Genomic DNA, 226602 nt, shown 5'->3' with positions numbered 1-226602 from the left:
TCGCCCGCTGCCAGCAGCTTTTCCAGCTCGCCGCGATTCTGCCGGCGCAGGACTTCCTGCAACTGCTCGTACTGGCGCACCTTCAGACCACGGCTCTTGGCCCAGGCCAGCCATTCGCCCTTGAGGCCGTCGTCGTTGTTCTGGCTGAGGGCGTCGAGCCACTGATCGAACCAGAGTTGCAGCATGCTCGGCGAGCCATCCTGCCAGGCACGCGCCTGGGCCAGCGCCGCCTGGGGACCGCGCAGGCTGGAGAGCAGGCGCAGGTAGGTGGCATAGCGCTCGGGGGTGGCCGGCACCTCGTCGTTGGCCAGGTGCGGCGTGACGGCCTTGCGCAGCCGCAGCGCCGCGTCCTGGTGACCGGCGGCGTCCAGGGCATCGGCGTAGGCGGCCTGCACCAGCCAGTCCTGGGGATGGGCGTCCAGGTAGCGGCGATACCAGCCAAGCGCCTCTTCCGCCTGGCCCAGCAGCACCAGACCGCTGCCGAAGGGCAGCCAGAGCACATCGCTGTCCCGGGCCCGGCCCTTCCAGTCGCGCAGCAGGGTGGCCAGTTCGGTCTGGCGATTCTGGTCGATGAGTAGCCACAGCAGCCGTTCGCGGAAGCGGTCGTCATCCGGAAAGCGCTGCAAGGCCTGGCGATAGCCCTCTTCGGCCTGGGCGATGCGCCCGCGCTGGAAGTCCAGCCCCGACCGCGCCAGCCAGACCGCGGGATTGTCGGCTGAAGCCGGCTCGCGCGCGGCACTGGCCAGCAGCCGCTCCAGCGCCGCCGTATCCTTGAGCTGTTCGGCCCACTGCAAGGCGTCAGTCAGGCGTTTCTGGTTCTTGCTCTTTTCCCAGCTCTTTTCCAGCAAGGCCAGGGCCTTACGCGGCGCCGTGCGCAGATAGATCGCCAGCAGTCGATCCTCGTCGTTGGCGGTCAGGCCCTTGTCGATCGTGGCCAAGCGTTCGAAGGCCAGCTGGGCTTCGCCGTCGCGCTCCAGTTCCCAGGCCAGCTCTGCCCGCAGCCGCCAGTAGTCGACGCCCTGCCGCTGCTTGGCCGGCATGCCCTCGAGCACCTTCCAGGCCTCTTCGGGCTTGAATAGCTCCCACAGGGTGCCGGCCCAGGTCAGATACTCCGCGTTGGTCAGCGGGAATCTCTTGCCGAACGCGGCCCAGCCTGCGGCTTCGGCGTCGCCCTGCTCGGTACGGGCCAGCAGCTGCTGCAGCCGCTCCCAGGCCAGGCGCTGCTTCGGCTGACGCTTCAGGTAGTCGCGCAGCCAGCGTTCCTCGGCGGCGGGATCGCCCAGGGATTCGTAGGCGAAGATCAGCGCGTCCAGTTCGGTCTTGTCCAGCTGCCGTTGCCGCGACGCCTCGGCCAGCAACTCGACCACGGCATCGAAGCGAAACGCCCGGGCGGCCAGCTTCCAGGCATGATCGCGCCGTTCCGGATCGTCCTGGCGCGCCAGCAGGCGCAACCAGAGGTCGAGGGCTTCGTCCATATGGCCGGTCCACTCGCCCAGCTGGGCCAGTTCCGCGAGCAGTTTTTCATCGTCCGGACGCAGCGCCAGCAGCTGATGACCCTCTTCCCAGGCACGTTCGGTGTCGCCCCGCCCCAGCGCCAGCCGATAGCCGGCCTCCAGGGCGGCCGGGTCGTCCGGTTGCCACTCGCGCCAGCGGTCGATCAGGCGCTGGGCCAGGTCCAGACGCCCGCTGCCCTGGGCGGCGGCCACCCCGGCCTGCAGCCAGGCCAGACCGCTGGCATCGGCTTGCAGCCGCGGCAGTTCCTGTTCCAGCAGGGCGGCGGCTTCGGCGCCCTGACCGGCGGCAAGCCAGGCATCGAAGGCCTGGTGCCGGTAGCCCTGCCGCTGTTCGGCCGAATCGGCGAGATCGGCCAGGCGCAGATAGAGACGCGCGGCCTCCTGCTGCCGGCCGCCGGCCAGGCTCCAGCGCGCCGCCTGTTCCAGCCATTGCTGGCGCCGGGGCGGATCGCGGCGGGCCAGTTCGACATAACGCTGTGCCGCCGTGGCCGGATCGCCCAGTTGCAGGGCGCGCTCGGCCACCCGTTGCAGCTGGGGCGTGCTCAGGGTCGCCACGTCCAGGGCGCTCAGCTGTTGGGCCAGGCGCTCGCGATCGGCATCGGCCAGGCCTTGCGGCTGGGCTTCCGCCTGCAGGATGTCCAGCTCCAGGGCATAGAAGGGCGTCGACGCCAGCGGTTTCGGCAGCAGCTGCAATTGCCGCCGCGCCTCGTCGATGCGCCCGAGGGCGATCAGCTGGTCGATCAGCTTCATGCGCAGCCCGGTGTCGTCCGGGGTCGCCTTGAGCAGCACCTGGGCATAGCTGATGGACACCTGGTCGGCGGGTTCCTCGCCGGGCAGGAAGACCTGCTTGCCATGAAAGGTCAGCACCAGCACCAGTGCGGTGAGGAGCGCGACCCCCAGCAGCGTCCAACCACTCAGGAGCCGGGTTTTCTTAGCCGCAGACGATCTCACCGTCACTCACTCGTGTTAGCGGAAGTTTGAACGTCTGGAGTCCGGCCGCAGCCGGCTGGCTCTTGTAGCGCTCGCGACCGACCCGCACCTCGCAGGCCGAGGATGCGCGCAGGGTCAGCTCTAGCGGAAATTGCCCGGCGAAGGCGAAGCGGATGCGCGTCGGCGACAGGTAGTCCCACTGCTGCAGCGGAATATTGGCCTCTTCGAGGGCGGGGGTGGGGTCGCGGCTGTCACGCAGGACCAGCCGCGCCTGAGCGCCGGCCAGGTGGACATAACGACCCTGCGGCAGGTCGCGGACCCCGGCGATGCCCCTGGAGCGCTGCAGATCCGGCCAACCCAGGCGCGGATCCAGGCGCAGGGTACGCAGACCGTCGAGGGCCTTGATCGACCAGCTGCCGCCGTCTTCCCGGGCGAGACTGGCGGTATAGAAGCCGCGCAGGCGACTCAGGTAGTCGCTCATCCACAGCGAAATGGGATGTTCGGCGGCCATGCCCTGGTAGATCTCTTCCATGACCTTGAGTGACGCCTGCTTGGTGCCCGAGTAGAAGTGGTAATAGAGATGCAGGCCGCGCAGACGCCGGGGGTGCTCGGTCCGTTCGAAGGTATAGAGCAGATCGCGAAAGCCGTAGTAGGGACCGCGCCAGAGATTGGTGTAGACGTTCTCGTTGATGATGGGCGCATAGAACTGCAGGCCGCCCGGGGTGGGGCGGATGAAGGGATAGAGTCCGCTCACCGAAGGCTGCGACCGGGTGATGTGCGAGTTGCCGCCGTTCACGTTGAGCAGGCCATTGTCGTAGGCGAGCTTGAGGGTGGCGGCATCCGGCTGGGCGTCCCCGGACCAGAACACCATCTTCACCGGCTTTTGCGGGGTGGTCAGGCGCTCGTTGATATAGCGGGTCGAACCCACGATCTCCCGGGTGAAATCCACCTTGTCGTAGCCGGGAATCTGCATCATGTAGCCGTACTGGGCTTCGAAGTTCTCGCTCTGTTCGGCCACCGCCGGTTGCCAGAAGAACGGATGGCTGAAGGTGTGGGTGGCCACCTCCACCTTGGGATCGGCGAACAGGCGACGGGCGATGGGCTCCAGCTGCGCGGTCAGCTCCGGATAGCGGCCCTTGGGGCCGACCTCGCCTTCGATGATCGACGCCGAGGTCAGAAAGGGATGCGGCTGGATGAACTGCTCCAGCACCACCTGGCCGGAAAAGGGCGCACCGGGAATCTCCGCCTTGGAAGCGAAGGCGTCGCCGTCGATGTGCACGGTGGCGATGCGGCGACCGTTTTCCGTGGTCGGATCGGGCACCGGCATGGGCGGCAGTTGCAGCGTCTTCGCCGTGAAGACGAAGGGATCGATGATCCAGCGACTGGCTTCGGGACCGTCTTCCATGACATAGGGACCGAAGGCGAAGCCGCCCCAGGAGGCCACGCCCATGGGCACGAAGGTACCGCCCGGACCGCTCAGGCTGACCACCGGGGTCGGCCCACCGGGCAGCGTCTGCACGGCGGGCAGGTCACGCGTCCGCAACTTGACCGGTGCTTCGAAGTTGCCGGCCAAGGCAGGGTCCAGCACCTTGAGGGTCAGGCCGTCGGGCAGCGGCTTGCGACTGACGCCCAGACCCAGCCGCTTGAGCAAGGCCTCGTTGTCCAGTGGCAGGCCACCGAGAATCAGCAGCGGCGTCTTTTCGTCCAGGCGCTGGCCGATCCAGTCGCTGAATTCCCGGGAATGAGGGGGCGGACCGCTGGTCATCCACACCACGAGCCCGGCGTAGAGAGCACTGGGCCAAGCCGTGGGCAGCGGCTTGGAGGCATCGAAATAGTCCAGGCGATAGCCCTGATACTCCAGGGCACTGCCCAGGAAACGGTGCACCGCCGACTGGCGCAGGGCGCCTTCGCGGCCGTCGTAGAGCAGCGCCAGCCGCCGTGGCTGCAGGGCCACCGAGCTGATGCCCAAGGTATTGAGATCGGGCGTGGTGATATAGGGCACATAGCCTTCGTCGCGCAGCCGCTTGGCCAGGCGCCGGGCTTCCTCACGCTGCTCCGGCGGCAGGTACTCGATGGCGATGACCGGGATACCGGCACTGCGCGCCGCTTCGATCCGTGGCTTCAGCCACTCGCGGTCCTGCTCGCTGACCGGGCGATAGGTCTTCTTGCCGGCATCCCAGCCAGCGTAGAGGGATTCCACCGCCATGGCGGCAGCCACCCCGGGCAATTCCGGTTGCACCTCGAAGCCACGGTTGAAGAACAGCTTGAGCGCCGGCTGGCGGCGGTGCAGCTCGGCCAGCAGGCTCTTCAGTGCCAGGCGCTGGGTTTCGCGCTGGTCTTCGGCCACCAGCTGGAAGCTGTCGAGGGTATCGAGGAACAGGCCGGTGTAGCCGGCCTTGGCCAGCTGGGCCGCGCGCTCGAACAGATGGGTACGCCAGACCGGCGAAGCCAGATTCATCACCTGGCTGCCCCAGGCCTTGTTGGCTACCGGACTGGCACCCGCGCTGAGGCCGGCCTTCTCCAGTGCCGCGGCGTCGCCAGCGAATTCGCCGATGGACAAGTAGGCGAAGGGCTGGGCCCCGCCTTCGTGCAGGGCGCGGACATCGGCGGCACTGGCATGGCCAGGTTCGAGCACCACCCAGTCGGACTGGGCGAGTTCGGCCACCGGCGGCTTTTCCGCGTACCAGAAAGCCACGCTGGCAGGTGCGGCCAGGGCCGTTCCCATGAGGGACAGATAGCCCAGCAGCCATACCGTCAGCCGGCGCCACCAACCGAAGCGGGACCCTGCTCTCATTGCCTTGCCTGACGCCACACCCAGTCCTTAAACGTGCCTGACTTCGGTATCAGGTTAGCTACATTACGCAAAAGCGTGACGAAAAACTGCCTATGCCAAGCCGAGCGGCAGCAATTAGGGGTTGATAGGTATCGAAATAATTAATTGTCTGCCGGAAAGCGCGTCTGGGCGGCGGGTTTCAGGCATTGGGTCGAGGGAGGTATAGCGCGGGAAGGCAGGCGGGGTGGAGCAGAACGTCAGGGGAATTGCCGTCATGCGCGGCGGTAACCGGCATGACGGCAAGCGAGCGCTGTTACTTGAAGCTGCTGTTCAGGTTGGCGCTGGTGGAGAGGATGTTGGTCGAGCCCAGCAGCTGGCTGACGAAGCGGTTCCAGCGGGTGATACCGGCCGGGCCGACGAAGACCACGTCCTGCGGCTGCAGATGGAAGTTCTGCGCCAGCACATAGGCGGTGGGGTTCTTGGCCGCCAGGTGGAAGACCTGGGCGGTGGCACCCGGGGCCTTCAGGTCTTCCGGACCACGGATGACGTAGACGGCATCGGCGTTAGCGGTTTCCTGCTGGATGCCGCCGGCCTGGCTCAAGGCTTCCATCAGGTTCAGGTTGGTGATCTTGTAGCTGACCGCTGCCGGAGCGCGGACTTCACCGACCACATAGACCTTGCGAGCATCGTTGTAGGGCAGGTGGATGCTGTCGCCATCCTTGAGGTAGATGCCGTACAGCTTGGAATCCTTACGGTTCAGGCTGTCGGTATCCAGGCGATATTCCTTGCCGTCGCGCACCAGGGTCACGCCGGTCAGATCGGCGCCGCCGCTGTTGGCCACGCCGGCTTGGCCCAAGGCTTCCACCAGGGTGATGGGCTTGGTGGTCAGCGGAATGGCATCGCCCTTGTTCACAGCGCCGGAAATGGTGACCTTCTGGCTGCCGAACTTCAGGACGCTGACATCCACCTGAGGATTGTCAATGAAGGTGGCCAGACGGCGGGAGATGTCGGTACGGATTTCTTCCAGGGTCTTGCCGGCGGCGCGCACGGTGCCGACGTAGGGGTAGAACAGGGTACCATCCGGACGCACCAGGCGACCGTTGGCTTCCAGCTGCTGCTGGGCGCCGGACGGAGCGGTCAGTTCGGGGTGATCCCAGACGGTGATGTAGAGCAGGTCGCTCGCACCGACACGGTAAGCCTGCGGCTTGTAGTCCAGCAGGGGCTTGAGGTCGGGAGCCTTGGACAGGGCCGCGGAATCCTGGCTCACCAGCAGCGAGCTGGTGATCGGGATCAGCTGGACCTTGGTGCCCTGGATGCTCGGATCGCTCTTGAGGTCGTCCTGATCTAGGTACTGACCCGGGGAATAGGCACAACCCTGCAGGACGATGCCAGACAGCAAGGCCAGAGCGGTAAATTTGGTTTTCATGTCATTCGTCCTTGATTGCTGATTGAGTGTGAGCAAGAGGAATAAATCGGAAGGTAAAAGCAACGAGCCGGTTATTCATGGTGTTCCTTCGCGAGACATAACGGTCCTCGACAGGGGACTGGATTCCATGCGGCCAGCCTATCCAGCGGCGAGAGAGCTCGGGTCTCAGTTTTTAGTTGTACGAGCACCTGAGTCTGCTGGTCTAGGACTGGCCTTTCGCCATCGAGTTCAGCCTGCCAGGGGCGGAAAAAGGTGACGCCGTTCGAAATCTGTCATATCTCCGCTAACGAGGTCCGATGACGTCGCAGTCGTGCCGGTTCAGGTGTTTTTCCAGCAGCGCGGTCTGCGGCTTCTCGGTGCCGTTCTTCGGTTCGATGGCCAGGGGATAGTCGCCCCAGCCCGGACCGGCCGCCCAATAGGCGCTGGGTACGCACTGCTCGCCCAGATAGCTCAGCAGATTGTCCATGGCTTCCAGCCATTGCGGGTGTGCAGGTATCCCATATTCGCCAATGAAGCCGCGCAAATTGTGCTTTTTCAGCCACTCGATGAAGGGGCGGGTTCTTTCCACGCCGATCATGGGGTGGACACCCTTCATGCCCGAGGCGTAGTTGCCACTGGAGTCTTCGTCGAAGTAGATGTGCGCTTCGTAGATCAGATTGTCCGCCGGATCCCTGATCAGCAGATCGCCATTCACCTGGGGCCAGCGCTGGGCACTGGACCAGCTGTCACCGGCGATGAAGATCGGCGTCTTCATGTCCACGGTACGGATGCTGTCCACGACCGTCTGCGCCGCCCGCGGCCAGAGGCCCTGGGTGTCATGGGGTTCGTTCATGACATCGTAGCCGTACAGCGCCGGATGTTGCTGGAAGGTCAGCGCCAGGCGCTTCCAGACATCGGCGTAGCTGGCATAGGGCACCTGGGGCGAGCCGATCAGATGGCCGCGATAGCGCGCGTAGTTGTGCAGGTCGAGGATCACGCGGATGCCGTACTTGTCAGCGAAATCCAGGGTGCGCTGCAGCAGGGCGACCTGGGCCTGGTCCAGTTCACCGCCCAGCTGGGGCTGCACCCGCTCCCAGAGAAAGGGGAAGCGGATGAAGCGGATGCCCTTGGCCGCGTAGCGGCGGAAGTAATCCTCGGTGGGATAGAAGTAGTTGGTGCCTTCCACGCCGGGCAGCACCTGGCCGGCGAAGCCGGCGGCCGACAGGTTGATGCCGATGAGATCCACCTTGGCTGTCGCCGGCTCTGGCTGAGCCTGGCCATAAAGCGCCGCGGACAGTAATACGGTGGCCAGCAGGCCACCACCGATACGACGTTTCACTCGTGACACGGACAGCACCTCTCGTGTGTTGCGTAAGTTCGTCTGAGCGGAGCGCCCTCAGGAGCTCTGCTGATAGACCGGCGTGGGTTGCAGCGGCGGCGTGCGCCGGGCGAAGTATTCTAGCGCCAAGTAGTCCACGGTCACCCGGACGGTCCAGGCGATGGCGGCGCCCATGATGGAGAAATGCTGGATGCAGACCACCAGCAGACCCAGGTAGGGCAGCAGCTCGGCGAGATGGATCATCGCGGTGGTGCGCGAATGGCCGCGGGCCTGGATCTTGGCGAAGGGAATCTGCGCCAGGGCGTTGAAGATGAAACCCACCGCCAGGATGCGCAGGATCTGCGCGGCATCGCCACCGTACTCCGGGCCCATCCACACGGTCATGATCCAGGGCGCCAGGATGAGGATCGGCAGCACCATCGCCAGGCTGATCAGCAACAGGCCCCAGAAGGCCTTGTTGGCTTGGCGCGCGGCGTCGTCGCCGCTCTTGCTCAGTAGCGGGAACACCACCCGGGCCACGGCATTGGGGATGATCAGCATCCGCGAGACCGCCTCGGCCGGAGCGGTATAGAAGGACACGCGGCTGGCGCCGACCATGTGCGACAGCACGAAGCGGTCGAAGTAGACCATCAGCGGACTGATGATGTTGCTCACCGTCATCCAGCTGCCGAATTTCAGCAGCTCCTTGAACACCTCGACCTTGAAGGTGCGGATGCCTTCCGGGAAGTCCTTGTGCAGCGGCCAGTAGGCCAGCGCCATGGACACCACCCGCGCCAGCACCAGACCGATCACCGTGGCGGAAAAGCTCGGTTCGATCAGCACCGCGATCAGCGGCGCGATCGCCAGCAGGCTGTTGGAGAAGGTCCGCAGGATGTTGAATTCACCGAAGCGCTCGTTGCCTTCCAGGTACGCGAACCAGACCGTCGCCAGCAGGAAGGGCGGCACGCACAGGCTCAGCCAGCGAAAGCCGGCCACGGCATTGTCGAAATGTTCGGGCGAGACATGCAGCAGACTCACCACCTTGCCTGCGCCGAACCACAATAGCAGGGTCGCCAGCAGACTCAGGCCGATGACCGCGCCTGTGGCCGTGCCCATGACCAGCCGGTTGAGTCCCTTGTCGCCATGGTGCATGGCGACGGCACGGATGACCGCGCGCGACAGGCCGGCGTCGAACAGGGTGGCATAGCCGACGATGGCGAAGGCCAGGGTGAACAGGCCGAACTGCTCGACCCCGAGCAGGCGCGACAGCACGCCCATGGTGGGCAGCGCGATGGCACTGGGAATGACGACACCCAGGATGTTCCAGGTGCTGTTTTTGATCATCGACATCGTGGGGGTGAAAACTCCTTGGGGCCGCCTGGCGGACGCCGGGCGGCACGAGGGATCAGACCGGGCGAGCCAGCTGGCTGCTCGGACGCGGGTAGGGGCTGCTGACGTAGGTCTCCTGGACTGGGGCGGAGCTGTAGTGGTGCAGCGCGCGCAGGGCCTGGATCACCATCAGGTAGCAGATGGTGGCCTGGAGGTACTCGAAGAAACCGGCCAGCGGCCAGATCACCAGCTGCGCGAGGGTGGCGGTCACCACGAAACCGGTATCGGGGTGCAGCATCTTCGCCCAGCGATAGTAGAGGAACAGCGACACCGGGATGATGATGAAGGCCAGGAAGCCGAAGCGGAACAGGGTGCCGAATACGCCGACGTCGGAGAGGAAGAAGTACTCGCCGAAGTAGGGGATGAAGCCGTTGTTCCACATCAGCGACAGCGAGCCGCTGGGCAACCAGTGATTCTGGCTGAGGTGGGAGAAGATGTAGCCGATGGTCTGCTCGCGCACGCCATCAGTGGGGCCGTCCTGGACCGACTGGGCATAGAAGTCCAGATTCAACCCCAGCACCTTCATCAGGTCCGGGAAGATGAAGAAGGGCGACAGCAGCAGCGTGGAGACGCAGATCCAGACGATGGACTTGCTCTTCAGGCAGAAGACGGTGAACACCAGCGCCAGCACGATCAGCTGCCGGGTCTGGGTACCGAATACCAGGGTCAGCAGGAAGACCATGGCCAGCACGATGTGGACGGTCTTGCTACGCGCCGAGCCATCGATCGGCGAAATGCCCTTGTTCCAGGTTTGGATGCAGTAGAAATAGGCCAGGCACAGCGCCGGCGCACCGATGGAGGAACGGTCCGGGCGGTCGAAGGAGGACTGCTTGTCACGCAGGTCAGGCAGCACGCCGAACTTGAACATCCAGGCCATGACGGCGGCCAGCAGCGCCGTGATCAGCAGGGCCTTCTCGAATTGCGAGGCGCTCATGTTGCGCCCCAGGAACATCAGGGTGGCGAAGCCGAAGCTGAACAGGATCCGCCGCTCCTCGATCAGTCCATAGACCAGTGGCTGACCGTAGAATAGAAAGGAAAAGATCGCTGGCAACCCAATGAAGACCACCGACGAATAGACAGCGTAGGTCATCAGGATCTTGAATTCGCGCTGCTGGGTACCAATGCTGGTCAGCAGGTAGAAAAAGGTGAAGGCCATGCAGATGGCCAGATACAGCTCGTTCAGATAGAGGATGCCGACCGGGTTGTGCGGGCTTTCGCCGAACACGTCAAGGTGCAGGATCAGCAACGGGATCAGGAGAACGAAGGAAACGGTGCTTTTACGGAGAATGCTCATAGACCTACCCATCCAGACAGGACCACCGGACTGGGCGTCCGGTGGTCATCTTCCTTGCGGCTGAGAATGCTGCGGAGGCAGCCCCTCAGGTGCGTCGACTGCTGCGTTCCTTGAGATAGATGGGCAGGATGCTTAGCGCATCGTGCACGTACCGCTTGGCCAGCCGCTTGGGCTCCGAGCACATCCGATGCAGCCATTCCAGCTTGGCCTTCTGCATCCAGCGCGGCGCCCGCTTGACGGTGCCGACGGCGAACAGGATGGAAGCGCCGATGCACAGGCCGACGCCGGTGCGCCTGCTGCTGTCGATCTGCCGCGCGAGCTTTTCCTGACGTGGAGCCCCGACGGCATAGAGGATGAACTCCGACGGATTCTGCATCACGAAGTCAACGCACTTCTGCGTCTCCAGCGGATCGTTGATGAAGCCCATCGGCGGGTTGTAGTGCGCCAGCTGGATATGCGGATACATCCGCCGCAGCTTGCCCACGTCGTTCTCGCTCGAACCGATCAGCACCACCGACAGGCGTTCATCGTTGGCCTTGCGCAGAATGCTCAGGGTCAGATCGCTGCCAGTGATGACCTCGGGTACGGCGACGCCCAGCGACTTGAGAATGGGCAGCAGGATCCGGCTGTCGCAGATGCGTTTACCGGCGCGCTGATAGGACTCGCGCATGTCGGGATTGCTCTGCAGCTGCACGACATGGTCGATGTTCGGCGTGACGATGTAGCTGTAGGGCCGATGGATGTCCTGACTGATCGAGCTCATCAGCTCGTCCTTGGTACCGGTGAAGAAATCGATACCGAAAGCTTGGGTGCGTAGGTTAGACATGCATCGTCGCTCCCTTGAAGGCGCCCTTTACGCCGGACCAGGCTAGTTTCGGATTCTTGAATTCCTTGAGCACGGTGATGCCGGACAGCAGCACGGCGGAGACCAGTGCGTAGGGGGTGCCGTGGAATTTGCGATTGAAACGGGTCGCTGCGCGATTACGGAAGTAGTGGTAGAAGGCGCTGCGGCCGCCAGAGCTCATGGAGCCATAGTGATAGAGCTGGCTCTCCCGCGAGACCTTGAGGGCGACGCCCTTGCGCTTGGCCTGGTGCTGCCAATCCACTTCTTCGGAATACATGAAGTAGGCTTCGTCCATGAAACCGATCTCGGTCAGCAGGCTGGCGCAGAAGGCCATGCTGCAGCCCATGATGTAGTCGGGTTCACGATCGAGCTTGGCGATGTCGCTGACGGCGATGTCCTTGCCCAGCAGCTTGGACTTGCCCAGCAGCGGATAGAGGATGCCGCCGCCATAGCATTCCAGGCGACCGGTCTGGGAGCTCAGGATCACCGAGCCGACGATGGTCTTGGGCGCGCGCTGCAGCTCGGCCAGCAGCGGAGCGAAGGCATCGTCCTTGACATAGGCGTCGTTGTTGACGACCCAGAAATGCTTGACCGCCAGGTTGTCCAGCGCCCAGCGCATGCCATAGTTGTTGCCACCGGCATAGCCGTCGTTGCGCGGACTGGCGAGCACGGTGACCTGGCTCAGGCCGTTGTCGGCCTGCCAGCGTTGCAGGACGTCGATGGAGCCGTCCTGGGAATCATTGTCCACCACCACCGCGTGATCGATGGACGGGCAGTGCTTGAGGATGCTCTCCACACAACTGATGGTTTCGTTGGGGGCCTTGTAGTTGAGCACCATGACTACGTTCATTGGCGTGTTCCTATTCTTCAGAATCATCAATCCGGTACAGCGTCGAGATCCAAGGCTGCCAAGCGTGGCCGGGTTCAGGAGCGAACCCTTCGAAATCGCTGTGTGAGGTAGTTTCTTGTTCGATGCGCCTGTACGAATACTGCCGCGATCCCTGAAGGGATTGGCTGGACGGCGATCAGGCCGTCCAGCCGGGGTAGTGCATCAGCTCTTGGCGTTCTGCTCGTAAGAGTAGTGATAGTTGCCATAGGAGCCGTAGTTACTGGCCTTGCGCTCCACGGCGTTGAAGATCACGCCCTTGAGCGGAATGCCGTTGAGGTCGAAGCGGCGCTTGGTCGCCTCAAGCTCCTTGACACTGTTCACGCCGAAACGTGCGACGATCAGGCTGGTACCGGCGTGGCTGCCGATGATGCCGGCCTCGGTCACCGCCAGGATCGGCGGGGTGTCGATGATCACGATGTCGTACAGCTCGCTGAATTTCTTCAGCACGGTGGTGAATCTCAGGCTCATCAGCAGTTCCGACGGATTCGGCGGGAACTGGCCGCAGGAGACGAAATCCAGGCTGCCGACTTCGGTCTTCTTGATGGCGTCGTTCAGGGCGATGCGGCCACTCAGCAGATCGGACAGACCGTCCTGCTGCTTGGTGTTCATCAGCTTGTGCAGATAGCCCTTGCGCATGTCACCGTCGATCAGCAGGACGCGTTGACCGGACTCGGCAATCACCGCGGCCAGGTTCGAGGACACGAAGGACTTGCCGACGCCCGGGCTGGGACCGGAGATCATCAGGATGTTGTTCTTGGCCTCGATCATGGCGAAGTGCAGGCTGGTACGCAGGCTGCGCAGCGCCTCGGTGCTCAGATCGGTCGGATGAGTGAGGGCGGTCAGCGAGGACTCGCCCGGCTTCTTGGTGCCCAGTACCTTGGTGGTATCCGCCTGGTTCTTGCTGTAGGGGATCGAGGCGTAGACCGGCAGACCGATCTGCTCGATGGCTTCCGGGGTCTCGACACCGCGACGCAGGGTGTGACGGGTGTAGACGATGGCCAGGCCGACGATGCCGCCCAGGATGATGGCGACGGCGATGATCAGCGGCTTGTTGGGGGCGGACGGATCGTCGACGTTGGCGTTGGCGTTGTCGATGATGCGGACGCTACCCACGGTACCGGCGCGAATGACTTCCAGCTCCTGGGCCTTGTTCAGCATGAGCGCATAGGTCTGGCCGGTCACTTCGATGTCGCGGTTCAGGCGCAGCAGTTCCTGCTGGGTTTCCGGCAGCACTTCGACGCGCTTCTGCAGCTTGGCGCGCTCGGCCTGGAGTTGGCCCAGCTGGCTCATCAGCGCCTGGTAGGCCGGGTGCTGGCGAGTGAACTTGCGATCCATCTCGGTGCGCTTGAGGTTCAGCTCGGAGATCTGGTTGTCCAGGGCAACGGTCTGTTCCAGGACGCCCTTGGTCTCGCTGTCGATATCGACCGACTTCTTGTTGGTCTGGTAGTAGTTCAGCGCGGACTGGGCCTTTTCCAGGTCGGATTTCACGACCGGGATCTGGGCACGCAGGAATTCCAGGCTCTGGGTGGACTCGGCGGCGTTGCGATCGATGTTCTGCTGAACATAGATGTCCGCGACTTCCTGGACGATGGCCTGGGCCTTCAGCGGATCCGGATCCTGCAGACCGACACCGATGATGCCCGACATCTTGCCGCGCTCACCGGCGACGATGCGGCCCTGGTATTCCTGGATGGTCTTGGAGAAGCGCTTCTTCATGATGGTGAATTCGGTGCCCGGGCGAGCCTGCAGCGTAGCCACCTTGATCTGGTAGCCGGCATTGCTCACCGGCTGACCGAGGCCACCGTGCAGCACCACTTCGTCATCGGCATTGAAGACGGTGAAGTTCTGGTTGTCTTCGACCTTCAGCTTCATCGGCTTGTCGAGGTTGCTGTCCGGCACTTCCAGCTGGTCGATGACCAGTTTCTCGCCGCCCCAGGCGAAGCTGTTCAGGCCGAGCAGGGGAGAGGCGACATCGGTGTCATTCTGCGGCTCGAAGCGACGCGCGACGAAGTTGCCGATCAGCGGGAAATAGCGCGGCTTGACCTCGATATCCAGCTTGAGGTTCTCGATCGCCTTGCCGATCACGGAGCGCGACTTGAGCAGCTCGATCTCGGTCACCGCCTCGGGCATGGGCGGCGGCATGCCGGTGGACTGATCGGTCAACCGGGTAACGCCCTTCTTTTCCAGTTCGATCTGGATCATGGCGTTGGACGAATACATGGGGGTGGCCAGTACGGCATAGCCGATACCGAGCGCAGCGAAAATACCGATTACCGACAGAAGTTGCCATTTGTAATCGATCAACATACCGAAGAGTGCGGAAAAGTTGATATCCGACTCATTCTTAACTTCGGGAGTAAAGCGAGGCATCGTGGTCATGAAATTCCTTCTTCCCTATTTGATGTATGGAAGCCAACTGTTTACACAGCGCGTCAAAAGTATGTGGACATTTTGAAACATCTCTTTAGAAAGGCGATAAGGGTCTGGTACTTCTTGATTGCTCAACCATTTCCCGATCAGAAAAACCTTACCCCTGACTTCAGGAGCAATACTTTCGACGGAGCGTGAGTGAAACTCTTCCATGGTCAAAATCAAATCCGCCTTGCGCAGCATCTCTGCATCCGCCTGGCGAGCTTTGTGGGTCGTGAACTCTATGCCGTTTTCCCCTAGTACCTCTTGAGCGGTCTTCTCGATGCCATGGCCGACCAGCGCCCTGATGCCGGCCGAACCGACCTGGACATCACGGCCTTCCAGCGCCTTGGCCAGTAGTGCTTCTGCGACCGGGCTGCGGCAGATGTTCCCTTCGCATACAACCAATATCGACTTGATCATTCTTCAAAACCTTCCTGTTGTCCGGACAACAGGTATCGACGGCAGATAGCCCAGCAAAGCCTGTTCAGGAGTTGCTCGCTGCCGATGTAATTAGAGTCGGGAGTCCAGGCTCCAGATCGTCGTGCTGAGTAGTGGGGCCAATGGCCCCGGCCAGACTCAGTATGCGTTCTTATTGATGAAGCCTTTGAACAGCGTGAGGAAGATGATCTTGACGTCCCACCAGAAGGACCAGTGGTGGATATAGTCCAGATCGAACTCGACGCGCTTCTGCATCTTGTCCAGGGTGTCGGTCTCGCCGCGCCAGCCATTGACCTGAGCCCAGCCGGTAATGCCGGGCTTCATCTTGTGGCGGAGCATGTAGCCCTGCACCAGCTTGCGGTATTGCTCGTTGTGAGCGACGGCATGGGGGCGGGGACCCACGATGGACATTTCGCCGCGGAGTACATTAATGAATTGAGGCAATTCATCGAGAGACGTACGTCGTAAAAATGCACCAAACGGGGTGATGCGGGAGTCATTCTTGGTCGCCTGGGTGACCTTGGCGCCATTTTCCATGACCTTCATGCTGCGGAATTTCCACACTTCGATCGGCTTGCCGTCCATGCCGTAGCGCTTCTGCTTGAAGAAGATCGGGCCGGGCGAGGTGATCTTGATGCCGATGGCGATGGCCAGCATGGGCAGGGAGATCATGGCCAGGATGATCGAAGACAGCACGATGTCCTCGATACGCTTGACGATGTGACTGGCGCCATCCATCGGGGTATCGAAGATGCTGATGCTGGGCAGGCCATCCAGGCTCTCGCTGCGGGCATGCAGCAGGTGGAACATGAAGATGTCCGGGATGATGTAGACCGAAGCGGTGGTATCGCTCAGCTCCTGGACCAGCCAGTTGATCTTGCTCTGATCGGCCATGCCCAGGGTGATGTAGACCTTGTCGACCTGGCCGGAGCGGACGTCCTGCATGAGGCGATCCAGGCCGCCATTCAGGGCCGGGCTGGGGACGCCCTCTTCGCCGGTGTCCTGGTTGTCGCTGTAGAAACCGGCGATGCGCAGGCCCATCCAGGGGGCGGTGCTGATGGTGTGCGCCAGACGCTGGGCAACCATGCCGTTGCCGGCGATGGCAACGTTGCGGGTGTTGATGCCGGCCTTGCGCAGGGAGTGCATGATCGAGCGCAGCAGCACGCGATAGCCGCACAGCGTACCCAGCGTCAGACCCAGCCAGCCCTGCATCACGCCAGGCGAGAGATAGGACTGGTCGAAGAAGAAGTAGTCCACCATGAACACGGTCGCGAAGGTCAGCACCCAGTAGGTGGCGATCTTGAGCAATTCATCGGTGATGCGCTCACCCCGCCAGGAACCATAGACGTGGTTCAGCTCGGTGAGGAAATGGAAGATCAGCAAGGACAGGAAGATGACGACCCAATGCTCGGGACGCATGCCGGTTTCCGACGCCCAGGTGCCTGCCACGTAGGCGCTCAGCGTAATCACGGCGAGGTCGAGCAGGCGGTGTGCGAGCGAGATTGCCGAGGAATTCGTATGCAAAATGCCGCGTTCTTTCAAATTCATGGTTCCATCCTTGTGCGTATACCGTGCACGAACTTTCAACTGGGCGAGGCAGCTACCAGCGTATGAAATGTTCACTATGGCGCTCTAGGACCGATGACTGACCACCGATCGCTAAATGCCATGATGGCTGTAGCGACGTTAGGACTCGGCACTGATTAAGAGGTTCACACGGTAGAAAGGCGGGAAGGCGCTGTCGAGTTGGCCCAGATCAGGGCAAATAGCACGCCAGTCGAGCTGCGGCGGAGGAGGGGAAGTGAAGAAGGGGGGAGTGCGTCACAGCGCGGGCGGGCGGCTGGCACACTTCTCTCGCATCAGGGTGCGATGAGTGGCTTGCCCGGGCAGCGGAAGGGAGGAAAACGTTCCGTCGGACTTGAGAGTGGGATGCAGGAATTGTGAGCTGTTTCACCAAACAATGAGACAGCCAGACCGGTCAGGTCAGGTGTAGGCCAGTCCCTGGCCTGAAACACGCCTCAATGGCGGTGGTGGGACTGAAAACTCAGGGGGGAGTTGACGGGAAGGCTGGAGATCTTGGAGTGCCAGGCTGAGTTTCTCGAGTTGTCGTGCGAGAACAGCAGGAAAGACCAGCTGACGAGGAGGGAGGCCACCGCAAGCCAGGGCAGCTGGGCTTGGGCGAAGACGAGGCAACCGGCAACGCCGGTCCAAACGGGCAGGTAGTAGCGCATTTTTGTTATTCCTGCTTTTTTTGCGAGATTGCAACCTAACTATTGTGCAGACTTTGTGAGAAGTCCATCACCAAAAGGTATTTTTTACACTCCTTCGCTCAGATTCCGACAAACGTGCAGGATAGAGCGGCTGTAGGCCTATGCCGAGCGGGGTTTCTCCGCCCTCAGCAGCAGATTTCGGGGTGTCAGGCTGGCCGGACAGAAGGTCCCCAGCGTCACACTGTAACCTTGCTCCTGTAGGAACAGCGCCTGGTCCAGCACCAACCAGAGCTCCAGCGGACGCCGGAACAGGCCGCGCAGCAGTTCGAGATTACGAACTTCCGCCAGCCGCTGGAAGCCCCGTTGTTCCCAGAGCGGCCAGTCGATCCCCGCGGGAAGCTTCAGCGCCTTGCGCCGCGCCAGCTCCGCACCGAACGCCGAGAAGGGTTGGCGCAGCCAGTGGCTGGGTAGCGGCGGCGTATTGAGATAGACGTCGCGCCCACTGAGTTCGCGTTGCAGGAGATCGAATCCCAGGCGTCGCGCCATGGACAGGTCCCTGTCCCGCCGCACCCGCTGCCCGCCGGTGACGGTTTCGCAGAGCGCCAGGCGCAGGGCTTCGCGGTCCAGGCGCAGCGCCGAGGCCTGCGCCGCAGTGGACAACGGGTCATACACCTCGGCAGAGATGCGGTCATAGCAGCAGGGCGCCAGGGCAAGTTGCTGACAGCCGCGCGCTGCCGTCACCCTGAGCAGCCGGGTGTGCAGGTCGCCGCAGGCGTGCAGGGCGACGGGCGTGTCACGGCTGCCGAGTTGGTCGCCTGCCAGCGGTTGGAGCACATCGGCCTGATAATGGTGCACAGGAGCTTGGCCCCGGTAGCTGAGCCTTTCGCCCTCCTCGACAAGGGCTGCGTCGACCTCCAGGCAGGCGGCTGGCGCCCCTTGATGGGTCAGGTGTCTGGCCAGGTGGCCCTTGCCCGCGCACCAGTCGACCCAGCGCTGCACCGGTTGCCTGAAGTCCAGCTTGCGACTGAAGGCTTCTATCTGCAGCCACTTGCGCCCCGGCACATCGACGTCTTGCCTGCCGGACAAGGTGCGGCCAGGAGCGTCTTGATATTCGTGGACCCCACTTAGCGCCAGCGAGGTCTCCGCCAGGGAGCGGAAGGGTTCAGGTGCAGGCAGCAGCTGGGGCGTATTATGGGCGGCCTCGGCTTCCTCCAGACTGCGGGCCCGCAGCCAGCGGGCCAGCTCCGGATGGCTCGACTCCCAGGGCAACTTCCGCTCGACGAAGGGTCTGGGTCGCCACAGGTGCTGATGCCGGGTCAGAAAGCGATCCAGGTCGGTAAAGCGTTCGAGGAAAGCGGCGGCGAGCATGATGGCATTATGCAGTGACGGGATTGGCAGGAAGGCAAGGCCTGGCCACTATTGTCACTTCGCCCGGGCATGCTTGGGTATCGAAATTTTCCGTGCCTGGCCTTGTGTCAGGCTGCGCTGCCGATGCATCTCCATTTGACGTTCGAAGCGTGGCTTTCGGCTGCCGCAGGGCGCGCGGCCGAACGACGACCGTGGGTCAGTTAGATGAATCGATTTATCTCAAAGCCGGACATCCGGTCGTGTGACCACTACTTGTCGCGCTAACATTGTCTGTTCGGTATACCCCAGAAGGAAAATTCCATGAAGCCAACCTCCCCGCACAAGCTGCGTCTAGCGTTTAGAGCCCTGCTGAAATCGGACAGCTGCTATCACACGGCGTCCGTCTTCGATCCCATGTCGGCGCGCATCGCCAACGATCTGGGTTTCGAAATGGGCATCCTCGGCGGGTCGGTGGCTTCCCTGCAGGTGCTGGCCGCACCGGACTTCGCCCTGATCACCCTGAGCGAGTTCGTCGAGCAGGCCACGCGCATCGGGCGGGTCGCCCGGCTGCCCATCATCGCCGACGCCGATCACGGCTACGGCAATGCGCTGAACGTAATGCGCACCATCACCGAACTCGAGCGTGCCGGGGTGGCTGCCCTGACCATCGAGGACACCGTGCTGCCGGCCGGGTATGGCCGCAAGTCCACCGACCTAGTGAGCGTCGAAGAGGGCATCGGCAAGATCAAGGGCGCACTGGAGGCCCGTATCGACGAGGCCCTGAGCATCTTCGCCCGGACCAATGCCACCGAATTGAGCACCGAGGAAGTCATCTCCCGCACCAAGGCCTACGAGGCAGCGGGTGCGGACGGTATCTGCATGGTCGGCATTCGCGATTTCGCTCATCTGGAAGAGATCACCCAGCACCTGAGCGTGCCGGTGATGCTGGTGACCTACGGCAATCCCCAATTGCGCGACAACGCCCGCCTGGCCAAGGCCGGGGTACGGGTGGTGGTGAACGGGCATGCGGCCTACTTCGCGGCGATCAAGGCGACCTATGACTGCCTGAGAGAGCAGCGCGACATCACCGCATCCGACCTGTCCGCTTCCCAACTCTCCACCAAGTACTCGACACTGCAGGAATATCGAGTCTGGGCGCGGGAATTCATGGACGTGAAGGAGTAACGATCAGGCGGTGCTCAGCGAGCTCGGCTGCAGGGCCTTGCTGGGAAAGGGCGTCACGATCTCCAGATCCAGATCGGCGGGCAGATGCAGCGCAGCGACCCGCGCTTCGACAAAGGCGCGCATTTCCTGACGGAAACGCTTGGTGGCGAAGCGCTCGGCATTCTGCCGGCACGCCTGCTGGCTGATCGGCGTTTCCAGGGCCTCGAACTGACGCACGGCGGCGCATAGCGAAGCTGCTGTCTGCTCCGGATAGAAGACGCCGGTGGGCTGTTGCGCATCGAGGCCGCGCACGGTTTCCAGGACGCCACCCCGGCCATAGGCGATGACAGGGGTACCGCAGGCCTGGGCTTCGATGGGGGTGATGCCGAAATCTTCCTCGGCGGCAAAGACAAAGGCCCGCGCTCTGCGCATGTGGTCGAGCAGGCAGTCGAAGTCCTGGTAACCCAGCAGGGTGACGTTGGGGCCGGCGACTTCCTTGGCCTTCTCGAATTCGGGCCCGGCGCCGATCACCACCAGCTTCTTGTCGGGCATCGAGCTGAAGGCCTCGACGATCATGGGCATGCGCTTGTAGGGCACCATGCGCGACGCCGTGAGATAGAAGTCGTCCTTGCCGCCGCTGGGCGTGAAGCGGCTGATGTCGACCGGCGGATAGATGACCTTGGCTTCGCGGCGATAGGCCTTGCTGATGCGTCGAGCGATGAAATGGGAATTGGCGACGAAGGCATCCACGCCGGCGGCGGTGCGCTGATCCCAGATGCGCACATAGTGGAGGATGACGCGCGCCAGCTTGCCCTTGAGGCCGCGGTCGAGACCGGCTTCCTTGAGGTACTGGTGCTGCAGGTCCCAGGCGTAGCGGATGGGCGAGTGGACATAGCTGATGTGCAGCTGGTCCGGACCGGTCAGGACACCCTTGGCCACCGCATGGCTGCTGGAGATGATCAGGTCGTAGCCGGACAGGTCGAGTTGCTCGATGGCGTGCGGCATCAGCGGCAGATAGGTCTGATAGCGCTTCTTGGCCTGGGGCAGGCGCTGGATGAAGGTGGTCGTCGCCTGCTTGCCCTGCAGTTGCGCCCGATCTTCGTCCGAGAGGAAGTCGATCACGCTGAACAGGTCTGCCTCCGGCCAGATATCGAGCAGTTCAGCGAGCACGCGTTCGGCGCCAGCAAAGGTTACCAACCAATCGTGAACGATGGCGATTTTCATGTCGTCTTCCTTAAGCGTGAAATGAAATCAAGTGCTGGTGCTGAATCATGGAGTGCGGGTCTTTCTGGTCACTGCATATCCCCAGGGCAGCCGGGTAATCTCGATGTCGTCCGAAGCGCTGTCGAGTTCGTGCAACTTGATGGTTGGGCTTTGTGCAAAGACGGCGTCTGTTGCAGGCGTTTCGAAAAACTCAGCCTTCTCGGGGCGCTCCACGGTCTCTGCCGCGGTGTCGTCCGAGCTGCTGTGCAGCCGGTGGCAATCAGCGACCTGAAGGACGCGCCCGGACACACTCGAGTCGTCGAGCGTCAGGGGTACAGAGGAACGGCTCTGGCCTGCCATGGCGTTGCTTGTCTCTTCCATGAGTTCTTGATCGCTGAGTTGTTGTTGTGGGGTCGTTTCAAGCGGCCCTGGCCGTGGCCTTCGTGGTGGTCGCCAGGGCGCTGTCCAGCAGGTCGGAGACCTTGCTTGCCGAGGTCTGCCAGTTGAAGCGCTGGATGTTGGCCAGACCCTTGGCGCGGAGCGCCTCCCTGAGCGGTGCGTCCTGGAGGATGGTGCGCATCGCCTGGGTGATGCTGGCCGTCTCGTAGGGATCGAAGTAGAGGACGCTGTCCTGCAGCACTTCCGGCATGGAGGCGGTGTTAGCCGAGATCACCGGACAGCCGCAGGCCTGGGCTTCCAGGGGCGGGATGCCGAAGCCCTCGTAGAGCGACGGAAAGACGAAGGCGGTGGCCTGGCGATACTGGCGCGCCAGTTCGGCATCGTCGATGCGGCCGAGCAGCCTGACCCGCGAATCCCTGGCGGCCAGGGTCGCCAGGTCGTTCTGGCCGAACACGGCGTGGCTGTCGCCGACGATGCGCAACTCGACCTTCAGATCCCGCGGCAGGGCGGCGAAGGCGTCCAGCATCCGCGAGAAGTTCTTGTGGTAGCTGGGTGAGGACACCGCCAGCAGATAGGGAGTGTCGGCGCGGTCGATCCGCGTCTCCAGGGTGAAGGCATCGGCGACGGCGTTGGGAACCACCGTGATCGAGTCGCTCGGATAACGATAGAAGCGCGAGATCTCGTCCCGGGAGAATTCACTCACGGTGATCAGGGCATTCGAGCGCTTGAGCAGCATGGGGATCAGGCAGCGGTACGAGGTGCGGAATTTCCACGAATAGCTCTCGGGAAAGCGCACGTAGTTGATGTCGTGATGGGTGGCGATCTGGTTGGTGTAGAGCAGCGGCGCCGTGCTGCACAGCGACAGCAGCAGGGGGCTGCCCTGGCTCTTCAGCCAGTTCGGCAGATCCCATTGCTCCCAGCGCTGCCCCTGGCGGGTGCCGATGACTTCGATGCCCAGCCGTTTGGCCACCTCGGGCCTGACGGCGCCGGGCGGTGCGACGAAGCGCAGGTCGGATCTCAGCTTCGCCAGCTCCAGCGAGATGCATTCCGCGAAGCGCTGAACGCCGCGAAGATCCTGGGTGATGAAGCGGGAATTGACGATGATCATGATTCTGCCCGTTGCCGTGACCTGGGTGGATCAGTTGGAAAGCTGTGTGTGAGGTACGAGAAGCGGCTTGGTGGAGCCGTGTCGCGCCTTGCCCAGGACGTCTTCGAAGAGCGCCTGGTACTGGTCGAGCATGGTGTCCATGCTCAGCAGATCGGCCACCGCGGTGCGGCTCAGCAGACTCAGCCGCTGGCGCAGCTCGGTATCGTCATGCAGGCACTGCAGGGCGCGGCCCAGGGAGTCGCGGTCGTCAGGGTTGCAGAGCAGCCCGTTGACGCCATCACGGACGATCTCCGGCAGACCGCCCATGCGGGCGGCGATGACCGGCTTCTGGAAGGCGCAGGCCTCGACGGCGACCATGCCGAAGGGCTCGGCCCACAGCGACGGCGCGACGAAGACGTCGATGTTCCGGTAGAAGGCTTCGGGCTGCTGATAGCCGACGAAGCTGACCTTTTGCGGATCGGCCATGGCCTTGAGCTGGGCTTCGTAGTCCAGCTGGCCCTTGCCGGCGATGGTCAGGGTCGCGTTGAGCGACAGCCGCTGGAACTGCTCGAGCAGCCAACCCACGCCCTTGTTTTCCGACAGGGTGCCCATGTAGCCGAAGCGGACGACGCCGTCCGGATTGGGGGTCGCGGTCTCGACATTGCTGCCGGCGATCAGGCTGGCGTTGTGGATGACCTGGCGCGGAACGCCGCTGAAGTAGCCCTTGTTCACGATGGTATCCAGCAGGTACCGGCTGACGCCGACGACGGCATCCACCTTGGCGGACTGCTCGGCGTGGGGTCGGCGCAGGGCTGCGCAGCTGCCACAGAGTTTCTGGCAGCTCTGGCCCTTCTTGAACAGGGTGTTCTTCGGGCACAGCAGGTACATGTCGTGCAGCACCTGCACGATGGGCACCCCGCTGGCGCGGATCTCGTCCCAGGCCGCGACCGACCAGCCGGACAGGTTGTGGCATACCACCAGGTCCGGCTTTTCCTGTTGCAGCACCTGGCGCAGGGGCGCCCGCATCGCGCTGTTGTACTGGTCGCGAAAGTGCCAGCCGAAGCGCGCCAGCGGACCGGGGCGCTGCTGGGTCAGGGGCCAGTAGAAATTCTTCAGCCCGGCGCGATAGACGCGAACGTCGTTCACCGTCTCCTGCCGCACACCCTGCCCGGGACCGGTCACCAGCACGGCCACGTCGTGACCGCGCTGCTGGAAGCCTTCCACGCTGCGTTGCAGGATGAGCTCCGCGCCACCGCCCACATGGGGCGGATAGAAGCTGTTGAGAAAGAGCAGTTTCATAGCGGGTAGCTGCGGTTTATCCCCAGGGCGCCGGTTTCGCCGTCCTGGACCGCCCGCTGGATCAACGCCAGGCGCTGACGGCTCTTGTCGTCGCGGGCGAACAGCTTGAGCAGGGTGTGGAAGACGTAGCGGTTGAGGCTGTACATCGGCCGGGAGCTGGCCCAGACGTTCTTGTCGAACCAGGCCTGGTTGCGCGCGGCGTAGTAGGCGCGGAAGTCCGAACCGGCCTGCAGGTAGTTCTGGTAGACGTTGCTGGTGCCTTCCTTGATGTTCCAGGAGTGCTCCAGTTCTTCGAGTTCCGCCTCGGTGACCATGAACAGCTTTCCGCCGGCCTGGGTGATGCGGTAGGTGTACTCGGTGTCGTCGGAGTAGAGCACCAGCTCGCGCAGGGGCAGGCCGATGCGCTCATAGAGGCTGCGGTGGGCAAGCATGCCGCCATAGGGGGCGAAGGGCAGCTCGACCAGGGCTTCCGGCTGGCCACCACGCGGACGGCCCCAGGGCAGGCGGCGCCAGATCTTGTAAGGGATGCGGGCCACGTGGAAGCCGAAATAGCTCGAGCGCGGCTGGGTGATCATCTTGGTCGGGATGCACTGGGCGATGTCGGCCTGCTGGGTCGGCCGGTAACCGAGCACGGCGACTTTGTCGTGGCCATGGACGGCGCCGAGTTCAGCGAGGCGACGATGCAGGACGTCGAGGGCATCGCCCAGCGGGGCATTGTCGTCGTCCATCATCCAGATATGGGTGGTGTCGGTGGCCAGGGCCGCTTCCAGGGCCACGGCGTAACCGTTGGCGGAACCGGTGTTCTCGCTCAGGGTGATTACCTTGACCTGACCGGGCCAGCGGGCTTCGAGGCTATCCAGCGACACCGTCGCCGCATTGCTCACCACGATGACCTGGTGAATGGTGCGCTCGGCCAGGGCGCGGGTGACGAGCTGCTCCAGGTAGCAGAGGCGATTGCCGTAGGTGACGGTAACGACCGTGGTTTTGCATTGCATGAAGAGACTCTCCAAAGGGCCTTGGGTACTGGGTCAGGCGCGCAGCCGTTGGCTGACGGGGGTCGCTGCCGACAATTGATCGAGGGCGACGCTGACCCGCTGTTCGCGCTGCAGGATGCGCAGCAGGATGATGGCCCGCTCGTTGCCATCGGCACTCAGGAACACGGCGTCCATTTCCAGCTCCTGGCTGTATTGCACCCGCACGGCCGCGCCGGGCTGGTGCGCGGGTGCAGGCTCCGCCAGGGCGGCGAGCCGCTGGCGGATATCGTCGATGATGGCTTCGCTCACCGCCGTCGGCTGGGTGCCGAAGCTGACGATGCGATTGACGCCACGCGTCGAGCGGATGGGGTACCAGTTGTCGTTCACGTCATTTAGCTGGATGAACAGGTACCCCGGGAACAGCGACTCGCTGCCGGCCGCGCGACTTCTGCCGGACGCCTTGCGCTCACGCTGGGGCCGGAAGCAGACATAGCCCTGTCTGCTCAGGTTTTCTTCGGCACGGGCCTCCTGATTGGGCTTAGTCTGCACCAGATACCAGTGACCGGTGGGATGGGCGAGCGTCATGGGCGAGTTCCTTCTCTAGGGGCGATCAGTCGCGACGGAGCGGCGTATCAGGTACGGGGGCCGTATTCGTAGTAGCCGTAGACGCCATCGTCTTCCATGGACGTCGAGGCCTTGCGCTGCACGCCGTTGAGGATGGCGCCCTTGATGGTGATGCCGTTCTGGGCGAAGCGGCGACGGGAGTTCTCCACCGCCTTGAGGGTGCTCTGACCGAAACGGGTGACCAGCAGCGTGGTGCCGGCGAGGCGACCCACCAGAGCGGCATCGGTCACCGCCAGGATCGGCGGGGTATCGATGATCACCAGGTCGTAGAGGCCACCCACTTCGTCCAGCAGACGGGAGAAGTTGGCGTGCATCAGCAGCTCCGAGGGATTCGGCGCGGCCTGACCACAGCTGATGATGTCCAGCTGGGCGATACCGCTCGGCACGATGGCTTCACGCAGCTTGCTGCGACCGGTCAGCAGCTCGGACAGGCCGGCTTGCGGCTGCAGGCCGAACACGCGGTGCAGATAGCCCTTGCGCATGTCGGCGTCGATCAGCAGCACGCGCTGACCCGACTGGGCGACCACCGCGGCGAGGTTGCTGGAGACGAAGGACTTGCCGACGCCCGGGGTCGGGCTGGAAATCATGATCACCCGGTTCTTGGCTTCCAGCATGGCGAAGTGCAGGCTGGATCTCAGGCTGCGCAGGGATTCCACCGCCAGGTTGGCCGGCTGCACCACGCTCAGCAGATTGGGTTCGCCGGTACGGGTCTTCTTTTTCAGGCGACGGTTCAGGCGCTCCTGGTCCTTGGTGAAGGGCAGGGTGGAATAGACCGGCAGGCCGATCTGCTCGACGGTATCGGGATTCTCGATGCCCTTCTGGAAGGCCTGGCGGACGAAGACCACCACCACCGAGGTCACCAGACCCAGCAGCAGCGACAGGATCAGCGCGATCTTGCGGTTGGTGGCCGGCTCATCCAGGTTGACGTCGGCGTTGTCGACCAGGCGCACGTTGCCGATGGTGCCGGCGCGGATGATGTCCTGCTCCTGGGCCTGGTTGAGCAGCAGCTGATAGGTCTGGTTGGTGACCTTCATGTCGCGGTTCAGGCGCAGCAGCTCCTGCTGGGTGCTCGGCAGGGCCTCCACCTTGCGCTGCAGGCTGCGTTTTTCCACTTCCAGCTGGGCGAGCTGGTTCAGCAGGGTCTTGTAGCTGGGGTGATCGCGGGTATAGAGGCGATCGTATTCGGCCTGCTTGAGCTTGAGCTGGGAGATGGAAGTGTCGAGGGTGACGATCTTGTCCAGGACCGCCTTGGTTTCCAGGCTGATGTCCACGGAGCGGCTGTTGGTCTGATAGTTGTTCAGGGCCGCTTCGGCGCTTTCCAGATCCTTGCGCACCGCCGGCAGCTGGCCGCGCAGGAAGTCCAGGCGCTGGGCGGCTTCCGCCGAGCTGCGCTCGACGTTCTGCAGCACGTACAGACGGCTGATCTCTGACAGCACGCTCTTGGCCAGGTCGGGATTCTCGTCCGCCAGGGACAGGTAGATGATTCCCGACTCCTTGCCCGCTTCGCTGGTCTTGATGCGATTCTGATAGAGCTGCGCGGTGGTGATGACGCGGTTGCGGGTCACCTTGAATTCGGTGCCGGGACGCGCGGTCAGGGTCTTGATCTGCATGCGGTAGCCGTTACCGCTGGCCAGCTGGCCAACCTGGCCGTCCAGCAGGGGCTGCTTGTCCTTGTCCAGCAGGCGATAGCGACCGTTGCTGCCGGCCACCACGGTCAGGGTTTCGCCATACATGTCGTCCGGGACGTCGAACTGGAAGACGTCGATCTGCTCGCCGCCCCAGGCGAAGCCGCGCAGCTGCGACCAGCTGTCCGCCAGCTGACCCGGCTTCTCGGCTTCGTAGTGACGCCACAGGTAGTGGCCGATCAGCGGGAAGAAACGCGGCTTGGCCTCGATGTCCAGGCGCAGATTCTCCACGGTCTTGGTCAGCACCGCGCGCGACTTCAGCAGCTCGATCTCGGCTACCGCCGGCGAGGCGGAGTTGGGTCGCACCACGGTCTCGGCGACCGCCGTGAGCGCATTCTTCTTGGGTTCGATCTGGATCATCGCCCCGGCGATGTATTGCGGAGTCGACAGCACGGCATAGGTGATGCCCACGGCCAGAAAGCCCGCGGTGATACCCGCGATCAGCTTCTTGTGATCAAGAAGCGTGAGGGCCATCGTCTTGAGGTCCAGATGTTGTTCTTCGTGTTGTTCGAACGAAGAGCGCTGCATGACGGTCATTGGGGTCCCTTCCTTTTAGCTGGATACAGCGCAGCCGGAAAACTGCTCTGTGTAAGTTCAGTAGGTGACGCGCTTGGGAGCGAAGCGTCGGCCGATGTTGAGGGTGATGTTGCTTACCGCGCGCAGGAGCGCCTTGACCTTCTGGGTCGGCGGAATCGAGGACAGCGAAAGACTCAGGACCTGGCGCAGGAAGAACACATGCAGGTCGCGCTCGCCCAGCCGGTAGTAGTAGTTGGCCAGGCAGTACTGGGTGTGGAGATCCATCTGCAGGCGCTTCTGGCTGGCGCGCATGGAAAAGATCCCGCCCTCGTGCACGCGGTAGGCGGCGGGGCGGATCTCGTCCATGAACTTGCCCTTGCCGTGGGCACCCAGCAGCGACCACCAGACGATGTCCATGAGCGCGGCGGTTTCCAGCTCCGGCGGCAGTTCGCGCAGGACGTTGCGGAAGCAGGCGGTCAGGGTCGACAGCGGCAGGGCCTTCTTCAGGTCGGTTTCGCTGCGATCGTAGTGATCCTGGCCATTGAACCGCTGCGGATTGACGATCCCCGTGCTGTTGAAGGCATAGGAGGCGTGGAAGGTCAGGGCGTAGTCCCGGTTGTTCTCCAGGAAGTCCACCTGCAGCTGCAGCTTGCGCGGATCGTTCCAGTAGTCGTCGCCTTCGCAGTAGGCGATGTAGTCGCCGCGGGCGTGCTGGAACACCGGCATGCCATAGGGCTTGCCCTGGCTGTACTGGTTTTCCTTTTGCAGGATCAGGCGGATCAGCCGGGGGTAGCGGCGCTCGTAGTCCTGGAGGATTTCCCGGGTGCCATCGGTCGAGGCGTCGTCGTTGACGATGATCTCGAAGGGGAAATCGGTCTGCTGACGCAGGAAGCCGTCGATGGCTTGGCCGATGTAATCACGATGGTTGAAGGTCAGGCAGACGATGCTGGCGACCGGCCGACTGCAATTCGTCGGCCAGTGCTTCATGATCTCTGCTTCGGTCCGAGCGTCCATGTCAGATACCTGCTTTGTAGAGTTGGGAAAACAGGCGCGAGCGGGTCTGTTTCGGAGAACAGAGCACGTAGCTCAGCGCCATCAGCACCAGGGTCAGGCCACCGCCCAGGGCGAGGGTGGCCAGGATGGAGAACCGCTCCTGCGGTTGAATCTCTTGGTACAGCAGCTTGCTCAGGCCCACGCCGATGGCGGTCACCACCACGGCCACCAGCAGATCCTGGTTCCAGTAGCGCTGCAGATTCGGCGCGAAGCGGCCGTGGACGATCATCGGCCAGATCACGAAGGGGATCAGGCGCATGAAGAACCAGGCCAGCGCCGCGCCATAGGCGCCGTAGTGCAGGACCACCAGGATCACGATGGGCACCGAGATGGCCGCCGATACCAGGCTGTACCAGACGTGCAGGCGCAACTTGCCGTAGGCGTACTGCAGGTAGAACTGGAACTGGCTGAGGGCGAGCAGCGCCGAGCCCAGGGCGTACCAGAACAGGATCGGCTCGCTCCAGTGGGCGGAGACCTTGTCGCCGGTCCAGGCAAAGACCAGCGCCTCGCCATGGAAGGCCACCATGGCCGCCAGCGGCAGCAGGATGGCGAAGGCGAAGCGCGCCGCGTTGCGATAGAGCCGTTCCAGTTCGAGCGGCTTGTCCTGGGACACCAGCACCGTCATGCGTGGCAACAGCGCCTGCACCAGCGGATTGGTCAGGGTCACGATGCCGGTGGAGATCAGCGCCACCAGGCTGAAGTAACCGTACTCGGCCAGGGGCAGCGCCTTGGACAGCACCAGCTTGTCGAGCTGGGTCAGGGCGATCCACAGGATCGAGGTAAAGGACATGCTCAGGGCGAAGGGCACGATGGGCTTGACCCGCTGCCAGTCGAAGCCGCTCCACCAGGTGGGGTTGGGCAGCAGGCGATAGGCCTTGAGCGCATAGACCAGCATCTCGAACACGGCGACGAAGGCCTGGAACACGAAGAAGTCCAGCGGCTCCTGGGAAATCCACATCACCAGGACCAGGCCGCCGAAGTAGCGCACCGTGGCGATCAGCACGTTGACCATGTTCAGCCAGCCGTGCAGCTCTACCCCCTGGACGCCGCTCTTGTACAGCGTCGACAGCAGGCGGAAGGCGATCATCAGCCCCATCAGGCCGATGCAGTGGGCCACGGTTTCCGTGGGCAGGCCCTGGACGTTGAGCCAGTGCCCCGCCATCCACTCCGCATTCAGCTCGATGGCGACGAAGGCCAGGGTCGCCAGGGGGATGAAGATGAATTCCAGCGAACGCAGCAGCTGGCCGCGGGTACGCCCCGCGCCGGTCTGACCGCGGCCGTGGGCGACGTCGCGGACCAGCGAGGCGGAAATGCCGACGTCGAGGAGTTGCAGCCAGGTCTGCAGCACGGCGAAGAAGCCGATCAGACCATAGGTTTCGGCACCCAGATGACCGAGATACATCGGCTGGATCAAGATGCCGATCAGCAGCGCATAGGCTTGGCCGGCATAGTTGATCAGGGTGTTGCGCAACACCGACACTTTCGCGGGACTGGTCATGGGAGATAGCGGGCCAGGGTCAGGTTAGAACAGGAGAGGAGTCGCCGGGAAAATCCCAGCTCGGCAGCAGCTGTGCCGGGGTGATGAGTGCCCGCAGGGATTCCATGCTGGTCTTTTTCTGCTGCGCCAGGAGCAGGGTGTCGATCAGCAGGTCCTGGGTCGCCTGCGGCAGGTCCGGATAGAGCGGCACGCAGAGGATGCGGTGACTAAGCTTGCGCGAGACCGGCTTGATCGCCTGGGGCTGCAGGTAATCCAGGGTTTCCAGCGACGGATAGAAGTAGCGGCGCGGATTGATGCCGACGGCGTTCAGCGCCTTCTTGGTATCCAGCAGACTCGGCTCGTCGCGCAGAGCCACCGGGAAGTAGCTGTAGTTCAGCTGGGTCCCGTAGGTGGGGCGCTGCAGGTCGAAGGCGCCCTGCAGGCGTCTTTCATAGTGCTGACCGATGACGGCGCGGCGGGCCAGGATGTCTTCCAGCTCGTCGAGGATGCACAGCCCCATGGCCGCGGAGACCTCGTTGAGCTTGGCGTTGATGCCGACGCCCTCGATGCGCTCGGCATCGACGATGCCGAAGTTGATCATGCGGCGGACGCGCTCGGCGAGTTCGTCGTCTTCGGTGATGATCGCGCCACCTTCGATGGTGTGGAACAGCTTGGTGGCGTGGAAGCTGACGGTGGTGATGTCGCCCCACTGCAGTACCGAGCGGCCTTCGAACAGGGTGCCGAAGGCATGGGCGCCGTCGTAGACGACCTTCAGGCCGTGGCGCTGGGCTACCTGCTGCAGGCCGCGGACGTCGCAGGGATTGCCGAACACGTGGGTGGCGACGATGGCCGAGGTGTCAGGCTCGATGGCGGCTTCGACGTTGGCCGGATCCAGGTTCCAGGTTTCCGGGTGGATGTCGGCGAACACCGGCCGGATCCCTTCCCAGTGCAAGGTGCTGGTGGTGGCGACAAAGCTGAACGGCGTGGTGATGGCACTGCCGGTCAGGCCCAGGGCGCGATAGGCGACCTGCAGGGCCAGGGTACCGTTGTTGACCAGGATGATGTTTCTGACGCCCAGATAGTCGCGCAGGCGCTCTTCGAGTTGCGCGTGCAGAGGGCCCTGGTTGGTGATCCAGTTGTTGGCGTAGATCTTGTCGATATACGCCTTGAAGCGTTCCTTATCGCCAAGGTAGGGCTTGGTCACATTGATCATGATCCGGTACCTGCTTATCGAGTCCTTGATACGTGTCGGTTCGGTCAAGCGTGCTCGGCGACCGGGCTGGCCGGTTGCCGGAAGGAGGCGCCGGGCTTGTCCAGGCGCTCCAGAACCGACTCCAGGGCCTCGCGACTGGCATCGTTGTGGAACTGCCAGACCCCGTAGATGCGTCCGGAAAAGGACGCTTCGCTTCCCAGGCGGGGATCCACCGCCAATCCCGAGCCCAGGCCGAACAGGTGCAGGCCCTTGAGGCGCTGGCCGTGCTGGTCCAGCGGACTGCCGGCGGCGTCGGAGTCCAGGCCGCCGCGCAGGGTGCGCAGGGTCAGCGGCCGGCCGTCCTGGCAGCGCAGCTCGGGCACTATGGGTTGGTAACCCATGCCCTGGACCAGCAGGGCGGCGCTGTCGAACAGCGTCTGGGCGCTGGCGAGCTGGTCGGCGCTGCCATCCAGCTGCAGCGTCCTGACCTTGACCGGGGTGCCGCCGATGCCCTGACCGGCAAGGACCTGGCGACCGATCTCGTGGGCGCGGTAGCGCAGTCCGCCGGAACGGTTGACCCGCTTGGAAATGGGGCAGATGTCCTGGATCGGGTCGAAGTCGTAGCCGGCGGCCAGGGCTTCGGCGGCGGTCTCGTAGAACAGCCGGATCGGCGAGCGATGGACCAGGGTCAGCTCGCGCAGACCATCGTGGTGCAGGGCGCTGGCCAGGTTGTCCAGGGCGGAAAAGGCACTGTGGGAGCCGCCGACCACGCAGATCGGACCGCCATCCTTGAGGCGCGCCCGATAGCGCTGGCGCAGGGCCTCGGGTTGCAGGCGCAGCAGATTGTCGGAGCTGTCGATCGAGGCGCTCTGGGGCAGCTGCAGGCCCATGGCCTGGATGCTTTCCTCGAAGCTGTGGCGGGTCTGCTGGCCACCCAGGTTGAGGACCAGGCTGGAGGTGCGCACGCGGCGGATGGCACCGGCCTGCTCCAGCCAGACGACATAGCTCGAGCCTTCGCAGGTCACTTCGGTGATGCGGATCTGGCGCCAGGTGGGGATGCCGTACTGGCGTTCGAGCCAGGGCAGGACCAGGCCGGCGGCCTGCTGGAAGAGCTGACCGACGATGGGCAGCGCCGGCGCTTCCTGGGCATTCAGCTTGAGGTGGCGAAAGGTCGGCGAGGCCTGCAGCGGGGCCAGGATGGGCGCCAGCAGGGGATCGCGCAGGCAGTCCAGAAAGACGTCGCTGACCGAGTTGGCGATGATCTGATAGTCACCCAGCTTGCCGGCGCCGAGTTCGGTCCCGGCATCGACGATGATGGTGCCGGCCTGGGCCAGTTGCTCCAGGGCGCCACGCTTGATGGCATTGAACAGGAATCCCAGGCCCGCCGGACCGGCGCCGCCAATTAGACATCCTAATGTCGATTCCGATAGATCATTCCTTGCCATCGGGGCATCCTCTCTGTGCGCAATCAGGGCGCAATTAACGTGGTAGAAACTGGCTTTCGCAGTGCCCGGCAGTCAGCAAGAAATTCAAGAGATCGTTTTAATCTTTATTGATTGAATGACCGTCTGATGAACGTCGGTCAGTACCGGTGCCAGCCATTGCCGGTAATTAATTCGAAAGTATCGGCGCCGGGTGTACAGCAACTTGCTCACGGCCATCTGCCGAAGACTTTTCGATCTTTACCCGCTGATTCCGGCCACACTGCGTGCCGCCCTAAGGGTGCTGAAGTTCGTTTGGCTGGGCAGCCACTCGCCCGCCTGTTGCAGGCAAGACTGAAGTGGCATGAGCGAAAAGAGTTAAGTCCAGTTCAGGTGACATCCATGTAGTCCTGCAGGTGCTCGCTGGCACGGTGATCGTCCCCCGCTGTCCAGTGCCTGGGCATGGCTACCGCACAGGTTTGCCGTTTCTTGGGTGGTAACCGGTCCGGTCGGGACATGGCTACCGCACGGGTTTGCACCTGGACGGGATGAACAGAGGGTTGTTTACCGATATCAAGACCCGACAACGCAGAAGACAGGAACTTGAGAAGCCATCGGCGAGACGCAGAGGAGGGGGAGGTAATGCTGTCTTCCCTGACCTGTACGGCAGCAGGTTCAGCGCGCAATCCCAGCGCTACTTCGAACCTGGGGCAATGATTGTCAAAAGGGTTTGGACTGTCAACGCGAGGTCCGAACGGCAAATCCGGCCAGCGAGACGGCTATTAATGCCGTTGATCCGGGTGAATCGGCGGCCAAATGAGGTGTGCTTGGCAAAAAAACGGCCGAGGCCGAAGCTTTTGGTGAAGGGAGTCGCAAAGCCTCTGCCAGGCAAGGCAACAAATGTGACGAATATTTTGGCGATTGGTTAACAGAACCCAGGGGTCTAGTAGACGGCTGGCGAACGGAAATAAATCAGCTTTTCGCTATTTAGTATTGCTAATGTTTTCCGCTGGCTTACCAGCCTGCCAGTACGGCGGGAAGCTCGCTCAAGCTGCGGACCTCCGCATCCGGTTGGCCAGGCCCCTGCCAGGGATGCTGCAGGGGATTGAACCAGACGGCGCGAATGCCGGCGCGCTGGGCGCCCTGGACGTCATCCACGGGGTTGTCGCCCACGTGCACGGTGGCTTCGGCGGGAATGCCGGTGAGGCGCAGCGCTTCGCGAAAGGGCGTGGGATCGGGTTTGCCGACGCCCAGCTGCTCGGCATTCAGGGCGAAGCGGAAATAGTCGGCCAGGCCGATGGTCTGGACGTCCGCATTGCCATTGGTCAGCACCCCCAGGGTGTAGCGATCGGCCAGTTGCTCCAGGGTGGGATGGACGTCGTCGAACAGGGTGACCTGCTGGCGGGCGGCCAGATAGACCGCGAAGCCCGCTTCGGCCAGCTGCGCGGCCTCGGGTTCGCCATAGCCGGCATCGAGCAGCGCCTGATGGATGACCCGGCGGCGCAGTTCGCTGACCCGGTGCCTGAGACCGGCGTCCTCTTGCAGCAGGCGATCGCGAATCGCCCAGAGGTGCTCGACCGGCACGCTGCCCAGCCGCGGCGCGGAGGCGGCGAACCAGTCACGCAGCAGGGCTTCGGCGGAGTGGATGACCGGGGCGATTTCCCAGAGGGTGTCGTCGAGGTCGAAGGTCACGAGGCGAATCGTCATCGGCTGGCCTTGCGCTTGGCGCGGGGGTGCGCCTTGTCATAGACCTCGGCGAGCTGGCCGAAGTCCAGGTGGGTGTAGATCTGGGTGGTGGCGATGTCGGCGTGGCCGAGCAGCTCCTGGACCGCGCGCAGATCGCCGGAGGCACTGAGCATGTGGCTGGCGAAGCTGTGCCTGAGCATGTGCGGATGCAGATGCTGGCCCAGCTCGCGCACGCCGGCCTCGCGCACCCGCAGCTGTACCGCGCGGGGCGTCAGGCGCAGACCGCGCTGGCCGATGAACAGGGCGTCGTCACGCGGTGCGGCCTGGAGCCGGACCTTGAGCCAGGTCTCCAGGGCGTCGCGGGCCTTGCTGCCGATGGGCAGCACCCGCTCCTTGTTGCCCTTGCCGCGCACCTGGACCAGGCCCTGGGCCAGGTCCACATCCGCCAGGTCCAGCCCCACCAGCTCGGACAGCCGCAGCCCGGAGCTGTAGAACAGCTCCAGCAGGGCCTGGTCGCGCAGGGCGAGGAAGTCGTCCTCCACGGCGCCGTCGAGCAGCTGCATGGAGCGGTCGACATCGAGCACCTTGGGCAGGGCCTTCTGCGCCTTGGGCGGCGAGAGGCCATGGGCCGGGTCCTGGCTGCAGTGGCCTTCGCGGATCAGGTAGAGATAGAAGCCGCGACAGGCCGACAGCAGCCGCGCCAGGCTGCGACTGGAGGCGCCGGCCCGGTGCAGCTGGGCGATCAGGGCGCGCAGGCGACGACTGTCCAGGCCGCCCCAGTCGCCCAGGCCTTCGGCTTCGGCGAAGCTCAGCAGCTTGCGCAGGTCGCGCCGGTAGCCGTCGAGGGTGTGGGGCGAAACCTGGCGTTCCAGGCGCAGATGATCGAGATAGGCATCGAGCTGGACCTGCATGCTCCGCTCCCGGGCTCAGCGCACCGTACGCAAGGGGACGGGAAAGCGCGGCAGGACCCGCGCCAGGACTTCCGCCACATGGCTGAGGAACAGGGTGCCCAGGCTGCTGCGATAGTGCTGGGGATCGGGGCTGCCGATCGCCAGGACGCCATGCAGGCCCTGGTGGGAGAGGGCGGCGACGGCGGCGGAGCCGACCTCTTCCTTGGCCGAGTCACCGAACAGGAAGGCCAGTTCGTGGGCGCGCAGGACGCCGCTGGTGGTCTTCTCGCCGCCCAGCAGGCCACCGATCACCTTTTGCGCCTCGGCGGGGGTGACGCTGCGGCCGACCGGCAGGGGATGCTCGTGGAACAGGATGAGGCCGACGTAGGGCACCTTGAATTCATGGCGCAGGCTGTCTTCGACGGTGCCTATCACCTCTTCGAGGCTGTTGGCGTCTAGCAGGCCGATGATCAGCCGGCGGGTCTTGTCGAACAGTCGGTCGTTGTCCCGCGCCACGTCCATCAGGTGGGTCAGGCGATGGCGCATCTCGCCGTTGCGATCGCGCAAGAGACCGAGTTGCCGCTCGACCAGGGAGATGGCGGTACCCCGCTGATGGGGCACGCGCATCTCCGCCAGCAGCTCTTCGCGATCGGCGAAGAAGTGCGGATGGTCCAGCAGCCAGTCGGCGACCTGGTCCGCGGTCAGTTCGGGGGTGTCGCTCATACTCTTACCTGGCCTTCGTAGACACGGGTGGCCGGACCGGTCATGAGCACCGATTGACCGACGCCGTCCCACTCGATGTTGAGCAGGCCACCCGGCAATTCGATGCTCACCGGCGATTTCAGCCAGCCCTGGCGGATACCGGCTACCGCGGCGGCGCAGGCACCGGTGCCGCAGGCGCGGGTTTCGCCGACACCACGTTCCCAGACCCGCAGGCGGGCGCGCTGGGCGTCGATGACCTGCAGGAAACCGATATTGGCCTTTTGCGGAAAGCGCGGATGGCATTCCAGCTTGGGCCCGAGCGTCAGCACCGGCGCCTGGTCGACGTCGGCGACCCGCAGCACGCCGTGGGGATTGCCCATGGACACCACCGCCAGTTCGACCGTCTCGCCCTCGACCTGGACGGCATGACTCAGGGTCTCCGTCTCGGCGATGAAGGGGATCTCGGCCGCCTGCAGGCGCGGTGCGCCCATGTCCACGCGGACCTGGCCGTCGCCCTTGAGCAGCAGCTCGATGATGCCGCCCTTGGTCTCGACGCGGATCTGCTTCTTGACCGTCAGGCGCTTGTCGAAGACGAAGCGGGCGAAGCAGCGGGCACCGTTGCCGCACTGTTCGACCTCGGAGCCATCGGCGTTGAAGATGCGATAGCGAAAGTCCACGTCCGGGGTGCTGGGGGTCTCGACGATCAGCAGCTGATCGAAGCCGATGCCGGTCTTGCGGTCACCCCACAGACGGACGTGCTTGGGCTGGATGTGCGCGTGCTGGCTGATCAGGTCGAGGACCATGAAGTCGTTGCCCAGACCGTGCATCTTGGTGAAGCGCAGTTGCATGGAACTCCCCTCAGGCCGGCAGCCGGCTCTCGCCCGCGAAGAGTTCTTCCAGCGTCTCGCGCCGACGGACCAGGTGCGCCTGGTCGCCATCCACCATCACCTCGGCGGCACGGCCACGGGTGTTGTAGTTGGAACTCATGGTGAAGCCATAGGCCCCGGCGGAGCGGATGGCCAGCAGATCGCCTTCGGCCAGGACCAGCTCGCGGTCCTTGGCGAGGAAGTCGCCGGTCTCGCAGATGGGGCCGACCAGGTCGTAGCGGCGGGCGTCGCCCTGGCGCGCGGTCACCGGCTCCGCCGCCATCCAGGCCTGGTACAGCGCCGGACGGATCAGGTCGTTCATCGCCGCATCGACGATGGCGAAGTCCTTGTGGGCGGTGTGCTTGAGGTATTCCACGCGGGTCAGCAGGACGCCGGCGTTGGCCACGATGAAGCGGCCGGGTTCGAACACCAGGGTCAGGTTGCGGCCGGCGATGCGCTCGCGGATGGCCTGGATATAGTCGCCGGCCAGCGGCGGCTGCTCGTCGCGATAGCGCACGCCCAGGCCGCCACCGAGGTCCAGATGGCGCAGGACGATACCGCGCTCGGCGAGGCGGTCGATCAGCGCCAGCAGGCGGTCGAGAGCGTCGAGGAAGGGCGGCAGGGTGGTGAGCTGGGAGCCGATGTGGCAGTCCACCCCGAGGATTTCCAGGTTGGGCAGTTCGGCGGCGCGGGCGTAGACCGCCTCGGCGTCGGCGATGTCGATGCCGAACTTGTTTTCCTTGAGGCCGGTGGAGATGTAGGGGTGGGTCCCGGCGTCGACGTCGGGATTGACCCGCAGCGAGATCGGCGCGACCACACCCAGCTCCGCGGCCACCTGTTGCAGCCGTTCCAGCTCATCGGTGGATTCGACATTGAAGCAGTGCACGCCCACTTCCAGGGCGCGGCGCATGTCGTCGCGGGTCTTGCCGACCCCGGAGAACACCACCCGGTGCGGATCGCCACCGGCGGCCAGGACGCGCTCCAGTTCGCCGCGGGAAACGATGTCGAAGCCGGCGCCGAGGCGGGCCAGGACATTGAGCACGCCGAGGTTGGAGTTGGCCTTGACGGCAAAGCAAACCAGGTGCGGCAGACCGGCCAGCGCATCGGTATAGGCGCGGTACTGGCCCTCGATGTGCGCTCGCGAGTAGACGTAGGCGGGGGTGCCAAATTCCTGCGCCACGGCGCTCAGGGCTACCCCTTCCGCATGCAGTTCACCTGCACGGACAGCGAAGACTTCCATGGTGGCTCCTTAGAACACGTCGTGGCGGTGTTCTTTGGCGGCTTTCTGGTCGTCGGGCAGGTACAGCGGGCCTTTCTGACCGCAGCCGGCCAGCAGGCAGGCGCAGGCGATGAAGAGAAGAGACAGGCGCTTCATGACGCTAAACCTTTATTCAGGCGAATATTGCCCGGAGTATAACGGGGTTGAACGACTCTTTGACACGCCCGGATGGCTGAAGCGCAACTGCCGGCCGCCGTCGCGACTGGACGTCATCTGGGCGGCCCGCTACCGTGCGGCGATTCTTTCCCTTCTTTCGAGGATCGTCATGAGCCGGCTCAGCGAAGCGCAATTCCATCACCTCGTCGACCAGACCCAGCGTCAGGTCGAGGACGCCTATGACGACAGCGGTCTGGACCTCGATCTGGAAAATGCCGGTGGCGTGCTGACGATCAAGTTCGACAACGGCAGCCAGATCATTCTCAGCCGCCAGCCCCCGCTGGTGCAGCTCTGGGTGGCGGCGCGCTCGGGTGGGTATCACTTCGACTGGGATGGCCAGAACTGGATCTGCGACACCTCGTCCGAAACCCTTGGCGCGCTGCTGGTACGGGTGACCCTGGAGCAGACCGGCGAGAGCGTGGCCCTGCCGGGGCTGTAACGACCTGCGGTCGGTGCGGCTTGACCGCTGCCGAGACCCCTGTGCTAGCGTGACCTGACGGCGCCTTTCGAGCGCCGTTTTCTTTTGCCGCCTCAGGCGGCTTCCCGCTGGGCGCCTGCCGCCCGTCATCCCCGGTGGTCCGGCCGCCTCGCGCGGCGGGGATCGCACCGCCTCGTCCTCCAGGAGTCCGCCATGCGCCACGCATCGCCCATTACCGTTTCCGCCGTCGACCTGCCCCGTCTCGAACGCCTGCTCGACGCCCTGCCCGAATTCGGCCCCGTGGCCGAGGCCTTGGACGAGGAACTGGCCCAGGCCCGGGTAGTGGCGCCCGAGGAGATCGGCGCGGTGGTCACCATGAATTCGCGCGTACGCTGCCGCGAGACCGATACCGGCAAGGAGTACCAGGTGGTACTGGTCTATCCGGAGGACGCCGGTGGCGAGGGGCGGGTCTCGGTGCTGGCGCCGGCCGGCAGCGCGCTGCTCGGGGCCACGCCCGGCGAGCACTTGAGCTGGCCGGTGCCCGGCGGCAAGGAGCAGCAGGTGGAGCTGCTGGCGTTGGAGCCGGCCGAGGCCTAGTCGTCCGCGACGTCGGGCAGGTCCGGCAGGGCCCGCAGCAGGCGCTCGTAGTGGGCGCCGTCGAAGGGCCTATCGGCGTCGAGCATGGCGGCGATCTCGCAGGACAGCGCCTGGGCCATCAGCAGCACCGCTTCCTCGCGGTCATAGCCGACCAGGGTCAGCTTGTTGAGTACCGCCTGCACATAGCTCGGCTCGCCGGCGGCGAGCTGATTCTCCACCGCTTCGATTAGATGGGAGGAGACAAAGGATTCTTCGTCATCGGCGTGGTCAATCATGTCTGGATACCTTTTGTTACAGTGCGACCCCTGATGCCGGCCTGGAGTCTTCTCGATGATCACCTGCTATCGCCTATCCGCCGACGAGCTGGTCGCCCAGCCTCTGTCGCCGGGAGACCCGCTGCCCGCGGATCTGCTCTGGGTCGATCTGCTCGACCCCAGCGAGGCAGAGGAACGTTATCTCGAACAGGCGTTGGCGATGGACATCCCCACCCGGGAAGAAATCGCCGAGATCGAGGAATCCTCGCGACTCTATCAGACCGACCAGGCCCTGCACCTGACCACCACGGTGGTCAGCGGCTTCAGTGAGCATCAGCCGCAGGCCTCGGTCGTCAATTTCGTACTGACCCCCGACTGGCTGGTGACGGTGCGCTACGCCGAGCTGGCCGCCTTCAAGGCCTTTCTCGGCAAGGCCCAGCAGCAGGCACGACAGCACTGTCGCAGCGACGTCATCTTCGCCTCGCTGCTGGACAGCCTGGTGGACCGCGTGGCCGACATCCTCGAATCGGTGCAGGCGCACCTCAATCGCCTGGCCAAGGCGGTGTTTCGCGAACCCCTGGATCCGCAACAGGAAAAGCAGCAGCCCAAGACCGACCTGCAATCCATCGTCAAGCAGCTCGGCCGCAGCAACCAGCTGCTGGCGCAGCTCAGCGAGAGCCTGCTGGGCATCAATCGCATCGTCTCCTACCTGCGCCGGGCCGGGGCGACCTGGATCTCCGGCACGGCCAAGACCTGGTTCAAGACGCTGGAACGCGACGTCCGCTCGCTGAGCGACTACCAGGCCAAGATGAACGGCGAGATCGGCTTCCTGCTCGACGCCACCCTGGGCCTGATCAGCGTGGAGCAGAACAACATCGTCAAGGTGTTCACCATCGCCTCGGTGCTGTTCCTGCCGCCGACCCTGGTGGGCACCATCTACGGCATGAACTTCAAGGTCATGCCGGAGCTGGACTGGCATTTCGGCTATCCGCTGGCGCTGGGCGCCATGGTGGTCTCGGCGCTGATTCCCTATGCCTGGTTCAAGTTTCGCCGCTGGTTGTAGTCGGCGGCATCCATCGCACCTCAAGGAGGCAAAGCTATGCGTATCGGATTCATCGGCCTGGGCGGCATGGGCCAGGGCATGGCCGCCAATCTGCTCAAGGCCGGTCATGAGGTGGTGGTCTGGAATCGCTCCCCGGAGCCGGTGCAGGGCCTGGTCGCCCAGGGTGCCCGCGCGGCGGCGTCGCCCGCGGAGGCCTTCGCGTTCGAGGTAGTCTTCAGCATCCTGGCCAATGACGCGGCCACCCGCGAAGTGATCCTCGACAGCGGCGCCCTGCAGCGGGCGCAGGCCGGGCTGGTCCACGTCAGCATGGCCACCCTGTCGGTGGCCCTGGTCGACGAACTGGCCGCGCGCCATGCCGAGGCCGGCGTGGGCTACGTGGCGGCGCCGGTGTTCGGGCGCACCGACGTGGCCGCCAGTGGCCAGCTCAACATCGTGGTGGCAGGGGATCCCGAGGCGATCGCGCGGGTCCAGCCACTGCTCGATGTGCTGGGACGCAAGACCTGGCCGGTGGGCGCGGAGCCGCGGCAGGCCAATGTGGTCAAGATCGCCGGCAACTTCATGATCGCCAGCGCCATCGAGACCATGGGCGAGAGCACCGCCCTGGCGCGCAGCTATGGCGTGGAGCCGGCGGCGCTGCTGGATATCCTCACCAGCACCCTGTTCGCCGCGCCGGTGTACCAGAATTACGGGCGCCTGCTGACCGAGCGAAAGTTCTCGCCGGCGGCCTTCAAGCTCAGCCTGGGACTCAAGGACGTCGGCCTGGCCCTGGCGGCCGGCCAGGAGAAGGCGGTGCCGCTACCCTTCGCCAGCGTCCTGAGGGACAACCTGCTGGAGGCCGTCGCCCAGGGCGAAGGCGATCTGGACTGGATCGCGCTGGGGCGGCGGTCGCACAAGAAGGCCGGCCTCGACTGAGCGCCGCCCTACTTGCAGGCGGTGCCCAGCGCCGCCAGCGACAGCGGGTAGAATTGCAGGTTGTAGCCCGAGGTCTTGGCCTGGCTGCAGCGCTTGGTGCTGTAGAGGCCGTAGTCGATGATCATCACCGGCTTCTTCTGGGTGCGAAAGTAGCTGTAGGCGTTGCACTCGGCGTAGTCGTAGCAGCTCTCGTTGAGGGCGAAGTCGAACTTGGTGTACAGGCTCGGCACCAGGTCCACGGCATTCTTCAGGCCCACCAGCAGACTGCGCTTGTGCGCCTCGTCGGCCAGCCAGTTGAGGAAATCCAGCTGCTGGGCCCGGGTCAGCTTGAGGCCGTTGGGGTTGCTGAAGCCATCGACGTTGTCCGGGTCCACCCCCTGGCAGCCCTTCTGCACGGCCAGGTCCAGCCGCTTGGCCAGCAGCACGCGGACGTCGGCGCGACGGATGTCCAGCCAACGCTCGCCCGGCCAGGCGTCCAGCGCCTTGCCCAGGGCGGCCTTGGGATAGAGGGCGGCATCGGGCCGCCAGTCTTCCCAGGTGCCGGCGCTGAAATAGCAGATCACCGTCTTCCCATTGCCCTTCAGGTTGGCGATAACTGCCTTGCTGGTGTCATAGAGATCAATGTCGTAGAGGGTGCGATTGGGCTTTTGCAGCACGCCGTTCAGCTGGACATGCCAGGTGAGCGTCTGTGGCAGCGGCAGCGGCGGCGGCAGCGGCAGGGCGGCCTGGCTGGAAGCCGCGGCGAACATTCCGCAAAGCAGGAGGGAACAGGCTGAAAGGCGCATGAGACTTGACTCGAACGGCTGGTCAAGCCTCCAGTATCGGCTGCCGGGTCTCCTTCCTGAGCACCAGTCGTCGTACCTATCAACGGCTGGTCGGCGCCCGTCCGACCGGCTTTCAGGCCTCCTGCGCGGAGACCCCTGGCCTAGAGCCCTTGCCGTCGGACCAGGCGCCTGCGGGGCGGTGGATGGAACCCTTGTGCCCTTTGGCGCGGCCGATGAGCGGCAGGGGCGAAGTCTTCGGCCGGCGGCGTTCTCGCCCGCCCGCGGAGGGGTAGGCGAGAAGCGCAGCGGCGGGCGTTAGCGCTGGGCCAGCAGCGCGCGGCCGCGCTGCACGGCGGCGCGGACCTGGGCCGGGGCGGTGCCGCCGATGTGGTCGCGGGCGTTGACCGAGCCTTCCAGGGTCAGGACGGCGAAGACGTCCTGCTCGATCTGGTCGCTGAAGCGCCGCAGTTCGTTCAGGCTCATCTCGGCCAGGTCCTTGCCGCTGTCCACGCCGTACTTCACCGCATGGCCGACGATCTCGTGGCAGTCACGGAAGGGCAGGCCCTTGCGCACCAGGTAGTCGGCGAGGTCGGTGGCGGTGGAGAAGCCGCGGCGGGCCGCCTCGCGCATGATCTCGCGCTTGGGCTTGATGGCCGGGACCATGTCGGCGAAGGCGCGCAGGGAGTCGCGCAGGGTGTCGGCGGCGTCGAACAGCGGTTCCTTGTCTTCCTGGTTGTCCTTGTTGTAGGCCAGAGGCTGGCCTTTCATCAGGGTCAGCAGGCCGGTGAGGGCGCCGAACACCCGGCCGGTCTTGCCGCGTACCAGCTCGGGCACGTCGGGGTTCTTCTTCTGCGGCATGATCGAGGAGCCGGTGCAGAAGCGATCGGGCAGGTCGATGAACTGGAACTGGGCGCTGGTCCAGAGCACCAGCTCTTCGGAGAAGCGTGACAGGTGCATCATCGCCAGGGAGGCCGCGGCGCAGAATTCGATGGCGAAGTCGCGATCCGAGACGCCATCCAGGGAGTTGCCGCCGATGGACTCGAAGCCCAAGAGCTCGCAGGTGACCTGGCGTTGGATGGGGTAGGTGGTGCCGGCCAGCGCCGCGCTGCCCAGGGGCATGCGATTGACGCGCTTGCGGCAGTCGACCAGGCGCTCGTGGTCGCGAGAGAGCATCTCGAACCAGGCCAGCAGGTGGTGGCCGAAGGTCACCGGTTGCGCGGTCTGCAGGTGAGTGAAGCCGGGCATGATGGTGTCGGCTTCGGTCTCGGCCAGTTGCAGCAGGCCCGCCTGCAGGCGGTCGAGCTCGACGAGGATGGCGTCGATCTCGTCGCGCAGCCAGAGGCGGATGTCGGTGGCCACCTGGTCATTGCGGCTGCGACCGGTGTGCAGCTTCTTGCCGACCACGCCCAGGCGCTCGGTCAGGCGCGCCTCGATGTTCATGTGCACGTCTTCCAGGTCAACGCGCCACTCGAAGGTACCGGCCTCGATCTCGCCGCGGATCTCGTCCAGCCCGGCGACGATGGCATCGCGCTCGGCTTCGCTGAGCACTCCGGCCTGGGTCAGCATGCGGGCATGGGCCTGGCTGCCGAGGATGTCGTGGCGGTAGAGACGCTTGTCGAAGTCCACCGAGGCGGTGAAGCGGGCGACGAAGGCGTCGACGGGTTCGCTGAAGCGTCCGCCCCAGGACTGGTTGGTTTTTTCGCTGCTCATGGATCGGCCTGCTGCTGGGCTTGTCGGTAAGGAAAGGAGGGGGCCGATGATAGCAGTCCTGAGCGGGTGCCGGCCCGATTCAACGGAGCCGACTTGCCGACGAGTGGTATCTGACCCACACTGCCTCCATGATACTCGAACGCCGCAAAACCCCCCGACCGGTCAAGGTCGACGACTTCTTCGTCCCGGCGCTCTGCGAACCGGAGGCCCTGCTCGTGCTGGTGGTGCTGGCCGAGCTGCTGGTGCTGGTCCTGGTGCTGGCAGAACCCTTCACCCTGCAGTTCAACTGGATCCGCCTGGCGCTGGTGTCGCTGTTCGTGCAGTGGATCGTGCTGCTGTCGGCGGCGCTGCTCTGTCGCTTGCGGCCTTGGCTGGCACGCCATAGACCGGTGGTGGCGGGTGGTTTCTGCTGCGCCATCGTGGTGGCCCTGACCCTGCTCTGCACCCTGGTGGCCGACTGGCTGCAGCTGGCCGGACCGCTGCAGCGGGTCGGCGAGGTGCGGCTGTACATGAGGCACGCGCTGATCGCCCTGATCATGTCCATGCTGCTGCTGCGCTACTTCTGGCTGCAGAGCCAGTGGCGCCGTCAGCAGCAGGCCGAATTGCAGGCGCGCATCGAGTCGCTGCAGGCGCGCATCCGCCCGCATTTCCTGTTCAACAGCCTGAACAGCATCGCCAGCCTGGTCGCCCTGGACGCCGACAAGGCCGAGCGCGCGGTGCTGGACCTGTCGGCGCTGTTCCGCGCCAGCCTGGCCCAGCCCGGCACCAAGGTGCGCTGGGTCGAGGAGCTGGAGCTCTCGCGGCGCTATCTGGAGATCGAGCGCCTGCGCCTGGGCGATCGCCTGCAATTGCAATGGGACGTGGACGGGGTGCCGGCGGATCTGCCGATTCCCCAGCTGACGCTGCAGCCGCTGTTGGAAAACGCCCTGATCTATGGTGTGGCGCCGCGCATCGAAGGGGGCCTGGTCACCATCTTCGCCACCTACCGGGAGGGGGTGTTCGAGCTGGTCATCAGCAACCCCTATGACCCCGAGGTGGAGCAGCAGCCACGCCCACCCAAGGGCACCCGTCAAGCTTTAAGCAATATCGAGGCGCGATTGACGGCACTTTTCGGACCAGCTGCGAGTCTCAAAATCGAACGCCGCGACCAGCGGCATACAACGTCTCTTCGCTATCCATGCGAGCGACTCATGCGGGAAGCCTGAGCTTATGAATGTCCTGATCGTCGATGACGAACCCTTGGCGCGCGAGCGTCTGGCCCGTCTGGTGGGGCAACTGGACGGTTACACCGCCCTGGAGCCAACAGCCACCAACGGTGAGGAAGCCCTCGCTTTGGTTGAAAACCTCAAGCCCGATATCGTCCTGCTCGACATCCGCATGCCGGGTCTGGACGGTCTGCAGGTGGCCGCGCGTCTCTGCGAGCGCGAATCGCCGCCTGCGGTGATCTTCGTGACCGCCCACGACGAATACGCGCTCGACGCCTTCCAGGTCAGCGCCGTGGGCTATCTGGTCAAGCCGGTGCGGCAGGAGGACCTGGCCGCTGCCCTGAGCAAGGCCCAGCGACCCAACCGGATGCAGCTGGCCGCCCTGACCAAGCCGCCGGCCAGTGGTGGCCCGGGTCCGCGCAGCCATATCAGCGCCCGGACCCGCAAGGGCATCGAGCTGATCCCCCTGGACGACGTGGTCTATTTCATCGCCGACCACAAGTACGTGACCCTGAGACACTCCGGTGGCGAGGTACTGCTGGATGAACCGCTCAAGGCGCTGGAAGACGAATTCGGTGAGCGCTTCGTGCGCATCCACCGCAATGCGCTGGTCTCCCGCGAGCGGATCGAGCGCCTGCAGCGCACGCCCCTGGGCCACTTCCAGCTGTTCCTCAAAGGCATGAACGGCGATGCCCTGACCGTCAGCCGCCGTCATGTGGCCGGTGTGCGCCGCCTGATGCACAGCATCTGACGTCGCTGGTGGGTTGGCGACCGGCGCGCAGCGGGGGAGGGCCGCCGGTCGACCTGCTATCATGGCCGGCAATCTGACGTGCCGGTAATGTCCATGCTCCGCGAAATCCGTATCGCCACGCGCCAGAGTGCCCTGGCACTCTGGCAAGCCGACTATGTGAAAGCCCGCCTCGAAGCGGCCCACCCGGGTTTGCGGGTGACTCTGCTGCCCATGACCAGTCGCGGCGACAAGCTGCTCGACGCGCCCCTGGCCAAGATCGGCGGCAAGGGTCTGTTCGTCAAGGAGCTGGAAAACGCCTTGCTCGACGGCAGCGCCGATATCGCCGTGCACTCCATGAAGGACGTGCCCATGGAATTCCCTGCAGGCCTTGGGCTGTACGCCATCTGCGAGCGGGAAGATCCACGCGATGCCTTCGTGTCCAATCGTTACCAGGGGCTTGCCGAATTGCCCCAGGGCAGTGTGGTGGGTACCTCCAGCCTGAGGCGTCAGGCCCAGTTGCTGGCCCTGCGCCCGGATCTCGAAATCCGCTTTCTGCGCGGCAATGTCAATACCCGCCTGGCCAAGCTCGATGCCGATGACTACGACGCCATCATCCTGGCCGCGGCCGGGCTGATCCGCCTGGGCTTCGCCGAGCGCATCCGCGAATACCTGACCGTCGAAGACAGCCTGCCGGCAGGCGGCCAGGGCGCCGTGGGCATCGAATGCCGGACCGACGATGCCGAGGTCCATACGCTGCTCGAACCCCTGCACCATTTCGACACCGAACGCCGCGTCGCCGCCGAGCGCGCCCTGAATCGCCGTCTTAATGGCGGCTGCCAGGTGCCCATCGCCTGTTATGCGGTGCAGGAAGGTGAACTGCTCTGGTTGCGCGGCCTGGTCGGCCAGCCCGATGGCGGGCTGCTGCTGCGTGCCGAGGCCCGCGGCCCGCTGAACGACCCGGCCGGGCTGGGCGTGACCGTGGCCGAAGACCTGCTGGCCCAGGGCGCCCAGGGCATTCTTGATGCCGTCTATGGGGCCTCCGGCGCATCATGAGCGCCTGGCGACTGCTGCTGACCCGGCCGGCGGAGGAGAATCCACCCCTGGCCGCCGCCCTGGACAGGGTGGGCATCGCCACGGCCAGCCTGCCGCTGCTGGAATTGCAGCCCCTGGCGGAAACCCCTGAACAGCGCTCGCTCTGGCTCGATCTCGATCGCTATGCCGCCGTGCTGGTGGTGAGCAAGCCGGCGGCCCGCCTGGGCCTCGCCGCCCTCGACCAGTACTGGCCGCAGCCGCCACTGCAGGCTTGGTTCGCCGTGGGCGCGGCCACTGCCGCCGTACTCGAAGACTATGGATTGCAGGTGCACCATCCCCAGCGTGAGGACAGCGAAGGCCTGCTGGCCCTGCCGGCCTTGCAGGAAGCCCTGCAGCGTCCGGAGCCCGAGGTGCTGCTGCTGCGCGGAGAGGGCGGCCGTGACCTGCTGGTCGACACCCTCACCGCCCGCGGCGCCCACGTCGAGGTGCTCGAACTCTATCGCCGCCAGTGCCCGGACTACCCCGCAGGGCAGGTCCTAGAGACCCTGGCAGCGGAACGCCTGAATGCCATCATGGTCAGCAGTGGGCAGGGTTTCACGCATCTGCAGGCCTGTGCGGGTGCGGATTGGCCCGCGGTGCGCCGTTATCCCCTGCTGGTACCCAGCGCCCGTGTGGCCGAACTGGCTCGTGCCAGCGGCTGCGAGCTCATCATCGAGTGCCAGGGCGCCAGCGCCGGCGCCTTGATCGCCGCGCTTGCCCATCACCATCCGGATTGACCCTACAAGGAATTCCCGTGAGCGAAACTCAAGCCCCCCGCGCCGACGACGTCTCTCCCGATCCTGTCGTGACTCCCGCCTCGCCGCCGCCGGCACCGCCACCGGCAAGCGTGCGCCGCAAGGGCTCGGGCAAGGCGTCCGGTCTGGCGCTGCTGGCCCTGCTGGTGGCCGCCGGTGGCCTGGGTGTCGGCGGCTGGAGCGTCTGGCAGCTGCAACAGGTGCGTCAGGCCGAGCAGAGCCAGGCCGCCCAGGCCGAAGATCTGCGCAGCCAGCTGCGTCAGCTGGAAATGCGCAACCAGGCGTTGAGTGCCGATCTGGGCCGCCTGCCCTCGGCCAACGAGCTGGAAGAGCGGCGCCGTCAGCTCGGTGAGCTGCAGGGCGACCAGCAGCACCTCGCCGAACAGTTCAAGGAGGTGGTCGGCCAGAGTCGCCAGGCCTGGCGCCTGACCGAAGCCGAACACCTGCTGCGCATGGCTACTCTGCGCATGACCGCGCTGCAGGACGTGCCCAGCGCCCAGAATCTGCTGCAGGGTGTCGATGACATCCTCAAGGCCCAGAACGACCCGGCCGCCTTCGCCGCCCGCCAGCAACTGGCCAATGCTCAGCAGACCTTGCGCCAGCTGCCCGACCTGGATCGCACCGGGCAATTCGTCCAGCTGGCTTCGCTGCGCAATCAGGTGCAGAGCCTGGAACCCCTGCCGCCGCGCTTCTCCACCACGGTGGCCGACCAGCCCGGCGTCGAGAAGGCCGCGGTCCCACCGAGCAATGCCCTGCAGCAGTGGTGGCAGGATTTCCGCCAGCGCATCTCCAGCTATTTCCGCATCGACTTTTCCGCTGACCAGCCAATCCGTCCGCTGCTGGCCGAGGAGTCCCTGGCCCAGGTACGTCTGGCCATGAGCCTGGCGCTGGAGCAGGCGCAGTGGGCCGTGCTCAATGGCAATCAGGAGGTCTATCGGCTCTCCATCGAGCAGGCCGAAGACGTCCTCGCCGCCCACTTCAACAACCAGAATCCCGACAGCCGTGCGGTCAAGCTGCGCCTGCAGGAGCTGGCCGAGCGGCCGGTCACCTTCGAGGCCCCTGACCTGACGCCGGCCCTGACCGCGCTGCAGGCCTACATCGCCCAGCGTCAGCAAATCCAGCCGAACAATGCCGCCGCCGGCGCGGCTCAGGAGAATCGCCCATGAAGCGCCTGTACCTGCTGTTCCTGTTCGCCCTGCTCGTCGGCCTGGGCGTTGCCGTGGTGCTGGCCAAGGAGCCGGGCTACGTGCTGCTGTCCTACAGCAACTTCCGCTACGAATCGAGTCTCTGGGCCTTCCTGGCCCTGCTGGTGGCGGTCTGGCTGGCGCTCTACATCCTCAAGCTGGTGCTGGGCGCCCTGGGCCTGACCGGCAAGGTGCTCAACCCCTGGTCGCGGCACAATCGTCAGCGCCGCCTGGAGCAGGCGCGCCACAAGGGGCAGCTGGAACTGGCCGAAGGCAACTGGAGCGGTGCCCTCAAGCACCTGAAAGGCGCTGCCGAGCACGCCGATCAGCCGCTGTTCGTCCTGCTGGGCGCCGCCCGCGCAGCCAATGAACTGGGCGACCTCGAGGAACGCGACCGCCTGCTGCGCCAGGCCCGCGAGCGCGAGCCCCAGGCCGACCTGGCCATCGGCCTGCAACAGGCCCGGCTGCAGATCGACCGGGGTCAGTACCTGGAAGCCCGCGACAGCCTGGCGCCGTTGCAGGCCAAGTATCCGAAGAATGGCGAGGTGCTGCTGCAACTGCAGCGCCTGCAGGTGACCCTGCGCGACTGGCCGGCGCTGATCGCCCTGCTGCCACAACTGCGCAAGCAGCAGGTGCTGCGACCCCAGGAGCAGGATGATCTGGAGCGCAAGGTCTGGATCGCGACCCTCGACGAGGTGCCCGCCCAGGGCGCGGAATCGGCGGTGGATGCCCAGTGGCAGCAGGTGCCCACGGCACTGAAGGGCGATGCTTCTGTGGTGCTGGCCTATGCCCGTCAGCTGCGCGCCATCGGCCGCGACGACCTGGCCGAAGAGGTGTTGCACATCACCCTCAATCGCCAGTGGGACGACCGCCTGGTCGAGCTTTATGGTCAGTTGCGTCCGCGTGACGCCAGCCGTCCGCTGCACCACGCCGAAGGCTGGCTCAAGGACCGCCCCCAGGATGCGGTGCTACTGCTGGCCCTGGGGCGGTTGTGCATGAACAACCAGCTGTGGGGCAAGGCGCGCGAATATCTGGAGCGCAGTCTGGCGCAGCGGCCGTCCGCGGTCACCGCCGGCGAACTGGCCCGGGTGGCCATCCAGCTGGGCGATGTGAATCGCAGCCAGCAGCTCCTGCAGAGCCAGTGGCGCGAGTCGGACGTCACTTCACTGCCGACGCCCAGAGTCTGACGGCGCGGCTCGTCTGCCCGGGTCCTTGAAAGGTGCCCGGGCTTTCACTACCGTAACGTCCCAATTCCCTGTTGGAGACGGCGCGTCCGTGACTAGTCCCCGCTTCATCTTCCTGTTCATGGCCGCCACCTGTGCGGTGCTCATGGGCGTCGGTCTCTATCTCGAACACGTGGTCGGCCTCGAGCCGTGCCCACTGTGCGTCATGCAACGGATCTTCTTCATCCTGGTCGGGGCGGTGGCGCTGATCGCCGGCATCCAGGCGCCCGCCAAGCGCGGACGGCGCATCTATGGCGTGGTCCTGCTGCTGCTGGCCGCCGCCGGCGCCGCCACCGCGGGTCGCCAGGTCTATCTGCAGACGGTCCCCGCCGAAGAACTGGCGGCCTGCCTGCCGAGCCTCGACTACATGATGCAGGCGCTGCCCTTCCAGGAGATCATCCGCCTGGTGCTGCACGGCACCGCCGATTGCGCCGAGGTCAACTGGACGCTGTTCGGTCTGAGCATCCCGGAATGGAGCCTGCTGGCCTTCGTACTGCTCATGGCCCTGAGCCTGGTCAAGATCTTCCGCCGTCGCTGAGCTTTCTCCGAGCAACGGCACTCGCCTGGCGAGGCGATGTCGGTATAGTTCCTGATAACAGCCGGGTGCCTGCGCCCGGACCGTCTCGCCCGTATAGAGAGCTGCCGTCATGCTAGAAACCTGCCGCAATGCCCAGGAACGCTGGGGTGGGGTCCACCAGCTGATCGACCGCTGGCTGATTGCCCGCCGCGAGCTGGTGACCGCTTACGAAACCCTGGACATGGAGCCCCTGCTGGGACCGGTACGCGAGGTCAGCGAACTGGAGCGGCTCTGCGACATGCTGGTCGACTACATGTCCACTGCGCATTTCGAGATCTACGAGCAATTGGTGGCCGAAGCCCGGGAATTCCAGGACGAACGCGCCATCGAGTTCGCCGACAGCGTCTATCCGCGCCTGCAGGCCTTGACCGACGCCGCTCTGAACTTCAATGACAGATTCGAGCGCGGGGCCTACCGGGACCCGGGTCTGCTGACCATCGAACTCAAGCTGCTGGGCGAAACCCTGCGCGAGCGCTTCGAACTCGAAGACTGCCTCATCGAGGTGCTGCACACCTCGCACCAGCAACCGCGGCTGGCCTCGGTCTAGCCCCGGTTCCCCCGCGCGGCCTCGGCCAGCAGGTCGAGGTCCGCTGCGGCTGCCTCGCGCGGTGCCAGCGCGTGCAGCCAGTCCCCCGGGCCCTGTGCCTCGCGACACGGCCAATGGCCCGCGAGACGCGCCAGACGCGCGAGCTGTTCACGTTCCGCGGCCAATTCCAATCCCTTGAGCTGCTCGCGCAGGACCGCCAGGCTCTCGTCCGCGCTGGACGCGGCCTTCCAGGCCTGGCGCAACTGGCGCAGGGGGCGTACCACCGTGTCCTGCCAGTGCTGCGAGGCGCGCTGCAGCCGGGCCAGGCCCTCGGCATCCGGGGCGCAGGTGCGGCGATCCAGCCAGAGCGCCGTCAGCACCAGACAGACGTCGGCGCCGGCCTCCTGCAGACGCAAACAGGCGCCTTCCACGCCGGGCCGGGCGTATACTGCCAACGCGAATTCCCACAGGTCCTCTTGCATGTCCGCCTCCCCGTTCGTGGGTGGTGGAGCTGCTACACTCCGCCGCCATGATCCGACTACAGAACCTTACTCTACAGCGTGGTCCCCAGCGTCTGCTCGAAAGCGCTGAACTGACCCTGCATCCCGGCCAGAAAGCCGGTCTGATCGGTGCCAATGGCGCCGGTAAATCCAGTCTTTTCGCCCTGCTGCGCGGGCAGCTCGGGGCCGATGCCGGCGATTGCCACATCCCGGCGGCCTGGCGCATCGCCCACATGCGCCAGGAGGTGGATACCCTGGAGCGGCTGGCGGTGGACTATGTGCTGGACGGCGACATCGACCTGCGCCGCATCCAGCGCGAACTGGCGGCGGCCGAAGCGGCCCAGGACGGCAACGCCCTTGGCCGGCTGCATGCCGACTTCGAGGCCGCCGACGGCTATACCGCCGATGCCCGCGCCCGCAAGCTGCTGGCCGGTCTGGGCTTTACCGCCGCGCAGATGGAGCGCCAGGTCGGCGACTTCTCCGGTGGATGGCGGATGCGCCTCAACCTGGCCCAGGCGCTGATGTGCCCCTCGGACCTGCTGCTGCTCGACGAACCTACCAACCACCTGGATCTGGACGCCATCCTCTGGCTGGAAGACTGGCTCAAGGGCTATCCCGGCACCCTGATCCTGATCTCCCACGACCGCGACTTCCTCGATGCCGTGGTCGATCATGTGGTGCACCTGGACCAGCAGAAACTCGTGCTCTATCGCGGCGGCTACTCCAGCTTCGAGCGTACCCGCGCCGAACGCCTGGCGCAGCAGCAGCAGGCCTACGACAAGCAGCAGGCCCAGCGCGCCCACATGGAGAAGTACATCGCCCGCTTCAAGGCCCAGGCCACCAAGGCCCGTCAGGCACAGAGTCGGATCAAGGCCCTGGAGCGCCTGGAAGAGCTGGCGCCGGCCCATGTCGATTCGCCCTTCGAATTCGTCTTCCGCGAGGCGGACAAGCTGTCCAGTCCGTTGCTCGACCTGGCCGAAGGCCGACTTGGCTACGGCGAGACCACCATCCTGCACCCGGTCAAGCTGCAGCTGACACCAGGCGCCCGCATCGGCCTGCTCGGTCCCAACGGCGCCGGCAAGTCGACCCTGATCAAGACTCTGGCCGCCGAACTCGAACCCCTCGGCGGCCGGCTGCAGCGCGGCGAGAACCTGGCCATCGGCTACTTCGCCCAGCACCAGCTCGATTCGCTGGACGCCAAGGCCAGTCCCCTGCTGCACCTGCAACGCATCGCCCCCGGCGAGCGAGAACAGAGCCTGCGCGACTTCCTCGGCGGCTTCGATTTTCGCGGTCCGCGCTGCGACGAGGCGGTGCTGAATTTCTCCGGTGGCGAAAAGGCGCGCCTGGCCCTGGCGCTGATCGCCTGGCAGAAGCCCAATTTGCTGCTGCTGGACGAACCCACCAACCACCTGGACCTGGACATGCGCCTGGCCCTGACCCTGGCCCTGCAGGAATTCGCCGGGGCGGTGCTGGTGGTCTCCCACGATCGTCATCTGCTCAAGAGCACCACCGACGAATTCCTGCTGGTGGCCGATGGCAAGGTGCAGGCCTTCGACGGCGATCTGGACGACTACAGCCGCTGGCTGGTGGACTTCCGCGCCCGCCAGGAGCCGGGCCTCGCCGCCGGTGAGGGCGCCGCGGTCGACAAGACCGATCGCAAGGCCCAGCGCCAGGCGGCCGCCGCCCTGCGCCAGCAGCTGGCGCCGCTGAAGAAGGCCGCCGACAAGCTGGAAGCCGAGCTGGGCAAGCTGCAGGAAAGGCTCGCCGCCCTGGAAGCCCGGCTGGGTGACAGCGGTCTCTATGACGCCGCGCGCAAGGAGGAGCTGCGCCAGGCGCTGGCCGACCAGGCCGCGGCCAAGACCCGCGAAGCCGAGCTGGAAGAGCAGTGGCTGGAGGCCCTGGAGCGGCTGGAAAGCCTGCAAGCCGAACTCGAGGGGGCCTGATGATCGAGTGGCTGCACACCTGGCTGCCGGGGTGGGGCGACTACCTGCTGGTGGCCGGCCAGGTCGCCCTGGTGCTGCTGATCGGCTATGTGCTGCAGCGCATCGTGGCCCGCGCCGTCACCGGCCTGGGCGAGCGCTATCCGCTGCCCCCGCAGATCGTCCTCGGACTGCGCGGCACCCTGCGCTGGCTGATCATGGGCAGTGCCATCCTCATGGCCCTGGAGCGCTTCGGGGTGTCCGCAGCGGTGCTCTGGACGGCCATTTCCGGTTTCGTCGCCGTGGCCGCGGTGGCCTTCTTCGCCATCTGGAGCGTGCTCTCCAACCTGTTCTGCGCGGTGCTGATCTTTACCGTCGGCCCCTTCCGCCTGGGCGATCGCATCGAGGTGCTGGACGCCTCGGACAAACCCGGCATCAAGGGCCGGGTGGTGGCGATCAACATGCTCTTCGTGACCCTGCAGGAGCTGGACGACAACCAGGAAGGCGCCCTGGTGCAGATTCCCAACACCCAGTTCTTCCAGAAGTCGGTCCGCCGCTGGCGCGATGCCGACGGCTCTTTCGATTTCCATCTCGACAGGTGAACCCATGAGTCTGCAGGTCTGGACCGGTTTCTTCATCGCTTGCTGGATGATTAGCCTCTCACCAGGAGCAGGCGCCGTTGCCTCCATGAGCGCGGGCGTCAACCACGGTTTCCGCCGCGGCTACTGGACGGCGGTAGGCCTGCAGTTGGGGCTGGCGCTGCAAATCGCCGTGGTCGCCGTGGGCGTCGGCGCCCTGCTGGCAACCTCGCAGCTGGCGTTCACCCTGATCAAGTGGTTTGGCGTGGCCTATCTCGCCTACCTGGCGCTCCGCCAGTGGCGCGCGACGCCCCTGGACCTGGGCGAACAGGTGGTCGGCGAGCTTCTGCCACCGCGAATTGCCGCCCTGGTCATGCGCGGCTTCCTGGTCAACGTGGGCAACCCCAAGGCGCTGATCTTCCTGCTCGCGGTCTTGCCGCAATTCGTCGATCCCCACGCGCCCCTGACCGCGCAGTACCTGATCATCGGGGCGACCATGGTCAGCGTCGACCTGATCGTGATGGCGGGCTACACCGGGCTGGCTGCCCGGGTGCTGACCTTGCTGCGTACCCCACGCCAGCAGCGCATCACCAACCGGGTATTCGCCAGCCTGTTCCTCGCGGCGGCCGCGTTGCTGTCCACGGTGCGCCGCGCCGCGGTCTGAAGCCGGGGCTACCAGACCACCGACTGCCCCTGCCAATCCCAGAAACTGCCGGTCTCGGCCGGCGTACGGGCAGCCAGCACCGCTAGCAGGCGCTCTGCCGCGTAGGCGGGCGTGAACAGCTTGTCCGCCGGCACCCGCGCCTGGAAGGGCCGGGACAACGCCGTGTCCGTGGTGCCGGGATGCAGGGACAACACGCAGCTCTGGGGATTGAGCCGACTGAGCTCGATGCTGGCGCAGCGCAGCCCCTGATTCAGCGCCGCCTTGGCCATCCGATAGCCATACCAGCCACCCAACTGGTTGTCGCCGATGGAGCCGACCCGCGCCGACAGCGCCGCGATCTGACAGGGATGCTGGCCCTTGAGCAGGGGCGTCAGCTGGCGGATCAGCAGCAGCGGCAGCACGGCATTGGCCAGATAGCTTTCCAGCAGCCCGGCCTGATCCACCTGCGCCAGACTCTTCTCGGCGCGCGCCCGTTCGCCCTGCAGCAGCCCCGAGGCGCACAGCAGCAGATCCAGGCGCGGCGCCTCGTCCGCCAGCCGGGCTGCCAGATCGACTGTGGTCAGCGGATCGACGTCGAGGCGGCGCAGGCGCGGGCCATGCTGCCGCTCCAGCGCGGCCAGGCCGTCATGCGTCTCGGCGTGGCGCGCGCAGGCCCAGACCCGCGCGACGTCGTTGCGCGCCAGCAACTGTTCGCACAGGGCCAGGCCGAGGCCGCCGGTGGCGCCATACACCAGGGCCTGGGCGGGCTCTGCCAGGCGTTGCCAGAAAGTCATGGGGGACTCCAGTCAGGTCGCTATCCCTGTCCGACCGCGCCGCTGCGCTGGGGTGCGCCGGCGCGGCGCGGTATCCTGGGCTTTTGCCGGAGAAATTCCCGTGATCCTGTGGATCGATGCCGATGCCTGTCCACGCGCCGCCAAGGAGCTGGTCTGCAAGTTCGCTCTCAAGCGCAAGCTGGAGGTGGTGCTGGTGGCGGGGCAGCCGCAGATCAAGCCGCCCTTCGCCTGTGTCCGCCTGGTGGTGGTCCCCAGTGGCCCCGACGCCGCCGACGACCACCTGGTCGAGCAGGCTCAGCCGGGTGACCTGGTGATCTGCAGCGACATTCCCCTGGCCGATCGGCTGGTGAAGAAGGGCGTGGCCGCGCTGGATCCGCGTGGTCAGGAATTCGACGAGCGCAACATGGGGCAGCGGCTGGCCATGCGCAATCTGATGACCGATCTGCGCGGCCAGGGACAGATGGGCGGGGGCCAGGCCGGCTACGGCGAGCGTGATCGCCAGGCCTTCGCCAACGCCCTGGACCGGCTGATCACCCGCCTCCAGCGCAGCGCCGCCGGCTAGGGCGGCCTGCTAGGCGGGCACGGCGGCGAGGGCGGGTTGCTGCAGCCAGGTACGCAGCTGCGGCAACGGCATGGGCCGGCCGAACAGATAGCCCTGCATGAAGTTGCAGCCGTTGGCCTGCAGGAACTGGCGTTGCTCGCTGGTTTCCACCCCCTCGGCGACCACATTGAGGCCCAGCTTGTGCGCCATGGCGATGATCGCCGCGGCGATGGCCATGTCGTTGCTCTGCTTGGGGATGGTGCGGACGAAGGCGCGATCGACCTTGAGCGAATCCACCGGCAGCCGACTCAGGTAGGCCAGCGACGAGTAGCCACTGCCGAAATCGTCGATGGAGACCCGCACGCCCAGGGTGCGGATCTCGCCGAGCACCTCGACCGCCACGTTAAGGCTGTGCATCAGGGCGTTCTCGGTCACCTCGAGAATCAGCGCCGAGGCCGGCAGATCTTCGGCCTGCAGCGCCCGGGCGATGGCTTGGGGCAGGAGACGATCGCTCAGATTGAGCGCCGAGCAATTCACCGAGACGCGCAGAGCAGCGTGACCTTCGCGGTGCAGCTGGGCGAGGTCCGCGCAGGCCTGGCGCATGACCCAGCCATCCAGGTCGGCGATCAACCCGGTTTCCTCGGCGACGCGGACGAAGCGCTCGGGACTCAGCGGACCCAGGACCGGATGCTGCCAGCGGACCAGGGCTTCCAGGGCCACCGGCGCACCGGCGGGGTCGACGATGGGTTGGTAGGCCACGTGCAGGCCGCCCTGGGCCAGGGCCTGGCGCAGGTCCATCTCCAGGCTCAGCAGGTCGTCGGCGTCGCGCTGGAGTTCGGTGGTGAATCTCTGGCTGCGATTGCGCCCGCTGCGCTTGCAATGGCCGACCGCGAGGCCGGCGCTGCGCAGCAGCTGGCCGGCGTTGGCGCCGTCCTGGGGATAGTGGGCGATGCCCAGGCTGAAGGTCATGGCAATGCGCTGCCCGGCCAGCTCGAAGGGCGGTCGCAACTGCTCCAGCAGGCGCATGGCCAGGGGCTGGCTGTCGCCGCGCTGGCCGAGCGGCAGCAGCAGACTGAATTCGTCGCCAGCATAGCGGGCCAGCGGCAGATCGTCATCGAGCACCGCGCGGATCCGCTGCGCCATCTGGATCAGCAGTTCATCGCCAAGGGCATGGCCGAGGCTGTCGTTGATGCGCTTGAAGTGATCGATGTCCAGCATCAGCAGGGCGAACTGCTCCCCGGTGCGCGCCTGGCCGATGGCTCGATCGACGGTCTGGATGAAGCTGGCGCCGTTGAGGAGGTGGGTGAGGGGGTCGTGCAGGGTGATCTGATCGAGGGTGGTCGAGACCCGCTCCAATCGCAGGCGCTGGGCATGGAAGCGCTCGCCGGCCCAGGCGGCGAGCAGGCCGACCATGATGATGAAGAGGGTGCCGAGGGCGATGCCCATGCCCAGCTCCAGGTGCTGATTCACCTCTGCCAGGCTGTCGGGTTCGAAGCCGATGGGCACGGCGAGGGTGAGGGCGGCCATGCCGGTAAAGTGCATGGAGACGATGGCGAAACCCAGAACCAGACTGCCCAGTAGGCGCAGCCAGAAGGTCCTGAGGCCGGTCCGGCCGCGCAGGCGGAAGGCCAGCAGCAAAGCGCCCAGGGAAGCGAGGCTGGCGACCACCACCGAGACCACCACCAGCAGGGGATCATAGAGCTGCACAGCCACCGACTGCATCGCCAGCATGCCGGTGTAGTGCATGGTCGCGATGCCCAGCCCGGCGGCCAGGGCGGCGAGTCCGTATTGCGGAGCGGTCAGGGACTCGCGCCCGATCAGGTGCATGACCGTGTAGGACACGGCGATGGCGATCAGCAGCGAGGCCAGAGTCTGCATGGGCGCGTAGTGCACATGGATGCCGATCTTGAACGACAGCATGGCGAGAAAGTGCATCGACCAGATGCCCCCGCCCAGGGCGACGGCGCCGATCAGCTTGGCCAGCTCGCTGCCGCGACAGGAGCGACTGTTGGTCACCCAATCGGCCATGGCCAGGGCGGTGTAGCCGGCCGCGCTGGCGATCAGGTACGACAGGACCACGAGCAGGCTTTCGTACTCGTTGGCCGCCAGGATCTGATGGCCGGGGGGAAGCAAGGTGGAGAAGTTCAGCATGCTCAATCGCCAGCTTGCAGACGAGGTTTCGGAAAAGGTTGATGCTCAGGGCATCGGCAGCGGCAGCCGCGCCTTTAATCCGTTCGATGGACGTACCGGATGAGGGGCTGTCTGGCCATCAGGCCTTGGGCGTACGGCTTCGGCGCCATAGCCAGAGCAGCAGGCCGATCACCACCAGAGCGCCCAGCACCATCAGTTCATACCGCTTGAGATTGCCCAGCACCCCTTCGAGGACGGCGCCGAAGTGATAGGCGGCGTACCCAAGCACCGTAGCCCAGACGATGGCACCGATGCCGTTGAGGATCAGATAGCGCGCCGGCGGATAGCCCGACAGGCCGATCGCCACCGGCATCACCGTGCGCAGGCCGTAGACGAAGCGAAAGCTCAGCACCCAGAGGTCCGGATGGCGCCGGATGTGCGCCAGGGCCTTTTCGCCGGCGGCTTCCCACTTGGGTTTGCGTGCCAGCAGCTTGCGCCCGTGGCGTCGGCCGAGGAAATACCAGAGCTGATCGCCGGCGTAGCTGCCGCAGAAGGCGACCAGGATGACGGTCTGGATGTTCATGTAGTCGCGGAAGGCCAGAAAGCCGGCCAGCACCAGAATGGTTTCGCCCTCGAAAAAGGTGCCGAGAAAAAGGGCGAAATAGCCGAAATCGTGGAGGAATTGTTGGAGCATTCGGCGCTACACGAGATGAATAAAGATGGCGCAGCCTACCCCGGTTGGCGTCTGGAAAGAAAGTGTGACGGACTTCCGTCCGCCGGGCGCCAGACGGTCAGGCAGGGATTTCGCTGCGACCCTGTGTCACGCAGGGTCCAGCCGGCGTCTGCCTTGGATAGGACCTATAGGCACTCCATATTGTCATCTGCTGTTACCAATCGGTCATGATTGTGGCCTATAACCCATCACACTGACCCGTGATCCGGGTCTGGGAGTCGATCGTGAGTTTTACCCCCATCAACCGTAGCTACCCTGCCACTCGCATGCGCCGTCAGCGCCGCGACGAGTTTTCCCGTCGTCTGATGCGCGAGCACGTGCTGACGGTGGATGACCTGATCCTGCCGGTATTCGTGCTCGATGGCGAAGGCCGCCGCGAGGCGATCCCCTCGATGCCCGGCGTCGAGCGGTTGTCCATCGACCTGCTGCTGGAAGAGGCCGCGGAGCTGGTGGCGCTGGGGATTCCCGCGGTCGCCCTGTTCCCGGTCACCCCCACCGAGCGCAAGTCGCTGGACGGTGCCGAGGCCTACAACCCCGACGGCATCGCCCAGCGCGCCACCCGTGCCCTGCGCGAGCACTTCCCGGAGTTGGGGGTGATCACCGACGTGGCCCTGGATCCCTTCACCACCCACGGTCAGGACGGCATCCTCGATGAGCGCGGCTACGTGCTCAACGACGTCTCGGTCGAGGTGCTGGTCAAACAGGCGCTGTCCCATGCCGCCGCCGGGGCCCAGGTGATCGCCCCCTCGGACATGATGGACGGCCGCATCGGCGCCATCCGCGCCGCCCTGGAAGACGCCGGTTATCACAACGTGCAGATCATGGCCTACTCGGCCAAGTACGCCAGCGCCTACTATGGGCCGTTCCGCGACGCCGTCGGCTCGGCCGCCAATCTGGGCAAGGGCAACAAGGCCACCTACCAGATGGATCCGGGCAACAGCGACGAGGCGCTGCACGAGATCGCCGGCGACCTGGCCGAGGGCGCCGACTCGGTGATGGTCAAGCCGGGGATGCCTTACCTGGACATCGTCCGCCGGGTCCGCGAGGAATTCCGCGTGCCGACCTTCGTGTACCAGGTGAGCGGCGAGTACGCCATGCACATGGCCGCGATCCAGAACGGCTGGCTGTCCGACGCCGTCATCCTCGAATCGCTCTTGGCCTTCAAGCGCGCCGGGGCCAACGGCATCCTCACCTATTTCGCCAAGCGCGCCGCCCAACAACTTCGCCAGGGGCCTTCGCGTTCCTAAGGAGCTTCAATGAGTAGCCAGGGTTTCGTCGAAACCGATCTGCAACAGCCCGTCACCGCCGAGTCACTGGAGACCGCGGAAGAGACGCTGGCGCTGGATGCCGAAGTACCGGCACCCGCCGCCGAGGCGCCGGCCGCGCCCAGCGTGCCTGCGGCCAACGTGGACGACAGCAGCCTCTACATCCATCGCGAGCTGTCGCAGCTGCAGTTCAACATCCGGGTGCTGGAACAGGCCCTCGACGAATCCTATCCGCTGCTCGAGCGGCTCAAGTACCTGCTGATCTTTTCCAGCAACCTGGACGAGTTCTTCGAGATCCGCGTGGCGGGCCTGAAGAAGCAGATCACCTTCGCTCGCGAGCAGGCCGGCGCCGACGGCCTGCTGCCGCACCAGGCGCTGGCGCGCATCAGCGACATCGTCCACGGCCAGGTGGAGCGGCAGTACGCCATCCTCAACGACGTGCTCCTGCCGGCCCTGGCCGAGCAGCAGATCCGCTTCATCCGCCGGCGTTACTGGGACGTCAAGATCAAGGCCTGGGTGCGCAAGTTCTTCCGTGACGAGATCGCGCCCATCATCACCCCCATCGGCCTGGATCCGACCCACCCCTTTCCGCTGCTGGTGAACAAGAGCCTCAACTTCATCGTCGAGCTGGAGGGCATGGACGCCTTCGGTCGCGACTCGGGTCTGGCCATCATCCCGGCGCCGCGCCTGCTGCCGCGGATCATCCGGGTGCCGGAGGAGGTTGCCGGGCCGGGAGACAACTACGTCTTCCTGTCCTCGATGATCCACGCCCATGCCGATGACCTGTTCCCCGGCATGAAGGTCAAGGGCTGCTTCCAGTTCCGCCTGACGCGTAACGCCGATCTCTCGGTGGACACCGAGGACGTTGAAGACCTGGCCCGCGCCCTGCGCGGTGAGCTGTTCTCCCGGCGCTACGGCGATGCGGTGCGGCTCGAGGTGGTGGACATCTGCCCGAAACACCTCACCGACTACCTGCTCAAGCAATTCGGCCTGGGCGACAGCGAGCTGTACAAGGTCAATGGTCCGGTCAACTTGACCCGGCTGTTCTCCATCACCGGGCTGGACAGTCACCCGGAGCTGCAGAACGCGCCCTTCACCCCGACCATTCCCAAGCTCCTGCAGAAGAAGGACAACCTCTTCAACGTGCTGGGCAAGCTCGATGTGCTGCTGCTGCACCCCTTCGAGTCCTTTACCCCGGTGATCGACCTGATGCGCCAGGCCGCCAAGGACCCCAACGTCCTGGCGATCAAGCAGACGCTCTACCGCAGCGGTGCCAACTCCGAGATCGTCGACGCCCTGGTGGACGCGGCCCGCAGTGGCAAGGAGGTGACCGCGGTCATCGAATTGCGCGCGCGCTTCGACGAGGAATCCAACCTGCAGCTGGCCAGCCGCCTGCAGCAGGCTGGCGCCGTGGTCATCTATGGCGTGGTGGGCTTCAAGACCCACGCCAAGATGATGCTGATCCTGCGCCGCGAGAACGGTGAGCTGCGCCGCTATGCCCACCTGGGCACCGGCAACTACCACGCCGGCAACGCCAAGCTGTACACCGACTACAGCCTTCTGACCGCCGACGTGGCCCTGACCGAGGACGTGCACAAGCTGTTCAACCAGCTGATCGGCATGGGCAAGACCCTGCGCATGAAGAAGCTGCTGCACGCGCCCTTCACCCTGAAGAAGAACCTGCTGGAGATGATCAACCGCGAAGCGGTGGCGGCAAGCGAAGGGCGGCCGGCGCAGATCATGGCCAAGGTCAACGGTCTCACCGATCCCAAGGTCATCCGCGCCCTCTACAAGGCCAGCCAGGCCGGGGTGAAGATCGACCTGGTGGTGCGCGGCATGTGCTGCCTGCGTCCGGGCGTACCGGGCGTGTCCCACAACATCCAGGTACGCTCCATCATCGGCCGCTTCCTGGAACACAGCCGCATCTACTACTTCCTCAACGGTGGCGACGAGAAACTCTATCTCTCCAGCGCCGACTGGATGGAACGCAACCTCGACATGCGCGTCGAGACCTGCTTCCCGGTGGAGGGCAAGAAGCTCATCAGCCGGGTCAAGAAGGAGCTGGAAGGCTACCTCACCGACAACACCCAGGCCTGGGTGCTGCAGGAAGACGGCAGTTACATCCGCCAATCGCCCACCGGCAACCAGAATGCCCGCAGCGTGCAGGCGACGCTGCTGGAGCGACTGGCCAGTCCGGTGGTGAATACCCGCTGATGGCGTTACGGGCCCATGCCGCCATGGGCCCTGGCCGGTTTCGGAGGTTGGGTTGAGCGGGAGCGAAGCCTGACGTTGCGGGGGTTCAAATTTGCACTTTAGGTGGATGCGGCCTAGCTATTTATCGAGTGCTTTGATGGTTCTTGTTTCGCCCACCTGGGCGACTCACCTTTTTCAGTCGCGGCTACGCGCCCCGGACTACGCGTCCCGAACAAAAGTAACCAAAACCGCTTGCCCCGGTCATCCGGCCCTACGCTTCGCTGCGGGTCCGCTCACGCCAGCGCCGTTCCGGGGTCGGCCTACACAGGCCGTCCATGGCCCGTTAGGCCTCTCGCCGCATCCATGCGGCTCGACCCACTCCACGACACTGGCGTTCACCCTGCTGAACGGGGCGATTCGCCAGCCTGAAAGTATTGGTTGAATAACTCTTAGCGTGGACAACGGAGAGGTCTTATTCGCTTATGGCTTAGTTACCCGCCTGTGGAAAACGCTTCGCAGTTTTCCACGCTACGAACCGCTATGGGTTCTCCCTGAAAACACGAAATTCAGGCTTGCGTCCGTCCCCATCAGTGAGGCCGAGTGTAGGTGTTGCGGAGGGGGTTGCGAGGCAGGACGCCGAGCAAGGCGCGAGGGGCAGGAGACCCCTTCGTGCCGTGCCCCTGGAGCGGCGCCGGAGCGAGGAGACCCTGAGAGAAGCGGAGGGCCGAAACGTGGGGACAGCGTTTTTGGTTACTTTTGTTCGGGACGCGTAGTCCGGGGCGCGTAGCCGCAACTGGCAAAAGTGACTTGCCCAGGTGGGCGAAACAAGAGTCATCAGCAAAACACGATAATCAGCTAGGGCACCCATAAACCTAAAGTGCACTGCTGAAGCCCCGCAACAGTTGGGCTTCGCTCCCGCTCAACCCAACCTACGAAAAATCCCCTCAGCGCACGCTCAACCGATACCCCACCCGCTCCAGCCACTGGGCTTCCAGCTCGAAGTCGGCCTGAGTCAGGGGGTTTTCCGCCAGCCAGCCATCGGGGAATTGCACATCGAGGCTACGCTCGCCAGCGCTGAGCTGGACGTCCGGGATGCTCTTGTGGCGGATGTGGTGGAAAAGGATGGCGAAGCGCAGCAGCAGGGTCAGACGCAGCAGCGGCTCGCCTTCCGGGCCGAGTTCCTGCAGGCGCTCCAGCGGAATGTTGCGGCGATGGCCGCGCACCAGCAGGGCCAGGGCCTGCTGATCGCGGCGGGAGAAGCCGGGCAGGTCCGAATGCTCGATCAGGTAGGCACCGTGCTTGTGGTACTGGTAGTGGGCGATGTCCAGGCCGACGCCGTGCAGGCGCGCCGCCCAGCGCAGCAGTTCGGCATGATTCTCGTCGGTCAGGGCCCAGGCCTCGGCGACCTGTGCCAGGGACTTCAGGGCGCGCTTTTCCACCCGCTCGGCATGGCGCTGATCGACGTGGTAGCGCTCGGCCAGGGCGTTGAGGGTGCGTTCGCGGACGTCTTCGTGGCTGTGCCGGCCGATCATGTCGTAGAGCACCCCTTCGCGCAGGGCGCCTTCGGAGAGGTGCATCTCCTGCAGCTCCAGGGCCTTGAACAGGGCTTCGAGGATGGCCAGGCCGCCTGGCAGGATGGCGCGTCGATCCGGCTTCACGCCGTCTATGTTGAGCAGGTTGATGTCACCCTGCTTGAGCAGCTTGCGCTTGAGCCATTCGATGCCGTCCGGGGTGATCTCGCCATTGCCGCGGCCGGCAGCCTGGATCGCCAGGGCCACCGCGCGGATGGTGCCGGAGGCGCCGAGGGCCTGGTGCCAGCCCATCTCGCGCAGGCCCTGGTCGATGTTCATCAATTCCAGGCGGGCGGCGGTATAGGCGCGGGCGTACTGGGCGGCGGTGATCTTGCCGTCGGCGAAGAATCTCTTGGTGAAGCTGACGCAGCCCATCTGCAGGCTCTCGCGCTGCAGGGTCTCGAAGCGCTGACCGATGATGAATTCGGTGCTGCCGCCGCCGATGTCGGTCACCAGGCGGCGTCCGGGCACATCGGGCATGGAGTGGGACACGCCCAGATAGATGAGACGGGCCTCTTCGCGACCGGAGATGACCTCGACCGCATGACCGAGCACGGCTTCGGCGCGCTGGATGAATTCAGCGCGGTTGCGCGCCTCGCGCAGTGCGTTGGTGCCCACTACCCGCACGGCGCCGCGCGGCATGCCGGCGATCAGCTGGGCGAAGCGGCGCAGGCAGTCCAGGCCCCGCTGGATGGCCTCTTCGCTGAGCAGGCGCGACTCGTCCAGACCGGCGGCCAGCTGGATCTTTTCGCCCAGCCGCTCAAGGATGCGGATTTCCCCATGGGAATGGCGCGCCCGGACGATGTGAAAGCTGTTCGAGCCCAGGTCGATGGCGGCGATCAGTTCGTGGGGTTCGGCTGGCGAAGGCTGCATCTGGAGGCTCTCGGCGATAAACCGCGCCATCGTGCCAGCTAGCCGGTGACGGCTTCAAGCGCACAGCGGTTACGGTTGCGCAAAGTGGCAGAAAAAATAGGGTTTTTCCGCCTTAGGAGGCCACCTGACCGATGAACTGGGCCAGTTCCGGCGTCTGTGGATGGGCGAACAGCTCCTGCGGATGACCGCTTTCGTGCACCTTGCCCTGGTGCATGAACACCAGCTTGTCGCCCACCTCGCGGGCGAATCTCATCTCGTGGGTGACCATGATCAGCGTCATGCCCTCGCGGGCCAGCTGCTTGACCACCGCCAGCACCTCGTTGACCAGTTCCGGGTCCAGCGCCGAAGTGATCTCGTCGCACAGCAGTACCTTGGGCGACATGGCCAGGGCGCGGGCGATCGCCACCCGCTGTTGCTGGCCGCCAGAGAGGCGATCCGGGTAGCTGTCGAACTTCTCCGCCAGGCCGACCCGTTCGAGCATCTGCCGCGCCAGGGCGCGGGCTTCGTCCTTGCTGGTCTTCTTGACCACCTGGGGCGCCAGCATCACGTTCTCACCCACGGTCAGGTGCGGAAAGAGGTTGAACTGCTGGAAGACCATTCCGACCTTCTGCCGCAGCGATCTGAGATTGACCCGGGCAGCATCCAGGTATTCGCGATCCACCTCGATGACGCCATCGTTGATGGACTCCAGGCCGTTCAGGGTGCGCAGCAGGGTGCTCTTGCCCGAGCCGCTCTTGCCGATGATGGCCACCACCTGGCCTTCCTCGACGGTCAGGTCGATGCCCTTGAGCACATGGTGGTTGCCATAGTGTTTGTGCAGGGCGGTCACTCTAAGCAGCGGCATGCAGTCTCCTTTCCAGCCAGCGTGCGGCCAGCGACAGCGGGTAGCAGAGGATGAAATAGCCCAGGGCGGCGAGCCCGTAGACGGTGAAGGGCTGGTAGGTGGCATTGGCGAGCATGCCGCCGATCTTGGTCAGTTCGGTGAAGCCGATGATGGAGGTCACCGCGGTGCCCTTGACCACCTGGACCGAGAAGCCCACGGTGGGCGCCACGGCGATGCGCAGGGCCTGGGGCAGGATCACGTGGCGCAGCTGCTCGAAGCGGGTCAGCGCCAGGCTTTCCGAGGCCTCCCATTGGCCATGGGGAATGGCCTCGACGCAGCCGCGCCAGATCTCGGCGAGATAGGCGCTGGTGAACAGGGTCAGGGCCACGCCGGCGGCCAGCCAGGCGGGAATCTCCAATCCCAGCAGCGAGATGCCGAAGAATACCAGGAACAGCTGCATCAGCAGCGGCGTGCCCTGGAACAGCTCGATGTGCAGCCTGGCCAGCAGCTGTGGCGCCTGCAGCGGCGACAGCCGCGCCCAGAGCACCAGCAATCCGGCCAGACCGCCGCCGGCAAAGGCCGCCAGCGAGAGGATGAGGGTCCAGTACAGCCCGGTGCCCAGGTTGCGGACGATGTCCCAGAGGGTGAAGTCCATCAGCGGCCTCCCTGGATGAAGCGCCGACCGATCCAGTGCAGCAGCTGGCGCACGCCGATGGCCATGACCAGATAGAGCAGGGTGGTCAGCAGATAGGTTTCGAAGGCGCGGAAGTTGCGCGACTGGATGAAGTTGGCGGCGAAGGTCAGCTCTTCGGTGGAAATCTGCGAGCAGACCGCCGAGCCCAGCATCACGATCACCACCTGGCTCGACAGCGCCGGCCAGACCTTGGCCAGGGCGGGCCTGAGGATCACGTGCCGAAAGGTCTCGGCGCGGGTCATGGCCAGGGCGGCGGCGGCCTCCAGCTGGCCCTTGGGCACGGCCTGGATGCCGGCGCGGATGATTTCCGTGGAATAGGCGCCCAGGTTGATCACCATGGCCAGCACCGCGGCCTGCCATTCGTTGATGTGCACGCCCAGCGAGGGCAGGCCGAAGAAGATGAAGAACAGCTGGATCAGGAAGGGCGTGTTGCGGATCAGCTCGACATAGACGCCGAACACCCGGTCGAAGGGCCTGAGCCGCCAGGCGCGGCAGACCGCGCCGAGGATGCCCAGGGCGATGCCCAGCACCGCGCCGATGGCGGTCAGCTCCAGGGTGAAGAGGGCGCCCTTGAGCAGCAGATCGCTCTGCTGCAGGACCGGCTGGAAGTCGAACTGATAGGCCATGCCTTACATGTCCTTGGGCAGCGGCTGGCCCAGCCACTTCTCGGCCTGGCGATCCAGGCTGCCGTCGGCGCGCGCGGTATCGATGATGCCGTCCAGCTTGGCCTTGAGTGCCGGTTCGTTCTTGGCCAGGCCGATGTAGTTGGGCGAATTCTTCAGGGTGATCTTCATTTCCGGCGCCCGCTCGGGCTTCTTCTCGGCGATGGAGGCCATCACCGAGCTGCCGCTGGCGATGAATTCGGTCTGGCCGGCGAGATAGGCCGCGATGGTGGCGTTGTTGTCCTCGAAGCGCTTGATCACCGCGTCTTTGGGCGCCACCTTGCTCAGCTCCATGTCCTCGATGCCGCCGCGGGTCACGGCGATGGTCTTGCCGGCCAGCTCCTCGGGCTTGCTCAGACTGCTGCCTTTGGCGCCGAACACGCCGAGAAAGAAGGGCGCATAGGGCTTGGTGAAGTCGATGACCTGCTCGCGCTCGGCATTCCTGCCCAGGCTGGAGATGACCATGTCGACCTTGCCGGTGGTCAGAAAGGGGATGCGGTTGGTGCTGGTGACCGGGGTCAGCGCCAGCTTGACGCCCAGCTTGTCGGCGACCAGTTGGGCGGTGTCGATGTCCAGGCCGCGCGGCTTGAGGTCGGGGCCCACGGTGCCGAAGGGCGGGAAGTCCTGAGGTACGGCGATGCGCACCGTGCCACGCTGCTGGATGTCGGCCAGCTGATCGGCCTGGACGGAGGTGTGCAGGGCGGTCAGGCCCAGGGCGAACAGGGAGAGGGCGGTCCAGCGCTTGAGCATGACGAGACTCCGAAAGCAGGATGGGATTGGCTCTCCCCAGTGCATTTCATGTGCCAGTCACCTGCCAGACGGGCGCAAGGGCCGTCTGGCCTGAGGATTGGTCTTACTGGTCTGAACAGTTGGCTGGCGTCTGGACGGCTGCGCCTGACCCGCGTGGGCCGCTTTGGTGCGCGCTTGCCGCCCAGTGCTCCGCCTTGGGGCCACGCTTGAACTGGTCGGTAAATCGGCTTAAAAGGCAAGCTTCCGGACTGACTGGCCTGACCACGCCATGCCCCTCGCTGCCACCCGTGCCGTACCCCAATATGCCGTCGACGCCATTCGCCGGCTGATCGAGACCGAAGGCTATGCCCCCGGCGCGGCCCTGCCCGCACAACGCGAGCTGGCCGAACGGCTGGGGGTGAGTCGCGCCTCCCTGCGCGAGGCGCTGTCCACCCTCAGTGCCCTGGGCCTGGTCAGCGTGCAGCCCGGGCGCGGCGTCTATGTGCAGGCGGCGACGGGCGCGCCGGATGGGCACTGGCCCTTCGCCGGCGAGGTTGCCGCCGCCCATGTCTTTCAGCTCAGATTCGCCCTGGAGGGCTTCGCGGCCGGCCTCGCCGCCGTCACCCTGGGCCCCGCCGACCTGGATCGCCTGGAGGCCAATCTCGCCGCCCTGCACCGGGCGCTACGGGCCAACGAGCTGGAAGAGGCGGCCGTGCTGGACTTCGATTTCCATCGCCAGCTGCTGCTGGCCGCGGACAATCCGGCCATGCTGGCGGTGATCACCACCAGCCCCGAGCGCTTCCACGAAAGCCAGAAGCTGCCCTTTGTGCGCCCCGAGCGGGCGCTGGAAACCTGGCAGGAGCATCGGCGTATCCTTCGGGCCCTGAGCCGCCGCTCGCCAGCAGCGGCGCAAAAGGCCATGCGCGAACATATCCGCAATGCGGCGCTGCGCAGCGGAACCCCCTTCCCGGTACCTGCGGTCTAACATCAATACCGGTCATAGCCACCATCAATGTTCGAATGCTTTCGAAGTGACGGCAGCAGGGCTATTATGGCCGTACTTCAAGTCGCACCCGAATTCGGAGAGAGTCAATGAGCGAATACATCACCAACGTCAGCGACGCCAGCTTCGAGCAGGAAGTGCTGAAGTCCGACAGCCCCGTGCTGGTCGACTACTGGGCCGAATGGTGCGGTCCCTGCAAGATGATTGCCCCGGTTCTGGACGAGATCGCCAAGGACTACCAAGGCAAGCTCAAGGTCTGCAAACTGAACATCGACGAAAACCAGGACACCCCGCCGAAGTACGGCGTGCGTGGCATCCCGACCCTGATGCTGTTCAAGAACGGCGCGGTCGAGGCCACCAAGGTCGGCGCCCTGTCCAAGTCGCAACTGGCCGCCTTTCTCGACGCCAACGTCTGAGGATTCCGGTCGAAAGCCCCGCCATGCGGGGCTTTTTTATGCCTGGACGGCTGGACGAGCACAGGTGCAGGTGCTAGATTCCAGCCCACGACCCCATCAGCGGGTCGTCTTCTCATCTGCTGTAGCCGTCAGTTCTCCTCTTCAGAACGCATCCCGCGAAGCTAATCTCGCATCCGGCCGCTCAGCTCGAATCCCTCCTTCGCCTCTTCTCACGTCAACATACGTCTATGAATCTGACCGAACTCAAGCAAAAGCCCATCACGGAACTGTTGGAAATGGCGGATGCCGCGGGCTTGGAAAACATGGCCCGGTCCCGCAAGCAGGACATCATCTTTGCGCTGCTCAAGAAGCACGCCAAGGGTGGCGACGAGATTTCCGGGGATGGCGTGCTGGAGATCCTGCAGGACGGCTTCGGCTTCCTGCGTAGCGCCGACTCCTCCTACCTGGCCGGTCCCGACGACATCTATGTCTCTCCCAGCCAGATCCGCCGCTTCAACCTGCGCACCGGCGACACCATCATCGGCAAGATTCGTCCGCCGAAAGAGGGCGAGCGTTACTTCGCGCTGCTCAAGGTCGACACTATCAACTTCGACCGTCCGGAAAACGCCAAGAACAAGGTGCTGTTCGAGAACCTCACGCCCCTGTTCCCCAACAAGCGCCTGACCATGGAAGCCGGCAACGGCTCCACCGAAGACCTCACCGGTCGGGTCATCGACCTCTGCGCCCCCATCGGCAAGGGTCAGCGCGGTCTGATCGTCGCGCCGCCCAAGGCTGGCAAGACCATCATGCTGCAGAACATCGCGGCCAATATCACCCGCAACAATCCCGAGTGCTACCTCATCGTGCTGCTCATCGACGAGCGTCCCGAGGAAGTGACCGAGATGCAGCGCACCGTGCGCGGCGAAGTGGTGGCCTCCACCTTCGACGAGCCGCCGACCCGCCATGTGCAGGTCGCCGACATGGTGATCGAGAAGGCCAAGCGCCTGGTCGAGCACAAGAAGGACGTGGTTATCCTGCTGGATTCCATCACTCGTCTGGCGCGCGCCTACAACACCGTGATCCCCAGCTCCGGCAAGGTGCTCACCGGTGGTGTCGATGCCCACGCCCTGGAGAAGCCCAAGCGCTTCTTCGGTGCCGCGCGTAACATCGAGGAAGGCGGCAGCCTGACCATCATCGCTACCGCGCTAGTGGAAACCGGCTCGAAGATGGACGAGGTGATCTACGAGGAATTCAAGGGCACCGGCAACATGGAGCTGCCCCTGGAGCGTCGCATCGCCGAGAAGCGGGTCTTCCCGGCCATCAACATCAACAAGTCCGGCACCCGCCGCGAAGAGCTGCTCACCGACGAGGAAGAGCTGTCGCGCATGTGGATCCTGCGCAAGATCCTGCATCCGATGGACGAGATCGCCGGTATCGAATTCCTCCTCGACAAGTTGCGTCAGACCAAGACCAACAACGAGTTCTTCGATTCGATGAAGCGCAGCAAGTAAGGCGCAGTCGCACGCAAAGGCCGGGAAATCCCGGCCTTTGGCGTTTCTGGGCCAGTGCTTTCTCGATGCGCGACTCAGGCGGTAGACTGCCAGACTTTCCCCAGCGCCAAGAGGCCGCATGCAATACCGAGATCTGCGTGACTTCATCCGCAGCCTGGAGCAGCGTGGTGAACTGAAGCGCGTGACCGCCCCGGTCTCGCCGATCCTCGAGATGACCGAAATCTGCGATCGGACCCTGCGCAAGCAGGGCCCGGCGCTGCTGTTCGAGAATCCCGTGGGCTTCTCCATGCCCGTGCTGGGCAACCTGTTCGGCACGCCCCAGCGCGTGGCCCTGGGCATGGGCGCCGAGGACGTCGGTGCCCTGCGCGAGATCGGCAAGCTGCTGGCCTTTCTCAAGGAGCCGGAGCCGCCCAAGGGCCTCAAGGACGCCTGGTCGAAGCTGCCGATCTACAAGAAGGTCATCAGCATGGCGCCCAAGGTCCTCAAGGACGCGCCCTGCCAGGAGGTGATCGAGGAGGGCGAGGCGGTCGATCTGGGCCGGTTGCCGATCCAGCACTGCTGGCCGGGCGACGTGGCGCCGCTGATCACCTGGGGCCTGACGGTCACCCGCGGTCCCAACAAGGAGCGCCAGAACCTCGGCATCTATCGCCAGCAGGTCATCGGCCGCAACAAGCTGATCATGCGCTGGCTGAGCCATCGCGGCGGCGCCCTGGACTTCCGCGAGTGGTGCCAGAAGCATCCCGGCCAACCCTATCCGGTGGCCGTGGCCCTGGGCGCCGATCCGGCCACCATCCTCGGCGCGGTCACCCCGGTGCCCGACACTCTGTCCGAATACGCCTTCGCCGGCCTCTTGCGCGGCAGTCGCAGCGAACTGGTCAAGTGCGTGGGCAACGACCTGCAGGTGCCCGCCAGCGCCGAGATCGTCCTGGAAGGCGTCATCCACCCCGGCGAGACCGCACCGGAAGGGCCCTATGGCGATCACACCGGCTACTACAACGAGGTCGATACCTTCCCGGTCTTTACCGTGGAGCGCATCACCCGGCGCCGCGATCCCATCTATCACAGCACCTACACCGGCCGGCCGCCGGACGAGCCGGCGATCCTCGGTGTGGCGCTCAACGAAGTCTTCGTGCCCATCCTGCAAAAGCAGTTTCCGGAGATCGTCGACTTCTATCTGCCGCCGGAAGGTTGTTCCTATCGCATGGCGGTGGTGACCATCAAGAAGCAGTACCCTGGCCACGCCAAGCGGGTGATGCTGGGCGTCTGGTCGTTTCTGCGGCAATTCATGTACACCAAGTTCGTGATCGTCACCGACGACGACATCAATGCCCGCGACTGGAACGATGTCATCTGGGCAGTCACCACGCGCATGGATCCCAAGCGCGATACCGTGATGATCGACAACACCCCCATCGACTACCTGGACTTCGCCTCGCCGATCTCCGGCCTGGGCTCGAAGATGGGCCTGGATGCCACCCACAAGTGGCCGGGCGAAACCACCCGGGAGTGGGGGCGGGCGATCGTCAAGGACGAAGCGGTGGTCAAACGGGTGGACGAGATGTGGTCCAGTCTCGGGATCGATTAACGGAGACGACGATGAAGGTCACCCTGCAGCCCTCGGGTGCGGTACTGGAAACCCAGCCCGGCGAAGCCATCCTGGCCGCTGCGCAGCGCCTCGGCTACAGCGGGCCGCACAGCTGCCGCAACGGCAACTGCCAGCTCTGCGCCGCGCTGCTGGTGGAGGGGCAGGTCACCCAGCACGGGCAGACCGTCGATCACGGCGAGGTCTATGTCTGTGTGGCGGTGCCCCAGAGCGATTGCCTGCTGCAGTGGGATGGCGTCCTGGCGCCCGGCGAGTTGCCAGTGCGCAAGCTGGCCTGCCAGGTGGTGGCTTTGGACGACGTGGGCGGCGATGTGCGCCGCGTACGCCTGCGCGCTCCGGCCGGGCGACCGCCGCGCTATCACGCCGGCCAGTACCTGCTGATCAGTCGTGACGACGGCAAGCAATCGGCCTTTTCCCTGGCCTCGGCGCCCCACCAGGGGCGTGGGCTGGAATTGCATGTGCTGGCCCGCGAAGCCAGCAGCCAGGCGCTGCTGGCACAACTCGAAGCCAGGGGCATGGCCCAGGTCGAGCTGCCCTACGGGGATGCCCATCTGGCCGAACTGCCCAATGGCCCCCTGGTGCTGATCGCCGCCGGAACCGGCATGGCACAGATGCACAGCCTGATCGAAGACGCCCGTACCCGTGGCTTCGCCCATCCGGTGCATCTCTACTGGGGCGTGCGCACGCCGGACGACTTCTATGCCATCGAGGCCTGGGAGCAATGGGCGGAGCTGCCCAATCTCGTCCTCAACCGGGTGGTGAGCGATGCCTGTGGCTGGGAAGGGCGCTGCGGTCTGCTGCACGAGGTGGTGCGCGCTGATTTCGCCGACCTGAATGGCCTGCACGTCTATGCCAGCGGCTCGCCGGCGATGGTCTATGCCACTCTGGACGCCCTGGTGGACGCCGGCATGGACCCGCACCAGATGCGTGCCGACGTCTTCGCCTACGCGCCGCGGGGTTGATGCGGCCGCTCTTGGGGGCCGCCGTAGGTTGGGTTGAGCGCAGCGAAGCCCAACAGGTCTTGCCTCTGGGCCCGATAAGGTTGGGCTCGACGATGGAGCCGTCTCAGCCCAACCTACGGAATCGCAGCCAGGCTCAACGCGCCGACTTGGCCACCATGCCGGTATGCCTCAGGGTCAGTGCCAGGAAGACGATGGCCAGGACGCACGAACCGACCAGCAGCATGAAGCCGCCGTCCCAGCCGAAGTGGTCCACGGTGTAGCCGACCAGGGCGTTGGCCGCCACCGAGCCGCCCAGGTAGCCGAACAGTCCGGTAAAGCCCGCGGCGGTGCCGGCGGCCTTCTTGGGGACCAGTTCCAGCGCCTGCAGGCCGATCAGCATCACCGGACCGTAGATCAAAAAGCCGATGCAGACCAGGGCCGCCAGGTCGACGCCGGGATTGCCTTCCGGGTTGAGCCAGTAGACCAGGGTGGCGACCAGCACGCCGAGCATGAACACCACGCCGGTGGCGCCACGGTTGCCGCGGAACAGCTTGTCCGAGAGCCAGCCGCAGAGCAGGGTGCCGGGGATGCCTGCCCACTCGTAGAAGAAGTAGGCCCAGGAGGTCTTGTCCACCGAGAAGTGCTTGGCTTCCTTGAGGTAGGTGGGTGCCCAGTCCGGCACGCCATAGCGCAGCAGATAGACGAAGACGTTGGCAAAGGCGATGTACCAGAGCAGGCGGTTCTTCAGCACGTACTCGACGAAGATCTCCTTGGTGGAGAATTCACGTTCGTGACCTTCGCTGTAGCCCTCGGGGAAATCCTGTTTCCAGTGCTCCACCGACGGCAGGCCGCAGGATTGCGGGGTGTCGCGCATGGCGATGAAGGCGAAGACCGCGACCGCCAGGGCCACCACCGCCGGCACATAGAAGGCCGCGTGCCAGTCGTTGAACCAGGCCAGGCCGAGCAGGAACAGCGGGCCGATCAGGCCACCGCCGACGTTGTGGGCGACGTTCCACACCGAGACCACGCCGCCACGCTCCTTCTGCGACCACCAGTGCACCATGGTGCGACCGCTGGGCGGCCAGCCCATGCCCTGGAACCAGCCGTTGAGGAACAGCAGGACGAACATGATGCTGACACTGGAGGTGGCCCAGGGCGCGAATCCGAACAGCAGCATCACCAGCGCCGACATCGCCAGGCCGAACGGCAGGAAGTAGCGTGGATTGGAGCGGTCCGAGACCAGCCCCATGAGGAATTTGGATAGACCGTAGGCGATGGCCACCGCGGACAGCGCCACCCCCAGTTCACCCCGGCTGTAGCCTTGCTCCACCAGGTAGGGCATGGCCAGCGAGAAGTTCTTGCGGAGCAGGTAGTAGCCTGCGTAGCCAATGAAGATGCCGGCAAAGATCTGCCAGCGCAGACGACGGTAGACAGGGTCGATACGATCGGCGGGCAGCGGCGCGCGATGGGCCGCAGGGGCGAAGATTCCAAGCATGGGAGCCTCGGTATTGTTATAGGTATTAATCGAAAGCGAACATTCCAGGTTCGTTTTCGAATATTACAATTATATTACAGCGGGTCCAGGCTTTTCCGCCCTGTGGCAGTGGCAGCCCGGCTTCCCTCTTGATCTGCGGGGGTTGCGCGCCTAGGGTGGCGCGTCTTTGCCGTTGTTTTCGCGAGTCCTCATGCCTGCCTGGAAAGTCTTGTCCTCCCGTGCTCTGAACCTGGCCACCGCCCTGTTCGAGCGCTATCCACGGCTGATCGCCCTGGCCGGCTTCATCTCGGGGATCTGCAGCTTTCTGCTGGTGGACCGGCAGAAGGGCTTCGCCCCGGTGATGGCCGTGGTCATGCTGGCGAGCTGGGTCTGGCTGATGCTGGAAAACGTGCTGCGGGGCTGGGTCAGCCGGCGCTTCGGCTGGGAGTTGCCGCCGCCGCTGCTGCGCTACGCTACCCAGCTGATCCACCAGGAAAGCCTGTTCTTCTGCCTGCCGTTCTTTGCCATCACCACGGCCTGGAACAGCGGCCAGGCGCTGTTCACCGGGCTGCTGGGCGCGGCCGCCCTGGTGTCTATCATCGATCCGCTCTACTACAAGGCCCTGGCGCCGCGGCGCTGGGTCTTCCTCAGCTACCACACCCTGACCCTGTTCGCGGTGCTACTCACCGCCCTGCCGATCATCCTGCACCTGACCACCACCCAGAGCTACGAACTGGCCCTGGGCGTCGCCGTGCTGCTGTCCTTTCCCAGTCTGGCGGTGGCCTTCCGGGTACGCCTCGGCTGGCGCTGGCTGGGCCTGCTGGGGCTGTGCCTGGCCATCGGCGCCTTCGGCTGGCTGGGGCGCGCCTGGGTGCCCCCGGCCACCCTGTGGCTGACCGACATGGGCATGAGCACCAACTTCGACAGCCTCAAGCGCCAGCCCGGCGATGCGGTGAAAAGCCTGAGCATCGCCCAACTGCGCGCCCAGGGGCTCTATGCCTTCACCGCCATCAATGCGCCGCGCGGTCTGAACGAACGTATCTACCACGTCTGGCGCCACGCCGGTCAGGAGGTGGATCGGATTCCGCTGGATATCAGCGGTGGGCGCGAGGCCGGCTATCGCGCCTGGACCCACAAACAGAACTTCCCCGGCGACGTGACCGGCCGTTGGCAGGTGCAAGTGGTGACGGACGTCGGCCAGGTGATCGGAACCCTCAGGTTCGAGGTGACCCCTTGAGTCCCGCTGGCTATGCTGCAGCCATTCACCTCTAGAGGATTCGCCGTGAAAGCCGTCGCTGCCGTTTTGTTGTCCTTCTGCCTGGCCTTCAACGTCTGGGCAAGCGAAGAGAAGAAGGAAGGGGAGGCGCCCAAGACCGAGTTCTACAACCTGACTCCTGCCCTGGTCGGCAACTATGGCAGCGGCCCTAAGCTCAAGTACTACAAGGCCGACATCGCCCTGATGATGACTGGCAAGGAAGCCAAGGATAGGGTGGAGTTCCACGAGCCGCTGATCCGCAATCAGCTGGTGATGCTCTTCGCCCAGCAGACCGACGAGACCCTGGCCGGCGTGGAAGCCCGCGAGAAGCTGCGCCAGGAAGCCCTCAAGCAGGTGCAGAGCGTTCTGACCCAGGAGGAGGGCAAGCCGCTGGTGGAAGACCTGCTGTTCAACAACCTGATCATTCAGCCCTGAAGCCGGCGATCAGTCGCGCGCCGCGGCGACGATCGCCGCCCATTCTGCCGCGCTGACCGGCATCACCGAGAGGCGGTTACCCTTGCGCAGCAGGGCGAAGTCGGCGAGTGCCGGCAACAGGCGCAGGCTCGGCAGGGTCAGGACCCGCGGAAAGGCCTCGACGAAGGCGACCTGGCGCGCCGTCCATGGATTGTCTGAGACACTGGCCTTGGGCGCATGGTAGGGGCTTTCGGGATCCAGGGCGGTGGGATCCGCGAAGGCCTCGCCGACGATGCGGCCGATGCCGGCGATGCCCGGTTCGGCGCAACTCGAATGGTGAAAGAAGAACAGCTCGTCGGGTGCCATGGCGCGCAGGAAGTTGCGCGCCTGGTAGTTGCGCACCCCATCCCAGCGCGCCTGGCCCAGGCGTTGCAGGTCGTCCAGTGAGAACTCAGCGGGTTCGGATTTCAACAGCCAGCAGGCCACGGTTCGTCTCCTGACGAATGGAGGCTCGGGAGCTTCCGGGAAAGGGTCTGGTCGATTGCAAGGGGCGACCGCTTGTCGCAGAATGCCGCGCATTCCGGATGTAGTCTGATCGTACGCGCTGAGCATAACAGGGCGACGTCCTGTCCTGCCCAAAGGTGCCAGCAAGGGGGTGGCCCAGCTCGATGAAACGCAAACCTGATCTGTTGTGGGTGCTGGTCCTGATCTTTACCCTGGGCGTCGTCACCACCGGGTATACCCAGAGCTTCTGGGAGCAGCACCAGAGCCAGCAGCAATACGCCCGCTACACCAGCGTCGTTCAGCCGGCGCGGGACGTACCGCCTGTACGCTGAGCGTACCAGCCGCCATCACTCACCACGGCCGCCATGGGCACGTCCCAGGCCGCCAGTGCCAGCCGCTCCACCTTCTGACATTCATGGGCACAGCCGATCAGCTGCGGGCTGTGCCATTGCCGCCGGCGCGCCAGATAGGCCAAGTTGCGGTCATAGAAGCCCTTGCCCATACCCAGGCGGCCGCCCTGGGGATCGAAGCCCACCAGTGGCATCAGGATCAGCTCCAGGGCCCAGGTCGGGCGGCCTAGGCGCCGATCCGGGCGCGGCTCGGCGATGCCGAATCTATTGCGCACCCAGGATTCGCCGCGACCCACGCGCTGAAAGATCATCGCAGTGCGGGGCCAGCGGGAAAGGACCGGCAGGTAGGTGGCCTTGCCGCGGCGCTGAGCTTCTTCGAGCAGCGGACGCGGGTCGATCTCGCCATCGCTGGGCAGGTAGAAGGCGATATGCCGGGCACGACGAAACAGCGGATGCTGGGCGAGTTGCCGATAGAGCTGGCGGGCGGCCTGGCGTTGTTGAACAGGGGTAAGGGCGCGACGTCGCTGGCGAAGGAGCTTGCGCAGCGCGGGCCTGCTGAGATCAGGGGAAGGCGGGGTGGTCATGGGAAAAATGAGCTCTCCGGAATGCCGCTGCCGGTGTAGCCCTTGAACCCTTGGTTCAAGGTGGGAGAAGTCGTAGACCTTTAGGCTTTCCGCCTTAGCGGACATGCACACCAGTCTTACGAGCAACCCCCGGGGTGTTGCTTATCGGCTCGGGGACATGACCGACTGGCGTACACACCAGAGAGTGATCTCCAGTATACGCCCCTCAGCCGGGATGCAAACCCCCACCTGTCTCCGGTCGGCGGTCAGGCGGTGGTGTCGTGTTCGGTGATCAGCGCCCGGTCGACGCGATCCAGCAGGTCGCGGACCCGTTCGCGGGTGCTGCTGACTTCCAGGCTGACGTCGTCCTGGCGGTGCAGCAGTTCGTGGGTGATGTTGAGGGCGGCCATCACGGCCACGCGGTCGGCGCCGATGACCTTGCCGCTGCCGCGGATCTCGCGCATCTTGCCGTCCAGGTAGCGAGCGGTGCTCTCCAGGTTGGCGCGCTCGTCAGCCGGGCAGCTGATGCGATATTCCTTTTCCAGTATCTGGACGGTCACGGTCTCGATGCTCATGAGTCCTGCTCCAAGGCTTTCAGGCGTAAAATCATCGCTTCGACCTTCGATCTGGCCAATTCGTTCTTCTCGATCAACTCGGCGCGCTCCTGGCGCCAGTTGCGCTCGCCCTGGCGCAGTTGTCGATTCTGCCGCTGCAATTCCTCGAGACGCAGGAGCAGGCGCTCCACACGGTCACCGAGGGCTTCCAGATCGGCGTCGAGGGGCGTGTCGCGAGACTCGCGCATGAGGGCTACAGCTCCAGAAGGGTGCAACGAGATTGGCCGCCGGCGGGGTCAGCGCGTAGGATAAGGCTTCATTCTAGCCAGCGCCTCACCTCGACGCCATGTCCAGCTCAGCATCCGCCTACGCCGCCTTCTCCACCCTGCTCGCCGAGGCCGCTCTGCCGGTCTCGCCCGCCGAACTCCACGGTCACCTACTCGGGCGGGTCTGCGGGGGCGCGGGCTTCGACGAGAACGACTGGCTGGCCGCGGCCAGCGAGCTGCTCGGTGGCGCGCCGGGCGAGCGGCTGCAGGCGGCGCTCTCGGGTCTGCTGGGCATGGTGCAGCAGGAATTCGCCGGCCAGCAGGTGGCCCTGGTGCTGATGCTGCCCCCGGACGAATTCCCCCTTGCCGAGCGCACCGCCGCCTTGGGCCAGTGGTGCCAGGGCTTCCTGGCCGGCTTCGGCCTGTCCGGGCGTACCGGCGAGGTCTCCGGCGAGGCGCGCGAGGTGCTCGAAGACCTGGCGGCCATCGCCCAGATCCAGGAGCCTGCGGAAGAAGGCGAAGAGGGCGAGAACGACTTCATGGAAGTCACCGAATACCTGCGCGTCGCCCCGCTGCTGCTGTATGGCGAATACGGCCGCGGTCCCATTCCCGAACCCGCGCCCGTGGTGCACTGAGCGGCCATGCCGCGAATCCACAAGGCCGAATTCGCCCGTCGCCGCCGCGCCCTGATGGCCGAGATCGGCCACGGCGGCATCGCCCTGCTGCCCGCCGCGCCGGTGTGCCTGCGCAATCGCGATATCGAACAACCCTATCGCCAGGACAGCGACTTCCAGTACCTCACCGGCTTTCCCGAACCCGAGGCCCTGGCCGTGCTGATTCCTGGTCGCGCCCATGGAGAATACCTGCTGTTCTGCCGCGAGCGGGACGCGGAGCTGGAGCGCTGGGAGGGCCGGCGCGCCGGTCAGGAAGGGGCACTGGCCGACTATGGCGCCGACGATGCCTTTCCCATCGGCGATCTGGACGACATCCTGCCCGGGCTGCTGGAAGGGCGTGAACGGGTCTACTACGCCATGGGCGCCCATCCGGAATTCGAGCGGCAACTGCTCAACTGGATCGAACTGATCCGCGCCAAGGCCGACCAGGGCGCCTCGCCGCCGCGGGAGCTGCTGGCGCTGGATACCCTGTTGCATGACAGCCGGCTGTACAAGTCGGCCGCCGAGGTGCGCCTGCTCAAGGCCGCCGCCGAGCTGACCTGCGCCGCCCATCTGCGCGCCATCCAGGCCTGCCGACCGGGGCTGCGCGAGTATCATCTGGAGGCGGAGCTGGACTACTGCTTCCGCCAGGGCGGTGCCCGGCTGGCGGCCTATGGCTCTATCGTCGCCGCCGGGGCCAATGCCTGCGTCATGCACTACCAGGCCAACGACGCCCCTTTGCGCGACGGTGACCTGGTGCTGATCGATGCCGGGTGCGAGCTGGAATGCTATGCCAGCGACGTGACCCGCACCTTTCCGGTCAATGGCCGCTTCTCGCCGGAGCAGCGGCAGCTGTACGACATCGTTCTGGCCGCCAACCAGGCCGCCATCGCCTGCGTGGCGCCCGGACGGCACTGGAACGAACCCCATGAGGCCACGGTCAGGGTGATCACCCAGGGGCTGCTGCAACTGGGCCTGCTCGACGGCGAACTGGAAGAGCTGATCGAATCCGGCGCCTGTCGTGACTTCTACATGCACCGCGCCGGTCATTGGCTGGGGCTGGATGTCCATGACGTCGGCGAATACCGCATCGGCGATCAGTGGCGGATGCTGGAGCCGGGCATGGTGCTGACCGTGGAGCCGGGCCTGTACATTCCCACGGATGCCGATGTGCCGCGCAAATGGCGCGGCCTGGGCATCCGCATCGAAGACGAGGTGCTGGTGACGCGCAGTGGTTGCGAGGTGCTGACCGCCGGCCTGCCCAAGGCGGCCGCGGAGATCGAAGGCTTGATGGCGGCCGCGCGCGACCGCCGGGAGAACGCTCATGCAACGTCCTGATATCGCCATCATCGGTGGCGGCCTGGTGGGCGCGAGTCTGGCCCTGGCCCTGCAGGCCGGCGCCAAGGCGCGCGGCTGGCGCATCCTGCTGGTGGAGCCCTTCGCCCCCGGCGACACCTATCAGCCCAGCTACGATGCCCGCTCCTCGGCGCTCTCCTACGGCTCGCGGCTGATCTACCAGCGTCTCGGTGTCTGGGATGCCCTGGCCGAGCATGCCGAGGCGATCCGCGAGATCCAGGTTTCCGACCAGGGCCGCTTCGGCGTGACCCAGCTGCTCGCCCGCGACGAGAACCTGCCAGCGCTGGGCTATGTGGTGGAGAACGCCTGGATCGGCCAGGTGCTCTGGCAGGCGCTGGATCGCGAGGTGGTGGAATGGCGCTGCCCGGCCGAGGTACGCACGCTCACCGCCGTTGCCGACGGCTATCGCCTGGAGCTGGAGGATGGCGACATCCTCGAATGCGGCCTGGCGGTACTGGCCGACGGCGGCCGCTCGGCGCTGCGCGAGTCCCTCGGCATCGAGGTGCGGCGGACGGTCTATGAGCAGACCGCGCTGATCGCCAACGTCTCGACCAATCTCGGCCATGGCGGCCGCGCCTTCGAGCGCTTCACGCCCCACGGCCCCCTGGCGCTGCTGCCCCTACCGGGCCAGCGCAGCGCCCTGGTCTGGACCCAGCCGGACGGCGAGGCCATACGGCTGCAACAGGCGCCCGCTGCCGTCTTTCGCGCCGAGCTGCAGCAGGCGGTGGGTTATCGCCTCGGCAGCTTCACCCAGGTCGGCACCCGCCATGCCTATCCGCTGACCCTGCTGGAAGCCAACGAACAGGTCCGCCCGCACCTGGTGGTGCTGGGCAACGCCGCCCACAGCCTGCATCCCATCGCTGGCCAGGGCTTCAACCTGTCCCTGCGCGATGTCGACAGCCTGGCCGAGTGCCTGCTGGAAAGTGCGGCGGCGCCCGGCGACTTCGCCACCCTGCAGGATTACCTGCGGCGCCAGCGCCTGGACCAGCAACTGACCATCGGCTTTTCCGATCGCATCACCCGGCTGTTTTCCAACAGCCGGCCCTGGCTCAGTGCCGGACGCAACCTGGGCCTGGTCGGCCTGGAGCTGTGCCCGCCGGCCAAGAGCGCCTTCGCCCGCCAGGCCATGGGCCTGGGTACCCGTCCCTGACCTGCGAGGAGAAACGAGCATGCTGACCCATGCGGATCTGGTGATCGTCGGTGCCGGCATGGTCGGCAGCGCCCTGGCCCTGGCCCTGGCCGACAGCGGCCTGTCGGTGGTGCTGCTCGACCGTGGCCCGCTCACCCCCGGCGCGGTCGAGAGCGACCTGCCCTTCGAACCCCGGGTCAGCGCCCTGTCGCTGGCCAGCCAGCGCATCCTGCAACGCCTGGGCGCCTGGGACGGCATCCTGGCGCGGCGTGTCAGTCCCTACCAGGCGATGCACGTCTGGGACGGCTCCGGCACCGGTGCCGTGCATTTCGATGCCGCCAGCGTGCACGCCGAGGTGCTCGGCCACATCGTCGAGAATCGCGTGGTGCAGGACGCCTTGCTCGGACGCCTGGCCGAGGCCAACGTCCTGCTCCTGCCCGAGGCGCGCCTGGAATTGCTGCGCCGCTCCGGTGATCAGTGGCTGGTGCAATTGGCCGGCGACCGCCAGATCCGCGCGCCGCTGGTAGTGGCCGCCGATGGCGCCACCTCCGCCGTGCGCCGCCTGGCCGGGCTGGAAACTCGCGAATGGGATTATCTGCACCACGCCATCGTCACCAGCGTGCGCTGCGCCGAATCGCATCAGCGCACCGCCTGGCAGAGATTCACCGACGACGGCCCGCTGGCCTTCCTGCCCCTGGACCGCGGCGGCGATACCCGCTGGTGCTCCATCGTCTGGTCCTGCACGCCCAAGCAGGGCGAGCGGCTGATGGCCCTGGACGACGCGGCCTTCTGCCAGGCCCTGGGCGAGGCCTTCGAGCAGCGCCTGGGCAAGGTGGAGTGCAGCGACACACGGCTGTGCATCCCCCTGCGCCAGCGCCATGCCAAGCGCTATGTGGAACCCGGTCTGGCCCTGATCGGCGATGCCGCCCACGTCATCCACCCGCTGGCCGGGCAGGGCGTGAACCTGGGCTTTCTCGACGCCGCGGTGCTGGCCGAGGAACTGCGCCATGCCCAGGCGCGCGGCGAATCCATCGCCGAGCAGCGGGTGCTGGAGCGCTACGAGCGCCGCCGCATGCCGCACAACCTGGCGATGATGGCGGCGATGGAAGGCTTCCAGCGGCTGTTCCAGGACGACCGCCTGCCGCTGCGCTGGCTGCGCAACGTCGCGCTCAAGCAGGTCGATCGCCATTTCGAAGCCAAGGCCCTGTTCGTGCGCCGCGCCCTGGGCCTGTCCGGCGATGTGCCGGAGCTGGCCAAGGTAGTGGCCTGACGGCCTCAGGCGTCGCCCAGGTCTCCGGCCAGCTCCAGCACCTGCTGCCGCCAGGTGGCCTCGCGGGGCAGGGCGAGGAAGTGCGGATTGAGAAAGGACTCGCGCATCTCGTAGGTGAGGGGCTGGCCGTCCAGGGTCAGGACCTCGCCGCCGGCGCCTTCCAGCACGCCCTGGGCGGCGGCGGTGTCCCACTGGGACGTGGGGGCGAGCCGGGGATAGAAGTCGGCCAGGCCTTCGGCCAGGAGGCAGCACTTGAGCGAGCTGCCGACGCTGACCAGCTTGGGTTCGCCCAGGGTGGTGCCCAGTTCTTCCAGCAGGCGCTGCTGCGCCGGACTGCCGTGGCGGCGACTGGCGACCACGGTGAAGGCTTCTTCCGGCTGGGTGCGCACGCCGATCTCGACGCCGTCCTCGCCCTGGATGCGGAAGGCGCCCAGTTCGCGACCGCCGCTGAAGCAGACGTCCCGAGTCGGGATGCCGACCACGCCGAAGATCACCTGGCCGCGTTCGACCAGGGCCACGTTGACGGTGAATTCCTCGCTGCCGTCGATGAATTCCTTGGTGCCGTCCAGGGGGTCGACCACCCACCAGACGTCCCAGGCGCTGCGCGCCGCGAAGGGAATGTCACAGGCTTCTTCCGACAGCACCGGCACGTCCGGGGTCAGGCGTGCCAGGCCTTCGGCCAGCACCCGGTGGGCGGCGAGGTCGGCGGCGGTCACCGGCGAGTCGTCGCTCTTCTGCCGTACCGCCACGCCCTGGCGCCAATGGGGCAGGATGGCCGCGCCGGCCTGGCGCACCAGGTCGATGACGTTGAGCACCAGCGGAGCGGTAATGGAAACGGGCGCCATCATGCCGGCAGTTCTCCGCGTTGGGTGAGCAGGTCGCGCACCAGGTAGAGGGCGGCCAGGGCGCGGCCTTCGGAAAAGCGCGGATTCTGCACCAGCTGCGACAGCTCGCGCAGGTCGACGCTGCTGACTTCGAGGGGCTCGGGTTCGTCGCCCGGCAGGCGCTCGGGATAGAGATCGCGGGCCAGCACCACGTGGATGCGCTGACTCATGTAGCCCGGGCTCAGCGACAGGGCGGTGAGGTATTCCAGCTGGCGCGCGCCAAAGCCGGCTTCTTCCTTGAGTTCGCGATTGGCGGCGTCGAGGATCTCCTCGCCCGGCTCCACCAGGCCCTTGGGCAGCGACAGCTCGTAGTCTTCCACGCCGCCGCAGTATTCCTCGATGAGCAGAGCGTGGGTGGCATTCTGCAGGGCCACCACCATCACCGCGCCATGACCGGTGCCCTTGTTGGCCAGGCGCTCGTAGGTGCGCTCCTCGCCGTTGGCGAAGCGCAACTGCATCTCCTCGACGGTGAACAGACGGCTCTTGGCCACGATCTGTCGGGCGAGAACAGTGGGTTTCTGGCGCATGGACGGCTCCTGGGCTGGGCGGACGGGTATGATAACCCGCCTGTTACATGATCCGGAGTCACCATGACCCCTCTCGACTGGAGCCGTATCGATACCGTGTTGCTGGACATGGACGGCACCCTGCTCGATCTGCATTTCGACAACCATTTCTGGCTAGAGTACCTGCCGCAGCGCTATGCCGAGCGCCACGGGCAGTCCCTGGCGCTGGCCAAGGCCGAGCTGGAGCCGCTGTTTCTCAGCCACCAGGGCAAGCTGACCTGGTACTGCCTGGACTTCTGGAGCGCCGAGCTGGGCTTTTCCATGCGCGAACTCAAGGAGGAGATCGCCCACCTGATCGCCCTGCGGCCGGACGCCGACACCTTTCTCGCCGCCCTGCAACGCGCCGGCAAGCGGGTGGCGCTGATCACCAACGCCCACCGCGATTCCCTGTCGCTGAAGCTGGAGCGTATCGAGCTGGCGCCCTATTTCGACCGGCTGATCAGCTCCCACGACTACGGCTTCCCCAAGGAAGAACAGCAGTTCTGGCACGCCCTGCAGGCGGACTTCGCCTTCGATCCGGCGCGCACCCTCTTTATCGACGACAACCTGCCGATCCTGCGCAGCGCCCGCGACTATGGCGTCGCCCACCTGCTGGCGATCCACGAGCCGGACAGCCGTCGCGGTCCCAAGGACAGCGAGGAGTTCGAGGCGGTGCGGGATTATCGCGAGCTGCTGCCGCAGTGAGGACTGCCGCAGTCCTGGCGACCCTCACCCCGGCCCTCTCCCAGGGGGAGAGGGGGCAGAGCGCCCGGAGGTAATCAGTGGATATCAAGCAACTGCGCTTTCTCATCGCCCTGGACGAGACGCGTCACTTCGGCCAGGCCGCGGCGCGCTGCCACGTCACCCAGCCGACCCTGTCCATGCGCCTGCGTGGTCTGGAAGACGAGCTGGGCGTGGAGCTGGTGCGTCGCGGGCAGCGCTTCGAGGGATTCACCGAGGCGGGGCAGCGCATTCTCGCCTGGGCGCGCACCCTGATGGCCGCTCATGACGGTCTCTATGCCGAAGCCCAGGCCTTCCAGGGGCAACTGGTGGGCACCCTGAGGGTCGGCCTGGTGCCGCTGGCCAGCTTCGATCCCATGCCGCTGCTGCAGCACCTGCGCCTGCTGCACCCCAAGCTGCATTTCCAGCTGCAGGTGCTCAGCACCGAGCGCATCCTCGAAGCCGTGGCCAGCAATCGCCTGGAGCTGGGCATCTCCTACCTGGAACACCTGGATCCGGCGCGCTTCGACAGCCTGACCCTGACCGAGACGCGCATGGGCCTGCTCTATGACGAGCGGCATTTCAGCTTCGACCAGGCCGCGCTGGATTGGCAGGCGGTGGCCGGCTTGCCGCTCGGCCTGCTTACCGGCGCCATGCATTTTCGCCAGTCGGTGGACCATGGCTTTCGCAGCCTGGGGCTGACGCCGCAGCCGGTGCTGGAGACCGACGCCGTCTATCTGCTCTTGCAGGCGGTCAATGCCGGTCTCTGCTGCGCCGTGGTGCCCCTGGCCGGCGGTTTCGATCGGCTCACCCCCCATGCGCGGCTGATCCCCATCGCCACGGCCCGTACCCTGGCGCCCCTGGGGCTGCTCATTCGTCGGACCGAACCCCGACTGGCGGTCGCCGATGCCTGTTTCCAAGCGGTCAAGGCGCTCTATGCCGAGAGTGATAGATAGCGTTTATCAAGGCATCGGTCATAGCGATTAGACGCCCCGGGATGTGCTGGTTAATCTTTGATCTGTGTCAAACCGCCGCAGGTCGTTTTCGCCCATGTCCCAGGATTCGCCAGACCTCGTTGCCGCGCCCCCCGCCGGCTATGCCTTCGCCGAGCTGGAGCAGCCTGCCGTGCGCGGCGAACAGCCGCTGGCCGAGGAGGTGGCGCTGGCCATCGCCTACAACGGCATCAGCCATGCGGTGATGATGGCGACGCCGGCCGACGTCGAAGACTACGTGGTCGGTTTCAGCCTCAGCGCCGGTATCGTCAATGCCATCGACGACATCTATGGCATCCAGGTGCGGCGTGTTGGCGAAGCCCTCAATGTCGACGTCGAGATCAGCAGCCGTACCTTCTGGGCGCTCAAGCAGCAGCGCCGCCAGCTGGCCGGCACCAGTGGCTGCGGCCTGTGCGGGGTCGAGGCCCTGGAACAGGCGCTGCCGCAGCTGGATCGCCTGCGCAAGGTGCCGCTGCCACCGGCCGCCCACCTGCATGACCTGCGCCAACGCATCGATGCCGCCCAGGACCTGGGCCAGCGCAGCGGCGCAGTGCATGCCGCGTTGTTCATCGACGGCCAGGGCGAACTGACCCTGTGTCGCGAGGACATCGGCCGCCACAACGCCCTGGACAAGCTGATCGGCGCCCTGCTGCGCCAGCGCCAGCCGGTGCGCGAGGGCTGCGTGGTGGTCACCAGCCGTTGCAGCCTCGAACTCATCCACAAGGCGGTGCGGGCCGGACTCGCCACCCTCATCACCCTGTCGGCGCCTACCGGGCTGGCCGTGGAGTGGGCGCGCCGTCATCGTCTCAATCTGATCCATCTGCCACACCGGTCGCCGCCGCGGGTATATGCCCCGGCGCCGGTGGCCCCTTGATCCCACGGGAATCGCCATGAACAAACCTCAGCAGTCCTTCAAACCCTATCAAGGCCCCGCCGCCGGCTGGGGCGCCCTGAAGAGCGTGGTGCACTTCTGGCTCGACAGCGGCAACGCCTTCAAGAATCTGCGTACCCTGCTCAAGACCAACCAAGACCATGGCTTCGACTGCCCCGGCTGCGCCTGGGGCGAGGCCCCGGAAAACGGCCTGGTGAAGTTTTGCGAGAACGGCGCCAAGGCGGTCAACTGGGAAGCCACCAAACGCCGCGTCGATGCCGCTTTCTTCGCTCGCCACAGCGTGACCTCGCTGCTGGAGCAGAGCGACTACTGGCTCGAATACCAGGGCCGGCTGACCGAGCCGCTGCGCTATGACGCGGCCACCGATCGCTATGTGCCCATCGCCTGGGACGCCGCCTTCGCGCTGATCGCCAAGGAGCTCAAGGCCCTGGCCAGCCCCGACGAAGCCGAGTTCTATACCTCGGGGCGCGCCAGCAACGAGGCGGCCTTCCTCTATCAGCTGTTCGTGCGCGCCTATGGCACCAACAACTTCCCCGACTGCTCGAACATGTGCCACGAGGCCAGTGGCGTCGGCCTGGGCCGCAGCATCGGCGTCGGCAAGGGCACCGTGACCTATCACGACCTGGACGAGGCGGATGCCATCTTCGTCATCGGCCAGAACCCCGGCACCAACCACCCGCGCATGATCGAGACCTTGCGCAACGCGGTGAAGCGCGGCGCCCAGGTGGTCTGCTTCAACCCGCTCAAGGAGCGCGGCCTGGAGCGCTTCCAGCATCCGCAAAGTCCGCTGGAGATGCTTACCAACGACTCGCGGCCGACCAACACCGCCTACTTCCGTCCGGCCCTGGGCGGTGACATGGCGGCGCTGCGCGGCATCGCCAAGTACCTCCTGCAGTGGGAGCGCGAAGCCGCTGCCAAGGGCGCCAAGCGCGTCTTCGACCACGATTTCATCGCCGCCCACACCCTGGGCATGGACGACTACCTGGCCCAGGTCGACGCCACCTCCTGGGAACTGATCGAGCGCCAGTCGGGCTTGTCGCTGCACGAGATCGAACAGGCCGCGCGCATGTATGCCCGCGCCGAGAAGGTCATCATCTGCTGGGCCATGGGCATCACCCAGCACCGCCATTCGGTGGCCACGGTGCAGGAGATCGCCAACCTGCAGCTGCTCTGCGGCCACATCGGCCGGCCCGGCGCCGGCCTCTGCCCGGTGCGCGGCCACAGCAACGTCCAGGGCGACCGCACCATGGGCATCGACGAGAAGGCCCCGGCCTGGCTCAGCGACGCCCTGGCCAAGCGCTTCGCCTTCGAGCCGCCGCGCAATCGTGGTCACAACACCGTGGAGGCCATCGCCGCCATGGAGCAGGGCAAGGCCAAGGTGTTCATCGGCCTTGGCGGCAACTTCGCCCAGGCCACCCCGGACACCCCGCGCACCCACAGGGCGCTGCGCCAGTGCGACCTGACCGTGCATATCGCCACCAAGCTCAACCGCAGCCACCTGGTGACCGGTCGCCAGGCGCTGATCCTGCCCTGCCTGGGCCGCACCGAGATGGACGTGCAGAAGGGCGGCAAGCAGGCCATCACCGTGGAAGACAGCTTTAGTATGGTGCACGCCTCGGCCGGTATCCTGCGGCCACTGTCGTCGCAGATGAAGTCCGAGCCGGCCATTGTCGCCGGCCTGGCCAAGGCCACCCTGGGCAACCATCCGGTGGACTGGGACTGGCTGATCGAGGATTACGACCGCATCCGCGACCTGATCGCCGACGTCATCCCCGGCTTTCAGGACTTCAACGCGCGTCTCGCTGCACCCGGCGGTTTCTACCTGGGCAACAAGGCCGGGCGCCGCGAGTGGAACACCCCCACCGGCAAGGCCAACTTCGCGGCCAATGCGCTGTTGCATGACCTCTTGCCGGACGCGGTCCGTCGCCAGGGCATCAAGCCGGATCTGATCCTGCAGACCATGAGATCCCACGACCAGTACAACACCACCATCTACAGCCTCGACGATCGCTATCGCGGCGTAAAGGGCCAGCGCGATGTGGTCTTCGTCAACCAGGCCGATCTGGATCGCCTGGGCGTGGCCGCCGGCGAGAAGGTGGATCTGGTCGCCCTGTGGGACGACGGCCTCGAGCGCCGGGTCCGCGGCTTCACCGCGTTGCCGTTCGACATCCCGGTCGGCCAGGCCGCCGGTTACTATCCGGAGACCAATCCGCTGGTGCCCCTGGAAAGCTACGGCGAGGGCAGCTTCACGCCCACCTCCAAGTTCGTCGCCATCAAGGTCGAGAAGGCCAGCGCCGACAACCGCATCGCCTCGGTGGCCTGATCGGGGTTAGGCTGTCCTCTCGATTCGAGAGGGCAGCCATGCAGCGCATCGTCACCTGGCTCAGCGCGACCTGGTCCGCTACGGGCTGCTCGCCGCTCTCGCCGACCTGAACCTGCCCGACGCCTGGCTGGCTGCTGGCTTCGTGCGCAATCTGGTTTGGGATCGACTGCACGGCCATGCTGAGCCGACGCCGCTGGCGGATCTGGATGTCATCTATTTCGATGCCGCCGACTGCCGGCCCGAGCGGGACAGGGAGATCGAAGCGCTGTTGGCGGCGCAGGCGCCGGGCTGGCCCTGGTCGGTCAAGAATCAGGCGCGGATGCATTTGCGTAACGGCGATCGCCCTTATCGCCACTGCCGGGATGCCATGGCCCACTGGCCCGAGGTGGAAACGGCGCTGGCCGCCCGCCTTACTCCGGCAGGCGCTATCGAAGTGATCAGCCCTTTCGCTCAGTCCGGGCTCTTTGCCCTGCACCTCACGCCCAACCCCTGGCGGCCCCGGCCCGAGGCCTTTCGTCAGCGCGTCGCGACCAAGGGTTGGCTCGGGCGGTGGCCGCGATTGCGGATTCAGGCGCCTTGACGGTGCTCGCGCAGGCTTTGCTCGGCAGTGCCTGCCGATGGCGTTGCGGCAGGGCTGTCGAGCGCGACGCCTTTTGCGCCTTTGGCGTGGCAGCCGGGCTGCCAGGCGGTACCCAAGGACCGCCCGGTACAGGCCTCAGACCTTGAATCTTGCGGTCAGCTCCTGCAGTTGCAGGCTCAGGTGAGCCAGTTCGGTGCTGGAGCCGGCGGTCTTCTCGGTGGCAGCAGCGGTCTGGTCGGCGACCTCGTGGACCTTGACCACGCTGCGGCTGATGTTTTCACCGGCCGCGCTCTGCTGCTCGACCGCGGTGGCGATCTGCTCGTTCATGGCCTCGATCTCGCCCACTGCGCTGCTGACGCTGGCCAGGACCACACCCGCCTGGCGGGTCAGGTCGACGCTGTCGCCAGTCAGCTGGATATTGCGGTCCAGGGCGGCGCTCATCTTGTCGGTGCTGCCGTGCAGGCTGGTGATGAGGCTGGCGATCTCGTCGGTAGAGGAGCGCGTGCGCTGCGCCAGGCCGCGCACCTCGTCGGCCACCACGGCGAAGCCGCGACCCGCCTCACCGGCACGGGCGGCCTCGATGGCGGCATTCAGCGCCAGCAGGTTGGTCTGTTCGGCGACCGTCTTGATCACGTCCAGCACCCCGCCGATGCGGTCGGCATCCTGTTTGAGCAGCCCCATGGTGACCTGGGTGCTGTCCACTTCCTGAGCCAGGGTCTGGATCTGGGCAGCGACCTGGTTGACCATCTCATCGCCTTCACGGGTCTTGAGGGTGGCCTCGCGGGCGGAGGCCGAGGCCAGTTCGGCATTGCGGGCCACTTCGCTGATGGTGGCGGTCATCTGCTGCATGGCGGTAGCGATCTGTTCGGTCTCGACCTTTTGCGCCGTGGCACCGGAGCGCGTCTGCTGGGTGATGGCGGAGAGTTCTTCGGCGGCGCTGGCCACCTGGACGACGCCATCCTTCTGTTCGCGGATCAGGTCGCGCAAGTTGACGATCATGCGTTGCATGGCCGCCTGCAACTGGCCGAGCTCGTCCTTGCGCTCCGTCTGGGTCTGGACGGTCAGGTCGCCGGCGGCAAGCTGCTCCACGGTCGCCAGGGTCTGGCGCAGCGGGGTCACGATGGAGCGGGTGATGATCCAGGCCGCGACCAGGCTCAGCAGCACCGCCAGCAGCAGGCCACCCAGGAGCATCAGCTTGGCGTCGCGAATGTCGCCGAGGCGGAACTGACCCTGGACCTGCTTCATCTCGTCGGCGGTCTTGAGCAGCGCCTGGATGCGCTGGTCGAGGCCCTGGTCCGCGTCTTCGTACTGCTTCTGGATACTGAACAGCTGTTGCACCTGGCGCTGATATCCGTCGTAGAGCCCTGGTAATGGCTGTAGGCCCGGGGTCGAGATGCTGCTGGCTGGCAAGGCCTTGAGCACGTTGCCGACCCGGCTCAGGGACGCCTGCAGAGCTTCCTGCTGCGGACCGGCAGACTTGAGTACATAGAGGCGCAGATCGATTCGCAGTTTCTGCAGTGCCGCCAGTAGGGGAGGCAGCTGCACACCGCCATGGTCGATCTCGCTGTCCAGCGTGCTGGACGCCTCCTGCAGGTGCTTGTCCATGGTATCGCCGGTATCGCGGATGCTCTGCACCAGGGTGGTACGGTCCCGGGTCACCTTCAGCGTCTGCTGATAGAGGTCACGATATTCCTTGAGGGTCTGCTCGGTACGGGCCAGCAGCGCCTGACTCTCCGGCCGCTTGAAGAGCGGACGGGCTACCTTCAGTTGCTGTTCGAGGGCGTCGATGGCCAGTTTCCAGCGATTGGCCTGATCCGCTTCCGGCATTAGAGCGAAATCCGTACGGGCATTGCGCATGTCACGGGTGAGCAGGCCGATCTGGGTGAACTGCTCGATGAGATTGCCGCGCCGGCCCAGGGCCTGGATACCATCCCAGCCGGCATAGGCAATGGCCAGGGTCAGGATGATCAGGGCGGTGAAACCGGAAAACAGCTTCGTACGAACACTCATATTGCTCATTTTCATGGGGCTATTCCCGATGTTCGGCGGAAAGTTCCGGAGTTTGAAAGGTGATGAGAAGTGGCGGAATTTAGCCGAGGGTAATGCGGGAAAGTCTTATATTTACAATATTTAATTAAAGGTAAGTCTATTTATGATGCACGGAAATCCCTGCTTGTTTGGCTGGTTGTTGGTCTCTAGTCTCGATGGTTGTTGATTAGTTAAAGTGCGGTTCAGAAGTTCGGTTGAATAAGGTAGTGATATTTTTAATAGGCTACTTTTTTATTAGTATTTCTTTATTTCTGCAGGAAAAGGCTGAATATCGAGCCCTGCAGGTCTGAGTCCGTCGAAGAAGGGTATCTGGGGGGCGCCTCACGGCCGGCAGGTAGAGCTTTCAGTGGCAGGAATGGACGACGTTCCGTCATCATCGGCTGTCCGGCGAACCCTGGAATACCGCTAGACTCCATAGAAAGGTCATTCGCTTTCCCTCTCTGGCAAGGAATCCCCATGTCCACCACGGAGCGTCGCCGCGCCTTTCTTCAGCATCCGGGCTTTTCGCGGCTGTTTGCACCCGGGCGCCTGACCCTGGGCTTTCTGCTGCCGCTGGAGGGCTATCCCGACGATCCCATGCCGACCCTGCGCGACCACGCCCGCCTGGCGCGGCTGGCCGACCAGCTGGGCTTCGCGGCGCTCTGGGCGCGCGACGTGCCCTTCTACGATCCCGGCTTCAACGATGCCGGCCAGGTGTTCGAACCCTTCACCTATCTCGGCTACCTGGCGGGTATCACCCAGCACCTGACCCTGGCCACCGGCAGCGCTGTCATCACCCTGCGCCATCCGCTGCACCTGGCCAAGATGGCGGCCTCGGTCGACCAGTTGAGCGATGGCCGGCTGGTGCTGGGGGTGGCCTCCGGCGATCGCCCGGTGGAATACCCGGCCTTCGGCCTGGAGAGTGAATTCGAGCGGCGGGGCGAGCGCTTTCGCGATGCCTTCGAGATGTTTCGCCTGGCCGGCGAGACTAATTTCCCGCTCGGGGCCTTTCGCCGCTTCGGCGATCTGCAGGGTCAGGCCGATCTGGTGCCCAAGCCGGTGCATGGCCGCATCCCGGCGCTGGTCACCGGGCGCAGTCGGCAGACGGTTGACTGGATCGCCGCCAAGGCGGATGGCTGGTTCTATTATTTCGTACCGGCCGAGCACGTTCCGGCGCTGACGCGGGTCTGGCGCGAGGCGCTGGACGAGATCGGTGGGCGCGAGTTGTTCAAGCCCTTCGCCCAGGGGCTGTTCTTCGAGTTGGCCCGCGATCCGGCCCAGCCGCCTCGGCCCATCCATGCCGGCTTGTCCTGCGGGCGGCGGGCGTTGGTGGACTACCTCGGTCAGTTGCAGGAAGCCGGCGTCAATCACCTGGCCCTCAACCTGCGCCCCTCACGGCGTCCGGCCAGCGAAGTAGTCCAGGAACTGGGCGAATTCGTACTCCCGCACTTTCCTTCCCTGCAGCCGTAGCGATCATCGCGGTGTGGCGCCAGGTAACACTTGTCTGGCTAACGATTCCCGGCCGTCGTCACCCGGGCAGGCGATTCCCCTGTGGTAGGGGTTCAACCAGGTCGCACCTCTTGGCCTGATCTCTGCATAACCTTCCGTTCTGTTACCCGGCTTTCGGTGCAACCGGATCGACGGTAGAACCTTGCGGGTTGCACTTGGTTGCACTTTTCTTTCGAGCGGCGCTAAGCTGCGCCGAATTTCGACGCCTTCTTGCTTGAGGACCTGCGCATGGCCACTACCACCACCCTGGGCGTAAAGCTCGACGAAGCCACCCGCGATCGCCTCAAGGAAGCGGCGCGCCGTATCGATCGGACGCCTCACTGGCTGATCAAGCAGGCCATTTATACCTATCTGGAAACCCTGGAAAGCGGCGCGACCCTTGCCGATCTGCAGGGTATCGCCCAGCGCCTGGCCGAGGGCGACAACGAAGCCGTCGAGGCCCTGGCCGATCCGGTTTACCAGCCCTTCCTGGAATTCGCCGAAAGCATCCTGCCGCAATCGGTGCTGCGCTCGGCCATCACCGCGGCCTATCGCCGGCCGGAAGAGGAACTGCTGCCGCTGCTGCTGGAGCAGGCGCGCCTGCCGGCGGCCCAGGCCAAGGCCACCCATGAGCTGGCGCACCGCATCGCCGAGAAGCTGCGCAACGCCAAGGGTGCAACCGGGCGCGCTGGAATGGTGCAGAGTCTGCTCCGTGAGTTCTCGCTGTCGTCCCAGGAGGGCGTGGCCCTGATGTGCCTGGCCGAAGCCCTGCTGCGCATTCCCGACAAGGGCACCCGCGATGCCTTGATTCGCGACAAGATCAGCACCGGCAACTGGCAACCGCACCTGGGCAACAGCCCCTCGCTGTTCGTCAACGCCGCCACCTGGGGCCTGCTGCTGACCGGCCGCTTGGTCTCCACCCACAACGAGGCCGGTCTCACCAGTTCGCTCAATCGCCTCATCGGCAAGAGCGGCGAACCAGTGATCCGCAAGGGCGTGGACATGGCCATGCGCCTGATGGGCGAGCAGTTCGTCACCGGCGAGACCATCGCCGAGGCCCTGGCCAACGCCAGCAAGTTCGAGGCGAAGGGCTTCCGCTACAGCTACGACATGCTCGGCGAAGCCGCCCTGACCGAAGCCGATGCCCGCCGCTACCTGGCCTCCTACGAGCAGGCTATCCACTCCATCGGCAAGGCCTCCCATGGCCGTGGCATCTACGAAGGCCCGGGCATCTCCATCAAGCTCTCGGCGCTGCATCCGCGCTACAGCCGCGCCCAGTACGACCGGGTGATGAGCGAGCTCTATCCGCGCCTGCTGGAACTGACCCTGCTGGCCAAGCGCTACGACATCGGCCTGAACATCGACGCCGAGGAAGCCGATCGCCTGGAGATCTCCCTGGATCTCCTGGAGCGCCTGTCCTTCGAGCCGCAACTGGCCGGCTGGAACGGTATCGGCTTCGTCATCCAGGCCTACCAGAAGCGCTGCCCGCTGGTGATCGACTACCTGATCGACCTAGCTCGGCGCAGCCGTCGGCGCCTGATGATCCGGCTGGTCAAGGGCGCCTACTGGGACAGCGAGATCAAGCGCGCCCAGGTGGAGGGCCTGGAGGGCTATCCGGTCTATACCCGCAAGGTCTACACCGACGTGGCCTACCTGGCCTGCGCCCGCAAGCTCCTGGCGGCGCCGGAATCCATCTACCCGCAATTCGCCACCCACAACGCCCACACCCTGGCCGCCATCTACCAGCTCGGCGGGCAGAACTACTACCCCGGCCAGTACGAATTCCAGTGCCTGCACGGCATGGGCGAGCCGCTGTACGAGCAGGTGGTGGGCAGCGTCAAGGACGGCAAGCTGGCACGGCCGTGCCGCATCTATGCCCCGGTGGGCACCCACGAGACGCTGCTGGCCTACCTGGTCCGCCGCCTCCTGGAAAACGGCGCCAACACCTCCTTCGTCAACCGCATCGCCGACCACTCCATCTCCCTCGATGAACTGGTGGCCGATCCGGTGGTGCAGATCGAGCAGCAGTCCACCAATGAAGGCGCCATCGGCCTGCCGCATCCGCGCATTCCCCATCCCAGCGCCCTGTACGGCGCTGAGCGCTGCAATTCCAGCGGTCTGGACCTGTCCAGCGAACACCGCCTGGGTTCGCTGTCCGCGGCCCTGCTGGCCAGTGGCAACACCGCCTGGGAAGCCCGCCCGCTGCTGGGTCGCGCCAGCGAGCCGTCGATTGCACAACCGGTGCTCAATCCGGCCGATCGCCGCGATCGCGTCGGCCAGGTCAGCAACGCCACCCGCGCCGATGTCGACATCGCCCTGGAAGAAGCCCTGGCCGCCGCACCCATCTGGCAATCCACGCCGCCCGAGCAGCGCGCCGCCGCGCTGGATCGCGCCGCCGAACTGATGGAGGCACAGATCCAGCCGCTGATGGGCCTGCTGGTACGTGAAGCCGGCAAGACCTACGCCAACGCCATCGCCGAGGTGCGCGAGGCGGTGGACTTCCTGCGCTACTACGCCGCCCTGGTGCGTCGCGACTTCGCCAATGACAGCCACCGCCCCCTGGGTCCGGTGGTCTGCATCAGCCCCTGGAACTTCCCCCTGGCCATATTCAGCGGCCAGATCGCCGCGGCCCTGGCCGCTGGCAACACGGTGCTGGCCAAGCCGGCGGAGCAGACCCCGCTGATCGCCGCCCAGGCCGTGCGTATCCTGCTGGAAGCCGGCATCCCCGAAGGCGTGCTGCAACTGCTGCCGGGCGAGGGCTCCAGCATCGGCGCCGCGTTGGTCAACGATGTCCGGGTCAAGGGCGTGATGTTCACCGGCTCCACCGAGGTGGCCCAGATCCTGGCGCGCAACATCGCCGGACGCCTGGACGCCCAGGGCCGGCCGATCCCGCTGATCGCCGAGACCGGCGGCCAGAACGCCATGATCGTCGACTCCTCGGCCCTGGCCGAGCAGGTGGTGGCCGACGTGGTCGCTTCCGCCTTCGACAGCGCCGGTCAGCGCTGCTCGGCCCTGCGTGTGCTCTGCGTGCAGGACGACGTGGCCGATCGCGTGCTGGAAATGCTCAAGGGCGCCATGGCCGAGTGCCGCCTGGGCAATCCGGAGAATCTGGCCATCGACATCGGCCCGGTGATCGACGGCGAGGCCAAGGCCACCATCGACAAGCACATCCAGACCCTGCGCGGTAAGGGTCGCCGGGTACACCAGGGCGGGCGCGTGGAAGGCGATGCCATCCACCGCGGCACCTTCGTCATGCCCACCCTGATCGAGCTGGAGAGCCTGGCCGAACTGGGGCGCGAGGTCTTCGGCCCGGTGCTGCACGTGGTGCGCTATGGCCGCAAGGACCTGGACAAGGTCATCGACCAGATAAACGCCACCGGCTATGGCCTGACCTTCGGCGTGCACACCCGCATCGACGAGACCATCGCCAAGGTGGTGGAGCGCGCCCATGCCGGCAACCTCTACGTCAACCGCAACATGGTCGGCGCGGTGGTCGGGGTGCAGCCCTTCGGCGGCGAAGGCCTCTCGGGCACCGGTCCCAAGGCGGGCGGTCCGCTGTACCTCTATCGCCTGCTCAGTACCCGCCCGGATGGCGATCCCGCGGTAGCCCTGGCCAAGGGCAGCACCGGCGAGACCGAATGGCAGGTGCGCGACGCCCTGCGCCAGCAGGCCGGCAATCCGCTGGGCGCCCTGCACGATTGGGCCAAGCAACAAGGCCTGGGCGAGCTGGAGCAGGCCTGCCTGAGATTCGCCGAGGAATCCCTGAGCGGCCTGACCCGGCTGCTGCCGGGCCCGACCGGCGAGCGCAACAGCTACAGCCTGCTGCCGCGCAGCCGGGTACTGTGCCTGGCGACGGACGAAAGCGATCTGCTGCTGCAACTGGCGGCGGTCATGGCAGTGGGCAGTACTGCCCTGGTCGAGGAGACTCACAAGACGATCCTGACCCGCCTGCCGCACGCCGTGCGTTCGCGCGTCCAGGTCGCGACCGACTGGCGCAAGGACGAGGTCGCCTTCGAGGCGGTCCTGCACCACGGCGATTCCGATCAGCTGCGCCAGGTCTGCCAGCAGGTGGCCAAGCGCAATGGTCCCATCGTCGGCGTCCAGGGCCTGGCCCGCGGCGAGACCGCCATCCCGCTGGAGCGCCTGCTCATCGAGCGCGCCCTTAGCGTGAATACCGCAGCGGCGGGTGGTAATGCGAGTCTGATGACCATCGGCTGATTGGCTGATTGGCTGATTGGCTTCGACGGTGGAGCCGTTTCAACCCAACCTACGGACGCGCCGCGGTTCCCCCTCTCCCTCCGGGAGAGGGTTGGGGTGAGGGCGAGGTGCGAGGGATAGGCCCAGGGCTGTTGGGCTGGGATGGTGGAGCCGCCTTAACCCAACCTACGAATGCACGTCCGTAGGTTGGGTTGAGCGCAGCGAAGCCCAACAGGCAGGCTCGCTGTCTGGCTCCGATAGCAGGACCTAATACAGCGCCCCATACCCCTCCGGCTCCACCGGAAAGCCGCCATTGTTGGCCGCGATCAGCTTGTTTAGGCGTACCGGGATGGCCTTGGCCGCCGGCACCTTGCTGCCTTCGGCGTGGTGCCAGAGCGGGATCAAGGCGTTGCATTCGGGGTAGTAGCCGCCACAGGCCCCTTCCGGAATGTTGTAGGGCGTGACACGCAGCGGACCCACCTCACGGCGCACGCCATCGTCGGCCACCGTCGACACCTGTACCTTGTCGCCCTCGGCCAGACCCAGGCGTTCGATGTCGTTGCGATTCATCAGCAGCACCGCACGGGTGCCCTTCACGCCGCGAAAGCGATCGTGATAGCCATAGATGGTGGTGTTGAACTGATCGTTGCTGCGCAGCGTCATCAGGGTCAGGACGTCACGCCCGTGGGCGGGCATGTCCGGATCCTCTTCCAGGCTGCGCGGCACGATGAGATTGGCCTTGCCGGTGTCGGTCTTCCATTCGCGCTTGGCCGCCGGCAGTGGGCGATGGAAACCGCCTACCTCCCACATCCGCGCATTGAAGTCATGGAAGATTTCCGGGAAGGAGCGCGCGATCTCGTCGCGGATCAGCGCATAGTCGGCGACCCAGGCATCCCAGGTGACCCGCGGGTTGTCGGGCAGGGTGGCCTTGGCCAGGCCGGCGACGATGGCCGGCTCGGACAACAGGTCGCCTTCGGGCGGCTCGGCCACGCCACGCCAGCCGTGGATGCAGCCGGTACTGTCCTCGGTGCTGTGGGCCTGTTCCACCCCATTCTGGCGATCGATTTCGGTACGCCCCAGGCAGGGCAGCAGATAGGTCTTGTCCGCCGGCACCAGATGATTGCGATTGAGCTTGGTGGCGATCTGCACCGACAGGCGCAGGGTGCGCCAGGCCGGCTCCATCAGGCTGGTCTCGGGAATGGCGCGCAGGAAGTTGCCGCCCAGGCTGATGAAGGCCTTCACCGAGCCGTCGAGGATGCCCTCGCAGGCTTCCACGGTATTGCGACCCTTGTCCTGTGGCGGGGCAAAGCCGAAGCGCTCGCCCAGTTGTTCGAGCGGCGCCAGCTCCGGCTTCTCGGTGATGCCCACGGTGCGCTGGCCCTGGACGTTGGAATGCCCGCGCACCGGGCAGATGCCGGCGCCGGGCTTGCCGATGTTGCCGCGCATGAGCAGCAGGTTGGTCAGCATCTGGATGGTTTCCACGCCATGGCGATGCTGGGTCAGCCCCATGCCATAGATGCCGATGACCTTCTGACAGCGACCATAGACGGCAGCGGCGGCTTCCAGAGCGCTGCGGGTCAGCCCCGACTGGCGCTCCAGCTGCGGCCATTCCTGGCGCTGCAACCACTCGCAGAAGTCGGCGAAACCATGGCAATGCTCGGCGATGAAGGCATGGTCGAGCACGGCCGGCTGGCCCTGTTCGCGCGCGAGATCATCGGCCGCCAGCAAGGCCTTGCACAGGCCGGCGAGGGCCGCGGTGTCACCACCGGGCTTGAGCTGGTGGTACTGGGTGCTGATCTGGGTGGGCTGGTCGGTGAGCATCTCCACCGGCGACTGCGGATTGACGAAGGTTTCCAGGCCGCGCTCGCGCAGGGGATTGAAGGTGATGATGGGCGCGCCGCGTTTGCGCGCCTCCTGCAGGTCATGCAGCATCCGCGGACTGTTGCTGCCCGGGTTCTGGCCAAAGAACAGCAGGCAGTCGGCCTGATCGAAGTCGTTCAGGGTCACGGTACCCACGGTCACGCCAATACTCTTGGGCAGAGCGACCGAGGTGCTCTCGTGGCACATGTTGGAACTGTCCGGCAGGTTGTTGGTGCCGTACAGGCGGGCATAGAGCTGATAGAGGTAGGAGGTCTCCAGCGCCGCACGCCCCGAGGCGTAGAAGATCACCGAGTCCGGCGCCAGCGCCTTGAGTTCGGCGCCGATGTCGGCGAAGGCCTCGGCCCAGCTCACCGGACGATAGCGGTCAGTGGCGGCGTCGTAGCGCAGCGGATGGGTCAGCCGACCAACTTCTTCCAGGTCATAGTCGCGCCAGCCCCGCAGTTCGCTGAGCGAATGCTGGGCGAAGAATTCCGGTCCGCATCTCTTGCTGGTGACCTCCCAGGCAGTGGCCTTGGCGCCGTTCTCGCAGAATTCCAGCGGATGGGGCTTGCCCGGCTTGGCCCAGGCGCAACTCACGCAGGCGAAGCCACCGTGCTTGTTCTGCCGGGCCAGCAGCGCACCGGATTTGAGCGGCACCCGTTCACGCAGGACGATCTCGGTCACCGAACGCGCCGAGCCCCAGCCACCGGAGGGCGCGTCATAGCGTTCAACCTTGGGTTTGCCGATCTTGCTCATGGTGCGCCTCACGTGACTGTCTGGCGATGTGCCTGTAGGTCATGGGACGACGCGTCTGGCGGGAAGGTTCTGGTGGTCAGCCAGGCGGTGCGGCGAAGCCCAGCTGGCGCCAGCCTTCGTAGACCGCCACGGCCACGGTATTGGACAGATTGAGGCTGCGGCGATTGGGCAGCATCGGCAGGCGCAGCCGCTGTTCGGGCGGCAGCGACTCCAGCACCTCGGCCGGCAGCCCGCGACTTTCCGGACCGAACAGCAGGGCATCGCCCGGCGCATAGGCGATCTCGGTGAAGGGGTGGCTGGCCTTGGTGGTGAAGGCCAGCAGTCGGGGCGGCTGCAAATCTGCTATACAGGCCGCGAGGCTGGCATGGGTCCGCACGCTGGACCACTCGTGGTAGTCCAAGCCGGCGCGCCGCAGTTTCTTGTCGTCCAGCGCAAAACCCAGCGGCTCGATCAGATGCAGGCGGCAGCCGGTAATGGCGCACAGGCGAATGACGTTGCCGGTATTGGGCGGAATTTCCGGTTGGTAGAGGATGATGTCGAACATGAAGGGCAGGGCGCCTGGCAAAGCGCCTATGGTACTGCGCCGCTGTCGCGCCGTCGCGAGCGGGGTCGGACGATGAACCTCTGGCGCCGGCTGGTCGACTGGCTGCTGCGCGAACAGCGCGCCCGCCGGGACGAACTGGCGCGGGTGGAAGATCCCGATCTGCTCAAGGCCGAATGGCGCGGCCAGCGCCAGCGCCTGACCCTCTGGCTGGCCTCGGCGGCACTCGGCGCCGGGCTGTTCGGCATGATCCTCGGCCAGCTGATGTACCAGCGCACCCATCCCGATCCCTGGTCGGCCGAAGCCCGCCGTCCGGTCATCCTGGGGGTGGAGGCTCATCAGGACGCGGGGCGCTTCGAATTGCTGATCACCGCCGACCGCTCGCTGTTCTACGAACGCTATCGCCCCGACGGCGCCCTGAGCCTGCGCCTGCCCCGCGCCCGCTGGGACGGCGGCGAACGCCAAGGGCGGGTGGCGCGGCCGGGCGGCAGCTTTTCCTGGACGGTGCGCCAGGACGGGCAGGACCTCAAGGTACTGCTGGTCGGTGTGGGCGGTGCCTTGCAGGCCAGCGACCGGATCGTCGAAGCCGGCGAGGACTGGGTGCTCCACGTCGAGGTCCCGCTGACACCATGAAATGCCCCGTTATCAGGCAAAAGGCCGCCGGTTTGCACCAGAGCGGAACGGGGTAGGGTGCCGGGTTGCCCTGACGTCTTGTCTGCCTTTGCCAAGCCCTTTGACCTGGTCATCAGGTAGGAAGCGCTCTAGCTTGGGGTTTGCAGCTTTTCGCGGGCGAAAAAAGAGGCCATCACACTGAGTGATGGCCTCGGGAAGAAAAGAGGGGATTCCCCAGCCTGCCTGTACCGAGGTCCCCAAAAGGGTAGTTACCTAGGATATTGCAGAAGGTGTGCCAAGTTTTGCGTTGGGTGGTTTTGGGGGATTTGTAGGTTGGGTTGAGGCGGCTTTATCGCCGAAGCCCAACAAGGTGAAGCCAATGCTAGGTGCTAGGTGCTAGGTGCTAGGTAATAAGGCTTATTGGTGCCTTGGCTGTTTACCGAGTTTTGTGGGTACCTCTTGTTTCGCCCACCCGGGCGACTCACTTTTTTCAGTCGCGAAAAAAGTAACCAAAAACGCTTGCCCCGGTCAGGCGGCCCTCCGCTGCGCTGCGGGTCCGCTCACGCCAGCGCCGTTCCGGGGTCGGTCCAGATGGGCCGTCCATGGCCCACTGGACCTCTCGCCGCATCCATGCGGCTCGACCCACTCCACGACACTGGCGTTCGCCCTCCTGAACGGGGCGATTCGCTAGCCTGAAAGTGTTGGTTGAAGAGCCCGTAGCGTGGACAACGGCGAAGCCTTGTCCACTGATAGCGTCGGTGCCCACTAGTGGAAAACGCTATGCGGTTTTCCACGCTACACCTTTGAACACACCCAAGCCTCAAGCTTGCGCCCCGTCCCCGTCAGTGGGGCGAGTATAGGTGTCGTGGAGGGGGATGCGAGGCAGGACGCCCCTTCGTGCCGTGCACTGGAGCGGCGCCGGAGCGAGGGGACCCTGAGCGCAGCGGAGGACAAAACGTGGGAACAGCGGTTTTGGTTCCTTTTGTTCGGCACGCGTAGTCCAGGGCGCGCAGCCGCGACTAGCAAAAGTGACTCGCCCGGGTGGGCGAAACAAAAGGTACTCACAAAACTCGGGAAAACAGCCAAGGCGCCAATAAGACTTCGCGCCTAGCACGGACTTTCGCATTGTTGGGCTTCGGCGATGGAGCCGCCTCAGCCCAACCTACGGCACCGTTGGGAACCCTCAGTCCTCCCCCTCTTCATCCGGCCCATCCACCTTCATGCCCAGCTCCTTGATCTTGCGGGTCAGGGTGTTGCGGCCCCAGCCGAGCAGGACGGCGGCGTCGCGGCGGCGGCCGGCGGTGTGCTTGAGGGCGGTCTCGATCATGATGCGTTCGAAGGCCGGTACGGCGTTGTCCAGCAGGCTGGACTGGCCGCGGGTGAGGGCCTGGTCGGCCCACTGGCGTAGGGCCTGTTCCCAGTTGGCGGCGGGGGCGGCGTCCTGGGGCTGGTTGAGCAGCTCCGGCGGCAGGTCGTCGATCAGCACCTCGCGGCTGGAGGCCATCACCGTGATCCAGCGGCAGGTGTTCTCCAGCTGGCGCACGTTGCCCTGCCAGGGCAGGCCCTTCATGTATTCCTCGGTCTCGCCGCGCAGGGTCTTGGGCTCCACGGCCAGCTCCTGGGCCGCGCGCGCCAGGAAGTGGCGGGCGAGGGCGGGGATGTCCTCGCGGCGATCGGCCAGGCGCGGGATGTGGATGCGGATGACGTTGAGGCGATGGAAGAGGTCTTCGCGGAACTTGCCCTCGCGCACCAGGCCTTCGAGGTTCTGGTGGGTGGCGGCGATGATGCGCACGTCCACCTTGACCGGGGTATGGCCACCGACGCGATAGAATTCGCCATCGGCCAATACTCGCAACAGTCGGGTCTGGGTGTCGGCCGGCATGTCGCCGATCTCGTCGAGGAACAGGGTGCCGCCATCGGCCTGCTCGAAGCGGCCGCGACGCTGGGCGGCGGCGCCGGTGAAGGCGCCTTTCTCGTGGCCGAACAGCTCGGACTCCATCAGGTCCTTGGGGATGGCCGCCATGTTCAGGGCGATGAAGGGCGCGGCGGCGCGCGGGCTGTGGCGGTGCAGGGCGTGGGCGACCAGCTCCTTGCCGGTACCGGATTCGCCGTTGATCAGCACGGTGATGTTGGAGTGCGAAAGGCGGCCAATGGCGCGGAACACCTCCTGCATCGCCGGCGCCTCGCCGATGATCTCGGGGGTACGGGTCAGGTGCGCCGGTTCGGCGAAGCCCTGCTGCTCCTGGGCGTGCTGTCCGGCGCGCTTGACCAGGGCCACGGCCTCGTCGACGTCGAACGGCTTGGGCAGGTATTCGAAGGCGCCGCCTTGGTAGGAGGCCACGGCGCTGTCCAGGTCGGAGTGGGCGGTCATGATGATGACCGGCAGGCGCGGGTGCATCTCGCGGATGCGTGACAGCAGGTCCAGGCCACTGGTCCCCGGCATGCGGATATCCGAGATCACCACGTCCGGCTGCTGACGGCCGAGGCGGGTCATGACGCTGTCGGCGCTGTCGAAGGCGACGGTGGTCATGCCCTCCTGTTGCAGGGCTTTTTCCAGGACCCAGCGGATGGAACGGTCGTCGTCGACGATCCAGACGGTCTCCTGACGGCTCATGCGTACTCCTCGTTATTCCAGCGGCAGGAAGATGCTGAAGGCGGTGTGGCCAGGATGGCTTTCACACTCGATCAGCCCCTGGTGCTGGGTGATGATGTTCTGGGTGATGGCGAGCCCGAGGCCGGTGCCGTCGGGGCGACCGCTGACCATGGGATAGAAGATGGTTTCCTGCAGGTCCTGGGGGATGCCCGGACCGTTGTCGGTGATCTCCACCTTGCACACCAGGCGATGGCGGTGGTGGCCGATGGTGAACTGGCGCAGGGTGCGGGTTCTCAGGGTGACCCGGCCCAGGCGCAATTCGTTCTGCTGGGAGATGGCCTGCATGGCGTTGCGCACGATGTTGAGCACCGCCTGGATCATCTGCTCGCGGTCGATCATCAGGTCGGGGATGCTCGGGTCGTAGTCGCGCACCAGGTTGATCAGCCCCTGGCTTTCCGCTTCCACCAGGCTGCAGACGCGTTCGAGCACCTCGTGCACATTGGTGATGGCCAGCTTCGGCAGCTTGTTGGAGCCGAGCATGCGGTCGACCAGATTCCGCAGTCGATCGGCCTCCTCGATGATGACGTTGGTATAGTCCTTGAGCGCCTCTTCCGGCAGCTCGCGGGCCAGCAGCTGGGCCGCGCCACGGATGCCGCCGAGGGGATTCTTGATCTCGTGGGCCAGGCCGCGCACCAGCAGCTTGGTGGTCTCCTGCTTGGAGAGCTGGGCCTCTTCCTTGGTGATGCGCAGCAGCCGGTCGCGGGGATGGACTTCCAGCAGCAGCAGGGTGTTGTGGCGATCCAGGATCGGGGTCACCGCATAGTCCACCGTGAGGCTGTTGCCCGAGGTGGAGATCAGCAGCGCCTCGCGCTTGGTGAAGGGGTGGGCATGGTCCACCGCTTGGCGCAGCGCCTGCAGGGCCTCGGGCGATTCGGTGAACAGCTCGCTGATGAACTGGCCATGGCTGCGCTGGCCGCTGATGGCCAGCAGCATCTCGGCCGCCGGATTCATGTACTCCAGACGCAACTCCGCATCGAGCAGGATGACTGCAGTGGTGAGGTTGTCGAGCAGGAGTCGGTGGATGACGTCGGTAGGCATGAGAGGCCACAGCGCTATAGGGACGATAGGAAAATGCAAGAAGCAAACCAAGACGCCCCGAGTTAGGGCAGATAGCTGAAACGTGCACTAACAGCCGCCGCACGCCGGACGCAGCTGCACAGGATTTGTATCAAGATGGTGCACGGCTAAAAGGCGCACCAAAGAGGTGCGCTATAGGAAGGGTAGCCAGGATTTCCTGGCTTCGGGCGGTTTCATGTCCAGCGGACATTCCGGCCGCTTGCCCCAGTCCTTGTCGCTGCAGGGATGGGCACGACGTTTCTGCTCCAGGGAGGGGCGCCGCAGATGGAAGGGCTGGGCCGGCGTCCGCTCCAGCACGTTGCCATCGGCGGCGAGGATCTCCGCCACCAGGCTGTGGGTGCCGCGGTCCAGGCCGCCCAGAGGAAACACCGGACTGCGCCCGGTGCCGGCTTCCCGGTCGTCCAGCAGCAGGCGGTAGCTGTGACCCGGCTGCAATTCCGGCTCGCTGACCAGGCTGACGATGAGCTGCCCTTCCTGATCGATCACCGTGGCATCGGGTTCGGGCACCAGGATGCGCAGCATCTGGTAGCGGAAGGGCGCCGCCTTGGGCGTCCTGGCCACCGGCGCGGCGGGGGTCGGACTCAGCTTGCGGGTCGGCTGGCCCTGCTGATTGAGGTTGTTGGGCACCGTGATCGGCACCTGGGTGGCCTTGACGCCCTTGGGCGGCTGGTCCGTGTAGACCCGATTGCCCTCCTTGTCGACATAGCTGTAGACCGCCGCCTGGACAGGCAGCAGCAGGCAGAGCAGCAGCAGGGTCAGGAGCGCGCGCATCAGCGGGCCGGGCTGTTGACGCTGATGCGCTGCACGGTCACGGTCTTCTCGGCACTGGTCTGGATCACTTCGCCGCTGCCGGACAGCACCTGGGCCGCGAAACGGTGCTCGCCGCGCTCCAGATTGGCCACGCCGAAACGGGTGCTCTGGCCGGGATTGCCATAGGGGGCGCCGTCCACCAGCAGTTGCAGCGACTGTCCCGCGCCCAGGGCCGGTTCCACGGATACGCCCACCGAGAAGGTGCCGTTGTTGGCGCGGATGGCCTCATCGTCGGGCACATTGACTTCCAGGCGGCTGAAGGCCGGGCCGGCCGGCGTCGCGGCTACGGGGGCACTGGGGATGGTGGGTGCGGGTCGCGGATTGTCCACGGTGTTGGTGGGCGCCACCTGCACCGGCTTGGCATTGGCCGAGGGCTGATCGCTGAACACCGTGTTGCCTTCGGCGTCCACCGACTTGTAGATCGCGGCCTGGGTGGAGCAGGCGAGGCAGAGCAGACAGCAGGCAAGCAGGCGAGGCATGGCGGGATCTCGGCCGGGCGATGGAGATCAAGGGTAGCAGGCGCGCCCTGTGCGCAGGTAGGCAACTCGGCCGCTCGGCACGGGCGTCGGTCGCGGCGGTTTTCCCAGGGCAAAAGAAAAGGCCTCCCGAAGGAGGCCTCTTTACCTTACTGCAGCGGGATCAGACGCTGTAGTACAGGTCGTATTCCAGCGGGTGCACGAAGGTACGCACCTTGATCTCTTCCTCGGACTTCAGCTCGATGTAGGCATCGATGAACTCGTCGGTGAAGACGCCGCCCTTGGTCAGGAACGCGCGACCGGCGTCCAGGGCTTCCAGGGCTTCCTTCAGGCTGCCGCAGACCTGCGGGATCTTCTTGCCTTCTTCCGGCGGCAGATCGTACAGGTTCTTGTCGGCGGCATCGCCGGGGTGGATCTTGTTCTGGATACCGTCCAGGCCGGCCATCAGCAGGGCGGCGAAGCACAGGTAGGGGTTGGCAGCCGGATCCGGGAAGCGGGCTTCGATGCGGCGGGCTTTCGGGCTCGACACATAGGGGATACGGATGGAGGCGGAGCGGTTGCGGGCCGAGTAGGCCAGCATGACCGGGGCTTCGAAGCCGGGCACCAGACGCTTGTAGCTGTTGGTGGACGGGTTGGTGAAGCCGTTCAGCGCCTTGCCGTGCTTGATGATGCCGCCGATGAAGTACAGGGCGGTATCGGACAGACCGGCATAGCCTTCGCCGGCGAAGGTGTTCTTGCCATCCTTGGAGATGGACATGTGCACGTGCATGCCGGAGCCGTTGTCGCCGTACAGGGGCTTGGGCATGAAGGTGGCGGTCTTGCCGTAGGCATCGGCCACGTTGTGCACGACGTACTTCAGGGTCTGGGTCTCGTCGGCCTTCTTGACCAGGGTGTTGAACTGCACACCGATCTCGTTCTGGCCAGCGGTCGCCACTTCGTGGTGGTGGACTTCCACGACCAGGCCCATCTCTTCCAGGGCGTTGCACATGGCGGTACGGATTTCGTGGTCGTGATCGACCGGCGGAACCGGGAAGTAGCCGCCCTTGACGCCCGGACGGTGGCCCTTGTTGCCGGACTCGAAGTCGGCATCGGTGTTCCAGGAAGCCTGCTCGGAGAAGATCTTGAACATGGAGCCGGAGATGTCCGACTTGAACTTCACTTCGTCGAAGATGAAGAACTCGGGCTCCGGGCCGACGAACACGGTGTCGCCAATGCCGGTGGACTTCAGGTATTCCTCGGCGGCCTTGGCGATACCGCGGGGGTCGCGCTCGTAGGGCTGCATGGTGGAGGGTTCGATGATGTCGCAGACCAGGATCAGGGTCGGCTCTTCGGTGAAGGGATCCAGAACGGCGGTGCTGTCGTCGGGCAGCAGGATCATGTCGGAGGCTTCGATGCCTTTCCAGCCGGCGATGGAGGAGCCGTCGAACATCTTGCCGTGGGCGAAGAAGTCTTCGTCCAGCGCGTCACGCGCCGGCATGGTGACGTGTTGCTGCTTGCCTTTGGTGTCGGTGAAGCGCAGGTCTACCCACTTCACGTCGTTTTCTTTGATCAGTTGAACAGCCTTCGACATGGTTTCCTCCAGAGGAATTTCGGCCGGGAGCGGTTGGCGGTACTCCCGGTATCAGCTGTGCCCTTGAGGGGCGCTCCCGTACTGCCTGGTCAGCGACCGGCGTTCCACGAAAAGCGCCCTATGCTGGCCCAGGGGCGGCTGCCTCACAAGAGAGCAAGTTGTATGCCAGTGCCCCTAAATGGGCTGGAGAGCCATCCGGGCGCCTATCGTGCCGTTTTCAGGTCAATGGAGGCCGTATTAAGGCACCAATTTGGTGCGTCTAATTCTGTGGATGCACCTTAATGGCGCCTTAGGTGATTTTGTCGGCTGAATTCGAGTGCGGAGTGGTTTTCAGGTATCATATTCGCCCTTTTCTTTCGCGTTGCCCGCCCCCTGTTTCCCGCTCATGAAGCTCATCATCAAGGTCTTTCCGGAAATCACCATCAAGAGTCGCCCGGTGCGCAAGAATTTCATTCGCCAGCTGGTGAAGAACATTCGTGTCGTGCTGCGCGATCTGGATCCGGATGTCCGCGTGGAAGGGGTCTGGGACAACATCACCCTGGAGACCGCGCTCGCCGAGCCGCGGCTGCTGGCGGAAATGAAGCAGCGCCTGGCCTGCACCCCTGGCATCGGTCAGTTCCTCGAAGTGCACGAATATCCGCTGGGTGACTTCGAGTCCATCCTCGCCCTGTGCGAGCGCCACTTCGGCGAGCGGGTGCGCGGCAAGGTGTTCTCGGTGCGCTGCAAGCGCGCCGGCCGGCACGACTTCTCTTCGATGGACGTGGAGCGCTATGTCGGCGGTGGTCTGCGCGAGCGCTGCGGCGGTGCCGGCATCGCCCTGAAGAATCCCGAGATGACCGTCCGCCTGGAGATCCGCGACCAGCAGCTGTTCATCATCGACGAGCACCATGAAGGGCTTGGCGGTTATCCGCTGGGCGCCCTGGAGCAGGTGCTGGTGTTGATGTCCGGTGGTTTCGATTCCACCGTGGCCGCCTACCAGATGATGAGACGGGGAATGGTCAGCCATTTCTGCTTCTTCAATCTCGGCGGGCGCGCCCACGAGCTGGGCGTGATGGAAGTGGCCCACTATCTCTGGGAAAAGTACGGGCGCTCCCAGCGTGTGCTGTTCATCAGCGTGCCCTTCGAGGAAGTGGTGGGGCAGATCCTCACCCAGTGCGACGACAGCCACATGGGCGTCATCCTCAAGCGCATGATGCTGCGCGCGGCCAGCCGCATCGCCGAGCAGCTGCAGATCGAGGCGCTGGTGACCGGCGAAGCCGTCTCCCAGGTCTCCAGCCAGACCCTGACCAACCTGGCGGTGATCGACAAGGCCACCGATACCCTGGTGCTGCGCCCGCTGCTGGCCAGCCATAAGCAGGACATCATCGACACCGCCCAGCGCATCGGCACCGCCGACTTCGCCAAGCACATGCCCGAATACTGCGGCATCATCTCGGTGAATCCCACCACCAAGGCCAAGGCCCTGCGGGTGGAGCACGAGGAAGGCAAGTTCGACCTGGCGGTGCTCGACGCCGCCCTGGAGCGTGCGCGCTTCATCACCGTCGACAAGGTGATCGAGGAGCTGGGCAAGGACGTGCAGGTGGAAGAGGTGGACCAGCCGCTGCCCGGGCAGATCGTGGTGGACATCCGCCATCCCGACGCCCAGGAAGACCAGCCGCTGGAACTGCCCGGCATCGAGGTGCAGGCCATGCCGTTCTTCGCGCTGAACAGCCGTTTCAAGGAACTGGACGAGAATCGCCAGTACCTTCTCTATTGCGATCGCGGGGTGATGAGCCGACTGCACGCCCATCACCTGCTCACCGAAGGGCACGCCAATGTGCGCGTTTATCGTCCGGCCTAAGCAGCCGGGCCTGCTGGGTGGCAGTATCCGCCACCGCCCTCCCGACCTCTTCTAGCCGGACGGCTGCTCTGCCGTCGGCCGCGTTTCGCGCCTTTGCAATCTCTGGCTGTCAGCCTGCTGGCTGAAGCTCCTTCATTTCTATACCGAGAACACCACTGTGATCGAGAAACTACGCAACATCGCCATCATCGCGCACGTCGACCATGGCAAGACTACCCTCGTCGACAAGCTGCTGCGCCTGTCGGGCACCCTGGACCGCAAAGAAGCGGAAAACGAGCGGGTGATGGACAGCAACGACCAGGAAAAGGAACGCGGCATTACCATCCTGGCCAAGAACACCGCGCTGAAGTGGAAGGACTACAACATCAACATCGTCGACACCCCCGGCCACGCCGACTTCGGTGGCGAGGTGGAGCGCGTGATGTCCATGGTCGACTCCGTGCTGCTGGTGGTCGACGCCCAGGACGGCCCCATGCCGCAGACCCGCTTCGTGACCCAGAAGGCCTTCAAGGCCGGCCTGCGTCCGATCGTGGTGGTGAACAAGATCGACCGTCCCGGCGCGCGTCCGGACTGGGTCATCGACCAGATCTTCGACCTGTTCGACAACCTCGGCGCCACCGATGAGCAGCTGGACTTCCCGATCGTCTACGCCAGCGCCCTGAACGGCATCGCCGGCCTGGACCACGAGAAGATGGACGACAACATGGATGCCCTGTTCCAGGCCATCGTCGACCACGTCCCGGCGCCCCAGGTCGATCTGGATGGTCCCTTCCAGATGCAGATCTCCCAGCTGGACTACAACAGCTTCCTCGGCGTGATCGGCATCGGCCGTATCGCCCGTGGCCGCATTAAGGCCAACACCCCGGTCGTGGCCATCAGCGACGACGGCAGCAAGCGCAACGGTCGTATCCTCAAGATCATGGGCCACTCCGGCCTGCAGCGCGTGGAAGTGGCCGAAGCCGAAGCCGGCGACATCGTCTGCGTCTCGGGCATGGACGAGCTGTTCATCTCCGACACCCTGTGCGATCCGCAGAACGTCGAAGCCCGTCCGCCGCTGACCGTCGACCAGCCCACCGTGAGCATGACCTTCCAGGTCAACGACTCGCCGTTCGCCGGTCGTGAAGGCAAGTTCGTCACCAGCCGCAACATCAAGGACCGTCTGGACAAGGAACTGCTGCACAACGTGGCCCTGCGCGTCGAGCCGGGCGAGTCGGCCGAGAAGTTCAAGGTCTCCGGTCGTGGCGAGCTGCACCTGTCGGTTCTGATCGAGAACATGCGCCGCGAAGGCTTCGAGATGGCCGTGGGCCGTCCGGAAGTGGTGATCATCGAGAAGGACGGCGAGAAGCAGGAGCCCTACGAGAACGTCACCATCGACATCGAAGAGCAGCACCAGGGCTCGGTGATGGAGCAGATGGGTCTGCGCAAGGGCGATCTGACCAACATGATCCCCGACGGCAAGGGCCGTATCCGCCTGGAATACACCATCCCGGCGCGTGGCCTGATCGGCTTCCGTAACAACTTCCTGACCCTGACCTCGGGCAGCGGCATCCTGACCTCGACCTTCAGCCACTACGGCCCGATCAAGGCCGGCGAAGTGAGCAACCGTCAGAACGGCGTGCTGGTGTCCATGGCCACCGGTACCGCCCTGACCTACTCGCTGGAAACCCTGCAGAGCCGCGGCAAGCTGTTCCTGGCGCCGGGCGACGAGATCTATGAAGGCCAGCTGTGCGGCATCAACAGCCGTGACAACGACCTGGTGCTCAACCCCACCAAGGGCAAGAAGCTGGACAACATGCGCGCCTCGGGCAAGGACGAAGTCATCGCCCTGGTGCCGCCGATCAAGTTCACCCTCGAGCAGGCGCTGGAATTCATCGCCGACGACGAGCTGGTGGAAGTGACGCCCAAGTCCATCCGTCTGCGCAAGAAGTTCCTGAACGAGAACGACCGCAAGCGCTTCGAGCGTTCCAAGGTCTGATCCCGCTCGGGTCATGCAGGAAAGCGCCTTCGGGCGCTTTTTTGTTGCCTGTCTTGCGGCGAATGCCGCGCGCGGGACCGGCGGCTTTGCTAGCTTTTGCCCTGCGGCCGCGCCATTCGGGACGGCCCCTTTTGCAGGATGCTGCCATGCTCAAGACCACCCTCGTCGCCGCTCTCGCCCTGAGCGGTCTCTTCGCGTTCGCCACGGCCCAGGCCGCCGGTTGCGGCACGCCGCGCAATGCCTTCGATACCGTCTACTGCGCCAGCAACCTGTTCGCCCAGAGCGACAAGTCGTTGAACCAGACCTATGGGGAGTTGCGCAAGCAGCTGCCGGCTGATCAGCAGGCCGTGCTCAAGCAGAGCCAGCTGGCCTGGATCAAGCAGCGCGACAGCCAGTGCGCCCGGGAGGAAGCCGATGGCTACTTCGTCAACCTGGATTGCGCCGTCAGCCTGACCGACAGCCGTCTGGAGGTGCTCAAGGAACGCCTGCGCGAATGCGCCAGCACCGGTTGCGAGGCGGGCAAGCTGGGGCAGTGAGGTAGCTGGCGGGATAGGGGGGCGCGCCGTTCCCTCATCCAACCCTCTCCCGGGGGGGAGAGGGGGCTATCCAGAGCGGGCGCTCGGCGTCATCGTTCCGATGAGCGCCCACGGATTGATCGGCAGACTCGACAGTCATGGCAGGCCGCTCCGGTCGAATTGCCGACAGCCATCTCGCATGCCGTTCACGCCAAATAAATGTCTTCCATGTTTTTGTTTACACCCAGATACAACGTCATGAAAACCGTCTAGCGTGAGGCGACACGCCCTGACGCGTGCCCCGATAACAACAACCAAGGATGCAGGCATGACATCTTTTCTCAGGCAACGCCTGCCGCTGGCCATCGCCCTGGCCACGGCGCTCGCGGCAAACGCCCAGGCGGCTCCTAATCCCTACAGTGGCTTCACCGTGTTCGGCGACAGCCTGCTCGATGCCGGGCAATTTCCCGATACCGGGGTCAATGGTGCCAGCCTCAGATTCACCAACCGCGTCGGTCCCGGCTACAGCCCGGCCAGCGGTGCGGTCACCGGACCGGTGTCCTCGATCCTGCTCGGTCAGCAACTGGGCTTCGATGTCCGTACCCTGGACGCCTCGACCTCCCTGATCAACCAGCGGATCGGCCTGAGCGATGGCGACAACTGGGCCACGGGTGGCTACACCACGGCGCAAATCCGCGATTCCATCACCGCTCGCAACGGTTCGGTGGTGGCGGTGGGTGGCCTGACCCTGCGCAGCCGCGATGGCTACCTGCCCGGACTTGCCAGCCAGGGACTGGGCCTGGATCCCAACACCCTGTTCTACATCAGCGGCGGGGGTAACGACTTCCTCCAGGGCCTGGTCACCTCGCCGGCCACCGCGGCGGCGGCAGCCAATCGCCTGGGCGACGGCGTGGCTGCGCTGCAGCAGGCCGGCGCTCGGTACATGGTGGTCTGGCTCTTGCCCGACATCGGCCAGACCCCGGCCCTGGCCGGTTCGCCGCAACAGGCGGCCAGCTCGGCCTTGAGCCGGGTCTACAACCAGGCGCTGGTCGCACGTCTGGCCGGCATCGACGCCCAGATCATCGGCCTCAACGTGCCCCAGCTGCTGGCCGAGGTGGTGGCCGAACCGGGCCGCTATGGCCTGGCCAGCGGGCAGAACCTCACCGGCACCTGCTTCAGCGGCGACAGCTGTGCGCGCAACACCACCTATGGCCTGGGCGCGGCGGCGGCCGATCCCAGCCAGCTGCTGTTCAACGATCGCGTCCACCCCACCATCACCGGTCAGCGGCTGATCGCCGACTACGCCTATTCGCTGCTGGCGGCGCCCTGGGAGGTCACCCTGCTGCCGGAGATGGCCCAGTCCACCCTCCGGGCGCACCAGGACGGCCTGCACCAGCGTTGGCTGGGCGACTGGCATGCCTGGCAGCCGGTGGGGCGCTGGCAGGGCTATGTGGATACCAGCGCGCGGCGCCTGGACGTCGACGACCAGCGCAGCACCGCCGGCGGCGATGGCAACGGCTACAGCCTGGATCTGGGCGGCAGCTATCGACTCAGCGAGGAGTGGCGCCTCGGCGTGGCGGCTGGCGTCGCACGCCAGCACCTGGAGCCCGGCGCGGCCGATTCCAGCTATCGCCTCAACAGCTATCTGCTCAGCGCCTTCGCCCAGTACCAGGGCGAGCGCCTCTGGGGCGACCTCACCGCCACCGGTGGCCGGCTGGACTATGACGACCTGAGCCGCCGCTTCGCCCTCGGCCCGACCACCCGCAACGAGCAGGGCGACACCGACGGCGATCTGCGCGCCCTCTCGGCGCGCTTGGGCTACGACCTGGCGGCGGCCGGCAGTCCCTGGCACCTGAGTCCCTATCTCAGCGCCGACTATGCCCGCGTCCAGGTGGACGGCTATCGGGAGCGTGGCAATGACGCCACGGCGCTGGAATTCGACGACCAGTCGAGCACCTCGCGGCGACTGGGACTGGGTCTGCAGGGGCGCTGGCAACTCGCGCCGGCCACGGCGCTGTTCGCCGATCTGGGTCGCGAGCGAGAATTCGCCGACGGCACCCGCGACGTGACCATGCGCCTGAACAGTGTGCCGGGCCTGGACTACACCCTGGATGGCTACCAGCCCGACAGCGAGCGCACCCGGCTGAGCCTGGGCGTGGTCCAGCGGCTGACCCCGGAGCTGACCCTGCGCGGTGGCTACAGCTATGCCAGCGCAGGCGATAGCCACCAGCAGGGCGTGAGCCTGGGCCTGTCGCTGGACTTCTAATCGCTGCGCTGCGGGCGATGCCCATTGACGGCGTGTCAGCGGGCATCGCTGCTAGACCCGGCTGGGATCGCCCAGGCGCTGGCGCTGCCAGTCGCGCAATTCGTCCAGGCGCCGGGGCGGGCAGACCAGAAAGCCCTGCAGGAGATCGCAACCGGCCTGCTGCAGGCAGAGCTGCTTGAGTTCGGTATCCACGCCCTCGGCGATCACCTGGGCGTCGCGGGCGTGGCAGAAGGCGATGAGTGCATCCAGGCTGGCCTGGTTGCCGGGCTGGCTGAGGCGCTCGACGATGAGCCGGTCGAACTTGATGGTGTCGGCGGGATAGTCGGTGACCTGCTGGATGGAGGTGTAGCCGACACCGAAGTCGTCGATGGCCACACGAAAGCCCTCGGCACGCAGTTCGTGCAGCAGCCCCAGGGTTCGCTCGTTCAACTCGGCGGCGAAAGTCTCGGTGAATTCCAGTTCCAATCGGCCCGGATCGACACCGTGGTGGCGGACCCGCTCGCGCAGATAGGGCACGATGTCGGCCTGATCCAGTTGCGCCGACGACAGGTTGATGGACAGCACCAGGTCGCTGCCCAGCACCTCCTGCAGCGCCGGGTATTCACGGCAGGCCTGGTCCACGACCCAGCGATCGATCCAGCGAAAGTGCCCCTGGCGTTCGGCGATGGGGATGAATTCCGCCGGTGACACCGGACCTAGGCGTGGCGAATTCCAGCGCAGCAGGGTTTCGGCAGAGCGCACCTGGCCGTTGCTGTCGACCGCGGGCATATAGACGAGATGGAATTCCTCGTCCGGATTCATACGCCGCAGGTGCTCGTCCAACAGATCCTGGCGCCGCTGGCGCGCGGCCAGTTCGGGGGTGAAGTGCACCAGGCGGTTGCCGCCTTCGTTCTTGGCCCGGTTCAGGGCCAGGTCGGCCTGGGCCAGCAGGTCGGCCAGATCCAGCGGGGCCTCGGGGGTCGCCAGACCGATGCTCAGGGTCACGGCATAGCGACGCTCGCCAACCAGGGTGCCATTGTCATGGTTCTGCTGCAGCTGTTGGCCCAGGGCGAGGGCGTCGGTTGCTGCCGCCGGGCCGCGCAGCAGGATGGCGAATTCATCACCCGCCAGCCGCGTGAACACCAGCTCGTTGTCTACCTGATAGGCCTCGAGCTGTTGCTGGGTCTGCCGGGCTACGGCTTGCAGCAGCTCATCGCCCACCTCGTGACCGAATCTGTCGTTCACCGACTTGAAATGGTCGAGTCCGAAATAGAGCAGGGCGATGCCGCGGCCGTCCGGCTTGCCCGCCAGCCAGGATTCACCCATGAGCTGGAAGTAGCGGCGGTTGCCGATCTGGGTGAGGACGTCGGTGCGCAAGGCCGTGCGCAACTGCGCCAGGATAGCCAGGTTGTTGTCGTGCAGGCGCTTCATGTTGGCGCCAAGATGGCCGATCTCACCGGGTTCGTTGCCGGTTTCGAGCGCCTGGCGCTGACCTTCCAGGACCTCGGTGAGCTGAGTGTCCAGCCGCGCGATGGGCCGGGTGATATAGCGGCGGATCAGGACGATCAGTACCAGGATGCAGGCCAGGGTCACCAGCAGGCCGCCGCTGAAATAGGCGATGGCCAGGCGGCGCAATTGCTTGTCCAGGTGCTCCGGGTCCGGGGTCAGGCGGACATAGAGGTCAGGTGACAGCCGCTCGACGGCGGTGAAATCGCTGGTGCGGACGGGCAGCGTCCGGGTGAATTCCAGGGGCGCGCCATAGCTCTGTTCCAGGGTACGGCGCATGGCCTCCATCCGGTCCGGGCTGACCGCCAATTGCAGCGTCATCGCCAGCCCACGCTGGCCCGGCAGGGGTGGTCCGGCCGTGCTCGGCAGCAGCGAGGTGGTCGCCACCAGCAACGATCGCCCCTGTTCGTCGAGCAGGTAGTCGCGCCGCTCCAGCGGGCCGCTCGGCTCCTGGGCCAGGTGTTCGAGCAGCTGCCGCTGGGCAGCGCTCAGCTGGGCGAAGGGGTCGCCACTGCGTTCGTAGTAGTAGGCCAGGCTGAGGTCGGGGCGGGCGATCGCCAGGGAGATGTGGCTGGGCGCATCGTCGCCGGCCAGCTGACGCACTGCCAGTTGCAGCTGGGTACCCAGGGCTTCGTTGCGATAGGGCACCTCGGTCTGCCGCAGAAAGTTGCCCAGGGCAGCGCTGTTGGACAGGGCATAGAGCAGGTTGCGGCTGAAGTGGTCGTACTCGCGATAGGAGGTTTCCAGTGCCGCCAGGTCGTGGTTGACCCGCGAGCGTTCGAGGCCGATCACCGCTTCGCGCTGCACCGTGTAGCCCAGCCCCACCAGGGTCAGGCTGCAGAGCAGGGCGACCGGCAGGATCAGCAGCAGGGCGCGTCTATTGAGCGTCATGGCGACCTACCAGAGCACTGCCGATGCGTTGCCGGGTCTGGAAGGTATCGGGTGGACCTTCGCGAAATACCTGGCTGCGGGCGAGTACGTCGTCGGGGGGAAAGAGGCTGGGATCCTGACGCAGGTCTGCCGGCAGCAGGCGCAGGGCACCCGCATTAGGGGTCGCCAGATGCAGGTCTTCGGTCGCCAGCGCGGCATTGCGCGGTTCGTTGAGAAAATCGATGAAGCGCCAGGCGGCGGCCTGGTGCCGGGAGCTGCTGAGCAGGGCCACGCAGTCCACCCACAGCAGGCTGCCCTCGCGAGGCGTGACGAAGCGCCAGGGCTGCCCGGGCGTCGCGGCATTGAGCAGGTGCTGGTCGCCGCTGTAGCCCAGGGCCAGCTCGATACGATCGCTGTAGGCCGGATTGTGCAGGGCGCTGACCACGTACTGATAGGTCAGCACCGCCGGTGCCTGGGCCTTGAGCAGGGCGAAGCTGCGTCTGAGCAACTCGGGATCGTCGCTGTTGATGGCCGCGCCCAGGGTGATCAGGGGGGGCACCAGCAGATCGTCATGGTCTTCGAGCATGGCGATATGGCCGTGCAGGGTTGGCTCCGGCTGCAGCAGCGGCTGCCATGACGAAGGCGCCTGGGCCAGGCGATCGCTGCGGTAGAGCAGACCCAGGGTGCCCCAGACGTAGGGCACGGCGTAGTCGCCGCAACTCTGGCGCCAGCGCGGATCGAGCTCGCTCAGATGGGGCAGGCGCTGGGGATCGATACGCATCAGCAGGCCGTCCTGGCCGAGGCGGGTGGCGCTGACCTCGTTGATCACCACCAGGTCGAGATCGGCGTCGCCGCGTGCCAGGGTGGCGTCGCGCACGTCGCTGCTGTCGAAATGGATTTCCTGCAGGGGGGAGTGGGCCTTGGCCCAGCGCTGCAGCAGGGTGTCGCTGAAATAGCCTTCCCAGGTATAGAGCCGCAACGGGTCGGCAGCCGCCACGGGTGAAGCGGGCAACCCGATGAACACCAGACTGCAGACAAGGGGGAGGCAGTAGCGCATGCGGACGACTCGGCGGCAAGGACTGACTTAGATAGGAGCGGCCGAAAGGCCCTGACGTTCACCCCGGGAACGTCAGGGCTTCTGCCAGTCTAGAAGTCCTCTGCGTATTCGCCAGCCGCGGGCGCCATCTATTGCACGCGCTGAGTTCTGACCCTCAGTTCTGCAGCGGCGCCACCCTGGCACGCTGATGGGCGCGAGTCCAGGGATTCTGCTCGTCGGCGAATTTCACCGCCAGACGTTCCAGCACCCGTTGCGTCGGCGCATTGGTGCCATGCAGCAACAGCAGGGGCAACAGCAGCAGGCTGGCGCCCAGCGCGGCCTGGCGCGGTTTGAGGTTGACCTCCTGGCCACGCAGCAGCCACAGCAGGCTGCCGCTGGCGGCGTAGCCGATGGGCAGGCCGGTCACCACTTCCGAGATCGAGTGATAGCCCAGTACCACCCGCGAGACGGCGATGAGCAAGGCGCACAGCGCGCCCAGGGCGGCCGCGGTCAGCCGCAGCGACGGCCGTGCCCGGCCGGCCAATAGCCAGCCGAGGACCGGCAGCACGCTGCCCACCAGCATGGAGTGGCCGCTGAAACCGGTGAAGTCCAGGCGCGGAATGCCCAGGCCCCAGCCAAAGAAGGCGATCTTCGACAGGGCAACGCTGAGACTGGCAGCACCAAACAGCAGCAACCAGAGCAGTGCCGCCCGCGCGGACAGACCGGCCAGCAGCCAGAGCGCGATCAGCACCGCACAGGGAAGCATCACCGAGGAATCGCCGAAGTTGGTGATGAACAGCCACATGGATAAGCACACTCCTGGAGAAGACGAGGCATTCTGACCACCGGATGCCCAGAGGTTGCATCGCGCGTGCCAGCCTGTGGACTGGCGCAAGAAAGTGCTGGGATTCCCGTTACAGACCCAGAAAAAAGCCCCGGCACCTGAGGTGGCGGGGCTGATCGCCGGGAGGCGTCTTACAGACCGGCAGCGGCGCGCAGGGCGGCGGCGCGATCGGTACGTTCCCAGGTGAAGGTGGTGAAGGTGTCATCGCCCACGGTGATTTCCTGGGGATGGCGGCCGAAGTGACCGTAGGCGGCGGTGGCCCGGTACATCGGGTGCAGCAGGTCGAGCATGGTGGTGATGGCGTAGGGGCGCAGGTCGAAATGCTCGCGCACCAGCTGCACGATCTTCTCGTCACTGATCTTGGCGGTGCCGAAGGTGTTGATCGAGATGGAGGTGGGCTGGGCCACGCCGATGGCGTAGGACACCTGGATCTCGCAGCGCTCGGCGAGGCCGGCGGCGACGATGTTCTTGGCCACGTAGCGACCGGCATAGGCGGCGCTGCGGTCGACCTTGGACGGGTCCTTGCCGGAGAAGGCGCCACCGCCGTGACGGGCCATGCCGCCGTAGCTGTCGACGATGATCTTGCGGCCGGTCAGACCGCAGTCACCCACCGGGCCGCCAATGATGAACTGGCCGGTCGGGTTGATGTGGAACTGGGTGTCCTTGTGTAGCAGCTCGGCGGGGATGACGTGCTTGACGATCAGCTCCATCACGGCTTCGCGCAGGTCGGCGTACTTGACCTCGGGATTGTGCTGGGTGGACAGCACGATGGCGTCGATGCCGACCACCTTGCCGCCGTCGTAGCGGCAGGTCACCTGGGACTTGGCGTCCGGACGCAGCCAGGGCAGCAGGCCCGACTTGCGCGCCTCGGCCTGACGTTCCACTAGGCGGTGGGAGAAGGTGATGGGCGCGGGCATCAGCACATCGGTCTCGTTGCAGGCGTAGCCGAACATCAGGCCCTGGTCACCGGCGCCCTGGTCTTCCGGCTTGCTGCGATCGACGCCCTGGGCGATGTCCACCGACTGCTTGCCGATGATGTTGACGATGCCGCAGGTGGCGCCGTCGAAGCCCACGTCCGAGCTGTCGTAGCCGATGTCGACGATGACGTCGCGCACCAGTTGCTCCAGGTCGACCCAGGCGGAGGTGGTCACCTCGCCGGCGACGATGGCCACACCGGTCTTGACCAGAGTCTCGCAGGCCACGCGGGCGTGCTTGTCCTGGGTGATGATGGCGTCGAGCACGGCATCGGAGATCTGGTCGGCGATCTTGTCCGGATGGCCTTCGGACACGGACTCGGAGGTGAACAGGGAATATTCGCTCATCGAATGGTTCCTAAATTACCAAGGGGTAGGGGCCCGCAGGCCGGTCGAGACAGCAGTTTCCTTGCTGGACATGACGCCCTTGAGCGTCGGGTCCGCCCGCCACTGGCCGGTTGGCCTCATGACGGGGTGTTTCCCTGATCCGGGCGCGCGAACTGGCGCACCTGGATCTGAAAGCCGTTGCGCAGGCCGAGGTAGAGGCTTTCGCCCGCATGCAGGCCGGCGGCCTGGGCCCAGCGCGCCAGTTCGTCCTGGTCGAAGCCGAGCCAGAGATCGCCACAGGCCGCGCGCGCCCAGGTCTGGTCGTGGGGGCAGAGGTCGGTGATCACCAGACTGCCCCCCGGCGCCACGCGGCGGGCCAGCTGCTGCAGCGCCTCCGCCGGGGCGGCGAGGTGGTGCAGGACCATGTTGAGGACCACGCAGTCGGCCGCTGGCAGTGGCTCGGCGAGGGCGTCGGCCAGTTGCAGTTCGACATGGGCGAGGCCGTCGCGCTGGCAGCGCTGGCGCGCCAGTTCGAGCATGGCCGGGCTGTTGTCCACCGCCACCACCCGGGCGAAACGCCGTGCCAGGTCCGGCAGGAAGGCGCCGTCGCCCGGGCCCACTTCCAGGGCGCAGCCGCGCGGATCCAGGGCCAGGGCGTCCAGCAGGCTGAGCAGACCGTCGCGATACTGCGGCAGGCTGGCGATGAGGTCCTGCTGGGCCTGGAATTTTTCCGCCACCCGGGCGAAGAAGTCGCGACTCACCGCCGCGCGCTGGGCATGCACCTCAGTGATCCGCGTCTGCACCGCGCTGGGCAGGTCCAGGGCGTCCACCTCTTCGAGCAGGGCGGCGTGCAGGGCGCCACCCAGGCTGCCGGGGCGGGGTAGGGCGCGGCGATAGAAGATGGCATTGCCCTCGCGGCGCGTGGCCACCAGTTGGGCCTGGGCCAGCACCTTGAGGTGGTGGCTGATGCCGGACTGGCCGGTGGCGAAGATCTGCGCCAGTTCCAGCACGCCGAAGGAGGCGCTGTGCAGGGCGCGCAGGACGTTCAGGCGCAGGGGATCGCCGCCGGCCTTGCACAGGGCGGCGAGGGTATCTCCTGGTTCTTGGCCGAGCGCCGGCACGCGGAGCGGATTCATGGGGCGCTAGTCTAGAGACCCGTCCCGGGCCTCGCAAGAAAAGCATCAAAAAGTTTTGATACTTGTCCATGGCGGCGGGCCGCGCATACCTTCGTCGAGGAAGGTAAGATGCCGGGGCCTTTTGCTCAGCGGTCGTCGCAGGCTTGCGGTAACGACCGCGAGACTCGCGCGTCCAACCTGCAGCCCTCTTCCAGGAGCGTCACCGGGTAACCCATGTCCGTCCAGCCACCGTCCCCTTCCGCGCCTGCCGCCGGCACGCGCCTGGTGATCTGCGAGCACTGCGATTCGGTGCATCGCCTGGAGCCGCTTGCCGCCGGCGAACGGGCGCATTGCCTGCGCTGTGGCGCCTTGCTCTATCGCGCCAGCCGCCTGGACATCCAGGGCTTGCTGGCGCTGGCGATCGCCGCGGCGGTGCTGTTCGTCATCGCCAACGTCGGGCCCATCCTGCAGCTCAGCTTTCGCGGCCTGCACAGCGAGGCGACCCTGCTGGAGTCGGTGGTCGCCATGAGTCGCGGCTTCGCCGGCCCCATGGCGCTGGTGGTGGCCATGACCCTGTTCGTCGTGCCGCTGCTGCAGATCCTGCTGCTGCTCTGGGTGCTCGGCTTCGCCCAACTCGGCCGGCGTGCCCCCGGCTTCGCCACGGCCATGGTCACCCTGCATTACCTGCGGCCCTGGAGCATGATCGAGGTCTTCGTGCTCGGCGCCCTGGTGGCGGTGATCAAGCTGGCCGGCCTGCTGCACGTGGTGGTGGGCCTGGGCCTGTTCGGCATGGTCGGGCTGATGGTGGTCCTCTTGATCATCGCCAAGCGCGACCTGCACCCGCTGTGGGACGCCGTCGGGGAGCGCCAGTCTTGAGCGCGCCACAGTTGCCGCCGCGCGCCGACGAACTCGGCCTGTGCCTCTGCCACGTCTGCGGCAAGGTCTGCACCGCGCCACACCATCGCAAGGCCGGCTGCCCGCGCTGCAGCTCGGCGCTGCACCGGCGCAAGCCGAACGTCTATGCCAAGACCTGGGCCTATCTGCTCGCTGCGCTGATCCTCTATATCCCGGCCAATACCCTGCCGGTGATGTTCACCGGTACCCTGGGCCGCGGCACGGAAAGCACCATCCTCGAAGGGGTGATCGAATTCTGGGAGAACGGCTCCTGGGGCGTCGCCCTGGTGATCTTCATCGCCAGCGTGGCGGTGCCCTCCATCAAGTTTCTGGTGCTCGGCACCCTGCTGGTGAGTTGCCAGCGCCGCAGCGACTGGGCCACCGCCCAGCGTGCCCGGCTCTATCGCTTCGTCGAGCTGATCGGCTACTGGTCGATGCTCGACGTGATCGTGGTGGCCCTGGTCTCGGCGCTGGTGCACTTCGGTGCCCTGAGTTCGGCGGCGCCGCGCCTGGGTATCGTGTTCTTTGGTTTCGTGGTGGTGCTGACGATGCTCGCCGCGATGAGTTTCGATCCCCGCTTGATCTGGGATGCAGAGGTGAACGATGACGGACAGGCATGAACCCGACGCCCTGGCGCCTACCCCCGAGGTACGCCGCAGTCGCTGGAGCGTATCGCTGATCTGGCTGGTGCCCATCGTGGCGGCCCTGATCGGGCTGTCCATGGTGATCCACAGCTGGGCCTCGCGCGGGCCGACCATCACAGTGACCTTTCTCACCGCCGAGGGCCTGGAAGCCGGCAAGACCCAGGTCAAGTACAAGAACGTGGTGATCGGCACCGTCAGCGACATCCAGCTGGCGCCGGATCGCAACCGGGTGATCACCACCATCGAGCTGGAAAAGTCCGCCGAGGGCTTTGCCACCAAGGACGCCCGCTTCTGGGTGGTGCGGCCGCGCTTCGGCGTCAATGGCGTCTCGGGGGTCGACACCCTGGTGTCGGGCGCCTTCATCGGCGCCGACATCGGTGACTCCACCGAGTCCCATCGCGACTTCCGCGGCCTGGAGCAGCCGCCGGCGCTGATCCACGGCGCCTCGGGCAAGAGATTCATCGTCACCGCCGACGACATCGGCTCGCTGGACGTCGGCTCGCCGGTCTATTACCGGCGCATCCAGGTCGGCCGGGTGGTGTCCTTCCACCTCAACCAAGACGGCAAGGGCGTCAGCGCCCAGATCTTCGTCGATTCGCCCTACGACCGCTTCGTCACCGCCAACAGCCGCTTCTGGAACGCCAGCGGGGTCGATGTCTCGCTCAGCGCCTCCGGCCTCAAGCTCAATACCCAGTCGCTGGCCACGGTGGTGGCGGGCGGCATCGCCTTCGTCACCCCCGAATGGCCCAAGGATCCCGAGGAGGCCCAGGAAGACCAGAGTTTCACCCTGTTCGACGACCAGACCAGCGCCTTGGCCCCGCCGGATGGCGAGCCTTTCTATGTGCGGATGAGATTCCAGCAGTCGCTGCGCGGGCTTGCGACCGGGGCGCCGGTGGAATTCCTGGGCATGAACGTTGGCCGGGTGGTCTCCCTGACCCCCGACTATGAGGACGCCCAGGATCGCTTCTCGCTGATCGTCGGCGCGGTCATCTATCCCCAGCGGCTGGGCGACGTCGGCAAGCGCATCGAGACCAAGGACCGCGACGGCAAGCTGTTCGCCGGCTGGGTGGCCCGCGGTCTGCGCGCCCAGGCCCGCACCGGCAACCTGCTGACCGGCCAGCTCTATATTTCCGTCGACTTCGTGCCTAATGCGCCCAAGGTGGCCTTCGATCCCCAGGCCAAGCCGCTGTCGATTCCCACCGTCACCGGCAGCTTCGATCGCCTGCAGGAGCAGATGGCCGGCATCGTCAACAAGATCGACAAGATCCCCTTCGATTCCATCGGCAAGAATCTCGACACCAGCCTGGCGCAGCTCAGCGGCACCCTCAAGCAACTCAACGCCGGGGTTCTGCCGCAGCTGACCACCACCCTGATGGGCGTGCAGCAACTCACCGGCAGCGCCAGCCAGAGTCTCGGTGCGGATTCCCCGGTGCAGCAGAATCTGACCCAGACCCTGGAAGAGATGCAGCGCATGGCGCGTTCCCTGCGCGTGTTCGGCGACTACCTCGGCCGTCATCCGGAATCCCTGATCCGCGGTCTGGTGACCGATCCGCCGCCCAAGTTCGAACCAGGCTCCCGCGATCCCGCCAAAGGAAAACTGCAATGAAGCGCCTGACCTGCCTGGCTCTGCCCCTGCTGCTGGCCGCCTGTTCGTCCAAGACACCGCTCAACTACCACACCCTGACCAGCGCCGCGGAGCCCGCCAGCCAGGCGCGCGCCGCGGACTTCCGCTTCGCCCTGCAGAGCGTCTCGGTGCCGCCCCAGGTGGATCAGCCGCAGCTGGTGGTGCGCCAGGGCGACGGCATCGCTCTGCTGGAAAACGAACGCTGGATCGCGCCCCTGGCCGACGAGGTGCGCAGCGCCCTGTCCGCCGACCTGTCCCGGGATCTCGGCACCCTGGACCTGGGCGATGCCCCGCGCGGCACTGGCGCTCCGGTGCTGCGCATCAAGGTGGATCTGCAGCGCTTCGATTCGCAGCCCGGGCGCGGCGTCCAGCAGGACGCGCTCTGGACCCTGCGCCTGGCCGAACCGGGTGGCGAGCGGGTGCTCACCTGCGGCAGCCGGATCAGCCAGCCCGCCGGCGCCTCCTATGCCGAGGTCGTCGCAGCGCACCGCCAGGCCCTGGCGGCCCTGGCCAGGCGTATCGAACCGGTGGCGCGGGCCTTCGTGGCCGACGGCGCGACGGTCTGCCCGGCGGGCTGAGGCGACCGCGCCGATTGCTGGAAGTGCCCTGGCTGGGCCAGAATGATGGCCCTTTCGCTTTGCCTCTGCCAGGAGACACCGCAATGCCCAGCCGTCGTGATCGAGCCAACGCCATCCGTGCCCTCAGCATGGATGCCGTGCAAAAAGCCAACAGCGGCCATCCCGGCGCCCCCATGGGCATGGCCGACATCGCCGAGGTGCTCTGGCACGATCAGCTCAAGCACAACCCTGGCAACCCCCAGTGGGCTGACCGTGACCGCTTCGTGCTGTCCAACGGCCACGGCTCCATGCTCATCTATTCGCTGCTGCACCTGTCCGGCTACGACCTGTCCATCGACGACCTGAAGAATTTCCGTCAGCTGCACAGCAAGACCCCGGGCCACCCCGAATACGGCTACGCCCCGGGCATCGAGACCACCACCGGTCCCCTGGGCCAGGGCATCGCCAACGCCGTAGGCTTCGCCCTGGCGGAAAAGGTCATGGCCGCCCAGTTCAACCGCGACGGCCACCAGATCGTCGACCACCACACCTACGCCTTCCTCGGCGATGGCTGCATGATGGAAGGCATTTCCCACGAGGTCTGCTCCCTGGCCGGTACCCTGGGCCTGTCCAAGCTGATCGCCTTCTATGACGACAACGGCATCTCCATCGATGGCGAGGTCGAGGGCTGGTTCACCGACGACACCCCCAAGCGCTTCGAGAGCTACGGCTGGCAGGTGATCCGCAACGTCGACGGCCACGACGCCGACGAGATCAGGACCGCCCTGGACACCGCGCGTAAGAGCGACAAGCCCACCCTGATCTGCTGCAAGACCGTGATCGGCTACGGCGCGCCGCACAAGCAGGGCAAGGAAGAGTGCCACGGCGCCCCCCTGGGCAACGACGAGATCCAGGCCGCTCGCGAGCTGCTCGGCTGGTCCCATGCGCCCTTCGAGATTCCCGCCGAGCTCTATGCCGACTGGAGCGCCAAGGAGCGCGGCGCCGCCGCCGAAGCCGAGTGGAACGAGCGCTTCGCCGCCTACGCCCAGGCCCATCCGCAGCTGGCCGCCGAATTCAAGCGCCGCATGGCCGGTGACCTGCCCGCCGATTTCGCCGAGCGCGCCGCCGCCTTCATCCAGGACGTCGCCACCAAGGGCGAGACCATCGCCAGCCGCAAGGCCAGCCAGAACGCCCTGCAGTTCTTTGGTCCGCTGCTGCCCGAGCTGCTCGGCGGTTCCGCCGACCTGGCCGGTTCCAACCTGACCCTGTGGAAGGGCGCCAAGGGCGTCACCGCCGAAGACGCCAGCGGCAACTACGTCCACTACGGCGTGCGTGAATTCGGCATGAGCGCCATCATGAACGGCGTCGCCCTGCACGGCGGCCTGGTGCCCTACGGCGCCACCTTCCTGATGTTCATGGAATACGCCCGCAACGCGGTGCGCATGTCGGCGCTGATGAAGCAGCGGGTGCTCTATGTCTTCACCCACGACTCCATCGGCCTCGGCGAAGACGGCCCCACCCACCAGCCGGTGGAGCAACTGGCCTCGCTGCGCTACACCCCCAACCTGGACACCTGGCGTCCGGCCGATGCGGTGGAATCCGCTATCGCCTGGACCGCGGCCCTGGAGCGTCGCGACGGTCCCAGCGCGCTGATCTTCTCGCGCCAGAACCTGGCCCACAGCGTGCGTGACGAAGCCACCCTGGGCAACGCCGCCCGCGGCGGCTACGTGCTCAAGGACTGCGTGGGCGAGCCCGAGCTGATCCTCATCGCCACCGGCTCCGAAGTCGGCCTGGCGGTGCAGGCCTACGAGCGCCTGAGCGCCGAAGGTCGCAACGTGCGCGTGGTCTCCATGCCCAGCACCAGCGTCTTCGACCGCCAGAGCCCCGAGTACCGCCAGCAGGTCCTGCCGGTGGAAGTCGGCGCCCGCATCGCCATCGAAGCCGGCATCGCCGACTTCTGGTACAAGTACGTCGGTCTCGACGGGCGCATCATCGGCATGCACACCTACGGCGAATCCGCGCCGGCGGCCGCGCTGTTCGAGCACTTCGGCTTCACCCTGGACAACGTCCTGGCGGTGGCCGGCGAGTTGCTGGAAGACTGAGTCCTGCCGCGCTAATAGAAAAAGCCACGCTGAAGCGTGGCTTTTTTATGCCCGGGATTCAGTGCCTGCTCAGGGATTCACCCGGATGCTCGGCCCTGCCAGGGTGACCCCGCCGGCCTCCAGCTGCACGAAGCTGCCGCCGGCCTTGAGGGTCAGGCAGGCGCCGGCTTCCAGGACGACCTTCTGGCCGGATTGGAGCCGGATCTCGCTGCCGGCCTCGACCGGCAGGCTGGCGTCCAGCCGCAGGTGCTGACTCTCGCCGATGTCCAGGTGGTCGTCGGCGCGCACCTCGCTGCGGCGCTCGCCCCGGGTGATGCGGTGTTCCTCGGCGTGGAATTCGCTGTAGCTGTTGCCGCGGATGCGCTCACGACGCTCGTGGCCGATCTCGCTGCGGTGATCATGGCCGATGCGTTCGTCCCAGTCGCGCTGGGCATGGACATGGATCTCTTCCTGACCCTCTTGATCCTCGCTGCGCAATTCGTTGTAGCCATTGCCGCCGGGGCTGCTGAGGCTCTTGAAGGTGCTGCGGGTCTTGACCCGGGGCAGCTCCAGCGGTGGGCGATGCTCGGCGTGGTACAGGCAGCCGATCACCAGGGGTTGGTCGGGATCGCCTTCGAGAAAGCCCACCAGCACCTCCATGCCGATCCGCGGCACCGCCAGGGCGCCATGGCCGTCACCCGCCCAGCCGCTGGCGACCCGCAGCCAGCAGCTGCTGCGCTCATCGGCCTGGCCCTGGCGACCCCAGTGGAATTGCACCTTGATCCGGCCCAGGGCATCGCAATGGATGTCCTCGCCGGCCGGTCCGGTGACCACGGCGCTCTGGGCGCCCAGCAGTCTGGGCTTGGGATGGCGCAGGGGCAGGCGGAAGGGCTGCGTCCAGGGCCGCGCGACAAAGCTGTTGCGATAGCCCTGTCGCCAGCCGTCGGCCGGGATGGCGTCGGCAGCGTCTTCCTCTAGGACCTGGGGCTGGCGACCCTGGTGCTGGATCTCGGTCAGCAGCCAGAGCTGATTCCAGTCGGCGCGCGGGTGCTGTTCCAGTGGCAGGAAATGCCCGCTCACCAGGCTGGGCTGGTCGCTCGCGCCCTCGGCCTGAACGGCGTCCCCTCGCAGGCGCTCCAGGCGCCGGCTGCTCAGGCGCTGGCCGGTAGCGCGATCGGTGAAGCGGCCGGGAAAGCCATAGTCTTCCAGCGCGGGCTGAGCCGCGGCGTCCGCACTGCTGTGCAGGCGCAGCCGAGGTTGCAATGGGTCGTGATCGCGCAGGGTTGCGGCGCTGCTGCGGATCTGCAGGCCGACCGCCAGGCGACTGATCACGGGTTCCTCCGCCACCAGGCCACTGCCGGGTCGATAGCGGGTGGCGCCCAGCCGCGCAAAGCCGGTGGCGTCATCGCCAAACACCAGCACATGGCCGTCGCGGCGATGCTGGTGGTGGAAGTGCAGGCCTTCTTCCTCGCAGAGGCGGGTCAGAAAGGCCAGATCGCTTTCGCCGTACTGCACGCAGTAGTCGCGCGGCGGATAGCGCGTCGGCCCCAGGGCGAAGCGATAGTCGCCGTCGAGGATGCCGTGCTCCTCGAGCAGCTGTGTCAGGATCTCGGGCACGCTGCGCCCCTGGAAGATGCGGGAATTGACGCGGTGGGCCAGGCTGGCCAGGCGCGGTACCAGGTCGGCGCGATAGCGGGTCAGGCGCCGGCCCGTATCGCCCTGGGCCACGGCGGCGAGCTGGCCGTGGATGCCCTGGTCACCCGGACCCAGGGCGAGAAAGGCGGGCCGCTGCAACAGCGCTTCCAGCGGCCAGTCCGGGCGCTCGCTGACCAGCTCGAGCTGGAAGCGATAGGGCTGGCCGATGGCCTCGTGGCCGTCGAAGGCGAGTAACTGGAAATCCTGGGCGACGCCGTCCAGCGTCAGGGTGAAGAGTGGGGTATTGGCTGAGCTGAACATCGCATCGCGTCCTTGCGAATCGAAAGCTCCAGTGTGCGCTACAGGGTTGCACCGGCTCAAGGGCTGAAAGCCGCATTCTAGAGCATTTTAGTAGGCATATTCTGGCGCAGTGTCAGGCTGGGAGGCGGCGAAGAGATCCTGCGGCGGCGGCAGCGCGCCCTCCAGCTCCAGCAGGAATTGCTTGGTCGGCAGGCCGCCACCAAAGCCGGTCAGGGCGCCGGACGCCCCTATCACCCGGTGGCAGGGCAGCACGATGGGCAGCGGATTGCGCCCGTTGGCGGCGCCCACCGCGCGCATCGCCTGGGGCCGACCGAGATGGCTGGCGAGTTGACCATAGCTCCAGGTCCGGCCGTGAGGGATTTCCGCCAGGGCCTGCCAGACCGCCAGCTGGAAGGGGGTACCGCGCGGTGCCAGGGGCAGCTCGAAGGTCTGGCGCTGCCCGGCGAAGTACTCGCCGAGCTGTACGCGGGCCAGATCGAGGATCGGGTGGTCGGCGGCGCTCCAGCTGGCGTCACGCTTGGCCAGGTAGCGATTCTCGGGAAACTCCACCACGCGCAGGCCACTGTCGTCGGCGGCCAGGGTGAGCGTTCCTATGGGGCTGTCCAGCAGGCAGTAGGCGATCATCGGGGCGACTCCTTGGCGAGACGGGTGGGAACGGGTTCGGCGGGGGCATCGGCGGGCGCCTTCCAGGTGGCTTCGCGCCAGACCTGCATCACCCCGTAGGCACGCCAGGGCCGCCAGGCTTCGGCGCGGGCGTACAGGGCCTTGGCGGTCAGGCGCTCGCCCGGGGGCGCCAGGCGCTTCTGCAGCATCAGGTCTTCCACCGGGCAGGCGTCGGGATGGGCCAGGGCGCGCAGGGCGATGTACTGGGCGGTCCAGGGCCCTATGCCCTTGAGCGCGATCCAGCGCCGGGCGAAATCGTCCAGGGTGCGGCCGGTGTCGAAGTCCACCTCGCCGGCGCGCAGCGCTCTGGCTACCGTACCCAGGGTACCGGCGCGGGCGCGGATCAGGCCGAGGCCGGTGAGGTCTTCCAGGGCGGCATCGGCCAGGGCGTCCACCGTGGGAAAGAAGTGATGCAGACCGGCTGGCGGTCGACTGGCCTCGTGACCGGGCTCGCCCCAGGGGCGGCCGAAGCGCTGCACCACCCGGGCGGTCATGGTGGTGGCCGCCACCACGCTGACCTGCTGGCCGATGACGGCGCGCACGGCGATCTCGAAGCCATCCCAGCCACTGGGCAGGCGCAGGCCGGGCCGGCGCGCCACCAGTTCGGCCAGGGTCGGATCGACCGCCAGGCCCTGGGCGATGGCTTCGGGATCGGCGTCCAGATCGAACATGCGGCGGATACGCGCCACCGCGGCCTGCAGCTCTCCAGGGGCGGCGCCGTGCAGCTCCAGGCGCAGCGCCGGCGTGTCGGCGTCCCAGGCCGAGACGCGCAACCAGCCCGGCTGTTCGGGGGTACCGATCACCCGGGCGTAGCTGTGGTCATCCAGGACCTCGACGCCGGGCAGGGCGTGGCCGCGGAGGAAATCCAGCTGGGCGACGAAGTCGTAGGGCGGACGATAGGCCAGGCGCAGGACCAGCACTGGCGAAGCCGCGGCCTGACCCTTGCGCACCTGACTGGGGGCCAGGCCGTAGGCGTCGCGAAAGGCGGTGTTGAAGCGCCTGAGACTGCCGAAGCCGGTGGCCAGGGCCACCTCGGTGATGGGCAGCCGGGTCTCGCTGAGCAATTGCTTGGCGAACAGCAGTCGGCGGGTGGTGAGCACCGCCAGGGGCGCGGCGCCCAGGCGCTCGACGAACAGCCGGCGCAACTGGCGTTCGCTGAGGTCGAGGCGGGCGGCGAGGGCGGGCAGACCGCCGTCGTCCAGGCCTTCGTCCATCAGTCGCAGGGCCCGCGCCAGGGTGGCGTCGCCGCGTTGCCAGTGGCCGCTGGCGGGGGAGAGCTCCGGACGGCATCTCAAGCAGGGGCGATAGCCCGCGGCCTCGGCGGCTGCGGCGCTGGGGTAGTAGCTGACGTTTTCCGGGCGTGGCGGTTGCGCCGGGCACACCGGCCGGCAATAGATGCCGGTGGTAAGCACCGCGGTGTAGAACAGGCCGTCGAAACGCGGGTCCCGCGCCAGGCGGGCGCGTTCGAAGGCGGGAATATCGGGGAAGGCGTTCATGGCGGCAGGTTAGCACCGCGGGGGAGGGGTGACTGGCCGTTTTCGGACGGGACCGCTGACGTAGAGAGCTATCGCGGCCATGGGCCGCTCCTACAAAAGCAGCACTGCCCTGTAGAAGCGGCCGCATCGGCGGACCGCCATGGCCGCGATAAACCGTACTACTTGGCGTCGTAGCGTGGAAAACGGCGCAGCCTTTTCCACTGGGGACTTCGTCGCGCGGCGCACCCTCACCCCAACCCTCTCCCAGAGGAAGAGGGGGCTTGTCGGAGCAAGACGGCTCAGCGCCGTAGCGTGGAAAACGGCGCAGCCTTTTCCACTGAGGGCTTCGTTGCCCGGGGCGCCCTCACCCCAACCCTCTCCCAGGGGAAGAGGGGGCTTGCTGGAGCAGGCGGCTGGCTCAGAAATCCCAATCCTCGTCTTCGGTACTGACCGCCTTGCCGATGACGTAAGACGAACCCGAGCCGGAAAAGAAGTCGTGGTTCTCGTCGGCGCTGGGCGACAGGGCGGCGAGGATCGCCGGGCTGACGTCGGTCATGCTGCTGGGGAACAGGGCTTCGAAGCCCAGATTCATCAGCGCCTTGTTGGCGTTGTAGTGGAGGAATTTCTTCACGTCCTCGCTCCAGCCGACGCTGTCGTAGAGGTCCTCGGTGTAGGCCACCTCGTTGTCGTAGAGATCCTGCAGCAGCTCGTAGGCGAAGTCCTTGACCTGCTGGCGGCGCTCCGGGCTTTCCTTGGCCAGGGCCTGCTGGAATTTGTAGCCGATGTAGTAGCCGTGCACCGCCTCGTCTCGAATGATCAGGCGGATCAGGTCGGCGGTGTTGGTCAGCTTGGCGCGGCTGGACCAGTACATCGGCAGGTAGAAGCCCGAATAGAAGAGGAAGGATTCCAGGAAGACGCTGGCCACCTTGCGCAGCAGCGGGTCTTCGGCGTGGTAGCGCTCAAGGATCAGGTCGGCCTTGGTCTGCAGATAGGGATTCTCTTCGCTCCAGCGATAGGCCTCGTCCACGTCGGGCGTCGAGCAGAGGGTGGAGAAGATCGAACTGTAGGAGCGCGCATGCACGGCTTCCATGAAGCCGATGTTGGCGATCACCGCTTCCTCGTGGGGGGTGACGGCATCGGCCAGCAGCGTAGGGGCGCCCACGGCGTTCTGGATGGTGTCCAGCAGGGTCAGCCCGGTGAAGACGCGGATGGTCAGCTGCTGTTCCTTGGGCGTCAGGGTCGCCCAGGAGGGGATGTCGTTGGACAGCGGGATCTTTTCCGGCAGCCAGAAGTTGCCGGTCAGGCGATTCCATACCTCCAGGTCTTTCTCGTCCTGCAGGCGGTTCCAGTTGATGGCGTTGATACGGTTCAAGCGCGGGGCGTTCATAGCTGCATTCATGACCTTTTCCTCACAGGCTGCAGGACACGCAGCCCTGCACCTCGGTGCCTTCCAGGGCGGCCTGGCGCAGGCGGATGTAATAGAGCGTCTTGATGCCCTTCTTCCAGGCGTAGATCTGCGCCCGATTGATGTCGCGGGTGGTGGCGGTGTCGCGGAAGAACAGCGTCAGCGACAGTCCCTGGTCGACATGGCGGGTGGCCTCGGCATAGGTGTCGATGATCTTTTCCGGGCCGATCTCGTAGGCGTCCTGGTAGTACTCCTGGTTGTCGTCGGCCAGATAGGGCGCCGGGTAGTAGACGCGGCCCAGCTTGCCTTCCTTGCGGATCTCCACCTTGGCGACGATGGGGTGGATGCTCGAGGTGGAGTGGTTGATGTAGGAGATCGAACCGGTCGGCGGGATGGTCTGGAGGTTGCGGTTGAACAGGCCGTGCGCCATCACCGACGCCTTGAGTTCCTGCCAGTCCGCGCGGGTCGGCAGGCGGATGCCGGCCACCTCGAACAACTCGGCCACCCGCGGGGTGCGCGGGGTGAAGTCGCCCTCGGTGTACTGATCGAAGTAGTCGCCGCTGGCGTACTTGGACTCGGCGAAGCCCTGGAAGCTCTGGCCGCGTTCGATGGCCAGGCGGTTGGAGGCGCGCACCGCGTGGTAGGTGACGGTATAGAAGTACAGATTGGTGAAATCCAGGCCTTCGGCCGAGCCGTAGTGGATATGCTCGCGGGCCAGGTAGCCGTGCAGGTTCATCTGCCCCAGGCCGATGGCGTGGGAGGCAGCGTTGCCGGCGGCCACCGAGGGTACGCAGCGAATGTCGCTCATCTCCGAGACCGCGGTGAGGCCGCGGATGGCGGTCTCCACGGTGCGGCCCAGGTCCGGCGAATCCATGCTGCGGGCGATGTTCAGCGAGCCCAGGTTGCAGGAGATGTCCTGGCCGACATGCTCGTAGCCCAGGTCTTCGTCGAAGCGGCTGGGGGTGTTGACCTGGAGGATCTCCGAGCAGAGGTTGCTCATGTTGATGCGCCCGGCGATGGGATTGGCGCGATTCACCGTGTCTTCGAACATCAGGTAGGGGTAGCCGGATTCGAACTGGATCTCCGCCAGGGTCTGGAAGAATTCCCGGGCGTTGATCTTGCGCTTGCGGATGCGCGCGTCGGCCACCATCTCGGCGTACTTGTCGCTCACGCTGATGTCGGCGAAGGGCACGCCATAGACCCGCTCCACGTCGTAGGGCGAGAACAGGTACATGTCGGCGTTGCGCTTGGCCAGCTCGAAGGTGATGTCCGGGATGACCACGCCAAGGGACAGGGTCTTGATGCGGATCTTCTCGTCGGCGTTCTCGCGCTTGGTGTCGAGGAATCTCAGGATGTCCGGGTGGTGGGCATTGAGGTAGACGGCCCCGGCGCCCTGGCGCGAACCCAGCTGGTTGGCGTAGGAGAAGGCGTCTTCCAAGAGCTTCATGATCGGGATGATGCCAGAGGACTGGTTCTCGATGCGCTTGATCGGCGCCCCGACCTCACGCACATTGCTCAGCAGGAAGGCCACGCCGCCGCCACGCTTGGACAGCTGCAGCGCCGAATTCACCGCGCGACCGATGGACTCCATGTTGTCTTCGATGCGCAACAGGAAGCAGGACACCAGCTCGCCGCGCTGGCGCTTGCCGGCGTTGAGAAAGGTAGGCGTGGCCGGCTGGAAGCGCCCGCTGATCATCTCGTCCACCAGGGACTCGGCCAGGCCCTCGTCACCACGGGCCAGACTCAGGGCGACCATGCACACCCGGTCTTCGTAGCGTTCCAGGTAGCGCTGGCCGTCGAAGGTCTTGAGGGTATAGCTGGTGTAGTACTTGAAGGCACCCAGGAAGCTCTGGAAGCGGAATTTGTAGGCATAGGCGCGCTCAAACAGCGCCTTGACGAAGGCCGGGGCGTATTGCTCCAGCACCGCCGCCTCGTAGTAGCCCTTGTCCACCAGGTAGTCGAGTTTCTCGTCCAGGTTATGGAAGAACACGGTGTTCTGGTTGACGTGCTGCAGGAAGTACTGGCGCGCCGCCTGGCGATCCTTGTCCAGCTGCAACTCGCCGTTCGGGCCGTAGAGATTGAGCATGGCGTTGAGCGCGTGGTAGTCCGCCTCGCTGCCGGTCGGGGTCAGGCCTGACGTTGCCAAAAGTCGTTCACTCCCGTGCGCACCCGGTCGACGTCTTCCGTCGTGCCGAGCAATTCGAATTGGTAGAGCAGGGGTACCGCGCATTTCTGGGCAACGATGCGTCCGCCCAGGCAGTAGCCCTCGCCGAAATTGGTATTGCCCGCGGCGATGACGCCGCGGATCAGGGCACGATTGTGCGGATCGTTGAGAAAGTGGATCACCGGCTTGGGCACCGCGCCCTTGCTGCCGCCACCGCCATAGGTGGGCAGCACCAGGATGTAGGGCTCGCGCGCCTTGAGCGGTTCGGCAGCGAGATCCTGGGGGATGCGCCGCGCCGGCAGTCCGAGTTTCTTGACGAATCTGTGGGTGTTCTCCGAGGTGCTGGAGAAATACAGCAACTCACCCATGGCCCTGGCCTCAGGCCACCAGCTGGCCGAGCTTGTCCGGGCGAAAGCCGGCCCAGTGGTCGTCACCGGCCACCACCACCGGCACCTGGCGATAACCCAGGGATTCCACGGTCTGGCGCGCCTTGGCGTCCTGCTCGATGTCCACCACCTGGTAGGCGATGCCCTGGCGATCCAGGGCGCGATAGGTGGCGTTGCACTGCACGCAGGCGGGCTTGCTGTAGATGGTGATGGTCATGGCTGACTCCTGTCCGTAGTGGGGCGAACTCAAAGGAAAAAGCCAGTCGCCAGCGGGCGTTTGCCATGGCGGCGCGGGTCTTTTCCTTTGAGTTCGACTTGGGTCTCAAGTTCGGTCCAGATACTACATATGGTGTTTTTGAATTTCTACACCACAACAAGTGGGGATTTTGATCCAGGTCATGGCTCTGCTCTATCACGCCTGGATGACGATTTCTGTCAGGCCAGGGCTGCTGAACCCGGTAGTCCCGCGGCCCCTGGGGCTACCTGCGGACTTCCCCCTGCAGACCGCCAGACGCCGTGACTGCGGCAGGAACGCTTGGCCAGACGGCGGATTTCTTTCCTGTCTGCCAAGGAGAGCGCCTTTTTGTAGTGCGAAAGTCGACCGGACTACGCTGGCGACTCCCATTCGTCGTCGAACCGCCGCATAATCGGCCTTTCGCTTGCGCCCGAGTCCGTTCACGCATGAGTTCCGCTCGCTATCGCCTCGCTCTCAACGGCTACGGTCGCATCGGTCGTTGCGTGTTGCGTGCCCTGCACGAGCGCGGTGCGGCGACCGAGCTCGCCATCGTCGCCCTCAACGACCTGGCCGACCGGCCCAGCCTCGAATACCTCACCCGCTTCGACTCCACCCATGGTCGCTTTCCGGGGCGGGTGGCGCTGGAGGGCGAGTGCCTGCGCATCGGCGATCAGGCCCTGGAGATCCGCCGCGAGGCGGAGCCCGAGCGGGTTGACTGGCGGGCGCTGGACGTCGATCTGGTGCTGGAATGCTCCGGTGCCTTCAGCACCCGTGCCGAGGCCGGGCGCTTTCTCGCCGCCGGCGCACCGCGGGTGCTGTTCTCCCAGCCCATGGTCAGCGAGACCGACGTCGACGCCACCGTGGTCTACGGGGTCAACCAGCAGGCCCTGCGCGGTGACGAGACGCTGGTCTCGAATGCGTCCTGCACCACCAATTGCAGCGTCCCGGTGCTGAAACTTTTGCACGAGACCCTGGGTCTGGAGTACGTCTCCATCACCACGATCCACTCGGCCATGAACGACCAGCCCGTGATCGACGCCTACCATGCCGAAGATCTGCGGCGGACGCGGTCGGCGTTCCAGTCGATCATCCCGGTGGCGACCGGCCTGGCGCGGGGCATCGAACGCCTGCTGCCCGAGCTCGGCGGGCGCATCCAGGCCCGCGCCGTGCGCGTCCCCACGGTCAACGTCTCCTGCCTGGACATCACCTGCATCGTCGGCCGCGACACCACGGCGCCGGCGCTCAATACCCTGTTGCGTGACGCCGCCCGGAGCGGTCCCCTGGCCGGTCTGATCGACTACACCGAATTGCCCCACGCCTCCTGCGATTTCAACCACGATCCCCATTCCGCCATCGTCGATGGCAGCCAGACCCGCGTTTCCGGCCCCCGGCTGGTCAATCTGCTGGTGTGGTTCGACAACGAATGGGGCTTCGCCAACCGCATGCTCGACGTCGCCGGCCATTGGCTGCGCATCGCCAAGCCCACCTGAAACAAGCACAACTAAGGGATTGCCTGTATGTCCGTGTTGAAAATGAGCGACCTCGATCTGAAGGGTAAGCGCGTCCTGATTCGCGAAGACCTCAACGTTCCGGTGAAGGAAGGCCAGATCAAGAGCGATGCCCGCCTGGTCGCCGCCCTGCCGACCCTCAAGCTGGCCCTGGAAAAGGGTGCCGCGGTGATCGTCTGCTCGCACCTGGGTCGTCCCACCGAGGGCGAGTTCAGCGAGGAAAACAGCCTGGCCCCGGTCGCGGCCTACCTGAGCAAGGCCCTGGGCCGCGAGGTGCCCCTGGTGAAGGACTACCTGGACGGCGTCCAGGTCGAGCCGGGTCAGCTGGTGCTGCTGGAGAACGTGCGCTTCAACGCGGGCGAGAAAAAGAACGCCGATGAGCTGGCGAAGAAATACGCCGCCCTGTGCGACATCTTCGTCATGGACGCCTTCGGCACCGCCCACCGCGCCGAGGGTTCGACCCATGGCGTGGCCAAGTTCGCCAAGGTCGCCGCGGCCGGTCCGCTGCTGGCCGCCGAACTGGACGCCCTGGGCAAGGCGCTGGGCAATCCCGCCCACCCGATGGCCGCCATCGTCGCCGGCTCCAAGGTCTCCACCAAGCTGGACGTGCTCAACTCCCTGGCGCAGATCTGCGACCAGCTGATCGTCGGCGGCGGCATCGCCAACACCTTCCTGGCCGCAGCCGGCTACAAGGTCGGCAAGTCGCTGTACGAAGCCGACCTGGTGGACACCGCCAAGGCCATTGCCGCCAAGGTCAGCGTGCCGCTGCCGGTGGACGTGGTGGTCGCCAAGGAATTCGCCGAGACCGCCGAAGCCGTCACCAAGTCGATCAACGACGTGGCCGACGACGACATGATCCTCGACATCGGCCCGGTCAGCGCCCAGCAATTCGCCGACCTGCTCAAGTCGGCCAAGACCATCCTCTGGAACGGACCGGTGGGCGTCTTCGAATTCGACCAGTTCGGCGAAGGCACCCGCACCCTGGCTCAGGCCATCGCCGACAGCGACGCCTTCTCCATCGCCGGGGGTGGCGACACCCTGGCCGCCATCGACAAGTACGGCATCGGCGAGAAGGTCTCCTATATCTCCACCGGTGGCGGCGCCTTCCTCGAATTCGTCGAGGGCAAGGTCCTGCCGGCCGTCGAAGTCCTCCAGCAACGCGCCCAGGAGTAATCGCCATGCGTACGCCGCTGCTCGTCTGTTCCGCTGTCCTGATGCTGGCCGGTTGTGCCGGTGGCAATGCCGACAAGGCCTGCGCGGTGTTCGCGCCGCCACCGGCGGCAGCCGCCACGCCCACGGCGCAGAATGGCGAGCGGGTCGATACGCTCAATGGCAACGCCAGCCGTCCTGCCAGCGGTTGCGCCCAGTGAAGGGGCGCACGCTCGCCCTCGGTCTGCTGGGCCTCGCCGTGCTGGCCGGCTGTGCCGGTCGCGGCGCGCAGCAGACCGGCGGCTGGACCCACTGGGTCTGCGATTCCAAGGCGGCCTTCGACTGGCGCTATGTGGATCGCAGCCAGTCCATCGTCGACCTCAAGCTGGAAGGCGATGGCCTGATCCGTCATCTCAACCGCGAACCGGCCACCGATGGCCAGTCCTATACCGACGGGCTGGTGGCTTTGCATATCCGCGGCGACCAGGGACTCGTCTACTGGATCGCCAACAACGACCTCATCGGCCGCGGCTGCCGGACGCCTTGAAGCGGCGAATGTCAGCTGAACCGATTAATCCAGGGCGGCCAGGGGTCGGCCGCTTGAACCCTGCCAGCCGCTCATGCAGGCTGGCGCCACCACCGCCTTTGTAGGGAGATAATCACCAATGGCACTCGTCAGCATGCGTCAGCTGCTGGATCACGCCGCCGAATTCGGCTATGGCGTTCCGGCCTTCAACGTCAACAACCTCGAGCAGATGCGCGCCATCATGGAAGCCGCCGACAAGACCGATTCGCCGGTCATCGTCCAGGCCTCAGCCGGTGCCCGCAAGTACGCCGGCGCTCCCTTCCTGCGTCACCTGATCCTGGCCGCGGTGGAAGAATTCCCGCACATCCCGGTGGTCATGCACCAGGACCACGGCACCAGCCCCGACGTCTGCCAGCGCTCCATTCAGCTGGGCTTCTCCTCGGTGATGATGGACGGCTCGCTGATGGCCGACGGCAAGACGCCGTCCGACTACGACTACAACGTGCGCGTCACCCAGCAGACCGTGGCCTTCGCCCATGCCTGCGGCGTGTCCGTGGAAGGCGAGCTGGGCTGCCTGGGCAGCCTGGAAACCGGCATGGCCGGTGAAGAAGACGGCGTGGGCGCCGAAGGCACCCTGGATCACAGCCAGCTGCTGACCGATCCGGAAGAAGCCGCCCAGTTCGTCAAGGCCACCAAGGTCGACGCCCTGGCCATCGCCATCGGCACCAGCCACGGCGCCTACAAGTTCACCAAGCCGCCGACCGGGGACACCCTGTCGATCCAGCGCATCAAGGAAATCCATGCGCGCATCCCGGACACCCACCTGGTCATGCACGGCTCCAGCTCGGTGCCCCAGGAGTGGCTGAAGATCATCAACGAGTACGGTGGCGACATCAAGGAAACCTACGGCGTGCCGGTCGAAGAGATCGTCGAAGGCATCAAGTACGGGGTCCGCAAGGTCAACATCGACACCGACCTGCGTCTGGCCTCCACCGGTGCCATCCGCGAGTTCATGGCCAAGAACCGTAGCGAGTTCGACCCGCGCAAGTACCTGGCCAAGACCGTGACCGCCATGCGCGACGTCTGCATCGCCCGTTACGAAGCCTTCGGCACCGCCGGCCAGGCCTCCAAGATCAAGCCGATCTCCCTGGACGCCATGTTCGAGCGCTATGCCCGCGGCGAGCTGGATCCCAAGGTCAACTGATCCCGCGCTGCAAGAAAAGGCCCCGTATGGGGCCTTTTTTTATGGCCCGCCGCAGGCTCAGGCGCTTTGTCGCAGCGACGCCTGATCGGCTTCGGCGGCCAGGCAGGCGCGGGCGAGGAGCAGCCAGAGACGCTGGTGCAGGGCGTTGAGCGCAGGCAGCAGCTCGGTGCTTTGGCGATAGACCGCGGAGAGGGAATCCTCGGCGAGGTCGAGCCGGGGGCAGTGGCGCTGCAGGTAGTCGCCCAGGCTGACCGTGGCGATGACGGGTGGTAGCGGCAGGTCGCAGGCCAGCCAGTCCGCCACCCGACGTCGATAGTCCTGCTTGGCGAATTCGCACAGGGCATTGATCTGGCTGGGGCCCTGCGGTCGCCGCTGCAGGGTGCGGTATTCCTTCACCAGCAGGCGCGCCTCGCGCAGGCGCTCCACGTCCGGATAGCGCTCGGCCAGGGTGAGCAGCAGCCGATAGAGCTCGACGGCCTGCTCCTGGCCAGGCAGACGCTGGGCCAGGGCCCGTTCGATGCGCTGCCGATAGAGCGGCGCCACGGCCAGCAACTGCTGGCGCGCGGCGGTCTGCCAGGTATCGATGGCCCGATACTCCTGCAGGTGCTCCGGGTTGAACGCCCCTTCGCCGTGAACGACGTGGGCCAACCCATGACTGTGCAGCTCTTCATAGAAGGCCAGCAGGCAGCGCCGCTGGCTTTGCTTTTCCGCTTCCTGCCAGGCGTCCGCGGTGCCGGCAGCCAGCAGCAGGATGCGTTCGCGGACAGTGTCTGCCTCGAGGGCGCGAGTGGTCCGCTCCAGCGGCAGGTGCAGGGGTAGCCAGGGACAATCGGGCCAGGCATGGCCACTCCAGCGCCGCAGGTCCGTGTCACTGTCCTGGTCCTGTTCCGGAACCCGCGTGGCCACCGTGGCCGCTGGCTCCGCCTCGGGCTGGCGGCCGGCCAGGCGATGGACCAGCAGGGTCAGGGCGCGGCCATGCGCATCGGGCTGCTCCAGCAGGGCACTGGCAGGGCGCCGGTCGTCCAGCAGTCCGGGGAGCGGATGCCGCTCGGCCCAGGCGATCCGCTGCCGATCCGCCGGATGACGACCCCAGTAGCGGCTGCTGGCGGCGGCCGGCGTGGGGGAGAGCGTCTGGCGAGCCAGCAGGGCCGCGTGCAACTCCAGCAGATTGCTGACCAGGCCCTGGGCCGCGGGTGCCGTCAGACTGCGCCGTCTGGCTTCACGCCAGGCCTGTTGGGCGAGGCGCGTCTGGCGCGCCGTTGTGCGAAACGCCGCGCTACCGCCCAGCAGGACCTGGTAATGATCGGCGCGGGCTTCCCGGCGCTGGCTGGCGGTGCGGGTGAGGCGCTGGCCGCTGGCAAAGAGCAGGCGGGCCCAGCCACGGGCGACATGGGCGAGGGTCCCCCGGGACGCCGCCTGGCCGAGGCGTTCCAGTTGCGCGAGGCAGGCATTGAGCAGGGCGCCCCCCAGACGATCCAGACCGCTCACCTGGTGCCCCAGCACATGGGCAAGGCTGGCCAGGTACTGATCGCGGGTGAGTGCCGTCATCAGCGGCAGACCCAGGCGCAGCGTCCGGGTCCTGACCGCGAAGCGGATGTCGACCTCCGCCGTCAGCAGCAGGCGCCGAGGCGGGCAGACCCCCATGGCCTGGCAGAGCGCTGCGATCAGCGAATGCAGCGCTGGCTCCTGGGCTGGCGTCAGCGGCCGTTCGGCAGCGGCTTCTGCGCCTCGGCCCGGGCGCGGCGCCAGAAAGCCCAGGGCGAGCCAGGCGCGCAGGCCGGCCAGCGGCAGGGCCAGGCCACAGGCGATGGCGAGATCCTGGTGCAGCAGGGTGATGAAGGCCGCCAGGGCACAGATCGCCAGCAGCAATCCGGCCAGGCCCGGCAGTAGATAGAGCAGGCTGAGTGTCAGGCCGAGGAACACGGCCGCCAGCAGGTGCAGGCGCTCACCGAGGGAAAAGCCCGGGCGCGGCAGGCCCGCTGCCTGCAACGCGGCCAGGCGCGCCTGCAGATCGAGGTCCTGGGCGACGGGGGTGGATTCCGGGCGCTCGACCAGATGGACATCCAGTCCCGTATCCCGCAGCCGCTCGACCCATTCATGGGCTTGCGCGCTGGCCAGATCCCGCTTGAGGATGCCCCTGGCCGGGGGCAGCAGGCGCTCCACCTGCTCCGGCGTCAGCTTGAGCTGATAGAGCAGGCTGATCCTCAGGGTGTCGGGGGAAACATCGTCGCGGCAGCTGCCGCTGAGCAGGAGATCGTAGCGAGCCATGGGCAATCCTTTGCGCAGTCGTCCGCCGGGGCGGCAGGTAGAAATCCAGAGCGGCTTTCTACCTCACTGCTGCAATCGCGTTGCGTGCATGGCTCTCAGTTGAGCGGCTCTGGGCCGCTCTGGCACGCCCTTCTGGCGGATTCGTGACCGATTACCGCTCCGCTGCGGTCAGGACCTCTTCCATCCAGGCCACCATGGCGGGGCCATCCATGCCCAGGCAGACCGTGACCAGCGGATTGCCGGACCAGCGCCCGTCCAGGTAGGCGCGCCCCTCGGGGGCGAAAAAGGTCTGGCCTTCCGCCAGGCCTTCGGTGCCGACGCTGAGGTGACCGCGAGCGGTGTGGAACAGCTCGGGGCGACGCAGATAGGCGAGGGCGCAGCTGTCGTGGGGATGGCAGCCGTCGATGTCCTTCACGCTGCGGTAGAAGTCCGCATAGAAGTCATAGCTGCGGGCGAGTACCTCGCCGAGGGCGCCCTGGCGCGCCGCGATGCGCTGCAGGCGGGGCGGATCGAGCACGGCGCGGTGGGTGGCATCCAGGCCGACCAAGGTCAGTGGCCAGGGAGCGGCGAAGACCCGTGCCGCGGCATGGGGATCGGAAAAGATGTTGGCTTCGGCTACTGGCGTGACGTTGCCCGGCTCGACGATGGCGCCGCCCATCACCACCACTTCGCGGACGCGCTGGGCGACCGTGGGATCCAGCGCCAGGGCGAGGGCCAGGTTGCCCAGCGGCCCGACCGCCACCAGGGTGATCTCGCCCGGTTGCAGGCGGGTCTGCTCGACGATGAAGCGCGCCGCATCCAGGGCGTGGGGTGTCTGGCTTGGCGCGGGCAGCTGCTGGTTGCCCAGGCCATCCTGGCCATGCACGTGCAGGGCGTGGTTGCCGGCCGGCTTGACCAGGGGTTCGGCCACCCCTGCCGCGACGGGCGTGTCCCGGCCGGCCAGCTCGGTGAGCAGCAGGGCGTTGCGGGTCGCCGTGGTGACCGGCACATTGCCGAAGGTGGTGGTCAGCCCAATCACCTCGAAGGCGGGATCGGCAAACAGCAGGGCGATGGCCTGGGCGTCGTCCACGCCAGGATCGGTATCGAAGATGATGGGAAGGGACAAGAGGCTTTCTCCGGCTCAGATCTCTTCCCAGGCTACCCGAGGGGCAGCGCCCCTTGCTAGCTGGGCAGGTCCAACTCGCCCAGCGCATCCGGCTGGTTGCGAAACGCCCGGGCGAAGACTTCGCGATTGCGGGCCATGAACAGCCCCAGGTCTTCGCACTGCTTCTCGGCAAGACCGGGTACGGCCTTGTCCAATACGCTGGCGAGCGACTCGGCCAGCTCCAACATCTTGTCGTGACGATCGGCTTCGGCTTTATCCATGAACAGGCGCTCCGGATCTCGGCTGCTGCGATACAACACTTCGACGGCCATGCGTCACCTCGTATTCTGTATCTGGTTATACATACAGTATTTGGCTTGTCGCGGGATTGCAAGGACTACCGCTCGGCGGTCAGCCTTCGGTCACTCATGGCAATTTGCCAATCGTTCGACATTTCCGCGTGTCTCCAGATTTGCCTCGGGAAACTTAAGCGCGGAAGCTGGTCTCTGAGTCTGGACCAAACGGGCATCACTGCCCGCCTTTATCCGGATCACCTCCGGCTCACGGAACGAGACCGCCAATGCCTGCCATCTTTATCCGTCCGCTTATTGCCGCGCTTGGCCCGTCTAGGTCGATCGAGGTGCGGGCGTGAGTTCGACCCTCATCATCCTGGCCATCACGGTCGCCAGCTTTCTGCTGGGGTTCCTGCGCGACCTGCTGATCGCCCGCCAATTCGGCGTGAGCTGGGAAGCCGACCTGATCTTTGTCGCGCTCATCCTGCCGGTGTTCTTCGAGAGCTTCTTCGGCCTCGCCCTGCGCGATGCCATGATTCCCTATCTGCAACGCATCCGCGACCGCTGCAACGCCCAGTACGAGCAGGTCGGTCGCTGGCTGTACTGGCGCATCGGCCTGTTCGGCCTGCTGTTGTCGGTGATCGGCGTCCTCGCCAGTCCCTGGCTGATGCATGCCCTGGCGCCGGGCTGGAGCGACGAGCAGGTCGAGACCGGCAAGCTGGTCTTCGCCGTCGGTACCCTGCTGATCTGCGTGCAGGCCGTCCTCTATTGCCAGGGCGCGCTGCTCAACCTCGATCGCATCTTCATTCTGCCGATGACCCGCACCCTGATGCTCAATCTGGGTGCCATCCTGGCCATCGTCATCCTGCAGCCGAGCGGTATCGCGCTGTTCACCGGCATGCTGCTGCCCCAGGTGCTGCTGATCGTCATCCAGCACCGCCGGCTGGGCTATCTCGGCCAGCGCTCGGTGGCCTTCGAGAAGCCCGAGGGCAGTCCCTTCGCCGTGACCTTCGCTCCCGTGCTGCTCGCCGCCGGCGCCCAGCAGGGTTGCATGCTGGCGGAGCGCTTCTTCGCCTCGCTGCTGGCGGAGGGCAACATCACCATGCTGTCCTTCTCCTACCGCATCGTGACCATTCCGCTGACGCTCTATGCGCTGTCCATCCTGGCGATGATCTTTCCCGAGCTGACCCGCAGCTGGAACGAGGGCAATGCCGACAAGTACAGCGCGCTGATGCGCAAGGCGCTGCTCGGCACCCTGCTGTTCCTGGTGCCGGCGGCCGTGGTGCTGTTCAGCTACTCCGAGCCGGTGGTCAAGGTGCTGCTGGAGCGCGGAGCCTTTGGCGCCGAGCAGAGCGCGGCGACCGCGACCCTGGTGGTGGCCTATGCCCTGGGCCTGCCCTGGATGGGACTGGCCCTGCTGTGGGGGCGTGCCCTGCTGTCGCAGCAACGCGCCCGCACCTTCCTCTACGCCACCCTGGCCAGCTCCTTCATCACTGTGGCCCTGGACGCTGTTGTCTATCGGCCATTCGGTGCCCAGGGACTGGCCTACTCCTTTACCACCGGAGCCTTCCTGCAGGCGGTGTTCATGGCGCTGGCGCTCTATCGCCACTCCCTGGCCGGCCTGCACCTGTCGCTGCTGCTGCGCTGGTTCAGCGCGGGCAGCGCGGTGGCCCTGCTGAGTTTCCTGTTGCCCAAGCCGGTCGGCCTGCTGGAGCTGATCGTCAGCGTCAGCGTGGCCATGCTGGGCTTCCTGGTGCTGTTGCTGGTCCTGGGCGAACGTGACCTGTTCCGCCGCGGCTATTGGGCGCGCGGTGACTCGGGCACGGGGCGCGCTGAACCGACGAGTTGAACGGCCGTCGCTGGACGGCAAGGAAAAAGGTGGCGATCTGCAGCCATTGGTCGCTATCTGTTACGAAGTCATGAATTTTTGATTTGGCTTCGAGTCGCACGGAAAGATTGATCCCAGTCAAAGAATTTCTGATGGAAGCTTTTTTCCATTTGCAAGAGATCGGACATGTAGTTGGGGTCGGCACTTCGCATGGTGGCTTTGCTCGCTACCGACATTCTCTTTGAAAGGAATCGATCCTATGTCCTCCCAATCCCCTGTCACCCGTATCGGCATCGTCGGTACCGGCATGATCTCGCGCTGCCTGGCCCGGCTCATCAGCCGTCACTATGACGACATGACCGTGACCCGCGTCCTGACCCGCCGGCCCATCGCCACGGTCACCGACTATCCGCTGACCGAGGCGCTCACCCAGTCGGTGGCGGATCTCATCGATCATTGCGACCTGCTGGTGGAGTGCAGCGGCGACCCCTACCACGGCACCGAGATCATCGAGCGCGCCTTCGAAGCCGGCATCAAGGTGGTCACCATCAATGCCGAACTGCAGGTGACGACCGGTTCCTACCTGGCCGGCAAGGGCTTCTTGACCGAGGCCGAGGGCGACCAGCCGGGTTCGCTGGCGGCGCTGCACGAAGAGGCCGTGCAGATGGGCTTCAAGCCGCTCGTCTATGGCAACATGAAGGGCTATCTGAACCACAACCCGACGCCGGAAGACATGGCCTACTGGTCCGCGCGCCAGGGTACCAGCGTCGACCAGACCACTTCCTTCACCGACGGCACCAAGGTGCAGATCGAGCAGGTGGTGGTCGGTAACAACTATGGCGCCACCATCACCCGCCAGGGTCTGGAAGGCCTGAATTCGACCAACCTGCAGGACAGCGCCAACATCCTCGCGCAGATGGCCGAGCAACTGGGCCAGCCCATCGTCGACTACGTGATCCCCAGCGGCTACTCCGCCGGTGGCGTCTTCGTGGTCGGGCGCCATGACGAAGACCAGGCCGGTGCCATCGAGTACTTCAAGCTGGGCAAGGGCCCGTACTACGTGCTGGTCCGCCCCTTCCACCTGTGCTCCCTGGAGGTCGGCAAGACCCTGAGACGCGTCATCGCCGGCGGCAAGATCCTGCTCAACAACTCCACCACGCCGACCCTGAGCGTGGCCGCCATCATGAAGAAGCCCATGGCGGCCGGCGACATCATCGAGCGCGGCATCGGTGGCTACAGCGTGCGCGGCGAGGCGGTCAAGATCGCCGAATGCCCGGATCACCTGCCGATCGGCCTGCTCAAGCACAGCGTGCTCAAGCGCGCCCTGGAGCCGGGTCAGATCGTCACCTTCGACGACGTCGAACTGACCCCCAGCCGCGCCCTGGACATCGTCCTGCAACAGCATCGCGAGGCGATCCATCGCCAGCTGCTGGAAACCCAGCTGAGCGAGTCGGCCTGGAACGCCAGCGCCGACCTGGCACCGGTCGCGCTGCCCAAGGCAGTGGGTGCAGTCCTGTCCTGATTTCGCCGAGGCGGAACGCGAAGGGGCCCTGAGGGCCCCTTTTTCATTGCCCGCCGCTGGCGGCGGCGCGGAGGCGGGCGACGGTCGCGGGGAGTTCGTCCATGTGCGCGATCAGCGCGGTCACGCCCAGCGCGCTCAGGGTCTCGCCATGGCTGGGCGGAATGTGGCTGGCGCCGGTAAAGCCGATGACGCGCATGCCGGCCGCCAGCGCCGCGCGCACGCCGGTGGCGCTGTCCTCGATCACCAGGCAACGCTCCGGCGCGACGCTCATCGTCCTGGCGGCCAGGAGGTAGACATCGGGTGCCGGCTTGGGCTGGGCCACCATGTCGGCGCTGAAGATATGGCCCGCCACCCGCTCGACCAGATCGGCCCGGCGGACCGAGGACTCGACGCTATGCCTGAGGCTGTTGGAGGCGACCGCCAGCGGCAGGTCGATGCTCTCCAGGGCACGCTTCACCCCGGGAATGGCTTCCACGCTGGTGGAGATCAGCGTTTCCGCCTGGGTGCGCAGGTCGCTGAACAGCGCGGGCGGCAGGGTGATGCCGAAGCGCTGCTCGACCAAGGCGAAGATGTCCCGGGTGGTCAGGCCAAAGGTCCCGTGCAGCAGGGCTTCGAGTTCGGCGCGCGGTGCATGGGCGGCCAGGCCGTCGAGGACGACGCGTTCGGCGAGGATTTCGCTGTCGACCAGCACGCCATCGCAATCGCTGATCAGCAGTTCCACAGGGGTGACGTTCATCGGTATTCCTTGCAGGGGGATTTCATGGTCGGGGCCGCGGGCCCGGGCCATTCGAAACGGCGGGAAAGAAGCGCGGAAGCAGGACTGGCGAGGGTTTGCGCCGCTGTCCGGGTGGTCGAAAACCGGCTCGACAGTACCTTGCATGGCGCGACAAATTACCTCTTGTCAAAAACGATTTCGGTCTCCGGAGGGTAATCGCTTTCCAGAAAAATATGGCGTAGAGTTCGAGAACTGTGTTTGCTTGGGTCGCCGTCGATCGTGACCTGAGGCGGTAGGCTTTCCGTCCACCCCTTGCTGCTCGATTCTTGTTACTCCTTGCAACTCAGTACCGGGTGCCTGGTCTATGCAACGCGCTGCCGCGCCAGCACCTGTCATAACAAACCCGTTATTCCAAGGAGCAACACCCGTCATGTCGAATCGTCAGAACGGCACCGTCAAATGGTTCAACGAAACCAAAGGCTACGGCTTCATTACTCCCGAGAGCGGTCCGGACGTGTTCGTTCACTTCCGCGCAATCGAAGGCAAAGGTTTCAAGACCCTGGCTGAAGGCCAGAAGGTCAGCTTCGAAGTCGTGCAAGGCCAGAAGGGCATGCAGGCAGAGCACGTGCAGGTCATCTGACACCTGACGTCGCCCGAAGCTCACGAAAAACCCCGGCCAGGCCGGGGTTTTTCGTTTATGGCGTGTCTCGCGGCGCGAAAGCCCGCTTCACTCGACGTTCTGCGCGCTCTTTTCCGGTTCTGCCGCCAGCGGCTTGACCCGGCGCCCGGTCTCCCGCGAGGCCTGCAGGAAGATCGCCGCCGCCAGCATCGAGAGCGCGCCGACGCAGAGAAAGGTCGCGCGAAAGGCGGACAGCACCTCGGTGTCGCCATAGTCGTCTTGGAAACCGCCCAGCAGGGCGGCCGCACAGGCCACGCCAAAGCTCATGGCCAGTTGCATCACCACCGACAGCAGGCTGTTGCCGCTGGCCGCCTGCTGGTCGTGCAGGTCGATGAGGGTAATGGTGTTCATGGCGGTGAACTGCATGGAATTCACCGCGCCGAGGATGCCGAGGTGGATGAGCAGCCAGACGAAGGGCGTCGAGGGACCGATCAGGGCGAGGCTGGCGATCAGGCAACCCAGCAGCAGGGTGTTGCCCACCAGCAGGCGGCGATAGCCGAGGCGTCCGATCAGCGGACCGGCGATGGGCTTGGCCAGCATCGCCGACAGCGCCAGGGGCATCATCAGCAGGCCGGCCTGGGTCGGCGAGTAGCCGAGGCCCACCTGGAACAGCAGCGGGATGAGAAAGGGCAGGGCGCCGCTACCGAGACGGGCGAAGAGATTGCCGAAGATGCCCACCGCGAAGCTGCGGATGCGAAACAGCTCGGCGGAGAACAGCGGCTGGTCGTGGTGCAGGGCGCGCAGCCAGTAGGCGACCATGCAGGCCATGCCGGCCATCAGCAGCAGCACCACCCGCACATGGGGCAGGTGCAATTCGCCGAGGCCTTCCAGGGCGATGCTGATGAGGATCATGGACGTGCCGAAGAGCAGGAAGCCCAGGCCGTCGAAGCGTTGCGGAAGGGGGCTGCGCAAATCCGGCAGCAGGCGGCGGGTGGCCAGGCAGCCGAGGATGCCCACTGGCAGGTTGATCAGGAAGATCCAGTGCCAGGACACGGCTTCCACCAGCCAGCCACCCAGGGCCGGGCCGGCCAGGGGGCCGATCAGGCCGGGAATGGTGATGAAGCTGAGGATGCGGACCAGCTCGCTGCGCGGATAGACGCGCAGGATCACCAGGCGTCCCACCGGCAGCATCAGCGAACCGCCGAGGCCCTGGATGACCCGGGCGGCGATCAGCAGGTTGAGGCTGGGCGCCAGGGCGCAGAGCAGCGAGCCGAAGGTGAAGAGGGCGATGGCGGTGAAGAAGACGCGGCGACTGCCGAAGCGATCGGAAATCCAGCCCGAGGCGGGAATCAGCAGCGCCACGGTGAGCAGATAGGCGATCACCACCCCCTGCATGCGCAGCGGATTCTCGCCGAGGTCGGCGGCCATGCGCGGCAGGGCGGTGTTGACGATGGTCGCGTCCAGCGACTGCATGAAGAAGGCCACGGCGATCAGCCAGGGAAGCCAGCGGGCCGTGGTGGTATCCAGGGTCGGGGAGGGCATGGGAGGTCCTTGTCGAGACAGCCGACTACCCGCTCTCTGACTGTCTGGCGGCGGCAGGGTGCCCCGCTCCTTCAGCGCGAGCGGGAATCTAGCAGCGCCTCGATCCGCTGGTCCTTCTCTGCCCAGAGCGTGCTGACCCACTGCTGGAAGCCTGCGCGAAATTCCGCATCTTCGCTGTAGTCACCCGCCCAGCGCGCCGGATCCAGAGGTCGCGCGCGAATATCGATGATAACGCGTTTGACCCGTCCGCAGAGCAGGTCCCAGAAGCCGGGCACGCGACCGTCCGGATAGACCAGGGTGACGTCCAGCAGGGTGTCCAGCTGCTCGCCCATGGCGGCGAGGACAAAGGCCATGCCGCCAGCCTTGGGCTTGAGCAGGTGGCGATAGGGCGACTGCTGCTCCGCATGCTTGGCGGCGGTGAAGCGGGTGCCTTCCAGGTAGTTGACGATGGTCACCGGCTGGCGGCGGAATTTCTCGCAGGCGCGGCGGGTGATGGCCAGGTCAGCGCCCTTGAGTTCCGGGCGGCGGGCCAGCTGGGCGCGGGTGTATCTCTTCATGAAGGGGTAGTCCAGCGCCCACCAGGCGAGCCCCAGGAAGGGTACCCAGATGAGCTCCTTCTTCAGGAAGAACTTGAAATAGGGCACCTTGCCGTTGAAGGTCTCGATGAGCGCAGGGATATCGACCCAGGACTGGTGATTGCAGATGACCAGGTAGGAGCTGTCACGGCTGAGCGCCTCGGTGCCGCGGATGTCCCAGACGGTGGGGGTGAGGCGGGCGAAGATGGCCTTGTTGATCTCGGCCCAGGTCTCGGCGATGGCGGTGACCACCCGGGAACAGAAGTCGCGCAGCGCGACAAGGGGCAGTAGCTTGATCAGGGCGAATACCAGTAGCGGACCGATCATGACCAGGGTGTTCAACAGGAGCAGCGCAGAGACGGTGATACCGGTCAGGAGGTGCATGGATTCTCTCGTCTAGAACTTGGGGCGATAGTCTTTGGCGCGACATAGCATTTTGCGATCATCCGCCTCTGGATGGCTGCTGCCGATCCGCTGCGAAGTGAACGCCATGCTCAAAAAGGTTACCAGTGCCGAGGTCTGCCTCGGCATGTACATCCACAAATTCGAAGGCAGCTGGATCGACCATCCGTTCTGGAAGGCGCGCTTCCTGCTGCATGAGCCACGCGACCTGCAGAAGATCCAGGACAGCGCGGTGACCGCGGTGTGGATCGATATCGCCAAGGGCCTGGATTGCCGGTCCCCGAGCGAGTGCTCATCCGCCCAGCAACCGGCGGCGGTCCCTGAGCCCGTTGCCGCGCCGGTCGCTGCCCCCGCGGCGCTCCCCGCTGCCGCTCCGACCCCGGAGACGGGCACCGCACCGGTCGCCGCCATCAGTTGTCCGCAGGAAATGGCACAGGCGTCGGCGGTGAGCGCCCACGCCAAGCAGGAGGTGGCGCGGCTGTTCCAGGACGTGCGCCTGGGCCAGGCCATCGAGCTGAGCGAAGTGGCGACCGTGGTCGAGCAGATCTCGGCGTCGGTGTTGCGGCACCCCACGGCACTGATCAGCCTGACGCGGCTGCGCACGGCCGACGAGTATACCTACATCCATTCGGTGTCGGTCTGCGCCCTGATGACGGCGGTGGCGCGGCAGATGGGCCTGCCGGCGGAGCAGGTGTTGCTGGCCGGTCAGGCCGGTCTGCTGCACGACGTGGGCAAGATGCGCACCCCCGTCGAGGTGCTCAACAAGCCGGGCCGGCTGACCGAGGCCGAATTCGCCGTGATGCGGCGGCATCCCGAGGAAGGCATCGCCCTGCTGCAGCAATGGGACGCGTCCGCGGAGGTCATCGACGTCTGCCTGCACCATCACGAGAAATTCGATGGCAGCGGCTATCCCCATGGCCTGGCCGGTACCCAGATCAGTCTGCTGTCGCGCATCGCCGCGGTCTGCGACGTCTATGACGCCGTCTCCTCGACCCGGCCCTACAAGACCGCCTGGAGTCCGGCCGAGGCGATCCGGCGCATGGCGGAGTGGAAGGGGCACTTCGATCCCCGGGTGTTCCAGGCCTTCGTCAAGACGCTGGGCATCTATCCGATCGGCTCCCTGGTGCGACTGAGCAACGAGCAGCTGGCGGTGGTGGTCGAGCAGCACCCAGACAGCCTGCTGACGCCGCGGGTGCGGGTGTTCTTTTCCGCGCGTTCGCGCACGCCACTGCCGCAGCGGCTGCTGGATCTCGCCCGGCCGCCCGCCGACGAACGCATCGTGCGGCGGGAGGATCCGCAGGAGTGGGGCTTTCGCAATCTGGAGCGGCTCTGGCAGCAGGCCTAGCGCCGGCTCAGGGGCGGGTGGCCTGCAGCGAGGGCCGCTCGCCGGTACGGGCGTACCAGGCGGCGATGCGCGGGCAGTCGCTGCGCCAGGCCCAGGTGGGAATGCGGAAGTCCAGATAGCCGAGCAGGCAGGCCATGCCCAGGCTGGCCACGTCGAATTCGCCCTCCAGTTCGGCGATTGCCTCGCGCTCGAAGTAGTCCAGCGCCCGGGCGATCTTTTCCTGCTGGTTGTCCAGCCAGAGCTTCCACTGCATGCCCGGTGGGCGCATGAAGCTCTCGTAGCGGATCTGCACCGCGGCTTCCATCATGGCGTCACACAGCGAGGCCAGGGTCAGGCGCCGCCAGCGCTCCGGGCCCTGCCGCGGGATCAGCGGGGTGCGCGTGTGCAGGGTATCCAGGTAGTCGAGGATGACGCGGCTGTCGTGCAGGCAGGTGCCATCGGCCAGGCGCAGGGCGGGAATCTTGCCGGCGGGGTTGGTATCGAGGACGTCGCGATTGGGGTTGAGCGGCGTCTGCTGGACGATTTCCACCTCCACCTGCTCGATCAGGTCCGTCTCGTGGAGCATCACCACGACTTTGCGACCGAAGGGCGAGGCGGGAGTGTGGTACAGGATCATGGACATGGGCCGGGCTCTCCAGAAGGCAGGACTGCATTCGCTTGTGGCGAATCCCTGCACTGTAAGCCCTAGGCCGGCCCGGGTAAAAGATGGCCTTGGTCGTAGGTGGCCGGATCAGGCCAGGCCGGGCAGCTCGACGTATACCCCCAGCCCGCGTCCTTGCAGGCCTTCGCCCAGGTGCAGGCTGCCGCCATGGATTTCGACGATGCGCTTGACGATGGGCAGCCCCAGGCCGCTGCCGACGTTCTGGCCAGCGCTCTCGCTGCGGTAGAAACGGGTGAAGATCACCGCCCGTTCTTCCGGACTGACCCCGGGGCCGCTGTCGCAGACGTCGATACGTACCTGTCCGGGTACCTCCTCGACGACCCGGACCAGCACCTGGCCGCCGCTGGGGGTATAGCGGATGGCGTTGCCGACCAGGTTGGTGAGCAGCACGCCCAGCCAGGTGGGAATACCCGACAGCTTGACCTCCTGATCCTCCAGTACCAGGTCGATGTTCTTCTCGATGGCCAGAGGCGCAAGTTCCGACAGGGTATCCGCCGCCAGCCGGCCGAGATGGACGGGGACGAACTGCTCCTGCAGGGCGCCGCTGTCCAGCCGCGCCAGGAGCAGGATCTGCTCCATCAGCTGGCTGATGCGTTCGGCGCTGCGACGCACCTGCACCAGGCCGCGGGCATGGGCCTGGGGATCGCTGGACCGCAGGGCGACCTGGGTATGGGTCAGCAGACTGGCGAGGGGGGTGCGGATCTCGTGGGCGGCGTCGCTGGTCAGCCGGCGCTCCGCCTCCAGGGCCCCGTCCAGGCGTTCCAGCAGGGCGTTGATCTCCTCCACCAGGACCGCGGCTTCCAGCGGCACCCGGCTCAGCGGCAACGGCTCCAGGCGCTGGGCGGAGCGCTGCTTGATCTGCGCGGCCAGCTGGCGCAGGGGCTCCAGACCGCGGGTGACGCCGAACCAGATGAGAGCGGCCAGCACCGGCAGGGCCAGGGCCAGGGGAAACAGCGAGCCGAGCAGCAGCAGGTTGGTGGCGCCGCGGCGATCGGCCAGGTTTTCGTAGATCCAGATGCGTCCCTCGCCGCTGCTCAGCCGCAGCACGCGCCAGTGCTGCCCCTCGGCCAGCAGGCTGCTGAAGCCGGGCGGCTGGTCGGCTAGGCCGGCCGGCGGCGCCGGGGTGCCGAGGCGCTGGTCGCCGGCCTGCAGGAGATAGCCCAGGGCGTTGCGCCGCTTGAACAGCGGCAGGTCGGCGATGGCCGTGCGGCTGCGCTCCAGGGCCCGGGCCGCGGGCGGCAGACTGTGGTCACCGCCTTCGCCCAGGGTGGCCAGGTGCAGGGCGGCCGAGCCGAAGTCGAGCATGTCCTCGTCGGCCAGGCGATTCACCTGGCGCAGGACCAGCTGGTAGGTCACCAGGGCGGCGATCAGCCAGCAGGCGAAGATGCCGCACAGCAGCAGCGTCAGCAGCCGCCGGCGCAGCGAGACGGCCGGGCCGTCGGTCATGGAGTCGGCCGCTCGGGCTGGTCGATGCCGTAGCCGATGCCGCGCACGGTGCGGATCAGGCTGGTGCCGAGCTTGCGCCTGAGGTGATGGATATGGACTTCGATGGCGTTGCTCTCGACGTCACCGTCCCAGCCATAGAGCGCCTGCTCCAGGCGATTGCGCGAGAGCACCTTGCCCATGTTTTCCAGCAGCAGGCGCAGCAGGGCGTATTCCCGCGGTGCCAGCTCCACCGGCTGGCCGGCCAGGGTCACCCGGTGGGTCGCCGGATCGACCCGCAGCTCGTTGTGCTCCAGTTGCGGCAGCGCCCGGCCGGCGCTGCGGCGGGTGAGGGCGCGGACCCGGGCGAGCAGTTCGTCCAGGTCGAAGGGTTTGGTCAGGTAGTCGTCGGCGCCGGTGTCCAGGCCGGTGACCCGGTCGGTGACCTTGTCGCGGGCGGTGAGGATCAGCACCGGGGTGGCGTCGCCGCGCTTGCGCAGCGCGGCCAGGACCTCGAGTCCCGAGCGGCGGGGCAGGCCGATGTCGAGCACCACCAGATCGAAGGGATCGGTTTCCAGCGCAGCCTGGGCGGCCTGGCCATCGGTCACCCAGTCGACGGTATCGCCTTCCAAGGCCAGGCCAGCGCGGATGCCGTCGCCCAGCAGCATGTCGTCTTCGGCCAGTAGTATTCTCATCGGATTTTCCCAGGCGGTTGAGCGGTTTTACCGCTCCGGGCCGGCCTCGGCAAGAGCGGTGACCATCTCCAGGATGGTCAGCCTCCAGCCTAGGCCAGGGCGCTTAAGGCCGGATTAACACGGCTCAGGGACGCTGGGCGCTGACCCGCCAGATCGTATTGCCGACATCGTCGGCCACCAGCAGGCCGCCGTGGCCATCGTTGACCACCCCGACCGGACGTCCCTGGGCCTCTTCCTTGCCATTGAGGAAACCGGTCAGCAGGTCGCGCGGCGCGCCGCTGGGCTTGCCGTTCTGGAAGGGCACGAAGACGACCTTGTAGCCGCTCTTGGGATCGCGATTCCAGGAGCCGTGCTGGCCGACGAACATGCCCTGGCGAAACGCCGTCGGCAACTCGCTGTCGGCGCTCGCGAAGGCCAGACCCAGGGAGGCGGTGTGGGTACCCAGGGCGTAGTCCGGGGTCAGCGCCTTGGCCACCAGATCCGGGCGGGGCGGCTGTACCCGGCTGTCCACGGTCTTGCCCCAGTAGCTGTAGGGCCAGCCATAGAAGCCGCCGTCCTGCACCGAGGTGGCATAGTCCGGCACGAGGTCGCTGCCGATCTCGTCGCGTTCGTTGACCACCGTCCACAGTTTGCCGGTGGTGGGCTCCCAGTCCAGCCCATTGGGGTTGCGCAGGCCGGTGGCGAACAGGCGTTTCTGGCCGCTGGCGCGATCCAGCTCCCAGATGGCGGCGCGGCCTTCCTCGATATCCAGGCCGTTTTCGCCGACGTTGCTGTTGGAGCCCACGGTGAGATAGAGCTTCTTGCCGTCGCGACTGGCGATGACGTTCTTGGTCCAGTGGTGATTGATGCCCGCCGGCAGCTCGGTGACCGTCACCGGCTGGCCTTCCAGGCGAGTCGCACCGGGGCGATAGGAGAAGCGCACCAGGGCATCGGCATTGGCGACATAGAAGTCCTCGCCCACCAGCACCATGCCGAACGGCGAATGCAGCTGTTCGGCGAAGACGGTGCGGGTCTCGGCGACGCCATCGCCGTCGGCATCGCGCAACAGGGTGATGCGGTCGGCGCTGGGCACCCCGGCGCCGGCCTTCTTCATGAACAGACCCGCGATCCAGTTCTTGATCCCGGGAAAGCCCTCGCGCTTGGGCGCATTGCTTTCCGCCACCAGCACATCGCCATTGGGCAGCACATAGAGCCAGCGCGGATGGTCCAGGCCGCGGGCGAGGGCCTGGACCTGGGTGCCGGGCGCGGCAGTGGGCTTGCCGCCTTCGGGCCAGCCGACCGCCGGGGCCACGTTGATGGTCGGCAGCAGTGTCTTGTGGGGTTCCGGCAGGGTCGGCGTCGGCCCATAGCCAGCTTCGCGCTGCAGGCGCGCGGTCTCGCCGCAGCCGAGCAGGGTCACGGCGGCCAGGGTCAGGGCCAGGGTACGCAAGGGATAGGGCGTGCTCAGGGGCATGGCAGGGCTCTCGCGAGGGGCTCGCAGGATAGAGCCCGGCTGCCGGCGAACGTTCCGGGGCCGGCCCCATGGCCATCTTGGGCATCTGTGCAGTCCGGTTTTGAAAATGACTCTTTTTACCCTGTCAGTCTTTTTGAGTGCTCGGGCGCCGCGCTCGTTCTTTCACGGATACGGAAAGTCCTGCCGATTCAAGGTGTTAGCGAGACTGCGCCGAGGTCTGCGGAAAAGCGCCGGCTATCTGACGTAAATCAAAGCGTAACCATCTGTTTTTGAACGAAAAAATTCACTAAAGCTGGCGCAGCTGACGCCGATAGCTGCCCCAACAATGACGACGAAGTCGCACCCAGTGGCGCCGCAAGCGGACGCGGCCGCCTGAACTCGCCTACGCCAGAACCCGCTAGCTTGCGGGGGCGGGGAGTCTTTCTTTTCACAGGTGCAGTCATGCAATCCCTTACCCGGCGCTTGCGCCAGTTTTCCCTGCGGCTGGCCGGTACCCTGGCCCTGAGCAGCGCACTCCTGGGTTCGGCCCAGGCGATCGACCTGGTCGGTCTCAACTTCTCCGGTGCCGGCTTCGCCAGCCAGGTGCTACCCGGCCTCAACAACCGCAACTACATCTTTCCCAGCGAACAGCACTTCAAGGACTGGAGCGCCAAGGGCATCAAGCTGGTGCGCTTTCCGATCATCTGGGAGCGCATCCAGCCCAACCTGAATTCGATGCTGGATCCGGACTATGGCGCCCTGGTCACCCAGACGCTGAATTACGCCCAGAAGTATGGCGTCAAGGTGATCCTCGACCTGCACAACTATGCGCGCTATCGCGGCGAGGTGATCGGCGCCGGCAAGGTCACCTACTTCAACTACTGGGACGTGACCTATCGCCTGGCCTTCCGCTTCGGCAAGCACCCGGCGCTTTTCGGTTACGACATCATGAACGAGCCCCACGACGCCGTGGCCTTCTGGCCGACCGCCGCCCAGCACGGCATCAACGGCATCCGTACCGTGGACAGCGTCCATCCCATCATCGTCGAGGGCAACGGCTGGTCCAGCGCCGCGCGCTGGCCGCAGTGGAACGATCCGCTGCTGGCGCTCAAGGACCCGGCCAACAAGCTGATCTTTTCCGCCCACGTCTATTTCGACAATGACGGTGGCGGCCAGTACGCCAGCAAGGACATGAGCGGCTTCGACCCCATGGTCGGGGTGAATCGCGTCAAGCCCTTCGTCGACTGGCTGAAGAAGAACGGCAAGCAGGGCTACATCGGCGAATTCGGCGTGCCGGACGACGATCCGCGCTGGCTGGTGGCCATGGACAACATGCTGGCCTATCTCAAGCAGCACTGCATTCCGGCCAGCTACTGGGCCGCCGGTCCCGGCTGGGGCAACTACAACCTGGCGGTGGAACCCATCAACGGCGTGGATCGACCCCAGTGGGCGACCCTGAAGAAGTACGTCGACAGCAGCAGCTGCGCGAGCATCGGTCCCAAATAAGCCCGGCCAGCGATGGCGGTCCCCGGGGTCGGCAGGCTACCCTTGCCTTTTAACCGTGCCAGCCCCGAGGACCTCTCATGAGCCAGATTCCCGCCGACCTGCGTTATGCCGCCAGCCACGAATGGGCCCGTCTGGAAGCCGACGGTAGCGTGACCGTCGGCATTTCCGACCATGCCCAGGAAGCCCTGGGCGATGTGGTCTTCATCGAACTGCCGGAAGTCGGCAAGACCCTCGCCGCCGGTGACCAGGCCGGGGTGGTGGAATCGGTGAAGGCGGCCTCGGACATCTATGCCCCGGTGGGCGGCGAGGTGATCGCCGTCAACGAGGCCCTGGCCGACGCCCCCGAGCAGGTCAATGGCGAGCCCTATGGCGCCTGGTTCTTCAAGCTCAAGCCGCAGGATGCGGCCGAGCTGGACAAGCTGCTCGACGCCGACGGCTATCGCGCCGCCAGCGAGAGCTGAGGCGCCATTCGCCGCCCGGATCCCGGGCAAAAAAGAACCCCGCGCGGCGTGGCCGGCGGGGTTCTTTTTTTGCCTGGCCCTTACTGGGTCAGGATACGCATGGCGAGATCGCTGTCGCTGGCCTTGAGGCCCGGCTCGGCGGCGCGCATGTCGCGCAGCGCGGCTTCCAGGTAGGGGCCACGGATCTGGCCGTTGCTGGCCAGGTAGGAGCTGGCGTCGTCCTGGGTGGCGGCGACGATCTTGTGGTCGTCACGGCTGGTGGTATAGAACGAGCCCGAGGTCGCCCCAAGGGTCGCGGCATGCCGCCAGAACCGGGCATCCGCGTTGGCGGCGGTGGTCGCGGCCAGCAGCGGCAGGCCGATCAGGGAAACCAGAGCAAGCTTCTTCAGGCGCATGGATGAGATCTCCTTCTTGAGGTTTCCTATAGAGAGCTCGGACGTCCTTCGAGTTCTAGCGCCCTGTGCCGGCTTCTTCGCCGGCGCTTAGTGCTGGATCATGCTGTGGATGCGCTCCGCCAGGGCATCAATGTCGAAGGGCTTGATCAGCATGTCCATGTTCTCGCCGAGGAATTCGCCGCGCACCTTGGCGTTCTTGGCATAGCCGGTGATGAACAGCACCTTGAGCTCGGGGCGCCGACCACGGGCGATCTCGGCGAGCTGGCGGCCGTTCATGCCGGGCAGGCCGACGTCGCTGATGAGCAGGTCCAGCCGCTGATCGCTCTCGATGATCGGCAGGGCGCCATCGGCATCGCTCGCCTCCAGCGCGGTGTAGCCCAGCTCCGCGAGCACCTCCAGCACGATCATGCGCACCGCGTATTCGTCCTCCACCACCAGCACGGTCTGGCCGGCCTCGGCGCGGGGCGCGACCTTGAGCGTCGGCTGATCGGTGGCGGTCGCCGCCACCTCCGGATGGCGCGGCAGATAGAGACTGATGGTGGTGCCCTGGCCCTGTTCGGTGTCGATGCGCGCGGTGCCGCCGGACTGCTTGACGAAGCCGTAGATCATCGACAGGCCGAGCCCCGTGCCCTGGCCGGCCGGCTTTGTGGTGAAGAAGGGTTCGAAGGCCTTGGCCTTGACCTCCGGTGGCATGCCGGTGCCGGTGTCGGCCACGCTCAGGCACACATAGTCGCCCGGGGTCAGGGATTCGCGTGCCGCCGCCTCGGCGTCGAGGCTGAGGTTGGCGGTGGCGATGCACAGCTCGCCGCCGGCGGGCATGGCGTCGCGGCCATTGATGACCAGGTTGAGCAGGGCGTTTTCCAGCTGGTGGGTATCGCTGTGGGCCAGCCAGGCGACCGCTGCCAGATCCAGGCGCAGGGCGACGTTTTCGCCCACGGTGCGCACCAGCAGGTCCTGCAGCGAGCCCACCAGCTGGTGGACGTCCACCGGCTGCGGGTCCAGGGTCTGGCGGCGGGCGAAGGCCAGCAGCCGGTGGGTGAGGGCGGCGGCACGGTCGGCCGAATTGACCGCGGCGTTGATGTAGCGATCCAGGTCCTGGGTGCGGCCGTTGGCGATGCGCATACGGATCAGGTCGAGGGCGCCGACGATGCCGGTGAGCATGTTGTTGAAGTCGTGGGCGATGCCGCCGGTGAGCTGGCCGATGGCTTCCATCTTCTGCGACTGGCGCAGGGCTTCCTCGGTGCGCTCGCGTTCGTAGATCTCGGCGATCAGCCGCGCATGGCTGCGCCCAAGTTCCTGGGTGCGTTCGGCGATGCGCTGTTCCAGCTGGTCGGTGGTCTGCCGTGCCTCGGTGACGTCCACGCCACAGCCCACCAGGCCATGGAATTCGCCGTCGAGCTCCAGGCGCGGCGTGCCCTCCAGGCGTAGCCAGCGCCATTCGCCCTGGGCATTGCACACCCGCACCTCCGCGCGCAGGGCGCTGTGGGTGGCGACGGCCTGCTTGAAGGCGCCCTCGAAGGCCGGGCATTCGCTGTCCGGCAGCAGGGCGCTCCAGCCCTGGTCGTGCAGATCGGCGTCGTGCAGATCGAATTCGCTGGCGAAGCGCTGGTTGACGAATTGCAGCTGGCCGTCGGCGTCGCAGGCCCAGATCAGTACCGGGGCGCTGTCGGCCATGAGCCGGAAACGGCCCTCGCTCTCGCGCTGGGCGTCCTGGGAGCGCTGCCGGCATATGGCCGACCAGAGCCGGTCGGTGACGTCGCGCAGAAACTGCACCTCGCCTTCCGTCCACAACCGGGCGCGCTGGTCATGGGCGACGAACAGCGCGCGCAGGCGGCCGTCTTCATAGAGCGGGATGTCCACCAGCGCTGCGATCTCCAGATCGAGCAGGCGCTGCGCATTGGCCTGGGCGCGCGGGTCCTGGCTGACGTCGTCGATCACCAGGGGCGCTTCGCCCTCCTGGCTGCTCAGGCTGTCGGGGGCGAGCAGCGGATAGGCCAGGGCCTGGTCGAAGTGGCCATTGGGCGTCCACATCTGGTGCGGGACGAAGGTGCCGCGACTCTCGTCCAGACGGGCATAGCCGACCCGGCGCAGGCCCAGTCGGGTACCCACCAGTTCCAGGGCCGCGGCCACCCCGGCGCTTTCCGGGTCGCCTTCGCGCAGGCGGTCGCCCAGTTCGATGAGGGCGTGCTGGCGGGCTTCGGCGGCGCGGCGCTCCTCGATCTGCCGGCGCAGCTGGCGATTGGTCTCGCTGATGCGATCGGCGTCATGGCGTTCGCGGGTGATGTCGCGGGCGATGCCCACCAGCCGCCGCTGGCCGCCGGGCTCCAGGCGTTCGCGGCCGCGGATGCTCAGCCACACCGGTTCGCCCTGGCGCGGACTGCGCACGCGAAAGGTCAGCCGCAGGTCATAGGCATTGCCGCCGCCCTGGATGGCCGCGCTGACATAGGCCCGCACCCGGGGCGCGTCGGCGGGGTGCAGGGCGCGCAGCAGCGCCGCGCCGCGCAGGGTGCAGCGGCGCTCCGTGGCGCCGACCAGATGGGCGAGGCGCGAATCCCAGCTGATCAGATCGCGGTCGATGTCATAGTCCCAGACGCCCAGGTCGGCCACGTCCATGGCCAGGGCTATGCGCTGCTCGGCCAGGCGCAGGGCGTCGGCTGCGGCGGTGCGCTCGATGACGATGCGGATGCGCTCGGCCACCTCGCGTACCAGGGCGACGTCGCCGATGGTCCAGTGGCGGGGCGTGTCGGCATAGAGGAACAGCAGACCCACCAGCTGTTCTTCGGCGAGCAGGGGCACCACCAGGCCGGCGCGCACGCCATGGTCCACCAGCTGGGTGCGCATCTCGCCCAGCCGGCTGTCCTGGGTGCTGTCTTCCACGCTGACGATGATGCCGCGGCGCAGTTCCTCCACCGCCGAGGTGTGCCAGTGCGCCAGGCTGGGCAGGTTGAGTCGGTGGGTTCGGCCCTGTTCGAGCCAGTCGCTGTCGATGGTCAGGCTGCCGTCGCGGCCGACCCGGGCATAGCCGATGCGCTGCACGGCGAGCAGGTGGCCGAGGCTGTCGCCCAGCACCGAGGCGACTTCGCCGGTATGGGTCACGCCATGCAGCAGGTCGCCCAGTTCGAGCAGGAAGCGCTGGCGATCATGGCTGCGGATGCGTTCGCTGAGTTCGACGAAGGTGCAGATGGCACCCTGGACCTCGCCGTCGCGCCAGAGCGGCTGGGCGCGCCATTCCACCGGCAGCAGACTGCCGTCCTCGCGCAGCAGGGCGTCGGCGGACAGGTGCAGGGTGGCGCCTTCGCTGGCGGCGCGCTGCAGGGCCCGGGCGCCATCCTCGCTGCGGGCGGAGCTGAGCCGGGTGTCGAGGCGCTCGCCGAGGATGTCGCGGTCCTCGGGCAGGCCGAGCATCTGCCGGAAGGCGCGGTTGCAGAGGGTGGCGCGGCCCTGGCGATCCAGGGCGCAGAAGCCCTCGTGGGTCGATTCGAGCAGCAGGTGGGCGAAGGCCTCGCTTTCCCGCAGCGCCGTTTCCGCCCGCTTGCGGCTGTCGATGTCCTGGGCCACGCCCACCCAGTGCTCGATCTCGCCGCTGGCATTGGTGAAGGGCATGGTGCGGGTTTCGAACCAGCGATAGTGACCCTCGGCATCGCGCAGCTGCAATTCCAGGCTGCCGGCGACGCGTTGCTCGCGCACCTCGCGCCAGCGCCGCAACAGCTGCGGACGCTGCTCGGGATGGATGGCGCCGGCCCAGAGATCGGGGTCGGCGACCACGCTGGCCGGACTCAGGCCGCTGTATTCGTACCAGTAGCGATTGGCGTATTCGAAGCTGCCATCTGGCCGCGCGAACCAGATGATCTGCGGATTGACGTCCATCAGCGCGCGGTAATGGGTTTCGTCGAGGGTGCTGTGCCGCGCCGGCGAGGCCGCCTGCAGCCGCGTCTCGAATAGGCGCAGCACCTGGCGCGCCAGGCGTTCGAGGCCGCTCAGGCGTGCGGCGTTCAGCTCGCGCGGTTGCCAGTCGAGCACGCAGAGGGTGCCGAGAAAGACGCCTTCGGCCGTCCGCAGCGGGGCGCCGGCATAGAATCTCAGCCCGGCCGGATCGGTCACCAGGGGATTGTCGGTAAAGCGCGGATCCTGGCTCAAATCCTCGATCTGCCGCGCTTCCCGAGCGTCGTGCAGGTGCTGGCAGAAGGACAGCGCCAGGGGAATTTCCGCCACGCCCAGGCCGCGTTCGGCGATGAACAGCTGCTGCTCCTCGCCAAGCAGGTTGACCGCGGCGATGGGCGTCTCGCAGAGGGTGGCCGCCAGTTCCACCAGGTCGTCGAGGGCCGGCTCCGGCTGGCCGTCGAGCAGGCCGCAGGTGGCCAGGAGCGCCTGGCGGCGACGGCGCTGCTCGGCGTCCTCGGCACCCACGGCAGGGTTCACGACGGTTGTCTGCACGGCTGGCTATCCTTGTTCCGCTCGCGGGCTGCTGGACCTAACGTTCGCTCTGAGGCGTGACGCGCAGGACTTCTTCCACGGTGGTGAAGCCGGCGGCGATCTTTTGCGCACCGGACAGCCGCAGGCTGCGCATGCCTTCCTTGAACGCCTGCCGCCGCAGCGCGGTGATGTCGGTATCCGCCGTCACCAGTTCGCGCAGACTATCGGAGAGGGTGAGGATTTCGTATACCCCGGCACGACCGCGATAGCCGGTGTCACGACATTCCGGGCAACCCACCGGCTGCATGGCGCCGGTGGGCAGTGGGGCGTTCCACGGCTTGGTCAGTTCCTGCCAGGCGGCCGGGTCCAGTTCGGTGGGCGTCTTGCAGGCCGGGCAGAGGGTCCGCACCAGCCGCTGGGCCATGACCCCGAGCACCGTGGCGCGGATCAGGTAGTAGGGCACGCCGAGTTCGATCAGGCGGCTCACCGAGCTGGGGGCATCGTTGGTGTGCAGGGTGGAGAGCACCAGGTGACCGGTCAGGGCCGCCTGGATGGCCATCTCGGCGGTTTCCAGGTCGCGGATCTCGCCGATCATGATGATGTCGGGATCCTGTCGCATCAGCGCCCTGACGCCACTGGCGAAGGTCACCTCGATGTTGGGCTGCACCTGCATCTGGTTGAAGGCGTCCTCCACCATCTCGATGGGATCTTCGATGGTGCAGACGTTGACCTCGGGCGTGGCCAGCTGCTTGAGGGTGGTGTACAGCGTGGTGGTCTTGCCCGAACCGGTAGGACCGGTGACCAGGATGATGCCGTTGGGTTGCCCGGTCATGCCGGCCCAGCGGCGCAGGTCGTCGGCGGAAAAGCCGAGCTGGTCGAAGCTCTTGAGCAGCACGTCCGGGTCGAAGATCCGCATCACCAGCTTTTCGCCAAAGGCGGTGGGCATGGTCGACAGGCGCAGTTCGACTTCCTTCTCGCCGGCCATGCGCGTCTTGATCCGGCCGTCCTGGGGCTTGCGCTTCTCGGCGACGTTCATGCGGCCGAGGTTCTTGATCCGGCTGACCACCGCCAGGGTGACCTGGGCCGGGAACTGGTAGACGGTGTGCAGCACCCCGTCGATGCGAAAGCGCACCGCGCCCTGCTCGCGACGCGGCTCGACGTGGATGTCGCTGGCGCGCTGCTGGAAGGCGTACTGGAACAGCCAGTCGACGATGTTGACGATGTGGGCGTCGTTGGCATCCGGCTCGCCATCTGCAGCGCCGAGATTGACCAGCTGCTCGAAGTTTCCGACGCCGCTGGTCTTCTGCTCCACCGCCGAGGCGCCGGTGACCGAGCGCGCCAGGCGAAAGAATTCCTGGGTATAGCGCGTGATGTCCGCGGGGCTGGCCACCACGCGCTTGATCGGCCGCTGCAGCACATGGGTGAGGTTGCTTTCCCAGCTGTGCACGAAGGGCTGGGCGCTGGCCACGGTCACCTCCTCCGGGCTCACTGCCACGGCGAGGATCTTGTTGCGCTGGGCGAAGGCATAGGACATCAGCGGGGTGACCGAGGCCACGTCCACCTTGAGCGGATCGATGCGATAGAAGGGCTGGCCCGAATACTCGGCGAGCCAGCGGGTGAGACTGTCCAGATCCAGCTTGCGCCCCGGGCGACTGAGGTCGTCCACGCTCTGCGCCGCCAGGAACTCCAGCGGATGCTGCTGCGGATTGGCCGAGCCGCGGCGTAGAAGCAGGCACTGTTCGGCGGTCTGCTGGTCGATCCGCTGCTGGCTGACCAGCTCGCGCAGGATGTCGCCCAGGTCGAGCCAACGATCAGCGGAAGGGGAAGCTATGGCGGACATCTGGACTCCTTGAAAAGGTGGTCGCACTCGGGGTGGCGCCCGGTGCCTGACCGGGGACGACCCGCCTGCGCTACCCGCCAGGTTGGTCGCCTCCTCCAGCATAGCGATTTTGTATTAAGGAATCGCTCGCGGCCTTGTGCCATCAGGATGGACGGCCGGATGCGCCAGGCGTTCCCGCCATTCGGCGGCTCAGGCTAGGGCTTTCCAGGGCGCCAGGCCATGGACCAGGCGCGCCTGCTCGGCCACCCCGGCGAGATCGCCATGGGCGCTCAGCGGCGCCAGCTTGCCCAGTTCGCCATACAGCCGATCGGCTTCGGGCAGGTCCAGGGCGCCCCGCGCCAGGTGCAGCCAGACCTGCATGCGCTCCAGGCGCGGCAGCTGCTGCTCGATCAGCTCCGGTTCGGTGATGGCGCGTAGCAGCGGCAGCTCGGCCGCTTCCAAGGCCAGGAAGCGCGGCAGCCACTGGCCCAGGGGCGTCGCGCCCTGACGTTCGCCACGGCCGGTGCGGCCCTGGGTCCAGGCGCGCTCGTGCAGCCAGCGCGCGGCGCGCAGGGAGAACAGGCCCCAGCGCGGCTGCTCCAGTTCGGCGGCGAAGCGCTGCGGTGCCTGGCGGCGGGCTTCCTCGTCGTCCTGGCCGATGGCGGCCAGCGGGCGCCAGTCGGCGAGCAGCTCGTCGAGGGTCTGGCGCAGGTCGCGGCTGGTGGCCCGCGGAGCGGCCTGGCCAAGGCTGCCGAGCAGGGCGCGCAGGTCGATCAGCTGGTGCACCCAGTCCACCAGCAGGCGCCAGTGGCCATTCCAGCGATACTGTTCGGCTAGGCGCTGGCTGCCGGCCAGCAGGTGTCCGCCGAGGCGGGCGACGGCCTCGTCCAGCGGCGTCTCGGCGTCGAGTTCCGGCGCAGAGAGGTAGAGGGTGTAGCTCGCCGCATCGTGCAGGCGATAACCGCGCTCGGCCTTGCTGATGTCGCAGGGCATCAGCGGGAATTCGGCGGCCAGTTGCTCGGCCAGTTCCAGCAGCGCGGCCGGTTCGCCTTGGCGCAATTCCAGCTCGACCTCGGCGATGGCCTCGCGCTGGTCGCCGGCACGCACCTCGCCCTGGTCGAGGGCGACTTCGATGATGGTTCGGGCCTTGCCCCGGCCCCAGGCGATCTCCGCGGCGTCGCGAACGAAATCGGTGTCGAACACCGGCTGCAGGCGGCGCAGGTCCAGGTCGGCCAGTTCCGCCGGCCAGCAGCTGTCGTCGAACAGCGCGGTGTCCAGGGTGGCATCGGCCAGCGGCCATTCCCACTCGTTGCGCTCGGACAGCCCGGCCAGGCTCTGGCCGCGACTCTTGAGCGTCTGGATGAAACGCTCGCCATCACGCCGCACACGCAGGGCGACCTTGGCGTGGGCCAGGTCGCGGGTGTCGGTGTCGTAGTAGCAGTTGGAAAGCTCGTGGCGCTGCCAGCCGTCCTTGCAACGCTTCTTCAGCAGCGGATGATCGCGAAGGGCGTCGAGGGTGGCCGCACTGGCGCGCAGCTTGATTTCGGTTTCTTTGGCCATTGGAGGATCCTGGCGCCGGAAGAGAACGGTCCGGCTCCGTGCCGAGCGCGTCATGACGACGGACGGCGAGAACGTGGGCGCTAGTTTAGCCCGTCCCGCACCCCTGGCGCATGAAGGTTTCATCGCGCGGCGGATGGCGCCATGATGGAGGCGTGACCAGGAGACCCCGCATGACCCTGCCCGCGCTGAAAGCTCTGTTCTCAACCCTGATCGCCGAAAGCTCGGTGAGCTGCACCCAGCCGGCCCTGGACCAGTCCAACGTTGGCGTCATCGCCCGCCTGAGCGACTGGTTCGGCGCCCTGGGCTTCGCCTGCGAGACCCAGGAGGTAGCACCCGGCAAGTTCAACCTGATCGCCACCCTGGGCAGCGGGCCGGGCGGTCTGGTGCTGGCCGGCCATACCGATACCGTACCCTATGACGCCGCCCTCTGGCAGGCCGATCCCCTGCGTCTGCGCGACGCCGATGATCGCTGGTACGGCCTGGGCAGTTGCGACATGAAGGGCTTCTTCGCGCTGATCCTCGAAGCCGTGCGCGACCTAGACCGGCAACAGTTGCGCCAGCCGCTGATCGTGCTGGCCACCTGCGACGAGGAATCCTCCATGGACGGCGCCCGGGTGCTGGCCGAAGCCGGTCGCCCCCTGGGGCGCGCCGCGGTGATCGGCGAACCGACCGGATTGCGGCCGATCCGCCTGCACAAGGGCATCCTCATGGAGCGCATCGACATCCTCGGCCAGAGCGGCCACTCCTCCGATCCGAGCCTGGGCCACAGCGCCCTGGACGCCATGCAGGCGGTGATGGGGGAGCTGCTCGACCTGCGCGCCCAGTGGCAGCGCGAATACCGCAATCCGCTGTTCCTGGTGCCCCACCCGACCCTCAACCTGGGCTGCATCCATGGCGGCGACAATCCCAACCGCATCTGCGGCCAGTGCGCCCTGGAATTCGACCTGCGCCCGCTGCCGGGCATGCAGCCCGAGGCCCTGCGCCAGGCCATCCGCGGGCGGCTGCTGCCGGTCGCCGAACGCTTCGGGGTGCGGATCGACTACCAGCCGCTGTTTCCCGCCGTGCCGCCCTTCGAGCAGCCCGCCGAGGCCGAACTGGTGCGCCTGGCCGAGCGGCTCACCGGTCATAGCGCCGAGGCCGTGGCCTTCGCCACCGAGGCGCCCTATCTGCAGGCGATCACCCAGGAGGTGCTGGTGCTTGGCCCCGGCGACATCAGCTGCGCGCACCAGCCCGAGGAGCACCTGGCGCTGGCGCGGATCGCGCCTACCGTCGAGCTGCTGCAGCAGCTGATCGGCCACTACTGCCTGGGCGCGGCCGCAGCGGTCCGATGAACAGACCCGCGCGTCCGGCGTGACTTTTTGTAAACTCCAGACGGTCTACTGAGGCTGTCTGCCCATCCGCTCCCTGTCGAGGAACCCCCGTGCTGCGACGACGCTGAACGCCCTGCCTGCCCTCGTTCACCCTCCCGCCTATCCTCCTAGGGTCTTCGTCTCGATGCACGAATACGTCAACTGGCTCCGCCACGCCTCGCCCTATATCAACGCCCACCGCGACGCCACCTTCGTCGTCATGCTGCCCGGTGACGGCGTCGCCCACCCCAACTTCGGAAATATCGTCCACGACCTGGTGCTGCTGCACAGCCTGGGTGTGCGCCTGGTGCTGGTGCACGGCTCCCGTCCGCAGATCGAATCGCGCCTGGCCGCGCGTGGCATCGAGCCGCGCTTCTACAACGACCTGCGCATCACCGACGGCCCGACCCTGGAAGCGGTGATCGATGCCGTCGGCAGCCTGCGCAGCGCCATCGAGGCGCGCCTGTCCATGGACATGGCCGCCTCGCCCATGCAGGGCTCGCGGCTGCGCGTCGCCAGCGGCAATCTGGTCACCGCACGCCCGGTCGGGGTGCAGGATGGCGTCGACTTCCACCACACCGGCGAAGTCCGCCGCATCGACCGCCGCGGCATCGGCCGCCTGCTCGACGAGCGCACCATCGTGCTGCTCTCGCCACTGGGCTATTCCCCCACCGGCGAGACCTTCAACCTGGCCTGCGAAGACGTCGCCATGCGCGCCGCCATCGATCTGGGCGCCGACAAGCTGGTGCTCTACGGCGCCGAACCGGGCCTGCTGGACGAACACGGCGCCCTGATCCGCGAGATCGGCCCGCAGCAGATCCCCACCCATCTGGCGCGCCTGGGCAGCTCCTACCAGGCCGAACTGCTCGACGCCGCCGCCCAGGCCACCCGCGGTGGCGTACGTCGCTGCCACATCGTCGGCTACGCCGAGGATGGCGCCCTGCTCACCGAACTCTTCACCCGCGCCGGCAGCGGCACCCTGGTGGCCCAGGAACCCTTCGAGACCCTGCGCGAGGCGACCATCGCCGACGTCGGCGGCCTGATGGAGCTGATCCGCCCGCTGGAAGAACAGGGCATCCTGGTGCGCCGTTCCCGCGAGGTGCTGGAGCGCGAGATCGAGCAATTCAGCATCGTCGAACGCGAAGGCCTGATCATCGCCTGCGCGGCGCTCTATCCCATCGCCGACTCGGCGGCGGGCGAGCTGGCGTGCCTCGCGGTCAATCCCGACTACCGCCACGGCGGTCGCGGCGACGCCCTGCTGGCCCGCATCGAACAACGCGCCCGCGAGCGCGGCCTGAGCACCCTGTTCGTGCTCACCACCAAGACCGCCCACTGGTTCCGCGAACGCGGCTTCGAACCCAGCAGCGTGGAGCGGCTCCCTGCGGCGCGGGCATCGCTGTACAACTTCCAGCGCAATTCGAAGATCTTCGAGAAGGGCTTGTAGGCGTGCGCCCGTAGGTTGGGCTGAGACGGCTGCATCGTCGAAGCCAATACCGCCAAGCCCCACCGTCATCGCGGCCAGTCCCAACCGAAACCGCTGCAAGGCGGAGCTCGCCCTTCCTGCATCGATGCCGGAAGGCGCCCTCATCAACCATCGATTCGCCCGCTGGCGCCTGGAGACGTAGCGTGGAAAACCGCGCAGCGTTTTCCACTAATGGGCTCCGTTGCTCAGTGGACAAGGCTTCGCCGTTGTCCACGCTACGGGCTACGGGTTGTTCACAGCTCTTCCACCAAAACTTTCAGTCTTGCGAATCGCCCCGTTCAGCAGGGCGAACGCCAGCGTCGTGGAGTGGGTCGAGCCGCATGGATGCGGCGAGAGGTCCAGTGGGCCATGGACGGCCCATCTGGACCGAGCCCGGAACGGCGCTGGCGTGAGCGGACCCGGAGCGCAGCGTAGGGCCGGATGGTCGGGGCAAGCGGTGTTGGTTACTTTTGCGGCGATTGGCAAAAGTGACTCGCCCGAGGGGGCGAAACAAGATCCACCAGCAGAACACGATAATCAGCTAGGGCACCAACAAGCTCTTTGGCACTGCAACGTTGGGCTTCGACGATGAAACCGTCTCAACCCAACCTACGTATCTACACCCCAATCGTCGCCAGAATGCTCGCCTGATAGGCCGCCACGAAGGTATCGAAATCCCCCTGGGGCGCCGCCTCGATCTCCGCCTGCTCTTCCAGCGACTGGCGTGCCATCTGGGCATAGCAGGCCTGCTCGCCGGCGCTCAGCGGGTGGCTGGTGAAATAGGCCGCATGGGCCTCGCTCTGGCGCAAACCGAAGTCGGCGAAGCTCTCGCCGCGTTCGCGTAGCTCCTGCAGCACCCGCGCCGAGGGGGTGAGGCGGACGTCGGCGACCTTCTGCCGCTGCACCGCCACTGCCTGACGATGGGCGTCGCCGCCCAGGCTGGCGTCCAGGGTCTCGGCGCAGCGCTCGATCTGGTCGAGCATCTCCGCCGCCCAGTCGATCATGGTCACCGAGGCGCCATGGCGCTGCAGGCGCAGGCCCGGCTTGCGGCCTTCGCGCACCACGCTGGCGAAGTTGTCGGTGCATTCGCTGCACTCGCCGTTGAGCGGTGGGCTGCCTTCCAGGGCGCAATAGAGCAGGAAGGCGTCGAGGAACAGCGCGGCGGTGGTATCGATGCCCAGCGGCAGGAAGGGATCAATGTCCAGGCAGCGCACCTCGATGTACTGCACGCCGCGCGCCATCAGCGCCTGCACCGGCCGCTCGCCGCTGCGGGTGACGCGCTTCGGACGGATGGTGGCGTAGTACTCGTTCTCGATCTGCAGGATGTTGGTGTTGAGCTGCACCCACTCGCCGTTCTGGTGCGTGCCGATCTCCGCATAGGGCGGGTAGGGCGTACCCACCGCGCGTCTCAGGCTCTCGGTATAGGTGGTCAGATCGTTGTAGTCCGGCGTCAGGCTGGCCTGGGCGTTGCTCTGATAGCCCAGGTCGCTCATGCGCAGGCTGGTGGCATGGGGCAGGTACAGGGTCCGCTCGTCGAGGGTCTGCAACCGATGTGGCCGACCCCGCAGGAAGCCTGCGTCCAGCGCCGGCGAGGCGCCGAACAGGTACATCAGCAGCCAGCTGTAGCGGCGGAAGTTGCGGATCAGGGCGATGTAGCGCGCCGACTGGTAGTCGCGGGCATCGCGGGCGTCACCTTCCTGCTGGCGCAGGAGTTCCCAGGCCGCTTCCGGCAGCGAGAAGTTGTAGTGGATGCCGGCGATGCACTGCATGGTGCGGCTGTAGCGCAGGGCCAGGCCGCGGCGGTAGACGTGCTTGAGCCGGCCGATGTTGGAGCTGCCGTAGTCGGCGATGGGGATCTCGTCCTCCGCCGGCAGCGCGCAGGGCATGGAGCCGCTCCAGAGGCGCTCGCCGTCGAGTTCGGCGACCGCGGCGCGGTGCACCCGATCCAGCGCGTCCAGCACCTCGGGCGTGCGGGTACCGGTGGGGGTGATGAATTCGAGCAGGGCCTCGGAGTAGTCCGTGGTGATCTGCGGATGGGTCAGGGCCGAGCCCAGCGCCCGGGGATGGGGGCGGCGGGACAGCTGGCCACGGGTGTCCACCCGCAGGGTCTCGCGCTCGATGCCGTGCAGGCATTCGGCGAGAAGGGTGGGATCAGCGCCGAGCAGGGCCAGGCGGCGGGACAGGATATCGCTCAAGTTGACTTCCTATGGCGGTACTCGCCCCAGGCAGGGTAGAAGAAACCGACTGAAATGAGGGTTGCCGGCCAGGGCCGACGCGGGGGCAGCAGTCACTGCTGCGGTCCGGGTTCAAGCCTCAGACCGCAACCCGCTCAGTTGTCTCCCAGCGTAGCTCAGGCGACGGCAAAGGGCGATATGCGCCGCTTCGCTGCCGCCCGCTCTGGCCGGTCACAGACAGGCGAAGGTCGCCTGGGCCAGGGCGATCAGCTTGTCGCCCTGATGCACCTGGGCTTCCAGCACATGGGTCTTGCGGCCCGGGTGGATCACCCGGGCGCGGCAGACCAGTTCGCCGTCGCTCACGCCACGCACGTAGTTGACCTTGCATTCCAGGGTCACGCTGCCGGCCTGGCCATCGAACAGGCTGTGGCTGGCCTGCCCCAGGGTGGTGTCGATCAGCGAGAAGATGGCACCGCCGTGCAGCTTGCCGTGCAGGTTGATGAGCGTGTCCTGCACGCTCATGCGCACCTCGGACTCGCCACCCTCGGCCTTGTGGATGGTCATGCCCAGCAGGGTGCTGAAGGCGCTGTCTTTGCCTGCGAGAGAACCGCTCATGCCTATTTCCTCAGTTGCTTGGCGTTGGCGAACAGGGACGCCATGGCATTGTTGGCCGGCGCGGCCTGGGTCTGGCGCGGGGCGCCCTTGTCGGTGCGCGGCTTGCCACCGTTGCCGCGGGCCTGGCCGCCGGGCTTGCCGTCGACCTTCTCGCCGGGGGTGTCGCCCATGCGCATGGACAGTCCCACGCGATTGCGCGGCACGTCCACCTCCATCACCTTGACCTTGACGATGTCGCCCGCCTTGACCACCTCGTAGGGATCCTTGACGAACTTCTCCGACAGCGCGCTGATGTGTACCAGGCCGTCCTGGTGCACGCCGATGTCGACGAAGGCCCCGAAGTTGGTGACGTTGGTGATGACGCCCTCCAGCACCATGCCGGGCTTGAGGTCGGAAAGCTTTTCCACGCCGTCCTGGAACACCGCGGTCTTGAACTCCGGACGCGGATCGCGCCCCGGCTTGTCCAGTTCCTGGAGGATGTCGGTCACCGTCGGCAGGCCAAAGCTCTCATCGGTGAACTTCTTGGGATCCAGACGCTTGAGAAAGGCCGAATCGCCGATCAGCGAGCGGATGTCGCGACCGGTGTCGGCGGCGATGCGCTGCACCAGCGGATAGGTCTCCGGGTGAACGGCCGAGGCGTCCAGCGGATTGGCGCCGCTCATCACGCGCAGGAAGCCGGCGGCCTGCTCGAAGGTCTTGTCGCCCAGGCGCGGCACCTTCTTCAGGGCCTCGCGGGTGGCGAAGGCGCCGTTGGCATCGCGGAATTGCACGATGTTCTGCGCCAGGGTGGCGTTGAGCCCGGAGATCCGCGCCAGCAGGGCGGCGGAGGCGGTATTCACGTCCACGCCCACGGCGTTCACGCAGTCTTCCACCACGGCGTCCAGGCTGCGCGCCAGCTTGAGCTGGGAGACGTCGTGCTGGTACTGGCCGACGCCGATGGACTTGGGCTCGATCTTCACCAGCTCGGCCAGCGGATCCTGCAGGCGGCGGGCGATGGACACGGCGCCACGCAGGGAGACGTCCAGCTCGGGAAATTCCCGGGCGGCCAGTTCCGAGGCGGAATACACCGAGGCGCCGGCTTCGCTGACCATCACCTTGGTCAGGCCGAGTCCCGGGTACTTGCTGATCAGTTCGCCGGCCAGCTTGTCGGTCTCGCGGCTGGCGGTACCGTTGCCGATGGCGATCAGGTCCACGCCATGCTTGGTGCAGAGCACGCCGAGGGTGGCCAGGGTCTGGTCCCACTGATTGCGCGGCGCATGGGGATAGACGGTGTCGGTGGCCAGCAGCTTGCCGGTGGCGTCCACTACGGCGACCTTGCAGCCGGTACGCAGACCCGGGTCCAGCGCCAGGGTGGTGCGCGGACCGGCCGGCGCGGCCAGCAGCAGGTCGTGCAGGTTGCGGGCAAAGACCGCGATGGCCTCTTCCTCGGCCTTTTCGCGCAACTCGCCGAGCAGGTCGGTTTCCAGGGAGGTATAGAGCTTGACCCTCCAGGTCCAGCGCACCACCTCGGAAAGCCACTTGTCCGCGGCGCGGCCCTGGTTCTTCAGCTCGAAATGCGCGGCGATCAGGCCTTCGCAGGGATGGGCGATGCCCGGGCCTTCTTCGCCGAGCTTGAGCGCGGCGCTGAGGATGCCCTCGTTGCGGCCACGGAAGATCGCCAGGGCGCGGTGCGAGGGTACTGCCTTGAAGGGCTCGTCATGCTCGAAGTAGTCGCTGAACTTGGCGCCTTCGGTCTCCTTGCTGGGTACCAGGCGTGCGCTGAGGATGGCGTCCTGCTGCAGGACGCCGCGCAGCCGCGCCAGCAGGTCGGCGTCCTCGGCGAAGCGCTCCATGAGGATGTACTTGGCGCCTTCCAGGGCGGCCTTGACGTCCGCCACGCCTTTGTCCGCGTCGACATAGCCGGCGGCTTCGGACTCCGGGGTCAGGGTCGGATCCTGCAGCAGCGCCTCCGCCAGCGGGCCGAGGCCGGCTTCCAGGGCGATCTGGCCCTTGGTGCGGCGCTTCTGCTTGTAGGGCAGATAGAGGTCTTCCAGGCGGGTCTTGGTGTCGGCCAGGTTGATCTCGCGGGCCAGCTCGGGGGTCAGCTTGCCCTGCTCCTCGATGGAGGCCAGCACCGCGCCGCGGCGCTCTTCCAGCTCGCGCAGATAGCGCAGCCGCTCTTCGAGATGACGCAGCTGGGTGTCGTCCAGGCTGCCGGTGACTTCCTTGCGGTAACGGGCGATGAAGGGCACGGTCGACCCTTCGTCGAGCAGGGCCACGGCGGCGGCGACCTGTTGCGGGCGGGCGCCGAGCTCTTCGGCGATGCGGCTATTGATATCCATCGGGCTACCTGGCTTGCACGAGAAAAAGCGGGCGGCAGTATACCCGAGCCCGCCAGAGCCCTGCCTCCCATGCCGGCACCGCCGCCCCAGAGTGGGCAAAATCTGCTAACAATGGCCCAATGCCGCGGTCGGATGGCCTACGGCATAATCCAGTGCTAGATCACAAGGAGACATTATGAGCACCCCCGCTGCCCCGGAAGGTGAAAAGATCCTGGTCGTCGACGACGACGCCCGGCTACGCCGCCTCTTGGAGCGTTTCCTGGCCGAACAGGGTTATCGCGTGCGCACCGTCGAGAGCGCCGAACAGATGGACCGCCTGCTGGCGCGCGAGGTCTTCAACCTGGTCGTGCTGGACCTGATGATGCCCGGCGAAGACGGCCTGTCCGCCTGCGGCCGGCTGCGCGAGAGCGGCAACCGCATCCCCATCATCATGCTGACCGCCAAGGGCGACGAAGGCAGCCGCATCCAGGGCCTCGACCAGGGCGCTGACGACTACCTGGCCAAGCCCTTCAACCCGCTGGAGCTGGTGGCCCGCATCAAGGCCGTGCTGCGCCGTCAGGCGCCGGTGGTGCCAGGCGCCCCCGCCGGGACCGACGAGGTGGTGACCTTTGGCGACTACGCCCTGCACCTGGCTACTCGCGAACTCAAGCGCGGCGAAGAGACCCACATGCTCACCACCGGCGAATTCGCCGTGCTCAAGGCGCTGGTCGACCATGCCCGCGAGCCGCTGACCCGCGACAAGCTGATGAATCTGGCTCGCGGTCGCGAGTGGGACGCCCTGGAGCGTTCCATCGACGTGCAGATCTCGCGCCTGCGTCGGATGATCGAACCCGATCCGTCCAAGCCGCGCTATATCCAGACGGTCTGGGGCGTGGGCTACGTCTTCGTGCCGGACGGCGCCGGCAAGTAAGCTCTCACCGCCACACTTAGGTGTCGACGATACAGAGCGTGTTCAAAGTCTTGCGAGCTAGAGTCAAACGAGGCGAAAAGACCTGAGGAAGCGGAGTTTACAAAGCGTAAATGAGCATTCCGACCGGGCTGGCGACCCAGGGTCTTTTCAACGCTGTTTGGACGACGCGCAGCTGACTTTGAATAGGCTCAGGCGAACAGCCCCTGATGCACGCCGACGAGCAGGAAGATCCCCAGCAGCGCGCGATAGATGATGAAGGGCCAGGTCGAGAAGCGCTCCAGAAAACGCATCAGGCCCCAGATCGCGGCAAAGGCCGACAGGCTCGCTACCAGCAAACCCACCAGCAGCAGCGACCAGGCTTCGGCCGGGATGTGTGCGTGCCAGAGCACCACCAGTTCCTTGAGTCCGGCCAGGGCGATGGCCGGCAGACCCAGCAGGAAGGAGAAGCGCGCGGCTTCTTCGCGACGCAGATTGAGGAACATGGCGGCGGTCAGGGTCGAGCCCGAGCGGGACACGCCCGGAATCAGCGCCCCGACCTGGGCGATCCCCACGATCAGCGCATCGCGCAGGCGCATCTGCGAGATGTCTCTGTTGTGTCGGCAGATCCGCTCCGCCAGCGCCAGCAGCGCGGCCATGGCCAGGCAGGCGTAGCCGATGACGCTGAGGCCCCGCAACGGCGAGCCACAGGCATTGAGCAGGGGCGCCAGCAGCAGACCGGCGATGCAGATGGGAATGGTCGCCAGTACGATCATCACCGCCAGCAGGAAGTCCGGGCTGTTGAAGTCGCGCTGGCGCACGGCGGCAAGACTGCCGCGTGTCACGCCGCTGACATCACGCCAGAAATAGCTGATCACCGCCGCCAGAGCAGCCATCTGCATCGCGGCGGAAAACGCCGAGCCGGGATCGTGCCAGCCGAGCAGGGCAGGGACCACTCGCATGTGCGCCGTGGACGAAATGGGAAGCAGCTCGGTGATACCCTGCACCACGCCGAGAAAGGCAATCTGTGCGTAGCTGAGCGAGGCGAAGCCGATGTCCAGGCCAGTCTGGCAGATGTCGGACACGAGAGAACTCCAGGTTGAAGGGAAGAAATGGACAAGCAAATGTATCCGAATGTGTCCGTGTCGGGTGGCCTATCTGGACCCTGCAATCCTGGAGGTTGTGATGGCTTTCGCGCCGTTTCGCGCGGAAATCCTGACCAATGAAGGCGCCCAGCTGGTTTCCCCAGAGTTTCTTCGCCCGTTCGCTGTGGATGGTCCTGCTCGCGGTGCTGTTTTCCAAGGCGCTGACCCTGGTCTATCTGCTGCTCAACGAAGACGTACTGGTCGATCGGCAGTACAGCCATGGTGCGGCCTTGACGTTGCGCGCCTACTGGGCCACCCCGGAAGCCGAGCGACCGCGCATCGCCCAGGCCGCCGGTCTGCGCTACGAGTCACCCGAGACCGTGCCGGCTGGCGAATACCACTGGCCCTATAGCGAGATCTTCGAGCGCCAGATGAAGCAGGAGCTGGGCGAGGAGACCGAGGTGCGGGTACGGGTCCAGCATGGCCCGGCCATGTGGGTCCTGGCGCCAAGTCTGGGACCGAACTGGATCAAGATCCCGCTCATGGCCCATCCCCTGCGCGGCCAGCACATCTGGAGCGTACTTGGCTGGTTTTTCGCCATCGGACTGCTGTCTACCGGCGCCGCCTGGGTCTTCGTCCGGCAACTCAACCAGCCCCTGCGCCGCTTGGTGCATGCGGCGCGCGAACTGGGCAAGGGCCGTAGCGTACGCCTGCCGGAAACCGATGCGCCCAGCGAGATTCAGGACGTCTACCATGCCTTCAACCAGATGGCCGAAGACGTGGAGCAGGCCGGTCGTGAGCGCGAACTCATGTTGGCCGGGGTCTCCCATGACCTGCGCACGCCCTTGACCCGCCTGCGCCTGGCCGTGGAGCTGATGCCGCCCGCCGAGCGTGAAGAGGCCGAAGACATGATCCGCGACATCGAGGACATGAACGCCATCCTCGATCAGTTCCTCGCCTTCGTCCGCGATGGTCGTGACGAGCCTCAGGAGCTCACCAACATCAACGAACTGGCCCGTCAGGTGGTGGCACCCTACAATCAGGAGGAGGAGCGGGTGCGCCTGATGCTGGACGTCCTGCCGCCCTTGCCGGTGCGGCGCATCTCCTTCAAGCGACTGCTGACCAATCTGGTGGAAAACGCCTTGCGCCACGGCGGTGGTGGGACCATCGAGGTGGTCGGGCAGGTAGCCGGTTCTGCCACCGCGCCCTATGTCGCCCTGAGTGTCAGGGATCGCGGTCCCGGCATCGATCCCAAGGACCTGCAGGACATCTTCAATCCCTTCACCCGCGGCAACCGTGCCCGCACCGTCAGCGGCTCCGGGCTTGGCCTGGCGATCGTCAAGCGCATCGCCGCCCAGCACGGCGGCAGCGCCGAACTGCGCAATCGCGAAGGTGGTGGCGTCGAAGCTCGGGTACTCCTGCCGCTGGGCCTGCTGCTACCTCGTAGCGCCAGCTGACGCCGGATGCTGCTTCTGCACCCTGTAGGAGCGGCCGCATCGGCGGACCGCCATGGCCGCGATCAGTGGGTAGGTTGGGCTGAGCGTTAGCTAAGCCCGACACCCCGCGCCCAAATTCCTCTACCCCTTGCCCTTGGTCCGCGTCAGTCCAGGCTCGGCGTTCTTTTCCAGGTACTCAATGATGATCCCGGCCACGTCCTTGCCGGTGGTCTGCTCGATGCCTTCCAGGCCAGGCGAGGAGTTGACTTCCATCACCAGCGGCCCGTGGTTGGATCTCAGGATATCCACCCCGGCCACGCTCAGGCCCATGGCCTTGGCCGCACGCAGTGCGGTCATGCGCTCTTCGGGGGTGATCTTGATCAGGCTGGCGGTGCCGCCACGATGCAGATTCGAGCGGAACTCACCCGGCGCCGCCTGGCGCTTCATCGCGGCGATCACCTTGTCGCCGACCACGAAGCAGCGAATGTCCGCGCCGCCCGCTTCGCGGATGTATTCCTGCACCATGATGTTCTGCTTGAGCCCCATGAAGGCTTCGATCACCGACTCGGCCGCCTTCTCGGTCTCGCACAGCACCACGCCGATGCCCTGGGTGCCTTCCAGTACCTTGATCACCAGCGGTGCGCCATTGACCATCTGGATCAGGTCCGGCACGTCGTCCGGCGAGTGGGCGAAGCCGGTCACCGGCAGGCCGATACCCTTGCGCGAGAGCAGCTGCAGTGAGCGCAGCTTGTCGCGGGAGCGGCTGATGGCTACGCTTTCGTTGAGTGGAAAGACGCCCTGCATCTCGAACTGGCGCAGCACGGCGCAGCCATAGAAGGTCACCGAGGCCCCGATGCGCGGGATCACCGCATCGAAACCTTCCAGGGGTTTGCCGCGGTAGTGGATCTGCGGCTTGTGGCTGGCGATGTTCATGTACGCGCGCAGGGTGTCGACCACGACCATCTCATGGCCACGGCTGACGCCGGCCTCGACCAGGCGCCGCGTGGAATACAGATTGGGATTACGCGAGAGAACGGCGATTTTCATTGGGCACCGGAAGCCGGAGTGAGGGACAACTGGGGTTTGGCTTGCGCATAGGAGACGGCCGGATTCACCAGCAGGCCACCATCAATCAGCGCCTTGGAGCCGAGCAGCATGCGATAGCGCATGCTCTTGCGACAGGCCAGGGTGAATTCTACCGGCCACTGGCACTCGCCTAAGGCCAGCAGGGTGCGGATGACGTAACGGGTCTGGGCGATGCCGTTGGAGCTGCGGATCGTCTTTTTCGCCACCAGCGGCGCTTCGCAGTGGCGGTGCCGGGACTGGACCAGAGTGCCCAGGTGCACGGTGAATCTCACCCAGCGTTCCTTGCCGCGCATGAACGGCTGAACTTCCGTCGCATGCAGCGCCGAGGTACTGGCGCCGGTATCGATCTTGGCTCTCAGGCCGACCACGCCCAGATCGGGCAGGGCCACCCACTCACTCAGGCCGATAATGACCGGTTCGGCGGAATTGCTCATCGCTGCTCCTTGAAATCAGTGGCCTCCGCCTAAATGTTGCGGATCGACGAGCTGCTTGAAGGCTGGTTTGGCGAACAGATAGCCCTGCATCAGCTCAATCCCGAGGTCCCGCAGGCAATCGCGTTCGGCAACGGTCTCCACGCCTTCGGCAATCACCTGGGTGCCCAGTTCGCGGCACATGACGATCAGGTTGCGCACGATGGTCCGCCGCACCTGGTCGCGATCGATGTCGCGGATGAGCGCCATGTCGAGCTTGACCAGGTCCGGCTGGAATTCGGCCAGCAGCGTCAGGCCGGAATGACCGGCGCCGAAGTCGTCGATGGCGGTCTTGAAGCCGAATTGCTGATACTCGCGCAGGATGTGCGTCAGGTGGTTGCTGGCTACGTGCTCGGTTTCCACCGTTTCGAAGATCAGACGCTCCAGGGGAAAGCCATGCTCGCGCGCGGCGGCCAGGGTGCTGCGGATGCACAATTCCGGACGATAGACGGCATTGGGCAGGAAGTTGATCGACAGACTCTCCTGCATGCCCAGGGCCGCCGCCGTGGCGATGGCCTTGGTGCGGCAGAGCTGGTCGAATCTATAGCGGTTGCTGTCGGTCACCTGGTTGAGTACCGACAGCGCGCCTTCGCCGCCTGGTCCGCGCACCAGCGCTTCCCGGGCGAAGACCGCGCCCTTGCCCAGATCCACGATGGGCTGATAGGCAAAGTCGAAATCGAAGCTCAGGGGTTCCGACTGCTGGCACCCCGCGCAGCGGGTCTGACCGGTCAGGTCGGAAGGGAAGAATGTGGTCATGGCTCTCCAGAGGCGCGCTTGCAGCGTCGGTCCGATGGTTTAGAGTTCTTGAGAAGAGTCTAAGACCCAATAGGGGACCTTTTATTCGATGTATGCAGTAGATCACACTGAAGAACGGATGCGCCTTGATAAATGGCTATGGGCGGCACGTTTTTTCAAGACCCGCGCGCTGGCCAAGGCGGCCCTTGAAGGCGGCAAGGTCCAGTGCCGTGGCGAACGCTGCAAGCCCAGCAAGGAGCCGCGTGTCGGTGATGTCCTCACCATCCGTCAGGGCTATGACGAAAAGACCGTGGTGATCGTCGCTCTGTCGCAGAACCGCCGCGGTGCGCCCGAGGCCCAGCAGCTCTATACCGAAACGCCGGAAAGCCTCAAGGCGCGCGAACAGGCTGCTGCGGCGCGCAAGGCCGGCAATCTCGGCTTGCAGACCGACGGCCGTCCCACCAAGAAGCAGCGGCGCCAGATTCATCAGTTCCGCGAGTACGTCCACCCGTTCGACGACTGATCCCGTCACGACACGCCGGATCCTCTCAATGGCCAGGTCCGCTCGGCGGTTCTGGCGTGCGCCGCCAGCGTCAGGCTTAGCGGCCTTCCTCCTTATATAGGTAGTTCATGACTTCCCACGATTTCACCCAGCGCTTCCTGTTCGACGAAACCGATGTCCGCGGCGAACTGGCCACCCTGGATCGCAGCTATGTCGAGGTTCTTGCCAAGCATGCCTATCCGGAGCCCGTCGCCCAACTGCTGGGCGAGATGCTGGCGGCGGCCGCGCTGCTCTGCGGAACCCTCAAGTTCGAAGGGCTCCTCGTGCTGCAGGCGCGTTCCAGTGGTCCCATTCCGCTGCTCATGGTCGAGTGCTCCAGCGAGCGCGAGGTGCGCGGCATTGCCCGCTATGAAGAAAGCGAGATCACCGCGTCCGCCTCCTTGGGCGAACTCATGCCCGATGGCGTCTTGGCCCTGACCATCGACCCCCGTCACGGTCAGCGTTACCAGGGCATCGTCCCACTGGAGGGTGCGAACCTGGCCGAATGCCTGTCCGGCTACTTCGCTACCTCGGAACAGTTGCCCACCCGTTTCTGGCTGAACGCCGATGGTCGTCGCGCCCGTGGCCTGCTGCTCCAGCAGCTGCCGCCATCGCGTATCAAGGATGCCCAGGCCCGCCAGGACAGCTGGGAGCACGTCGTCACCCTGGCCGATACCCTCACCGCCGAAGAACTGCTGGGTCTCGACAACGAGGTGATCCTGCATCGCCTGTTCCACGAGGAGACGGTACGTCTGTTCGACGAGCAACCGGTGGCCTTCAGCTGCAGCTGTTCCCGCGATCGGGCGGCCAATGCCCTGATCAGTATGGGGCAGCCGGACGTCGAGAGTCTGCTCGATGAACAGGACGGACAAATTCGGGTCGATTGTCAGTTTTGCAATGAGCAGCAGGTCTTCGACGCCGCCGATATCGCGCAGATTTTTGCGGGCGGCGGCACGCAAACCCCAGGAAATACCCGGCACTAGCCGTTGCAAAAGCCCGAAGGCTTTCTGGCATAATCCCGCAACGTGTAGTTCTGCCTTGTAAGAGCTACAAGCATGAGGAACGGCCCAGGGCCATGGGGAACGAAATGACGAAAGCCAACGTGTATACCGATATCAGCGTCGCGCAGTTAGTGGAAGAGTCCCTGCGACGTGGCGAAGGAGAGCTGGCCGCCAATGGCTCGCTGGTCGTCAAGACGGGGCATCGCACGGGGCGTTCGCCGGTAGATCGCTTTATCGTCGAGGAAGCCTCCACGCGCGACGCCATCCACTGGGGGCCGATCAACCGGCCTTTCCCGGAGGAGAAGTTCGCCCCGCTGTGGGAACGCGTCAGCGCCTACCTGGATGAGCGTGATCAATTCGTCTCCCACGTCCATGTAGGCGCCGATGTCGAGCACTACCTGCCCGTCGTCATGCGCACCCAGACCGCCTGGCACAACCTGTTCGGCCGCTGCCTGTTCATCAATCCGGCCGAATACAATCCCCAGTCCAAGCCGGCCTGGGAGATCCTCAACGCGCCCGAGTTCGTCTGCGAGCCCGAGCGTGACGGCACCAATTCCGACGGCACTGTCATTATCAATTTCGCGGCCCGCAAAGTGCTGATCGCCGGCATGCGCTACGCCGGTGAAATGAAGAAGGCCATGTTCTCGGTGCAGAACTTCCTGCTGCCGGAAAAGGATGTGCTGCCGATGCACTGCGCCGCCAACGTGGGCGAGGAGGGGGATGTCACCCTGTTTTTCGGCCTCTCCGGCACCGGCAAGACCACCCTGTCCGCCGACCAGAGCCGCTACCTCATCGGTGACGACGAGCACGGCTGGGGCGTGGGCACCGTCTTCAACATGGAAGGCGGCTGCTACGCCAAGTGCATCGACCTGTCCGAGAAGAACGAGCCGGTGATCTGGAAGGCCATCCAGTTCGGCGCCGTGCTGGAGAACGTGGTCCTGGATCCCCAGACCCGTCAGCCCAACTATGCCGACGACAGCCTGACCCAGAACAGCCGGGCGGCCTATCCGCGCGAGCTGATCGACAAGCGCGCCGAGCACAACCTGGGCGGCGAGCCCAATGCGGTCATCTTCCTGACCTGCGACCTCACCGGTGTGCTGCCCCCGGTTTCCATCCTTAATAATGAGCAGGCGGCCTATCACTTCCTGTCCGGCTACACCGCCCTGGTCGGCTCGACCGAGATGGGTTCCGGTCCCGGCATCAAGTCGACCTTCTCCACCTGCTTCGGTGCGCCCTTCTTCCCGCGCCCGGCGGCCGAGTACGCCGATCTGCTGATCAAGCGCATCCAGGGCTTCGGCTCCAAGGTGTACCTGGTCAACACCGGCTGGACCGGTGGTGGCTACGGCGTGGGCGAGCGCTTCAACATCCCCACCACCCGCGCGGTTATCGCGGCTATCCAGAGCGGCGCCCTCATCGGTGCCGAGACTCGCCATGTGCCGGTCATCAATCTCGACGTCCCGGTTGCCGTGCCAGGCGTGGACAGCGTCCTGCTCAATCCGCGCGACACCTGGCAGGATGGCGCCGCCTATGACGCCGCTGCTCGGGAGCTGGCCGGCAAGTTCGTCGAGAATTTCAAGAAGTTCTCCGGCGTCTCCGAAGGCATCGTGGCGGCCGGTCCCCAGCTTTAATCGGGGGTTGCCGTCTGCAAACAAAGGCCGCCGCTAGGGCGGCCTTTGTTTTTTAAGCTTTTTTTGCGTTTTGGGGTTGCGCACTAGGCCGTGGTTGCATAAACTGCGCCCGCTTTCGCTGATAACGCTAGCGAGCGAGGCGAAAGCACTGATTGTTAAGGAGATTTTAAAAAGATCCTTGACAAGAGGAGGGCAGATGAAGAAAATGCCGCCTCACTTTGGAGGGGTTCCCGAGTGGCCAAAGGGATCAGACTGTAAATCTGACGTCGCAGACTTCGAAGGTTCGAATCCTTCCCCCTCCACCAGATTGCTAGAGCGTTTAGGCTCTGCGGGTATAGTTCAGTGGTAGAACCTCAGCCTTCCAAGCTGATGATGCGGGTTCGATTCCCGCTACCCGCTCCAGTTTGACTGGCAAATGTTTTGCTCATGTAGCTCAGTTGGTAGAGCACACCCTTGGTAAGGGTGAGGTCAGCGGTTCAAATCCGCTCATGAGCTCCATCTTAAAAAGGCAGATATGAAAATATCTGCCTTTGTTTTAATGGCGGCATTGCTTTGCTCAATTCGTGAAGGGAGAGAGTGTCGATGGCTAAAGAAAAGTTTGAACGTAATAAGCCGCACCTGAACGTGGGCACCATCGGTCACGTTGACCATGGCAAGACCACTCTGACCGCAGCGCTGACCAAAGTCTGTGCCGACACCTGGGGCGGTTCCGCTCGTGGTTTCGACCAGATCGACAACGCGCCGGAAGAAAAGGCTCGCGGTATCACCATCAACACCTCCCACGTTGAGTACGACTCGGCGATCCGTCACTACGCGCACGTCGACTGCCCCGGCCACGCCGACTACGTGAAGAACATGATCACCGGTGCTGCCCAGATGGACGGCGCGATCCTGGTTTGCTCGGCTGCTGACGGCCCCATGCCGCAGACTCGCGAGCACATCCTGCTGTCCCGTCAGGTAGGCGTTCCCTACATCGTCGTGTTCCTGAACAAGGCCGACATGGTTGACGACGCCGAGCTGCTGGAACTGGTCGAAATGGAAGTTCGCGATCTGCTGAACACCTACGACTTCCCGGGCGACGACACTCCGATCGTCATCGGCTCCGCGCTGATGGCCCTGAATGGCCAGGACGACAACGAGATGGGCGTTTCCGCCGTGCGCAAGCTGGTCGAGACCCTGGACTCCTACATCCCCGAGCCCGAGCGCGCCATCGACAAGCCGTTCCTGATGCCGATCGAAGACGTGTTCTCGATCTCCGGTCGCGGCACCGTGGTAACCGGTCGTGTCGAGCGTGGCATCGTCAAGGTCCAGGAAGAAGTCGAGATCGTGGGCATCAAGGCCACCGTCAAGACCACCTGCACCGGCGTTGAAATGTTCCGCAAGCTGCTGGACGAAGGCCGTGCTGGCGAGAACGTCGGCGTGCTGCTGCGTGGCACCAAGCGTGAGGACGTGGAGCGTGGCCAGGTTCTGGCCAAGCCGAACACCATCAAGCCGCACACCAAGTTCGAGTGCGAAGTGTACGTGCTGTCCAAGGAAGAAGGTGGTCGTCACACCCCGTTCTTCAAGGGCTACCGTCCGCAGTTCTACTTCCGCACCACCGACGTGACCGGTAACTGCGAGCTGCCGGAAGGTGTCGAGATGGTGATGCCGGGCGACAACATCAAGATGGTTGTCACCCTGATCGCTCCGATCGCGATGGAAGACGGTCTGCGCTTCGCCATCCGTGAAGGCGGTCGTACCGTCGGCGCCGGCGTGGTTGCCAAGATCATCGAGTAATCGATTGATCTTGGACTGTCAGGCCGGCATAATGGTCGGCCTGATTCAAGTTACAGGCCAGTAGCTCAATTGGCAGAGCGGCGGTCTCCAAAACCGCAGGTTGGGGGTTCGATTCCCTCCTGGCCTGCCAGATTCCCATCTGGCACTCCTTACAGGATTCATGCAATGAGCATCAAGGCGGAAGCCAAAGAGTCGCGCTTCGATGCGCTGAAGTGGCTGGTGGTTGTCGTTCTGGTAGCGGTCGGTGTTATTGCCAACCACTACTTCGCTGCTCAGTCCATCCTGTATCGAGTGGTAGGTCTGTTGGTGCTGGCAGCCATTGCTGCCTTTGTTGCCCTGCAGACCGCCAAGGGGCAGGCCTTCTTTGGCTTGCTGAAAGACGCCCGTACCGAGATTCGCAAGGTTGTCTGGCCTACCCGGCAAGAGACCACTCAGACCACGCTGATCGTGGTTGCCGTGGTGCTCGTGATGGCTTTGTTGTTGTGGGGGCTCGACTCCCTGCTCGGTTGGCTGGTTTCCACGATTGTTGGTTGAAAGGGTTCGCCGTGGCTAAGCGTTGGTACGTCGTGCATGCCTACTCGGGTTACGAGAAGCATGTCATGCGTTCGTTGATCGAGCGCGTCAAGCTGCACGAAATGGAAGACCAGTTCGGCGACATTCTCGTGCCCACCGAAGAAGTGGTGGAAATGCGCAATGGCCAGAAGCGCAAGAGCGAGCGCAAGTTTTTCCCGGGCTACGTCCTGGTGCAGATGGAAATGAACGAAGGGACCTGGCACCTGGTCAAGGATACCCCTCGGGTCATGGGCTTCATCGGCGGTACCGCCGACAAGCCGGCACCCATCACTGATCGTGAAGCGGACGCCATCCTGCGTCGTGTCTCCGACAGCAGCGACAAGCCCAAGCCGAAGACCCTGTTTGAGGCTGGCGAAACGGTTCGGGTGGTAGATGGTCCGTTCGCCGACTTCAACGGCGTCGTCGAAGAAGTGAATTACGAAAAGAGTCGCATCCATGTGGCGGTGCTGATCTTTGGTCGGTCGACCCCTGTGGAGCTCGAGTTCAGCCAGGTCGAAAAGGTCTAGGTTGTCCGCATCCCTCACCCCGTAGCCCAGGCTGCGGGGTTTTGTCGTCACTGGGATATAGCAAGTAATTGGGGAGCCCCGCGGGGCGCTGAACCCATCATTGGAGTAGCACATGGCTAAGAAGATTCAGGCTTACATCAAGCTGCAGGTTAAGGCCGCTCAAGCCAACCCGAGCCCGCCGGTCGGTCCGGCGCTGGGTCAGCACGGCGTCAACATCATGGAATTCTGCAAGGCGTTCAACGCCCGCACCCAGGGCATGGAGCCCGGTCTGCCCACCCCGGTGATCATCACCGTGTACAGCGACCGCAGCTTCACCTTCGAAATCAAGAGCACCCCGGCTTCCGTGCTGCTCAAGAAGGCTGCTGGTATTCAGAGCGGTTCCGCTCGTCCCAACAGCCAGAAGGTCGGTACCGTCACCCGCGCCCAGCTGGAAGAGATCGCCAAGACCAAGAATGCTGATCTCACCGCCGCCGATATGGACGCCGCCGTGCGTACCATCGCCGGTTCCGCTCGTAGCATGGGTCTGAATGTGGAGGGCGTGTAATGGCCAAGCTCACTAAGCGTCAAAAGGCTATCGCCGAAAAAATCCAGGCTGGCAAGCAGTACGGCTTCGAAGAAGCTGCAGCCCTGCTGGCCGAGCTGTCCACCATCAAGTTCAAGGAGTCTATCGACGTCTCCGTGAACCTGGGCGTGGATCCGCGTAAATCCGACCAGGTCGTCCGTGGCGCCACCGTGCTGCCCAACGGCACTGGCAAGTCGGTTCGCGTTGCCGTGTTCACCCAGGGTGCCAATGCCGAAGCTGCACTGGCAGCTGGTGCCGAGAAAGTCGGTATGGACGAACTGGCTGCCGAAATGAAGGCCGGCGACCTGAACTACGACGTCGTCATCGCCTCGCCGGACGCCATGCGCGTTGTTGGCCAGCTGGGTCAGCTGCTCGGCCCGCGCGGTCTGATGCCCAACCCCAAGGTTGGCACCGTGACCCCGGACGTCGCTACCGCCGTCAAGAATGCCAAGGCTGGTCAGGTGCGCTTCCGTACCGACAAGAACGGCATCATCCACGCTTCCGTTGGCAAGATCGATTTCGAGCCCGTGAAGCTGAAGCAGAACGTTGAAGCTCTGCTGGCCGACCTGAAGCGCCTGAAGCCCTCGACCTCCAAGGGCATCTACGTCAAGCGCATCACCCTGAGCTCCACCATGGGCCCGGGTCTGCAGATCGACCAGGCTTCCCTGGAAGCCTAAGCAAGTTGCAAGTCGCCATGCCCTCGGGCATGGCGCCAAGATTGGGGTCCCTGCCTGGCGGGGGCTGTCCAAGACCGTAGGGGACGCAGGTCTTAAACCGGGGAAACCCTAGCCTACGCAGATGGTGCTCCCGATTCGGTTACCGAGTCAGACACCAAAACGCCGCCCAGTCCATCGGGCGAAACGGTAACATCCAGGAGTTAAACCCGTGGCAATCAAACTCGAAGACAAGAAGGCTATCGTCGCTGAAGTCAACGAGGCTGCCCAAGGTGCCCTGTCCGCTGTCGTGGCCGATGCCCGTGGCGTGACTGTGGGTGCCATGACCGGACTCCGTAAAGAGGCCCGCGCGGCCGGTGTCTATGTGCGTGTCGTACGTAACACCCTGCTGCGTCGTGCCGTTGAAGGTACGTCTTTCGACGTCCTCAACGACACCTTCAAGGGCCCGACCCTGATCGCGTTTTCCCAAGAGCATCCGGGCGCTGCCGCCCGTATCTTCAAGGATTTCGCCAAGGGTCAGGACAAGTTCGAGATCAAGGCCGCCGCGTTCGAAGGCAAGCTCATTCCGGCTAACCAGATCGACGTACTGGCATCGCTGCCGACCTACGACGAAGCTGTGTCCCAGCTGATGAGCGTCATCCAGGGCGCTACCAGCAAGCTGGCTCGTACCCTCGCCGCCATTCGCGACCAAAAGGAAGCTGCCGCCGCCTGATCAGGCGTGCTGCGTTTCCGGCAAGTCTTTCTTATTATTTGCGGCCTGAAGCCGCACCCTGTTATAGGAATATAGAGTCATGGCTCTGACCAACGAAGACATCATCAACGCCGTATCCGAAATGTCCGTCATGCAAGTGGTGGAACTGATCAAGGCGATGGAAGAGAAGTTCGGCGTGACCGCCGCTGCCGCCGTCGCTGCTGGCCCGGCTGCTGCCGCTGCCGCTGTCGAAGAGCAGACCGAGTTCACCATCATGTTGACCGAAGCCGGCGACAAGAAAGTGAACGTCATCAAGGTCGTTCGTGAACTGACCGGTCTGGGCCTGAAAGAAGCCAAGGCTGTCGTTGACGGCGCCCCGGGCGTGGTCAAGGAAGGCGTTTCCAAAGAGGAAGCCGAGGCTGCCAAGAAGTCTCTGGAAGAAGCAGGCGCCAAGGTCGAGCTCAAGTAAGTTCGGTTCTTGCGTCTACAGCCGCAACGTCTCACGTTCGGCTGATGGCTGGTGGCGAACGCCACCGGCCTTTTGCCGTTTTGTGCAGGGCGAGCATATCCGCCTGGCAAAACGTGCTGTATCCACCTCGCTCTCGGGGTGCGGCAAACCAAGGGTTTGCACGATTTTCCGGCTGCTCCCGTCGGAGAGGCCAAACAAGCTGGTGACCAAGCTGGGGAACGCTGATGGCTTACTCATACACTGAGAAAAAACGTATCCGCAAGGACTTTAGCAAGTTGCCGCACGTCATGGACGTGCCCTATTTGCTGGCTATCCAACTGGATTCGTACCGCGAATTCCTGCAGGCGGGCGCAGGCAAAGACCAGTTCCGCGATATCGGCCTGCATGCGGCCTTCAAGTCCGTTTTCCCGATTATCAGCTATTCCGGCAATGCGGCCCTGGAATACGTCGGCTATCGCCTGGGCGAGCCGGCTTTCGATGTGAAGGAATGCGTCCTGCGCGGCGTGACCTTCGCCGTCCCGCTGCGGGTCAAGGTTCGCCTGATCATTTTCGACCGCGAGTCGTCGAACAAGGCGATCAAGGATATCAAGGAGCAGGAAGTCTACATGGGGGAAATCCCCCTGATGACCGAGAACGGTACCTTCATCATCAACGGTACCGAGCGTGTCATCGTGTCCCAGCTGCACCGCAGCCCGGGCGTGTTCTTCGATCACGACCGCGGCAAGACCCACAGCTCGGGCAAGCTGCTGTACTCGGCACGCATCATTCCCTACCGCGGCTCCTGGCTGGACTTCGAGTTCGACCCCAAGGACGCCGTCTTCGTACGTATCGACCGTCGCCGCAAACTGCCGGCCTCGGTACTGCTGCGCGCGCTCGGCTACAGCACCGAAGAAGTGCTGGACGCCTTCTATGACACTAACGTCTTCCACATCAAGGGCGAGACCCTGAATCTGGAACTGGTGCCCCAGCGCCTGCGTGGCGATATCGCCAGCTTCGACATCAAGGACAACACCGGCAAGGTGATCGTGGAGCAGGGCCGTCGCGTGACCGCTCGCCATATCAACCAGCTGGAGAAGTCCGGCATCACCGAGCTGGAAGTGCCCTTCGATTACGTCATTGGCCGTACCACCGCCAAGGCCATCGTGCACCCGGCCACCGGCGAGATCATCGCCGAGTGCAACACCGAGCTGACCCTGGACATGCTGGCCAAGATGGCCAAGGCCAATGTCGTGCGGCTCGAGACGCTGTACACCAACGATATCGACTGTGGCCCGTTCATCTCCGATACCCTGAAGATCGATTCCACCGGCAACCAGTTGGAAGCCCTGGTCGAGATCTATCGGATGATGCGTCCTGGCGAGCCGCCGACCAAGGAAGCTGCCGAGACCCTGTTCAACAACCTGTTCTTCAGCGCCGAGCGTTACGACCTGTCCGCCGTCGGCCGCATGAAGTTCAACCGCCGTATCGGTCGCGACGCCATCGAAGGCTCGGGCGTCCTGAGCCGCGAAGACATCGTCGACGTGCTCAAGACCCTGGTCGACATCCGTAACGGCAAGGGCATCGTCGACGACATCGACCACCTGGGCAACCGTCGCGTCCGTTGCGTCGGCGAAATGGCCGAGAACCAGTTCCGCGTGGGCCTGGTGCGGGTAGAGCGTGCCGTCAAGGAGCGCCTGTCCATGGCCGAAAGCGAAGGCCTGATGCCGCAGGACCTGATCAACGCCAAGCCGGTGGCCGCCGCGATCAAGGAATTCTTCGGTTCCAGCCAGCTGTCCCAGTTCATGGACCAGAACAATCCGCTGTCGGAGATCACCCACAAGCGCCGTGTCTCCGCACTCGGCCCGGGCGGTCTGACCCGTGAGCGCGCCGGCTTCGAAGTACGTGACGTACACCCGACGCACTACGGCCGGGTCTGCCCGATCGAAACGCCGGAAGGTCCGAACATCGGTCTGATCAACTCCCTGGCTGCCTATGCCCGCACCAACCAGTACGGCTTCCTCGAAAGCCCGTACCGCATGGTCAAGGACGGCGTGGCCACCGACGAGATCGTCTTCCTGTCGGCCATCGAAGAAGCCAACCACGTGATCGCCCAGGCCTCCGCCGGGCTGGACGAGAACAATCGGCTGATCGACGAGCTGGTCGCCGTGCGTCACCTGAACGAATTCACCGTCAAGGCGCCCGAAGACGTCACCCTGATGGACGTTTCGCCTAAGCAGGTCGTCTCCGTCGCCGCCTCGCTGATTCCGTTCCTCGAGCACGACGACGCCAACCGCGCGTTGATGGGTTCGAACATGCAGCGTCAGGCCGTACCGACCCTGCGTTCGGACAAGCCGCTGGTGGGTACCGGCATGGAGCGCAACGTCGCCCGTGACTCCGGCGTCTGCGTCGTGGCCCGTCGCGGTGGCGTGATCGACTCCGTCGATGCCAGCCGTATCGTGGTGCGGGTCAACGATGACGAAGTCGAGACCGGTGAAGCCGGCGTCGACATCTACAACCTGACCAAGTACACCCGTTCCAACCAGAACACCTGCATCAACCAGCGTCCGCTGGTGAGCAAGGGTGATCAGGTGGCCAAGTTCGACATCCTGGCCGATGGCCCCTCGACCGATATGGGTGAGCTGGCACTGGGTCAGAACATGCGCGTGGCCTTCATGCCCTGGAACGGCTTTAACTTCGAAGACTCCATCTGTCTGTCGGAGCGCGTGGTCCAGGAAGACCGCTTCACCACCATCCACATCCAGGAACTGACCTGTGTGGCCCGTGACACCAAGCTCGGCCCGGAGGAGATCACCTCCGACATCCCGAACGTGGGTGAGGCTGCGCTGAACAAGCTGGACGAGGCCGGTATCGTCTACGTCGGTGCCGAAGTCGGTGCCGGTGACATCCTGGTCGGCAAGGTCACGCCCAAGGGCGAAACCCAGCTGACCCCGGAAGAGAAGCTGCTGCGCGCCATCTTCGGCGAGAAGGCCAGCGATGTTAAGGACACCTCCCTGCGTGTGCCCACCGGCACCAAGGGTACCGTCATCGACGTCCAGGTCTTCACCCGTGACGGTGTCGAGCGCGACTCCCGCGCCCTGGCCATCGAGAAGTCCCAGCTCGACGAGATCCGCAAGGATCTGAACGAAGAGTTCCGCATCGTCGAAGGCGCGACCTTCGAGCGTCTGCGTCAGGCCCTGGTCGGTCAGGTCGCCGAAGGCGGCCCGGCGGTCAAGAAGGGTGCCGTCATCACCGACGAGTACCTGAATGGCCTCGAGCGCGGTCAGTGGTTCAAGCTGCGCATGGCGGAAGATGCTCACAACGAGCAGCTGGAAAAGGCCCAGGCCTACCTGTCCGACCGTCGCCAGCTGCTGGACGACAAGTTCGAAGACAAGAAGCGCAAGCTGCAGCAGGGCGATGACCTGGCGCCGGGCGTACTGAAGATCGTCAAGGTCTACCTCGCTATCAAGCGCCGCATCCAGCCGGGCGACAAGATGGCCGGTCGCCACGGTAACAAGGGTGTGGTCTCGGTGATCATGCCGGTCGAAGACATGCCCTACGACGCCAACGGCACGCCGGTGGACATCGTGCTGAACCCGCTGGGCGTACCTTCGCGGATGAACGTCGGTCAGATCCTCGAAACCCACCTGGGCCTCGCGGCCAAGGGCCTGGGCGAGAAGATCAACGTAATGATCGAAGAGCAGCGCAAGGTCGCCGAACTGCGTGGCTTCCTGCACGAGATCTACAACGAGATCGGTGGCCGTCAGGAGAAGCTGGACGACCTGAGCGATCAGGAAATCCTCGACCTGGCGAAGAACCTGCGCGGTGGTGTTCCCATGGCCACGCCGGTGTTCGACGGTGCCAAGGAGCGCGAGATCAAGGCTATGCTGAAGCTGGCCGATCTGCCCGAGAGCGGCCAGATGCGTCTGTATGACGGTCGCACCGGCAACGCCTTCGAGCGCACCACCACCGTTGGCTACATGTACATGCTCAAGCTGAACCACCTGGTGGACGACAAGATGCACGCCCGTTCCACCGGCTCCTACAGCCTGGTTACCCAGCAGCCGCTGGGTGGTAAGGCGCAGTTCGGTGGTCAGCGTTTCGGGGAGATGGAGGTCTGGGCACTGGAGGCCTATGGCGCGGCTTACACCCTGCAGGAAATGCTGACGGTGAAGTCGGACGATGTGAACGGCCGGACCAAGATGTACAAGAACATCGTGGACGGGGATCACCGCATGGAGGCCGGCATGCCCGAGTCCTTCAACGTACTGATCAAGGAAATCCGCTCGCTCGGCATCGATATCGAACTGGAAACCGAATAACACGAGACCCTAGAGGAGGTGGCCGCGCGGCGGTTACCTCCGGTCCGTGAGGAGGAAAGGCCTTGAAAGACTTGCTCAATCTGTTGAAAAACCAGGGTCAACTCGAAGAGTTCGATGCCATCCGTATCGGTCTGGCCTCGCCCGAGATGATTCGTTCCTGGTCGTTCGGTGAAGTGAAGAAGCCGGAGACCATCAACTACCGTACCTTCAAGCCCGAGCGCGATGGTCTGTTCTGCGCCAAGATCTTTGGCCCGGTCAAGGACTACGAGTGCCTGTGCGGAAAGTACAAGCGCCTCAAGCATCGCGGCGTGATCTGCGAGAAGTGCGGCGTGGAAGTCGCCCTGGCCAAGGTGCGTCGCGAGCGCATGGGCCACATCGAGCTGGCTTCGCCCGTTGCCCACATCTGGTTCCTGAAGTCGCTGCCGTCCCGTATCGGCCTGCTGCTGGACATGACCCTGCGTGACATCGAGCGCGTGCTCTATTTCGAGAGCTACGTGGTGATCGACCCGGGCATGACCACCCTCGAGAAGTACCAGCTGCTCAACGACGAGCAGTACTTCGAGGCACTGGAAGAGTTCGGCGACGACTTCGATGCCCGCATGGGTGCGGAAGCCGTGTTCCAGCTGCTCGGCGCCATTGATCTGGAGCACGAGATCGGCCGCCTGCGCGAAGAGATTCCGCAGACCAACTCCGAGACCAAGATCAAGAAGCTGTCCAAGCGTCTGAAGCTGATGGAAGCCTTCCAGGGCTCCGGCAACAAGCCGGAGTGGATGGTCATGACCGTGCTGCCCGTGCTGCCGCCGGACCTGCGTCCGCTGGTACCGCTGGATGGCGGCCGCTTCGCGACCTCCGACCTGAACGATCTCTATCGTCGCGTCATCAACCGGAACAACCGCCTCAAGCGGCTGCTGGACCTCGCCGCGCCCGATATCATCGTGCGCAACGAGAAGCGCATGCTGCAGGAAGCCGTTGACGCCCTGCTGGACAACGGCCGTCGCGGTCGTGCCATCACCGGTTCCAACAAGCGCCCGCTGAAGTCCCTGGCCGACATGATCAAGGGCAAGCAGGGTCGTTTCCGTCAGAACCTGCTGGGCAAGCGCGTCGACTATTCCGGTCGTTCCGTGATCACCGTGGGCCCGACCCTGCGTCTGCACCAGTGCGGCCTGCCCAAGAAGATGGCCCTGGAGCTGTTCAAGCCGTTCATCTTCGGCAAGCTGGAAGCCCGCGGCATGGCGACCACCATCAAGGCCGCCAAGAAGATGGTCGAGCGCGAACTGCCCGAGGTCTGGGACGTTCTCGCCGAAGTCATCCGCGAACACCCCGTGCTGCTGAACCGCGCCCCGACCCTGCACCGTCTTGGCATCCAGGCGTTCGAGCCGGTCCTCATCGAAGGCAAGGCGATCCAGCTGCACCCGCTGGTCTGCGCCGCGTACAACGCCGACTTCGACGGTGACCAGATGGCCGTGCACGTGCCGCTGACGCTGGAAGCCCAGCTGGAAGCGCGCGCCCTGATGATGTCGACCAACAACATCCTGTCGCCCGCCAACGGCGAGCCGATCATCGTGCCGTCGCAGGACGTGGTTCTGGGTCTGTACTACATGACCCGTGAAGCCATCAACGCCAAGGGCGAAGGCCGCGTGTTCGCCGACCTGCAGGAAGTCGATCGCGTCTTCCGTGCCGGCGAAGCCGCGCTGCACGCCAAGGTCAAGGTGCGCATCAACGAGACCATCCGTCACAAGGACGGCAGCCTGACCAAGAACACCCGCATCGTCGACACCACCGTCGGTCGTGCGCTGCTGTTCCAGGTCGTGCCCGCCGGTCTGCCGTACGACGTGGTCAACCAGTCGATGAAGAAGAAGGCCATCTCCAAGCTGATCAACCACTGCTACCGCGTGGTGGGTCTGAAGGACACCGTCATCTTCGCCGACCAGCTGATGTACACCGGTTTTGCCTATTCGACCCTGTCCGGCGTCTCCATCGGCGTCAACGACTTCGTCATCCCGGACGAGAAGGCCCGCATCATTGATGCCGCCACCGCCGAGGTGAAGGAAATCGAGAGCCAGTACGCCTCCGGCCTGGTGACCCAGGGCGAGAAGTACAACAAGGTGATCGACCTCTGGTCGAAGGCCAACGACGAAGTGTCCAAGGCGATGATGACCAACCTCTCGAAAGAGAAGGTCATCGACCGCGAGGGCAAGGAAGTCGATCAGGAGTCCTTCAACTCCATGTACATGATGGCCGATTCCGGCGCCCGGGGTTCCGCGGCCCAGATTCGTCAGCTCGCCGGCATGCGTGGCCTGATGGCCAAGCCGGACGGCTCCATCATCGAGACGCCCATTACCGCCAACTTCCGTGAAGGCCTGAACGTACTCCAGTACTTCATCTCCACCCACGGTGCCCGTAAGGGTCTGGCGGATACCGCCCTGAAGACCGCGAACTCCGGTTACCTGACCCGTCGTCTCGTCGACGTGGCGCAGGACCTGGTGGTGACCGAGGTCGACTGCGGTACCGAGCGTGGCCTGATCATGACTCCGCACATCGAAGGCGGCGACGTGGTCGAGCCCCTGGGTGAGCGCGTGCTGGGTCGGGTCATCGCCCGCGACGTGCCCAAGCCGGGTACCGAAGAGATCATCGTGCCGGCCGGCACCCTGGTCGACGAGCGCTGGGTCGAGTTCCTCGAGCTCAACAGCGTCGACGAAGTCGTGGTGCGTTCGCCTATCACCTGCGAAACCCGTCATGGCATCTGCGCCAAGTGCTACGGTCGCGATCTGGCCCGTGGTCACCAGGTCAACATCGGTGAAGCGGTCGGCGTCATCGCCGCCCAGTCCATCGGTGAGCCGGGTACCCAGCTGACCATGCGTACCTTCCACATCGGTGGTGCGGCCAGCCGGACCTCCGCGGCCGACAGCGTCCAGGTCAAGAACGGCGGTGCCATCCGTCTGCATAACCTGAAGCACGTAGAGCGTGCCGACGGCGCCCTGGTGGCCGTCTCGCGTTCCGGCGAACTTGCCATTGCCGACGAATTCGGTCGTGAGCGCGAGCGCTACAAGCTGCCCTATGGTGCGGTGATTTCGGTCAAGGAAGGTGACAAGGTCGACGCTGGCGCCATCGTCGCCAAGTGGGACCCGCACACCCACCCGATCGTTACCGAGATGGATGGTACCGTGGCCTTCGTCGGTATGGAGGAGGGCATCACCATCAAGCGCCAGACCGACGAATTGACCGGTCTGACCAACATCGAGGTGCTCGACGCCAAGGATCGCCCGACTTCCGGCAAAGACATCCGTCCGGCGGTCAAGCTGATCGACGCCAACGGCAAGGACCTGCTGCTGCCGGGTACCGACGTACCGGCCCAGTACTTCCTGCCGCCGAACGCGCTGGTCAACCTGAGCGACGGTGCCAAGGTGCATGTGGGTGACGTTATCGCCCGTATCCCCCAGGAAACCTCCAAGACCCGCGACATCACCGGTGGTCTGCCCCGCGTGGCCGACCTCTTCGAGGCGCGTCGTCCCAAGGAGCCGGCCATCCTGGCGGAGATCAGCGGTACCATCTCCTTCGGCAAGGAAACCAAGGGCAAGCGTCGTCTGGTCATCACTCCGACCGATGGCACCGATCCCTATGAGGAGCTGATTCCGAAGTGGCGCCACCTGAACGTCTTCGAGGGCGAACAGGTAAGCCGCGGCGAAGTCATCTCCGACGGTCCGAGCAACCCGCACGATATCCTGCGTCTGCTGGGTGTCAGTGCGCTGGCCAAGTACATCGTCAACGAGATCCAGGACGTGTACCGCCTGCAGGGCGTGAAGATCAACGACAAGCACATCGAGACCATCCTGCGCCAGATGCTGCGCAAGGTTGAGGTGAGCGACACCGGCGATTCGAGCTTCATCAAGGGCGACCAGGTCGAACTGACCCACGTCCTGGAAGAGAACGAGCAGCTGGTTGGCAATGATCGCTTCGTCGCCAAGTACGAGCGCGTGCTGCTGGGTATCACCAAGGCTTCGCTGTCCACCGAGTCCTTCATCTCGGCCGCTTCCTTCCAGGAGACCACCCGTGTCCTGACCGAAGCCGCCGTAACCGGCAAGCGTGACTTCCTGCGCGGCCTGAAGGAAAACGTGGTGGTGGGTCGTCTGATCCCGGCCGGTACAGGTCTGGCCTACCACAGCGAGCGCAAGCGTCAGCGCGAACTCGGCAAGCCGCAGCGCGTCAGCGCCAGCGAGGCCGAAGCCGCCCTGACCGAAGCGCTGAACTCCAGCGCCAGCTGAGTTCGGTAGCAGGTCTCGCTTGACAAAGCCCCCGGCGCCCCAGGCGTCCGGGGGCTTTGTCTTGACTGGGGTGCGCAAGCTCTTTAGACTTTCGTTCCCCGAAAATGGGCAGGACTAGCGTTCTGCTATTTCGTTTATGTCGCAAGACAATCAGTGGAGCTATAGATGGCAACTATCAACCAGCTGGTGCGTAGTGCACGCAAGCGTATCGTCGAGAAATCCGACGTGCCTGCGCTGCAAAACTGCCCGCAACGTCGTGGCGTGTGCACCCGCGTGTACACCACCACTCCCAAGAAGCCCAACTCCGCACTGCGGAAGGTCTGCCGTGTGCGCCTGACCAATGGCTTCGAGGTCACCTCCTACATCGGCGGTGAAGGTCACAACCTGCAGGAACACAGCGTCGTGCTGATCCGCGGTGGCCGGGTCAAGGATCTGCCGGGTGTGCGTTACCACACCGTGCGTGGCTCGCTGGACACCACCGGCGTCAAGGACCGCAAGCAGGGCCGTTCCAAGTACGGCACCAAGCGTCCGAAGTAATCACCTTTCTTTTTGTTCGAGTCGATAAGAGTAAGGTCGGGCAACGAGTCCCGAGCTAACCTGAAGACCGTTTTGAGGGCTTATCAATGCCAAGACGTCGTGTAGCGGCCAAGCGCGAAATACTTGACGATCCGAAATACGGAAGCCAGATCCTGGCCAAGTTCATGAACCACGTGATGGAGAGCGGCAAGAAAGCCGTTGCCGAGCGTATCGTTTATGGTGCTCTGGACAAGGTCAAAGAGCGTTCCAAGAATGCCGAGCCCCTGGAAGTTTTCGAGAAAGCGCTCGACGCCATCGCTCCGCTGGTCGAAGTGAAGTCCCGCCGTGTCGGCGGTGCTACCTACCAGGTGCCGGTTGAGGTTCGTCCTTCCCGTCGTAATGCCCTGGCCATGCGCTGGCTGGTGGACTCCGCGCGCAAGCGTGGTGAGAAGTCCATGGCTCTGCGCCTGGCGGGTGAACTCATGGACGCTTTTGAAGGCAAGGGTGCCGCAGTCAAGAAGCGCGAAGACGTGCATCGCATGGCAGAAGCCAACAAGGCCTTCTCGCACTACCGCTTCTAAGCCTAGCGCTTCCAATCAAGCGAGGACCTTATGGCTCGTACAACCGCTATTAACCGCTATCGGAACATCGGTATCTGCGCCCACGTGGACGCAGGTAAGACGACTACTACCGAGCGGATTCTGTTCTACACCGGCGTGAACCACAAAATGGGTGAGGTTCACGACGGCGCTGCGACCATGGACTGGATGGTGCAGGAGCAGGAGCGTGGTATCACCATCACCTCCGCTGCCACCACCGCGTTCTGGTCCGGTTCGACCAAGCAGTACGACAAGTACCGCGTAAACATCATCGACACCCCCGGCCACGTGGACTTCACCATTGAGGTGGAGCGTTCCCTGCGCGTGCTGGACGGTGCGGTCGTGGTGTTCTGCGGCACCTCCGGTGTCGAGCCCCAGTCCGAAACCGTATGGCGTCAGGCCAACAAGTACGGCGTGCCGCGTATCGTCTACGTCAACAAGATGGACCGTGCCGGTGCCAACTTCCTGCGCGTCGTCGATCAGATCAAGAAGCGCCTGGGCCACACCCCGGTCCCGGTTCAGTTGGCCATCGGCTCGGAAGAGAACTTCCAGGGCCAGATCGACCTGCTGAAGATGAAGGCCATCTTCTGGAACGATGAAGATCAGGGCATGAGCTACCGCGAGGAAGACATTCCTGCGGACATGCTGGCCGATGCCGAAAAGTGGCGCTCCAACATGGTCGAGGCTGCTGCCGAAGCCAACGAAGAGCTGATGAACAAGTACCTGGAAGAGGGCGAGCTGTCGATCGACGAGATCAAGGCCGGCCTGCGTCAGCGTACCATCGCCTGCGAGATCGTCCCGGCCGTCTGCGGTTCGTCCTTCAAGAACAAGGGCGTGCCCCTGGTTCTGGACGCCGTGATCGAGTTCCTGCCGGCGCCGATCGAGATTCCTGCGATCAAGGGTACCAACCCGGACAACGAGGAAATCGCCGACGAGCGTCATGCAGACGACAACGAGCCCTTCTCGGCTCTGGCGTTCAAGATCGCTACCGACCCCTTCGTGGGTACCCTGACCTTCGCCCGCGTCTACTCGGGTGTACTGAGTTCCGGTGACTCCGTCATCAACTCGGTGAAGGGCAAGAAGGAGCGCGTCGGCCGTATGGTGCAGATGCACGCCAATACCCGTGAAGAAATCAAGGAAGTTCGCGCTGGCGACATCGCCGCCCTGATTGGCATGAAGGACGTCACCACCGGTGACACCCTGTGCTCGATCGAGAAGCCGATCATCCTCGAGCGCATGGACTTCCCGGAGCCGGTGATCTCGGTCGCCGTCGAGCCGAAGACCAAGGCCGACCAGGAGAAGATGGGTATCGCGCTGGGCAAGCTAGCCCAGGAAGATCCCTCGTTCCGCGTCAAGACCGACGAAGAGTCCGGTCAGACCATCATCTCCGGCATGGGCGAGCTGCACCTGGACATCCTGGTGGACCGCATGAAGCGCGAATTCGGCGTGGAAGCGAACATCGGTAAGCCTCAGGTCGCCTACCGCGAAACCATCCGCAACACCTGCGAGATCGAAGGCAAGTTCGTTCGTCAGTCGGGTGGTCGTGGCCAGTTCGGTCACTGCTGGATTCGCTTCGCGCCGGCCGACGAAGGTCAGGAAGGTCTGGAGTTCGTCAGCGAAGTCGTGGGTGGTGTGATTCCGAAGGAATACATCCCGGCGATCCAGAAGGGCATCGAAGAGCAGATGAAGAACGGCATCGTTGCCGGCTATCCGCTGCTTGGCCTGAAGGCCGCTGTGTTCGACGGTTCCTACCACGACGTCGACTCCAACGAGATGGCGTTCAAGATCGCTGCCTCCATGGCGACCAAGCAGCTCACCCAGAAGGGTGGTGCCGTGCTGCTCGAGCCGATCATGAAGGTCGAGGTCGTGACCCCGGAAGACTACATGGGCGACGTCATGGGCGACCTGAACCGTCGTCGTGGCCTGATCCAGGGTATGGAAGACACCGTGACCGGCAAGGTCATTCGTGCCGAGGTTCCGCTGGGCGAGATGTTTGGCTACGCTACGGATGTCCGCTCCATGTCTCAGGGTCGCGCAAGCTACTCCATGGAGTTCTCCAAGTATGCCGAAGCTCCGTCGAACATCGCCGAAGCCATCATCAAGAAACAAGCTTAATCAGCGCTTTGACTAGAGGTTTTATCTCGTGGCTAAAGAAAAATTCGAACGTAACAAACCGCACCTGAACGTGGGCACCATCGGTCACGTCGACCATGGCAAGACCACTCTGACCGCAGCGCTGACCAAAGTCTGTGCCGACACCTGGGGCGGTTCCGCTCGTGGTTTCGACCAGATCGACAACGCGCCGGAAGAAAAGGCTCGCGGTATCACCATCAACACCTCCCACGTTGAGTACGACTCGGCGATCCGTCACTACGCGCACGTCGACTGCCCCGGCCACGCCGACTACGTGAAGAACATGATCACCGGTGCTGCCCAGATGGACGGCGCGATCCTGGTTTGCTCGGCTGCTGACGGCCCCATGCCGCAGACTCGCGAGCACATCCTGCTGTCCCGTCAGGTAGGCGTTCCCTACATCGTCGTGTTCCTGAACAAGGCCGACATGGTTGACGACGCCGAGCTGCTGGAACTGGTCGAAATGGAAGTTCGCGATCTGCTGAACACCTACGACTTCCCGGGCGACGACACTCCGATCGTCATCGGCTCCGCGCTGATGGCCCTGAATGGCCAGGACGACAACGAGATGGGCGTTTCCGCCGTGCGCAAGCTGGTCGAGACCCTGGACTCCTACATCCCCGAGCCCGAGCGCGCCATCGACAAGCCGTTCCTGATGCCGATCGAAGACGTGTTCTCGATCTCCGGTCGCGGCACCGTGGTAACCGGTCGTGTCGAGCGTGGCATCGTCAAGGTCCAGGAAGAAGTCGAGATCGTGGGCATCAAGGCCACCGTCAAGACCACCTGCACCGGCGTTGAAATGTTCCGCAAGCTGCTGGACGAAGGCCGTGCTGGCGAGAACGTCGGCGTGCTGCTGCGTGGCACCAAGCGTGAGGACGTGGAGCGTGGCCAGGTTCTGGCCAAGCCGAACACCATCAAGCCGCACACCAAGTTCGAGTGCGAAGTGTACGTGCTGTCCAAGGAAGAAGGTGGTCGTCACACCCCGTTCTTCAAGGGCTACCGTCCGCAGTTCTACTTCCGCACCACCGACGTGACCGGTAACTGCGAGCTGCCGGAAGGTGTCGAGATGGTGATGCCGGGCGACAACATCAAGATGGTTGTCACCCTGATCGCTCCGATCGCGATGGAAGACGGTCTGCGCTTCGCCATCCGTGAAGGCGGTCGTACCGTCGGCGCCGGCGTGGTTGCCAAGATCATCGAGTAATCGATTGATCTGAAACGAAAAAAGGCCCTTCGGGGCCTTTTTTCTTGCCTCATGAAATTGACAGATGGCAAAAGAGGCGTTCTTGACAGCTGTCGGCGACATCCTTAGAATTGCGCCTCCTTTAATCGGGCACCTTTTTGCCCGAGGGGAAAGCTTGGAGTCTGAGGTCAAATGCAAAATCAACAAATCCGTATTCGGTTGAAGGCTTTTGATCATCGCCTGATCGATCAATCTACCCAGGAAATCGTGGAAACCGCGAAACGTACTGGTGCTCAGGTGCGTGGTCCGATTCCTCTGCCAACCCGCAAGGAACGTTACACAGTGCTGATTTCTCCGCACGTCAACAAGGACGCTCGTGACCAGTACGAAATTCGTACCCACAAGCGTGTGCTCGACATCGTTCAGCCCACCGACAAGACCGTCGATGCGCTGATGAAGCTCGATCTCGCCGCTGGCGTTGAAGTGCAAATCAGCCTCGGCTGAGACCGTCAAGGTTTCAGTCGTGTAACGCTCTGAAATGGGCGGCCATAGCGGGTGAAAGCCCCGTACACTCAAGAGGTTCTCAACATGACGATTGGTTTAGTCGGTCGTAAATGCGGTATGACCCGCGTTTTCACCGAAGAAGGCGTTTCCGTTCCGGTTACGGTCATTGAGATCGAGCCGAATCGCGTAACCCAATTCAAAAGCGAAGAAACCGATGGCTACCGCGCCATTCAGGTAACCGTGGGCGAGCGTCGTGCTTCCCGCGTGACCAAGGCGCAAGCCGGTCACTTTGCCAAGGCCAGCGTTGCTGCTGGTCGTAGCGTCCTCGAATTCCGCCTGGAAGACGGTGAATACAAGGCCGGCGACGAAGTCACCGTAGCCCTGTTTGAAGCCGGTCAGATGGTTGATGTCACTGGTCAGTCCAAAGGTAAGGGCTACGCCGGTACCATCAAGCGCTGGAACTTCCGTGGTCAGGACAACACCCACGGTAACTCCGTTTCCCACCGTGCACCTGGTTCCATCGGCCAGTGCCAGACTCCTGGTCGAGTGTTCAAGGGCAAGAAAATGTCCGGTCACCTGGGTGCGGAGCGTGTAACCGTTCAGTCGCTGGAAGTCGTGCGTGTAGACGCCGAGCGCAACCTGCTGCTGGTCAAGGGTGCCGTCCCCGGCGCGCCGGGTGGTGACGTGATCGTGCGTCCCGCTGTCAAGGCCCGTGGTTGAGAGGAGAGAGAACATGCAACTCAATGTGAATGGCTCTCAAGCTATCGAAGTCTCCGAGCACACCTTCGGCGGTGAATTCAACGAGACCCTGGTTCACCAGGCAGTCGTTGCCTACATGGCTGGCGGTCGTCAGGGCACTCGTGCCCAGAAGACCCGTTCCGAAGTCAGCGGCGGCGGCAAGAAGCCCTGGCGTCAGAAGGGCAGCGGTCGTGCCCGTGCCGGTACCATCCGCAGCCCCATCTGGCGTTCCGGTGGCGTGGCTTTCGCAGCCAAGCCCCAGGATCACAGCCAGAAGCTGAACAAGAAGATGTACCGCGCTGCACTGCGCTCCATCCTCGCCGAGCTGGTCCGTCTGGATCGTCTGGTCGTGGTTGACGACTTCGCCGTCGACGCGCCCAAGACCAAGACCCTGGTCAGCAAGCTGGACGGCCTGGGCCTGAGCGACGTGCTGATCGTGACCGACGCTGTCGACCAGAATCTGTATCTGGCCGCCCGCAACCTGCCTTTCGTCGACGTGCGTGATGTCCAGGGTTCCGACCCGGTCAGCCTGATCGCCTACGACAAGGTGCTGGTCACTGTGTCCGCCGTGAAGAAATTCGAGGAGCTGCTGGCATGAACCAGGAACGCGTATTCAAAGTGCTGCTTGGCCCGCACATCTCCGAGAAGGCCACCATGCTGGCGGACAGCCAGAAGCAGTTCGTATTCAAGGTTGCCACCGATGCAACCAAGCTGGAAATCAAAAAGGCCGTCGAGCAGCTGTTCGAGGTCAAGGTTCGCAGCGTCAGCACCCTGAACGTCCAGGGCAAGACCAAGCGCACCGCTCGTGGTCTGGGCAAGCGTAACGACTGGAAAAAAGCGTACATCGCGCTCCAGCCGGGCCAGGATCTCGACTTTTCCAGCAGCGCCGAGTAATCAGGGGGCATCATGGCAATCGTAAAATGCAAGCCGACCTCCGCTGGCCGCCGCTTTGTGGTCAAGGTGGTCAACTCTGATCTGCACAAAGGCGCGCCCTACGCTCCTTTGCTGGAGAAGAAGAGCAAGTCCGGCGGCCGTAACAACAATGGTCGTATCACCACTCGCCACATCGGCGGTGGTCACAAGCAGCACTATCGTCTGGTCGATTTCCGTCGCAACAAGGATGGCATTCCTGCCGTCGTCGAGCGTATCGAATACGATCCGAATCGTACTGCACACATCGCTCTGCTGAAGTACGCCGATGGCGAGCGTCGCTACATCATCGCTCCCAAGGGCGTTGCTGCCGGTGACCAGCTGCTGTCCGGCGCTGGCGCGCCCATCAAGGCCGGCAACAACCTGCCGCTGCGTAACGTGCCGGTTGGTAGCACCATCCACGGTATCGAGCTGAAGCCTGGCAAAGGCGCTCAGATCGCTCGCTCCGCGGGTACCTCCGCTCAGCTGGTCGCCCGCGAAGGCGCCTACGTCACCGTGCGCCTGCGCAGCGGTGAAATGCGCAAGGTGCTGTCCGAGTGCCGTGCCACCCTGGGCGAAGTGTCCAACGGTGAGCACAGCCTGCGTTCGCTGGGTAAGGCCGGTGCCACCCGCTGGCGTGGCGTGCGTCCGACTGTACGTGGCGTTGCCATGAACCCGGTCGATCACCCGCACGGTGGTGGTGAAGGTCGTACTTCCGGTGGCCGTCATCCGGTTTCGCCGTGGGGCGTCAAGACCAAGGGTCTCAAGACGCGCTCCAACAAGCGTACCGACAAGATGATTGTCCGTCGCGGCAAGTAATCAGTAGAGGATTCGACTGTGCCCCGTTCTCTGAAGAAAGGTCCTTTTATCGATCTTCACCTGTTGAAGAAGATCGAAGTCGCGGTGGAAAAAAACGAACGCAAGCCGATCAAGACCTGGTCGCGTCGTTCGATGATCCTGCCGCAGATGGTCGGCCTGACCATTGCTGTGCACAACGGTCGTCAACATGTCCCCGTTCTGGTGAACGAAGACATGGTCGGCCACAAACTCGGCGAGTTCGCTGCTACCCGCACCTATCGCGGTCATGCGGCTGACAAGAAAGCCAAGCGTTAAGGGGTAAGGAAGATGGAAGTAGCCGCTAAGCTGTCGGGCGCTCGTATCTCCGCCCAGAAAGCCCGCTTGGTCGCCGACCAGATTCGCGGGAAGAAGGTGGGCGAAGCGCTCAACCTGTTGACTTTCAGCAGCAAGAAAGCCGCTGAAATCATGAAGAAGGTGCTGGAGTCGGCTGTTGCCAACGCCGAGCACAATGAAGGCGCCGACGTGGACGATCTGAAGGTCTCCACCGTCTTCGTAAACGAAGGTCGTTCGCTCAAGCGCATCATGCCGCGTGCCAAAGGTCGTGCTGATCGCATCGTGAAGCGGTCTTGCCATATCACGGTCAAGGTTGCGGACAAGTAACGGAGTCGATCAGATGGGTCAGAAAGTACATCCCAATGGCATTCGCCTGGGTATCGTCAAGGAGCACACTTCGGTCTGGTACGCGGATAAGCGCACTTATGCGGACTATCTGCTGGCCGACCTGAAGGTTCGTGAGTACCTCCAGGACAAACTAAAAAGCGCGTCCGTAAGCCGTATCGATATTCATCGCCCGGCTCAAACCGCACGCATCACCATCCACACCGCCCGTCCCGGTATCGTGATCGGCAAGAAAGGTGAGGATGTCGAGAAGCTGCGTCAGGACCTGACCGCAAGAATGGGTGTGCCCGTGCACATCAACATCGAAGAGATCCGCAAGCCGGAGCTCGACGGTGCCCTGGTTGCGCAGAGCGTTGCGCAGCAGCTTGAGCGTCGTGTGATGTTCCGTCGCGCCATGAAGCGTGCCGTGCAGAACGCGATCCGCATTGGTGCCAAGGGCATCAAGATTCAAGTGAGCGGTCGTCTGGGCGGTGCTGAAATCGCCCGTACCGAGTGGTATCGCGAAGGTCGTGTGCCCCTGCACACCCTGCGTGCCGATATTGACTACGCCACTGCGGAAGCTCACACCACCTACGGTGTGATCGGTGTGAAGGTCTGGATCTTCAAGGGTGAGGTCATTGGTGGCCGCCAGGAAGAGCTCAAGCCCGTCGCCCCGGCTCCGCGCAAAAAAGCTGCTGCTAAGTAAGGAGTACGCAACATGCTGCAACCCAAGCGTACAAAATTCCGCAAGCAGATGACCGGCCACAACCGTGGTCTGGCTCATCGCGGTAGCAAGGTCAGCTTCGGCGAGTACGCGCTGAAGGCTGTCGGCCGTGGCCGTCTGACCGCTCGCCAGATCGAATCCGCACGTCGTGCGCTGACCCGTCACGTGAAGCGTGGCGGCAAGATCTGGATCCGCGTCTTCCCTGACAAGCCTGTCACCAAGAAGCCTCTCGAAGTGCGGATGGGTAAAGGTAAGGGTAGTGTCGAGTACTGGGTAGCCCAGATCCAGCCGGGCAAGGTCCTGTACGAGATCGAGGGTGTTTCCGAGGATCTGGCTCGTCAGGCATTCGCCCTGGCCGCTGCCAAGCTTCCCGTCGAAACCTCCTTTGTTAAGCGGACGGTGATGTGATGAAAGCGAAAGATTTGCGTGAGAAATCCGTAGAGGAGCTGAACGAGCAGCTTCTCAACCTGCTGCGTGACCAGTTCAATCTGCGTATGCAGAAGGCAACTGGCCAGTTGGGTCAGTCTCACATGCTCTCGCAAGTGAAGCGCGACATCGCTCGCGTCAAGACTGTGCTGAACCAGCAAGCAGGTAAGTGATCATGGCTGAAGCTGAAAAAACTGTCCGTACGCTGACCGGCCGAGTGGTCAGCGACAAGATGGACAAAACCGTGACCGTACTGATCGAGCGTCGCGTAAAGCACCCGATCTACGGCAAATACGTGAAGCGTTCCACCAAGCTGCACGCTCACGACGAAACCAATCAGTGCCGCATTGGTGACCTGGTCACCATTCGCGAAACCCGCCCGCTGGCCAAGACCAAGGCGTGGACCCTGGTTGACGTCGTCGAGCGCGCCGTTCAGGTATAAGGGTAGAGAGCCATGATCCAGACTCAATCCATGCTTGACGTCGCCGACAACAGCGGCGCTCGTCGCGTGATGTGCATCAAGGTGCTCGGCGGTTCCCACCGCCGCTACGCCGGCATCGGCGACATCATCAAAGTCACCGTCAAGGAAGCAATTCCGCGCGGCAAGGTGAAGAAAGGTCAGGTGATGACTGCTGTCGTCGTGCGTACCAAGCACGGCGTCCGCCGCACCGACGGTTCCATCATCCGCTTCGACGGCAACGCCGCGGTTCTGTTGAACAACAAGCAAGAGCCGATTGGCACCCGTATCTTTGGGCCGGTGACCCGTGAACTTCGCTCCGAGAAGTTCATGAAGATCGTCTCCCTTGCCCCCGAAGTGCTGTAAGGAGTAGCCGACATGCAAAAGATTCGTCGTGACGACGAGGTAATCGTCATTGCCGGCAAGGACAAGGGCAAACGTGGCAAGGTGCTGAAGGTGCTCGCCGATGACCGTCTGGTCGTTGGCGGGGTCAACCTGGTCAAGCGCCACACCAAGCCCAACCCCATGCTGGGCGTTCAGGGTGGCATCGTAGAGAAAGAAGCCCCTCTGCATGTCTCCAACGTTGCCATTTTCAACTCCGAGACCAACAAGGCTGACCGCGTTGGTTTCAAAGTCGAAGACGGCAAGAAGATTCGTATCTTCAAGTCGACCCAAAAAGCGGTCCAGGCCTGAAGCTGCTAGGTAGATCACCATGGCTCGATTGAAAGAGATTTATCGGAAGGAAATCGCGCCCAAGCTGAAAGAGCAGCTTCAGCTGGGTAACGTGATGGAAGTTCCGCGCATCACCAAGATCACCTTGAACATGGGTCTGGGCGAAGCAGTCGGTGACAAGAAGATCATCGACAACGCTGTAGCTGACCTGGAAAAGATCGCTGGTCAAAAGCCGGTCGTGACTTATGCCCGCAATTCCATTGCCGGCTTCAAGATCCGCGAAGGCTGGCCGATTGGCGTCAAGGTGACCCTGCGTAGCGATCGCATGTATGAATTCCTGGATCGTCTGCTGTCCATCTCCCTGCCGCGCGTACGTGACTTCCGCGGCCTGAATGCCAAGTCCTTCGATGGTCGTGGTAACTACAGCATGGGCGTGAAAGAGCAGATCATCTTCCCGGAAATCGATTACGACAAGATCGATGCGCTGCGTGGCATGGACATCACCCTGACCACCACCGCTCGTACCGACGAGGAAGGCCGTGCGCTGCTGCGCGCGTTCAACTTCCCGTTCCGTAACTGATTGAGGTCTTCAAATGGCTAAGCAAAGCATGATTAACCGTGAGCTGAAGCGTCAGCAAACGGTTGCCAAGTACGCCAAGAAGCGCGCCGAGCTGAAGGCGACCATCGGTAACGTCAACGCCTCCCCCGAGGAGCGTTGGAATGCCCAGGTCGCCCTGCAGAAGCAGCCCCGTGACGCCAGCGCCAGCCGCATGCGTAACCGCTGCCGCCTGACCGGTCGTCCGCATGGCGTGTACCGCAAGTTCGGTCTGTCCCGCATCAAGCTGCGTGAAGCAGCCATGCGCGGTGACGTGCCCGGCCTGGTGAAGGCCAGCTGGTAACAGCTAGCGCCTTTCATCGCGGTAACTGAATCAAGCCCCTTTTGGGGCTTGATTCGTTTCAGGCCGATCTCTAGAATGCTCGGCTCGCCCGAATCGGCCTATTGCCGAGGGGTGATTTTGAGAGCCGGTAGGCTCAATTTCTGTATTAGGAGCTAATAGCCCATGAGTATGCAGGACCCGTTAGCAGACATGCTAACTCGTATCCGTAATGCCCAGATGGCTGAAAAGGCCGTTGTGAGCATGCCTTCTTCCAAGCTGAAGGCTGCCGTCGCCAAAGTCCTCAAGGACGAAGGTTACATCGCGGATTTTCAGGTCAGCGCGGAAGCCAAGCCGTCGCTGTCCATCGAGCTGAAGTACTTCGAAGGCAAGCCTGTCATCGAAGAGCTGAAGCGTAGCAGCCGTCCCGGTCTGCGCCAGTACAAAGCCGTTGACCAGCTGCCGAAAGTGCGTGGCGGTCTGGGCGTGTCGATCGTTTCCACCAACAAAGGTGTGATGACTGATCGCGCAGCCCGTGCTGCTGGTGTTGGCGGCGAAGTGCTCTGCACAGTCTTCTAAGGGGAATCAGCATGTCTCGCGTTGCTAAAAACCCTGTAAGACTGCCTGCAGGCGTCGAAGTTAATCTGGCCGGTCAGGCCCTTTCGATCAAGGGTGCCAAGGGCGCTCTGGAACTGAAGGTTCATCCGTCCGTTGAAGTCATTCAAGAGTCCGGTGAGCTGCGTTTCGCTGCTCGCAATGGCGATCAGCAGACCCGTGCGATGGCCGGCACTACCCGTGCCCTGGTCAACAACATGGTGGTCGGCGTCAGCCAGGGCTTCGAGCGCAAGCTGCAACTGGTCGGTGTGGGCTACAAGGCCCAAGCCAAAGGTCAGGTGCTGAACCTCGCTCTGGGCTTCTCTCATCCCGTGGACTACGACCTGCCGCAAGGCATCACCGCAGAAACCCCCAACCAGACCGAAATCCTGATCAAGGGTATCGACAAGCAGCTGGTCGGCCAGGTTGCGGCTGAGATTCGTGGTTTCCGTCCGCCGGAGCCTTACAAGGGCAAGGGCGTACGGTATGCCGACGAAGTCGTCCACCGTAAAGAAGCCAAGAAAAAGTAGGGCATAGCAAATGACCGTCAAGAAAGAAACCCGACTGCGTCGCGCTCGCAAGGCTCGCCTGAAGATGCGCGAGCTGGAAGTGGTGCGTCTGTGCGTGTACCGCTCTTCCCAGCACATCTATGCCCAGGTCATCGCGGCCGACGGCAGCAAGGTCCTGGCCAGCGCTTCTACGCTGGACAAAGAACTGCGCGAAAGCGCTACCAGCAACGTCGAGGCGGCCAAGAAAGTTGGTCTGCTGGTCGCCGAGCGTGCCAAGGCCGCTGGCGTTACCCAGGTGGCCTTTGATCGTTCTGGCTTCAAGTACCATGGTCGCGTCAAAGCGCTGGCCGACGCTGCTCGTGAAGGCGGGCTGGAGTTCTAAGTCATGGCAAATAACGATCAAAAGCGCGACGAAGGCTACATCGAGAAGCTGGTTCAAGTTAACCGCGTAGCCAAAACCGTGAAAGGCGGCCGTATCTTCGCCTTCACCGCTCTGACCGTGGTTGGCGATGGCAAAGGCCGCGTTGGCTTCGGCCGTGGCAAGGCCCGTGAAGTGCCTGCTGCCATCCAGAAGGCTATGGAAGCTGCTCGCCGCAACATGATCCAGGTGGATCTGAACGGCACCACTCTGCAGTACCCGGTCAAGGCCGCCCATGGCGCCTCCAAGGTGTACATGCAGCCCGCTTCCGACGGTACCGGCATCATCGCCGGCGGTGCCATGCGCGCCGTGCTGGAAGTCGCCGGTGTGCAGAACGTCCTGGCCAAGTGCTACGGCTCCACCAACCCGGTAAACGTTGTGTACGCGACCTTTGAAGGTCTCAAGCACATGCAGGCGCCGGAAGCTGTTGCCGCCAAGCGTGGCAAGAGCGTCGAGGAGATTCTCTGATCATGGCTAACGCAACCGTCAAGGTCACGCTGATCAAGAGCGTCCATGGCCGTCTGGCCAATCACAAGGCTTGCGTCAAGGGTCTCGGCCTGCGTCGCATTGGTCACACCGTCGAAGTTCAGGACACCCCTGAGAATCGCGGCATGATCAACAAGGCCTATTACCTTCTGCGTGTGGAGGGTTAAGTCATGAAATTGAATGATCTGCGTTCCGCTCCCGGCGCTCGCCGCGAGAAGCTGCGTCCCGGTCGTGGTATCGGTAGCGGCCTGGGCAAGACCGGTGGCCGCGGCCACAAGGGTCTGACCTCCCGCTCCGGTGGCAAGGTTGCCCCCGGCTTCGAGGGCGGCCAGCAGCCGCTGCACCGTCGTCTGCCCAAGTTCGGCTTCGTTTCGCTGAAGGCCCTGGACCGCGCCGAGGTTCGTACCTCCGAGCTGGCCAAGGTTGATGTCGATGTCGTCGATCTGCAGGCGCTGAAAGACGCCAACGTGATCAGCCGCGACATCAAGCGTGTCAAGGTTGTGCTGTCCGGCGACGTCACTCGTGCCGTCACCCTGAAGGGCATTGGTGCCACCAAGGGCGCACGTGCAGCCATCGAAGCAGCTGGCGGCAAGATCGAGGAATAAATGGCTAAGCAAGGTGCTCTCTCTGCGCTCAGCAAGACCGGTGGTATGTCCGAGCTGTGGACCCGCCTCCGATTCCTGTTCCTGGCGATCATCGTCTACAGGATCGGTGCGCACATCCCTGTTCCGGGTATCAATCCCGATCAGCTGGCCGCACTGTTCAGGCAGAACGAGGGGACCATTCTTAGCCTCTTCAACATGTTCTCTGGCGGTGCGCTGGAGCGGATGAGCATCTTTGCACTGGGGATCATGCCGTACATCTCGGCATCGATCATCATGCAGCTGCTTACCGCAATCAGCCCACAGCTGGAGCAATTGAAGAAAGAGGGTGAGTCTGGTCGTCGCAAGATCAGCCAGTACACCCGTTACGGCACACTGGTTCTGGCGCTCGTTCAGGCCACCGGGATGTCGGTTGGACTTGCCAGTCAGGGCGTGGCGTTCAGCGTGGGCTTCAGCTTCTACTTCGTAGCTGTCACCACCTTCGTCGCCGGCGCACTGTTCATGATGTGGCTGGGTGAGCAGATCACCGAGCGCGGTATCGGCAATGGCATCTCGATGCTGATCTTCGCCGGTATCGTCGCGGGCTTGCCTCGCGCCATCGGTCAGTCCTTCGAGTCGGCACGGCAGGGCGATATCAACATCTTCGCGCTGATCATGGTCGGTGTGGTGGCGGTCGCCATCATCGCCTTCGTGGTGTTTATCGAGCGTGGCCAGCGTCGTATCGCTGTGCACTACGCCAAGCGCCAGCAGGGTCGCAAGGTCTTCGCTGCGCAGAACAGCCATCTGCCGCTCAAGGTGAACATGGCCGGGGTTATCCCGGCGATCTTCGCCAGCAGCATCCTGCTGTTTCCGGCATCGCTCGGTTCGTGGTTCGGTCAGTCCGAAGGTCTCGGTTGGTTGCAGGACGTGGCTCAGGCCATCGCGCCCGGTCAGCCGCTGAACATCTTGCTGTTTAGTGCAGGGATCATCTTCTTCTGCTTCTTCTATACAGCGCTGATGTTCAACCCCAAGGACGTGGCAGAGAACCTGAAGAAATCCGGGGCGTTCATCCCGGGTATTCGTCCTGGTGAGCAGTCCGCGCGCTATATCGATGGCGTGCTGACCCGACTGACCATGTTCGGTGCCCTGTACATGACGGCGGTGTGCTTGTTGCCCCAGTTCCTGGTGGTCGCGGCGAACGTGCCGTTCTATCTCGGCGGGACCTCGTTGCTGATCGTGGTGGTAGTGGTCATGGACTTCATGTCCCAGGTCCAATCCCATCTCGTATCTCATCAATACGAGTCCCTGATGAAGAAAGCCAACCTGAAGGGCTACGGCAGCGGCATGATGCGCTGATCCGTTACCCGTAAGGTTAGAGGAGTTGTCATGAAAGTTCGTGCATCGGTCAAGAAGCTGTGCCGTAACTGCAAGATCATCCGCCGCGAAGGCGTCGTGCGCGTGATCTGCAGCGCTGAACCGCGTCACAAGCAGCGCCAAGGCTGAGTGTGAATCACGCGTCTAACCCGGCAGCTAGTGTGCTGCCGGGTTGATCATTTGTTCCTACAGCGTTAATATCGCGCGCCCTTTTCTTGGCTTCCGGGGCGTCGGTAGCTGTCAATTGGAGTTTTTCTGAATGGCCCGTATTGCAGGCGTCAACATTCCAGATAACAAGCACACTGTTATCTCGCTGACCTACATCTATGGTGTCGGTCGCACCACCTCTCAGAAGATCTGCGCGGCCACCGGCATCGAGCCGACCGCCAAGATCAAAGAACTGAGCGACGAGCAGGTCGATCAGCTGCGTAACGAGGTTGCCAAAATCCTCACCGAGGGTGACCTGCGCCGCGAAATCAACATGAACATCAAGCGCCTGATGGATCTGGGTTGCTACCGCGGTCTGCGTCACCGCCGTGGTCTGCCGGTCCGTGGTCAGCGCACCAAGACCAATGCCCGTACCCGTAAGGGCCCGCGCAAGCCGATCCGCAAGTAATCGCATCCGCGAATCGACAGGAATCTAGTCATGGCAAAACCTGCTGCTCGTCCTCGTAAGAAAGTCAAAAAGACAGTGGTTGATGGCATCGCCCACATCCATGCGTCTTTCAACAACACCATCGTGACCATCACCGATCGTCAGGGCAATGCTTTGTCCTGGGCGACCTCCGGTGGCTCCGGCTTCCGTGGCTCCCGTAAGAGCACCCCGTTCGCTGCCCAGATTGCAGCCGAACGCGCCGGCCAAGCCGCTCTGGAATATGGTCTGAAGAATCTGGACGTGAACGTCAAAGGTCCCGGCCCCGGCCGCGAGTCCGCTGTTCGCGCCCTGAATGCCTGTGGTTACAAGATCGCCAGCATCACCGACGTGACGCCCATCCCGCATAACGGGTGCCGTCCGCCGAAGAAGCGTCGCGTGTAATAGGAGACAGTGAGAAATGGCTCGTTACATTGGTCCCAAGTGCAAACTGTCCCGCCGCGAAGGCACTGACCTCTTCCTGAAGAGCGGCGCTCGTGCCCTCGACTCGAAGTGCAAGCTGGAAACCGTTCCTGGCCAGCATGGTCAGCGTCGCGGTCGTCTGTCCGACTACGGTCTGCAGCTGCGTGAAAAGCAGAAGGTCCGCCGCATGTACGGTGTCCTCGAGCGTCAGTTCGCCGGTTACTACCAGGAAGCTGCCCGTCGCAAGGGCGCTACCGGTGAAAACCTGCTGCAACTGCTCGAGTGCCGTCTGGACAACGTGGTGTATCGCATGGGCTTTGGTGCCACTCGCGCTGAATCGCGCCAGCTGGTCTCCCACAAGTCGATCACCGTCAACGGTCAGACCGTCAACATTCCCTCCTATCAGGTCAAGGTCGGCGACGTCGTCGCGGTCCGCGAGAAGGCCAAGAACCAGCTGCGTATCGCTCAAGCTCTCGAGCTGTGCGGCCAGCGTGGCCGTGTTGAGTGGGTCGAAGTGAGCACCGAGAAAAAGGAAGGCACCTTCAAGAGCGTGCCGGCCCGTGGTGATCTCTCCGCCGACATCAACGAAAACCTGATTGTCGAGCTCTACTCCAAGTAAGGGCTAGAAAGTAGGTGCATCCATGCAGAGTTCGGTAAATGAGTTCCTGACCCCCCGCCATATCGATGTGCAGGCGGTTAGTCAGACCCGTGCCAAGATCACCCTCGAGCCTCTCGAGCGTGGTTTCGGCCATACCTTGGGCAACGCGCTGCGGCGTATCCTGTTGTCCTCCATGCCTGGCTGCGCGGTAGTCGAAGCAGAGATCGACGGTGTCCTGCACGAGTACAGCGCCATCGAAGGCGTGCAGGAAGACGTGATCGAGATCCTGCTCAATCTCAAGGGTCTGGCCATCAAGTTGCACGGCCGTGACGAAGTCACCCTGAGCCTGAGCAAGAAAGGTCAGGGGCCGGTTCTGGCCTCTGACATTCAGGTCGATCACGACGTCGAGATCGTCAACGGTGAGCACGTCATCGCCCACCTGGCGGACAACGGTTCGCTGAACATGAGGCTGAAAATCGCCCGCGGTCGTGGCTATGAGCCCGCCGACGCGCGTCAGAGCGAAGAAGACGAAACCCGCGCAATCGGTCGTCTGCAGCTCGATGCTTCGTTCAGCCCGGTTCGTCGCGTGGCCTATGTGGTGGAAAACGCCCGGGTCGAACAGCGTACCAACCTGGACAAGCTCGTGCTTGACCTGGAAACCAACGGTACCCTGGATCCGGAAGAAGCCATCCGTCGTGCCGCCACCATCCTGCAGCAGCAGCTGGCAGCGTTTGTCGACCTCAAGGGCGACAGCGAGCCGGTCGTGGTCGAGCAGGAAGACGAGATCGATCCGATCCTGCTGCGTCCGGTGGACGATCTGGAACTGACCGTTCGTTCGGCCAACTGCCTCAAGGCGGAGAACATCTACTACATCGGTGACCTGATTCAGCGTACCGAAGTGGAGCTGCTCAAGACCCCGAACCTGGGCAAGAAGTCCCTGACCGAAATCAAGGACGTCCTGGCCTCCCGTGGTCTGTCGCTCGGTATGCGCCTGGACAACTGGCCCCCTGCAAGCCTTAAGAAGGACGACAAGGCTACTGCCTGATCGTCATTGTTCACCGAACGATAGTTTGGGAAGGAATTTCAATCATGCGTCATCGTAAAAGTGGTCGTCATCTGAGCCGCACGAGCGCACACCGCAAGGCCATGTTCCAGAACATGGCTGTGTCGCTGTTCGAGCACGAGCTGATCAAAACTACCCTGCCGAAAGCCAAGGAACTGCGCCGCGTTGCCGAGCCGCTGATCACCCTGGCCAAGGAAGACAGCGTCGCCAACCGTCGTCTGGCTTTCGACCGTACCCGTTCGAAAGCTGCCGTTGGCAAGCTGTTCAACGACCTGGGCAAGCGCTACGCCAACCGTCCGGGTGGCTACCTGCGTATCCTGAAGTGCGGCTTCCGCGCTGGCGACAATGCGCCCATGGCGTATGTCGAGCTGATCGACCGTCCGGTCGGCGGTACCGTGGAACAGGCTGCTGAATAAGTAGCTGCGTTCTGGAAAAGCCGGGCTCTTGCCCGGCTTTTTCATGCCTGGCGTTTGGTGAAGACCCAGCCCCTTCGCATCCGACTTCTGATCTCAGATTTTTCTATCAGGATGCAAGGATCAATAAATTAGTCCTAAAGTATTGCCGTGGCGATACTTCTCTCAAGCGATCAGCCAACGCTTTTAGAGGGAGATACCTGTGACTGATACCAAGATCCTCACCACCGCCAGCGGCATTCCGGTAGCCGACAACCAGAATTCCCGCACCGCCGGTCCGCGCGGTCCGCTGATGCTCGACGACTTCCATCTGATCGAGAAGCTGGCGCATTTCAACCGTGAAGTCATTCCCGAGCGACGCGTGCATGCCAAGGGCTCCGCGGCCTATGGCACCTTTACCGTCACCCGGGACATCACGCACCTCAGCAGCGCCAAGCTGTTCGCCGAGGTCGGCAAGCGGACCGAGACCCTCCTGCGCTTTTCCACCGTGGGCGGTGAGCGCGGCTCGGCGGATACCGAGCGCGATCCCCGCGGTTTCGCCGTGAAGTTCTATACCGAAGAAGGCAACTGGGACATCGTCGGCAACAACACCCCGGTGTTCTTCATCCGCGATCCGTTGAAATTCCCCGACTTCATCCATACCCAGAAGCGCGATCCCTGGAGCAACCTGAAGAGTCCGCAGATGATGTGGGATTTCTGGTCGCTGTCGCCCGAATCGCTGCATCAGGTCACCATCCTGTTCTCCGATCGCGGCATTCCGGACGGCTATCGCTTCATGCATGGCTTCGGCAGCCATACCTTTAGCCTGATCAACGCCCAGGGCGTGCGGCACTTCGTGAAGTTTCACTTCAAGAGCCAGCAGGGGATCAAGAACCTGGCGCCGGCCGACGCGGCACGCCTGGCCGGTACCGATCCGGACTACAGCCAGCGCGACCTGTTCCAGGCCATCGAGCGCGGCGAATTCCCGCGCTGGACGCTGTGCATCCAGGTGATGAGCGAACAGGAAGCAGCTAGCCGTGCCGAGAATCCCTTCGACGTGACCAAGGTCTGGTCGCAGCAGGACTATCCGCTGCAGGAGGTGGGAGTGCTGGAGCTCAACCGCAATCCGCAGAACTACTTCGCCGAGGTGGAGCAGGCCTCCTTCGCGCCGAGCAACGTGGTGCCGGGCGTGGGGCTGTCGCCCGATCGCATGCTGCAGGGCAGGGTATTCGCCTATGCCGACGCCCAGCGCTACCGGGTGGGCACCAACTATCAGCAACTGCCGGTCAACGCACCCCGTTGCCCCTACGCCAACAACCAGCGTGACGGGGCCATGAGATTCGATGGCAATGGCGGTTCGCAGCCGAACTACGAGCCGAACAGCTATGGCCACACGCCCAAGCAGGCGCCCCAGTATCGCGAGCCGGCGCTGAATTTCGCCGGCCCGGCCGATCGCTACGATCACCGGGTGGACGAGGACTACTTCAGCCAGGCCGGAGCGCTGTTCCGCCTGATGAATGCCGACCAGCAGGCGCTGCTGATCGGCAACATCGTCGGCGCCCTGGGTACGGTGACCCGCGAGGTGCAGCTGCGGCAGATCGGTCACTTCCTCAAGGCCGATCCCGCCTATGGCGTGGGCGTGGCCAAGGGCCTGGGGATAGATCCCAGCGAAGTGGCCTGACCCAGGGGTAGAAAAGAGCCCGGCAACCGCCGGGCTTTTTTTCGTCCGCGAAAAAAGTGCGGGAAAGGCTGTCTCGGACGCCGCTTGCGACGTCGCAGTGCTAAGGTTCGCATCAAGCGCGAAATCACGAGGCTCGCTCTCCCGTCATGACTGTGTTTGGAGTGTCTTTGCGCCAGCTCTGGGCGCACGAAAAGGCCAGCTATGGCGTTCGCGTCTTTGTCGCCCTGAGCGGCGCCATGGCGGTCTGCTGGTCGCTGGGCGATCTGCGCGCGCTGTCGCCGGTATTCCTCGGCATCATCGCCAGCGCCCTGGCGGAAACCGACGACAGTTGGCTGGGGCGACTCAAGTCGCTGGCGGTGACGCTGCTGTGCTTTACCGTGGCGGCCTTCGCGGTCGAGCTGCTGTTTCCCTATCCCTGGATCTTTGTCGTGGGCCTGGGGCTGGCCACCTTCAGCCTGACGATGCTGGGCGCCATCGGCGAGCGCTACGCCTCGGTGGCCCAGGCCACGGTGATCCTGTCCATCTATGCCATGATCGGGGTGGATCAGCGCCTCGGCGCCCAGGTGCCGCTGTGGTACGAGCCGGCACACCTGCTGGCCGGGGCATTGTGGTACGGCCTGCTCTCGGTGCTCTGGTGCGCCCTCTTCGCCCACCAGCCGGTGCGACAGAATCTGTCCGCCCTCTATGGCGAACTGGGGACCCTGCTCAGGCTTAAGGCCGAGATGCTCGAGCCGGTGCGCGGGGTGGACCTGCACCGGCGGCGGGTGCTGCTGGCCCAGCAGAACGGCAAGGTGGTGCAGGCGCTGAACCAGGCTAAGGCGACCATCCTCAATCGCTTCGGCCGCTCGGGGCGGCCCGGGGCGCGTTCGGGGCGCTATTTCCGCCTGTATTTCATGGCGCAGGACATCCACGAGCGCGCCAGCTCTTCGCACTATCCCTACAGTGCCCTGACCGAGGCTTTCTTTCACAGCGACATCCTCTTTCGCTGCCAGCGCCTGCTCAAGTTGCAGGCCACGGCCTGCCTCAACATGGGCGAGGCGATCCGTCTCGGGCAGCCTTTCGAATACGGCCAGCAGAGTCAGCAGGGCCTGACCGATCTGCAGGCCTCGCTGGAGTATCTCAAGCAGCAGCAGAATCCGCGCTGGCGGGGCCTGCTGCGCTCCCTGGACCTGCTCGGGCACAATCTTTCGACCCTGGAGCGGCAATTCTCCGAGGCGGGCAACAGCGATTCGGGGGCGGCGGATCTGGACACCAGCCTCCTGGATCCGGCGGCACGCTCCCTGCGCGAGGTGTTCCAGCGTATCCGCCTGCAGCTGACCCCGACCTCGCTACTGTTCCGCCATGGCCTGCGCATGGCGCTGGCGCTGATGGCCGGCTATGGCGTGCTGCACCTGATCCACCCGGTGAACGGCTACTGGATCCTCTTGACCACGGTGTTCGTCTGCCGGCCACAGTACGGAGCGACCCGGGTGCGGCTGGTGCAGCGGATCGTGGGTACGGTGATCGGGCTGTTGCTGGGCAGCGCCCTGCTGGAGCTGTTCGGGCAGCCGGAGATCCAGCTGTTGCTGGCGCTGGTTGCCGGTCTGGTGTTCTTTATCACCCGGACGGATCGCTACACCGTCGCCACCGCGGCCATCACCCTCATGGTGCTGTTCTGCTTCAACCAGGTGGGCAACGGCTTCATGCTGATCTGGCCGCGGCTGCTGGATACCCTGCTGGGTTGCCTGATCGCGGTACTGGCGGTGTTCTTCGTCCTGCCGGACTGGCAGGGGCGGCGGCTGCACCAGGTGATGGCCAATACCCTGCGTACCAATGCGCTCTATCTGCGCCGACTGCACGAGCAGTACCGCACCGGCAAGCGCGACGATCTCGACTACCGGGTGGCGCGGCGCAACGCCCACAACGCCGATGCGACGCTGTCGGCCGCGCTGGCCAACATGCTGCGCGATCCCGGGCACTTCCGCCGTAACCTGGAAGCGGGCTTTCGCTATCTGGCGCTGTCCAACACCCTGCTGGGCTACCTGTCGGCCCTGGGCGCCCATCGCCGCCAGCTAGAGGCGGCCGAGCACGATGCCCTGGTGGAGCGCGCCGTGACCCGCATCGCCGAGGGTATGGAATCCATCGCGGCGGCGGTGGCGGAGCGCCGCAGTCTGCCGCCGACCGCCGAGGAGGAGACCAGCCTGGCCGATGAACTTGAGGCCGCGGCCGAGGACAACGACGACGGCTACCGGCTGGTGTGCACCCAGCTGGCGCTGATCTGCCGCCTGCTGCCCAATCTCAAAAGCGCCGCCAACCATACCCTGCGCGAACAAACCCGCGAGCAACCGGCCGCAGGTACCGCCGATGCTTGAGCAAGGTTGGCGCGACGCGCTATGTTGACCGATGTCCGTCGAGTCTTTCGACGCCTGTTTAAGCTGGTTTGAAGGCTGTTCCAACACATGCGTATGCGTCTTCTAGTAGTGGGCGGGGAGAGCGCCCTGGGCAAGGCGCTACTCGCCGCCGGTGCCGAAGCGGGCATCGAATTCGTCGCCCCCGAGACTCCCACGGAGGGCTGGTACGCCGCCGGGCTGACCGAGGTCCTCGACCGGGTCCGACCAGGGGCGGTGATCAATCTCGCCTATTACCACGACTGGCTGCAGGCCGCGGACTTCGATCCGGCGCTGATGCAGCGCCAGGCGCTGGCCGTGCAACGCCTGGCCGGCCTCTGCCAGCACTATCAGATTCCGCTGATCCAGCCGTCCAGTTATCAGCTGTTCGATGGCTCGCGCGTTGCCGGCTATAGTGAAAAGGATCTTCCGCGTCCCCCGGGGCCACGGGGCGAGGCGCTCTGGCGGGTCGAGCAGCTGGTGCGGGCGCTGTGCCCGATGCACATCCTGCTGCGCCTGGGCTGGGTCCTGGATGACTCCTATAACGGTCGCCTGGGGCGGTTGCTGCGGCAGCTGGGCACCGAGCAGGTGGTGCCGATGGCGGGCGACCGGCGCGGCAATCCGACCACCGTGGGCGATGCCGCCCGGGTGCTGCTGGCCGTGGTCAAGCAGCTCGACTGCGGCGCGCCGCTCTGGGGGACCTATCACTACGGCGCCCAGGAAGCGGTGTCGGAGTTGGGCCTGGCCGAAACCGTCGCCCAGCTCTGGCAGGAATTCGACCGGCCGGTGCGCTGCGAATGGCAGGAGGTGACGCACTTGGAACGGGGGGACGCCGCGGAAGAGCCACAACAGGGGGTGTTGATCAGTCGCAAGCTGCTCAACACCTTTGGCATCAAGGCGCGGCGCTGGCAGCAGGAGTTGCCGGCGCTGTTGCAGGGCTTTCGGCAGGACGAGGTAGGTTTCGATGAGTGATGCGCCCATTCTGATCACTGGCGGTGCCGGTTTCATCGGCTCCCACCTGGCCGACGCGCTGCTGGCGCGGGGCAGGCGGGTGCGGTTGCTGGACGACCTGAGCACCGGCAAGCGCGAGAATCTGCCGCTGGACGATGACCGCATCGAATTGCGGGTGGGGGACGTGGCCGATGTCGCGACCCTGGAAGCGGCGGTGGCCGGCTGCGCGGCGGTGGTGCATCTGGCCGCGGTGGCCTCGGTGCAGGCGTCGGTGGAGGACCCGGTGGGCACCCACAGGGCCAACTTCATCGGCACCCTGAATCTGTGCGAGGCCATGCGCAAGGCCGAGATCAAGCGGGTGATCTATGCCTCCAGCGCGGCGGTCTATGGCGCCAACGGCCAGGGGCAGGCCATCGACGAGGAGCTGGCCAAGGCGCCGCTGACACCCTATGCGGCAGACAAGCTGGCGGGCGAATATTACTTCGACTTCTATCGTCGCGAGCACGGTCTGGAGCCGGCGATCTTCCGCTTCTTCAACATCTATGGTCCGCGTCAGGATCCGTCTTCGCCCTATTCGGGGGTGATCAGCATCTTCACCGAACGCGCCCGCCGGCAGACGCCGATCACGGTGTTCGGCGACGGCGAGCAGACCCGCGATTTCGTCTATGTCGCCGATCTGGTGGGCATCCTGGTGCAGGCGCTGGAAGCCCCCGAAGTGACGGCCGGGGCGGTGAACGTGGGACGCGGCGAGACCATCAGCCTGAACGGTCTGCTGGCGGAGATCGGCCAGGTGCTCGGTGGCCTGCCGCCGGTGACTCATGGCGCGGCGCGGGCCGGGGACATCCGTCATTCGAAGGCGGACAACCGCCGCCTGCGCGAGCGCTTCGATTTCAGTCAGCCCACGAGCATGGGCACGGGGCTGGCAGCGCTGCTGCGGGATTAGCGGACGCGGCCAGGGGCACTCCCTGGCCGGTTGGTCTTCGACACTGCAGCTGTCCCAGCGCCAACCTAGGGGCGAGTGGCCTGCGCTGGCCTAGAAGCGATAGCCCAGGCCGACCATGTAGACCCAGGGATCCACGTCCAGATCGACCTTGGCGCGGGCGCCGAGGGCAGTGTTGTCGACATGGGCGGTGGTGGCAATGTCGATGTAGCGGATCTGGGCGTTGAGCATCACCCGGTCGGTGAGCATGAGATCGGCGCCGACCTGGGCGGACCAGCCCCAGGAGTTGTCGGCGCGGAAGTTGTCGAAGCCGGCCGCGCTGGCGCCGCTGCCGACGTGCTCGTCGTAGATCCAGGTGTAATTGAGGCCGGCGCCGACATAGGGCTGGAACGTCGCCTTGGCGTCCAGCGGGTAGTAGACCAGGCTCAGGGTCGGCGGCAGGTGCTTGAGGCTGACCAGCTTGCCGTTGGCGGCGTCCAGCCCGGTGCCCTTGATGTTGACCTGGTGCTCGAAGGGCGTGGCCGCCAGCAATTCGAGGCCCAGGTGGTCGGTGAGCATGTAGGCGACGTTTAGCCCCAGCTGGGTGTCGCTGTCCATGGTCGCCTTGCCGCCCAGATTGGCGCCGCTCAGGGCGCCTCTGTCGATCTTGACGTCAGAGCTGCGCTCGTGGGGATCCACGGTGATGGCGCCGGCGCGCAGGATGATGTCGCCGGCCTGGTGGGCCTGGGCGAAGGGGGCGGCCAGGGCGAGGGCGAGCAGGCTGAGACGGAAGAGGGGACGCATGGCGAGGGCTCCGAAGGCATTGAAAAAGGGCTGGGAGCAGCCTAGCCAAGCTGAAGCGTCGGACTCTTGATCTCGCTCAAGGGTAGGGTAGATCGCTCAGGAACCGTCGCCCTTGAGGATGTAGGGCTGGATACGCTGGGCCTGCAGCCAATAGCCGGCGACGGCGACCTCGCTGCGCTGGCTACCCACGCCCAGCCGGCCTTCCACCCAGTAGGGCAGGTGCAGCTTGGACAGCCAGAGGTCGTGACTGCCTTTGACGTAGACGATCTGGTTGCCCGGGGGCGGCGGCACATGGATGCAGGCGCCATAGTAGGGAACCAGTAGGAATTCGGTGACCTCGCCCTCGTCGGTGACCATCAGCGGCACCACGTAGCCGGGCAGGCGCACCTCCTGGCCATCCAGGGCAGCCACCGTGGGCGCGTCCGGCCAGGGCTGGCTGGCGGCCGGGCCGTCTTCGCCGAGGCCGTGGTCGACGCTGCCGGGATTGAAGCGCGGCGCATCGGCCGGTACCAGTTCGCGCCAGGCGAGTTGGCGGGGTTCGGCCTGGGCCCAGGGCAGCCAGCAGAGCAACAGCAGGAGCGCCAGGCGCATGGTGGGGCCTCGTCTAGAGTCGCACGGACAACCCGTCCGTGAGGGCCTGGCGACAGCCGCGCCAGGCCGGGATGCAGCCGAGCACCAGTGCCGCGAGCAGGATACCGCCGAGCAGTTGCCCATCGTAGAGCGAGGGCCAGTCCAGCGGCAATGCCAGACCGTATTCCGCCAGCAGCCAGGGCCGCCCCAGAGCGATAGCGCCGTAGAGCAGCGCCAGCCCGCCGAGGCAGCCGGCCAGGGTGAGCGCCAGGGCTTCGGCCAGCAGCAGACCGAACAGGTGGCGTGGCTGGGCACCCACCGAGCGCAGGATGGCCATCTCCCGGCGTCTTTCGTTGAGACTGGCGAGCAGGGCGGTGAGCATGCCTACGAGCCCGGTGAGCACCACGCACAGCGACATCACCAGCAGCGCCTGTTCCGCCGTGCCGAGCAGCCCCCAGAGCTCCTGCAGGGCCACGCCGGGCAGAATGGCCATCAGGGGTTCGCCGCTGTAGTCGTTGATCGCGCGCTGGAGGGCGAAAGTAGCCACCCGGCTTTTGAGGCCGACCAGGGCGGCGGTGAGGTCCTTGGGCGTCAGATCGCGCTGGCGCACCTCGGCGTCGCTCAGCGAAGGACCGGGCATGCCGCCGCGCCAGTCCAGGTGGAGGGCGGTCATGCCGCTCAGGGGGATGTGCAGGGTGCGATCGACCGGGGTGCCGGTGGGGGCGAGGATGCCGACCACGGTGAAGGGGTGGTCGCTGTGCTCGGTCAGGCTGATGGTGGCAACGCCGTGGGCCAGTACGACCTTGTCGCCCAGGTGATAGTGCAGCGCCTTGGCCACTTCGGCGCCCAGCACCACCTCGAAGACGTCGTTGAAGGGCCGGCCCTGGGCCAGGCGCAACGGCTGGTTGCGACCGTAGTGATAGTGGGTGAAGTAGTTGCCGTCGGTACCCAGCACCCGGTAGCCACGGTGGGAGTCACCGAGGGACAGCGGGATGGTCCAGGCGACGCGGGGATCGGCGGCGAGTTTTTCGTAGCTCTCCCAGCGGATGTTGTTGGTGGCGTTGCCGATGCGGAACACCGAGTAGAGCAGCAGATTCACCGCGCCGGAACGGGCGCCCACCACCAGGTCGGTGCCGGCGATGGTGCTGGCGAAACTGGCCTTGGCCTCGGTGCGCAGGCGTTCGACACCCAGCAGCAGAGCCACCGAGACGGCGATGGTGAAGACGGTGAGCAGGGCGGTGGCGCGGCGATTGCGCAGGCTGGCCCAGGCCAGTTGCAGGAGCGGCATCCTAGGTCTCCGGCTGGGCGGCGTTGAGCTGGGCCAGGGTCAGGTGGCGATCGAAACGACTGGCCAGGCTGCGGTCGTGGCTAACGAACAGCAGGCCGGCCCCGGCGGCGGCGCACTCGGCGAACAGCAGCTGCAGGAAGGCATTGCGGTGGTCAGTGTCCAGTGCTGAGGTGGGTTCGTCGGCGATCACCAGCTCCGGCTGGCCGATCAGGGCACGGGCGGCGGCGACGCGCTGCTGCTGGCCGATGGAGAGTTCGCGGGCCGGGCGTCGGGGCAGGTCGGGATCGCTCAGGCCCAGGGCGCGGAGCAGGGTCAGGGCCGCGCCCCGGGGATCGCCATGCCGCGTCGAGGCGCGCTCGCGGCGCAGCGCCGAGAACTGGCAGGGCAGCAGGACGTTGTCCAGGACCGAGAGAAAGGGCAGCAGATTGAATTGCTGAAAGAGAAAACCTGTGTGGTCGACGCGAAAACGGTCACGCCGGGCGGTGGCGAGCGCTCCCAGGTCCTGACCGAGCAGCCGCACCTGGCCACGACTGGGGCGCTGCACGCCGCCGAGCAGGCCGAGCAGGGTAGTCTTGCCGCTGCCCGAAGGGCCTTCGAGAAACAGCGCCTCGCCGGGCGCCAGCTGGAAGTGCCGGATGTCCAGGCATTCCGCCTGGCCGGGCCAGGCGAAGCCGAGGTCCTGGATCTCGACCAGGGGGGCAGAGGTCACGACCGTCCTACCATTTCAGCTGCGGTTGCCGGGCGGTCAGTTCGGCGCCCTGCTGGCCGCTGGCGACGATGGCCTGGACCTCGACGCTGTGACTGTTGGGGAAGCGGGCGAACCAGCCGGAGAGATCCAGGCTGGCGAGCGCGCCCGGCTTGCTGCAGCTGAAGCTCATGCTGGCCTCCACGTCGAGATGGCCGCTGGCGCTGGAATCCTTGGCGAACAGCGGGCTGATGGCGCTGGCTTCGGTCAGGCGGCAATCGGCGGCGGCAGGCAGCTTCACCAGGGCCTGGGGATTTTCCAGACTCTGGCGCAGGGCGGCGACGGCGTCTTCTTCCTGTCGATTGCGCGGGGCATGTTCGAAGCCCAGCAGATCGGCCGCCGGACTGCGCCACTGCAATTCCAGGCCCGTGTCGGTCTGGGCCAGGTCGAGATGAGATTCGCCGTGCACATGGGCGCCGAGGGCGCCGTGCTCGTGTTCGTCATGGTCGTCATCGGTGCCATGGGCGAAGGCCGGTTGGACGAGCGCGGCGGCAAGACAGAGGGTCAGCAGGGGCAGGCGCATGATGGACTTCCAATGGGTGGGAAGGTGCTATGTTATGTTGTTGCTTTTCCGTGCTGCAACCTTGGTTTGGCGTGGGTCGATGGCTGTGGGAGCATGGGCCTCTGCACGACGAGGAGAACACCATGGTACGCATTCGCGGAACCATCGGCAGCCAGCCCGTGGATCTCACGGTGGAACTGGAGGAGGCCGACTGGCAACGCCTGGCCGCCGCCCTGCGACCGACCGAGGCGCCCCTGCCTGCCGCGGCTGTGAGCGCCGCACCCAGCGGACCCAAGTCGGGTGGCGACATGCTCTGGGATCAGGTAGTGAAGCTGCTGAGCTCCGCCGGGCGGCTCAGCGGGCCGGACATCCTCGTGGCGCTGGAAAAGCTCACCGGCAATCTCGGCGTGGCCAAGCAACTGCTGGTGCGACTGAGGCACAGTCCCCAGGTGCGCATGGAGCGGGTGGGCGAAGCGCAGTTCTATATCTGGCAGGGGTGAGGCTGGAGCGGGGTAGTGGAAAACGCTGCGCGGTTTTCCACGCTACGGGATGTCCACCGCGCTGGGAGGACGCCCGCGGTGGATAAGGCTGCGTCCGGGGCGACGCAGCCATTGTCGACCGGTGCCTAGTACAGCGCCTGGTACAGGCGGCGGCGATAGGTGGCGACCAGGGGGTGGTCATTGCCCAGCAGATCGAAGACCTGCACCAGGGTTTTGCGTGGCAGATCGTCGCCGTAGCCGCGATTGCGGCGGAACAGCTCCAGCAGGCCATCCAGTGCCGGTTCGTATTGCTGGCGGGCCAGTTGCTGCACGGCCAGTTGGTAGGCGGCCTCGTCGTCACCGGCATCGCGGGCCAGGCGGCTCTTCAGATCGGCGACCTCGGGCAGGCTGGCGGCCTGGCGCAGGAAGGTCAGCTGGGCACGGGCGCCGGCCAGGGCCTGCTTGTGTTCGTCACCCTTGACCGCGTCCAGCACGGCCTGGGCATCGTCCAGTTCATTGCGCTCGGCCAGGCAGCGGGCATAGAGGATCAGTGCCAGAGCGTCGCTGTTGTCTTCTTCCAGCACGGCCTTGAGCAGCGCCTCGGCTTCGGCGAAACGACCCTCGGCGAACAAGGCCTGGGCGGCGTCCAGCGGATCTTCCTCGGCCGGCGGCAGGGCCTGGACATGGGGTTCGAGCAGGGCGCGGATGGCCGATTCCGGCTGGGCGCCGGCGAAGCCGTCGACCGGCTGGCCATCCTTGAACAGCACCACGGTGGGCAGGCTGCGGATGCCGAATCTCATCACCAGTTCCTGCTCGATGTCGCAGTTGACCTTGGCCAGGTGCA

208 protein-coding genes, 4 tRNA genes, 1 other RNA gene and 1 pseudogene (2 of these 214 running past the window's edge) are annotated in these 226602 nt (G+C 65.1%); 116 read left to right on the top strand and 98 right to left on the bottom strand.

Annotated features, from left to right (window positions below; all coding sequences use genetic code 11):
- The 13 genes from EC839_RS09465 to EC839_RS09405 form a co-directional block, all read right to left on the bottom strand.
- Positions 1-2465 carry the 5' portion of a tetratricopeptide repeat protein gene (locus EC839_RS09465; RefSeq protein WP_039976001.1) on the bottom strand. Its footprint begins 1132 nt before the window's first position, so 2465 of the gene's 3597 nt are visible here — the first part of the coding sequence; it begins with the start codon at positions 2463-2465; its stop codon lies beyond the left edge, outside the window.
- Positions 2446-5238, bottom strand: coding sequence for a bifunctional glycoside hydrolase 114/ polysaccharide deacetylase family protein (locus tag EC839_RS09460; RefSeq protein WP_007161407.1), 2793 nt, complete (start codon positions 5236-5238; stop codon positions 2446-2448). Before EC839_RS09460 ends, EC839_RS09465 begins: the two co-directional genes overlap by 20 nt.
- A 292-nt stretch (positions 5239-5530) precedes the next feature.
- Positions 5531-6643 carry a polysaccharide biosynthesis/export family protein gene (locus EC839_RS09455; protein ID WP_007161406.1) on the bottom strand — a complete coding sequence of 371 codons (1113 nt, stop codon included), beginning with the start codon at positions 6641-6643 and terminating at the stop codon, positions 5531-5533.
- A gap of 283 nt (positions 6644-6926) precedes the next feature.
- Positions 6927-7961 (bottom strand): glycoside hydrolase family 5 protein, encoded by a 1035-nt coding sequence (locus tag EC839_RS09450; RefSeq protein ID WP_007161405.1) that lies wholly within the window; start codon positions 7959-7961, stop codon positions 6927-6929.
- A 57-nt stretch (positions 7962-8018) separates the two neighbouring features.
- A complete protein-coding gene (locus EC839_RS09445; RefSeq protein WP_237709563.1) occupies positions 8019-9290 on the bottom strand; it encodes a flippase in 1272 nt (423 codons plus the stop codon).
- Positions 9291-9345: 55 nt separating this feature from the next.
- Positions 9346-10623, bottom strand: a complete 1278-nt coding sequence (locus EC839_RS09440) for a hypothetical protein (protein ID WP_007161403.1) — start codon at positions 10621-10623, stop codon at positions 9346-9348.
- An 85-nt stretch (positions 10624-10708) separates the two neighbouring features.
- The gene (locus tag EC839_RS09435; RefSeq protein WP_007161402.1) at positions 10709-11449 is read right to left on the bottom strand and encodes a WecB/TagA/CpsF family glycosyltransferase; all 741 of its coding nucleotides are present in this window, start codon (positions 11447-11449) and stop codon (positions 10709-10711) included.
- A complete protein-coding gene (locus tag EC839_RS09430; protein WP_007161401.1) occupies positions 11442-12317 on the bottom strand; it encodes a glycosyltransferase family 2 protein in 876 nt (291 codons plus the stop codon). The genes EC839_RS09435 and EC839_RS09430 overlap by 8 nt, the downstream gene beginning before the upstream one ends.
- 201 nt (positions 12318-12518) lie before the next feature.
- Positions 12519-14735, bottom strand: coding sequence for a polysaccharide biosynthesis tyrosine autokinase (locus EC839_RS09425; RefSeq protein WP_007161400.1), 2217 nt, complete (start codon positions 14733-14735; stop codon positions 12519-12521).
- 15 nt (positions 14736-14750) lie between these two features.
- Positions 14751-15188 (bottom strand): low molecular weight protein-tyrosine-phosphatase, encoded by a 438-nt coding sequence (locus tag EC839_RS09420; RefSeq protein ID WP_007161399.1) that lies wholly within the window; start codon positions 15186-15188, stop codon positions 14751-14753.
- A 156-nt stretch (positions 15189-15344) separates the two neighbouring features.
- Positions 15345-16754, bottom strand: coding sequence for an undecaprenyl-phosphate glucose phosphotransferase (locus EC839_RS09415; protein WP_007161398.1), 1410 nt, complete (start codon positions 16752-16754; stop codon positions 15345-15347).
- 470 nt (positions 16755-17224) lie between these two features.
- The gene (locus tag EC839_RS09410; RefSeq protein WP_007161397.1) at positions 17225-17437 is read right to left on the bottom strand and encodes a hypothetical protein; all 213 of its coding nucleotides are present in this window, start codon (positions 17435-17437) and stop codon (positions 17225-17227) included.
- A 138-nt stretch (positions 17438-17575) separates the two neighbouring features.
- Positions 17576-18784, bottom strand: a complete 1209-nt coding sequence (locus tag EC839_RS09405; protein WP_007161396.1) for a methyltransferase — start codon at positions 18782-18784, stop codon at positions 17576-17578.
- 300 nt (positions 18785-19084) lie between these two features.
- Between EC839_RS09405 and EC839_RS09400 the strand changes: the two genes are divergently transcribed.
- On the top strand, positions 19085-19948 hold the full coding sequence (locus EC839_RS09400) for an oxaloacetate decarboxylase (protein ID WP_007161395.1): 864 nt from the start codon (positions 19085-19087) through the stop codon (positions 19946-19948).
- Between the two features lie 3 nt (positions 19949-19951).
- Here EC839_RS09400 and EC839_RS09395 read toward each other — a convergent pair whose 3' ends face one another.
- The 17 genes from EC839_RS09395 to EC839_RS09315 all read right to left on the bottom strand — a co-directional run bounded on the left by EC839_RS09395 (position 19952) and on the right by EC839_RS09315 (position 38376).
- Complete coding sequence (locus tag EC839_RS09395) at positions 19952-21151, bottom strand: glycosyltransferase family 4 protein (protein ID WP_007161394.1); 1200 nt, start codon at positions 21149-21151, stop codon at positions 19952-19954.
- A 45-nt stretch (positions 21152-21196) separates the two neighbouring features.
- Complete coding sequence (locus EC839_RS09390; RefSeq protein WP_100168985.1) at positions 21197-21511, bottom strand: hypothetical protein; 315 nt, start codon at positions 21509-21511, stop codon at positions 21197-21199.
- Between the two features lie 37 nt (positions 21512-21548).
- Complete coding sequence (locus tag EC839_RS09385; protein WP_007161392.1) at positions 21549-22637, bottom strand: glycosyltransferase family 1 protein; 1089 nt, start codon at positions 22635-22637, stop codon at positions 21549-21551.
- Positions 22638-22667: 30 nt separating this feature from the next.
- The gene (locus tag EC839_RS09380) at positions 22668-23915 is read right to left on the bottom strand and encodes a glycosyltransferase family 4 protein (RefSeq protein WP_007161391.1); all 1248 of its coding nucleotides are present in this window, start codon (positions 23913-23915) and stop codon (positions 22668-22670) included.
- Entirely contained in the window at positions 23912-24910 is a 999-nt protein-coding gene (locus EC839_RS09375; RefSeq protein WP_007161390.1) for a glycosyltransferase, read from the bottom strand. Before EC839_RS09375 ends, EC839_RS09380 begins: the two co-directional genes overlap by 4 nt.
- 33 nt (positions 24911-24943) lie before the next feature.
- Positions 24944-25474 (bottom strand): transcription/translation regulatory transformer protein RfaH, encoded by a 531-nt coding sequence (gene rfaH / locus EC839_RS09370; RefSeq protein ID WP_007161389.1) that lies wholly within the window; start codon positions 25472-25474, stop codon positions 24944-24946.
- Positions 25475-25521: 47 nt separating this feature from the next.
- Complete coding sequence (locus EC839_RS09365) at positions 25522-27735, bottom strand: polysaccharide biosynthesis tyrosine autokinase (protein WP_007161388.1); 2214 nt, start codon at positions 27733-27735, stop codon at positions 25522-25524.
- A 57-nt stretch (positions 27736-27792) separates the two neighbouring features.
- Complete coding sequence (locus EC839_RS09360) at positions 27793-28728, bottom strand: glycosyltransferase (RefSeq protein ID WP_007161387.1); 936 nt, start codon at positions 28726-28728, stop codon at positions 27793-27795.
- A gap of 1 nt (position 28729) precedes the next feature.
- Positions 28730-30265 (bottom strand): lipopolysaccharide biosynthesis protein, encoded by a 1536-nt coding sequence (locus EC839_RS09355; RefSeq protein WP_007161386.1) that lies wholly within the window; start codon positions 30263-30265, stop codon positions 28730-28732.
- Between the two features lie 19 nt (positions 30266-30284).
- Positions 30285-31457, bottom strand: coding sequence for a DegT/DnrJ/EryC1/StrS aminotransferase family protein (locus tag EC839_RS09350; protein ID WP_007161385.1), 1173 nt, complete (start codon positions 31455-31457; stop codon positions 30285-30287).
- A 44-nt stretch (positions 31458-31501) separates the two neighbouring features.
- Entirely contained in the window at positions 31502-32881 is a 1380-nt protein-coding gene (locus EC839_RS09345; protein ID WP_132832518.1) for a pyridine nucleotide-disulfide oxidoreductase, read from the bottom strand.
- 990 nt (positions 32882-33871) lie between these two features.
- A complete protein-coding gene (locus tag EC839_RS09340; protein ID WP_007161383.1) occupies positions 33872-34564 on the bottom strand; it encodes an HAD family hydrolase in 693 nt (230 codons plus the stop codon).
- Positions 34561-35454, bottom strand: coding sequence for a tyrosine recombinase XerC (gene xerC, locus EC839_RS09335; RefSeq protein WP_007161382.1), 894 nt, complete (start codon positions 35452-35454; stop codon positions 34561-34563). Before xerC ends, EC839_RS09340 begins: the two co-directional genes overlap by 4 nt.
- 15 nt (positions 35455-35469) lie before the next feature.
- On the bottom strand, positions 35470-36156 hold the full coding sequence (locus EC839_RS09330; RefSeq protein WP_007161381.1) for a DUF484 family protein: 687 nt from the start codon (positions 36154-36156) through the stop codon (positions 35470-35472).
- Positions 36153-36983: a diaminopimelate epimerase gene (gene dapF, locus EC839_RS09325; protein ID WP_007161380.1), complete on the bottom strand. Its 831-nt coding sequence runs from the start codon at positions 36981-36983 to the stop codon at positions 36153-36155. The genes EC839_RS09330 and dapF overlap by 4 nt, the downstream gene beginning before the upstream one ends.
- 10 nt (positions 36984-36993) lie before the next feature.
- Positions 36994-38241, bottom strand: coding sequence for a diaminopimelate decarboxylase (gene lysA, locus EC839_RS09320; protein WP_007161379.1), 1248 nt, complete (start codon positions 38239-38241; stop codon positions 36994-36996).
- Positions 38242-38250: 9 nt separating this feature from the next.
- On the bottom strand, positions 38251-38376 hold the full coding sequence (locus tag EC839_RS09315; RefSeq protein ID WP_007161378.1) for a lipoprotein: 126 nt from the start codon (positions 38374-38376) through the stop codon (positions 38251-38253).
- Between the two features lie 169 nt (positions 38377-38545).
- Here EC839_RS09315 and cyaY point away from each other — a divergent pair, with 169 nt between their 5' ends.
- Together cyaY and rnk are read left to right on the top strand one after the other, a co-directional pair.
- The gene (cyaY, locus tag EC839_RS09310; protein ID WP_007161377.1) at positions 38546-38875 is read left to right on the top strand and encodes an iron donor protein CyaY; all 330 of its coding nucleotides are present in this window, start codon (positions 38546-38548) and stop codon (positions 38873-38875) included.
- A gap of 192 nt (positions 38876-39067) precedes the next feature.
- Positions 39068-39451 carry a nucleoside diphosphate kinase regulator gene (gene rnk, locus EC839_RS09305; RefSeq protein WP_007161376.1) on the top strand — a complete coding sequence of 128 codons (384 nt, stop codon included), beginning with the start codon at positions 39068-39070 and terminating at the stop codon, positions 39449-39451.
- Here rnk and EC839_RS09300 read toward each other — a convergent pair.
- Positions 39448-39726: a hypothetical protein gene (locus tag EC839_RS09300; RefSeq protein ID WP_007161375.1), complete on the bottom strand. Its 279-nt coding sequence runs from the start codon at positions 39724-39726 to the stop codon at positions 39448-39450. The two genes, rnk and EC839_RS09300, sit on opposite strands and share 4 nt — an antisense overlap.
- Positions 39727-39781: 55 nt before the next feature.
- Here EC839_RS09300 and EC839_RS09295 point away from each other — a divergent pair, with 55 nt between their 5' ends.
- The gene (locus EC839_RS09295) at positions 39782-40768 is read left to right on the top strand and encodes a magnesium transporter CorA family protein (protein WP_007161374.1); all 987 of its coding nucleotides are present in this window, start codon (positions 39782-39784) and stop codon (positions 40766-40768) included.
- A gap of 36 nt (positions 40769-40804) precedes the next feature.
- Entirely contained in the window at positions 40805-41680 is an 876-nt protein-coding gene (locus EC839_RS09290) for an NAD(P)-dependent oxidoreductase (protein WP_132832517.1), read from the top strand.
- Positions 41681-41688: 8 nt separating this feature from the next.
- Here the strand turns inward: EC839_RS09290 and EC839_RS09285 are convergent, their stop codons facing one another.
- Both EC839_RS09285 and argH read right to left on the bottom strand, forming a co-directional pair.
- Entirely contained in the window at positions 41689-42465 is a 777-nt protein-coding gene (locus EC839_RS09285) for an endo alpha-1,4 polygalactosaminidase (RefSeq protein WP_256681057.1), read from the bottom strand.
- Positions 42466-42759: 294 nt separating this feature from the next.
- A complete protein-coding gene (argH, locus tag EC839_RS09280) occupies positions 42760-44154 on the bottom strand; it encodes an argininosuccinate lyase (protein WP_007161371.1) in 1395 nt (464 codons plus the stop codon).
- A gap of 128 nt (positions 44155-44282) precedes the next feature.
- On the opposite strand from argH, the gene EC839_RS09275 reads away from it, so the two are divergent.
- The 8 genes from EC839_RS09275 (at position 44283) to EC839_RS09240 (ending at position 51446) form a co-directional block, all read left to right on the top strand.
- Positions 44283-45359: a sensor histidine kinase gene (locus tag EC839_RS09275; RefSeq protein ID WP_007161370.1), complete on the top strand. Its 1077-nt coding sequence runs from the start codon at positions 44283-44285 to the stop codon at positions 45357-45359.
- A gap of 4 nt (positions 45360-45363) precedes the next feature.
- A complete protein-coding gene (locus EC839_RS09270; protein WP_007161369.1) occupies positions 45364-46110 on the top strand; it encodes a LytTR family DNA-binding domain-containing protein in 747 nt (248 codons plus the stop codon).
- Between the two features lie 93 nt (positions 46111-46203).
- A complete protein-coding gene (gene hemC, locus EC839_RS09265) occupies positions 46204-47142 on the top strand; it encodes a hydroxymethylbilane synthase (protein WP_007161368.1) in 939 nt (312 codons plus the stop codon).
- On the top strand, positions 47139-47897 hold the full coding sequence (locus EC839_RS09260) for a uroporphyrinogen-III synthase (RefSeq protein WP_007161367.1): 759 nt from the start codon (positions 47139-47141) through the stop codon (positions 47895-47897). The genes hemC and EC839_RS09260 overlap by 4 nt, the downstream gene beginning before the upstream one ends.
- A 17-nt stretch (positions 47898-47914) precedes the next feature.
- The gene (locus EC839_RS09255) at positions 47915-49081 is read left to right on the top strand and encodes a uroporphyrinogen-III C-methyltransferase (RefSeq protein ID WP_042135286.1); all 1167 of its coding nucleotides are present in this window, start codon (positions 47915-47917) and stop codon (positions 49079-49081) included.
- Positions 49078-50286 (top strand): heme biosynthesis HemY N-terminal domain-containing protein, encoded by a 1209-nt coding sequence (locus EC839_RS09250; RefSeq protein WP_007161365.1) that lies wholly within the window; start codon positions 49078-49080, stop codon positions 50284-50286. The genes EC839_RS09255 and EC839_RS09250 overlap by 4 nt, the downstream gene beginning before the upstream one ends.
- 88 nt (positions 50287-50374) lie before the next feature.
- Complete coding sequence (locus tag EC839_RS09245; protein WP_007161364.1) at positions 50375-50860, top strand: disulfide bond formation protein B; 486 nt, start codon at positions 50375-50377, stop codon at positions 50858-50860.
- A gap of 109 nt (positions 50861-50969) precedes the next feature.
- A complete protein-coding gene (locus EC839_RS09240; protein ID WP_007161363.1) occupies positions 50970-51446 on the top strand; it encodes an Rsd/AlgQ family anti-sigma factor in 477 nt (158 codons plus the stop codon).
- On the opposite strand, the gene EC839_RS09235 is transcribed toward EC839_RS09240, so the two are convergent.
- Complete coding sequence (locus EC839_RS09235; RefSeq protein WP_007161362.1) at positions 51443-51907, bottom strand: TIGR02444 family protein; 465 nt, start codon at positions 51905-51907, stop codon at positions 51443-51445. The genes EC839_RS09240 and EC839_RS09235 overlap by 4 nt on opposite strands.
- Before the next feature lie 47 nt (positions 51908-51954).
- Between EC839_RS09235 and EC839_RS09230 the strand changes: the two genes are divergently transcribed.
- From EC839_RS09230 to EC839_RS09220, 3 genes are read left to right on the top strand one after another with little or no spacing between them, the layout of a single operon-like run.
- Positions 51955-53868 (top strand): ATP-binding cassette domain-containing protein, encoded by a 1914-nt coding sequence (locus tag EC839_RS09230; RefSeq protein WP_007161361.1) that lies wholly within the window; start codon positions 51955-51957, stop codon positions 53866-53868.
- 2 nt (positions 53869-53870) lie between these two features.
- Positions 53871-54446 carry a mechanosensitive ion channel domain-containing protein gene (locus EC839_RS09225; RefSeq protein WP_372237650.1) on the top strand — a complete coding sequence of 192 codons (576 nt, stop codon included), beginning with the start codon at positions 53871-53873 and terminating at the stop codon, positions 54444-54446.
- 4 nt (positions 54447-54450) lie between these two features.
- Complete coding sequence (locus tag EC839_RS09220; RefSeq protein ID WP_039975994.1) at positions 54451-55086, top strand: LysE family transporter; 636 nt, start codon at positions 54451-54453, stop codon at positions 55084-55086.
- Positions 55087-55094: 8 nt separating this feature from the next.
- On the opposite strand, the gene EC839_RS09215 is transcribed toward EC839_RS09220, so the two are convergent.
- Positions 55095-55859, bottom strand: a complete 765-nt coding sequence (locus EC839_RS09215; RefSeq protein ID WP_007161358.1) for an SDR family NAD(P)-dependent oxidoreductase — start codon at positions 55857-55859, stop codon at positions 55095-55097.
- Between the two features lie 100 nt (positions 55860-55959).
- Between EC839_RS09215 and EC839_RS09210 the strand changes: the two genes are divergently transcribed.
- Complete coding sequence (locus tag EC839_RS09210; RefSeq protein ID WP_007161357.1) at positions 55960-56421, top strand: YaiI/YqxD family protein; 462 nt, start codon at positions 55960-55962, stop codon at positions 56419-56421.
- 9 nt (positions 56422-56430) lie between these two features.
- On the opposite strand, the gene EC839_RS09205 is transcribed toward EC839_RS09210, so the two are convergent.
- Both EC839_RS09205 and EC839_RS09200 read right to left on the bottom strand, forming a co-directional pair.
- Positions 56431-58551 (bottom strand): bifunctional diguanylate cyclase/phosphodiesterase, encoded by a 2121-nt coding sequence (locus EC839_RS09205; protein WP_132832516.1) that lies wholly within the window; start codon positions 58549-58551, stop codon positions 56431-56433.
- Between the two features lie 118 nt (positions 58552-58669).
- Positions 58670-59224, bottom strand: coding sequence for a DedA family protein (locus EC839_RS09200; protein ID WP_007161354.1), 555 nt, complete (start codon positions 59222-59224; stop codon positions 58670-58672).
- A 263-nt stretch (positions 59225-59487) separates the two neighbouring features.
- Here EC839_RS09200 and hemB point away from each other — a divergent pair, with 263 nt between their 5' ends.
- Both hemB and ppk1 read left to right on the top strand, forming a co-directional pair.
- Positions 59488-60510 carry a porphobilinogen synthase gene (gene hemB / locus EC839_RS09195; protein ID WP_007161353.1) on the top strand — a complete coding sequence of 341 codons (1023 nt, stop codon included), beginning with the start codon at positions 59488-59490 and terminating at the stop codon, positions 60508-60510.
- 9 nt (positions 60511-60519) lie between these two features.
- Positions 60520-62742 carry a polyphosphate kinase 1 gene (ppk1, locus tag EC839_RS09190; RefSeq protein WP_007161352.1) on the top strand — a complete coding sequence of 741 codons (2223 nt, stop codon included), beginning with the start codon at positions 60520-60522 and terminating at the stop codon, positions 62740-62742.
- A 923-nt stretch (positions 62743-63665) separates the two neighbouring features.
- Here the strand turns inward: ppk1 and ppx are convergent.
- The 5 genes from ppx to EC839_RS09165 all read right to left on the bottom strand — a co-directional run bounded on the left by ppx (position 63666) and on the right by EC839_RS09165 (position 68094).
- Positions 63666-65165, bottom strand: coding sequence for an exopolyphosphatase (gene ppx, locus EC839_RS09185; RefSeq protein WP_007161351.1), 1500 nt, complete (start codon positions 65163-65165; stop codon positions 63666-63668).
- A 112-nt stretch (positions 65166-65277) separates the two neighbouring features.
- The gene (locus EC839_RS09180; protein ID WP_007161350.1) at positions 65278-66009 is read right to left on the bottom strand and encodes an amino acid ABC transporter ATP-binding protein; all 732 of its coding nucleotides are present in this window, start codon (positions 66007-66009) and stop codon (positions 65278-65280) included.
- Entirely contained in the window at positions 65996-66646 is a 651-nt protein-coding gene (locus tag EC839_RS09175; RefSeq protein WP_177416707.1) for an amino acid ABC transporter permease, read from the bottom strand. Before EC839_RS09175 ends, EC839_RS09180 begins: the two co-directional genes overlap by 14 nt.
- On the bottom strand, positions 66643-67308 hold the full coding sequence (locus EC839_RS09170; RefSeq protein ID WP_007161348.1) for an amino acid ABC transporter permease: 666 nt from the start codon (positions 67306-67308) through the stop codon (positions 66643-66645). The genes EC839_RS09175 and EC839_RS09170 overlap by 4 nt, the downstream gene beginning before the upstream one ends.
- A 3-nt stretch (positions 67309-67311) precedes the next feature.
- The gene (locus EC839_RS09165) at positions 67312-68094 is read right to left on the bottom strand and encodes a transporter substrate-binding domain-containing protein (RefSeq protein ID WP_007161347.1); all 783 of its coding nucleotides are present in this window, start codon (positions 68092-68094) and stop codon (positions 67312-67314) included.
- Positions 68095-68362: 268 nt separating this feature from the next.
- On the opposite strand from EC839_RS09165, the gene EC839_RS09160 reads away from it, so the two are divergent.
- The 5 genes from EC839_RS09160 (at position 68363) to EC839_RS09140 (ending at position 73547) form a co-directional block, all read left to right on the top strand.
- On the top strand, positions 68363-69058 hold the full coding sequence (locus tag EC839_RS09160; protein ID WP_007161346.1) for a FadR/GntR family transcriptional regulator: 696 nt from the start codon (positions 68363-68365) through the stop codon (positions 69056-69058).
- Positions 69059-69165: 107 nt separating this feature from the next.
- Positions 69166-69492, top strand: a complete 327-nt coding sequence (trxA, locus tag EC839_RS09155) for a thioredoxin TrxA (RefSeq protein WP_007161345.1) — start codon at positions 69166-69168, stop codon at positions 69490-69492.
- A gap of 227 nt (positions 69493-69719) precedes the next feature.
- A complete protein-coding gene (gene rho, locus EC839_RS09150; protein ID WP_007161344.1) occupies positions 69720-70982 on the top strand; it encodes a transcription termination factor Rho in 1263 nt (420 codons plus the stop codon).
- A 118-nt stretch (positions 70983-71100) separates the two neighbouring features.
- Positions 71101-72567, top strand: coding sequence for a 4-hydroxy-3-polyprenylbenzoate decarboxylase (ubiD, locus tag EC839_RS09145; RefSeq protein WP_007161343.1), 1467 nt, complete (start codon positions 71101-71103; stop codon positions 72565-72567).
- A gap of 11 nt (positions 72568-72578) precedes the next feature.
- Positions 72579-73547, top strand: a complete 969-nt coding sequence (locus EC839_RS09140) for a CDP-6-deoxy-delta-3,4-glucoseen reductase (RefSeq protein WP_007161342.1) — start codon at positions 72579-72581, stop codon at positions 73545-73547.
- Between the two features lie 133 nt (positions 73548-73680).
- Here EC839_RS09140 and glpT read toward each other — a convergent pair whose 3' ends face one another.
- Positions 73681-75021, bottom strand: coding sequence for a glycerol-3-phosphate transporter (gene glpT / locus EC839_RS09135; RefSeq protein ID WP_132832515.1), 1341 nt, complete (start codon positions 75019-75021; stop codon positions 73681-73683).
- Between the two features lie 190 nt (positions 75022-75211).
- On the opposite strand from glpT, the gene EC839_RS09130 reads away from it, so the two are divergent.
- Positions 75212-76237 carry a DUF5924 family protein gene (locus EC839_RS09130; RefSeq protein ID WP_027598191.1) on the top strand — a complete coding sequence of 342 codons (1026 nt, stop codon included), beginning with the start codon at positions 75212-75214 and terminating at the stop codon, positions 76235-76237.
- 45 nt (positions 76238-76282) lie between these two features.
- Complete coding sequence (locus EC839_RS09125; protein WP_132832514.1) at positions 76283-76690, top strand: flagellar basal body-associated protein FliL; 408 nt, start codon at positions 76283-76285, stop codon at positions 76688-76690.
- Between the two features lie 9 nt (positions 76691-76699).
- Here EC839_RS09125 and EC839_RS09120 read toward each other — a convergent pair whose 3' ends face one another.
- Complete coding sequence (locus tag EC839_RS09120; RefSeq protein ID WP_007161338.1) at positions 76700-77155, bottom strand: EVE domain-containing protein; 456 nt, start codon at positions 77153-77155, stop codon at positions 76700-76702.
- A gap of 182 nt (positions 77156-77337) precedes the next feature.
- Between EC839_RS09120 and EC839_RS24140 the strand changes: the two genes are divergently transcribed.
- Positions 77338-77505 carry a hypothetical protein gene (locus tag EC839_RS24140; RefSeq protein ID WP_165904664.1) on the top strand — a complete coding sequence of 56 codons (168 nt, stop codon included), beginning with the start codon at positions 77338-77340 and terminating at the stop codon, positions 77503-77505.
- On the opposite strand, the gene EC839_RS09115 is transcribed toward EC839_RS24140, so the two are convergent.
- The 4 genes from EC839_RS09115 to EC839_RS09100 all read right to left on the bottom strand — a co-directional run bounded on the left by EC839_RS09115 (position 77472) and on the right by EC839_RS09100 (position 78888).
- On the bottom strand, positions 77472-78107 hold the full coding sequence (locus tag EC839_RS09115; RefSeq protein WP_132832513.1) for a 5-formyltetrahydrofolate cyclo-ligase: 636 nt from the start codon (positions 78105-78107) through the stop codon (positions 77472-77474). The genes EC839_RS24140 and EC839_RS09115 overlap by 34 nt on opposite strands.
- A gap of 9 nt (positions 78108-78116) precedes the next feature.
- Positions 78117-78294, bottom strand: a non-coding RNA gene (ssrS, locus tag EC839_RS09110) — 6S RNA.
- A gap of 58 nt (positions 78295-78352) precedes the next feature.
- The gene (locus EC839_RS09105) at positions 78353-78661 is read right to left on the bottom strand and encodes a cell division protein ZapA (protein WP_007161335.1); all 309 of its coding nucleotides are present in this window, start codon (positions 78659-78661) and stop codon (positions 78353-78355) included.
- A complete protein-coding gene (locus EC839_RS09100) occupies positions 78658-78888 on the bottom strand; it encodes a TIGR02449 family protein (RefSeq protein WP_007161334.1) in 231 nt (76 codons plus the stop codon). The genes EC839_RS09105 and EC839_RS09100 overlap by 4 nt, the downstream gene beginning before the upstream one ends.
- A 98-nt stretch (positions 78889-78986) precedes the next feature.
- Here EC839_RS09100 and EC839_RS09095 point away from each other — a divergent pair, with 98 nt between their 5' ends.
- Genes EC839_RS09095 through EC839_RS09080 form a run of 4 tightly spaced genes read left to right on the top strand, consistent with a single transcriptional unit; the run spans position 78987 to position 83314 of the window.
- On the top strand, positions 78987-79541 hold the full coding sequence (locus tag EC839_RS09095) for a UPF0149 family protein (RefSeq protein WP_007161333.1): 555 nt from the start codon (positions 78987-78989) through the stop codon (positions 79539-79541).
- A 6-nt stretch (positions 79542-79547) separates the two neighbouring features.
- Complete coding sequence (gene pepP, locus EC839_RS09090) at positions 79548-80897, top strand: Xaa-Pro aminopeptidase (protein ID WP_007161332.1); 1350 nt, start codon at positions 79548-79550, stop codon at positions 80895-80897.
- A complete protein-coding gene (gene ubiH / locus EC839_RS09085) occupies positions 80884-82065 on the top strand; it encodes a 2-octaprenyl-6-methoxyphenyl hydroxylase (RefSeq protein ID WP_007161331.1) in 1182 nt (393 codons plus the stop codon). Before pepP ends, ubiH begins: the two co-directional genes overlap by 14 nt.
- Positions 82066-82084: 19 nt before the next feature.
- Positions 82085-83314, top strand: a complete 1230-nt coding sequence (locus tag EC839_RS09080; RefSeq protein WP_007161330.1) for a 2-octaprenyl-3-methyl-6-methoxy-1,4-benzoquinol hydroxylase — start codon at positions 82085-82087, stop codon at positions 83312-83314.
- 5 nt (positions 83315-83319) lie between these two features.
- Here the strand turns inward: EC839_RS09080 and cysQ are convergent, their stop codons facing one another.
- Both cysQ and nudE read right to left on the bottom strand, forming a co-directional pair.
- Positions 83320-84162: a 3'(2'),5'-bisphosphate nucleotidase CysQ gene (gene cysQ, locus EC839_RS09075; RefSeq protein ID WP_007161329.1), complete on the bottom strand. Its 843-nt coding sequence runs from the start codon at positions 84160-84162 to the stop codon at positions 83320-83322.
- Positions 84159-84725 (bottom strand): ADP compounds hydrolase NudE, encoded by a 567-nt coding sequence (gene nudE, locus EC839_RS09070; protein ID WP_007161328.1) that lies wholly within the window; start codon positions 84723-84725, stop codon positions 84159-84161. The genes cysQ and nudE overlap by 4 nt, the downstream gene beginning before the upstream one ends.
- A 63-nt stretch (positions 84726-84788) precedes the next feature.
- Here nudE and yrfG point away from each other — a divergent pair, with 63 nt between their 5' ends.
- The 5 genes from yrfG to EC839_RS09045 all read left to right on the top strand — a co-directional run bounded on the left by yrfG (position 84789) and on the right by EC839_RS09045 (position 90250).
- The gene (yrfG, locus tag EC839_RS09065; RefSeq protein ID WP_007161327.1) at positions 84789-85448 is read left to right on the top strand and encodes a GMP/IMP nucleotidase; all 660 of its coding nucleotides are present in this window, start codon (positions 84789-84791) and stop codon (positions 85446-85448) included.
- A 77-nt stretch (positions 85449-85525) separates the two neighbouring features.
- The gene (locus EC839_RS09060) at positions 85526-86419 is read left to right on the top strand and encodes a LysR family transcriptional regulator (RefSeq protein ID WP_007161326.1); all 894 of its coding nucleotides are present in this window, start codon (positions 85526-85528) and stop codon (positions 86417-86419) included.
- Positions 86420-86513: 94 nt separating this feature from the next.
- Entirely contained in the window at positions 86514-87329 is an 816-nt protein-coding gene (fdhD, locus tag EC839_RS09055) for a formate dehydrogenase accessory sulfurtransferase FdhD (protein ID WP_007161325.1), read from the top strand.
- 16 nt (positions 87330-87345) lie between these two features.
- Entirely contained in the window at positions 87346-89670 is a 2325-nt protein-coding gene (locus EC839_RS09050; RefSeq protein ID WP_007161324.1) for an FdhF/YdeP family oxidoreductase, read from the top strand.
- Positions 89671-89812: 142 nt separating this feature from the next.
- Positions 89813-90250, top strand: coding sequence for a nucleotidyltransferase family protein (locus EC839_RS09045; RefSeq protein WP_007161323.1), 438 nt, complete (start codon positions 89813-89815; stop codon positions 90248-90250).
- A 135-nt stretch (positions 90251-90385) separates the two neighbouring features.
- Here EC839_RS09045 and EC839_RS24900 read toward each other — a convergent pair whose 3' ends face one another.
- On the bottom strand, positions 90386-91099 hold the full coding sequence (locus EC839_RS24900) for a methyl-accepting chemotaxis protein (protein WP_372237649.1): 714 nt from the start codon (positions 91097-91099) through the stop codon (positions 90386-90388).
- 141 nt (positions 91100-91240) lie between these two features.
- Positions 91241-92260 (bottom strand): annotated as a pseudogene (locus EC839_RS24895) (methyl-accepting chemotaxis protein); the annotation flags it as partial.
- 495 nt (positions 92261-92755) lie between these two features.
- Here EC839_RS24895 and EC839_RS09035 point away from each other — a divergent pair.
- Together EC839_RS09035 and putA are read left to right on the top strand one after the other, a co-directional pair.
- Positions 92756-93748 (top strand): LLM class oxidoreductase, encoded by a 993-nt coding sequence (locus tag EC839_RS09035; RefSeq protein ID WP_007161321.1) that lies wholly within the window; start codon positions 92756-92758, stop codon positions 93746-93748.
- 267 nt (positions 93749-94015) lie between these two features.
- Complete coding sequence (gene putA, locus EC839_RS09030) at positions 94016-97984, top strand: trifunctional transcriptional regulator/proline dehydrogenase/L-glutamate gamma-semialdehyde dehydrogenase (protein WP_007161320.1); 3969 nt, start codon at positions 94016-94018, stop codon at positions 97982-97984.
- Between the two features lie 246 nt (positions 97985-98230).
- On the opposite strand, the gene EC839_RS09025 is transcribed toward putA, so the two are convergent.
- Positions 98231-100579: an FdhF/YdeP family oxidoreductase gene (locus EC839_RS09025; RefSeq protein ID WP_007161319.1), complete on the bottom strand. Its 2349-nt coding sequence runs from the start codon at positions 100577-100579 to the stop codon at positions 98231-98233.
- A gap of 76 nt (positions 100580-100655) precedes the next feature.
- Positions 100656-101123, bottom strand: a complete 468-nt coding sequence (locus EC839_RS09020; protein ID WP_007161318.1) for a tRNA (cytidine(34)-2'-O)-methyltransferase — start codon at positions 101121-101123, stop codon at positions 100656-100658.
- Positions 101124-101195: 72 nt separating this feature from the next.
- Between EC839_RS09020 and EC839_RS09015 the strand changes: the two genes are divergently transcribed.
- Positions 101196-101753: a hypothetical protein gene (locus EC839_RS09015; RefSeq protein ID WP_007161317.1), complete on the top strand. Its 558-nt coding sequence runs from the start codon at positions 101196-101198 to the stop codon at positions 101751-101753.
- A gap of 1162 nt (positions 101754-102915) precedes the next feature.
- On the opposite strand, the gene ntrC is transcribed toward EC839_RS09015, so the two are convergent.
- From ntrC to glnA, 5 genes are all read right to left on the bottom strand, one after another.
- Positions 102916-104346 (bottom strand): nitrogen regulation protein NR(I), encoded by a 1431-nt coding sequence (gene ntrC, locus EC839_RS09005; RefSeq protein WP_007161316.1) that lies wholly within the window; start codon positions 104344-104346, stop codon positions 102916-102918.
- 12 nt (positions 104347-104358) lie between these two features.
- Complete coding sequence (glnL, locus tag EC839_RS09000; protein ID WP_007161315.1) at positions 104359-105423, bottom strand: nitrogen regulation protein NR(II); 1065 nt, start codon at positions 105421-105423, stop codon at positions 104359-104361.
- 171 nt (positions 105424-105594) lie between these two features.
- A complete protein-coding gene (locus tag EC839_RS08995; RefSeq protein WP_007161314.1) occupies positions 105595-106233 on the bottom strand; it encodes a DUF4124 domain-containing protein in 639 nt (212 codons plus the stop codon).
- Positions 106233-106751, bottom strand: a complete 519-nt coding sequence (locus EC839_RS08990; RefSeq protein ID WP_007161313.1) for a DUF4124 domain-containing protein — start codon at positions 106749-106751, stop codon at positions 106233-106235. Before EC839_RS08990 ends, EC839_RS08995 begins: the two co-directional genes overlap by 1 nt.
- A gap of 160 nt (positions 106752-106911) precedes the next feature.
- Positions 106912-108318, bottom strand: a complete 1407-nt coding sequence (gene glnA / locus EC839_RS08985; protein ID WP_007161312.1) for a glutamate--ammonia ligase — start codon at positions 108316-108318, stop codon at positions 106912-106914.
- 385 nt (positions 108319-108703) lie between these two features.
- On the opposite strand from glnA, the gene thiI reads away from it, so the two are divergent.
- The 4 genes from thiI to EC839_RS08965 all read left to right on the top strand — a co-directional run bounded on the left by thiI (position 108704) and on the right by EC839_RS08965 (position 114914).
- Positions 108704-110158, top strand: a complete 1455-nt coding sequence (gene thiI, locus EC839_RS08980; protein ID WP_007161311.1) for a tRNA uracil 4-sulfurtransferase ThiI — start codon at positions 108704-108706, stop codon at positions 110156-110158.
- A 157-nt stretch (positions 110159-110315) separates the two neighbouring features.
- Positions 110316-112133: a translational GTPase TypA gene (gene typA / locus EC839_RS08975; RefSeq protein ID WP_007161310.1), complete on the top strand. Its 1818-nt coding sequence runs from the start codon at positions 110316-110318 to the stop codon at positions 112131-112133.
- A 146-nt stretch (positions 112134-112279) separates the two neighbouring features.
- The gene (locus EC839_RS08970; protein ID WP_007161309.1) at positions 112280-112669 is read left to right on the top strand and encodes a lysozyme inhibitor LprI family protein; all 390 of its coding nucleotides are present in this window, start codon (positions 112280-112282) and stop codon (positions 112667-112669) included.
- 307 nt (positions 112670-112976) lie between these two features.
- The gene (locus EC839_RS08965; RefSeq protein WP_007161308.1) at positions 112977-114914 is read left to right on the top strand and encodes an autotransporter domain-containing SGNH/GDSL hydrolase family protein; all 1938 of its coding nucleotides are present in this window, start codon (positions 112977-112979) and stop codon (positions 114912-114914) included.
- A gap of 51 nt (positions 114915-114965) precedes the next feature.
- On the opposite strand, the gene EC839_RS08960 is transcribed toward EC839_RS08965, so the two are convergent.
- The 5 genes from EC839_RS08960 to EC839_RS08940 form a co-directional block, all read right to left on the bottom strand.
- A complete protein-coding gene (locus EC839_RS08960) occupies positions 114966-117290 on the bottom strand; it encodes a bifunctional diguanylate cyclase/phosphodiesterase (RefSeq protein ID WP_007161307.1) in 2325 nt (774 codons plus the stop codon).
- Complete coding sequence (locus EC839_RS08955; RefSeq protein ID WP_007161306.1) at positions 117277-118326, bottom strand: spermidine/putrescine ABC transporter substrate-binding protein; 1050 nt, start codon at positions 118324-118326, stop codon at positions 117277-117279. The genes EC839_RS08960 and EC839_RS08955 overlap by 14 nt, the downstream gene beginning before the upstream one ends.
- Positions 118327-118480: 154 nt before the next feature.
- The gene (locus tag EC839_RS08950; RefSeq protein ID WP_007161305.1) at positions 118481-119110 is read right to left on the bottom strand and encodes a phosphatase PAP2 family protein; all 630 of its coding nucleotides are present in this window, start codon (positions 119108-119110) and stop codon (positions 118481-118483) included.
- Positions 119111-119280: 170 nt separating this feature from the next.
- Positions 119281-120471 carry a methionine adenosyltransferase gene (metK, locus tag EC839_RS08945; protein ID WP_007161304.1) on the bottom strand — a complete coding sequence of 397 codons (1191 nt, stop codon included), beginning with the start codon at positions 120469-120471 and terminating at the stop codon, positions 119281-119283.
- Between the two features lie 116 nt (positions 120472-120587).
- The gene (locus EC839_RS08940) at positions 120588-121586 is read right to left on the bottom strand and encodes a metalloregulator ArsR/SmtB family transcription factor (protein ID WP_007161303.1); all 999 of its coding nucleotides are present in this window, start codon (positions 121584-121586) and stop codon (positions 120588-120590) included.
- 213 nt (positions 121587-121799) lie between these two features.
- On the opposite strand from EC839_RS08940, the gene EC839_RS08935 reads away from it, so the two are divergent.
- The 5 genes from EC839_RS08935 (at position 121800) to tkt (ending at position 127386) form a co-directional block, all read left to right on the top strand.
- On the top strand, positions 121800-122441 hold the full coding sequence (locus EC839_RS08935) for a paraquat-inducible protein A (RefSeq protein WP_007161302.1): 642 nt from the start codon (positions 121800-121802) through the stop codon (positions 122439-122441).
- Positions 122438-123079, top strand: coding sequence for a paraquat-inducible protein A (locus EC839_RS08930; RefSeq protein ID WP_132832511.1), 642 nt, complete (start codon positions 122438-122440; stop codon positions 123077-123079). Before EC839_RS08935 ends, EC839_RS08930 begins: the two co-directional genes overlap by 4 nt.
- On the top strand, positions 123063-124709 hold the full coding sequence (locus EC839_RS08925) for an intermembrane transport protein PqiB (RefSeq protein ID WP_007161300.1): 1647 nt from the start codon (positions 123063-123065) through the stop codon (positions 124707-124709). The genes EC839_RS08930 and EC839_RS08925 overlap by 17 nt, the downstream gene beginning before the upstream one ends.
- Positions 124706-125305 carry a membrane integrity-associated transporter subunit PqiC gene (locus EC839_RS08920; RefSeq protein WP_007161299.1) on the top strand — a complete coding sequence of 200 codons (600 nt, stop codon included), beginning with the start codon at positions 124706-124708 and terminating at the stop codon, positions 125303-125305. The genes EC839_RS08925 and EC839_RS08920 overlap by 4 nt, the downstream gene beginning before the upstream one ends.
- Positions 125306-125388: 83 nt before the next feature.
- Positions 125389-127386 (top strand): transketolase, encoded by a 1998-nt coding sequence (gene tkt, locus EC839_RS08915; protein WP_007161298.1) that lies wholly within the window; start codon positions 125389-125391, stop codon positions 127384-127386.
- A gap of 69 nt (positions 127387-127455) precedes the next feature.
- Here tkt and EC839_RS08910 read toward each other — a convergent pair whose 3' ends face one another.
- The 7 genes from EC839_RS08910 to nrdH form a co-directional block, all read right to left on the bottom strand.
- A complete protein-coding gene (locus EC839_RS08910) occupies positions 127456-129321 on the bottom strand; it encodes a type VI secretion system tip protein VgrG (RefSeq protein ID WP_007161297.1) in 1866 nt (621 codons plus the stop codon).
- A gap of 87 nt (positions 129322-129408) precedes the next feature.
- A complete protein-coding gene (locus EC839_RS08905; RefSeq protein WP_007161296.1) occupies positions 129409-129945 on the bottom strand; it encodes a methylated-DNA--[protein]-cysteine S-methyltransferase in 537 nt (178 codons plus the stop codon).
- Positions 129942-131480: a DNA-3-methyladenine glycosylase 2 gene (locus EC839_RS08900; protein WP_007161295.1), complete on the bottom strand. Its 1539-nt coding sequence runs from the start codon at positions 131478-131480 to the stop codon at positions 129942-129944. The genes EC839_RS08905 and EC839_RS08900 overlap by 4 nt, the downstream gene beginning before the upstream one ends.
- A gap of 397 nt (positions 131481-131877) precedes the next feature.
- Positions 131878-132858, bottom strand: coding sequence for a class 1b ribonucleoside-diphosphate reductase subunit beta (gene nrdF, locus EC839_RS08895; RefSeq protein WP_305955930.1), 981 nt, complete (start codon positions 132856-132858; stop codon positions 131878-131880).
- A 10-nt stretch (positions 132859-132868) separates the two neighbouring features.
- A complete protein-coding gene (nrdE, locus tag EC839_RS08890; RefSeq protein WP_080568392.1) occupies positions 132869-135010 on the bottom strand; it encodes a class 1b ribonucleoside-diphosphate reductase subunit alpha in 2142 nt (713 codons plus the stop codon).
- Positions 134992-135396, bottom strand: coding sequence for a class Ib ribonucleoside-diphosphate reductase assembly flavoprotein NrdI (gene nrdI / locus EC839_RS08885; RefSeq protein ID WP_007161292.1), 405 nt, complete (start codon positions 135394-135396; stop codon positions 134992-134994). The genes nrdE and nrdI overlap by 19 nt, the downstream gene beginning before the upstream one ends.
- A 10-nt stretch (positions 135397-135406) precedes the next feature.
- A complete protein-coding gene (nrdH, locus tag EC839_RS08880) occupies positions 135407-135631 on the bottom strand; it encodes a glutaredoxin-like protein NrdH (RefSeq protein ID WP_007161291.1) in 225 nt (74 codons plus the stop codon).
- A 464-nt stretch (positions 135632-136095) separates the two neighbouring features.
- Between nrdH and epd the strand changes: the two genes are divergently transcribed.
- From epd to fba, 5 genes are all read left to right on the top strand, one after another.
- Positions 136096-137139, top strand: coding sequence for an erythrose-4-phosphate dehydrogenase (gene epd, locus EC839_RS08875; RefSeq protein ID WP_007161290.1), 1044 nt, complete (start codon positions 136096-136098; stop codon positions 137137-137139).
- A gap of 27 nt (positions 137140-137166) precedes the next feature.
- Positions 137167-138330, top strand: a complete 1164-nt coding sequence (locus EC839_RS08870; RefSeq protein WP_007161289.1) for a phosphoglycerate kinase — start codon at positions 137167-137169, stop codon at positions 138328-138330.
- Positions 138331-138335: 5 nt separating this feature from the next.
- A complete protein-coding gene (locus EC839_RS08865) occupies positions 138336-138527 on the top strand; it encodes a hypothetical protein (RefSeq protein WP_007161288.1) in 192 nt (63 codons plus the stop codon).
- Positions 138524-138853 carry an MliC family protein gene (locus EC839_RS08860; protein WP_007161287.1) on the top strand — a complete coding sequence of 110 codons (330 nt, stop codon included), beginning with the start codon at positions 138524-138526 and terminating at the stop codon, positions 138851-138853. The genes EC839_RS08865 and EC839_RS08860 overlap by 4 nt, the downstream gene beginning before the upstream one ends.
- Before the next feature lie 118 nt (positions 138854-138971).
- Positions 138972-140036: a class II fructose-bisphosphate aldolase gene (fba, locus tag EC839_RS08855; RefSeq protein ID WP_007161286.1), complete on the top strand. Its 1065-nt coding sequence runs from the start codon at positions 138972-138974 to the stop codon at positions 140034-140036.
- Between the two features lie 57 nt (positions 140037-140093).
- On the opposite strand, the gene EC839_RS08850 is transcribed toward fba, so the two are convergent.
- The 3 genes from EC839_RS08850 to EC839_RS08840 all read right to left on the bottom strand — a co-directional run bounded on the left by EC839_RS08850 (position 140094) and on the right by EC839_RS08840 (position 143720).
- Positions 140094-142304 carry a M48 family metallopeptidase gene (locus EC839_RS08850; RefSeq protein WP_007161285.1) on the bottom strand — a complete coding sequence of 737 codons (2211 nt, stop codon included), beginning with the start codon at positions 142302-142304 and terminating at the stop codon, positions 140094-140096.
- Positions 142305-142455: 151 nt separating this feature from the next.
- A complete protein-coding gene (locus EC839_RS08845) occupies positions 142456-143409 on the bottom strand; it encodes a nucleoside hydrolase (protein WP_007161284.1) in 954 nt (317 codons plus the stop codon).
- A 56-nt stretch (positions 143410-143465) separates the two neighbouring features.
- Positions 143466-143720 (bottom strand): YebG family protein, encoded by a 255-nt coding sequence (locus EC839_RS08840; RefSeq protein ID WP_007161283.1) that lies wholly within the window; start codon positions 143718-143720, stop codon positions 143466-143468.
- 316 nt (positions 143721-144036) lie between these two features.
- On the opposite strand from EC839_RS08840, the gene EC839_RS08835 reads away from it, so the two are divergent.
- Entirely contained in the window at positions 144037-145530 is a 1494-nt protein-coding gene (locus EC839_RS08835; protein WP_007161282.1) for a lipid II flippase MurJ, read from the top strand.
- Positions 145531-145816: 286 nt separating this feature from the next.
- The gene (locus tag EC839_RS08830; protein WP_169854534.1) at positions 145817-147031 is read left to right on the top strand and encodes an NAD(P)-dependent oxidoreductase; all 1215 of its coding nucleotides are present in this window, start codon (positions 145817-145819) and stop codon (positions 147029-147031) included.
- Between the two features lie 43 nt (positions 147032-147074).
- Here the strand turns inward: EC839_RS08830 and EC839_RS08825 are convergent, their stop codons facing one another.
- Positions 147075-147767: an HAD family phosphatase gene (locus EC839_RS08825; protein WP_007161280.1), complete on the bottom strand. Its 693-nt coding sequence runs from the start codon at positions 147765-147767 to the stop codon at positions 147075-147077.
- Between the two features lie 409 nt (positions 147768-148176).
- Here EC839_RS08825 and EC839_RS08820 point away from each other — a divergent pair, with 409 nt between their 5' ends.
- A complete protein-coding gene (locus EC839_RS08820) occupies positions 148177-148386 on the top strand; it encodes a cold-shock protein (RefSeq protein WP_007161279.1) in 210 nt (69 codons plus the stop codon).
- An 87-nt stretch (positions 148387-148473) separates the two neighbouring features.
- Here EC839_RS08820 and mdtD read toward each other — a convergent pair whose 3' ends face one another.
- Positions 148474-149907, bottom strand: coding sequence for a multidrug transporter subunit MdtD (gene mdtD, locus EC839_RS08815; RefSeq protein ID WP_007161278.1), 1434 nt, complete (start codon positions 149905-149907; stop codon positions 148474-148476).
- A gap of 71 nt (positions 149908-149978) precedes the next feature.
- Positions 149979-150866, bottom strand: coding sequence for an acyltransferase (locus EC839_RS08810; protein WP_007161277.1), 888 nt, complete (start codon positions 150864-150866; stop codon positions 149979-149981).
- 106 nt (positions 150867-150972) lie between these two features.
- On the opposite strand from EC839_RS08810, the gene EC839_RS08805 reads away from it, so the two are divergent.
- Complete coding sequence (locus tag EC839_RS08805; protein WP_007161276.1) at positions 150973-152229, top strand: HD-GYP domain-containing protein; 1257 nt, start codon at positions 150973-150975, stop codon at positions 152227-152229.
- Between the two features lie 7 nt (positions 152230-152236).
- Here the strand turns inward: EC839_RS08805 and EC839_RS08800 are convergent, their stop codons facing one another.
- The 4 genes from EC839_RS08800 to EC839_RS08785 form a co-directional block, all read right to left on the bottom strand.
- Complete coding sequence (locus EC839_RS08800) at positions 152237-152851, bottom strand: glutathione S-transferase family protein (RefSeq protein ID WP_007161275.1); 615 nt, start codon at positions 152849-152851, stop codon at positions 152237-152239.
- A gap of 108 nt (positions 152852-152959) precedes the next feature.
- The gene (locus EC839_RS08795; protein WP_007161274.1) at positions 152960-154336 is read right to left on the bottom strand and encodes a HAMP domain-containing sensor histidine kinase; all 1377 of its coding nucleotides are present in this window, start codon (positions 154334-154336) and stop codon (positions 152960-152962) included.
- Positions 154333-155007: a response regulator gene (locus tag EC839_RS08790; protein WP_007161273.1), complete on the bottom strand. Its 675-nt coding sequence runs from the start codon at positions 155005-155007 to the stop codon at positions 154333-154335. The genes EC839_RS08795 and EC839_RS08790 overlap by 4 nt, the downstream gene beginning before the upstream one ends.
- 124 nt (positions 155008-155131) lie before the next feature.
- Positions 155132-156460, bottom strand: a complete 1329-nt coding sequence (locus EC839_RS08785) for a sorbosone dehydrogenase family protein (protein ID WP_007161272.1) — start codon at positions 156458-156460, stop codon at positions 155132-155134.
- A gap of 441 nt (positions 156461-156901) precedes the next feature.
- Between EC839_RS08785 and EC839_RS08780 the strand changes: the two genes are divergently transcribed.
- The gene (locus EC839_RS08780) at positions 156902-157945 is read left to right on the top strand and encodes a glycoside hydrolase family 5 protein (RefSeq protein ID WP_007161271.1); all 1044 of its coding nucleotides are present in this window, start codon (positions 156902-156904) and stop codon (positions 157943-157945) included.
- Between the two features lie 77 nt (positions 157946-158022).
- Positions 158023-158406, top strand: a complete 384-nt coding sequence (gene gcvH, locus EC839_RS08775) for a glycine cleavage system protein GcvH (RefSeq protein ID WP_007161270.1) — start codon at positions 158023-158025, stop codon at positions 158404-158406.
- A gap of 80 nt (positions 158407-158486) precedes the next feature.
- Here the strand turns inward: gcvH and EC839_RS08770 are convergent, their stop codons facing one another.
- The 4 genes from EC839_RS08770 to EC839_RS08755 all read right to left on the bottom strand — a co-directional run bounded on the left by EC839_RS08770 (position 158487) and on the right by EC839_RS08755 (position 166593).
- Positions 158487-158801, bottom strand: a complete 315-nt coding sequence (locus EC839_RS08770) for a DUF2388 domain-containing protein (RefSeq protein WP_007161269.1) — start codon at positions 158799-158801, stop codon at positions 158487-158489.
- 87 nt (positions 158802-158888) lie between these two features.
- On the bottom strand, positions 158889-163235 hold the full coding sequence (locus tag EC839_RS08765) for a PAS domain S-box protein (RefSeq protein ID WP_007161268.1): 4347 nt from the start codon (positions 163233-163235) through the stop codon (positions 158889-158891).
- Positions 163236-163272: 37 nt separating this feature from the next.
- On the bottom strand, positions 163273-165054 hold the full coding sequence (locus EC839_RS08760; protein WP_007161267.1) for a GspE/PulE family protein: 1782 nt from the start codon (positions 165052-165054) through the stop codon (positions 163273-163275).
- 189 nt (positions 165055-165243) lie between these two features.
- On the bottom strand, positions 165244-166593 hold the full coding sequence (locus EC839_RS08755; protein ID WP_007161266.1) for an inorganic triphosphatase: 1350 nt from the start codon (positions 166591-166593) through the stop codon (positions 165244-165246).
- A gap of 170 nt (positions 166594-166763) precedes the next feature.
- Between EC839_RS08755 and argE the strand changes: the two genes are divergently transcribed.
- A complete protein-coding gene (gene argE / locus EC839_RS08750; protein WP_007161265.1) occupies positions 166764-167924 on the top strand; it encodes an acetylornithine deacetylase in 1161 nt (386 codons plus the stop codon).
- Positions 167925-168087: 163 nt separating this feature from the next.
- Entirely contained in the window at positions 168088-169386 is a 1299-nt protein-coding gene (gene argA / locus EC839_RS08745) for an amino-acid N-acetyltransferase (protein WP_007161264.1), read from the top strand.
- Between the two features lie 635 nt (positions 169387-170021).
- Here the strand turns inward: argA and gshA are convergent.
- The 3 genes from gshA to EC839_RS08730 form a co-directional block, all read right to left on the bottom strand.
- Positions 170022-171599 carry a glutamate--cysteine ligase gene (gshA, locus tag EC839_RS08740; protein ID WP_007161263.1) on the bottom strand — a complete coding sequence of 526 codons (1578 nt, stop codon included), beginning with the start codon at positions 171597-171599 and terminating at the stop codon, positions 170022-170024.
- A 210-nt stretch (positions 171600-171809) separates the two neighbouring features.
- Positions 171810-172193 carry a PaaI family thioesterase gene (locus EC839_RS08735; RefSeq protein ID WP_007161262.1) on the bottom strand — a complete coding sequence of 128 codons (384 nt, stop codon included), beginning with the start codon at positions 172191-172193 and terminating at the stop codon, positions 171810-171812.
- Positions 172194-172195: 2 nt separating this feature from the next.
- Positions 172196-174514 carry a Tex family protein gene (locus EC839_RS08730; RefSeq protein ID WP_007161261.1) on the bottom strand — a complete coding sequence of 773 codons (2319 nt, stop codon included), beginning with the start codon at positions 174512-174514 and terminating at the stop codon, positions 172196-172198.
- Between the two features lie 175 nt (positions 174515-174689).
- Here EC839_RS08730 and ompR point away from each other — a divergent pair, with 175 nt between their 5' ends.
- Positions 174690-175424 (top strand): two-component system response regulator OmpR, encoded by a 735-nt coding sequence (gene ompR, locus EC839_RS08725; RefSeq protein ID WP_007161260.1) that lies wholly within the window; start codon positions 174690-174692, stop codon positions 175422-175424.
- A 188-nt stretch (positions 175425-175612) separates the two neighbouring features.
- Here ompR and EC839_RS08720 read toward each other — a convergent pair whose 3' ends face one another.
- Positions 175613-176485, bottom strand: coding sequence for an undecaprenyl-diphosphate phosphatase (locus EC839_RS08720; protein ID WP_007161259.1), 873 nt, complete (start codon positions 176483-176485; stop codon positions 175613-175615).
- Positions 176486-176622: 137 nt separating this feature from the next.
- On the opposite strand from EC839_RS08720, the gene EC839_RS08715 reads away from it, so the two are divergent.
- Entirely contained in the window at positions 176623-177942 is a 1320-nt protein-coding gene (locus EC839_RS08715) for an ATP-binding protein (RefSeq protein WP_132832510.1), read from the top strand.
- A 120-nt stretch (positions 177943-178062) separates the two neighbouring features.
- Here the strand turns inward: EC839_RS08715 and rimK are convergent, their stop codons facing one another.
- From rimK to EC839_RS08700, 3 genes are read right to left on the bottom strand one after another with little or no spacing between them, the layout of a single operon-like run.
- The gene (gene rimK / locus EC839_RS08710; protein ID WP_007161257.1) at positions 178063-178968 is read right to left on the bottom strand and encodes a 30S ribosomal protein S6--L-glutamate ligase; all 906 of its coding nucleotides are present in this window, start codon (positions 178966-178968) and stop codon (positions 178063-178065) included.
- Positions 178965-179441, bottom strand: coding sequence for an ATP-dependent zinc protease (locus EC839_RS08705; protein ID WP_007161256.1), 477 nt, complete (start codon positions 179439-179441; stop codon positions 178965-178967). The genes rimK and EC839_RS08705 overlap by 4 nt, the downstream gene beginning before the upstream one ends.
- 15 nt (positions 179442-179456) lie before the next feature.
- Positions 179457-180233 (bottom strand): EAL domain-containing protein, encoded by a 777-nt coding sequence (locus EC839_RS08700; protein ID WP_132832509.1) that lies wholly within the window; start codon positions 180231-180233, stop codon positions 179457-179459.
- A gap of 118 nt (positions 180234-180351) precedes the next feature.
- Between EC839_RS08700 and EC839_RS08695 the strand changes: the two genes are divergently transcribed.
- The 52 genes from EC839_RS08695 to EC839_RS08440 all read left to right on the top strand — a co-directional run bounded on the left by EC839_RS08695 (position 180352) and on the right by EC839_RS08440 (position 221394).
- A complete protein-coding gene (locus tag EC839_RS08695) occupies positions 180352-180735 on the top strand; it encodes an RNA-binding S4 domain-containing protein (protein ID WP_007161254.1) in 384 nt (127 codons plus the stop codon).
- Positions 180736-180842: 107 nt separating this feature from the next.
- Positions 180843-181736: an Hsp33 family molecular chaperone HslO gene (gene hslO, locus EC839_RS08690; RefSeq protein ID WP_007161253.1), complete on the top strand. Its 894-nt coding sequence runs from the start codon at positions 180843-180845 to the stop codon at positions 181734-181736.
- Between the two features lie 104 nt (positions 181737-181840).
- Complete coding sequence (locus EC839_RS08685) at positions 181841-183382, top strand: phosphoenolpyruvate carboxykinase (RefSeq protein WP_132832508.1); 1542 nt, start codon at positions 181841-181843, stop codon at positions 183380-183382.
- A gap of 220 nt (positions 183383-183602) precedes the next feature.
- Positions 183603-183687 (top strand) — tRNA-Tyr (locus EC839_RS08680).
- Between the two features lie 23 nt (positions 183688-183710).
- Positions 183711-183784 (top strand) — tRNA-Gly (locus EC839_RS08675).
- 20 nt (positions 183785-183804) lie between these two features.
- A tRNA-Thr gene (locus EC839_RS08670) sits at positions 183805-183880 on the top strand.
- Positions 183881-183964: 84 nt separating this feature from the next.
- Positions 183965-185158: an elongation factor Tu gene (tuf, locus tag EC839_RS08665; RefSeq protein WP_027603089.1), complete on the top strand. Its 1194-nt coding sequence runs from the start codon at positions 183965-183967 to the stop codon at positions 185156-185158.
- A gap of 54 nt (positions 185159-185212) precedes the next feature.
- Positions 185213-185288: transfer RNA gene (locus EC839_RS08660), tRNA-Trp, on the top strand.
- A 35-nt stretch (positions 185289-185323) separates the two neighbouring features.
- On the top strand, positions 185324-185692 hold the full coding sequence (gene secE / locus EC839_RS08655) for a preprotein translocase subunit SecE (protein WP_007163097.1): 369 nt from the start codon (positions 185324-185326) through the stop codon (positions 185690-185692).
- 11 nt (positions 185693-185703) lie between these two features.
- Positions 185704-186237 carry a transcription termination/antitermination protein NusG gene (gene nusG, locus EC839_RS08650; RefSeq protein ID WP_007163096.1) on the top strand — a complete coding sequence of 178 codons (534 nt, stop codon included), beginning with the start codon at positions 185704-185706 and terminating at the stop codon, positions 186235-186237.
- 112 nt (positions 186238-186349) lie between these two features.
- Positions 186350-186781: a 50S ribosomal protein L11 gene (rplK, locus tag EC839_RS08645; RefSeq protein ID WP_007163095.1), complete on the top strand. Its 432-nt coding sequence runs from the start codon at positions 186350-186352 to the stop codon at positions 186779-186781.
- Positions 186781-187476 (top strand): 50S ribosomal protein L1, encoded by a 696-nt coding sequence (gene rplA, locus EC839_RS08640; protein ID WP_007163094.1) that lies wholly within the window; start codon positions 186781-186783, stop codon positions 187474-187476. Before rplK ends, rplA begins: the two co-directional genes overlap by 1 nt.
- A gap of 208 nt (positions 187477-187684) precedes the next feature.
- Positions 187685-188185 (top strand): 50S ribosomal protein L10, encoded by a 501-nt coding sequence (rplJ, locus tag EC839_RS08635; RefSeq protein WP_007163093.1) that lies wholly within the window; start codon positions 187685-187687, stop codon positions 188183-188185.
- 79 nt (positions 188186-188264) lie between these two features.
- A complete protein-coding gene (rplL, locus tag EC839_RS08630) occupies positions 188265-188633 on the top strand; it encodes a 50S ribosomal protein L7/L12 (protein ID WP_007163092.1) in 369 nt (122 codons plus the stop codon).
- Between the two features lie 224 nt (positions 188634-188857).
- Positions 188858-192931, top strand: coding sequence for a DNA-directed RNA polymerase subunit beta (gene rpoB / locus EC839_RS08625; protein WP_007163091.1), 4074 nt, complete (start codon positions 188858-188860; stop codon positions 192929-192931).
- A 62-nt stretch (positions 192932-192993) separates the two neighbouring features.
- On the top strand, positions 192994-197193 hold the full coding sequence (gene rpoC / locus EC839_RS08620; RefSeq protein WP_007163090.1) for a DNA-directed RNA polymerase subunit beta': 4200 nt from the start codon (positions 192994-192996) through the stop codon (positions 197191-197193).
- Positions 197194-197358: 165 nt separating this feature from the next.
- Positions 197359-197730: a 30S ribosomal protein S12 gene (rpsL, locus tag EC839_RS08615; RefSeq protein WP_007163089.1), complete on the top strand. Its 372-nt coding sequence runs from the start codon at positions 197359-197361 to the stop codon at positions 197728-197730.
- Positions 197731-197816: 86 nt separating this feature from the next.
- The gene (gene rpsG, locus EC839_RS08610; RefSeq protein ID WP_007163088.1) at positions 197817-198290 is read left to right on the top strand and encodes a 30S ribosomal protein S7; all 474 of its coding nucleotides are present in this window, start codon (positions 197817-197819) and stop codon (positions 198288-198290) included.
- A 30-nt stretch (positions 198291-198320) separates the two neighbouring features.
- Positions 198321-200423 (top strand): elongation factor G, encoded by a 2103-nt coding sequence (gene fusA / locus EC839_RS08605; RefSeq protein ID WP_007163087.1) that lies wholly within the window; start codon positions 198321-198323, stop codon positions 200421-200423.
- Positions 200424-200451: 28 nt separating this feature from the next.
- The gene (gene tuf, locus EC839_RS08600) at positions 200452-201645 is read left to right on the top strand and encodes an elongation factor Tu (RefSeq protein ID WP_027603089.1); all 1194 of its coding nucleotides are present in this window, start codon (positions 200452-200454) and stop codon (positions 201643-201645) included.
- A 171-nt stretch (positions 201646-201816) separates the two neighbouring features.
- Complete coding sequence (gene rpsJ / locus EC839_RS08595; protein ID WP_003243886.1) at positions 201817-202128, top strand: 30S ribosomal protein S10; 312 nt, start codon at positions 201817-201819, stop codon at positions 202126-202128.
- Positions 202129-202212: 84 nt separating this feature from the next.
- A complete protein-coding gene (rplC, locus tag EC839_RS08590; RefSeq protein ID WP_007161251.1) occupies positions 202213-202848 on the top strand; it encodes a 50S ribosomal protein L3 in 636 nt (211 codons plus the stop codon).
- Positions 202849-202861: 13 nt separating this feature from the next.
- Entirely contained in the window at positions 202862-203464 is a 603-nt protein-coding gene (rplD, locus tag EC839_RS08585; protein ID WP_007161250.1) for a 50S ribosomal protein L4, read from the top strand.
- Positions 203461-203760: a 50S ribosomal protein L23 gene (gene rplW, locus EC839_RS08580; protein WP_007161249.1), complete on the top strand. Its 300-nt coding sequence runs from the start codon at positions 203461-203463 to the stop codon at positions 203758-203760. The genes rplD and rplW overlap by 4 nt, the downstream gene beginning before the upstream one ends.
- 12 nt (positions 203761-203772) lie before the next feature.
- Positions 203773-204594: a 50S ribosomal protein L2 gene (gene rplB, locus EC839_RS08575; RefSeq protein WP_007161248.1), complete on the top strand. Its 822-nt coding sequence runs from the start codon at positions 203773-203775 to the stop codon at positions 204592-204594.
- 18 nt (positions 204595-204612) lie between these two features.
- Positions 204613-204888, top strand: a complete 276-nt coding sequence (rpsS, locus tag EC839_RS08570; protein ID WP_007161247.1) for a 30S ribosomal protein S19 — start codon at positions 204613-204615, stop codon at positions 204886-204888.
- A gap of 12 nt (positions 204889-204900) precedes the next feature.
- Complete coding sequence (gene rplV / locus EC839_RS08565; protein ID WP_007161246.1) at positions 204901-205233, top strand: 50S ribosomal protein L22; 333 nt, start codon at positions 204901-204903, stop codon at positions 205231-205233.
- 13 nt (positions 205234-205246) lie between these two features.
- Entirely contained in the window at positions 205247-205936 is a 690-nt protein-coding gene (rpsC, locus tag EC839_RS08560) for a 30S ribosomal protein S3 (RefSeq protein WP_007161245.1), read from the top strand.
- 12 nt (positions 205937-205948) lie between these two features.
- Positions 205949-206362, top strand: coding sequence for a 50S ribosomal protein L16 (gene rplP, locus EC839_RS08555; protein WP_007161244.1), 414 nt, complete (start codon positions 205949-205951; stop codon positions 206360-206362).
- Entirely contained in the window at positions 206362-206553 is a 192-nt protein-coding gene (gene rpmC, locus EC839_RS08550; protein ID WP_007161243.1) for a 50S ribosomal protein L29, read from the top strand. The genes rplP and rpmC overlap by 1 nt, the downstream gene beginning before the upstream one ends.
- A 2-nt stretch (positions 206554-206555) precedes the next feature.
- On the top strand, positions 206556-206822 hold the full coding sequence (gene rpsQ, locus EC839_RS08545) for a 30S ribosomal protein S17 (protein ID WP_007161242.1): 267 nt from the start codon (positions 206556-206558) through the stop codon (positions 206820-206822).
- A 12-nt stretch (positions 206823-206834) separates the two neighbouring features.
- Positions 206835-207203, top strand: a complete 369-nt coding sequence (rplN, locus tag EC839_RS08540; RefSeq protein WP_007161241.1) for a 50S ribosomal protein L14 — start codon at positions 206835-206837, stop codon at positions 207201-207203.
- Between the two features lie 12 nt (positions 207204-207215).
- Complete coding sequence (gene rplX / locus EC839_RS08535; RefSeq protein ID WP_007161240.1) at positions 207216-207530, top strand: 50S ribosomal protein L24; 315 nt, start codon at positions 207216-207218, stop codon at positions 207528-207530.
- 19 nt (positions 207531-207549) lie between these two features.
- A complete protein-coding gene (gene rplE, locus EC839_RS08530; RefSeq protein ID WP_007161239.1) occupies positions 207550-208089 on the top strand; it encodes a 50S ribosomal protein L5 in 540 nt (179 codons plus the stop codon).
- Positions 208090-208102: 13 nt separating this feature from the next.
- Positions 208103-208408 (top strand): 30S ribosomal protein S14, encoded by a 306-nt coding sequence (gene rpsN, locus EC839_RS08525; protein ID WP_007161238.1) that lies wholly within the window; start codon positions 208103-208105, stop codon positions 208406-208408.
- A gap of 162 nt (positions 208409-208570) precedes the next feature.
- Complete coding sequence (gene rpsH / locus EC839_RS08520; protein WP_007161237.1) at positions 208571-208963, top strand: 30S ribosomal protein S8; 393 nt, start codon at positions 208571-208573, stop codon at positions 208961-208963.
- An 11-nt stretch (positions 208964-208974) separates the two neighbouring features.
- Entirely contained in the window at positions 208975-209508 is a 534-nt protein-coding gene (gene rplF, locus EC839_RS08515) for a 50S ribosomal protein L6 (protein ID WP_007161236.1), read from the top strand.
- A 10-nt stretch (positions 209509-209518) separates the two neighbouring features.
- On the top strand, positions 209519-209869 hold the full coding sequence (rplR, locus tag EC839_RS08510; protein WP_007161235.1) for a 50S ribosomal protein L18: 351 nt from the start codon (positions 209519-209521) through the stop codon (positions 209867-209869).
- Positions 209870-209872: 3 nt separating this feature from the next.
- On the top strand, positions 209873-210373 hold the full coding sequence (rpsE, locus tag EC839_RS08505) for a 30S ribosomal protein S5 (RefSeq protein ID WP_007161234.1): 501 nt from the start codon (positions 209873-209875) through the stop codon (positions 210371-210373).
- Between the two features lie 2 nt (positions 210374-210375).
- Entirely contained in the window at positions 210376-210558 is a 183-nt protein-coding gene (gene rpmD / locus EC839_RS08500) for a 50S ribosomal protein L30 (protein ID WP_007161233.1), read from the top strand.
- Between the two features lie 3 nt (positions 210559-210561).
- Complete coding sequence (gene rplO / locus EC839_RS08495) at positions 210562-210996, top strand: 50S ribosomal protein L15 (protein WP_007161232.1); 435 nt, start codon at positions 210562-210564, stop codon at positions 210994-210996.
- Positions 210997-212328 (top strand): preprotein translocase subunit SecY, encoded by a 1332-nt coding sequence (gene secY, locus EC839_RS08490; RefSeq protein WP_027599183.1) that lies wholly within the window; start codon positions 210997-210999, stop codon positions 212326-212328.
- Positions 212329-212358: 30 nt separating this feature from the next.
- Positions 212359-212475: a 50S ribosomal protein L36 gene (gene rpmJ / locus EC839_RS08485; protein WP_002555468.1), complete on the top strand. Its 117-nt coding sequence runs from the start codon at positions 212359-212361 to the stop codon at positions 212473-212475.
- Positions 212476-212605: 130 nt separating this feature from the next.
- Positions 212606-212962: a 30S ribosomal protein S13 gene (gene rpsM / locus EC839_RS08480; protein WP_007161230.1), complete on the top strand. Its 357-nt coding sequence runs from the start codon at positions 212606-212608 to the stop codon at positions 212960-212962.
- 30 nt (positions 212963-212992) lie between these two features.
- Positions 212993-213382: a 30S ribosomal protein S11 gene (rpsK, locus tag EC839_RS08475; RefSeq protein WP_003281811.1), complete on the top strand. Its 390-nt coding sequence runs from the start codon at positions 212993-212995 to the stop codon at positions 213380-213382.
- Between the two features lie 16 nt (positions 213383-213398).
- Positions 213399-214019, top strand: coding sequence for a 30S ribosomal protein S4 (gene rpsD, locus EC839_RS08470; protein WP_007161229.1), 621 nt, complete (start codon positions 213399-213401; stop codon positions 214017-214019).
- A 22-nt stretch (positions 214020-214041) separates the two neighbouring features.
- Entirely contained in the window at positions 214042-215043 is a 1002-nt protein-coding gene (gene rpoA / locus EC839_RS08465) for a DNA-directed RNA polymerase subunit alpha (RefSeq protein ID WP_007161228.1), read from the top strand.
- Between the two features lie 44 nt (positions 215044-215087).
- Positions 215088-215477, top strand: a complete 390-nt coding sequence (gene rplQ, locus EC839_RS08460; RefSeq protein ID WP_007161227.1) for a 50S ribosomal protein L17 — start codon at positions 215088-215090, stop codon at positions 215475-215477.
- Positions 215478-215676: 199 nt separating this feature from the next.
- Positions 215677-217134, top strand: coding sequence for a catalase (locus EC839_RS08455; protein ID WP_132832507.1), 1458 nt, complete (start codon positions 215677-215679; stop codon positions 217132-217134).
- 146 nt (positions 217135-217280) lie between these two features.
- Complete coding sequence (gene yccS / locus EC839_RS08450) at positions 217281-219485, top strand: YccS family putative transporter (protein ID WP_177416703.1); 2205 nt, start codon at positions 217281-217283, stop codon at positions 219483-219485.
- An 87-nt stretch (positions 219486-219572) separates the two neighbouring features.
- A complete protein-coding gene (locus EC839_RS08445; protein ID WP_177416701.1) occupies positions 219573-220472 on the top strand; it encodes a sugar nucleotide-binding protein in 900 nt (299 codons plus the stop codon).
- Entirely contained in the window at positions 220465-221394 is a 930-nt protein-coding gene (locus tag EC839_RS08440; protein WP_007161223.1) for an NAD-dependent epimerase/dehydratase family protein, read from the top strand. The genes EC839_RS08445 and EC839_RS08440 overlap by 8 nt, the downstream gene beginning before the upstream one ends.
- 90 nt (positions 221395-221484) lie before the next feature.
- Here the strand turns inward: EC839_RS08440 and EC839_RS08435 are convergent, their stop codons facing one another.
- From EC839_RS08435 to EC839_RS08415, 5 genes are all read right to left on the bottom strand, one after another.
- A complete protein-coding gene (locus tag EC839_RS08435) occupies positions 221485-222174 on the bottom strand; it encodes an OmpW family protein (RefSeq protein WP_007161222.1) in 690 nt (229 codons plus the stop codon).
- Positions 222175-222270: 96 nt separating this feature from the next.
- Positions 222271-222765 carry a DUF3299 domain-containing protein gene (locus EC839_RS08430; protein ID WP_007161221.1) on the bottom strand — a complete coding sequence of 165 codons (495 nt, stop codon included), beginning with the start codon at positions 222763-222765 and terminating at the stop codon, positions 222271-222273.
- 13 nt (positions 222766-222778) lie between these two features.
- Complete coding sequence (locus EC839_RS08425) at positions 222779-224032, bottom strand: ABC transporter permease (protein ID WP_132832506.1); 1254 nt, start codon at positions 224030-224032, stop codon at positions 222779-222781.
- 1 nt (position 224033) lies between these two features.
- Complete coding sequence (locus EC839_RS08420) at positions 224034-224741, bottom strand: ABC transporter ATP-binding protein (protein WP_007161219.1); 708 nt, start codon at positions 224739-224741, stop codon at positions 224034-224036.
- Positions 224742-224748: 7 nt separating this feature from the next.
- Positions 224749-225300: a DUF2796 domain-containing protein gene (locus EC839_RS08415; protein WP_007161218.1), complete on the bottom strand. Its 552-nt coding sequence runs from the start codon at positions 225298-225300 to the stop codon at positions 224749-224751.
- Positions 225301-225422: 122 nt separating this feature from the next.
- Between EC839_RS08415 and EC839_RS08410 the strand changes: the two genes are divergently transcribed.
- The gene (locus tag EC839_RS08410; RefSeq protein ID WP_007161217.1) at positions 225423-225779 is read left to right on the top strand and encodes a hypothetical protein; all 357 of its coding nucleotides are present in this window, start codon (positions 225423-225425) and stop codon (positions 225777-225779) included.
- A 125-nt stretch (positions 225780-225904) separates the two neighbouring features.
- On the opposite strand, the gene trxA (EC839_RS08405) is transcribed toward EC839_RS08410, so the two are convergent.
- Positions 225905-226602 carry the 3' portion of a thioredoxin gene (trxA, locus tag EC839_RS08405; protein ID WP_007161216.1) on the bottom strand. 172 nt of this gene lie beyond the right edge of the window, so only the last 698 of its 870 coding nucleotides appear in the window; its start codon lies beyond the right edge, outside the window; it ends in the stop codon at positions 225905-225907.

This window comes from Pseudomonas sp. JUb52 (genome assembly GCF_004341115.1).
Taxonomy (GTDB): Bacteria; Pseudomonadota; Gammaproteobacteria; order Pseudomonadales; family Pseudomonadaceae; genus Chryseomonas; species Chryseomonas oryzihabitans.
This window is presented reverse-complemented; position numbering and strand designations above follow the sequence as displayed.

Excerpts from the sequence above, each read along its gene's own strand:
- EC839_RS09460 (WP_007161407.1), bottom strand. The coding sequence starts at position 5,238 with ATGAGAGCAGGGTCCCGCTTCGGTTGGTGGCGCCGGCTGACGGTATGG.
- EC839_RS09455 (WP_007161406.1), bottom strand. The coding sequence starts at position 6,643 with ATGAAAACCAAATTTACCGCTCTGGCCTTGCTGTCTGGCATCGTCCTG.
- EC839_RS09445 (WP_237709563.1), bottom strand. The coding sequence starts at position 9,290 with ATGTCGATGATCAAAAACAGCACCTGGAACATCCTGGGTGTCGTCATT.
- EC839_RS09440 (WP_007161403.1), bottom strand. The coding sequence starts at position 10,623 with ATGAGCATTCTCCGTAAAAGCACCGTTTCCTTCGTTCTCCTGATCCCG.
- EC839_RS09435 (WP_007161402.1), bottom strand. The coding sequence starts at position 11,449 with ATGTCTAACCTACGCACCCAAGCTTTCGGTATCGATTTCTTCACCGGT.
- EC839_RS09430 (WP_007161401.1), bottom strand. The coding sequence starts at position 12,317 with ATGAACGTAGTCATGGTGCTCAACTACAAGGCCCCCAACGAAACCATC.
- EC839_RS09425 (WP_007161400.1), bottom strand. The coding sequence starts at position 14,735 with ATGACCACGATGCCTCGCTTTACTCCCGAAGTTAAGAATGAGTCGGAT.
- EC839_RS09420 (WP_007161399.1), bottom strand. The coding sequence starts at position 15,188 with ATGATCAAGTCGATATTGGTTGTATGCGAAGGGAACATCTGCCGCAGC.
- EC839_RS09415 (WP_007161398.1), bottom strand. The coding sequence starts at position 16,754 with ATGAATTTGAAAGAACGCGGCATTTTGCATACGAATTCCTCGGCAATC.
- EC839_RS09410 (WP_007161397.1), bottom strand. The coding sequence starts at position 17,437 with ATGCGCTACTACCTGCCCGTTTGGACCGGCGTTGCCGGTTGCCTCGTC.
- EC839_RS09405 (WP_007161396.1), bottom strand. The coding sequence starts at position 18,784 with ATGCTCGCCGCCGCTTTCCTCGAACGCTTTACCGACCTGGATCGCTTT.
- EC839_RS09400 (WP_007161395.1), top strand. The coding sequence starts at position 19,085 with ATGAAGCCAACCTCCCCGCACAAGCTGCGTCTAGCGTTTAGAGCCCTG.
- EC839_RS09395 (WP_007161394.1), bottom strand. The coding sequence starts at position 21,151 with ATGAAAATCGCCATCGTTCACGATTGGTTGGTAACCTTTGCTGGCGCC.
- EC839_RS09390 (WP_100168985.1), bottom strand. The coding sequence starts at position 21,511 with ATGGAAGAGACAAGCAACGCCATGGCAGGCCAGAGCCGTTCCTCTGTA.
- EC839_RS09385 (WP_007161392.1), bottom strand. The coding sequence starts at position 22,637 with ATGATCATCGTCAATTCCCGCTTCATCACCCAGGATCTTCGCGGCGTT.
- EC839_RS09380 (WP_007161391.1), bottom strand. The coding sequence starts at position 23,915 with ATGAAACTGCTCTTTCTCAACAGCTTCTATCCGCCCCATGTGGGCGGT.
- EC839_RS09375 (WP_007161390.1), bottom strand. The coding sequence starts at position 24,910 with ATGCAATGCAAAACCACGGTCGTTACCGTCACCTACGGCAATCGCCTC.
- rfaH (WP_007161389.1), bottom strand. The coding sequence starts at position 25,474 with ATGACGCTCGCCCATCCCACCGGTCACTGGTATCTGGTGCAGACTAAG.
- EC839_RS09365 (WP_007161388.1), bottom strand. The coding sequence starts at position 27,735 with ATGACCGTCATGCAGCGCTCTTCGTTCGAACAACACGAAGAACAACAT.
- EC839_RS09360 (WP_007161387.1), bottom strand. The coding sequence starts at position 28,728 with ATGGACGCTCGGACCGAAGCAGAGATCATGAAGCACTGGCCGACGAAT.
- EC839_RS09355 (WP_007161386.1), bottom strand. The coding sequence starts at position 30,265 with ATGACCAGTCCCGCGAAAGTGTCGGTGTTGCGCAACACCCTGATCAAC.
- EC839_RS09350 (WP_007161385.1), bottom strand. The coding sequence starts at position 31,457 with ATGATCAATGTGACCAAGCCCTACCTTGGCGATAAGGAACGCTTCAAG.
- EC839_RS09345 (WP_132832518.1), bottom strand. The coding sequence starts at position 32,881 with ATGGCAAGGAATGATCTATCGGAATCGACATTAGGATGTCTAATTGGC.
- EC839_RS09340 (WP_007161383.1), bottom strand. The coding sequence starts at position 34,564 with ATGACGATTCGCCTCGTGACCTTCGACCTCGACGACACCCTCTGGGAA.
- xerC (WP_007161382.1), bottom strand. The coding sequence starts at position 35,454 with ATGCAGGTCCAGCTCGATGCCTATCTCGATCATCTGCGCCTGGAACGC.
- EC839_RS09330 (WP_007161381.1), bottom strand. The coding sequence starts at position 36,156 with ATGAGCGACACCCCCGAACTGACCGCGGACCAGGTCGCCGACTGGCTG.
- dapF (WP_007161380.1), bottom strand. The coding sequence starts at position 36,983 with ATGCAACTGCGCTTCACCAAGATGCACGGTCTGGGCAACGACTTCATG.
- lysA (WP_007161379.1), bottom strand. The coding sequence starts at position 38,241 with ATGGAAGTCTTCGCTGTCCGTGCAGGTGAACTGCATGCGGAAGGGGTA.
- EC839_RS09315 (WP_007161378.1), bottom strand. The coding sequence starts at position 38,376 with ATGAAGCGCCTGTCTCTTCTCTTCATCGCCTGCGCCTGCCTGCTGGCC.
- cyaY (WP_007161377.1), top strand. The coding sequence starts at position 38,546 with ATGAGCCGGCTCAGCGAAGCGCAATTCCATCACCTCGTCGACCAGACC.
- rnk (WP_007161376.1), top strand. The coding sequence starts at position 39,068 with ATGCGCCACGCATCGCCCATTACCGTTTCCGCCGTCGACCTGCCCCGT.
- EC839_RS09300 (WP_007161375.1), bottom strand. The coding sequence starts at position 39,726 with ATGATTGACCACGCCGATGACGAAGAATCCTTTGTCTCCTCCCATCTA.
- EC839_RS09295 (WP_007161374.1), top strand. The coding sequence starts at position 39,782 with ATGATCACCTGCTATCGCCTATCCGCCGACGAGCTGGTCGCCCAGCCT.
- EC839_RS09290 (WP_132832517.1), top strand. The coding sequence starts at position 40,805 with ATGCGTATCGGATTCATCGGCCTGGGCGGCATGGGCCAGGGCATGGCC.
- EC839_RS09285 (WP_256681057.1), bottom strand. The coding sequence starts at position 42,465 with ATGCGCCTTTCAGCCTGTTCCCTCCTGCTTTGCGGAATGTTCGCCGCG.
- argH (WP_007161371.1), bottom strand. The coding sequence starts at position 44,154 with ATGAGCAGCGAAAAAACCAACCAGTCCTGGGGCGGACGCTTCAGCGAA.
- EC839_RS09275 (WP_007161370.1), top strand. The coding sequence starts at position 44,283 with ATGATACTCGAACGCCGCAAAACCCCCCGACCGGTCAAGGTCGACGAC.
- EC839_RS09270 (WP_007161369.1), top strand. The coding sequence starts at position 45,364 with ATGAATGTCCTGATCGTCGATGACGAACCCTTGGCGCGCGAGCGTCTG.
- hemC (WP_007161368.1), top strand. The coding sequence starts at position 46,204 with ATGCTCCGCGAAATCCGTATCGCCACGCGCCAGAGTGCCCTGGCACTC.
- EC839_RS09260 (WP_007161367.1), top strand. The coding sequence starts at position 47,139 with ATGAGCGCCTGGCGACTGCTGCTGACCCGGCCGGCGGAGGAGAATCCA.
- EC839_RS09250 (WP_007161365.1), top strand. The coding sequence starts at position 49,078 with ATGAAGCGCCTGTACCTGCTGTTCCTGTTCGCCCTGCTCGTCGGCCTG.
- EC839_RS09240 (WP_007161363.1), top strand. The coding sequence starts at position 50,970 with ATGCTAGAAACCTGCCGCAATGCCCAGGAACGCTGGGGTGGGGTCCAC.
- EC839_RS09235 (WP_007161362.1), bottom strand. The coding sequence starts at position 51,907 with ATGCAAGAGGACCTGTGGGAATTCGCGTTGGCAGTATACGCCCGGCCC.
- EC839_RS09230 (WP_007161361.1), top strand. The coding sequence starts at position 51,955 with ATGATCCGACTACAGAACCTTACTCTACAGCGTGGTCCCCAGCGTCTG.
- EC839_RS09220 (WP_039975994.1), top strand. The coding sequence starts at position 54,451 with ATGAGTCTGCAGGTCTGGACCGGTTTCTTCATCGCTTGCTGGATGATT.
- EC839_RS09215 (WP_007161358.1), bottom strand. The coding sequence starts at position 55,859 with ATGACTTTCTGGCAACGCCTGGCAGAGCCCGCCCAGGCCCTGGTGTAT.
- EC839_RS09205 (WP_132832516.1), bottom strand. The coding sequence starts at position 58,551 with ATGCTGAACTTCTCCACCTTGCTTCCCCCCGGCCATCAGATCCTGGCG.
- EC839_RS09200 (WP_007161354.1), bottom strand. The coding sequence starts at position 59,224 with ATGCTCCAACAATTCCTCCACGATTTCGGCTATTTCGCCCTTTTTCTC.
- ppk1 (WP_007161352.1), top strand. The coding sequence starts at position 60,520 with ATGAGTAGCCAGGGTTTCGTCGAAACCGATCTGCAACAGCCCGTCACC.
- ppx (WP_007161351.1), bottom strand. The coding sequence starts at position 65,165 with ATGCAGCCTTCGCCAGCCGAACCCCACGAACTGATCGCCGCCATCGAC.
- EC839_RS09180 (WP_007161350.1), bottom strand. The coding sequence starts at position 66,009 with ATGCCGCTGCTTAGAGTGACCGCCCTGCACAAACACTATGGCAACCAC.
- EC839_RS09170 (WP_007161348.1), bottom strand. The coding sequence starts at position 67,308 with ATGGCCTATCAGTTCGACTTCCAGCCGGTCCTGCAGCAGAGCGATCTG.
- EC839_RS09165 (WP_007161347.1), bottom strand. The coding sequence starts at position 68,094 with ATGCTCAAGCGCTGGACCGCCCTCTCCCTGTTCGCCCTGGGCCTGACC.
- EC839_RS09160 (WP_007161346.1), top strand. The coding sequence starts at position 68,363 with ATGCCCCTCGCTGCCACCCGTGCCGTACCCCAATATGCCGTCGACGCC.
- trxA (WP_007161345.1), top strand. The coding sequence starts at position 69,166 with ATGAGCGAATACATCACCAACGTCAGCGACGCCAGCTTCGAGCAGGAA.
- rho (WP_007161344.1), top strand. The coding sequence starts at position 69,720 with ATGAATCTGACCGAACTCAAGCAAAAGCCCATCACGGAACTGTTGGAA.
- ubiD (WP_007161343.1), top strand. The coding sequence starts at position 71,101 with ATGCAATACCGAGATCTGCGTGACTTCATCCGCAGCCTGGAGCAGCGT.
- EC839_RS09140 (WP_007161342.1), top strand. The coding sequence starts at position 72,579 with ATGAAGGTCACCCTGCAGCCCTCGGGTGCGGTACTGGAAACCCAGCCC.
- glpT (WP_132832515.1), bottom strand. The coding sequence starts at position 75,021 with ATGCTTGGAATCTTCGCCCCTGCGGCCCATCGCGCGCCGCTGCCCGCC.
- EC839_RS09130 (WP_027598191.1), top strand. The coding sequence starts at position 75,212 with ATGCCTGCCTGGAAAGTCTTGTCCTCCCGTGCTCTGAACCTGGCCACC.
- EC839_RS24140 (WP_165904664.1), top strand. The coding sequence starts at position 77,338 with ATGAAACGCAAACCTGATCTGTTGTGGGTGCTGGTCCTGATCTTTACC.
- EC839_RS09115 (WP_132832513.1), bottom strand. The coding sequence starts at position 78,107 with ATGACCACCCCGCCTTCCCCTGATCTCAGCAGGCCCGCGCTGCGCAAG.
- EC839_RS09105 (WP_007161335.1), bottom strand. The coding sequence starts at position 78,661 with ATGAGCATCGAGACCGTGACCGTCCAGATACTGGAAAAGGAATATCGC.
- EC839_RS09100 (WP_007161334.1), bottom strand. The coding sequence starts at position 78,888 with ATGCGCGAGTCTCGCGACACGCCCCTCGACGCCGATCTGGAAGCCCTC.
- EC839_RS09095 (WP_007161333.1), top strand. The coding sequence starts at position 78,987 with ATGTCCAGCTCAGCATCCGCCTACGCCGCCTTCTCCACCCTGCTCGCC.
- pepP (WP_007161332.1), top strand. The coding sequence starts at position 79,548 with ATGCCGCGAATCCACAAGGCCGAATTCGCCCGTCGCCGCCGCGCCCTG.
- ubiH (WP_007161331.1), top strand. The coding sequence starts at position 80,884 with ATGCAACGTCCTGATATCGCCATCATCGGTGGCGGCCTGGTGGGCGCG.
- EC839_RS09080 (WP_007161330.1), top strand. The coding sequence starts at position 82,085 with ATGCTGACCCATGCGGATCTGGTGATCGTCGGTGCCGGCATGGTCGGC.
- cysQ (WP_007161329.1), bottom strand. The coding sequence starts at position 84,162 with ATGATGGCGCCCGTTTCCATTACCGCTCCGCTGGTGCTCAACGTCATC.
- nudE (WP_007161328.1), bottom strand. The coding sequence starts at position 84,725 with ATGCGCCAGAAACCCACTGTTCTCGCCCGACAGATCGTGGCCAAGAGC.
- yrfG (WP_007161327.1), top strand. The coding sequence starts at position 84,789 with ATGACCCCTCTCGACTGGAGCCGTATCGATACCGTGTTGCTGGACATG.
- fdhD (WP_007161325.1), top strand. The coding sequence starts at position 86,514 with ATGTCCCAGGATTCGCCAGACCTCGTTGCCGCGCCCCCCGCCGGCTAT.
- EC839_RS09050 (WP_007161324.1), top strand. The coding sequence starts at position 87,346 with ATGAACAAACCTCAGCAGTCCTTCAAACCCTATCAAGGCCCCGCCGCC.
- EC839_RS24900 (WP_372237649.1), bottom strand. The coding sequence starts at position 91,099 with ATGCAGCAGATGACCGCCACCATCAGCGAAGTGGCCCGCAATGCCGAA.
- EC839_RS09035 (WP_007161321.1), top strand. The coding sequence starts at position 92,756 with ATGTCCACCACGGAGCGTCGCCGCGCCTTTCTTCAGCATCCGGGCTTT.
- putA (WP_007161320.1), top strand. The coding sequence starts at position 94,016 with ATGGCCACTACCACCACCCTGGGCGTAAAGCTCGACGAAGCCACCCGC.
- EC839_RS09025 (WP_007161319.1), bottom strand. The coding sequence starts at position 100,579 with ATGAGCAAGATCGGCAAACCCAAGGTTGAACGCTATGACGCGCCCTCC.
- EC839_RS09020 (WP_007161318.1), bottom strand. The coding sequence starts at position 101,123 with ATGTTCGACATCATCCTCTACCAACCGGAAATTCCGCCCAATACCGGC.
- EC839_RS09015 (WP_007161317.1), top strand. The coding sequence starts at position 101,196 with ATGAACCTCTGGCGCCGGCTGGTCGACTGGCTGCTGCGCGAACAGCGC.
- ntrC (WP_007161316.1), bottom strand. The coding sequence starts at position 104,346 with ATGAGCCGTCAGGAGACCGTCTGGATCGTCGACGACGACCGTTCCATC.
- glnL (WP_007161315.1), bottom strand. The coding sequence starts at position 105,423 with ATGCCTACCGACGTCATCCACCGACTCCTGCTCGACAACCTCACCACT.
- EC839_RS08995 (WP_007161314.1), bottom strand. The coding sequence starts at position 106,233 with ATGCGCGCGCTCCTGACCCTGCTGCTGCTCTGCCTGCTGCTGCCTGTC.
- EC839_RS08990 (WP_007161313.1), bottom strand. The coding sequence starts at position 106,751 with ATGCCTCGCCTGCTTGCCTGCTGTCTGCTCTGCCTCGCCTGCTCCACC.
- glnA (WP_007161312.1), bottom strand. The coding sequence starts at position 108,318 with ATGTCGAAGGCTGTTCAACTGATCAAAGAAAACGACGTGAAGTGGGTA.
- thiI (WP_007161311.1), top strand. The coding sequence starts at position 108,704 with ATGAAGCTCATCATCAAGGTCTTTCCGGAAATCACCATCAAGAGTCGC.
- EC839_RS08970 (WP_007161309.1), top strand. The coding sequence starts at position 112,280 with ATGCTCAAGACCACCCTCGTCGCCGCTCTCGCCCTGAGCGGTCTCTTC.
- EC839_RS08965 (WP_007161308.1), top strand. The coding sequence starts at position 112,977 with ATGACATCTTTTCTCAGGCAACGCCTGCCGCTGGCCATCGCCCTGGCC.
- EC839_RS08960 (WP_007161307.1), bottom strand. The coding sequence starts at position 117,290 with ATGACGCTCAATAGACGCGCCCTGCTGCTGATCCTGCCGGTCGCCCTG.
- EC839_RS08955 (WP_007161306.1), bottom strand. The coding sequence starts at position 118,326 with ATGCGCTACTGCCTCCCCCTTGTCTGCAGTCTGGTGTTCATCGGGTTG.
- EC839_RS08950 (WP_007161305.1), bottom strand. The coding sequence starts at position 119,110 with ATGTGGCTGTTCATCACCAACTTCGGCGATTCCTCGGTGATGCTTCCC.
- metK (WP_007161304.1), bottom strand. The coding sequence starts at position 120,471 with ATGAGCGAATATTCCCTGTTCACCTCCGAGTCCGTGTCCGAAGGCCAT.
- EC839_RS08940 (WP_007161303.1), bottom strand. The coding sequence starts at position 121,586 with ATGAATCCGCTCCGCGTGCCGGCGCTCGGCCAAGAACCAGGAGATACC.
- EC839_RS08935 (WP_007161302.1), top strand. The coding sequence starts at position 121,800 with ATGTCCGTCCAGCCACCGTCCCCTTCCGCGCCTGCCGCCGGCACGCGC.
- EC839_RS08925 (WP_007161300.1), top strand. The coding sequence starts at position 123,063 with ATGACGGACAGGCATGAACCCGACGCCCTGGCGCCTACCCCCGAGGTA.
- EC839_RS08920 (WP_007161299.1), top strand. The coding sequence starts at position 124,706 with ATGAAGCGCCTGACCTGCCTGGCTCTGCCCCTGCTGCTGGCCGCCTGT.
- tkt (WP_007161298.1), top strand. The coding sequence starts at position 125,389 with ATGCCCAGCCGTCGTGATCGAGCCAACGCCATCCGTGCCCTCAGCATG.
- EC839_RS08910 (WP_007161297.1), bottom strand. The coding sequence starts at position 129,321 with ATGTTCAGCTCAGCCAATACCCCACTCTTCACCCTGACGCTGGACGGC.
- EC839_RS08905 (WP_007161296.1), bottom strand. The coding sequence starts at position 129,945 with ATGATCGCCTACTGCCTGCTGGACAGCCCCATAGGAACGCTCACCCTG.
- EC839_RS08900 (WP_007161295.1), bottom strand. The coding sequence starts at position 131,480 with ATGAACGCCTTCCCCGATATTCCCGCCTTCGAACGCGCCCGCCTGGCG.
- nrdF (WP_305955930.1), bottom strand. The coding sequence starts at position 132,858 with ATGAATGCAGCTATGAACGCCCCGCGCTTGAACCGTATCAACGCCATC.
- nrdI (WP_007161292.1), bottom strand. The coding sequence starts at position 135,396 with ATGGGTGAGTTGCTGTATTTCTCCAGCACCTCGGAGAACACCCACAGA.
- nrdH (WP_007161291.1), bottom strand. The coding sequence starts at position 135,631 with ATGACCATCACCATCTACAGCAAGCCCGCCTGCGTGCAGTGCAACGCC.
- epd (WP_007161290.1), top strand. The coding sequence starts at position 136,096 with ATGAGTTCCGCTCGCTATCGCCTCGCTCTCAACGGCTACGGTCGCATC.
- EC839_RS08870 (WP_007161289.1), top strand. The coding sequence starts at position 137,167 with ATGTCCGTGTTGAAAATGAGCGACCTCGATCTGAAGGGTAAGCGCGTC.
- EC839_RS08865 (WP_007161288.1), top strand. The coding sequence starts at position 138,336 with ATGCGTACGCCGCTGCTCGTCTGTTCCGCTGTCCTGATGCTGGCCGGT.
- fba (WP_007161286.1), top strand. The coding sequence starts at position 138,972 with ATGGCACTCGTCAGCATGCGTCAGCTGCTGGATCACGCCGCCGAATTC.
- EC839_RS08850 (WP_007161285.1), bottom strand. The coding sequence starts at position 142,304 with ATGGCTCGCTACGATCTCCTGCTCAGCGGCAGCTGCCGCGACGATGTT.
- EC839_RS08840 (WP_007161283.1), bottom strand. The coding sequence starts at position 143,720 with ATGGCCGTCGAAGTGTTGTATCGCAGCAGCCGAGATCCGGAGCGCCTG.
- EC839_RS08830 (WP_169854534.1), top strand. The coding sequence starts at position 145,817 with ATGATCTCGCGCTGCCTGGCCCGGCTCATCAGCCGTCACTATGACGAC.
- EC839_RS08825 (WP_007161280.1), bottom strand. The coding sequence starts at position 147,767 with ATGAACGTCACCCCTGTGGAACTGCTGATCAGCGATTGCGATGGCGTG.
- EC839_RS08820 (WP_007161279.1), top strand. The coding sequence starts at position 148,177 with ATGTCGAATCGTCAGAACGGCACCGTCAAATGGTTCAACGAAACCAAA.
- mdtD (WP_007161278.1), bottom strand. The coding sequence starts at position 149,907 with ATGCCCTCCCCGACCCTGGATACCACCACGGCCCGCTGGCTTCCCTGG.
- EC839_RS08810 (WP_007161277.1), bottom strand. The coding sequence starts at position 150,866 with ATGCACCTCCTGACCGGTATCACCGTCTCTGCGCTGCTCCTGTTGAAC.
- EC839_RS08805 (WP_007161276.1), top strand. The coding sequence starts at position 150,973 with ATGCTCAAAAAGGTTACCAGTGCCGAGGTCTGCCTCGGCATGTACATC.
- EC839_RS08800 (WP_007161275.1), bottom strand. The coding sequence starts at position 152,851 with ATGTCCATGATCCTGTACCACACTCCCGCCTCGCCCTTCGGTCGCAAA.
- EC839_RS08795 (WP_007161274.1), bottom strand. The coding sequence starts at position 154,336 with ATGACCGACGGCCCGGCCGTCTCGCTGCGCCGGCGGCTGCTGACGCTG.
- EC839_RS08790 (WP_007161273.1), bottom strand. The coding sequence starts at position 155,007 with ATGAGAATACTACTGGCCGAAGACGACATGCTGCTGGGCGACGGCATC.
- EC839_RS08785 (WP_007161272.1), bottom strand. The coding sequence starts at position 156,460 with ATGCCCCTGAGCACGCCCTATCCCTTGCGTACCCTGGCCCTGACCCTG.
- EC839_RS08780 (WP_007161271.1), top strand. The coding sequence starts at position 156,902 with ATGCAATCCCTTACCCGGCGCTTGCGCCAGTTTTCCCTGCGGCTGGCC.
- gcvH (WP_007161270.1), top strand. The coding sequence starts at position 158,023 with ATGAGCCAGATTCCCGCCGACCTGCGTTATGCCGCCAGCCACGAATGG.
- EC839_RS08770 (WP_007161269.1), bottom strand. The coding sequence starts at position 158,801 with ATGCGCCTGAAGAAGCTTGCTCTGGTTTCCCTGATCGGCCTGCCGCTG.
- EC839_RS08760 (WP_007161267.1), bottom strand. The coding sequence starts at position 165,054 with ATGTCCGCCATAGCTTCCCCTTCCGCTGATCGTTGGCTCGACCTGGGC.
- EC839_RS08755 (WP_007161266.1), bottom strand. The coding sequence starts at position 166,593 with ATGGCCAAAGAAACCGAAATCAAGCTGCGCGCCAGTGCGGCCACCCTC.
- argE (WP_007161265.1), top strand. The coding sequence starts at position 166,764 with ATGACCCTGCCCGCGCTGAAAGCTCTGTTCTCAACCCTGATCGCCGAA.
- argA (WP_007161264.1), top strand. The coding sequence starts at position 168,088 with ATGCACGAATACGTCAACTGGCTCCGCCACGCCTCGCCCTATATCAAC.
- EC839_RS08735 (WP_007161262.1), bottom strand. The coding sequence starts at position 172,193 with ATGAGCGGTTCTCTCGCAGGCAAAGACAGCGCCTTCAGCACCCTGCTG.
- EC839_RS08730 (WP_007161261.1), bottom strand. The coding sequence starts at position 174,514 with ATGGATATCAATAGCCGCATCGCCGAAGAGCTCGGCGCCCGCCCGCAA.
- ompR (WP_007161260.1), top strand. The coding sequence starts at position 174,690 with ATGAGCACCCCCGCTGCCCCGGAAGGTGAAAAGATCCTGGTCGTCGAC.
- EC839_RS08715 (WP_132832510.1), top strand. The coding sequence starts at position 176,623 with ATGAAGGCGCCCAGCTGGTTTCCCCAGAGTTTCTTCGCCCGTTCGCTG.
- rimK (WP_007161257.1), bottom strand. The coding sequence starts at position 178,968 with ATGAAAATCGCCGTTCTCTCGCGTAATCCCAATCTGTATTCCACGCGG.
- EC839_RS08705 (WP_007161256.1), bottom strand. The coding sequence starts at position 179,441 with ATGAGCAATTCCGCCGAACCGGTCATTATCGGCCTGAGTGAGTGGGTG.
- EC839_RS08700 (WP_132832509.1), bottom strand. The coding sequence starts at position 180,233 with ATGACCACATTCTTCCCTTCCGACCTGACCGGTCAGACCCGCTGCGCG.
- EC839_RS08695 (WP_007161254.1), top strand. The coding sequence starts at position 180,352 with ATGCGCCTTGATAAATGGCTATGGGCGGCACGTTTTTTCAAGACCCGC.
- hslO (WP_007161253.1), top strand. The coding sequence starts at position 180,843 with ATGACTTCCCACGATTTCACCCAGCGCTTCCTGTTCGACGAAACCGAT.
- EC839_RS08685 (WP_132832508.1), top strand. The coding sequence starts at position 181,841 with ATGACGAAAGCCAACGTGTATACCGATATCAGCGTCGCGCAGTTAGTG.
- tuf (WP_027603089.1), top strand. The coding sequence starts at position 183,965 with ATGGCTAAAGAAAAGTTTGAACGTAATAAGCCGCACCTGAACGTGGGC.
- secE (WP_007163097.1), top strand. The coding sequence starts at position 185,324 with ATGAGCATCAAGGCGGAAGCCAAAGAGTCGCGCTTCGATGCGCTGAAG.
- rplK (WP_007163095.1), top strand. The coding sequence starts at position 186,350 with ATGGCTAAGAAGATTCAGGCTTACATCAAGCTGCAGGTTAAGGCCGCT.
- rplA (WP_007163094.1), top strand. The coding sequence starts at position 186,781 with ATGGCCAAGCTCACTAAGCGTCAAAAGGCTATCGCCGAAAAAATCCAG.
- rplL (WP_007163092.1), top strand. The coding sequence starts at position 188,265 with ATGGCTCTGACCAACGAAGACATCATCAACGCCGTATCCGAAATGTCC.
- rpoB (WP_007163091.1), top strand. The coding sequence starts at position 188,858 with ATGGCTTACTCATACACTGAGAAAAAACGTATCCGCAAGGACTTTAGC.
- rpsL (WP_007163089.1), top strand. The coding sequence starts at position 197,359 with ATGGCAACTATCAACCAGCTGGTGCGTAGTGCACGCAAGCGTATCGTC.
- rpsG (WP_007163088.1), top strand. The coding sequence starts at position 197,817 with ATGCCAAGACGTCGTGTAGCGGCCAAGCGCGAAATACTTGACGATCCG.
- fusA (WP_007163087.1), top strand. The coding sequence starts at position 198,321 with ATGGCTCGTACAACCGCTATTAACCGCTATCGGAACATCGGTATCTGC.
- rpsJ (WP_003243886.1), top strand. The coding sequence starts at position 201,817 with ATGCAAAATCAACAAATCCGTATTCGGTTGAAGGCTTTTGATCATCGC.
- rplC (WP_007161251.1), top strand. The coding sequence starts at position 202,213 with ATGACGATTGGTTTAGTCGGTCGTAAATGCGGTATGACCCGCGTTTTC.
- rplD (WP_007161250.1), top strand. The coding sequence starts at position 202,862 with ATGCAACTCAATGTGAATGGCTCTCAAGCTATCGAAGTCTCCGAGCAC.
- rplW (WP_007161249.1), top strand. The coding sequence starts at position 203,461 with ATGAACCAGGAACGCGTATTCAAAGTGCTGCTTGGCCCGCACATCTCC.
- rplB (WP_007161248.1), top strand. The coding sequence starts at position 203,773 with ATGGCAATCGTAAAATGCAAGCCGACCTCCGCTGGCCGCCGCTTTGTG.
- rplV (WP_007161246.1), top strand. The coding sequence starts at position 204,901 with ATGGAAGTAGCCGCTAAGCTGTCGGGCGCTCGTATCTCCGCCCAGAAA.
- rpsC (WP_007161245.1), top strand. The coding sequence starts at position 205,247 with ATGGGTCAGAAAGTACATCCCAATGGCATTCGCCTGGGTATCGTCAAG.
- rplP (WP_007161244.1), top strand. The coding sequence starts at position 205,949 with ATGCTGCAACCCAAGCGTACAAAATTCCGCAAGCAGATGACCGGCCAC.
- rpmC (WP_007161243.1), top strand. The coding sequence starts at position 206,362 with ATGAAAGCGAAAGATTTGCGTGAGAAATCCGTAGAGGAGCTGAACGAG.
- rpsQ (WP_007161242.1), top strand. The coding sequence starts at position 206,556 with ATGGCTGAAGCTGAAAAAACTGTCCGTACGCTGACCGGCCGAGTGGTC.
- rplN (WP_007161241.1), top strand. The coding sequence starts at position 206,835 with ATGATCCAGACTCAATCCATGCTTGACGTCGCCGACAACAGCGGCGCT.
- rplX (WP_007161240.1), top strand. The coding sequence starts at position 207,216 with ATGCAAAAGATTCGTCGTGACGACGAGGTAATCGTCATTGCCGGCAAG.
- rplE (WP_007161239.1), top strand. The coding sequence starts at position 207,550 with ATGGCTCGATTGAAAGAGATTTATCGGAAGGAAATCGCGCCCAAGCTG.
- rpsN (WP_007161238.1), top strand. The coding sequence starts at position 208,103 with ATGGCTAAGCAAAGCATGATTAACCGTGAGCTGAAGCGTCAGCAAACG.
- rpsH (WP_007161237.1), top strand. The coding sequence starts at position 208,571 with ATGAGTATGCAGGACCCGTTAGCAGACATGCTAACTCGTATCCGTAAT.
- rplF (WP_007161236.1), top strand. The coding sequence starts at position 208,975 with ATGTCTCGCGTTGCTAAAAACCCTGTAAGACTGCCTGCAGGCGTCGAA.
- rplR (WP_007161235.1), top strand. The coding sequence starts at position 209,519 with ATGACCGTCAAGAAAGAAACCCGACTGCGTCGCGCTCGCAAGGCTCGC.
- rpsE (WP_007161234.1), top strand. The coding sequence starts at position 209,873 with ATGGCAAATAACGATCAAAAGCGCGACGAAGGCTACATCGAGAAGCTG.
- rpmD (WP_007161233.1), top strand. The coding sequence starts at position 210,376 with ATGGCTAACGCAACCGTCAAGGTCACGCTGATCAAGAGCGTCCATGGC.
- rplO (WP_007161232.1), top strand. The coding sequence starts at position 210,562 with ATGAAATTGAATGATCTGCGTTCCGCTCCCGGCGCTCGCCGCGAGAAG.
- secY (WP_027599183.1), top strand. The coding sequence starts at position 210,997 with ATGGCTAAGCAAGGTGCTCTCTCTGCGCTCAGCAAGACCGGTGGTATG.
- rpmJ (WP_002555468.1), top strand. The coding sequence starts at position 212,359 with ATGAAAGTTCGTGCATCGGTCAAGAAGCTGTGCCGTAACTGCAAGATC.
- rpsM (WP_007161230.1), top strand. The coding sequence starts at position 212,606 with ATGGCCCGTATTGCAGGCGTCAACATTCCAGATAACAAGCACACTGTT.
- rpsK (WP_003281811.1), top strand. The coding sequence starts at position 212,993 with ATGGCAAAACCTGCTGCTCGTCCTCGTAAGAAAGTCAAAAAGACAGTG.
- rpsD (WP_007161229.1), top strand. The coding sequence starts at position 213,399 with ATGGCTCGTTACATTGGTCCCAAGTGCAAACTGTCCCGCCGCGAAGGC.
- rpoA (WP_007161228.1), top strand. The coding sequence starts at position 214,042 with ATGCAGAGTTCGGTAAATGAGTTCCTGACCCCCCGCCATATCGATGTG.
- rplQ (WP_007161227.1), top strand. The coding sequence starts at position 215,088 with ATGCGTCATCGTAAAAGTGGTCGTCATCTGAGCCGCACGAGCGCACAC.
- yccS (WP_177416703.1), top strand. The coding sequence starts at position 217,281 with ATGACTGTGTTTGGAGTGTCTTTGCGCCAGCTCTGGGCGCACGAAAAG.
- EC839_RS08445 (WP_177416701.1), top strand. The coding sequence starts at position 219,573 with ATGCGTATGCGTCTTCTAGTAGTGGGCGGGGAGAGCGCCCTGGGCAAG.
- EC839_RS08440 (WP_007161223.1), top strand. The coding sequence starts at position 220,465 with ATGAGTGATGCGCCCATTCTGATCACTGGCGGTGCCGGTTTCATCGGC.
- EC839_RS08435 (WP_007161222.1), bottom strand. The coding sequence starts at position 222,174 with ATGCGTCCCCTCTTCCGTCTCAGCCTGCTCGCCCTCGCCCTGGCCGCC.
- EC839_RS08430 (WP_007161221.1), bottom strand. The coding sequence starts at position 222,765 with ATGCGCCTGGCGCTCCTGCTGTTGCTCTGCTGGCTGCCCTGGGCCCAG.
- EC839_RS08425 (WP_132832506.1), bottom strand. The coding sequence starts at position 224,032 with ATGCCGCTCCTGCAACTGGCCTGGGCCAGCCTGCGCAATCGCCGCGCC.
- EC839_RS08415 (WP_007161218.1), bottom strand. The coding sequence starts at position 225,300 with ATGCGCCTGCCCCTGCTGACCCTCTGTCTTGCCGCCGCGCTCGTCCAA.
- EC839_RS08410 (WP_007161217.1), top strand. The coding sequence starts at position 225,423 with ATGGTACGCATTCGCGGAACCATCGGCAGCCAGCCCGTGGATCTCACG.